This window comes from Paenibacillus sp. FSL L8-0494 (assembly GCF_038003695.1).
GTDB lineage: Bacteria > Bacillota > Bacilli > Paenibacillales > Paenibacillaceae > Paenibacillus_AQ > Paenibacillus_AQ odorifer.
The window spans coordinates 5,764,322-5,995,007 of record NZ_JBBOPQ010000001.1 but is presented as its reverse complement, the minus strand read 5'-3'; the positions used below and the strand labels follow the sequence as shown (position 1 = coordinate 5,995,007).

178 protein-coding genes, 16 tRNA genes, 2 rRNA genes, 3 riboswitches and 1 other annotated feature (1 of these 200 only partly in view) are annotated in these 230,686 nt (G+C 44.9%); of the genes, 139 read left to right on the top strand and 57 right to left on the bottom strand.

From position 1 onward, the window contains the following. Positions 1–37 precede the first annotated feature (37 nt). The 18 genes from NYE35_RS27020 (at position 38) to NYE35_RS26935 (ending at position 6,337) form a co-directional block, all read left to right on the top strand. Positions 38–1,595, top strand: a 16S ribosomal RNA gene (locus NYE35_RS27020). Between the two features lie 231 nt (positions 1,596–1,826). Continuing rightward, a 23S ribosomal RNA gene (locus NYE35_RS27015) occupies positions 1,827–4,753 on the top strand. Together the 16S and 23S rRNA genes with 16 tRNA genes alongside form the textbook arrangement of a ribosomal RNA operon. Positions 4,754–4,814: 61 nt before the next feature. Further along, a tRNA-Asn gene (locus NYE35_RS27010) sits at positions 4,815–4,890 on the top strand. A gap of 3 nt (positions 4,891–4,893) precedes the next feature. Beyond that, a tRNA-Ser gene (locus NYE35_RS27005) sits at positions 4,894–4,986 on the top strand. A gap of 18 nt (positions 4,987–5,004) precedes the next feature. After that, a tRNA-Glu gene (locus NYE35_RS27000) sits at positions 5,005–5,079 on the top strand. Positions 5,080–5,134: 55 nt separating this feature from the next. Next, positions 5,135–5,210, top strand: a tRNA-Val gene (locus tag NYE35_RS26995). A gap of 16 nt (positions 5,211–5,226) precedes the next feature. Further along, positions 5,227–5,303, top strand: a tRNA-Met gene (locus NYE35_RS26990). A 25-nt stretch (positions 5,304–5,328) separates the two neighbouring features. After that, positions 5,329–5,406: transfer RNA gene (locus tag NYE35_RS26985), tRNA-Asp, on the top strand. 10 nt (positions 5,407–5,416) lie between these two features. Continuing rightward, positions 5,417–5,492: transfer RNA gene (locus NYE35_RS26980), tRNA-Phe, on the top strand. Between the two features lie 28 nt (positions 5,493–5,520). Beyond that, positions 5,521–5,596 (top strand) — tRNA-Thr (locus NYE35_RS26975). 5 nt (positions 5,597–5,601) lie between these two features. Next, positions 5,602–5,687, top strand: a tRNA-Tyr gene (locus NYE35_RS26970). A gap of 6 nt (positions 5,688–5,693) precedes the next feature. Next, positions 5,694–5,767, top strand: a tRNA-Trp gene (locus tag NYE35_RS26965). A gap of 23 nt (positions 5,768–5,790) precedes the next feature. Next, positions 5,791–5,866: transfer RNA gene (locus tag NYE35_RS26960), tRNA-His, on the top strand. 43 nt (positions 5,867–5,909) lie between these two features. Further along, positions 5,910–5,985, top strand: a tRNA-His gene (locus tag NYE35_RS26955). Positions 5,986–6,004: 19 nt separating this feature from the next. Then, positions 6,005–6,079 (top strand) — tRNA-Gln (locus tag NYE35_RS26950). Positions 6,080–6,085: 6 nt separating this feature from the next. Next, a tRNA-Gly gene (locus NYE35_RS26945) sits at positions 6,086–6,160 on the top strand. A 10-nt stretch (positions 6,161–6,170) separates the two neighbouring features. Beyond that, positions 6,171–6,244: transfer RNA gene (locus tag NYE35_RS26940), tRNA-Cys, on the top strand. A gap of 14 nt (positions 6,245–6,258) precedes the next feature. After that, positions 6,259–6,337, top strand: a tRNA-Leu gene (locus tag NYE35_RS26935). Positions 6,338–6,474: 137 nt separating this feature from the next. Here the strand turns inward: NYE35_RS26935 and NYE35_RS26930 are convergent. Next, a complete protein-coding gene (locus tag NYE35_RS26930; protein WP_076296415.1) occupies positions 6,475–7,230 on the bottom strand; it encodes an AraC family transcriptional regulator in 756 nt (251 codons plus the stop codon). Between the two features lie 329 nt (positions 7,231–7,559). On the opposite strand from NYE35_RS26930, the gene NYE35_RS26925 reads away from it, so the two are divergent. The 9 genes from NYE35_RS26925 to NYE35_RS26885 all read left to right on the top strand — a co-directional run bounded on the left by NYE35_RS26925 (position 7,560) and on the right by NYE35_RS26885 (position 17,527). After that, positions 7,560–8,699, top strand: a complete 1,140-nt coding sequence (locus NYE35_RS26925; RefSeq protein WP_341122260.1) for a BMP family ABC transporter substrate-binding protein — start codon at positions 7,560–7,562, stop codon at positions 8,697–8,699. A gap of 117 nt (positions 8,700–8,816) precedes the next feature. Beyond that, complete coding sequence (locus tag NYE35_RS26920; protein WP_036685571.1) at positions 8,817–10,379, top strand: ABC transporter ATP-binding protein; 1,563 nt, start codon at positions 8,817–8,819, stop codon at positions 10,377–10,379. Continuing rightward, the gene (locus NYE35_RS26915) at positions 10,372–11,418 is read left to right on the top strand and encodes an ABC transporter permease (RefSeq protein ID WP_076296416.1); all 1,047 of its coding nucleotides are present in this window, start codon (positions 10,372–10,374) and stop codon (positions 11,416–11,418) included. The genes NYE35_RS26920 and NYE35_RS26915 overlap by 8 nt, the downstream gene beginning before the upstream one ends. After that, complete coding sequence (locus tag NYE35_RS26910) at positions 11,415–12,353, top strand: ABC transporter permease (RefSeq protein ID WP_036685567.1); 939 nt, start codon at positions 11,415–11,417, stop codon at positions 12,351–12,353. Before NYE35_RS26915 ends, NYE35_RS26910 begins: the two co-directional genes overlap by 4 nt. Before the next feature lie 40 nt (positions 12,354–12,393). Then, a complete protein-coding gene (locus NYE35_RS26905; protein WP_076272248.1) occupies positions 12,394–13,350 on the top strand; it encodes a nucleoside hydrolase in 957 nt (318 codons plus the stop codon). Between the two features lie 3 nt (positions 13,351–13,353). Further along, positions 13,354–14,751 (top strand): ADP-ribosylglycohydrolase family protein, encoded by a 1,398-nt coding sequence (locus NYE35_RS26900; RefSeq protein WP_076272249.1) that lies wholly within the window; start codon positions 13,354–13,356, stop codon positions 14,749–14,751. Between the two features lie 486 nt (positions 14,752–15,237). Continuing rightward, the gene (locus tag NYE35_RS26895; RefSeq protein ID WP_081383877.1) at positions 15,238–15,999 is read left to right on the top strand and encodes a methionine ABC transporter ATP-binding protein; all 762 of its coding nucleotides are present in this window, start codon (positions 15,238–15,240) and stop codon (positions 15,997–15,999) included. Continuing rightward, the gene (locus NYE35_RS26890; RefSeq protein ID WP_036685560.1) at positions 15,992–16,654 is read left to right on the top strand and encodes a methionine ABC transporter permease; all 663 of its coding nucleotides are present in this window, start codon (positions 15,992–15,994) and stop codon (positions 16,652–16,654) included. The genes NYE35_RS26895 and NYE35_RS26890 overlap by 8 nt, the downstream gene beginning before the upstream one ends. Positions 16,655–16,696: 42 nt before the next feature. Next, the gene (locus NYE35_RS26885) at positions 16,697–17,527 is read left to right on the top strand and encodes a MetQ/NlpA family ABC transporter substrate-binding protein (protein WP_036685556.1); all 831 of its coding nucleotides are present in this window, start codon (positions 16,697–16,699) and stop codon (positions 17,525–17,527) included. Positions 17,528–17,616: 89 nt separating this feature from the next. Here NYE35_RS26885 and NYE35_RS26880 read toward each other — a convergent pair whose 3' ends face one another. From NYE35_RS26880 to NYE35_RS26865, 4 genes are all read right to left on the bottom strand, one after another. Beyond that, on the bottom strand, positions 17,617–20,151 hold the full coding sequence (locus NYE35_RS26880; protein ID WP_076296417.1) for an ABC transporter permease: 2,535 nt from the start codon (positions 20,149–20,151) through the stop codon (positions 17,617–17,619). Further along, the gene (locus tag NYE35_RS26875; protein ID WP_036685550.1) at positions 20,148–20,846 is read right to left on the bottom strand and encodes an ABC transporter ATP-binding protein; all 699 of its coding nucleotides are present in this window, start codon (positions 20,844–20,846) and stop codon (positions 20,148–20,150) included. The genes NYE35_RS26880 and NYE35_RS26875 overlap by 4 nt, the downstream gene beginning before the upstream one ends. A gap of 102 nt (positions 20,847–20,948) precedes the next feature. Then, the gene (locus NYE35_RS26870; RefSeq protein ID WP_076296418.1) at positions 20,949–21,986 is read right to left on the bottom strand and encodes a sensor histidine kinase; all 1,038 of its coding nucleotides are present in this window, start codon (positions 21,984–21,986) and stop codon (positions 20,949–20,951) included. Next, the gene (locus tag NYE35_RS26865; RefSeq protein ID WP_076104862.1) at positions 21,983–22,666 is read right to left on the bottom strand and encodes a response regulator transcription factor; all 684 of its coding nucleotides are present in this window, start codon (positions 22,664–22,666) and stop codon (positions 21,983–21,985) included. Before NYE35_RS26865 ends, NYE35_RS26870 begins: the two co-directional genes overlap by 4 nt. 417 nt (positions 22,667–23,083) lie before the next feature. Here NYE35_RS26865 and NYE35_RS26860 point away from each other — a divergent pair, with 417 nt between their 5' ends. The 10 genes from NYE35_RS26860 (at position 23,084) to NYE35_RS26815 (ending at position 32,789) form a co-directional block, all read left to right on the top strand. Then, entirely contained in the window at positions 23,084–23,389 is a 306-nt protein-coding gene (locus tag NYE35_RS26860; RefSeq protein WP_036685544.1) for a LiaF transmembrane domain-containing protein, read from the top strand. 44 nt (positions 23,390–23,433) lie between these two features. Then, positions 23,434–24,111, top strand: coding sequence for a PspA/IM30 family protein (locus NYE35_RS26855; protein WP_036685541.1), 678 nt, complete (start codon positions 23,434–23,436; stop codon positions 24,109–24,111). A gap of 4 nt (positions 24,112–24,115) precedes the next feature. After that, positions 24,116–24,583, top strand: a complete 468-nt coding sequence (locus tag NYE35_RS26850) for a PspC domain-containing protein (protein ID WP_036685653.1) — start codon at positions 24,116–24,118, stop codon at positions 24,581–24,583. Between the two features lie 3 nt (positions 24,584–24,586). Further along, a complete protein-coding gene (locus NYE35_RS26845) occupies positions 24,587–25,291 on the top strand; it encodes a PspA/IM30 family protein (RefSeq protein ID WP_036685540.1) in 705 nt (234 codons plus the stop codon). A 194-nt stretch (positions 25,292–25,485) separates the two neighbouring features. After that, a complete protein-coding gene (liaF, locus tag NYE35_RS26840; protein WP_036685537.1) occupies positions 25,486–26,133 on the top strand; it encodes a cell wall-active antibiotics response protein LiaF in 648 nt (215 codons plus the stop codon). Positions 26,134–26,163: 30 nt separating this feature from the next. After that, complete coding sequence (locus NYE35_RS26835) at positions 26,164–27,198, top strand: sensor histidine kinase (protein ID WP_036685535.1); 1,035 nt, start codon at positions 26,164–26,166, stop codon at positions 27,196–27,198. Between the two features lie 18 nt (positions 27,199–27,216). Continuing rightward, positions 27,217–27,870 carry a response regulator gene (locus tag NYE35_RS26830; RefSeq protein WP_036685532.1) on the top strand — a complete coding sequence of 218 codons (654 nt, stop codon included), beginning with the start codon at positions 27,217–27,219 and terminating at the stop codon, positions 27,868–27,870. A gap of 192 nt (positions 27,871–28,062) precedes the next feature. Beyond that, the gene (locus NYE35_RS26825; protein ID WP_076272252.1) at positions 28,063–28,878 is read left to right on the top strand and encodes a YwmB family TATA-box binding protein; all 816 of its coding nucleotides are present in this window, start codon (positions 28,063–28,065) and stop codon (positions 28,876–28,878) included. A 205-nt stretch (positions 28,879–29,083) separates the two neighbouring features. Then, the gene (zwf, locus tag NYE35_RS26820) at positions 29,084–30,634 is read left to right on the top strand and encodes a glucose-6-phosphate dehydrogenase (RefSeq protein WP_076272253.1); all 1,551 of its coding nucleotides are present in this window, start codon (positions 29,084–29,086) and stop codon (positions 30,632–30,634) included. A 556-nt stretch (positions 30,635–31,190) separates the two neighbouring features. Further along, on the top strand, positions 31,191–32,789 hold the full coding sequence (locus NYE35_RS26815) for a peptide chain release factor 3 (RefSeq protein ID WP_036685523.1): 1,599 nt from the start codon (positions 31,191–31,193) through the stop codon (positions 32,787–32,789). 100 nt (positions 32,790–32,889) lie between these two features. Here NYE35_RS26815 and NYE35_RS26810 read toward each other — a convergent pair whose 3' ends face one another. After that, the gene (locus NYE35_RS26810) at positions 32,890–33,126 is read right to left on the bottom strand and encodes a small acid-soluble spore protein SspI (protein ID WP_036685520.1); all 237 of its coding nucleotides are present in this window, start codon (positions 33,124–33,126) and stop codon (positions 32,890–32,892) included. Between the two features lie 235 nt (positions 33,127–33,361). Between NYE35_RS26810 and NYE35_RS26805 the strand changes: the two genes are divergently transcribed. Together NYE35_RS26805 and NYE35_RS26800 are read left to right on the top strand one after the other, a co-directional pair. Continuing rightward, on the top strand, positions 33,362–34,021 hold the full coding sequence (locus tag NYE35_RS26805) for a potassium channel family protein (RefSeq protein WP_036685517.1): 660 nt from the start codon (positions 33,362–33,364) through the stop codon (positions 34,019–34,021). Between the two features lie 41 nt (positions 34,022–34,062). Further along, entirely contained in the window at positions 34,063–34,848 is a 786-nt protein-coding gene (locus NYE35_RS26800) for a TrmH family RNA methyltransferase (RefSeq protein ID WP_076104864.1), read from the top strand. A 182-nt stretch (positions 34,849–35,030) separates the two neighbouring features. On the opposite strand, the gene NYE35_RS26795 is transcribed toward NYE35_RS26800, so the two are convergent. The 7 genes from NYE35_RS26795 to NYE35_RS26765 form a co-directional block, all read right to left on the bottom strand. Further along, on the bottom strand, positions 35,031–35,585 hold the full coding sequence (locus tag NYE35_RS26795; protein ID WP_081383878.1) for a class I SAM-dependent methyltransferase: 555 nt from the start codon (positions 35,583–35,585) through the stop codon (positions 35,031–35,033). 6 nt (positions 35,586–35,591) lie between these two features. Further along, a complete protein-coding gene (locus NYE35_RS26790) occupies positions 35,592–36,626 on the bottom strand; it encodes a sensor histidine kinase (RefSeq protein ID WP_094901852.1) in 1,035 nt (344 codons plus the stop codon). Between the two features lie 55 nt (positions 36,627–36,681). Further along, positions 36,682–37,362 (bottom strand): response regulator transcription factor, encoded by a 681-nt coding sequence (locus NYE35_RS26785; protein ID WP_076104866.1) that lies wholly within the window; start codon positions 37,360–37,362, stop codon positions 36,682–36,684. 31 nt (positions 37,363–37,393) lie between these two features. Next, complete coding sequence (locus NYE35_RS26780) at positions 37,394–37,957, bottom strand: class I SAM-dependent methyltransferase (protein WP_094901835.1); 564 nt, start codon at positions 37,955–37,957, stop codon at positions 37,394–37,396. A 30-nt stretch (positions 37,958–37,987) separates the two neighbouring features. Then, positions 37,988–38,485 carry a DedA family protein gene (locus tag NYE35_RS26775; RefSeq protein ID WP_076220537.1) on the bottom strand — a complete coding sequence of 166 codons (498 nt, stop codon included), beginning with the start codon at positions 38,483–38,485 and terminating at the stop codon, positions 37,988–37,990. 197 nt (positions 38,486–38,682) lie between these two features. Beyond that, the gene (locus NYE35_RS26770; protein WP_036685644.1) at positions 38,683–39,480 is read right to left on the bottom strand and encodes a sulfite exporter TauE/SafE family protein; all 798 of its coding nucleotides are present in this window, start codon (positions 39,478–39,480) and stop codon (positions 38,683–38,685) included. A gap of 44 nt (positions 39,481–39,524) precedes the next feature. After that, positions 39,525–41,138, bottom strand: a complete 1,614-nt coding sequence (locus NYE35_RS26765; protein WP_094901833.1) for a carboxylesterase family protein — start codon at positions 41,136–41,138, stop codon at positions 39,525–39,527. Positions 41,139–41,273: 135 nt separating this feature from the next. On the opposite strand from NYE35_RS26765, the gene NYE35_RS26760 reads away from it, so the two are divergent. Then, positions 41,274–42,185, top strand: a complete 912-nt coding sequence (locus tag NYE35_RS26760) for a LysR family transcriptional regulator (RefSeq protein WP_094901831.1) — start codon at positions 41,274–41,276, stop codon at positions 42,183–42,185. 20 nt (positions 42,186–42,205) lie between these two features. Here the strand turns inward: NYE35_RS26760 and NYE35_RS26755 are convergent, their stop codons facing one another. Together NYE35_RS26755 and NYE35_RS26750 are read right to left on the bottom strand one after the other, a co-directional pair. After that, the gene (locus NYE35_RS26755; protein ID WP_094901829.1) at positions 42,206–42,799 is read right to left on the bottom strand and encodes a YdeI/OmpD-associated family protein; all 594 of its coding nucleotides are present in this window, start codon (positions 42,797–42,799) and stop codon (positions 42,206–42,208) included. A gap of 87 nt (positions 42,800–42,886) precedes the next feature. Further along, entirely contained in the window at positions 42,887–43,855 is a 969-nt protein-coding gene (locus NYE35_RS26750) for a LacI family DNA-binding transcriptional regulator (protein WP_036685445.1), read from the bottom strand. A 112-nt stretch (positions 43,856–43,967) separates the two neighbouring features. On the opposite strand from NYE35_RS26750, the gene NYE35_RS26745 reads away from it, so the two are divergent. From NYE35_RS26745 to NYE35_RS26710, 8 genes are all read left to right on the top strand, one after another. Continuing rightward, a complete protein-coding gene (locus NYE35_RS26745) occupies positions 43,968–45,380 on the top strand; it encodes a glycoside hydrolase family 1 protein (protein ID WP_094901827.1) in 1,413 nt (470 codons plus the stop codon). 282 nt (positions 45,381–45,662) lie between these two features. Continuing rightward, positions 45,663–47,507 (top strand): beta-glucoside-specific PTS transporter subunit IIABC, encoded by a 1,845-nt coding sequence (locus NYE35_RS26740; protein WP_076104873.1) that lies wholly within the window; start codon positions 45,663–45,665, stop codon positions 47,505–47,507. A 130-nt stretch (positions 47,508–47,637) separates the two neighbouring features. Continuing rightward, positions 47,638–48,477: a BglG family transcription antiterminator LicT gene (gene licT, locus NYE35_RS26735; RefSeq protein ID WP_076104874.1), complete on the top strand. Its 840-nt coding sequence runs from the start codon at positions 47,638–47,640 to the stop codon at positions 48,475–48,477. Positions 48,478–48,626: 149 nt separating this feature from the next. After that, entirely contained in the window at positions 48,627–49,649 is a 1,023-nt protein-coding gene (locus NYE35_RS26730; protein WP_076104875.1) for an ABC transporter substrate-binding protein, read from the top strand. 8 nt (positions 49,650–49,657) lie between these two features. After that, complete coding sequence (locus tag NYE35_RS26725) at positions 49,658–51,715, top strand: iron ABC transporter permease (protein ID WP_076104898.1); 2,058 nt, start codon at positions 49,658–49,660, stop codon at positions 51,713–51,715. 542 nt (positions 51,716–52,257) lie between these two features. Then, positions 52,258–54,330: a peptidoglycan D,D-transpeptidase FtsI family protein gene (locus NYE35_RS26720; protein WP_076296426.1), complete on the top strand. Its 2,073-nt coding sequence runs from the start codon at positions 52,258–52,260 to the stop codon at positions 54,328–54,330. Positions 54,331–54,507: 177 nt separating this feature from the next. Continuing rightward, a complete protein-coding gene (locus NYE35_RS26715) occupies positions 54,508–57,177 on the top strand; it encodes a copper amine oxidase N-terminal domain-containing protein (RefSeq protein WP_176462575.1) in 2,670 nt (889 codons plus the stop codon). A gap of 199 nt (positions 57,178–57,376) precedes the next feature. Continuing rightward, positions 57,377–59,623, top strand: a complete 2,247-nt coding sequence (locus NYE35_RS26710) for an AraC family transcriptional regulator (RefSeq protein WP_341122258.1) — start codon at positions 57,377–57,379, stop codon at positions 59,621–59,623. A gap of 65 nt (positions 59,624–59,688) precedes the next feature. Here the strand turns inward: NYE35_RS26710 and NYE35_RS26705 are convergent, their stop codons facing one another. Next, a complete protein-coding gene (locus tag NYE35_RS26705; RefSeq protein ID WP_036685426.1) occupies positions 59,689–60,573 on the bottom strand; it encodes a carbohydrate ABC transporter permease in 885 nt (294 codons plus the stop codon). Between the two features lie 383 nt (positions 60,574–60,956). Here NYE35_RS26705 and NYE35_RS26700 point away from each other — a divergent pair, with 383 nt between their 5' ends. From NYE35_RS26700 to NYE35_RS26660, 9 genes are all read left to right on the top strand, one after another. Further along, positions 60,957–61,814, top strand: a complete 858-nt coding sequence (locus NYE35_RS26700; RefSeq protein WP_370510533.1) for an ABC transporter permease — start codon at positions 60,957–60,959, stop codon at positions 61,812–61,814. A gap of 89 nt (positions 61,815–61,903) precedes the next feature. Continuing rightward, positions 61,904–63,460 carry an extracellular solute-binding protein gene (locus NYE35_RS26695; protein ID WP_038573245.1) on the top strand — a complete coding sequence of 519 codons (1,557 nt, stop codon included), beginning with the start codon at positions 61,904–61,906 and terminating at the stop codon, positions 63,458–63,460. 94 nt (positions 63,461–63,554) lie between these two features. Further along, positions 63,555–64,712, top strand: a complete 1,158-nt coding sequence (locus NYE35_RS26690) for a glycoside hydrolase family 88/105 protein (RefSeq protein ID WP_076104879.1) — start codon at positions 63,555–63,557, stop codon at positions 64,710–64,712. Between the two features lie 5 nt (positions 64,713–64,717). Continuing rightward, the gene (locus NYE35_RS26685) at positions 64,718–66,088 is read left to right on the top strand and encodes a glycoside hydrolase family 28 protein (protein WP_076098811.1); all 1,371 of its coding nucleotides are present in this window, start codon (positions 64,718–64,720) and stop codon (positions 66,086–66,088) included. A gap of 75 nt (positions 66,089–66,163) precedes the next feature. Next, positions 66,164–67,750: a glycoside hydrolase family 43 protein gene (locus tag NYE35_RS26680; RefSeq protein WP_076213695.1), complete on the top strand. Its 1,587-nt coding sequence runs from the start codon at positions 66,164–66,166 to the stop codon at positions 67,748–67,750. An 80-nt stretch (positions 67,751–67,830) separates the two neighbouring features. After that, the gene (locus NYE35_RS26675) at positions 67,831–75,207 is read left to right on the top strand and encodes a pectinesterase family protein (protein ID WP_094901821.1); all 7,377 of its coding nucleotides are present in this window, start codon (positions 67,831–67,833) and stop codon (positions 75,205–75,207) included. Positions 75,208–75,415: 208 nt separating this feature from the next. Continuing rightward, on the top strand, positions 75,416–76,342 hold the full coding sequence (locus tag NYE35_RS26670; protein WP_081386569.1) for an EamA family transporter: 927 nt from the start codon (positions 75,416–75,418) through the stop codon (positions 76,340–76,342). Positions 76,343–76,504: 162 nt separating this feature from the next. Next, positions 76,505–77,293 (top strand): isocitrate lyase/PEP mutase family protein, encoded by a 789-nt coding sequence (locus tag NYE35_RS26665; protein ID WP_076104883.1) that lies wholly within the window; start codon positions 76,505–76,507, stop codon positions 77,291–77,293. Between the two features lie 7 nt (positions 77,294–77,300). Next, on the top strand, positions 77,301–78,371 hold the full coding sequence (locus NYE35_RS26660; protein WP_076104884.1) for a bifunctional transcriptional activator/DNA repair enzyme AdaA: 1,071 nt from the start codon (positions 77,301–77,303) through the stop codon (positions 78,369–78,371). 38 nt (positions 78,372–78,409) lie between these two features. Here the strand turns inward: NYE35_RS26660 and NYE35_RS26655 are convergent, their stop codons facing one another. Both NYE35_RS26655 and NYE35_RS26650 read right to left on the bottom strand, forming a co-directional pair. Next, positions 78,410–79,075, bottom strand: a complete 666-nt coding sequence (locus NYE35_RS26655) for a TetR/AcrR family transcriptional regulator (RefSeq protein WP_076104885.1) — start codon at positions 79,073–79,075, stop codon at positions 78,410–78,412. Next, the gene (locus tag NYE35_RS26650; RefSeq protein WP_076104886.1) at positions 79,068–80,270 is read right to left on the bottom strand and encodes an MFS transporter; all 1,203 of its coding nucleotides are present in this window, start codon (positions 80,268–80,270) and stop codon (positions 79,068–79,070) included. Before NYE35_RS26650 ends, NYE35_RS26655 begins: the two co-directional genes overlap by 8 nt. Positions 80,271–80,531: 261 nt before the next feature. Between NYE35_RS26650 and NYE35_RS26645 the strand changes: the two genes are divergently transcribed. The 12 genes from NYE35_RS26645 to NYE35_RS26590 all read left to right on the top strand — a co-directional run bounded on the left by NYE35_RS26645 (position 80,532) and on the right by NYE35_RS26590 (position 96,562). Continuing rightward, positions 80,532–82,070 carry a response regulator gene (locus tag NYE35_RS26645; protein ID WP_076104887.1) on the top strand — a complete coding sequence of 513 codons (1,539 nt, stop codon included), beginning with the start codon at positions 80,532–80,534 and terminating at the stop codon, positions 82,068–82,070. Positions 82,071–82,089: 19 nt separating this feature from the next. Beyond that, positions 82,090–83,892 carry a sensor histidine kinase gene (locus NYE35_RS26640; RefSeq protein WP_036685623.1) on the top strand — a complete coding sequence of 601 codons (1,803 nt, stop codon included), beginning with the start codon at positions 82,090–82,092 and terminating at the stop codon, positions 83,890–83,892. Positions 83,893–83,909: 17 nt separating this feature from the next. Further along, a complete protein-coding gene (locus NYE35_RS26635) occupies positions 83,910–85,445 on the top strand; it encodes a response regulator transcription factor (RefSeq protein ID WP_076104888.1) in 1,536 nt (511 codons plus the stop codon). Between the two features lie 115 nt (positions 85,446–85,560). After that, on the top strand, positions 85,561–87,267 hold the full coding sequence (locus NYE35_RS26630) for a sugar ABC transporter substrate-binding protein (protein WP_076213689.1): 1,707 nt from the start codon (positions 85,561–85,563) through the stop codon (positions 87,265–87,267). 84 nt (positions 87,268–87,351) lie between these two features. Continuing rightward, positions 87,352–88,320, top strand: a complete 969-nt coding sequence (locus NYE35_RS26625) for an ABC transporter permease (protein ID WP_036685395.1) — start codon at positions 87,352–87,354, stop codon at positions 88,318–88,320. Between the two features lie 59 nt (positions 88,321–88,379). Then, positions 88,380–89,282 carry a carbohydrate ABC transporter permease gene (locus NYE35_RS26620; protein ID WP_036685620.1) on the top strand — a complete coding sequence of 301 codons (903 nt, stop codon included), beginning with the start codon at positions 88,380–88,382 and terminating at the stop codon, positions 89,280–89,282. A 47-nt stretch (positions 89,283–89,329) separates the two neighbouring features. Further along, complete coding sequence (locus NYE35_RS26615; RefSeq protein WP_081388079.1) at positions 89,330–90,862, top strand: glycoside hydrolase family 43 protein; 1,533 nt, start codon at positions 89,330–89,332, stop codon at positions 90,860–90,862. A 44-nt stretch (positions 90,863–90,906) separates the two neighbouring features. Beyond that, positions 90,907–91,926 (top strand): endo-1,4-beta-xylanase, encoded by a 1,020-nt coding sequence (locus tag NYE35_RS26610; RefSeq protein ID WP_249267741.1) that lies wholly within the window; start codon positions 90,907–90,909, stop codon positions 91,924–91,926. Between the two features lie 82 nt (positions 91,927–92,008). Then, positions 92,009–94,063, top strand: a complete 2,055-nt coding sequence (locus NYE35_RS26605; protein WP_094901819.1) for an alpha-glucuronidase family glycosyl hydrolase — start codon at positions 92,009–92,011, stop codon at positions 94,061–94,063. A 24-nt stretch (positions 94,064–94,087) separates the two neighbouring features. Continuing rightward, positions 94,088–94,882 (top strand): Nif3-like dinuclear metal center hexameric protein, encoded by a 795-nt coding sequence (locus tag NYE35_RS26600; RefSeq protein ID WP_370510609.1) that lies wholly within the window; start codon positions 94,088–94,090, stop codon positions 94,880–94,882. Between the two features lie 84 nt (positions 94,883–94,966). Further along, positions 94,967–95,140, top strand: a complete 174-nt coding sequence (locus NYE35_RS26595; RefSeq protein ID WP_169744809.1) for a hypothetical protein — start codon at positions 94,967–94,969, stop codon at positions 95,138–95,140. Between the two features lie 320 nt (positions 95,141–95,460). Beyond that, positions 95,461–95,647: riboswitch (cyclic di-AMP (ydaO/yuaA leader) on the top strand. Positions 95,648–95,752: 105 nt separating this feature from the next. Then, the gene (locus NYE35_RS26590) at positions 95,753–96,562 is read left to right on the top strand and encodes an alpha/beta fold hydrolase (protein ID WP_036685387.1); all 810 of its coding nucleotides are present in this window, start codon (positions 95,753–95,755) and stop codon (positions 96,560–96,562) included. A 1,517-nt stretch (positions 96,563–98,079) separates the two neighbouring features. Here NYE35_RS26590 and NYE35_RS26585 read toward each other — a convergent pair. Together NYE35_RS26585 and NYE35_RS26580 are read right to left on the bottom strand one after the other, a co-directional pair. Next, a complete protein-coding gene (locus NYE35_RS26585; protein WP_341122256.1) occupies positions 98,080–99,903 on the bottom strand; it encodes an exosporium glycoprotein BclB-related protein in 1,824 nt (607 codons plus the stop codon). A 201-nt stretch (positions 99,904–100,104) separates the two neighbouring features. Next, positions 100,105–101,097: a LacI family DNA-binding transcriptional regulator gene (locus NYE35_RS26580; RefSeq protein ID WP_036685385.1), complete on the bottom strand. Its 993-nt coding sequence runs from the start codon at positions 101,095–101,097 to the stop codon at positions 100,105–100,107. 374 nt (positions 101,098–101,471) lie between these two features. On the opposite strand from NYE35_RS26580, the gene gtfA reads away from it, so the two are divergent. Then, the gene (gene gtfA / locus NYE35_RS26575; RefSeq protein WP_076141801.1) at positions 101,472–102,914 is read left to right on the top strand and encodes a sucrose phosphorylase; all 1,443 of its coding nucleotides are present in this window, start codon (positions 101,472–101,474) and stop codon (positions 102,912–102,914) included. Positions 102,915–103,000: 86 nt separating this feature from the next. Here gtfA and NYE35_RS26570 read toward each other — a convergent pair whose 3' ends face one another. Continuing rightward, positions 103,001–105,235, bottom strand: coding sequence for an AraC family transcriptional regulator (locus NYE35_RS26570; protein WP_038573230.1), 2,235 nt, complete (start codon positions 105,233–105,235; stop codon positions 103,001–103,003). 503 nt (positions 105,236–105,738) lie between these two features. Between NYE35_RS26570 and NYE35_RS26565 the strand changes: the two genes are divergently transcribed. From NYE35_RS26565 to NYE35_RS26555, 3 genes are all read left to right on the top strand, one after another. Continuing rightward, entirely contained in the window at positions 105,739–106,614 is an 876-nt protein-coding gene (locus tag NYE35_RS26565; protein ID WP_143763134.1) for an ABC transporter permease, read from the top strand. 11 nt (positions 106,615–106,625) lie between these two features. Next, positions 106,626–107,519 carry a carbohydrate ABC transporter permease gene (locus NYE35_RS26560; RefSeq protein ID WP_036685379.1) on the top strand — a complete coding sequence of 298 codons (894 nt, stop codon included), beginning with the start codon at positions 106,626–106,628 and terminating at the stop codon, positions 107,517–107,519. Between the two features lie 68 nt (positions 107,520–107,587). Continuing rightward, a complete protein-coding gene (locus NYE35_RS26555; RefSeq protein ID WP_341122514.1) occupies positions 107,588–109,198 on the top strand; it encodes an extracellular solute-binding protein in 1,611 nt (536 codons plus the stop codon). Between the two features lie 75 nt (positions 109,199–109,273). Here the strand turns inward: NYE35_RS26555 and NYE35_RS26550 are convergent, their stop codons facing one another. Further along, complete coding sequence (locus tag NYE35_RS26550) at positions 109,274–110,155, bottom strand: AraC family transcriptional regulator (protein WP_076213683.1); 882 nt, start codon at positions 110,153–110,155, stop codon at positions 109,274–109,276. Between the two features lie 159 nt (positions 110,156–110,314). Here NYE35_RS26550 and NYE35_RS26545 point away from each other — a divergent pair, with 159 nt between their 5' ends. From NYE35_RS26545 to NYE35_RS26535, 3 genes are all read left to right on the top strand, one after another. Next, the gene (locus tag NYE35_RS26545; RefSeq protein ID WP_341122512.1) at positions 110,315–111,715 is read left to right on the top strand and encodes an MATE family efflux transporter; all 1,401 of its coding nucleotides are present in this window, start codon (positions 110,315–110,317) and stop codon (positions 111,713–111,715) included. Positions 111,716–112,480: 765 nt separating this feature from the next. Beyond that, positions 112,481–113,191, top strand: a complete 711-nt coding sequence (locus tag NYE35_RS26540; RefSeq protein WP_341122255.1) for a hypothetical protein — start codon at positions 112,481–112,483, stop codon at positions 113,189–113,191. Between the two features lie 131 nt (positions 113,192–113,322). Next, positions 113,323–114,333 (top strand): ketoacyl-ACP synthase III, encoded by a 1,011-nt coding sequence (locus NYE35_RS26535; RefSeq protein WP_036685367.1) that lies wholly within the window; start codon positions 113,323–113,325, stop codon positions 114,331–114,333. A 127-nt stretch (positions 114,334–114,460) separates the two neighbouring features. Here the strand turns inward: NYE35_RS26535 and NYE35_RS26530 are convergent, their stop codons facing one another. Beyond that, positions 114,461–115,477, bottom strand: a complete 1,017-nt coding sequence (locus NYE35_RS26530) for a LacI family DNA-binding transcriptional regulator (RefSeq protein ID WP_036685366.1) — start codon at positions 115,475–115,477, stop codon at positions 114,461–114,463. A 306-nt stretch (positions 115,478–115,783) separates the two neighbouring features. Here NYE35_RS26530 and NYE35_RS26525 point away from each other — a divergent pair, with 306 nt between their 5' ends. Then, on the top strand, positions 115,784–121,009 hold the full coding sequence (locus tag NYE35_RS26525) for a carbohydrate binding domain-containing protein (protein ID WP_341122254.1): 5,226 nt from the start codon (positions 115,784–115,786) through the stop codon (positions 121,007–121,009). A 75-nt stretch (positions 121,010–121,084) separates the two neighbouring features. On the opposite strand, the gene NYE35_RS26520 is transcribed toward NYE35_RS26525, so the two are convergent. Then, on the bottom strand, positions 121,085–121,642 hold the full coding sequence (locus NYE35_RS26520; protein WP_036685364.1) for a GbsR/MarR family transcriptional regulator: 558 nt from the start codon (positions 121,640–121,642) through the stop codon (positions 121,085–121,087). A 256-nt stretch (positions 121,643–121,898) separates the two neighbouring features. Between NYE35_RS26520 and NYE35_RS26515 the strand changes: the two genes are divergently transcribed. The 8 genes from NYE35_RS26515 to NYE35_RS26480 all read left to right on the top strand — a co-directional run bounded on the left by NYE35_RS26515 (position 121,899) and on the right by NYE35_RS26480 (position 130,427). Then, positions 121,899–123,092 (top strand): quaternary amine ABC transporter ATP-binding protein, encoded by a 1,194-nt coding sequence (locus NYE35_RS26515; RefSeq protein ID WP_036685362.1) that lies wholly within the window; start codon positions 121,899–121,901, stop codon positions 123,090–123,092. Next, positions 123,092–123,925, top strand: a complete 834-nt coding sequence (locus tag NYE35_RS26510) for an ABC transporter permease (RefSeq protein WP_036685360.1) — start codon at positions 123,092–123,094, stop codon at positions 123,923–123,925. The genes NYE35_RS26515 and NYE35_RS26510 overlap by 1 nt, the downstream gene beginning before the upstream one ends. Before the next feature lie 13 nt (positions 123,926–123,938). Further along, positions 123,939–124,808 (top strand): glycine betaine ABC transporter substrate-binding protein, encoded by an 870-nt coding sequence (locus NYE35_RS26505; protein WP_038573223.1) that lies wholly within the window; start codon positions 123,939–123,941, stop codon positions 124,806–124,808. A gap of 287 nt (positions 124,809–125,095) precedes the next feature. Next, positions 125,096–125,707: a TVP38/TMEM64 family protein gene (locus NYE35_RS26500; RefSeq protein ID WP_036685356.1), complete on the top strand. Its 612-nt coding sequence runs from the start codon at positions 125,096–125,098 to the stop codon at positions 125,705–125,707. Positions 125,708–125,861: 154 nt separating this feature from the next. Beyond that, positions 125,862–126,941, top strand: coding sequence for a sporulation protein YunB (yunB, locus tag NYE35_RS26495; RefSeq protein ID WP_076141798.1), 1,080 nt, complete (start codon positions 125,862–125,864; stop codon positions 126,939–126,941). 69 nt (positions 126,942–127,010) lie between these two features. Further along, on the top strand, positions 127,011–128,495 hold the full coding sequence (locus NYE35_RS26490; protein WP_038573222.1) for a hypothetical protein: 1,485 nt from the start codon (positions 127,011–127,013) through the stop codon (positions 128,493–128,495). Beyond that, the gene (locus tag NYE35_RS26485; protein ID WP_038573221.1) at positions 128,492–129,697 is read left to right on the top strand and encodes a hypothetical protein; all 1,206 of its coding nucleotides are present in this window, start codon (positions 128,492–128,494) and stop codon (positions 129,695–129,697) included. The genes NYE35_RS26490 and NYE35_RS26485 overlap by 4 nt, the downstream gene beginning before the upstream one ends. Then, positions 129,690–130,427, top strand: coding sequence for a glycosyltransferase (locus NYE35_RS26480; protein ID WP_038573220.1), 738 nt, complete (start codon positions 129,690–129,692; stop codon positions 130,425–130,427). The genes NYE35_RS26485 and NYE35_RS26480 overlap by 8 nt, the downstream gene beginning before the upstream one ends. Before the next feature lie 25 nt (positions 130,428–130,452). Here the strand turns inward: NYE35_RS26480 and NYE35_RS26475 are convergent, their stop codons facing one another. The 5 genes from NYE35_RS26475 to NYE35_RS26455 form a co-directional block, all read right to left on the bottom strand. Beyond that, entirely contained in the window at positions 130,453–132,402 is a 1,950-nt protein-coding gene (locus tag NYE35_RS26475) for a tetratricopeptide repeat-containing glycosyltransferase family 2 protein (RefSeq protein ID WP_076272736.1), read from the bottom strand. A 15-nt stretch (positions 132,403–132,417) separates the two neighbouring features. Continuing rightward, on the bottom strand, positions 132,418–133,839 hold the full coding sequence (locus tag NYE35_RS26470) for a tetratricopeptide repeat-containing glycosyltransferase family 2 protein (RefSeq protein WP_052097304.1): 1,422 nt from the start codon (positions 133,837–133,839) through the stop codon (positions 132,418–132,420). Next, entirely contained in the window at positions 133,836–135,881 is a 2,046-nt protein-coding gene (locus tag NYE35_RS26465) for a glycosyltransferase (protein ID WP_076272737.1), read from the bottom strand. Before NYE35_RS26465 ends, NYE35_RS26470 begins: the two co-directional genes overlap by 4 nt. A 113-nt stretch (positions 135,882–135,994) precedes the next feature. Further along, positions 135,995–137,410: a DUF6385 domain-containing protein gene (locus NYE35_RS26460; protein WP_339203878.1), complete on the bottom strand. Its 1,416-nt coding sequence runs from the start codon at positions 137,408–137,410 to the stop codon at positions 135,995–135,997. Between the two features lie 28 nt (positions 137,411–137,438). After that, positions 137,439–137,906: a DUF6385 domain-containing protein gene (locus tag NYE35_RS26455; RefSeq protein ID WP_143766103.1), complete on the bottom strand. Its 468-nt coding sequence runs from the start codon at positions 137,904–137,906 to the stop codon at positions 137,439–137,441. Positions 137,907–138,160: 254 nt separating this feature from the next. Here NYE35_RS26455 and NYE35_RS26450 point away from each other — a divergent pair, with 254 nt between their 5' ends. The 4 genes from NYE35_RS26450 (at position 138,161) to NYE35_RS26435 (ending at position 143,393) form a co-directional block, all read left to right on the top strand. Further along, positions 138,161–138,697 (top strand): hypothetical protein, encoded by a 537-nt coding sequence (locus NYE35_RS26450; protein ID WP_076128012.1) that lies wholly within the window; start codon positions 138,161–138,163, stop codon positions 138,695–138,697. Positions 138,698–138,715: 18 nt separating this feature from the next. Beyond that, positions 138,716–139,297: a hypothetical protein gene (locus NYE35_RS26445; RefSeq protein ID WP_339210744.1), complete on the top strand. Its 582-nt coding sequence runs from the start codon at positions 138,716–138,718 to the stop codon at positions 139,295–139,297. 155 nt (positions 139,298–139,452) lie between these two features. Continuing rightward, complete coding sequence (locus NYE35_RS26440) at positions 139,453–140,121, top strand: alpha/beta hydrolase (RefSeq protein ID WP_038573215.1); 669 nt, start codon at positions 139,453–139,455, stop codon at positions 140,119–140,121. A gap of 242 nt (positions 140,122–140,363) precedes the next feature. Beyond that, the gene (locus NYE35_RS26435) at positions 140,364–143,393 is read left to right on the top strand and encodes a carbohydrate binding domain-containing protein (protein WP_341122253.1); all 3,030 of its coding nucleotides are present in this window, start codon (positions 140,364–140,366) and stop codon (positions 143,391–143,393) included. A gap of 353 nt (positions 143,394–143,746) precedes the next feature. On the opposite strand, the gene NYE35_RS26430 is transcribed toward NYE35_RS26435, so the two are convergent. Continuing rightward, positions 143,747–144,775, bottom strand: a complete 1,029-nt coding sequence (locus NYE35_RS26430; protein WP_076272741.1) for a LacI family DNA-binding transcriptional regulator — start codon at positions 144,773–144,775, stop codon at positions 143,747–143,749. 123 nt (positions 144,776–144,898) lie between these two features. Between NYE35_RS26430 and NYE35_RS26425 the strand changes: the two genes are divergently transcribed. Beyond that, positions 144,899–146,599, top strand: a complete 1,701-nt coding sequence (locus tag NYE35_RS26425) for an alpha-glycosidase (protein ID WP_076272742.1) — start codon at positions 144,899–144,901, stop codon at positions 146,597–146,599. A 38-nt stretch (positions 146,600–146,637) separates the two neighbouring features. Here NYE35_RS26425 and NYE35_RS26420 read toward each other — a convergent pair whose 3' ends face one another. Then, positions 146,638–147,738 carry a M23 family metallopeptidase gene (locus NYE35_RS26420; RefSeq protein ID WP_341122251.1) on the bottom strand — a complete coding sequence of 367 codons (1,101 nt, stop codon included), beginning with the start codon at positions 147,736–147,738 and terminating at the stop codon, positions 146,638–146,640. 254 nt (positions 147,739–147,992) lie between these two features. Here NYE35_RS26420 and lipA point away from each other — a divergent pair, with 254 nt between their 5' ends. Next, entirely contained in the window at positions 147,993–148,898 is a 906-nt protein-coding gene (lipA, locus tag NYE35_RS26415; RefSeq protein ID WP_036685320.1) for a lipoyl synthase, read from the top strand. A gap of 235 nt (positions 148,899–149,133) precedes the next feature. Continuing rightward, complete coding sequence (locus tag NYE35_RS26410) at positions 149,134–149,835, top strand: YutD family protein (protein ID WP_081386623.1); 702 nt, start codon at positions 149,134–149,136, stop codon at positions 149,833–149,835. A 572-nt stretch (positions 149,836–150,407) separates the two neighbouring features. Here the strand turns inward: NYE35_RS26410 and NYE35_RS26405 are convergent. From NYE35_RS26405 to ylbJ, 4 genes are all read right to left on the bottom strand, one after another. After that, complete coding sequence (locus NYE35_RS26405; protein ID WP_051491374.1) at positions 150,408–151,847, bottom strand: S41 family peptidase; 1,440 nt, start codon at positions 151,845–151,847, stop codon at positions 150,408–150,410. An 80-nt stretch (positions 151,848–151,927) separates the two neighbouring features. Further along, complete coding sequence (locus NYE35_RS26400; RefSeq protein WP_036685319.1) at positions 151,928–153,112, bottom strand: copper amine oxidase N-terminal domain-containing protein; 1,185 nt, start codon at positions 153,110–153,112, stop codon at positions 151,928–151,930. 146 nt (positions 153,113–153,258) lie between these two features. After that, positions 153,259–154,062: an NAD kinase gene (locus tag NYE35_RS26395; RefSeq protein WP_076105311.1), complete on the bottom strand. Its 804-nt coding sequence runs from the start codon at positions 154,060–154,062 to the stop codon at positions 153,259–153,261. Positions 154,063–154,136: 74 nt separating this feature from the next. Next, a complete protein-coding gene (gene ylbJ / locus NYE35_RS26390) occupies positions 154,137–155,399 on the bottom strand; it encodes a sporulation integral membrane protein YlbJ (RefSeq protein ID WP_076105310.1) in 1,263 nt (420 codons plus the stop codon). Positions 155,400–155,811: 412 nt separating this feature from the next. On the opposite strand from ylbJ, the gene NYE35_RS26385 reads away from it, so the two are divergent. Both NYE35_RS26385 and NYE35_RS26380 read left to right on the top strand, forming a co-directional pair. After that, positions 155,812–156,195: a globin domain-containing protein gene (locus NYE35_RS26385; protein WP_038573207.1), complete on the top strand. Its 384-nt coding sequence runs from the start codon at positions 155,812–155,814 to the stop codon at positions 156,193–156,195. Positions 156,196–156,231: 36 nt separating this feature from the next. After that, on the top strand, positions 156,232–156,948 hold the full coding sequence (locus tag NYE35_RS26380; RefSeq protein WP_038573205.1) for a DUF2225 domain-containing protein: 717 nt from the start codon (positions 156,232–156,234) through the stop codon (positions 156,946–156,948). Between the two features lie 79 nt (positions 156,949–157,027). Here the strand turns inward: NYE35_RS26380 and NYE35_RS26375 are convergent, their stop codons facing one another. Both NYE35_RS26375 and NYE35_RS26370 read right to left on the bottom strand, forming a co-directional pair. After that, positions 157,028–157,258: a hypothetical protein gene (locus tag NYE35_RS26375; protein WP_036685307.1), complete on the bottom strand. Its 231-nt coding sequence runs from the start codon at positions 157,256–157,258 to the stop codon at positions 157,028–157,030. Then, entirely contained in the window at positions 157,255–157,446 is a 192-nt protein-coding gene (locus NYE35_RS26370) for a YycC family protein (protein WP_076105309.1), read from the bottom strand. Before NYE35_RS26370 ends, NYE35_RS26375 begins: the two co-directional genes overlap by 4 nt. Positions 157,447–157,564: 118 nt before the next feature. Between NYE35_RS26370 and NYE35_RS26365 the strand changes: the two genes are divergently transcribed. Both NYE35_RS26365 and NYE35_RS26360 read left to right on the top strand, forming a co-directional pair. Next, complete coding sequence (locus tag NYE35_RS26365; protein ID WP_076105308.1) at positions 157,565–159,364, top strand: M3 family oligoendopeptidase; 1,800 nt, start codon at positions 157,565–157,567, stop codon at positions 159,362–159,364. A 613-nt stretch (positions 159,365–159,977) separates the two neighbouring features. Beyond that, the gene (locus tag NYE35_RS26360) at positions 159,978–160,388 is read left to right on the top strand and encodes a hypothetical protein (RefSeq protein WP_036685297.1); all 411 of its coding nucleotides are present in this window, start codon (positions 159,978–159,980) and stop codon (positions 160,386–160,388) included. A 153-nt stretch (positions 160,389–160,541) separates the two neighbouring features. On the opposite strand, the gene NYE35_RS26355 is transcribed toward NYE35_RS26360, so the two are convergent. Continuing rightward, positions 160,542–160,772, bottom strand: coding sequence for an alpha/beta-type small acid-soluble spore protein (locus tag NYE35_RS26355; protein ID WP_036685295.1), 231 nt, complete (start codon positions 160,770–160,772; stop codon positions 160,542–160,544). Positions 160,773–160,973: 201 nt separating this feature from the next. Beyond that, positions 160,974–161,948 carry an aldose 1-epimerase gene (locus NYE35_RS26350; RefSeq protein ID WP_076105307.1) on the bottom strand — a complete coding sequence of 325 codons (975 nt, stop codon included), beginning with the start codon at positions 161,946–161,948 and terminating at the stop codon, positions 160,974–160,976. A 134-nt stretch (positions 161,949–162,082) separates the two neighbouring features. Continuing rightward, positions 162,083–162,322 (top strand) — a binding site (T-box leader). 63 nt (positions 162,323–162,385) lie between these two features. Here NYE35_RS26350 and trpS point away from each other — a divergent pair. After that, a complete protein-coding gene (gene trpS, locus NYE35_RS26345; protein WP_036685592.1) occupies positions 162,386–163,372 on the top strand; it encodes a tryptophan--tRNA ligase in 987 nt (328 codons plus the stop codon). 1 nt (position 163,373) lies between these two features. On the opposite strand, the gene NYE35_RS26340 is transcribed toward trpS, so the two are convergent. Beyond that, positions 163,374–163,562 (bottom strand): hypothetical protein, encoded by a 189-nt coding sequence (locus NYE35_RS26340; RefSeq protein ID WP_038573198.1) that lies wholly within the window; start codon positions 163,560–163,562, stop codon positions 163,374–163,376. Between the two features lie 104 nt (positions 163,563–163,666). Beyond that, a complete protein-coding gene (locus NYE35_RS26335; RefSeq protein WP_076105306.1) occupies positions 163,667–164,668 on the bottom strand; it encodes a metal-dependent hydrolase in 1,002 nt (333 codons plus the stop codon). A 232-nt stretch (positions 164,669–164,900) separates the two neighbouring features. On the opposite strand from NYE35_RS26335, the gene cyoE reads away from it, so the two are divergent. Both cyoE and NYE35_RS26325 read left to right on the top strand, forming a co-directional pair. Continuing rightward, on the top strand, positions 164,901–165,833 hold the full coding sequence (gene cyoE, locus NYE35_RS26330) for a heme o synthase (protein ID WP_036685285.1): 933 nt from the start codon (positions 164,901–164,903) through the stop codon (positions 165,831–165,833). A 23-nt stretch (positions 165,834–165,856) separates the two neighbouring features. Continuing rightward, complete coding sequence (locus NYE35_RS26325) at positions 165,857–166,474, top strand: SCO family protein (RefSeq protein WP_141118578.1); 618 nt, start codon at positions 165,857–165,859, stop codon at positions 166,472–166,474. 96 nt (positions 166,475–166,570) lie between these two features. On the opposite strand, the gene NYE35_RS26320 is transcribed toward NYE35_RS26325, so the two are convergent. Together NYE35_RS26320 and NYE35_RS26315 are read right to left on the bottom strand one after the other, a co-directional pair. Continuing rightward, entirely contained in the window at positions 166,571–166,918 is a 348-nt protein-coding gene (locus NYE35_RS26320; RefSeq protein ID WP_036685586.1) for a DNA primase, read from the bottom strand. Positions 166,919–167,051: 133 nt separating this feature from the next. After that, positions 167,052–168,239 carry an MFS transporter gene (locus NYE35_RS26315; protein ID WP_038573195.1) on the bottom strand — a complete coding sequence of 396 codons (1,188 nt, stop codon included), beginning with the start codon at positions 168,237–168,239 and terminating at the stop codon, positions 167,052–167,054. A 270-nt stretch (positions 168,240–168,509) separates the two neighbouring features. Here NYE35_RS26315 and NYE35_RS26310 point away from each other — a divergent pair, with 270 nt between their 5' ends. The 13 genes from NYE35_RS26310 to NYE35_RS26250 all read left to right on the top strand — a co-directional run bounded on the left by NYE35_RS26310 (position 168,510) and on the right by NYE35_RS26250 (position 182,924). Beyond that, complete coding sequence (locus NYE35_RS26310; protein ID WP_036685280.1) at positions 168,510–168,947, top strand: hypothetical protein; 438 nt, start codon at positions 168,510–168,512, stop codon at positions 168,945–168,947. A gap of 63 nt (positions 168,948–169,010) precedes the next feature. Beyond that, positions 169,011–170,156, top strand: a complete 1,146-nt coding sequence (locus NYE35_RS26305) for a transglutaminase domain-containing protein (protein WP_036685274.1) — start codon at positions 169,011–169,013, stop codon at positions 170,154–170,156. A 173-nt stretch (positions 170,157–170,329) separates the two neighbouring features. After that, positions 170,330–172,405 carry a peptidoglycan D,D-transpeptidase FtsI family protein gene (locus NYE35_RS26300; protein ID WP_256715499.1) on the top strand — a complete coding sequence of 692 codons (2,076 nt, stop codon included), beginning with the start codon at positions 170,330–170,332 and terminating at the stop codon, positions 172,403–172,405. A gap of 31 nt (positions 172,406–172,436) precedes the next feature. After that, on the top strand, positions 172,437–174,542 hold the full coding sequence (locus tag NYE35_RS26295; RefSeq protein ID WP_076105304.1) for a peptidoglycan D,D-transpeptidase FtsI family protein: 2,106 nt from the start codon (positions 172,437–172,439) through the stop codon (positions 174,540–174,542). 76 nt (positions 174,543–174,618) lie between these two features. Further along, complete coding sequence (locus NYE35_RS26290; RefSeq protein ID WP_036685270.1) at positions 174,619–175,386, top strand: Cof-type HAD-IIB family hydrolase; 768 nt, start codon at positions 174,619–174,621, stop codon at positions 175,384–175,386. Positions 175,387–175,444: 58 nt separating this feature from the next. Then, positions 175,445–175,930, top strand: coding sequence for a DUF456 domain-containing protein (locus NYE35_RS26285; RefSeq protein WP_038573189.1), 486 nt, complete (start codon positions 175,445–175,447; stop codon positions 175,928–175,930). Between the two features lie 26 nt (positions 175,931–175,956). Further along, on the top strand, positions 175,957–177,585 hold the full coding sequence (locus NYE35_RS26280) for a putative polysaccharide biosynthesis protein (RefSeq protein ID WP_036685266.1): 1,629 nt from the start codon (positions 175,957–175,959) through the stop codon (positions 177,583–177,585). A 78-nt stretch (positions 177,586–177,663) separates the two neighbouring features. Continuing rightward, positions 177,664–178,008 carry a thioredoxin family protein gene (locus NYE35_RS26275; RefSeq protein ID WP_036685265.1) on the top strand — a complete coding sequence of 115 codons (345 nt, stop codon included), beginning with the start codon at positions 177,664–177,666 and terminating at the stop codon, positions 178,006–178,008. A gap of 102 nt (positions 178,009–178,110) precedes the next feature. After that, positions 178,111–179,094 (top strand): COX15/CtaA family protein, encoded by a 984-nt coding sequence (locus NYE35_RS26270; RefSeq protein WP_076099376.1) that lies wholly within the window; start codon positions 178,111–178,113, stop codon positions 179,092–179,094. Between the two features lie 155 nt (positions 179,095–179,249). Further along, the gene (locus tag NYE35_RS26265) at positions 179,250–179,984 is read left to right on the top strand and encodes a Cthe_2314 family HEPN domain-containing protein (protein ID WP_341122250.1); all 735 of its coding nucleotides are present in this window, start codon (positions 179,250–179,252) and stop codon (positions 179,982–179,984) included. A 102-nt stretch (positions 179,985–180,086) separates the two neighbouring features. Beyond that, a riboswitch (SAM riboswitch) is annotated at positions 180,087–180,222 on the top strand. A gap of 102 nt (positions 180,223–180,324) precedes the next feature. Further along, on the top strand, positions 180,325–181,341 hold the full coding sequence (locus NYE35_RS26260; RefSeq protein WP_341122249.1) for a methionine ABC transporter ATP-binding protein: 1,017 nt from the start codon (positions 180,325–180,327) through the stop codon (positions 181,339–181,341). A 29-nt stretch (positions 181,342–181,370) separates the two neighbouring features. Further along, on the top strand, positions 181,371–182,000 hold the full coding sequence (locus NYE35_RS26255) for a methionine ABC transporter permease (protein WP_370510542.1): 630 nt from the start codon (positions 181,371–181,373) through the stop codon (positions 181,998–182,000). A gap of 57 nt (positions 182,001–182,057) precedes the next feature. After that, positions 182,058–182,924, top strand: a complete 867-nt coding sequence (locus NYE35_RS26250) for a MetQ/NlpA family ABC transporter substrate-binding protein (protein WP_036685252.1) — start codon at positions 182,058–182,060, stop codon at positions 182,922–182,924. Between the two features lie 158 nt (positions 182,925–183,082). On the opposite strand, the gene NYE35_RS26245 is transcribed toward NYE35_RS26250, so the two are convergent. Then, positions 183,083–183,331 (bottom strand): NifU family protein, encoded by a 249-nt coding sequence (locus NYE35_RS26245; protein WP_036685249.1) that lies wholly within the window; start codon positions 183,329–183,331, stop codon positions 183,083–183,085. Between the two features lie 81 nt (positions 183,332–183,412). On the opposite strand from NYE35_RS26245, the gene NYE35_RS26240 reads away from it, so the two are divergent. After that, the gene (locus NYE35_RS26240) at positions 183,413–183,667 is read left to right on the top strand and encodes a YuzB family protein (RefSeq protein WP_076105303.1); all 255 of its coding nucleotides are present in this window, start codon (positions 183,413–183,415) and stop codon (positions 183,665–183,667) included. Positions 183,668–184,082: 415 nt separating this feature from the next. Here NYE35_RS26240 and NYE35_RS26235 read toward each other — a convergent pair whose 3' ends face one another. Both NYE35_RS26235 and mqnE read right to left on the bottom strand, forming a co-directional pair. After that, positions 184,083–185,144, bottom strand: coding sequence for an NAD(P)/FAD-dependent oxidoreductase (locus NYE35_RS26235; protein ID WP_341122248.1), 1,062 nt, complete (start codon positions 185,142–185,144; stop codon positions 184,083–184,085). Between the two features lie 51 nt (positions 185,145–185,195). Further along, complete coding sequence (mqnE, locus tag NYE35_RS26230; protein ID WP_036685236.1) at positions 185,196–186,302, bottom strand: aminofutalosine synthase MqnE; 1,107 nt, start codon at positions 186,300–186,302, stop codon at positions 185,196–185,198. 458 nt (positions 186,303–186,760) lie between these two features. On the opposite strand from mqnE, the gene NYE35_RS26225 reads away from it, so the two are divergent. Both NYE35_RS26225 and NYE35_RS26220 read left to right on the top strand, forming a co-directional pair. Then, complete coding sequence (locus NYE35_RS26225; RefSeq protein WP_036685235.1) at positions 186,761–187,120, top strand: HesB/IscA family protein; 360 nt, start codon at positions 186,761–186,763, stop codon at positions 187,118–187,120. Positions 187,121–187,221: 101 nt separating this feature from the next. Further along, on the top strand, positions 187,222–187,674 hold the full coding sequence (locus NYE35_RS26220; RefSeq protein ID WP_036685234.1) for a GNAT family N-acetyltransferase: 453 nt from the start codon (positions 187,222–187,224) through the stop codon (positions 187,672–187,674). 438 nt (positions 187,675–188,112) lie between these two features. Here NYE35_RS26220 and NYE35_RS26215 read toward each other — a convergent pair whose 3' ends face one another. Continuing rightward, the gene (locus NYE35_RS26215) at positions 188,113–188,322 is read right to left on the bottom strand and encodes a hypothetical protein (RefSeq protein WP_036685233.1); all 210 of its coding nucleotides are present in this window, start codon (positions 188,320–188,322) and stop codon (positions 188,113–188,115) included. Positions 188,323–188,655: 333 nt separating this feature from the next. Between NYE35_RS26215 and NYE35_RS26210 the strand changes: the two genes are divergently transcribed. Next, positions 188,656–189,318: a YheC/YheD family protein gene (locus NYE35_RS26210; RefSeq protein ID WP_036685231.1), complete on the top strand. Its 663-nt coding sequence runs from the start codon at positions 188,656–188,658 to the stop codon at positions 189,316–189,318. 315 nt (positions 189,319–189,633) lie between these two features. Continuing rightward, positions 189,634–189,777 carry a sporulation histidine kinase inhibitor Sda gene (locus tag NYE35_RS26205; protein ID WP_036685584.1) on the top strand — a complete coding sequence of 48 codons (144 nt, stop codon included), beginning with the start codon at positions 189,634–189,636 and terminating at the stop codon, positions 189,775–189,777. Positions 189,778–189,909: 132 nt separating this feature from the next. Here NYE35_RS26205 and NYE35_RS26200 read toward each other — a convergent pair whose 3' ends face one another. Next, the gene (locus tag NYE35_RS26200; protein ID WP_036685581.1) at positions 189,910–190,884 is read right to left on the bottom strand and encodes an NAD(P)/FAD-dependent oxidoreductase; all 975 of its coding nucleotides are present in this window, start codon (positions 190,882–190,884) and stop codon (positions 189,910–189,912) included. A gap of 331 nt (positions 190,885–191,215) precedes the next feature. Here NYE35_RS26200 and NYE35_RS26195 point away from each other — a divergent pair, with 331 nt between their 5' ends. Beyond that, on the top strand, positions 191,216–192,409 hold the full coding sequence (locus NYE35_RS26195) for an NAD(P)/FAD-dependent oxidoreductase (protein WP_036685230.1): 1,194 nt from the start codon (positions 191,216–191,218) through the stop codon (positions 192,407–192,409). A gap of 1 nt (position 192,410) precedes the next feature. Beyond that, positions 192,411–192,689: a hypothetical protein gene (locus NYE35_RS26190; RefSeq protein WP_036685228.1), complete on the top strand. Its 279-nt coding sequence runs from the start codon at positions 192,411–192,413 to the stop codon at positions 192,687–192,689. 65 nt (positions 192,690–192,754) lie between these two features. On the opposite strand, the gene hemQ is transcribed toward NYE35_RS26190, so the two are convergent. Further along, on the bottom strand, positions 192,755–193,513 hold the full coding sequence (hemQ, locus tag NYE35_RS26185; RefSeq protein WP_036685226.1) for a hydrogen peroxide-dependent heme synthase: 759 nt from the start codon (positions 193,511–193,513) through the stop codon (positions 192,755–192,757). 307 nt (positions 193,514–193,820) lie between these two features. Here hemQ and NYE35_RS26180 point away from each other — a divergent pair, with 307 nt between their 5' ends. The 3 genes from NYE35_RS26180 to dnaI all read left to right on the top strand — a co-directional run bounded on the left by NYE35_RS26180 (position 193,821) and on the right by dnaI (position 196,871). Then, the gene (locus tag NYE35_RS26180) at positions 193,821–194,117 is read left to right on the top strand and encodes a YuiB family protein (protein ID WP_036685224.1); all 297 of its coding nucleotides are present in this window, start codon (positions 193,821–193,823) and stop codon (positions 194,115–194,117) included. 240 nt (positions 194,118–194,357) lie between these two features. Continuing rightward, positions 194,358–195,896 (top strand): DnaD domain protein, encoded by a 1,539-nt coding sequence (locus tag NYE35_RS26175; protein ID WP_038573182.1) that lies wholly within the window; start codon positions 194,358–194,360, stop codon positions 195,894–195,896. Positions 195,897–195,914: 18 nt separating this feature from the next. Continuing rightward, a complete protein-coding gene (dnaI, locus tag NYE35_RS26170; RefSeq protein ID WP_036685219.1) occupies positions 195,915–196,871 on the top strand; it encodes a primosomal protein DnaI in 957 nt (318 codons plus the stop codon). Positions 196,872–197,345: 474 nt separating this feature from the next. On the opposite strand, the gene NYE35_RS26165 is transcribed toward dnaI, so the two are convergent. After that, positions 197,346–197,504 carry a YqzM family protein gene (locus tag NYE35_RS26165; RefSeq protein WP_094902239.1) on the bottom strand — a complete coding sequence of 53 codons (159 nt, stop codon included), beginning with the start codon at positions 197,502–197,504 and terminating at the stop codon, positions 197,346–197,348. A 354-nt stretch (positions 197,505–197,858) separates the two neighbouring features. Here NYE35_RS26165 and trxA point away from each other — a divergent pair, with 354 nt between their 5' ends. Together trxA and uvrC are read left to right on the top strand one after the other, a co-directional pair. Next, a complete protein-coding gene (gene trxA, locus NYE35_RS26160; RefSeq protein WP_036679814.1) occupies positions 197,859–198,176 on the top strand; it encodes a thioredoxin in 318 nt (105 codons plus the stop codon). 121 nt (positions 198,177–198,297) lie between these two features. Then, a complete protein-coding gene (gene uvrC, locus NYE35_RS26155) occupies positions 198,298–200,250 on the top strand; it encodes an excinuclease ABC subunit UvrC (RefSeq protein WP_339824688.1) in 1,953 nt (650 codons plus the stop codon). Between the two features lie 99 nt (positions 200,251–200,349). On the opposite strand, the gene NYE35_RS26150 is transcribed toward uvrC, so the two are convergent. Beyond that, on the bottom strand, positions 200,350–202,026 hold the full coding sequence (locus tag NYE35_RS26150) for a CPBP family intramembrane glutamic endopeptidase (RefSeq protein WP_341122247.1): 1,677 nt from the start codon (positions 202,024–202,026) through the stop codon (positions 200,350–200,352). Between the two features lie 320 nt (positions 202,027–202,346). After that, positions 202,347–202,524: riboswitch (cyclic di-AMP (ydaO/yuaA leader) on the top strand. A 62-nt stretch (positions 202,525–202,586) separates the two neighbouring features. On the opposite strand from NYE35_RS26150, the gene NYE35_RS26145 reads away from it, so the two are divergent. Both NYE35_RS26145 and NYE35_RS26140 read left to right on the top strand, forming a co-directional pair. After that, positions 202,587–203,945 carry a TrkH family potassium uptake protein gene (locus NYE35_RS26145; RefSeq protein WP_341122246.1) on the top strand — a complete coding sequence of 453 codons (1,359 nt, stop codon included), beginning with the start codon at positions 202,587–202,589 and terminating at the stop codon, positions 203,943–203,945. A 13-nt stretch (positions 203,946–203,958) separates the two neighbouring features. Further along, complete coding sequence (locus NYE35_RS26140) at positions 203,959–204,630, top strand: potassium channel family protein (RefSeq protein WP_036679808.1); 672 nt, start codon at positions 203,959–203,961, stop codon at positions 204,628–204,630. Between the two features lie 524 nt (positions 204,631–205,154). On the opposite strand, the gene NYE35_RS26135 is transcribed toward NYE35_RS26140, so the two are convergent. Beyond that, positions 205,155–206,057 (bottom strand): LysR family transcriptional regulator, encoded by a 903-nt coding sequence (locus NYE35_RS26135; RefSeq protein WP_094902235.1) that lies wholly within the window; start codon positions 206,055–206,057, stop codon positions 205,155–205,157. Between the two features lie 404 nt (positions 206,058–206,461). Here NYE35_RS26135 and NYE35_RS26130 point away from each other — a divergent pair, with 404 nt between their 5' ends. The 7 genes from NYE35_RS26130 (at position 206,462) to NYE35_RS26100 (ending at position 213,267) form a co-directional block, all read left to right on the top strand. Beyond that, a complete protein-coding gene (locus NYE35_RS26130; protein WP_036679804.1) occupies positions 206,462–207,127 on the top strand; it encodes a succinate dehydrogenase cytochrome b558 subunit in 666 nt (221 codons plus the stop codon). A 45-nt stretch (positions 207,128–207,172) separates the two neighbouring features. Then, positions 207,173–208,915 carry a succinate dehydrogenase flavoprotein subunit gene (gene sdhA, locus NYE35_RS26125; RefSeq protein WP_036679802.1) on the top strand — a complete coding sequence of 581 codons (1,743 nt, stop codon included), beginning with the start codon at positions 207,173–207,175 and terminating at the stop codon, positions 208,913–208,915. Between the two features lie 75 nt (positions 208,916–208,990). After that, complete coding sequence (gene sdhB, locus NYE35_RS26120; RefSeq protein WP_036679800.1) at positions 208,991–209,755, top strand: succinate dehydrogenase iron-sulfur subunit; 765 nt, start codon at positions 208,991–208,993, stop codon at positions 209,753–209,755. A gap of 210 nt (positions 209,756–209,965) precedes the next feature. Further along, the gene (locus NYE35_RS26115) at positions 209,966–210,757 is read left to right on the top strand and encodes a DUF3891 family protein (RefSeq protein ID WP_051491089.1); all 792 of its coding nucleotides are present in this window, start codon (positions 209,966–209,968) and stop codon (positions 210,755–210,757) included. A gap of 57 nt (positions 210,758–210,814) precedes the next feature. Beyond that, positions 210,815–211,744, top strand: coding sequence for a metallophosphoesterase (locus NYE35_RS26110; RefSeq protein ID WP_081382462.1), 930 nt, complete (start codon positions 210,815–210,817; stop codon positions 211,742–211,744). Between the two features lie 38 nt (positions 211,745–211,782). Then, entirely contained in the window at positions 211,783–212,325 is a 543-nt protein-coding gene (locus NYE35_RS26105; protein WP_051491088.1) for a GNAT family N-acetyltransferase, read from the top strand. Positions 212,326–212,535: 210 nt separating this feature from the next. Next, positions 212,536–213,267, top strand: coding sequence for an NADPH-dependent oxidoreductase (locus tag NYE35_RS26100; RefSeq protein WP_254924580.1), 732 nt, complete (start codon positions 212,536–212,538; stop codon positions 213,265–213,267). A gap of 142 nt (positions 213,268–213,409) precedes the next feature. Here the strand turns inward: NYE35_RS26100 and NYE35_RS26095 are convergent, their stop codons facing one another. Together NYE35_RS26095 and NYE35_RS26090 are read right to left on the bottom strand one after the other, a co-directional pair. After that, positions 213,410–214,219 (bottom strand): histidinol-phosphatase, encoded by an 810-nt coding sequence (locus tag NYE35_RS26095; protein ID WP_036679796.1) that lies wholly within the window; start codon positions 214,217–214,219, stop codon positions 213,410–213,412. Between the two features lie 71 nt (positions 214,220–214,290). Next, positions 214,291–215,193 carry a LysR family transcriptional regulator gene (locus NYE35_RS26090; RefSeq protein ID WP_038573173.1) on the bottom strand — a complete coding sequence of 301 codons (903 nt, stop codon included), beginning with the start codon at positions 215,191–215,193 and terminating at the stop codon, positions 214,291–214,293. A 254-nt stretch (positions 215,194–215,447) separates the two neighbouring features. Here NYE35_RS26090 and NYE35_RS26085 point away from each other — a divergent pair, with 254 nt between their 5' ends. The 6 genes from NYE35_RS26085 to NYE35_RS26060 all read left to right on the top strand — a co-directional run bounded on the left by NYE35_RS26085 (position 215,448) and on the right by NYE35_RS26060 (position 228,353). Next, positions 215,448–215,903, top strand: a complete 456-nt coding sequence (locus NYE35_RS26085; protein WP_036679793.1) for a chemotaxis protein CheX — start codon at positions 215,448–215,450, stop codon at positions 215,901–215,903. Between the two features lie 28 nt (positions 215,904–215,931). Continuing rightward, positions 215,932–216,708, top strand: coding sequence for an SDR family NAD(P)-dependent oxidoreductase (locus tag NYE35_RS26080; RefSeq protein ID WP_036679791.1), 777 nt, complete (start codon positions 215,932–215,934; stop codon positions 216,706–216,708). A gap of 97 nt (positions 216,709–216,805) precedes the next feature. Then, positions 216,806–218,314 (top strand): DEAD/DEAH box helicase, encoded by a 1,509-nt coding sequence (locus tag NYE35_RS26075; protein ID WP_341122244.1) that lies wholly within the window; start codon positions 216,806–216,808, stop codon positions 218,312–218,314. After that, positions 218,311–219,057 (top strand): ABC transporter ATP-binding protein, encoded by a 747-nt coding sequence (locus NYE35_RS26070; RefSeq protein ID WP_036679788.1) that lies wholly within the window; start codon positions 218,311–218,313, stop codon positions 219,055–219,057. Before NYE35_RS26075 ends, NYE35_RS26070 begins: the two co-directional genes overlap by 4 nt. Before the next feature lies 1 nt (position 219,058). Next, positions 219,059–220,279, top strand: coding sequence for an ABC transporter permease (locus NYE35_RS26065; RefSeq protein WP_341122243.1), 1,221 nt, complete (start codon positions 219,059–219,061; stop codon positions 220,277–220,279). 262 nt (positions 220,280–220,541) lie between these two features. Further along, positions 220,542–228,353, top strand: a complete 7,812-nt coding sequence (locus NYE35_RS26060) for a glycoside hydrolase family 3 N-terminal domain-containing protein (RefSeq protein WP_341122240.1) — start codon at positions 220,542–220,544, stop codon at positions 228,351–228,353. Positions 228,354–228,912: 559 nt separating this feature from the next. Here the strand turns inward: NYE35_RS26060 and NYE35_RS26055 are convergent. From NYE35_RS26055 to NYE35_RS26045, 3 genes are all read right to left on the bottom strand, one after another. Next, positions 228,913–229,032, bottom strand: coding sequence for a YjcZ family sporulation protein (locus tag NYE35_RS26055; RefSeq protein WP_212592220.1), 120 nt, complete (start codon positions 229,030–229,032; stop codon positions 228,913–228,915). 150 nt (positions 229,033–229,182) lie between these two features. Further along, positions 229,183–230,484, bottom strand: coding sequence for an aminotransferase class I/II-fold pyridoxal phosphate-dependent enzyme (locus tag NYE35_RS26050; RefSeq protein ID WP_036679816.1), 1,302 nt, complete (start codon positions 230,482–230,484; stop codon positions 229,183–229,185). 111 nt (positions 230,485–230,595) lie between these two features. Next, positions 230,596–230,686, bottom strand: the end of a protein-coding gene (locus NYE35_RS26045; protein WP_036679785.1) for a pyridoxamine 5'-phosphate oxidase family protein. Its footprint extends 527 nt past the window's final position; 91 of the gene's 618 nt are visible here — the last part of the coding sequence; the start codon falls outside the window, past its right edge; the stop codon is at positions 230,596–230,598.

Genomic DNA, 230,686 nt, shown 5'->3' with positions numbered 1-230,686 from the left:
AGATGTTTCAAAATGAGCATATCGCTCTTTTCAATACTAATTGGAGAGTTTGATCCTGGCTCAGGACGAACGCTGGCGGCGTGCCTAATACATGCAAGTCGAGCGGAGTTATTTTGAAAGCTTGCTTTCAAAATAACTTAGCGGCGGACGGGTGAGTAACACGTAGGCAACCTGCCCTTCAGACTGGGATAACTACCGGAAACGGTAGCTAATACCGGATAATTTCTTTTTTCTCCTGAGAGAAGAATGAAAGACGGAGCAATCTGTCACTGAGGGATGGGCCTGCGGCGCATTAGCTAGTTGGTGGGGTAACGGCCCACCAAGGCGACGATGCGTAGCCGACCTGAGAGGGTGAACGGCCACACTGGGACTGAGACACGGCCCAGACTCCTACGGGAGGCAGCAGTAGGGAATCTTCCGCAATGGGCGAAAGCCTGACGGAGCAACGCCGCGTGAGTGATGAAGGTTTTCGGATCGTAAAGCTCTGTTGCCAGGGAAGAACGTCCGGTAGAGTAACTGCTACCGGAGTGACGGTACCTGAGAAGAAAGCCCCGGCTAACTACGTGCCAGCAGCCGCGGTAATACGTAGGGGGCAAGCGTTGTCCGGAATTATTGGGCGTAAAGCGCGCGCAGGCGGCTATTTAAGTCTGGTGTTTAAACCTTGGGCTCAACCTGAGGTCGCACTGGAAACTGGGTGGCTTGAGTACAGAAGAGGAAAGTGGAATTCCACGTGTAGCGGTGAAATGCGTAGATATGTGGAGGAACACCAGTGGCGAAGGCGACTTTCTGGGCTGTAACTGACGCTGAGGCGCGAAAGCGTGGGGAGCAAACAGGATTAGATACCCTGGTAGTCCACGCCGTAAACGATGAGTGCTAGGTGTTAGGGGTTTCGATACCCTTGGTGCCGAAGTTAACACAGTAAGCACTCCGCCTGGGGAGTACGGTCGCAAGACTGAAACTCAAAGGAATTGACGGGGACCCGCACAAGCAGTGGAGTATGTGGTTTAATTCGAAGCAACGCGAAGAACCTTACCAGGTCTTGACATCCCTCTGAATCTGCTAGAGATAGCAGCGGCCTTCGGGACAGAGGAGACAGGTGGTGCATGGTTGTCGTCAGCTCGTGTCGTGAGATGTTGGGTTAAGTCCCGCAACGAGCGCAACCCTTAACTTTAGTTGCCAGCAGGTAATGCTGGGCACTCTAGAGTGACTGCCGGTGACAAACCGGAGGAAGGTGGGGATGACGTCAAATCATCATGCCCCTTATGACCTGGGCTACACACGTACTACAATGGCCGGTACAACGGGAAGCGAAGCCGCGAGGTGGAGCCAATCCCATCAAAGCCGGTCTCAGTTCGGATTGCAGGCTGCAACTCGCCTGCATGAAGTCGGAATTGCTAGTAATCGCGGATCAGCATGCCGCGGTGAATACGTTCCCGGGTCTTGTACACACCGCCCGTCACACCACGAGAGTTTACAACACCCGAAGTCGGTGGGGTAACCCGCAAGGGAGCCAGCCGCCGAAGGTGGGGTAGATGATTGGGGTGAAGTCGTAACAAGGTAGCCGTATCGGAAGGTGCGGCTGGATCACCTCCTTTCTATGGAGAATCGTTCTCTGCAATGAGAACATTCAAATCGGAAGTTTAACTTCCAAACTCAGGCTTAGGCCTGTTACTCACTCGTTGCTCAGTTTTGAGAGTTTAAGCTCTCAAGTAAGACTTGATCCTTGAAAACTGGATACCGAAACGAATTTGCGTTTTAGAACATCTTTTAGCAACTTGTGCAAACAAGTAAATGTTATTAGTGAGATTTTTCTTCGGAAGAATCAAGGTTAAGCTAATAAGAGCACACGGAGGATGCCTAGGCGCCAGGAGCCGACGAAGGACGTGGCGAACAACGAAACTGCCTCGGGGAGCTGTAAGCAAGCTTTGATCCGGGGGTGTCCGAATGGGGAAACCCAGCTGTGGTAATTCGCAGTTACTCATTTCTGAATACATAGGAAATGTAGAGGCAGACCAGGGGAACTGAAACATCTAAGTACCCTGAGGAAGAGAAAACAATAGTGATTCCGTAAGTAGCGGCGAGCGAACGCGGAACAGCCTAAACCTAAGAGCTTGCTCTTAGGGGTTGTGGGACGTCTCACATGGAGTTACAAAGGAATATGGTAGGTGAAGAGGTCTGGAAAGGCCCGCGATAGAGGTAAAAGCCCTGTAACCTAAACTGTATTCTCTCCGAGACGGATCCCGAGTAGTGCGGGGCACGTGAAACCCCGTATGAATCCAGCAGGACCATCTGCTAAGGCTAAATACTACCTGGCGACCGATAGTGAAACAGTACCGTGAGGGAAAGGTGAAAAGCACCCCGGAAGGGGAGTGAAATAGAACCTGAAACCGTGTGCTTACAAAAAGTCAGAGCCCGATCTATGGGTGATGGCGTGCCTTTTGTAGAATGAACCGGCGAGTTACGTTTAACATGCAAGGTTAAGCCGAGAAGGTGGAGCCGCAGCGAAAGCGAGTCTGAATAGGGCGATTTAGTATGTGGACGTAGACCCGAAACCGTGTGATCTACCCCTGTCCAGGGTGAAGGTGCGGTAACACGCACTGGAGGCCCGAACCCACGTACGTTGAAAAGTGCGGGGATGAGGTGGGGGTAGCGGAGAAATTCCAATCGAACTCGGAGATAGCTGGTTCTCCCCGAAATAGCTTTAGGGCTAGCCTCGGTATAAGAGTAGTGGAGGTAGAGCACTGATTGGGTGCGGGGTCCGCAAGGATTACCAAGCTCAGTCAAACTCCGAATGCCATATACTTATTGCCGGGAGTCAGACAGTGAGTGCTAAGATCCATTGTCAAAAGGGAAACAGCCCAGACCATCAGCTAAGGTCCCCAAGTGTGTGTTAAGTGGGAAAGGATGTGGAGTTGCACAGACAACCAGGATGTTGGCTTAGAAGCAGCCACCATTGAAAGAGTGCGTAATAGCTCACTGGTCGAGTGACTCTGCGCCGAAAATGTAACGGGGCTAAACACACCACCGAAGCTATGGCTAGATACGTATGTATCTGGGGTAGGGGAGCGTTGTGTAGGGGTTGAAGGTGTACTGAAAAGAGCGCTGGACACTACACAAGTGAGAATGCCGGTATGAGTAACGAAAAGATCAGTGAGAATCTGATCCGCCGAAAGCCCAAGGTTTCCTGAGGAAGGCTCGTCCGCTCAGGGTAAGTCGGGACCTAAGGCGAGGCCGAAAGGCGTAGTCGAAGGACAACAGTTTGAAATTACTGTACCACCGTAATCCGCTATGAGCGATGGGGTGACGCAGGAGGGTAGTGACGCGGACTGATGGATGTCCGTCTAAGCAGTGAGGCTGATGTGTAGGCAAATCCGCACATCGATAAGGCTGGGCTGTGATGGGGAGCGAAAATTATAGTAGCGAAGGTCATGATCTCACACTGCCAAGAAAAGCCTCTAGCCAGGAGAAGGTGCCCGTACCGCAAACCGACACAGGTAGGCGAGAAGAGAATTCTAAGGCGCGCGGAAGAACTCTCGTTAAGGAACTCGGCAAAATGACCCCGTAACTTCGGGAGAAGGGGTGCCCCGGTAGTGTGAATAGCACGAGGGGGCCGCAGTGAAAAGGCCCAAGCGACTGTTTAGCAAAAACACAGGTCTGTGCGAAGCCGCAAGGCGAAGTATACGGGCTGACGCCTGCCCGGTGCTGGAAGGTTAAGGGGAGTGGTTAGGGGTAACCCGAAGCTATGAACCGAAGCCCCAGTAAACGGCGGCCGTAACTATAACGGTCCTAAGGTAGCGAAATTCCTTGTCAGGTAAATTCTGACCCGCACGAATGGCGTAACGACTTGGGCGCTGTCTCAACGAGAGATCCGGTGAAATTTTAATACCTGTGAAGATGCAGGTTACCCGCGACAAGACGGAAAGACCCCATGGAGCTTTACTGCAGCTTGATATTGAATTTGGGTACGATCTGTACAGGATAGGTGGGAGCCGTAGAAATCGGAGCGCAAGCTTCGGTGGAGGCGCCGTTGGGATACCACCCTGATCGTATCTAGGTTCTAACCTAGTACCCTTATCGGGTACGGGGACCGTGTCAGGCGGGCAGTTTGACTGGGGCGGTCGCCTCCTAAAGAGTAACGGAGGCGTTCCAAGGTTCCCTCAGAATGGTTGGAAATCATTCGCAGAGTGCAAAGGCATAAGGGAGCTTGACTGCGAGACCTACAAGTCGAGCAGGGACGAAAGTCGGACTTAGTGATCCGGTGGTACCGCATGGAAGGGCCATCGCTCAACGGATAAAAGCTACCCTGGGGATAACAGGCTTATCTCCCCCAAGAGTCCACATCGACGGGGAGGTTTGGCACCTCGATGTCGGCTCATCGCATCCTGGGGCTGAAGTAGGTCCCAAGGGTTGGGCTGTTCGCCCATTAAAGCGGTACGCGAGCTGGGTTCAGAACGTCGTGAGACAGTTCGGTCCCTATCTGTCGTGGGCGCAGGAAATTTGAGAGGAGCTGTCCTTAGTACGAGAGGACCGGGATGGACGTACCGCTGGTGCACCAGTTGTTCCGCCAGGAGCATGGCTGGGTAGCTACGTACGGACGGGATAAGCGCTGAAAGCATCTAAGCGTGAAGCCCCCCTCAAGATGAGATTTCCCAATTAGTAAGACCCCTTGAAGACGACGAGGTAGATAGGTTGGAGGTGGAAGTGCAGCAATGCATGGAGCTGACCAATACTAATCGGTCGAGGGCTTATCCTATACTTAGAATGCAGATTCGTTTCGGATTCAGTTTTCAGGCGATTAAGCCTGGTATGAATATTCCCTGATAGCTCAGTTGGTAGAGCACTCGACTGTTAATCGAGTTGTCACAGGTTCGAGTCCTGTTCGGGGAGCCATATGGAGAGGTGTCCGAGTTTGGCCGAAGGAGCACGATTGGAAATCGTGTAGGCGCCACAAGCGTCTCGAGGGTTCGAATCCCTCTCTCTCCGCCACAAATTTTTAATTAGTATGGCCCGTTGGTCAAGGGGTTAAGACACCTCCCTTTCACGGAGGTAACATGGGTTCGAATCCCATACGGGTCACCAAATTTTCACTTGATTTATCCTAGTGGACTTTGGTACAATAACAATTGTTGTTTATGGAGGCTTAGCTCAGCTGGGAGAGCATCTGCCTTACAAGCAGAGGGTCGGGGGTTCGATCCCCTCAGCCTCCACCATAACATATTTTACTGGCGCGGGGTGGAGCAGCCCGGTAGCTCGTCGGGCTCATAACCCGAAGGCCGCAGGTTCAAATCCTGCCCCCGCAACCAATTAACTTAAGCAATTATATCTTTTGGAACCGTGGTGTAGTTGGCCTAACATGCCTGCCTGTCACGCAGGAGATCGCGGGTTCGAATCCCGTCGGTTCCGCCATTTTCATCATGGCTCGGTAGCTCAGTCGGTAGAGCAGAGGACTGAAAATCCTCGTGTCGGCGGTTCGATTCCGTCCCGAGCCACCATTTATCATCACAAAAGAATGAGTGCCATGCCGGTGTAGCTCAATTGGTAGAGCAACTGACTTGTAATCAGTAGGTTGGGGGTTCAAGTCCTCTCGCCGGCACCATCCTTGGAGGATTAGCGAAGTGGCCAAACGCATCAGACTGTAAATCTGCTCACGTAAGTGTTCGGTGGTTCGAATCCATCATCCTCCACCAGTTTTTAGGGGCATAGTTTAAAGGTAGAACAACGGTCTCCAAAACCGTTGGTGTGGGTTCAATTCCTGCTGCCCCTGCCAAGTTCTTTCTAAAGTTTAATATGGCGGCCGTGGCGAAGGGGTTAACGCACCGGATTGTGGTTCCGGCATTCGTGGGTTCGAGACCCATCGGCCGCCCCATTTTCTTTAAAATGAATAATGGCAACAATATCAACTTAATATGGCGACTGTGGCGAAGGGGTTAACGCACCGGATTGTGGTTCCGGCATTCGTGGGTTCGAGACCCATCAGTCGCCCCATTTTACTTTAAAATGTTATTGGGGATTAGCCAAGCGGTAAGGCAACGGACTTTGACTCCGTCACTCATAGGTTCGAATCCTATATCCCCAGCCATTTTATGCGGACGTGGCTCAGCGGTAGAGCATCGCCTTGCCAAGGCGAGGGTCGCGGGTTCGATTCCCGTCGTCCGCTCCAAAATTTACATGGCGCCATAGCCAAGTGGTAAGGCAAAGCTCTGCAAAAGCTTTATCCCCAGTTCAAATCTGGGTGGCGCCTCCATTTAGTTCATATGTGCCGGCGTGGCGGAATGGCAGACGCGCTCGACTCAAAATCGAGTGGGAAACCGTGGAGGTTCGAGTCCTCTCGCCGGTATCTTAAAAAGGTTAGTAAGAATGCTTTTATAAGCAATCTTACTAACCTTTTTTCTTTATGTTCTTAGTTTTACAGGATTAAGCCGTTGAATAGAGGAGTTTCTCTATTTCAACGGCTTTTTTTAATCTGATTAGTGATTAACCTGATTGATTATTAATGCGGAATGCTCGCGGGGTATGACCTATTTCTCGTTTAAACATATTGCAGAATTGGGCATCGTTCACAAAACCTGCAGCAGCAGATACTTCAGAGATTTGCATCTGAGTATGACGTAATAGAGATTTTGCATAATCCAGGCGTTTTAACAGCAAATACCGCAGGGGTGAAGACCCGAACCGTTCTTTAAATAGATGGCGAAAACGATCGTAGCTATATCCGGACATTTCTGATAGTGTTTCGACGGACAATTTATGGCGATAATGCTCATTCATATAATTAAGGACATATTGTACTCGGTCTTCTGTTGGGGATTGATATCCAGAGGCACTAAGAAGCCTCATAAGATGGACGGTAATCTCGCTCATTTGTAGGTTTAGAAGCTCAGAGAATCCGTCTTGCTTGCGTGTAAACTCTGCTTTCATTCGCAGCAGGATTTGAAGAACGGTCTTATCTTTATCATCTTCATATACGCCGAGCAGATTACTCATATTAGGGTGTTCCGAGTGGAAGCCTACAAATAATACATTTGCATCCTCACGGTGGTGCTCGTCATGTTTATGATTGGGTGGCACAAGCGCGAAAGAAGAGGAGCGAAAATGGTAACTTCGGGGGCCAACATTGGTTGTCCCTACCCCCTGTAAATAATAGACTAGTTCGTAGCATTCATGCTGGTGTGGAGGGATATAAGTATTTAGCTCATGTGTGGCACTTACAATATATAGAACACGATCCATGATGATCCTCCAATACTTATGTTTTAGCCGAATCGTACAAAACTATGACCGAAATCATATAATTATTTTTAATAATATTTGTTATGATCGTATCAATAAATCCGAAAGTTCGCAACCTGACTGGCCATCTCGTTCGGAAATAAAGCGGATTATTAATAATAATGGTATTTTTATTGCTATTTTTGAGCCTAAACGTTAAATTTATTACTTTTAATGATACTTTATTTGGAAAAAAGAGAATTTCCATTTGAACCGTGAATTATACAATGGGTGAAGATGGGGATTCTGCCGGATTACTAACCAACTAAAATTAGGGGTGGAATAGAGTAATGAATAAAAAAGTTCTTTCTTTGTTGTTATTAATGGTGATGGTTCTGGTCACAGCATGTGGGAATAACACGTCCAATAACGGTTCTTCTGCGAATACTGGATCAAACGCTGCTGAGGGTGGAGAAACAGGTTCAGGGGATAAACTCAAGGTTGTATTGCTGATTCCGGGGACACTTGGGGATAAATCATTTTTTGATTCCGCTAATAACGGCTTGCAAAAGGTTAAGAATGAACTAGGTGCAGTAACAAAGGTTGTTGAAATGGGCGTTGATAAAACGAAATGGGAGCCTACATTTAACGATATCGCTTCCGAGGATTGGGATGTAATTATTTCTGGCGGTTCTGAAATTACAGAGATGTTTAATGCAACGGCAGAATTGTATCCAGACAAAAAATTCATTAATTATGATACCGACATCGATGAAGCACCAGATAACATGTACAACATGTCTTATGCGACAAATGAAGTATCTTTCTTGGCAGGTGCCGTAGCAGCATTAGCTACACAATCGGATATGCCGAATGCTACCCCTGAGAATGTGATTGGGTTTGTGGGCGGTATGGATATTCCGGGGATTAATGCTTTCTTGGTCGGCTACATTCAAGGTGCTCAGTACGTTGATCCTGATGTAAAAGTGGCTGTGTCGTACGCTGGTGATTTTGTTAACCCGGCAAAAGGTAAGGAGCTGTCTCTAATTCAATATAACTCCGGTGTGGATGTTATTTTTAACGTGGCTGGGGGTACAGGTCTTGGGATCTTTGACGCAGCTAAAGAGAAGAAAAAATATGCAATCGGTGTAGACTCCGATCAGGCAATGTTGATTAACGATACGGATAGTGAAAAAGCAAATCTAATCGTTACTTCATCTATTAAAAAGATTGATACGGCTATTCTAGGTGCAGTGAAGAGATTGCAAGAGGGTACGCTAGAAATGGGCAAACGTGATGTGTTGAGCTTTGTAGATGATGGTGTAGGTATTGCTGAGAATGATATTTATAAAAATGTATTCCCGGCTGATCTTCAGGCCAAGGCTGAAGAAGTGAAGCAAAAGCTGATCAATAAAGAAATTAAAGTGGATAATGCGATGGGGATGGAAACCGCAGAGGTAGAAGCTATTCGTAACGCAGTTAAGCCTTAAGCTTTAAATCTTAAGATCAGCTCTATAGAGTTAAAACTACAGTTGGAGATTCTTCTAGTCAGGGGAATTCCAGCTGTATATTTTTGCAGACCTCCAAGTTGAAAGGCGTTGAGACCTATGTACAAAGCTCTGCTGGAAATGCGGGGAATTACCAAGGTATATCCCAATGGCGTCGTTGCAAATAAAGACGTGCATTTTTCTTTACGTGAGGGAGAAATACATGCGATTGCAGGTGAGAACGGTGCTGGTAAATCGACTTTAATGAAGATTATGTTCGGCATGGAAGAGCCAAGTGAAGGCGAGATCTATATCAAGGGTGAAAAAGTAAAGCTGCAATCCGCTCAGGACGCCATTGATAGAGGCATCGGCATGGTCCATCAGCATTTCATGTTGGTACCTTCTTTTACGGTGGCAGAGAATATGGTGCTGGGTATGGAGCCGCGCAGAGGAGTTGGCATTAATTATGCCGAGGCTGTGCGCATGACGGAAGAGACCGCAAGGAAATACAATCTGGCCGTGGATCCTAAAGCAAAAGTAGAGGATCTTACAGTTGGGATGAAGCAAAAGGTTGAGATTCTTAAGGCGCTGCTGCGTGGTGCGAAAATTCTGGTGCTTGATGAGCCGACTGCGGTGTTGACTCCACAGGAAACAGAGGAATTGTTCCGCGAGCTTAAGCAATTAAGGGAACAGGGTCATACGATAGTTTTTATTTCGCACAAATTAAAGGAAGTCAAAGCGATTTGCGACAGAATTACGATTATGCGCAGCGGCCGTAGTGAAGGTGTTTTTCAAACACAGGATGTGACAGAACAGGAAATCTCGCGACTAATGGTCGGCAGAGACGTCGTGCTGAAATATGACAAAGAGATTCTGGCTGTTAGTGAGCCAGTACTAACGGTGCAGGGACTCAGTGTGAATGATGCAGATGGCAAAGCATTATTGTCGGATATCAATTTTGCGGTACGTGGTGGGCAGATCGTTGGGATTGCTGGTGTAGAAGGCAACGGGCAGACACAGCTCATTGAAGCTCTTACAGGTAGCTTGAGAGGTGTCTCAAGTCAGGGCTCTGTACTAGTGAAGGGAAAGGATATCCGTGAATCGGATATTTTGGATATTCGTAAGCTAGGCGTTTCCTATATACCGGAGGATCGGATGCGGCAAGGGATCGCTAGTGAGGCAAGCATAGCTGATAATCTGCTATCTACTCAGTATCGTACAAAAGCAATGAATAAAGGTCTTTTTTTGAATGGCTCACGAATTGCCAAGCTAGCAGTATCCCTTGTAGAGGAATTTAAAGTCCGCTGTTCAGGACCTTCTCAGCCCATAGGAATGTTGTCAGGTGGTAACATGCAGAAGGTAGTCGTAGCTAGAGAGTGTTCGACTGAACCGCAGCTGCTTATTGCAGAACAGCCGACACGGGGTGTGGATATAGGCGCAGCCCAGTTCATACATCAAAAGTTGTTGGAATTACGTTCAGACGATTGCGCGATTTTGCTAGTGTCGGCAGATTTGAATGAGATCTTGGAGATCAGCGATAGTCTGTTAGTAATGTACGAGGGTAAGATTGTTGCCTTTTTCGAGGAGCCATCTAAGGTTAGTGAGGAAGAATTAGGTCTTTATATGCTGGGGATTCATCGACAGGACGAGGAGCACATCGGGAGGGCCGTAAATCATGTTTAAAGTTAAATATTTTGAGTACATTCGGACATCGGCGGTAATCGTTATTGCACTCGCTATTGCCTTTCTGATCATCTCTTTGGTCAGTAATCAGCCTGTGAAGACGATTGGTATATTCCTATTAGAGCCGTTATCCAGTAAAGGTCATATTGGTAATGTGATTGAGATGGCGATTCCGCTCATGTTCACTGGGTTGGCAGTATCCTTGTTGTTTCGAGCCAATATGTTCAACCTGGGAGCTGAAGGGATTTTCTATTTCTCCGGTGTTGTAACTTCCGTATTGGCTATTCATTTAACGTTGGACGGCTGGCTGCATCCGATGGTAGCTATTGCTGCAGGTTCAATTGTAGGAGCGTTGCTCTCGGCAATACCTGGTATTCTGAAGGCAAAATGGAATGCTAATGAGTTGGTTACATCCTTAATGTTCAATAATATTTTGTTCGGAGTAGGGCTATTCCTACTGAACTATCATCTACGTGATGCTAAAGCTTTTGCCAATGTATCCTACAAATTCGAGAAAACGGCACTGCTGAGTAAAATGGTCTCCGGCACCCGTATTCATACCGGTCTTATTATCGTTATCGTGCTTATTATTGCAGCTCATCTATTCCTATACAAAACGAAATGGGGATATGAGCTGCGCATGACAGGCATCAACCTGGACTTTGCCCGTTATTCCGGTATGAAGACAGCCAAGGTTATTATTCTCGTTCACTTGATTGCAGGTTTTATCGCAGGTATGGGGGGTTCCGTAGAAGTGCTGGGGATGTATAACCGTTTCCAATGGACGTCACTGCCTGGTTATGGTTTGGATGGTGCCCTTGTAGCGATGTTAGCCAAAAATAATCCGCTGTCCGTAATCGGCTCTGCATTGTTCCTAGCGTACATTCGAATTGGGGCTGACATGATGGCGCGTCTGTCTGATGTACCTTCAGAGATGATCTCAATTATACAGGCAATTATCATTCTTCTGATTTCGGCTGAGCAATTTCTGAAGTTCTGGAAAAATCGGATGCTCTTGAAGGAGGCGAAGGAAGCGTGAACAGTTTGTTTGATGTAATTTTTACAACTGACTTTGCGTTCTCTGTCCTTCGCGTGACGACCCCGATTCTGTTCGCCGCGCTCGGCGCACTCATCTCCAACCGTGCAGGGATCATTAACATTGGGATGGAGGGTATCATGCTTGTTGCCGCTTTAGCGGGTGTCATCATAAGCAGCTATACGCATAGCGCGTGGGTAGGTCTGCTTGGGGCGGTGCTGTCTGGAACATTGATCGCTGGAATATTAGCTTTTTTCACCCTGAAATTCAAAACACATATCATTCTCGGGGGTGTGGCCATTAATATGTTCGCTTCGGGAGGAACTGTGTTTATCCTCTATCTGCTTAGTGGCGACAAGGGTTCTTCCACTTCTCTGGCGAGTAAAGTTTTGCCTAGTGTCCAGATTCCTTTGTTGAAGGATATCCCGGTGCTTGGACCTATTTTATCGGGGCATCACATTCTGACGTATGTTTCTATATTGGCTGTGTTTGTTGTCTACTATCTATTAAATCGTACACCGCTTGGACTGCGCATTCGTTCAGTGGGCGAAAATCCACATGCGGCTCAATCCGTGGGTGTAAGTGTTGTGAAAATACAGTATATGGCTTTGCTGCTTAGCGGATTTTTTGCCGGTTTAGGCGGTGCTTATATGTCGATGGGGTATTTGTCACTGTTTACCCGCGATATGATCGCTGGCCGGGGCTGGATTGCCATTGCCGCTGAGTCGATGGGAAGAAGTACGACCGTAGGCACGGCGTTGACCTCTTTATTATTTGGTACTGCAGATGCATTGTCGAATGCGCTACAGGTGTTGAAGATTCCTGCGGAGCTAATCGCTACTCTTCCTTATGTAGCCACAGTAATTGGACTTGTGATCTACGCAGTATCTGAGACACGAAAAAAGAATAAAAAACTTAAAAGCCCGCTAGTTAAATAGCGATTGAAATGATTGATACACAGACAAGGAGTGAGTAACTATGCCAACACCTATTATTATTGACTGCGATCCAGGGCATGATGACGCAATAGCGATACTGCTTGCCATAGCAAATTCGGAGAAGTTAGATCTGCGCGGAATTACAACGGTTGGTGGAAACCAAATTTTAGATAAAATCACGGAAAACGCCCTGAAGGTGATCAGCTTCGTGAATGCTGACATTCCTGTAGCTAAAGGGGCTGCTGGCCCACTGTTCGGCAAGCTTGTTACAGGTGAGGAAGCGCATGGTGAATCGGGCATGGATGGGCCGCTTTTGCCCCCAAGTAAATTCCGCCCTGTAGAGCAGGGTGCTGTGGAGTTTATGCTGAATATCATCCGTTCTTCAGAGGAGAAGATTACGCTCGTGCCGATGGCTCCTTTAACAAATATCGCACTGCTAATCACGGCTTATCCAGAGATTAAAGACAGAATTGAAAAAATCTCACTAATGGGCGGAGGTATCTCTTATGGGAATGTCACCTCTACTGCGGAGTTTAATATCTATGTAGATCCTGAAGCAGCCCGTATTGTGTTTGAGTCGGGGATTCCGATCATAATGAGTGGTCTGGATGTGACCGATAAGGCTGCTATTTTTGAAGATGAGATCCTAGCATTGAAAGAGCGGGGACCAGTGTCTACAATGGTCGGAGAATTGCTGGATTTCTATTCGATTTACGGTAAAAAAATGGGCTATGTCGGCAGTGCGCTGCATGATCCATGTGCTGTTGCCTGGCTGCTGCATCCGGAACTATTTGAATTTGAGCATCTATATGTAACGGTGGAGACAGAAGGCAAGCTGACGCGGGGAATGACAGTTGCAGACAGACGGAAGAAGACGGATCGTCCAGCGAATGTGCAAGTATTGGTGGGAGTTGACCGGGAAGCATTTATGAAGCTGATCTTTGATTCACTGGAAAAGCTTGATCAAGAGCTGCTGCTAGCGGCTGAAGGGAAGTAGCCTATGGCAGGATGGGAGAGACTTCAAGAGACCGTGCAGTTTGAAATTGCTCAGCGTGGAGAAGAAGGTTGCGAGATTGATGGGTTCGCGGATAAGCTAGCGGCTGCTGGTGCCGATGAGCTCAAGCTGATGCAGGTATACAATGAGCTAATGGAGCTTACGATCAGTGAGGATTTTCCGTATCAAGAGCCATCCTCTCTGGAGGAGATTCGTCAACTACGTCCAGAAGGCCCACGTAAGCTTGAGGCGGACTGGAGCGAAGCGGAATGGAGAGATAAGTTCTATGGAGCCTGGCTCGGTAGAAGTGTCGGCTGCGCACTCGGGAAACCGCTGGAGTATTGGGACTATCTCTATGGGAAAGATGGCCGTCCGGGCTGGGAGAATATTGAGCTATGGTTTCAGGGTGCGGACGCCTGGCCAATTACTGGCTATACGCCTGGGCATTCACGGGCAGAGGCTGAATATGGTCTTGGCTTAAGCGAATGGACACATGCCAGTACCCGCGAGACGATCAAGTATATGGAAAGCGATGACGATATTCGTTACACTGTCCTGGGTCTTATGCTGCTGGAACAGAAAGGTCTGAACTGGGATTCTTGGGATATCGGAAAGCTGTGGCATACACATTTAACATATAGTCAGGTGTGCACGGCGGAGACACAGTCATATATGAATTTTGCGCAGGAGACCTCTCATCTGCATGGCGAGAAGCCTGCGGATTGGCTGGTGCGGCAGGAAAGAGTGCGGATGCACTTAAACCCTTACCGCGAGTGGATTGGTGCCGCTATACGCGCAGATGGACTGGCTTATGGTGCAGCAGGTTATCCTGAGCTTGCGGCAGAATTAGGCTGGCGTGATGCTTCATTTTCACATGTGAAAAATGGCATCTACGGTGAGATGTTTAATGCGGCGATGATATCGGCAGCTTTTGCAGAGAAGGATAATGAACGGATCCTAGAGATTGGCCTTAGCGAGATTCCGCGTACCAGTCGTCTTGCCAGTGATGTTTTGCGGGGGATAGATATTGCGCAGAAGGCCAAAAGCGAGCGGGACTTGGTTCGTAACATTTGGGATACTTTTAGCCACTATGATGCGGTCCATACAAATAATAATGCTGCTCTTGTAGCCGCGTCGCTTGTTTATGGCGGGAATGATTTTGAAAAAACAGTCGTCACTTCCGTATACGGTGGAATGGATACAGACTGTAACGGGGCAACTGTGGGCTCAATTATGGGAGCGAAGCTTGGAGCAAGTAAGTTGCCGGCTTCGTGGATTGAACCGCTTCACGATACGTTATATGCGGATCTGCCCGGATTTCATCCGATAGCGATTTCGGAATGTGCGGAACGCAGCTACCAAGTGTTCTTGAAGATTCGCGGAGAGCTTGGCGAAAAGGGATAAAAGATTTAGCGAGTATGGGACTCGATAGATCAGGGATTCAGGGATTACTATATGAATTATGGGATGTCTTAAGCTACCGGCTTAGACATCCTTTTTTGCGTAACAGCAGGTCTTTAAATCACACTCCAACGAACCAAATGTAGCTTTAACTGCATTTCATACACTTAAAAAAACTAAATATGGCTATATTAACAGTGGAGCGTTTTGTGGTGGGGCAATAGGAGAATCATGATTTCAAGAGGGAAAGATTACCTTTGCTAACCCTTTTTATTTTGTTAATAAATGTGTAAAAAGAGCCCGGTATAAAGGGTTTTTAGGTTTTTATCAAACTTCCTGGTATATCATTTAAATAAAAATGATGACACAGCAGAAGAAATGTCTTATTATTTAAGGAGATTTTTAATAAAACAGATTTTAGAAAATTGTAATACAATGTCTCACTTCATGGAGGTTCATTATATAAGGGAAAGGAAGGGGGAGCTTCTAATACTGTCGCTGAGTCGGGTAAGTAAAGGGTTCAAGCTGAAGGAAGGCATCTATCAGGCTGTGGATGAGGTATCGCTGGAGGTAAAGCAGGGATCCATTCACGGGATCATTGGTGAGAGTGGTGCGGGGAAATCTACGCTGCTGCGACTGATGAATCTTCTGGAACAGCCGGATCAGGGAACGGTTACTGTAGATGGCCACAACCTGACCGAAATGCCTAGTAAAGCACTGCGTAAAGCAAGGCAAAAGATTGGAATGATCTTTCAACAATTTAATCTTGTTTATAACGTCACAGTAGAGCGGAATGTTTCGATCCCGCTGGAGCTGGCAGATGTCCCAAAGCATGAACGAATGAAACGTGTGAAGGAGTGTCTGGATTTTGTTGGACTGGCAGATAAGGCAAAACAATATCCTGCACAGCTCAGCGGAGGACAACGTCAGCGTGTTGCGATTGCCCGCGCGCTAGCGAACAGTCCGGGAATATTGCTATGTGACGAGCCAACGTCCTCTCTGGACCCAGGAACCACTACAGATATCTTGAACGTGCTGAAGCATGTGAATTCAAGTCTTGGAGTAACGGTTGTCATTGTTACGCATGAGATGGATGTTGTCAAAAGCATATGTACTCATGTATCGGTGATGGAAAAAGGGCGCATTGTAGATTCATTCTCTCGTGAAGACGGTGAATTCCGTCCAGCAGCAGCCAGCACCGGGACATACCGCGATCAGATTCTTGGTAAAGCGGGGGAAGGTCATGTTTGACAGTGTACTTCAATATCAGGCACAGATGTGGGATTCGATCGGTGAAACCTTTGTGATGGTTGGTATTTCTGTTGGGGCGGCAGTACTGCTGGGGCTTCCGCTGGGCACCTTGTTGTTTTTTTTCCGAAAAGGGCAGCTTTATGAGAATACAACGTTGTCTCTGGTGCTCAACAGTATCGTTAATATTATCCGCTCGTTTCCGTTCCTGCTGCTGGTCGTTGCGCTAATTCCAGTCACTCGTTTCCTGGTCGGGACCGCCATTGGGACGATTGCAGCAGCGGTTCCATTATCTATAATCGCTATTGCCTATTATGCTCGGTTAGTGGAGCAGTCGTTGCTGGAGGTTCCTAAAGGGGTCATTGAAGCAGCATTATCGATGGGAGCCTCGAAGCTGGGCTTGATCTTTAAATTTTTGTACGTGGAAGCTCGTTCGGGTCTAGTCCTTGGACTTACTACTTCTACAATTAGTTTTATCTCCTTCTCGACCGTGATGGGAGTTGTTGGTGGGGGAGGGGTTGGTGATTTCGCTATCCGTTATGGTTATCAGCGTTTTGAGACGGAAGTGATGATCTATGCCATTCTAGTGATGATTGTATTGGTCCAATTGGTTCAGTTCACTGGGGGGACTATCGCAAGGCTGTTGGATAAGCGTTAATACAAAATAGTTCAATATATAAACTGGGGGTTAGTAGTACTAATGAAAAAATCAATGATACTTGTGCTTACATTAATGGTATTGGTCGTAGCGGGTTGTGGCTCTAATAAAGCAGCCGAGAATAATGCTGCAAAAGGTAGTAATGATGAGTTAACCAAATTAAAGATCGCTACACTGATCCCACCTATGACAGAAATTCTGGATATTGTGAAGCCGCTCCTTAAGGAAGATGGCATTGATCTGGAGATCGTTGTTCTCTCTGACAATGTGCAGCCTAATGAGGCTTTAGCTAATAAAGAGGTAGACGCTAACTTTTTCCAACACGTTCCTTATATGAAGCAATATAATGAAAGCAAAGGCTCTAATCTGGTAGAGGTACAGCCTGTCTATGACGCTATTTATGGCGGATACTCCAAACGTTACAAGACTATAGCTGATCTTCCTGAAGGGGCTACGCTTGTAATGGCTAATGATCCATCTAACATCGGTCGTTCATTGCAAATGTTCGCTGCAGCTGATCTTATTAAGCTAAAAGAAGGCGTAGGCATTCAAGCCACACAAGCAGACATTACTGAGAATCCAAAAAAATTCAAGTTTGAAGAAGTCGATCTCCTAATGCTGGCCCGTATGCTTGATGATGGCGATTTAGTAGCCATGACTCCGGCTTATGCGAGCCCACTAGGATTGACACCGAAGAAAGATGCGCTGATTACGGAAGGCGAAGATTCCGAATTCACAATTACTTTGGTGGCACGTGAAGACAACAAGGATTCTGACGCCATTCAAAAGCTGGCTAAACGGATCAGCGGTCCTGAAGTGAAGAAGTTCCTTGAGGATAATTACGCGGATATTGCGTTGCCTGCGTTTAAATAAGCTGAATATGGATCTATAAAAAAAGGGCAGCCCGGCGATATTTACCGGGCTGCCCTTTTTGTAATAGGACTATTTAGGTGTGTCTTACATTACTCGGCTTCTCTCAGCCGTTCCACTATGGATGCTTGGGATAACGTTTTATAGGCTCTCAGTGTCACTGTGTAAGCGAGAATTAACAAAATAGGAACGGTGAGGATAAACGGCAGCCAACTCATCTGAAATACCATAAAGGCCATATTTTCCGTGATGCTTTTGGAAAGGTTATAGGTCAGCAATACACCTAATGTTGAGGTTATGAGGACGGTTAGCAAAACGGTGTATAATCCTTCAAGGATCAGCATACGTTTTAGCTGCTTTTTGGTCATGCCAATACTCTCCAGCATGGCAAATTCATTGCGGCGTGAGACTACCCCGGTGAGTACAGTGTTGATATAATTCAGCACCCCGATTAGAGCAATGACCAGGCTAAGCCCATACCCCACGGTTTGAAAAATGCGAATGAATCCACCGAGCTCATCTTTATAATCCTCCCTGGATTTCAAGGATAATTCATTTGTCGAATCTGTTAGAGCCTTGGCTGCTTGTTCTACTAAATCCATTTTAGCTGGATCGACATGTAGTGTGGCTGAAACAATATTGGCTGGATCTGTACCTTGCGGCATTTCCTTCTGCAGCTCCGAAGCAGGGAGGAAGACGTTGTACCCTAACAAAGAGAAAGATTTTGTTGTGGCAGCATATACTGCATCATTTTTTACTACTGCCATCACTTCATAAGATTTACCCGACTTCTCGAAAGTGACTGTATCTCCAGGATGATAATAGGCGCGGTAGCTATCTTCTTCTATAAACATGGCCTCAGCTATGACCGCATATTTTCCTGAAGCAAACTTCTGCCTGTTAAACTCCCCTTCAATAATATCCTTGTCCACAAGATCAAACCAGCCCGGATCTAATCCATATAAATTATTGTAGATCACCCCCCTCTTATCTAAAGTGGAGAGAAGATAGGGATGTGGATCAGCAGCTGCCATTGGCTCCAAAATAGCCCGGACAGCATCATCGACAGGAGATGGAACATATCTGTGGTAAACCTTATCTACACTTTCTACACCGTCAATTTTACTTAGATTGTTGGCGAAATCCTCTGAAAGCTTGTATGGATCACCGTCTCGAGGCCCTGTAATACTGACTAACACTTCATTCTGAACCAAAAAATCACCGGAGATAAAGGAAGCCAGATATTTGTTCACATCCAGTGAGGAAATTACTGTGAAAATGGTACTGAACAAGATGATACTCAAGGAGAGTGAAGAGAGCATCAGGATCAGCTTCTTTTTGCTTCTGAACAGGTTGGAGAACGCCATGTTGTGAAGTTTTGCGCCATGTTTTGATTTTTTGGCGTTCCGTTTTCCGCCGCTGCTGACTCCGGCAAATTTTACAGCCTCTACCGGCGAGGTTCGCGAAGCCATCCGGCCCGGTTTGCTTGCGGCGATCCATACGGTCATAAACGAGAATGCTGCTGCACCAATAAATATCCACGGGCTAGCAGAATAGACATTATCAGTAGAACCGTTTAAAAATGAGGAGGTCATAGGGAGAATCAGCAGACCTAGCAGATATCCCAACCCCAATCCAAAAGGCAATGCGACTAGATAAAGTGAGCGGGCCTGAATGGAGATGATCTTTTTTAGTTGTCGGGGTGTGGTACCGATGGTCTTTAGCAGGCCATAAAATTTGACATCCCGCACGACGGAAATAAAAAAGATATTGTAGATTAGTAAATAGCCGCTCAGCATGGTGATAAGAATGACAACTGCATAAGGAATGATATTCATTAGATTATCGGAGAGAGACACACTTGTATAAGCCGGATTGACACCATAAGGTACATCCAGGCCGGTGTCCGTCAAAATCTTTTGTACCTTCTGTTCAATATTATAAGAATTGTTAAACATCACCCCTAGACCTGCGGTGTTTACATAAGAACCCGTTGCCTCAGAGATATCCGGGTCAATATGGGAAATGTTCTTCTGTGTAAATGCTTCGGATACAAAAGCTAATCCTGACATCGCCAAATTTTGATCGGTTTCGTAATACCCGGAGAGCTTAAAGTCTTGGCTTATGACTTTTTCACCAATGTCTATATCCAGCTTCACAGTCTGGCCTAACTCATGTTTTGCTCCAAGCAAGTCAAGCGCCCAAGTATTTAGGACGATTTCATTCTCTTGGGAGGGCAGTCCGCCAGCTATAAAGTTGATAAATCCGTGTTTGGCATAATTCTCGTCAATTCGAAGGACCTCTACCCGGTTATTCTTGAACAGACTGGTGCTTATATCGCCAACCTTAAGAAAAACGCCATACTCTTTGATGGATGGGTGATTCTTCAGCTTCTCCAACTCGGCAGGATTCAGATATTTGAAGCTTCCATGATAATCGCTGCCAGTAGTCTGCATTTGTGCGCGTTGCATCGATTTGTTAATACTGAGCGCCAAGGTAAACACGGTGGTGATCAAAAGCGTAGTCAGTACGATGGCACAGATGATAGTGAAATTGCGAGCACGGTTGGCTTTGAGGCTTTTTTTGGCTAAAGTAGCAATAGTCTTATGGTTATTCGTGCTGATCATGGCTGGCTCACTCCGGAGCTACGGGGTTGTCCAGTGAAAATGATGCCATCTTCAATACGGATAATACGGTCAGCAGTTTGAGCGATTTGTTCATTGTGTGTGATCATCACAATGGTTTGGTTGAATTTTTCGCTCATCTGTTTAAGTAAAATCAGCACTTCTTGGCTTGTTTTGCTGTCCAGATTACCTGTAGGTTCATCTGCTAAGATGATTGAAGGTTTGGTCGCCAATGCTCTGGCTATTGCCACCCGTTGCTGCTGTCCGCCAGACAGATTAGAAGGTAGAGTATTCATCTTTTCCTGCAAGCCTAAAGTGCGGATGATCAGATCAAGATAAGTTTCGTCAACTTTGCCACCGTCCAGTTCAATGGGCAGCACAATATTCTCCCGCACATTTAGTATGGGTACCAAATTATAGTTCTGAAAAACAAACCCAACCGATCTGCGCCGAAAAATGGTCAGCTTCTCATCACTCATCGCAAAAATATCATTCCCGTCCACGTAAACCTTGCCCTCTGTTGCCCGATCTAATCCGCCAAGCATATGAAGAAGGGTGCTTTTGCCGCTGCCGCTAGTGCCGACAATGGCGACAAACTCCCCTTTTTCCACTGACAGTGATATGCCGTCCAAAGCCTTAACGCTTGAGCCCACCTTTCCATAGTGTTTTTTTAAATTTTCAGTCTGTAGAATCGGCATAACTCTTCCCCTCCAATGAGATCTGTTTGTCCATAATTTAAGGGTAGCAAATCAATCTGACAGGAGAGTGTCTGAATTCTGACCATAATGACACATTCTATTTCAGCGCTGGGGCAGGTAAACAGAGAAAGTTGTACCTTTTCCAGTTTCAGAAATGACGTTGATATGGCCGCCTTGCGCCGTGATAATCTCTCTGGACAAAAACAACCCGATGCCGACCCCCTCGAATTCACGCGCTTGCTTCCCTCGGTAAAACCGCTTAAAGATGTGAGGGATTTCTTCGCTGGGGATTCCAAGCCCAGTATCGGTAAGGTGAATACAGGTGAACATCTCATTGCTTTCAGCAAGAACGGAGATTTGTCCGCTATGCGGCGTGTACTTCACAGCATTCTCGAGCAGGTTGAATAGCGCTTCACTTGTCCATTTGACATCGTGGCAGGCTAAGATGTGTGTCCCGCAGTCAATATTGATCGTAATTTGTTTGTTTTCCGCTTGTGCATAAATCTGGGATAAAGCCTGCATCAGAGTTTGTATGAGCGGTTTCGCCTCAATCTGCTGTAGGGAGATCATTCCTGTTTCCAAACGTGATAATTTGATTAGAGACTGGATCAGCCAATCCAACTTATCTGACTGCGCTTTAATATGCTGTATGTAGTGCCGGACATTCTCATTTAGTCCGGGCATCTCTTCCAGCAACTGACTGAATACCATGATATTAGAGAGGGGGGTCTTGGTTTGATGGGAGATATCCGAGATCAGCTCTTTTATTTTGTTTTTCTCTGTTTGAATATTTAGTTCATTCGCCTTAGCCATCCCTATATACCGCTTTAGTTTATGTTCCATCGAAGACAGAGCGGTTTCTTCATAGTTAGTGAGTGGCGGCTGGTCATGTATAGCCCGCTCAATCGCTGTATCCAAGGTCTGTATATAGATTGTGATCTGACGGTTCCATAACCAGACCCATACGGCTCCTGTCGCTAATATACAGATGATGAATAGAGAAGTCAGTTGGAGCAGAGTGGGGTCGAACCCGTACAGAAACATTATACTGCCGATAAAACAGGCCACTAGTATAAGGATGATCAGTAAAAAGAGCCTATGAATTTGCTTGAAATTAGCAGGTGGGCTATTGGTTTTCATGGTTTTTGCCCTTCAGTCCACATGTATCCAAGTCCGTAAATGGTCTTGATATATTTAGGCGCTGCCGGGTCATCCTCAAGTTTAGCACGCAGCCGTTTGATGGCTACTGTCAATGCGTTTTCATCCACAAATTCGGCATCCTTGCTCCAGATCTTGTCTATCAGCTGTTCTCGGGTCAAAATATTGCCCGTATTCGTCACCAGCAGCCGCAGCAGCTTTTGCTCAGTTTTGCTCAGTTGGAGCGATTGTTTGTTTTTGCTGTACTCCAGTTTCTCAAAATCGAGTTCTAACGGACCCAATGTTATTTTTCCAGTCCCTAGCGATTCCGTTCTTCTGAGTACTGCCATTACTCTGGCGCGAAGCACCATTAGGCTGAATGGTTTGGTGATATAGTCATCGCCCCCCAATGCAAAACCGGTGATAATGTCGGACTCCATATCATTGGCGGTGAGGAAAATAATGGGTACGCGTGAGGTCTTGCGAAGTTGCTCGCAATAATCCAGCCCACTGCCGTCTGGCAGATTGATGTCCAGAATGATGAGATCAATAGGGTTAACTGCGAAGATATGCTCCGCCGCGGCAATATCGTAGGCTTGATGGATCACAACATTGTTTTGAGAAAGAGTGAGAGCGATCCCTTTATTTAAACTACGGTCGTCCTCAACGATCAGTATGTTCATAGTAATTCTCCTTTGTTTCTTATTTGATCATTATACATTCTCGGGATTTATTCGAAAGCGAGATTTTTATTTAGTAGGCACTTGAAAGTGGGCTTCATATCTAAGAATACTATTATTGAAAGATTACGGAGCGAGGTTTTTTGATAAAGAGCCACATAGTTAAACCATAAAGGAAAGTTCAAAAGGACATCACCTATGTAGGGTGGTGTCCTTTCAATTTTCGATGGGGGCGCATCCCCTTTTTATATGTGAAAAGGTTGGTTATGACCTACAACTAGCCCAACAGTGGTCTGTAGTCGTACAGCTACCTCGACTAAGGTCCAGTACGAAAAACCGTCGTTGGTCTGTTTTGAAAGTCTGCGATTTACCCTAGAATAAGGCTATAAGGTTAAGGACAACGAAAGGCGGTGAGAAAAAATGCAAAGAAGACAAGGAAACGGATTAGCGGTTGTACTGATTGTGATTGGTGCGGTTATGCTGCTCGGCATTGCGCTTCCTCTGATCCACGGAATGTTCAGATTACTTTTCCCGGTATTGCTGGTTGTTCTCGGGTACTACGGGATTAAGAGCGGACGCAAGATTATCGGTTGGGTGCTGATGTTCATTGGTGTGATGTCCCTGATCGCGAAGCTTTCCTGGATCATTGGACCACTTCTAGGAGTGGCGTTGATCGTCTGGGGCGTATCAGCATTAAAGGGCAGAAGTAATAATGGTACTTATTAAGAAGCAATGTACTTAAACAAGAAGCAGGGAGGGAGCAGGAGATCATGAGTGTTTTTCGTCGCATGAGGGATATTACTGTAGCTAATCTAAATGAACGTCTGGAGCAAAGCCAAGATCCCGTGAAACTAATTGATCAATTTCTACATTCAACCCGTGAGGAAATCAGTGAAGCTGAAAGGCTGTACCAGCAATATGCTTCCCACACGAAGCAATTGCAGCAGCAAGTGAACCAAGCAACTGCCATGAGAAACAAACGTGAAGAACAGGCGTTGTTGGCACTGAAAGCAGGCGAGGATCATCTCGCGAAGCTGGCTTTACAAGAAAAAATCATTCACGAGGAAAAACTGGAGCAATACAGCGGGCTGCTAGAACAGAGCAAGCAATCCTTGTTTGAACTTGAAGCACAGCTGAATGAGCTGAAAATAGAGTATCAAACGGTGTACAGCAAACGTCAGTATTATTCGGCACGAATGGAGTCGCTGCGATTGCAGCAACGCATGAATCAAAGAGCCAGTGCTTATGGCAATGGTGGTGATGTTCCCAAAATGTTCGGACGTCTGGAGGATCAGATGTCGGATTGGGAATTAGAAGCAAAGAGCTTGCGTGATTTGCGGCGCATGGGACAGGAATATGCGGTGCAAGCGGGTGAGACCGTAGCGACCGTACTCGAAAGAGAAATGGCTCGCCTAAAGGAGAAACTGAACAATGGTGGAAAGGAGTAACGCTATGAGTCGATTGTATCGTTCAACTAGAGATAAAGTGATGACGGGTCTTGCAGGTGGATTATCTGAGACACTCGGTATTGATTCCACGTTATTCCGGATTCTATTACTGGTCAGCATTCCGTTCACAGGTGGTGCGGTGATTCCGGTATACTTCATTGCAGCAATGGTCATTCCTAAGGAACCGACGCATTATAATCCTTTTGGACCAGGGCCTGGGGCACCGGGTGGCCCATACGGCGGACCCTACTCAGGCAGACCGGAACATGGACACGGACCACAAGCTACTGGCGGATATGGACCTTATGGACGCCAGCCAAATTACAATCCTAATTTTGAGAAGAACAACGCTTATTCGGCACCGGACTCCGGTTTGGATGCGATGATGAAGGATATTGAGAAGAAGGCTTTGCAAAAAGAAGTAGAAGAACTCAAACAAAAACTGTCTAAATATGAGAAAGGGGAATTGTAAATCATGGGAGTATTTCAAAGAATTAAAGATATGACTAAAGCGTCGGTAAATGACTTGTTGGATAAGGTAGAGGACCCAATCGTAATGCTTAACCAATATCTGCGCGATATGGAGGCTGAGATTCACGAAGCGGAAGTAACAGTTGCTAAACAAATGGCTAACGAACGCCGTATGAAGCAACGTGTGGAAGAAGCAGCAAAAATGTCTGCACAACGTGGATCACAAGCTGAACTGGCACTGAAAAATGGCCAAGAAGAAGTAACTCGCAAGCTGTTGGAAGAAAAAATCTACTTTGACCAAAAGCAAGTGGAATACAGTGATCTTCACGCACAAGCTGAAGTACACGCTAAGGAATTGGTGCAACAACTGCATGACATGAAGGATGAGTTCTACAAGCTGCGCAACAAACGTAATGAGCTTGTATCCCGTGCTCAAATGGCTAAAGCCAAAAAACAAATGTCGCAAATCAGCAGTGTACATTCCATTGAAAGTGGCAGTGCATCACTCGGATTCCACCGGATGGAAGAGAAAATTATGCAGCTTGAGGCTGAAGCAGATGTAATGCGTGCACCTTACAGCCCATCTGCTGCTTATAGCAAACCCGTTGATGTTGAGAAGCAACTGAAAGTGGATGAGCAATTGGCGCTACTGAAAAACAAGCTGAACGATACACCTGCGGCTCCTTCTCTAAACAAAAAAGAACAATAAATCCTGTTCCTAAAACTTGGACGGATATGATATGCTGGACAAGAAGAAGCCATACGGTATGGATCTCCATACCGATATGGCTTTTATAGCGGCTAGCTATAATATTTAACGGTGATAATATTCCTCATAGTGACGGATATCTATCCGATATTATAAAATGAGTTTTGCTTCGCAAAACTTTTAGGAGGTGCGGAATGGATAAAAGAAACCGTTTGATTGCCATCGGACTGATTGCTGTTGGCTGCATGATGATTTTTGGTAGATGGCTCGGCTTTTTCTCCATTGTCGCGCTTCTGTTCCTGCTGCTGGGCGTCTACCGTACGACATCAGGCAAAGTAAAGCAGGGCTATAAACTGCTCGGGATAGGTGCTGTATTGCTTTTGCTGGACCATTTGGTGCTCGTGCTGGGGATTTGCTTAATCTCACTTGGGATGTTTTTCACCAAATCCAAAAGAGTGCAGCGCAAGGAAGGGTTTATGCAGAAGCAGAACTTTTCATCCAGATTTGACTGGGACCGCTCACCTTGGGTGATGCACAGCCTTAGCTCTTGGCATGTACTGGGTGAGGCCGATGTGGATCTTTCATTAGCTATGGCGGATCATAAGGAAACGGTCATGCTGTTTCAAGGGATTTTTGGCGATATGGACATTAACCTGTCCGATGATTACGGCGTGGAAATTGAAGCTTTTGTTCTCTTCGGGTCCATTGAATTCGGCAACCAGCGGGATACAGGAATGTTAAACCGTCTGAATTGGAAATCAGCCAATTATGACAGCAGTGAATACAAAGTGAAATTTAGTGTTTCTTATTTAATGGGAGATCTAGATGTACGTTTATCCTGATAAGCTTGATAGAGAAGGGAGAGTCCCCGTATGGAAAAAAAGAACAAAAACATGATATCACGCAGCATGGGTGAGGGGGCTCTGTTCTCTTTTGTCATGCTGCTTGTGATAATGTATGTCATGTATACATATGGCTATTTGAAGCCTTTTGAAAGCTGGAAATTTGGCGTGCGGACAGCCGTTACCCTAATTCTTCTGCCTATGGGTTTTGGGATTGGTTATGGCTTTTATCAGAGCTTCCGTGTGAAGCGACAGTTGGAACGTCTTAGGCAGACCCTCGTATTATGGGAAAAGGGAAATTTGACGCTGTCCATGCCGGATCTAGGTGATGATGAGCTGGGAAGGCTCGGAGAACAGCTTGGCCGGATTAGCGGCAAATGGGAGAATCAAGTGACGACGCTGCAGCGGTTGTCCACGAATAACGCGAAGCTTGCGGAGCAGGCGCGGGTATCTGCTATTATGGAGGAACGGCAGCGGCTTGCGCGTGAACTGCACGACGCTGTTTCCCAGCAGCTATTTGCAATCTCCATGACTGCCACGGCGGTAGGCCGGACGTTGGAGAAAGATTTCGATAAAGCCCAGCGGCAAATTGCGCTTATAGAAGAAATGTCTGCCGTAGCCCAATCGGAGATGAGGGCGTTGCTGCTGCATTTGAGACCTGTTTATTTGGAAGGAAAGGGACTCGAACAAGGTCTGCAGGAATTGATCAAGGAGCTTAAGGTCAAGGTACCGATCGAAATTGTATTTGAGATGGACCCTGATGTTCAGCTGTTAAAAGGGGTAGAGAATCACTTGTTCCGTATCGTCCAAGAGGCGATTTCTAATACACTTCGTCATGCGAAAGCAGAAAAAATAGAAATCCGGCTGCATAGACGGGGAGATACAGTTCGCTTGACGTTGCGTGATGATGGGATCGGCTTTGAGATGGACGACACCAAACAAGCTTCCTATGGTTTGTCGAACATGCAGGAGCGGATTAATGAAATCGGAGGCTCCATTCAGTTCATTACCGCTCCGGGTAAAGGGATGCGTATTGAAATTACCGTTCCGTTAGTCAATGAATAATAGGAGGAAAGAGTAACCATGGAGATGGAGGAAGCAATTAAAGTACTACTCGTAGATGATCATGAGATGGTACGGATCGGGCTAGCAGCTGTTTTAGGTACCGAGGATGGAATTGAGGTCGTAGGTGAGGCTGGAAGTGGAGAAGAAGGTATTCGGCTGGCTCAAGAGTACAATCCCGATGTGGTCTTAATGGATCTCGTAATGGATGGGATGGATGGCATAGAAACGACTAAACAGCTGATGAAGCAATACCCAGAGATCAAAGTTATTGTTCTTACAAGCTATTTGGATGATGAAAAGATGTATCCTGTTATTGAAGCGGGTGCCTTTAGTTATCTGCTGAAGACTTCGCGGGCTAGTGAAGTGGCGGATGCGATCCGCGCTGCGGCAAGAGGACAGTCCGTGCTCGAGTCACAGGTGGCCTCTAAAATGATGAACCGTTTTCGAAACAATGCAAAAGGAGAATCACCTGCTTATAAAGAGCTTACGGAGCGCGAGATGGAAGTATTACGTCTGTTGGCGCAGGGTAAATCGAATCAGGATATTGCTGATCAACTAATTATTGGAATCAAAACTGTGAAATTTCATGTAACGAATATTCTCGCGAAGCTGGGCGTGGAAGACCGGACCCAAGCAGCAATTTATGCATATAAAAATGGACTAGCTGAATAACAACAAAGGACTGAAGCCTCTGCTTCAGTCTTTTTTTATAATATAAGAAAGTAGTTTTGGGGCCTCCGCAAAGTATCTGAGTACGCATTGAAACAAATCCCTCTCTTTGTGGGAATATTTCAGGTATAGAATCTCCTAATTCGAACATACTGTCTAGTAGATTGCTAGAGAGGTTCGAAGGGAGAATGACATATGCGGAAGATGAAGCTGAACAACGGAACAAAAAAAGGGACTTTTTTTATAATGATAATCGTGTGCTGCGCTGCGGCTCTGCTAGTTAATCTGCAAAGTGTTAAAGCGAATTCAACCGTTCTTGATGAGGGCGTTAACCAAGCTTCAACAGGAGCCGAACTAAATCATGCTCTTGGGAGTTTAATAGATCTTGGAAAAGAAACGACGGTTTCTGGTTCACCGCTGCGTCTAGTGTTAAAGTGGCAGGGAGAAAGCAGCAATTACGCGGATCTGTCTGCCGAAGTTGCTAAGTTAAGCACAAGTCTCGGATTGAATGTACCGTCAGGTACTGAGGAAGATGGACATATGACTTATCGTACAGAAGCTGTAAAACCATATGAATCGCGGCTCTCCTTATTTTGGAGTGAGCTTAGTGCAGGAAACAGTTATGTGATTGTAACGTTAGATACGGCTGATCTGCAAAATGAAGCTGGCTTTCAAGCGGCTGCTCGTGAAGTAAGTATGATTCTTGAACAGAATAAAATTAAGGCCGAATGGAATGTATCCCTTCAAGGAAGCGCGCAAGAACAGGGAGCACCTGAAAAAGTTCTAGCACAGACGGAGTCATTGATGCATGACCGGTTTGAAGCTGTGACCGGAGGAGAAAGCTACAAGGATATCTCAACGGTTAGCCGTACGTATTCGATTCCTAATTTGAATCGCTCTGTGATGAGTGGAAATCAGTCAGTTTCTGCCCAAATCGCAGTGCATCATGAAGATCAGAAGGGGACAAACCGCGTAACTATAGGCTTTCCTTTAATAACCATCGAATATTGACATTTTTCTCTTATATAAGCGCAGATATAGTTAATAATAAGAAATATTAATTGAAATTTGCGAAATCCCGAGAGTATTTGTCAGGAATGTGATAGCATCCTTTTTAGGAATATGCTAAAATGACATAACGTCGTTATTCACCTTATGTTAGTATCGACGCTGAGCATGTCAATAAACTATATTACATACAGAAAGATGAGGAGCCATGGCTGAAAATCAAACCCTTGATGCACTGCACACACCCGGTGCTGTCTTTTTTATCTTTGGGGCAACCGGAGACTTAGCCCGGCGTAAGCTTTTCCCGGCGATTTACAGCTTGTACCGTGAAGGTAAGCTGGCACAAGATTTTGCGGTAATTGGCGTGGCGCGGCGCCCGCGTACTCAGGAAGAATTTAGAAGTGATGTGAAGGAATCCATCCTTGAATTCTGCCGTTACAAAGCGGGAGAAGAGAGCGAATGGAATGAATTTGTACAGCATTTCGAATACAAATCTCTGGACATAAACAATATTGATGGTTTCCGCGAGCTAAGAGCACAAACTGAAGTTCTTGAAGAGAAATTCAGTATTCCGGGCAATCGGATGTTCTATCTTGCGCTGGCGCCTGAATTATTCGGCAGTGTCTCCTTCAACCTTAAAGCTGGCGGGATGCTGGATAGTACGGGTTGGAATCGCCTCGTAATTGAGAAGCCTTTTGGCTATAATCTGGAGTCGGCTGAACAGCTGAACGAACAGATTCGTCAGGTCTTCAAAGAAGAGGAAATTTACCGGATTGACCACTATCTTGGTAAAGAAATGGTACAGAATATCGAAGTGATTCGTTTTGCTAATGCTTTTTTCGAACCGCTCTGGAATAATAAACATATTGCCAATATTCAAATTACACTTGGCGAAACCGTAGGTGTAGAAGAACGCGGTGGTTACTATGACCATGCGGGAGCCTTACGGGACATGGGCCAGAATCATATACTGCAACTGCTGACTATGATTGCTATGGAACCACCAAGCCGTCTGCTCGCAGAAGATATTCGTGATGAGAAAGTGAAGGTACTTCGTTCCCTTCGTCCTTATGCGACATCTGATGAGGTTCGTGAGAATGTCGTAAGAGCACAATATACTCAAGGCTTACACCAAGGCAAAACCCTTCCTGCTTACCGTCAGGAAGATAAGGTTGATCCTGAGTCGAATACAGAGACGTATTTTGCTGCCCGTGTATTTGTAGATAACTTCCGCTGGGCTGGAGTTCCTTTCTACATCCGTACAGGTAAACGTCTCCCGGTGAAGACGACGGAAGTGGTAGTTGAGTTCAAAGGTATGCCAACCAACGTTTATTTGGGACAAAAGCATAAACTTGAGCCTAACCTCCTTGTAATCCGTGTGAACCCAATGGAAGGCATTTACGTAAAGATTAATGCCAAGAAACCGGGTTCCGAGTCTGAGATTCAACCGCTGGCTATGGACTTCTGTCAGAGCTGCCTGGTTGGAATCAATTCTCCGGAAGCATATGAGCGCTTGCTACATGATGCGGCACGCGGAGATTCAACTTATTTCACTCGTTGGGATGAGGTATCCTCGGCATGGTCGTTCGTGGATCGTATTGCGAAAGCATGGAGCGAAGAGTCTAGCGACTTATCTTCTTATCCTGCTGGCTCTTGGGGTCCAGTGGAAGCAGATGAACTGCTTGCTAAAGAAGGTTTCCATTGGTGGCCTGTAAACGGCCAAGATGAAGATAATGTGGTTTGGCTGAAGAATAACTAAACCTTGAGTTAATGCTATCTCCCTGCAGAGGATGCAGGGAGATTTTTTGTAATGCTAAGATCTAAAAGATTGGACTTCAGACGGTGTTTGGGGGATCTGGGCACTTTTCTAATAACTGCACTTTGTACAATTAAAATCGCTTATCTCGTTGTGATTAGTCTTTTAGATGTATTTTCTGCAACTATAATCACCGGATAAGGCAGAAAAGCGTGCACAACTTAATTTTAATTGCATCAAATGCAACTAAAGGCTAATGAAAATGCTAATACTTCAAGTAAGTGTAGGAAATACATCTATTTTTTTGAGCAATGATATGTGGGGATCATAATCCAGACCATTCGGGAGATATTTTGCGGCACGCGCTTTTTAGTAGATAATGTCTGCCGGATTTTGATATACTTTAGAGGATGCTTTCACTTGAAGCGGACTGGAGCTAGACCTAAGAGCTATTCATTCAGAAATGAAGGGGTATGAACAATGAGCAGAGCACCGATTTGATGAACCCCAGTGTAATTGAAGCAGAAGCAGGAATTTTATATATGAAGGGATATGTGTAATGAACAAAGCAATAGATCAGAAGCTGCAAAAGGAAGTGGATAGACGCAGAACCTTTGCGATCATTTCCCACCCGGATGCGGGTAAAACAACTTTAACGGAGAAGCTGCTGTTATTCGGTGGCGCGATCCGTCTGGCGGGAACGGTTAAGGCCCGTAAAGCGAATAAACATGCGACGAGTGACTGGATGGAAATTGAGAAGCAGCGGGGGATTTCTGTAACGTCTTCCGTAATGCAGTTTGATTATTTGAATCATCGCGTGAACATTTTGGATACACCGGGTCACCAAGACTTCAGTGAGGACACCTATCGTACCCTAACTGCAGCGGATAGTGCGGTCATGCTTATTGACGTGGCAAAAGGTGTGGAAGCCCAAACTACCAAACTGTTTCAGGTATGTGCTAAACGGGGCATTCCGATCTTTACCTTTATTAACAAGCTGGACCGTGAAGGACGTAGCCCGTTTGATCTGATGGAAGAGCTGGAGCAGGTTCTTGGTATTCGTTCTGTGCCAATGAACTGGCCGATCGGTAGTGGACGTGAGCTATGCGGCGTATATGACCGGATGAAAAATCAGGTAGAGCTGTTCCAAGGTGACGATCACTCCATAATCAAGGTTCAAAAGGTTGACGGATACCGTGATCCAATCATTCGTGAAATGGCTGGAGAGTATCTGCATGATCAACTGTGTCAGGATCTGGAGCTGCTGGATGTAGCAGGCGATGCTTTTGACTATGAAAAAGTATTAAGTGGTGAACTCACACCTGTGTTCTTTGGCAGTGCGATCAACAATTTTGGCGTACAGACTTTCCTCGATAATTTCTTGGATCTGGCACCGAAGCCTGAACCACGCCGCAGTACTACAGGGGTAGTAGAACCAACGAATGAGAAATTCACTGGTTATGTGTTCAAAATTCAAGCGAATATGAACCCGGCTCACCGTGACCGGATTGCTTTTCTGCGTATTGTGTCCGGGAAATTCGAACGGGGTATGAGCGTGAAGCATGTACGTGCCGGTAAAGATATCAAGCTGGCGCAACCGCAGCAATTTTTGGCGCAAGACCGCGATATCGTAGAGGAAGCTTATCCGGGAGATATCATCGGTCTGTTTGATCCAGGTATTTTTAGAATTGGTGATACATTGAGCCAAGCAGGAGATATGGAATTCGATGAGCTGCCAACGTTCTCACCAGAGATTTTTGCTAAAGTGAGTATTAAAAATGCGTTGAAATCGAAGCAGTTCCAGAAGGGTGTCGATCAGCTGACTGAAGAGGGCATGATCCAGGTGTTCCGCACGGTCAACTTTGACGATATTTTGCTTGGTGTAGTTGGACAACTGCAGTTTGAAGTGTTTGAGTACCGCATGAAGGGTGAATATGGTGTGGATGTTCAGTTGCAGAGAATGCCATACCAGTTTGCACGTTGGATCGTAGATGATACTAAGCCGGATGCGAGCAAATTCAGAATCAACTCAACGTTGGTGACGGATAAGAAGGGCAATTTTGTCGTGTTGTTCGAGAACGAATATGCTATGCGGACAGCGATGGATAAGAACCCGACAGCTAAATTCCTGGAAATGGCTCCAAAAGCATTACTATAATTAGGACGCTATAACTTTCTGAATGTTAAAATAAAACCTCCGCCTCCATAGGTGAAGTTACACCATGGTGAGCGGAGGTTTTTGACTAGTTGCGGTCAGTTTACGATGTGATATTCCCAGGGGTAATGGTCTCCAGGTGATCATGTAGCATGGTAACCAACCTATCTTGCTTAGCGGGGTCTAAATCCTTCCAGATCATTTCGAACACGGCGCCAAGTCCCGGGAGTGCTGCCTCCGGACCGTCCACAGAGCCTTCAATCATGTGACGTAAATCCTCTTCAGATTGACCGTGCACTTTATGAAGAATCGCCTGGCGCAAGTCAATGGTAACGGGCATAATGTACCTCCTTTTTTGAAAATATAGTGATATTGACCTCGTTATAATGTGCCCTGCAAAGGAGCTGGAAATTCAAGTTTTTGTCCAAATATAAGATAGTATAAGTTTGACACATATATATCATCCTTATATTTCTACGAGAAACGGTTGTCATCCATAAAGGACGGCAATGACGTTTCTTCTTGGCTTATGCTATACTGTTTGAGATATAGAATGCTACGGGAGGTACATAGACATGGCCAAAAAACAATATGCCGTCATCGGTATGGGGCGTTTCGGATCTAGTGTTGCTAAAGCGCTCAGCGGCATGGGGTTTGATGTACTTGCGATTGATGCTGACGAGCAGCGAACACAGGAGATTTCAAGTATTGTAACTCATGCCGTATCTGCAGATTCCACGGATGAGGAGGCGCTGCGTGCCCTTGGTATTCGCAATTTTGATGTGGTGGTTGTAGCCATTGGCGAGGACATTCAAGCTAGCATCCTGACAACACTTATCCTAAAAGACCTGGGTGTGCCTGCAATTCTGGCAAAAGCCAAAGGTGAACTGCACGGCAAAGTATTAAGCAAAATTGGTGCGGACAAGGTGATTTATCCTGAACGGGATATGGGAATGCGGGTTGCGCATCATCTTGCTTCGCCTAATATATTGGATTATATTGAGCTGTCGCCGGACTACAGTATTCTGGATATGAAGGTATCCGGACCGATGCTCGGAAAAAATCTACAGGAGCTCGACATCCGCGCAAGATTTGGCTGCAATGTAATGGCCATCCGCCAAGGTGAAGAAATGAACATCTCTCCCCGTGCAGAGGATCGCCTGATCGATGGCGATATCCTTGTTATTGTTGGGCATAAGGATAATTTGACGAAGCTGGAGATGGCGTATCAGTAGGAACAAAGAATAAATGGCAAGGCAGAAGAAAGGAAGACTTTATGGAAATCATGTCTCCGCAAAATACGCGGGTTAAAGAGTGGGCCGGGCTGCAGGAGAAAAAGCATCGTGACAAGGCTCGTAAATATATCGTAGAGGGCGTTCACCTGGTTCAGGAAGCACTGCTGGCTGAAGCAGATGTGGAATGCCTTGCTTATGACCTCGACAAGGGAATGCCAGCTGAACTTAAGGGGCTGCTTCAGGCCGTTCAGGGAATGGAAGTGATTGGTGTCTCGGCGGCGATCATCTCAAAATGCAGCAGCACCAATACGCCGCAGCCTGTGTTTGCCATCGTGCGGAAGGAACAGCAGGCTGTAGAAGCTATCCTAGCGAAGAAGGACAGTTTTGTGGTTGTGCTGGACGGCGTGCAGGATCCCGGCAATGTCGGCACCATTATCCGCAGCGCGGATGCAGCGGGAGCAGACGGCGTGATCCTCGGACAAGGCTGTGCCGACCTCTATAATCCAAAGACCATCCGGTCCACGATGGGCTCGATGTTCCATCTTCCGGTGGTGGAGGGAGAGTTAAGTGAGATTTTGCCACAGGCCCGGGAAAATGGGGCGCTGCTGGTGAGCACTTCGCTGCAGGGCGAAGAATCGTGCTATGAGCACGATTTCCACGGCACCCAGTGGCTGCTGATTGGCAGCGAGGGTAAAGGCATCTCACCGGAAACGGCGCGTCTCGTGGACAAGAGTATCATCATCCCGATGGCAGGCCGCGCGGAATCGCTGAACGCCGCAATGGCGGCGACGATATTGCTGTTTGAGGGAATGAGACAGCGGGGATAAATTGTCACCGTTTGGAACGTAGTTTTCTCGCAGTAAATCCAGTCCTGATAATCAAGATAATCTTGATCATCAGGACTTTTTTTATAATCTTGCAACAGTATTGGCTGCATATTGGCCTGGCCATTTCCATTCTCAATACTTATATATTCTTTAGAAATTACTATTTTTCGAATATTCATATGTCATTCTTTTTTACGACAAATATATACGAATGTTGGAGGAAAAGTGTAAGGCACAAATTCAATTTTCTCAATAAGCAGTTGTTTAGCCCATCTTTTTTTCATGTGCAGCGAGTGCTGATATGCAACTAAAATTCCGCCTGGTTTAAGTGACTTAACAATCTGATGTAGGATTTTGTCACGCATTTCACTTGAAAAATTAAAAAATGGTAATCCGCAAATTATGCAATCTAACTCACGGATGCCTTCCTGATTCAATTTCTTGAGTAAGTAGCTGGCGTTGGAATGGAAAATGCATTCCGGATAAATTGCTTTTAAGTGTTCTCTCATTTTTTTATTCCGCTCAAACAAAAGCACTTTTGTAGAATTCTTTAATTGTGATGTCATGAGACGTGTAATAGCACCTGTACCAGCTCCAAGCTCTGCAACGGCATTTACATTATGCCATTGTACAGACTGAACTATTTTATCGGCTAATAATGGCGAACTGGGTAGAATATTTCCTACCCGCTTTGGATCTTTGAGGAAGCCTTGTAAGAAAAGTAAGTATTCAGACATAATCAATTAGTAATCCTCTCCGAAAGGCAATCTCAGTTGGAATGTGAAGACGTCATGAGTGTGTTTAAGCGTTAAAGTACCCTTGTGCAACTCAGCAATATTCCTAGCTATCGAAAGACCAAGTCCTGCCCCGGTTTGAATTCCCTGACTTTTTCTTGAGTGGTCAACCTTATAAAATCGTTCAAATAGACGGTTTTCTTGATCCTGTGAGAGGGGAGTCCCTTTATTTGCAATCTCAATGGTACAGTGTTCAGAATCGGTTGTAATCCGTATGCTAATGCTTCCCGGGCTGATGGAATATTTTAAGGCGTTCATAAGTAGATTATCTATGGCTCGGGCTATTTTCTCACTGTCGATTAAGGTGATGATTGGACTCTTATCTATATCTTTTATAAGGTGGACATTGTTTTCTTGAGCGATCGGTTCGAATTCGAATAACAACTGATTCAAAAGCTGCGACAAATCGATTCTCTCCAGATTTAAACGGGAGTCCACCGAATTAAGTCGGGTATATTCAAACAAATCATCGAGGAGTTTCTTCAAATGAAGCGCCTTGTTATAGGTGTTTTGAATAAAACGTGTGTATTCTTTTTTATCTTGGTACGATTCTGTACGTAAAAGCTCAATATACCCGATAATACTTGTAAGAGGGGTGCGTAAGTCGTGTGAAATCCCCGTGATCATCTCCATCTTGGATTTTTCTATTTCGCGTTCCTTGATGATCTGTTGCTCTAAGCGCTCTGCCATCCGGTTGATGTTCAAAGCCACCAGTCCTAGTTCATCTTGGCGCACAACATTTACCCGATAACTCAAATTACCTTCGGATATAATCTGAAGTCCTTGTTCCAGCGCAATTAAATCTTTGACGATTCGCCGGGTCAATGTAAAAAATGTAATAACGAAAATAATGAAAAACATCGGAGTAAGAAGGTAGGCAAGAAAATTGAACACCCAATCCAATTTTGTTGCATTTCCAAAATGAAAGAACAAGATGCTAAGTGAGGTATTTATCGCAATGGTAATTATGAAACTCAACACCATCCTGATTAAGATATTGGATTGAATGCGTTTATTTATTTGTAGATTTCGTATGATTTTAATCAACTTTGTAACCAACTCCCCAGACTGTCTTAATATACAGAGGTTCTCTTGGATTTTCCTCTAATTTTTCTCTTAAGTTACGAATATGAACCATTACGGTATTGTCAGAATATCCGTAAGGCTCTTTCCATACACTCTCGTAAATTTGCTCCGAACTATAAACTTGCCCAGGCCGGCTTGCAAGCAGGGTTAAAATCGCAAACTCTAGCGGAGTTAATGAAACTTCAATTCCATTTAACTTTACGGAATGTTTATTTTTATCTATGATCAGGTTTTTAATTATAAGCAGAGAGTTGAATTCTTCCTTTCCAACTAAGGACTGACGCCGTAACTGAGCTTTTACACGGGCCAGTAGTTCCAGTGGATTAAACGGTTTGATCATGTAATCGTCTGCCCCGGTAGTTAGACCTGTGATTTTATCAATGTCCTCTTGCTTGGCTGAGAGCATAATAATTGGGATATTTGATATTTCCCTAATTTTGAGACAGGCTGTGATACCGTCCATTTGAGGCATCATCACATCCAGGATAACCAGTTGAATGGATGTTGTTTGTATTGTACTCAACGCCTCTTGACCATCTGCAGCTTCAAGCACTTGGTAACCTTCATTTCTTAAGTAAACATGAATCACATCTCGAATTTCAGAATCATCATCTGCAACAAGAATAGTATTCAATGGACGCTGCCCCTCTTCTATATTTATTTTATTATGTTTCCCTTTTACGACAGACGTAGACGAAAGCGGGAGGGAAATTAAATGGCACATATTTTATTGTATCAATATTAAAATATCCGGAGAGTTGCTTCTTCATTTGAAGTGAATACTGAAAGGCGATAAATAATCCCTCAGGTTTAAGGGATTGGTAGATCTGTTCAACCAATGTATTTCTTAATTCGGGCTCAAAATTGAAAAAGGGCAGCCCACTAAAAATACAATCTAACTGATGAATATGTGAACTCTTAATTGTTTCTACTAAACTAGCAGCATTATGATAACAGGAAAAGTCCGGATAGCTTGTCTTTAGGTTATTCCTCATGGTTTTATCCATCTCAAATAGTAACACTTTCGTTGTACTAGTTACCTTAGTATTGATTACACGGGTGATTGCACCCGTACCTGATCCAAGTTCAGCGACTGCTTTAACTTTATGCCAAGGGGCTTGGTTAACCATGCTGTGTGCCAGAAACCGGGAACTCGGGGTAACACTGCCTACCTGTTTTGGATCATGAATAAAACTTCTTAAAAATAAGAGTTTTTCATTGAAGCTCATTTGGAATTCCTCCATAATTTTAGAATTAATTTAGATGTTTATTAATTTTGATAGGATGTGATCTCCAAAGTATGTTCCTACAAAAAAGAACAGTAAGGTCCAACTTAAAGCACTGGGATATGAAATAAGGGCGAATCGTTTATAGCTTGTACCGCTGAGCCCGATCAACATGGGAATGATGTAACGTACAACTGGAATAAACATGCCGATATACATAGCTGTACGCCCACGTTTTTTTAGAATCTGCTCTGCTTTTTTAAAATGTCTATTAGCTTCAAATTTGCACTTCAGCTTTTGCCCAAAGAATTTACCTGCAAAGTAGGCAACCGTAAAGGCCGTTAATAGCCCTGATAAAATGCAGAAATAAGTCATCCAGGAATTGATAATCCCCATGTGGCTTAGGGTAGCTCCAGTGAGGATTGTAATTTCATTAGGGATTGGAATTCCAAAAGGGCCTAACGTGAAAGCAAGATAAAAAATCAGATATCCATACTGATTGATTAGCTCTAAGATGGTATTACTGGCCAATATGCCGCCTCCTTCGCTTACTTCAATACAGAAATCTTAACTAAAAAAACTGAGGAATTAGGTGGGGGAATTCTAAAGAAATCCTGAAGAGACTTACAATTCGATAGAATTAGCCAAGGAATCACTCCCACAGTCACAATAAAAAAGTCCTGAGGATCAAGAAACTCATGATCCATCAGGACTATTTACATAATGACCTACCCTTTCATCATCAAACGAAGCGAAACGATGATGAGAAAAACGGCTAATAGCTTTAGAAGCAGCTTGGCTGGAAGGCGTTTTGCCAGGCGTGCGCCAATTTGACCACCGATAATTGCGCCAGGTGCTAGGGCTAACACCATAAACCATTCAACATTCAATAAAAAGGCATGTGTTGTGGTGCTTACGATAGCTGACAGGAAAATTTGAAGCATAGAAGTTGCAACAGCGATATGGGGGGCAAAGCCGAGAAGTAAGGTCATTGTCGGAACCATAAGACTCCCGCCGCCAATCCCAAATAGGCTTGCTACAAAGCCAACAAGAAAACTGATGATTATGCCGGTAGGCATATGATAAGCATATTCGAAATGAGCACCGCTATTATCGGAAAAGCTTCGCTTCACGGTTGGTTTGAAAGGCCAATGGAAGGGTTTGTTCGGCTTGAACAAGAGCAATAAAGCGACAAGGATTAAGAAAATCCCGAAGCTTACGAAAAACATTCTCCCGCCCATTTGCTTGGTAAAGAGTGCACCTATTACTGAACCCGGAATCGAGACGGCGGCAAAGGTGAGCGCTGCTTGATAATCGATTCTCTTCTGCTTTGCATACACATAAGTGCTTGAGATGGAGTTGAAAAGCAGCATCGCCATTGATGTTCCAGCCAGATGTGAAGGCTCCATGTCAGGAAAAAGGAAAGCCAACGCAGGCACAACGATGAACCCGCCGCCAAGTCCGACCAATGAACCGGAAATGCCAGCTGCTAGCCCGATGACTAAGAGCAGTAAGTAAGTTAGCACAACAGCATGTTCCTTCCTCTGCGTGAATTCTACAATCATTTATCTTACCAGAAAAAACGTCCCGCAAATAAATTGTTTTTTAGCCAAATGCGCTGTTCTGCTGCTAAACGGGGATCATTGTCCATTTGGGACAGGATATCTTTTTTTACAAGTTTGCAGACGGATTGAACAATAGTTTGATCCAGGCTAGCATCTAACCAGAGAATTTCCGCAGACCGGGGATTAGGGGTGTATCGTTGCCAAGTAGGTTGTCCCTCAGCATTAGGATTACCGGTATATAAGAAATGCCGTAAATAGTCCCTCATTAGGGAAGAAAGCATGTTACGCCCAGGCTCGTTATGCTCGGAAATTACTCCCGCAGGGAATCTTTCCTGGACACCGGAAAAGTCACCTGTATAGAAGGGGATGTCTGCACCATGCGGGGCACCAATAAGAAAACGGATGTAAGGATCGATCACTCCGTCTCTTAACCCCCAGGCGAATCGGTAAGCATAAATCGGCATCTCTGGAATTGCGGTTAAAAATATCTCTGTAGTCTGCTCTACATTAAATTCTGCATACAGATCGCTCCCATATTGGACTGATGCTTCATAGAGCTTCTTTTCTTCCACATTTCCGGCTAACTCTTCATTTTGCACTAGGGAGAAGAAATGAGTATCCCATAAAGTGAACTCGGAGAATTCGCTGGCAGTGCTGCCTAGGATGATCGGCAGGGAAGGGTGATCGCGGTTATTTAGATTGTCGAAGCCACCAATAGGAATGACCGTGCCGTCTTCGATCAAATGAGGAAAAGCAGCCATCTGAAGCCCAGTCTCCCGAATGATTTCGACAAAGTGAAAGGCATTCTGACGATATAGGAAGTCGGAAATCTTATCCGCAGATTGTGTGGAAATCCATACTCGCGCCTCATCTTGAGTGCTGGCTATTCCTGTTTTTATTAATAACTCCGTTAAAATGTCGTCTGCTTTTTCTTCGCTTTGCTTCGTAGCAGCCGTTGTTAAACCTCCGCTCATAATAAAGAGCTTATGAAAGAGCCCTCTGCCCAGCGGGGAAAGGTAAGCAGCTAATGCATTTCTTGCACCTGCAGACTGGCCCCCTAATGTTATATTTCCTGGATTCCCCCCAAAGCAAATAATGTTTTTGTGCAGCCACTTTAGCGCATGAAGAACATCGAGGAGACCGTAATTTCCCGAGTCATCCAAGGGGTCCCCGGTTCGGAGTGAGGGATGCCGGAAAAATCCCATTGCTCCTAAACGGTAGTTCACTGTAACCACTATACTATTTGTCTTACACGCCAATTCTCCACCTTGAAAATCCCGTCCCGAACCCCCAATATTTCCGCCGCCGTGGAGGAAGACGAATACGGGTAAGCCTGCCTCGGCATGATCCGGTCGCCAAATATTCAAAAAGAGGCAATCTTCACTGCCGCCAGGTTCCCCTTGAATGAATTGGACACTGTTATTCTTAAAATGGCTTGCAGGCAATACACCTGTCCAAGCTTTTATCTCACGTGGTGCCTTCCATCTGAGCTTATCTATGGGGGGGGCCGCATAAGGAATCCCTAACCATGCAATCGCCCCAAGTTCTGGCAGACGTGTGCCCTTAAGCTGACCGCTGGAGACTGTAATAATTTCTTCCATTGGTTCTCGTGTGCTCATTTATAGTTCCCCTTTCTCCTGCAGATTCTTATGTATTTATAATTCTCTTTATTATAGTGTTCTGCTATGATGATGAAAAATATATTATTTTATATGAAATATATAACTCTAAGGTTATAGAAGAGGGTGGTTTCGTTGGATTTACTTTCGCTTCGATACTTTCAAACGGTTGCAAAGCTTGAGAATATGACCCGGGCAGCCGAAATACTCCAAATCTCACAGCCGGCTATAAGTAAAATGATCAAAAATCTTGAGGGCGAATTAAATGTCAAATTGTTTGATCGCACAGGAAAATACATTCGATTAAATGAATATGGGAAGCGGTTTCTTGTGAAAGTTGATTCAGCCCTACAAACGTTAGAGGAGGGGAAAACAGAGCTATTGGACTTGTCTGAGAGACCGACAGGAACTGTGGTGATTTTTATCCAGGCGGGTTCCTATTTGCTTCCGGATATGATCACATTATTTCGCCAGAAGTACCCGGAAGCTCAATTTAAGCTATTGCAGCAGGATCAGGAGATCTCACGTTATCCGGCTTTTGATTTGTGTATTTCTTCTACTCCGCTCAAGATTCCAGGAACAGCGTCCACACCGGTATTAACGGAAGAAATCATGCTGGCGGTTCCTAATGAGCACAGGCTCGCTACCCGCAAAAGTGTACGTCTGATTGAACTCGCGGAAGATGGTTTTATCAGTTTGAAAATAGGCAAGCAGCTGCGCGAAACGACGGATTCTCTCTGTTACGCCGCCGGATTTGCTCCGCGTATCATTTATGAATGCGATGAGCCTTCGATGGTACGCAGTCTAGTCCGTTCGGGACTAGGGGTTTCTTTTATCCCCGCTGTAACTTGGGGTGGTTCTCAAGGATCCTCAGTGGTACTTCTTCCCATTGAAGAACCCATAAGTACCCGCACCATTGAAATCTCATGGTATACCAACCGATACATGACTAATGTCGCTAAAAAGTTCAAGGCCTTTGTTGAGGATTATTACAAGCAGTTAAAAGAAGACAAAATAAAAAAAGAGCCAATAAACCCTAAGGCTTAATTGACTCATTGTCAGCAACGCTAATCATTTAATCCCTTACCCTCAAGGATTTGCGGGATGAATTTTTCAATTCGTGATACGCGGGTTTTGGATTGTTTGGCTTGAGAAAAATGATAAATATATGCGTTTTGCCGTCCAGGCGTTAGGGCTTCAAAAGCAGTTTTCAAGCCAGGAAGTTCAGCGAATTTAGTCTGAAGCTCTTCAGGAATGAGGTAATCCTCTTTCTTTTTAAATTCGATTTCCAAACCCGCTTTTTCAACTTCTATGGCATTATGAATGTAGGCTTTCAAAACAGCTTCCATTTCAACGATTTGTTGCACATTCGTAAACCGAATTTGGCGCGCTGCCTGCACATTTTCTGTTTGTTGAATTAGAATCCCATTGGGATCCTGTAACAAGGCACCTTTGTGAAAGAGAAGTGCACAATATTCTTTAAATCCATGAATTAATACTATGTTTTTATCATCAAATGTGTAACATGGATGCATCCACTTATAATCTTCGGTCAGCCCGCAATCAAGCACGATCGTTCTCAACTGCTCATATTCTTCCCTCCATTGTTTCGCTTTACTTAAGAATTTATCAACCCTAGGATTCAATTTATTATTTGTCATAAAAAACACCCATCTTCATCATAATTTTCAATACAATTTTACTTTTTTTATGGAATGTACAGTCGTAATCTTCTGGGAATGGGCAACCTATGTTGTCTCCCGTTCGATCAGTTGGAACGATAGGGGCTGCAGCTCCATATCTAATCCAAGCAGGGTTGGAGCCAGCAGAAGAAAGGCGTTCTCCGCCTGTCCCGCAATCGGATTCCGAACAGTGGTAATTCCGAGCGTCTGCGACAGCTCCGAATTATCAAAACCAATGATGGCTAGATCACGGGGCACATCCAGCTGCTGTCTACGTGCTTCGCTCAGAACGCCCACCGCCACCAAATCATTGGAGCACAGAATGGCATCCGGCTGATCTGGTTGTCCTATTAGGGTTCGCACCAATTGCTCTCCGTCAGGGATTCCATAAATCGTGGAGTAATACCATTTCTCAACGATGGGAAGATTATATTTGGCCATGATTTGCTCATAAGCTAGTCGTCTACTCTGGGTATTTATGCTGCTTGGGCGGCCAAAAGCATTAGCGATACGCGTATAACCCCGCTCTATCAAATGCTCTAGAGCGAGTGCATATCCGTCATATTGGTTCATGGCAACTGACGGTATTTCAGGATGGTCCATGCGTTGCCAGGACACAATCGGGCCGTATTTGCAGTAGGAAGTTATGACATTTTTATCGTTAACAGCGGTCAGAATAAGCAGGGCGTCGACTCTTTTCTGTTTGAGATCCTCGAAAGCCTGAAGTTCCTTTTGCTTATCTCCGCCGGTGGTATAAATAATCGTCTGATACCCGTAACGGCCGGAGATTTCGACGAAGCTGTTCATGAAGCACAAAATAAGCTCGTTTAGGTCTAAGGTAATCATGCCGATTTGCTGGGTTTGGCCTTTGGATAAAGATATGGCATTCCGATTGGGAACATAGTCCGTCTCTTTCATAATGGCGAGAATTTTCTCCCTAGTTTCCTTGCTGACATGGGGAGAATCGTTCAGGACTCGGGATACCGTAGCTTTGGAAAAGCCCGACAGCTTAGCAATTTCGTCAAGTGTGGACATCGGCTTATCTCCTTTGCAAGATTAATCCTTGACATGTAACGCGTTCCAAGGTTTAGGATTCGGATTAGAGCAGTAAACCTATACTATCACAATAGCAAAGGCGGGAAGAAATATGAACTTACAATTTCCAGAAGGATTCCTATGGGGTGGGGCTGTAGCCGCTAACCAGCTTGAAGGGGCATATCAGGATGATGGCAAAGGCTGGTCTACCCAAGATGTCATGCCACATGGCATTAAGTCTGCGCCTACAGAAGTTCCTACCGACGATAACATGAAGTTGATTGGCATCGACTTCTATCACCGATATAAAGAAGATATTAAGCTGTTTGCGGAAATGGGCTTTAAAGTATTCCGGACGTCTATTGCCTGGTCCCGGATTTTCCCGAAAGGGGACGAGCTGGAGCCGAATGAAAAAGGCCTGCAGTTCTACGATGATCTATTTGATGAGTGTCATAAATACGGCATTGAGCCGCTAGTTACTATCTCCCATTATGAGACCCCGCTGCATTTGGCACGAGAGTATGATGGATGGGTTAACCGTAAGATGGTGGATTTTTACGAGCGTTATGTGAGAACGATCTTTAATCGTTACAAGAACAAGGTTAAATACTGGCTGACCTTCAACGAGATCAATTCTATCCTAGAGTTCCCATTTATGAGTGGCGGAATCAATACTCCATTGGAGAAATTGAGTAAGCAGGATCTGTATCAGGCCATTCACCATGAGTTCATTGCAAGTGCTTTGGCGGTGAAGATCGGTCATGAGATCAATCCTGATTTCAAAATAGGCTGTATGGTGCTGAGCATGCCAATTTATCCGCTCACTCCGCATCCGGACGATTTGATCAAGGCGATGCAAAGCGATCACAAAAATATGTTTTTCGCGGATGTTCATAGCAGAGGTTATTATCCAGGATATATGAAACGGTTCTTTAAGGAAAATGGAATCCACATTCATTTTGAGCCAGGGGACGAAGAAATTCTGAAGCATACCGTGGATTTCATATCTTTCAGTTACTATATGAGCACATGTGAAACGGCCGATCCGGAGAAACAGATCAGAGGAGAAGGAAATCTGCTGGGCGGGGTAGCGAATCCGTATCTGGAAGCGAGCGAATGGGGTTGGCAGATCGATCCTCAGGGCTTGCGTTATGTGATGAATATGTTCTATGACCGATACCAAAAACCGCTATTTATCGTGGAAAATGGCCTTGGCGCCGTCGATCAGCTGGTTGTAGACGGGAACGGTGAGAAGATAGTAAACGACGATTACCGGATCAATTATTTGCGAGATCATTTGGTTCAAGTAGCAGAAGCTATTGCCGATGGCGTGGAAGTTATGGGGTATACGAGCTGGGGCTGCATCGACTTGGTTAGCGCAACAAGCGCCGAGCTGAAGAAACGTTATGGCTTCATTTATGTAGATCGTCATGATGATGGTTCAGGTACACTGGAGAGATACCGTAAGAAGTCCTTCCACTGGTACAAAGAAGTAATCGAATCGAATGGACAAAGCCTGTTCTAATAAAAAGAGTCCTGGTAATCAAGATATTCTTGATCTATCAGGGCTTTTTTTGTTATCCAATATTATACAGACCCTGGTTTATTGTTGACATCATTAATTGAACATGTTAATTTGTAAATAATAAATTAATCGGATATCAGGATTGCTACTGCATAGCAGGCAAAACCTAAGTTTCATTTATGTTTACGGGGATAATCTCTCTCGTACATAGATGTGATTTAGGTTTTTTTGTGTTCCCTGATATCCGTGATTAATTGATCTGTTACAAAGGGGTGTATAAAAATGAGTTATGAACAGCTAAGTAAAGACATTATCCAATCTGTCGGTGGGGAGAAGAATATTAACAATGTGATTCATTGTGCCACGCGACTAAGATTCACACTTAACGATGAGCAAAAAGCTGATAAAGAAAATTTGGAGAAAATGAAAGGGATTATTGGGGTAGTTAGCAAAGGGGGACAGTTTCAAGTTATAGTGGGTACCCATGTTGCTGATGTGTATAAAGAAATTGCCAAATCCATATCCCCTAACAGTGACTCTGGCGAGAACAAGGTAAAGAAACCCATAGGGACTCTGATTTTTGATGTTATTTCCAGAAGCTTCTCGCCTCTGATTGGTGCTTTAGCAGGTGCGGGTATGTTGAAAGCGCTATTAACTGTACTGGCTTCGTTACATGTTCTAAGTGCGGATAGCGAAACTTATAAAGTATTAGCGGGCGCTAGTAATGCCGTGTTTTATTTTCTACCCATTTTCTTAGGGATTACGTTATCGATTAGGCTGGGCGTGAATGCTTATGTGGGTGGTAGTATCGGCGCGGCCTTACTTGAGCCTAATATTACGGGATTAGCAAGTGTTGAATCTCCACATTTTTTAGGTATTCCTTTAGTAATTTCGGACTATTCATCAAGCGTGTTTCCGATTTTTATCGCCATCTGTATATACGCTTTATTGGATAAGCAGCTAAGAAAGTTTATACACAAGGATTTGCAGATGTTCTTAGTCCCTATGATATGTTTGATTGTGATTGTACCGTTAACTATTTTAGCGTTCGGACCGTTTGGCGTGAATGTAGGGAATTTAATTGGAGACGCTATTTTGTTCCTCAGTACGAAAAGCGGTATTGTTACAGGGGCAATTGTGGGAATAGCTTGGACATATTTGACTGTCCTCGGATTGCACTGGGGACTTGTGCCAATTATTCTTGAGAACATTGCTAAGGGTGGAGATCCGATATATGCAATGGCCGGCATGGCCATCTTCGCTCAGCTGGGTGTAGCGTTGGGGATCTTCCTGAAAACAAAAGACAAACAGTTGAAAACATTGGCCGGCAGTACATTTATACCAGGCGCGCTTTCAGGTGTGACAGAACCTATTATTTACGGATTGCTGACTCGTTACAAACGGACTTTCATTTATGTAACTATTGCGGGCGGTGTAGGTGGAGCACTTAGTGGTCTTTTCAAAGTGAAGATGGAAGTATTCGCATTTGTGAGCGTATTAAGTCTTCCCGCATTCTCTCCGCTGGCCGTTCAAGCGATTATAGCAGGTGTGACCATTGTATTGGCTATGGTAATTACCATGGTATTTGGTTATGAAGATAAAAAGAAAGTGAATATTGTAGAAGAAAAAACGAATACTGAAAAAAGCGAGGTTATCCTTTCTCACGCCGTGAAAAGTTCAACCGTTGTAAGCCCTCTGGCTGGTAATGTAATCCCTTTAACCTCAGTAGATGATGCTGCCTTTGCTTCTGAAGCAATGGGCAAGGGGATTGCAATTGAACCCACAGAAGGCAAGCTTTATTCACCGGTAAGTGGAGTTGTATCCACTATTTTCAGAACAGGTCATTGTATTGCGGTAGTATCGGATGAGGGTGTTGAGGTCCTGATTCATATCGGTATAGAAACCGTGAAGCTAAAAGGTAAATACTTTGATGTGAAGGTGCAAGAAGGAGCAACAGTTACACAGGGTGACCTATTGATTGAATTTGATTTTGAACAAATAAAAAATGAAGGTTATCAATGCACAACGCCGATAATTATTACCAATACGGCTAATTATAGTGATGTGATTGGTACCAATAAAACAGCTATTACACCGGGTGAAGATCTGCTGACTGTTGTAGTGTGATCTATTGAAGAGTCATAAGGTATGAATGGAATCGATCTCTTAGTACTGCTACTTAGAGATCGATTTTTTATTATAGAATACTATAAAAAAAGAGCTAGCTTTGTAAAATGAAAAGGTAAGGAGCTGTAATATGCGGATCGAAAAAGTGTTAAACAACAATGTTGTTACTGTCATAGATGACCAAAATTTTGAACTAGTAGTCATGGGAAGAGGACTGGCCTTTAAGAAAAAACGTGGTGACTTTTTAGAAGAAGATAAAATTGAAAAGATATTCACTTTAAGCAATCAAAAACTTTCAGATAAGCTAAAAACGCTGCTTTCTGAGATTCCAATCGAGCACATGGAGCTCTCAGAAGAGATTATCAACTTCGCCAAACTGCAGCTCGGTAAAATGCTGGATGACAGTATTTATGTTAGTCTGACAGATCATATCAGTTTTGCGCTGGAGAGATTCTCAAAAGGGATGAAGATTAAAAACGCCATGCTTTGGGAAATCAAAAGATTCTATAAAGAAGAATATGAGGTTGGGAAAGCTGCGCTTCAAATTATACATTCCAAGCTCGGAGTCAGACTTCCCGAAGATGAGGCTGGACATATTGCTCTCCATCTGGTGAATGCTGAACTAAATGAAGAGATGCCTAACATGGTGAATATCACCAAGATCATGAACGACATCCTAAATATCGTGAAGCGCCATTTCAGGCTAGAGTACGATGAGGAGTCCCTTGCTTATTACCGTTTTATCACTCATTTGAAATTTTTTGCACAACGTCTCATCAACGGTACTCCACCTCCTGATAATGAGAATGGCTTATTTATTTTGGTAAAGGAGCAGTATAAGGAAGCTTTCGCAAGCGTTGAGAAAATTAAAATCTATATTGATAAAACATACAATCGTGAGTTAACAAATGATGAAATGCTGTATCTGACCATACACATTGAAAGAATTACAAACCAGATCATGGAGTAGGGACGGTTAAGCATTAAATTTTAACTTTGACTTTCGGGAGAATCGCGTATAAGATTACTAATATGTTTTCTGTGATAATCATTATCAATAGATTGATAACAGTTATCATGGAATCAACTTCGAACGTTGAATCCAGGGGGATAAAGCAAATGCACAAAAGGTTAATTAGTTTATTTATGGTTATTGCTATTATATTGGTCGTATCAGGTTGTGGTACTAACCAAAAGAACAGTTCAACATCGAACGCGGGAGCAACTGATAAACCAGCTGCTGAAAACGCGGGCAGTGAATCTACAAGCGGTCCTATTGTATTAAAGGATTCTAAAGGTGAGATTACGCTGGACAAACCTGCGCAAAGAGTTGTGGTATTGGAATGGACCTTTACGGAGGATGTTATTGCACTGGGAGTGCAGCCAGTAGGTAATGCAGATAACGAAAACTATAAGCTGTATGTGACTTCTGAAGCACCGCTTGATGCAAATGTGACTGATGTTGGTTCCCGTGACGAGCCAGATCTGGAGACGATTGCTTCATTAAAGCCTGATCTGATTATTGCCAATACGGGTGGGCACGAAGGAATTTATGATCAACTTAAAAGTATCGCTCCAACACTGATTTTCGGCTTGTATCCGAATGAAGGAGAAGGCAATCAGTACACGCTGATGGAAGATACTTTCAAAACGATTGCAGCGGCAGTAGGCAAAACTGCAGAAGCCGATAAGGTTCTTGCTGATTTGGATGCACATTATACAGACGCAAAAGCAAAGCTGGCTGATGCAGGTAAGGAAGGCTTGAACTATGTACTGACACAAGCATACAGCTACCAGAATGCAGCAACGATGCGTCTTTTTACAGATAATTCACTTGCGGTACAAACTTTGGATCGGATCGGTCTGAAAAACGACTGGAAACCCGAAAATTTCGAGGTTTACGGATTCAGCACCTCTACAGTTGAAGCATTACCTGCGGTTCAGGATACAAATCTGATCTACATCGTCCAAGAGGATGATAATATTTTCACGAAAGAACTGAAGGATAATTCCGTTTGGAATGGCCTTAACTTTGTAAAAGAGAATCGCACCTTCGGATTGAGCAGTACTACTTGGGTGTTCGGCGGTCCGATCTCCTCCAAAGTTATCGTGGATGAAGTTGTAAATACATTAACGAAATGAGTGCGGTTATGAACGAAAAGAGTAGCAAAGAAGCCTCTATCGGAATGAACTGGCGGATCATTGGAATATTTGGGGGCGGCTTTGCCGTCCTCTTCATTCTGTTCGTTTTAAGTTTAGGCTTTGGGGAAGCCAAGATCCCTGCAGCTACTGTAATAGATGGCTTGCTGAATCGCCAAGATATAATGGAACATAATCTGCTCTGGGGTATCCGCATGCCACGTACAGTTATTGGTCTGCTGGCCGGGGCTGCTCTGGCTGTGGCTGGCGCATTATTGCAAACTATAACGAAAAACCCGCTTGCTTCCTCAGATACACTTGGGATTAATGCCGGGGCATACTTTATGGTCGTTCTTGGTATGGTAGCTTTTCCTGCTTTGCAGCATGAATTCCCATTTTTGCTGGCAGTTGCAGGGGGACTGCTTGCTGCTTTAGCCGCTTATTTACTGAGTGGAGGCAAGGCAGCCACACCTGTTCGGCTGGCTTTATCAGGTATGATCGTCTCCATGGTGCTCGGAGCGTTTACATCGGCCATACATATTTTTAAAAGAACTGAAACACAAAATCTGTTTTTATGGGGTTCTGGTTCCCTAATCCAGTTGGATTGGGACGGTGTTATATATGCCTGGCCTTTTGTCGTAGTGCTGCTATTGGCAGCGATATTTGCCGGCAGACAATTTGATGCGCTGGAGCTCGATGAGTCAACTGCCCGTTCACTTGGACAGCGAGTAGGGCTAATTCGGGCGACGGGTCTTGGCCTATCGGTATTAATGGCTGCGGTTGTAGTCAGCGTGGTTGGACCGATTGGCTTCGTCGGCTTAGTGGCTCCCCATCTTGTCCGGCTTAGCGGGATCCGCAAACATCGCCTGCTCATTCCTGCAAGCGCATTGTGGGGAGCACTGCTCATCACGGCAGCGGATACGCTTGCGCGTGTAGTGCGAAGCAGTGTGGGTGAAATGCCTGTTGGTGCAGTTATGGCGATTATTGGAGCCCCGTGGCTCATTTGGCTAGTACTCACCAAGATGAAAAATATATCGGGCTCAGGCTCTGGCCAATCATCGATGAGCATCGGTGGGGCGGGGCTGCGTCTGCGCTTTGTGCCGACGGCTATAGTTATGACCGTGCTGCTCATTGTTATTATCCTCGTAAGCTTATCGTTTGGGGGAACAAAAATACCGATCAGTGAATTGCTAAGCAGCCTGTTCCATAGGGGGGATCAATCCTATTCCGTCCTGCTGAATTTACGGCTTCCCCGTACACTCGTAGCGGCTGCAGGAGGGATCGCACTTGCAATCAGTGGTGTATTGATTCAGAGTGCTGTTCGAAATCCACTGGCAGATGCTTCTATTATTGGTGTGACCTCAGGGGCTGGCTTTGGTGCTTTGGCCGTAATGACCGTTTGGCCAGCATTGACGGTATTTGCAGTTCCGCTTGCCGCAATCGTGGGTGGGGCACTGGCTGCTGCTTTTGTCTTTTTTATGGCCTGGCGCAGGTCCTTGAATCCATCGGTTCTGATCTTGCTTGGAATCGCAGTCTCGGCTATTGCCTCTGCGGGAATCCAGGTTATGATCGTCAAAGGAAGTTTATGGAGCAGTAGCTCCTTAATTTGGTTAACCGGTTCGACTTATGGACGAAGCTGGAATCAATTTTACATCCTATTTGTATTCCTGCTTGTACTTGTACCGATTGCATACTATTTGGGACGGAAATGCGATTTGTTGGCATTTGGCGACGAGAGTTCAACAGGATTGGGCTTGCCGGTTCGAGGAACGCGGCTTTGGGCTATGATTATCGGTGTTTTGCTTGCAGCGGGAGCCGTTGCAAGTGTAGGAACAATAGGGTTCCTTGGACTCATGGCGCCGCATGCGGTGCGGATGATGATTGGTCATCATACGAGACGATCCATTGTTTTGTCAGGGTTACTTGGCGGCTTGATGCTCGTTATTGCCGATACGCTCGGAAGAACCATAATGGCGCCGAAAGAAATCCCTTCAGGCCTTATTATTATGCTGATTGGGGCTCCGTATTTCTTGTTTTTAATGTACCGGTCACAGGTTAGAAAAGTGTAGATTTTGCTATGGAAAAATCAGGGGGTGTCCCATCAGCTGTAAAAATAGCTGCTGGGGCACCCCCTGATTAATTTGAGCTTACTCCATCTAGAACACCTCAAACTTCGTTTCATTCGATTAAGATTTTCGCTTACGCTACAGCTATCGGACACAGCTGACCTTAAACGCAGCTTTATCTCGCATTTGAAGTGACAACGGACCGCATAGTCGCAATTGGCATGAAAAGTGCTTAATTTGCCCCTCTTCCTAAGGAGTAACGTCACTGGAGTCCGAAACCAAGCTCCAAAGGCTAAAAATCCGCATATAACGTCATCTGAGTCCTTAAGCCTCGGCGAATGATGACAATTTATTGGTGCAGGCCACCAACGCCCATAAACAAAAAGCAGCGATTCTCCCATACTGGGGAAAGCTGCTTTTTTAATTGGATATTATCGATTTGTGAACAATTATTTAACTATTATTCTTAATTTTGTATATTTTCGTTTGCTAGTTTATACTTTAATCTTATGCTGTAGAATTTTGGAAATAAGGAGTGGGATTATGTGAGGCTTTTCGACAGAAAAAGTGTACAAGACGGAAGCAAAACTATTAACAACTCTGGCGAATTAAGAATCAATATTTTTTTCTTTAGCACTTTTATTATTTTTTGTGTGATTATCCTACGCCTTGCGGTCTTGCAATTTGTCGAAGGACCTACGTTATCTGAAGCTGAGGCTAACCGGGATACGAAAATAGTGGCATTATCGGCACTGAGAGGGAATATCCTCGCTGCTGATGGTGAGAAATTGGCATACTCAACGCCCGTTCAATCTTTGTACCTTACTTTGGATAAGGAATATACCGCAACAAAAACAGATAAAACTACGAAAAAAGTTACCTTAACTGCTGAGGCAAATAATAAATCAAAGGCACTCGCCAGCAAGTTAGCAGAAGCCTTCGAAACTTATGGTGATCCTAATGAGAAAAAACTAACCACAGAAGAGATCCTTGAGTCTATGGATTTATATTCAAAAAAACTCTCTGGTTATGTAGCGCGAAGAATTAAATCAGGTTTAACTAAGAAAGAAATCGCTTATTTTTTAGAACACAAAAACGAATATCCAAACCTTGAAGTGATAGAGGAAAGCAGCAGGCATTATGATACCGATACGGTGGCTGTACAAGCTGTTGGCTACGTGAAATTTTTCAAATCCTCTACTAGTTTAGATCTTTATAAGGATGTACTTCAGGCGATGAAAAATAACCAGAACCCTGGACTTAACTATAAAGAGGATGAGCTAGTAGGCTTTGATGGCTTGGAGCTGCAATACCAGAAGGAGCTTCGGGGACAGAATGGTTATAAGGAAGTTTCCGTAGATCCGCAGAATATGGCAGAAAAAATTGTCAGTATTGAACCCCCGGTCAAAGGAAGCACTATCTGGACTACCCTTAATAAAAAAATTCAGCTAAAGACCGAAGAAGCCATTAAAGATCAGATTCAGTGGTTGCATTCACACACCGTTCAGGGAGAAACACATCCTGATGCTTTAACAGGTTACGCTGTAGCCATGGAAGTGGATACAGGTAATGTTATTGCTATGGCAAGCATGCCTGACTATGATACCAACAACTGGGCTACGGGTTCGATCTCTCCAGAGGTGTATAAAAAAATTGAAAAGCATTACCAAAATGGAACGATAACTCCATACTCATCGGGAAGATCAGGGCATAATTTTGAATCTACCGTGCTGCTCGGTTCGACTATAAAACCATTGAGTGTGTTAATTGGCTTAAAAGAGGGCTTTATAAGTACTTCTTCTACTTATCAAGATAAGGGGATCACCTCATTTGGTAGAGAAGGACATGAGACGAATGTAAGGAACTCATCCAATCATGTATACGGCTCTTTGTACCCTTATACAGCCATTGAAAAATCTTCAAACGTATATATGGTTGATATGATCGGGAAAAAATTGTACGAAAAATACAAGTCTAAGGGCATTGGGGTATGGGACACATATATGAAAGAATTCGGTCTGGGTGTTCCAACAGGGATAGGTTTACCAAGGGAATACTTGGGTGATTTAAATTATAAAGCTGAAGCTAAAGCGGGTTCAGTTCAGTCGGCACTTGTTTATGCTTCTTTTGGGCAGCAGGGACGTTATACCGTTCTACAGTTGGCGCAATATGCGGCTACACTAGCCAATGAAGGGCAACGAATCAAACCACAGCTAGTAAGCAAGATCACGGACTCCAAAGGTAAAGTTATCAAAGAATTCAAACGGGAAGTGCTTGATGAAGTGACTACTTTCGATAAATCCTATTGGCGGGAGATAAAGAAAGGGATGAACAGTGACGTTAAAAGTGCCTTCGGTGATTTCCCCTATGATTTTGCACGTAAAACAGGGACTTCACAACAGACGGATAGTAAAAACATAAACCGTGATAACGGAGTGTTTATAGCTTTTGCACCACGTGAAAATCCAAAACTTGCTGTAGCTGTAGTTATTCCTGAAGGCGGATTTGGATCTAGTAGTGCAGCACCTGTAGCGAGAAAAATTTTTGATGCTTATGATTGGGAGTACGGATTGGATGGAATTCCGAAGAAAAATGTGGATAAAAGTATCAACGAATAACCAAAAGGAGAGCGCGAACTGCGCTTTCTTTTTCTTTTTACAGAGCGGTTTGTGGCGGATGAAAGAAACGGGTTCCAGATTAAAATATTGTAACCATAAAGCGTGAAACTTTTATCCTAGTATGAGCGTCAAAGGGGTAGGAAAAAAATGTATTCGTCATTCCAGGAGGGTGAATCTGTGAAGAAGTTATGGATTTCTATTTTAGTGGGCTTATTAGTTTTGCCGATGATGTTTCAATCTTCAGTGAAAGCTGCTACTGCGCCCATCAGTATTTTTATTGACGGGGTTCGATTGTCCACAGATCAAGCACCGGTGATGGTGAATGGACGGACAATGGTACCCTTACGGGCAATTTTTGAAGCCTTTAATGCCTCTATCAAGTGGAATCAGAAAACACAAACTGTAACAGCAACTAAAGATGATACAACGATTATGTTAAAGATTGGCTCAAAGACAGCCACGATTAACAATAAAGCTGTAACTCTAGATGTGCCTGGTCAGAATTTGAAAGGGAGAACGATGGTTCCTACACGGTTTGTCAGTGAGGCACTGGGTCATGATGTGGGTTGGAACCCAAGCACCAAAGTAGTGACCATAACGACTTCCGGCGGTAAAACTGGAACTGTAAATCCGGCATCGAATGTACAGTTGAAGGATGTAAGTGATAACGGTGACGGCCGTGATCTTCAGGTCAGCTTCACCCAATCTTCTAATGAAGCTCTTGTGGATCATTACCGGGTAATGATTGTAAAGGCTTGGAGCACTTTTAATATCTCATCTGCACAAAAGGTTACATCCGCCAATTATTCTACTGTTTTAGCTAGAGGCACTAATCCTACGATTAGAATGACCGCAAATTCAAGGGATGTTGATGGTGACCTCATTAAAGGTAATCAGACCTATGTAGCTTATGTTTTCGCAGTGGGTAAAGGCAATAATACCAGCGCTCTTTCGTATAGTTCTGCGACTATATCGCTTAATACTAATACCGTAGTCGTTGCCCCAAGTAATGTACAAGTAAGTGATGTGAGCGATTATAGTGATGGCCGCGATTTAGCCGTAAGTTTTAATAAGGTATCGGATGAATCCAAGGTGAGTTCTTACCGGATATTTGTAGTCAAAGCTACTAATTATTCTTCTTTTAATTTGGCGGCAGCAAATGCTGTTAGCAGTTCAAATTACACACAGGTCAACAAAACAGGCTCCAATATTACCCAGATCTTATCGTCTGGAGCGAGGGATGTGGATGGTGCCCTCATTAAGACGGGAGTTGGTTACCGTGTGTTTGTTATGGGGGTAGATAGTGGCAGTAATACAGCCAATAATTTATTGTCTGCTGCTTCATCTGCGATTACGCTGTCCTCGGTCAATGTTTCTAATTTAAGTGTAAGCGACGTTAGTGACTTTGGAGATGGCCGGGATTTAAAAGTATCCTTTAACCACGCTACAGATGAAACGTATATCAGCCAGTACCGGATTCTAGTTGTGCCTACAGCTTATTCCAACAACTTTAGTTTATCTGAGGCGAATAATGTCTCCAGCTCTTACTACACAACGGTGAGCACAACAGGATCTAGCACCAGTCAAGTGTTAGCCTCATCTGCAAGAGACGTGCGTGGTAATTTGATTAAGAATGGAACACCTTACAGAGTGTATGTGTTAACGATTGGAAGCGGGAAGAATTTGGGCACCAACATTCTCTCAACGGATTCAACATTAATTACGTTGGCTGTTGACTACAATGTGAGTGCTGTCTACAATTTGGATGTAAGCGACGTAAATGACTATGATGATGGCCGGGATTTAAGAGTATCCTTTGACCACGCTACGAATGAAACGTATATTAGCCAGTATCGAATCCTGGTTGTACCTACTTCCTATTACAACAGCTTCAGTTTATCTGACGCCAATAATGTGTACAGTTCCAACTACACAGCAGTGAGCACCACAGGATCCAGCACCAATCAAGTGTTAACCTCGTCATCAAGGGACGTGCGCGGTAACCTAATAAAGAGTGGAATCAATTACAGAGTATATGTTTTAACAGTCGGAAGCGGGAATTACTCGGGCAGCAATGTTCTTTCTTCTGGTTCACCTTTAATTACGTTGAATGTAGATTACAAATTGGCTCCTATTTCGAGCTTGGATGTAAGGGACGTTAATGATTACGAAGACGGTCGGGATTTAAAAGTATCCTTTAACCATGCCACGGATGAAACGTACATTAGCCAGTATCGAATCCTGATTGTACCTACTTCCTATTACAGCAGCTTTAGTTTAACCCAGGCAAATGCTGTTTCTAGCTCCAATTACACAGCGGTAGGCACTTCTGGAAATAACACCAGTCAAGTCTTGGATTCTTCAGCCAGAGACGTAAACGGAAATTTAATAAAGAGTGGAATCAGTTACAGAGTGTATGTGTTAACGATTGGCAGCGGCAAGTACTCAGGCACTAATGTGTTGTCCTCAGAGTCGAATGCCATAACTTTATCCACTAAGCTGCCGGTAACCTCTGTCACCAATGTAACGTACAGTGTGGATGAGGGTAAAATACTAGTAAGTTTCAACCGTTCCTCTAACGAGTCTAACATTTCGGAATATCGAATTCTGGTGGTTCCATCCAAACAAGGTTTTGGTTCAGCGGAAGCAATTGAGGTGAAATCCTCGTATTATACGTCGATAACGCCTAACGGAACGAATCCTACAATTGTAGCCTCGAGAAGAGATGTTAATGGTGCATTAATTGTTAAAGGTGTTAAATATAAAGTATATGTTCTTGCGGTAGCCAATAATAATGGCGTGCAGAGTGGTGGTCTTTCGGATTCAACGGAAGAGATTGAAATATAAGAATAAGGAATAAAGGCATTATAATATAAGGCAAAAAACCTTCATTGAGCACTGGGCTTGATGAAGCGTTTTTTTGCCTTGTTTTTTTGTTTTCTATTTTTAATAAAAATAGGGTTGCGATTATACACATTTAAAACATTTGGTTTAACCTATTGGAAGCGCTATAATTGAAAATAATTACATGCTTAAGGAGTCTATCATGAAAAAAGGCAGGATATTCTACAAGATTTTTGTTCCTATTCTAGTGCTGGGGATTGGCCTGGTTATTAGCTTCGGTGGCTATATTTATCTGACGACGATTAATTCGGTAAATGAGAGAGTAGCGGATGATAAACAGAGTTTAATTACCCAAATTAAAAACACTCTGGAACAGAAAATTCAGACCATCGAATACGCTTTTAATACTTACAGTACCACCAGTTCCTTCAGAGAGGTTGTGCAGAATCCGATCACGGAGCAGGATTTTGAGGAGTATCGCGAGATTAATTCCCAGCTTAACTACATTGCCAGTATGGGGATGGATTTTGTTAATTATTCTCTAATCAGTTTGGAGCAGAAATGGCAGATTTCTAATGGGAAGCTTTCACATTTAACGGAAGAAGAGAGCAGGACACTTTATGAGAGCTATATCAATAACCGTAGACGGGGTTTATTTTGGGTTAAGACGGATAAAGGCATCCGCTTTGTAAATACCCTGCCGGTATTCTCACAGACCAAACAGGCGATTGCCTTATCTGATATATCACTTCAGACCTTGCAGAGCACCCTTCAGACCGAAGGAAACACACCAGTGTTTATTCTTAACCGGGAGGGTGAGCTTTTATATGAGTCGGAAACCGGGAAGTCCCTGCTGACTAGTAATCAGCTTAGCCATATTACTAATGTTGCCGGAGGCGGGGGGCAATTGGGGACGATTGCCATGGAGCGGGCTGATCACCAATCGATAAAAGCTATTTATGCTAAATCTTCTTATAATAATTGGATTTACGTAACTCTTTTGGATAAATCAGAAATTTCAGATGCACTAAAGACAACCCGATTCGGGATTGTGATGATGGTACTGCTTATTACATTGTTGATTGCGGTAGTCGCTTACGTTATCTCTTTGTATTTCACCAAGCCATTCCGGCAGATTCAGCGCCGATTATTACCTGCCAATGCAGAGCTAGAGCCCAAGAATGAGGTAGACTGGATTATTAATTCGATTGATACCATCTTATCGGAGAAAGAAAGCCTAGAGGGTCTCATTGAGTCTGAGATGCCTAAGTTGGAAACTCAGTTTATTCTAAATCTATTTCGTAGCCGGATATCTCAAGAAGAGCTGAATCAAGGTTTGCCTCGTTTCGGTTATGAGCTGTCACAGAATTCGGTGTATGCAACGCTGCTGATACAGCTGGATAACTATGGGGAACGGCAGGCTAGCGACAAGGACCTTCTGCTTGTGGCGGTCAACAAACTGGTGGAAGAGCTGATTCCGCAGGAGAAGCGGATGATTCCTATCCTATTAAATGACCGTACACAAGCGACCATCCTGATTTTTGAGGGAGCGAATGAACAGGAGAACCGGAGAATAGCACTGGACTATGCGAAGATAATTATTCGAACAGCTAGAGAAATCCTGAAACTATCCGTTAGTGTTGGAATAAGCAATTTTTACGATAATTTATTATTTAGTAAGGAAGCTTGTGAGATGAGTAAGCAGGCGCTGCACCATCGTTTAAATCTGGGAAAAGAGTCCATCATTTTCTATGAGGATATATCGAAGGTAATCTCGGGTCCAGTTCTACTGCATTATCCGTCTGAGTTTGAGTCCCAGTTATTTGACGCGATTCGGATTGGAGATGAAGAACAAGTCTCCTGTTCTCTGTATCCATTACTCGGGGAAATGATGAAGCACAGTAAGAATCCTTTGAATTTCGAAGTCACATTAATACGTTTCGTCAACAATCTGATTCAGCTGGAGCAGCTGCTGGGTGTAGAGGTTCTGCTGACAGAGGACAATTCTACGTTGTACCACCGATTGTTAGACATCCGTAATCCGGAAGAGATCGAACGCATTTTGGTCAAAGAAGTTATTCATCCGATGGTGACCAGTGTTAAGGAGAAGACAGACCGTCAGTTCCGCCTTTTATCTGATAAAATTGCGGTGATTGTCCGCTCAGAATTTGATCAGGACTTAACGTTAGAATTAATCGGTGATCGCCTTCATTACAGTCCGAACTATTTAAGCAGTATTTTCAAAAAAGAGTACGGGATGACGTTTAGCGAATATCTAATGAACTATCGCCTGGAAATGGCTAAGAAGTGGCTTGTAGAAACGGATATGACGATTAAAGAAATTGCTGAAAGGCTGCAGTACCATAATCCGCAGAACTTTATTCGATCCTTCCGTAAAAAAGAACATGTAACACCAGGTGCATACCGAACCCAGAAACAGGAGAAGTAAGGCGCTGAACACAAACAGCCAGCCCCGGGAGACCGGGGCTGGCTGTTTTGTATAGCTGCAATGTTTTAGCCTTTTACAGAACCCAGCAGGGCTCCTTTGGTGAAGTGTTTTTGTACGAAAGGATAGGCGAGCAGCATTGGAACGGTTGCGACTACGATAACCGCCATCTTGATGGTTTGAGCAGGTGGGATAATATCAACAGAAGCATTATCTCCCTGCATCCCGCTGGCGACGATAACAATTTGGCGCAGCAGGACTTGTATAGGCCACTTTGTGGAGTCCGTCATATATAAAACTGCACTCATATAAGTATTCCAGTAAGCTACCCCGTAGAACAAGGAGAGGGTCGCGATAGATGGCATCGCCAGCGGAAGCATGATTTTGAAAAATACACCAAAATCATTAGAGCCGTCAATCTTGGCTGATTCCTCTAGCCCTTCCGGCAGCGCCTGGAAGAAGTTGCGCATAATGATCAGGTTAAAAGCATTGATCGCAACAGGCATGATCATGGACCAGTAGGAATCGATTAACCCGAAATATTTAACTACTAGGAAAGTAGGGATCATCCCTCCGCTGAAGAGCATGGAGAACACGATTACGAAATTGATAAAATCTCTTCCGTACAGATATTTTCTAGATAATCCATAAGCCATTAAAGAGGTAAGAACCATACTAACAACTGTACCCACTAAGGTTACACCGATGGATACGCCAAGCCCTTTAAAGATAGTAGGCGTTGACAGTATATAACGGTAAGCATCCAAAGAGAATGTCGTCGGGAACAGGATGAAGCTTTTTTCTACTACCTCCTGTGTTGAAGCAAAGGAACTGGCAAACACATTGACAAAGGGTAAAAGACAGGCTAGGGCAATGAGTGTAAGCAGTGTGGTATTTACAATAGTAAACAGCCGGCTACCCATAGTTTCTTTTTTAAAAGATGATTGCGACATGCAGATATCCTCCTTGTAATCGTTTCATTGAAACTTTAACAGGGGTCTGTTATTCCGTATATAATCATTAGCTTGGGCTTTGTTTTGGGAGGAAAAAGCGTGATAAGGCATAGATGATCTTTATGTATTGTAGTAATCACTATAAGATGCACGGGCCTGGAAAACCTTATAGCTGTAGGGTTCTTGGAGTATCAGTATCTGATGATTATATACGTAATGGACGAATGATCGTAATCTGGGAATCGTAAAGAAACGCGATCAAGGAGGCCGATCAGGTGAAAGAGGCAAACGTCACCATGCTGAACACGAAAGTTAATCCATTAAGAAAAAAGCGAACGGGGCCTAGCTGGCTGAGTTTAAAAAGAAACAAGTTATTGTATCTAATGATACTCCCGGGATTTTTGTATTTTGTTATTTTTAAGTACCTGCCTATGGGCGGTCTTATCATTGCATTTCAGGACTATCAGCCGTTTCTGGGTATAGCGGATAGCCCGTGGGTTGGGTTTAAGCATTTCGTCCGATTGTTTACAGAACCTACCTTCTTTATGCTATTGAGTAATACACTTATCTTGTTTGCATTAAACATTTTTATTTTCTTCCCGCTACCTATTATAGTGGCGCTGATGCTTAACGAAGTTCAGCACAAGTTATTTAAGAGCACCATTCAAACGATTATTTATATCCCCCATTTCATGTCATGGGTTATCATCGTCTCCATTTCCTATGTATTTATGAATGTGGATGGAGGGGTGCTGAATGAGATGTTGGCGGCCTTTGGGATGCAGAAGATCAGCTTTTTGACTTCTCCCGAGTGGTTGCGTACCGTGTATATCGGACAGATCATTTGGAAAGAAATTGGTTGGTCAACCATTATTTATTTGGCAGCCATTACCGTAGTGGATACGCAGTTATATGAAGCAGCTGAGATGGATGGAGCGGCAAGATTGCGCAAAACATGGCATATCACCCTGCCGGCGATTCGTCCAATCATTATTACCTTGCTTATTCTGAAGATTGGCCACACGCTGGATCTGGGCTTTGAGCATATGTACTTGCTGATCAATTCCTTGAACCGCGAAGTTGGAGAAATTTTCGATACCTATATCTATACAGCTGGTTTAAAGAACGGACAATTGAGTTTCAGTACCACAGTAGGTCTGTTCAAGGGTGTGGTTGGCTTGATTCTCGTTATGCTGTCGAACAAGTTAGCCAAAAAAATCGGCGAAGATGGTGTTTACTAGGCTTCACAGTATGCTGAATTCTTACCTCTGCCTTAAGGGCAGAGGTGGAAGATACAACAACAAATACATTAGTAAAAGGGGTAATGTTGATGAATCGCAATTACAAAAAAATTGCAGCCTTAATGTTGTGTAGCGGGTTAGTACTCACTGCATGCGGAGGAGGCAATAACGCGAAGGAGTCAAATTCTTCAAATGGGGGAACGAATTCAACGGCTAAAACAACTGCTGCACCTGCAGATGTGCTAGATGCTAAAGCAAAGATTAGCTGGCTGAACATTTTACAAACGTCTACAACACCAACGGGTCCTATTCTGGAAAAAATTGAAGAATTAACGAATACAGAGATTGAATTCTCATGGATTCCGGATCCTTCCAAAGAAGAACGTATTAATACTTCATTAGCATCGAATTCCCTAGCGGACATCGTTACCCTGACTATTCTTGATAACTCTTCTGTACGTAATGCACTGAAGGCCGGTATGTTCTGGGAAGTAAGTCCTTATCTTGATGAGTTCCCGAATTTGGCTAAAATTTCACAGGATACACGTACATCGGCATCGATTGCAGGTAAGCTGTACGGGGTTCCTTTCCAGAAGTCCTTGGCTAGAAACGGCGTTGTTATCCGTAAAGATTGGCTGGATAAGCTTGGACTGCAGGTTCCAAAAACAACAGATGAGTTGATGGAAGTTGCGAAAGCGTTTACCGAAAAAGACCCTGATGGTAATGGCAAGAAGGATACCACAGGCTTCATGGACCGCAGCGATCTTGTATATGGAGCATTTAAGACGTTGGGCTCATACTTTGGAACACCGAACTATTGGAGCGTTGACGATGCGGGTAAAATGACACCTGAGTTCGATACAGAGGCTTATGTTAAAACCATGGATTATATGAAGACTCTTTATGATGGTGGGTATATCAATCAGGATTTTGCTGTGACGGCTAAAACAGATCAGCAGCAGAATTTTGCGCAAGGAAAGGCTGGAATTTATGTGGGTGCCTTGTTTGACAGCAAGAACCTGCTAAATCTGTCTAAGGGCATACAGGATGGCATGGATTTGGTTATGGTTAACGATATCACTTCCACTGGCAATGAAGCAGATCGTGCCATCTGGGCTGGTAATAACGGAATTGGGGGACTGCTGTCTTTCCCGAAATCCGAAGTTAAGGATGAAAATGAGTTAAGACGGATCTTGAAATTTGTTAATGATCTTATGAATGAAGATGTCTATGGCTTGATGACCTACGGTATTAAGGATGTTCACTACACAATTGATGGAGAACAAGCGGTTACGATTAAGGATACGGATCTCTGGAAGCAAGAAGTTCAGCCATTTTCGGCATCTCGTCCATTAGAGAATGGGTTCATTATCCATGATGCTGATCCACTCAAAGTTGAAGCTGATAAGCTGATCGTTGAGAATGCTAAATATGCTGTACTGAATCCTGCTTACTCTCTGGAATCTGAGACCTATTCTACTCAAGGATCTGAATTGCAGAAGATTATGACAGATGCCACTTATAAATATATTCTTGGCAAAATTGATTTGAACGGATTTAAAGCTGAGGTTGAAAAGTGGAAGAAATCCGGCGGCAGCAAAATCATTACTGAATATGAAGCTGCTTATAAGGCTGTAAATCCTTAAGAAGTACTACAGACTATATTCTAAGAAAATAGTAGATGGGTCCTAAATGGGGAGGCTGCGTTTAGGACCATATCTATTCAAACAGGAGGAAAAAATGAAAGACAACAATGCACTAAGGAGTATGGGCTGGGGTGTTCGAATGGCAGATTCGATTATGGAGCGAACGCCAAGATTATATGAGGATAACGGATATCATGGAAAATGGTCTTATGATTATGGAGTCATCTTGAAGGGTTTTGAGCTGCTGTGGAGACAGACCGGGCAGGTTAAATATTATCAATTCATCAAAGATAATATGGATTATTTTATTGAGGAAGACGGCTCTGTGAAGGGATATCGCCTGAGCGAACATAATATTGATCACTTAAATAATGGAAAGATCCTATTTGTGCTCCATAAAGAAACTGGGTTAGCGAAATATAAAATGGCTGCAGATTTATTAAGAAAGCAGATAACAACGCATCCTCGAACCTCAGAAGGTGCGTTTTGGCATAAGAATGTATATCCTTATCAGATTTGGCTGGATGGCTTGTATATGGGCTCTCCTTTCTATCTGGAGTATTTACTTGAGTATGAAGGCGGCAAGGGTCTGGACGATGTGACCCGGCAATTTATTCTGTGCGAGCGTCATACCAAGGATACTGAGACGGGTCTCCTGTTTCACGCATGGGATGAAAAGCGGGTACAGCCGTGGTGCGATCCTGAAACGGGGTTGTCTCCGAACTTTTGGGGGCGTTCGCTGGGCTGGTATGTGATGGCGCTAGTGGATGTACTCGGCATGCTCCCTAAGGAACACGCGGATTACGAGATCTTGGCACGTATTCTGACAGATACGCTGACAGCGCTTCGTCAGGTTCAGGATGCTGATGCCGGAGTCTGGTATCAGGTTGTAAACATGGGCGGCCGTAAAGGCAATTATTTGGAGGCTTCTGCCTCAAGTATGATCACCTATGCAATGGCTAAGGGCATTCGGATTGGTGTACTGGATGCTAGTTGGTTCGAGACACTTGACCGTGCTTATCAAGGCCTTATTACTGAATTTGTGCTGGAAACCAAAAATGGCTGGGTTAACCTGAATAAAAACTGCCAGGTCGCTGGACTCGGTGGTGAAGACCGGAGAGATGGTACTTACACCTATTATATCAGTGAACCGATTGTTACCAATGATCAGAAGGGGCTTGGCGCATTCCTCCTGGCTTGCGGAGAATATGAATATTTGCAGCGTCCTGCCGTGACGAAAGGGAGCGAGTGAAGCGCATGTCTATCTACAATATAAATGACTACGGAGCACATCCTAATAGTGCAGAGCCTTCAACGGAAGCGATAGCCCGTGCCATTCATGCGGCAAGCGAGGCAGGGGGAGGAACAGTTTATGTTCCTTCCGGGCACTATCAGACAGGCGCTATCTTCATGAAAAGCAATATTGAGCTACAGCTTAGTCCTGGAGCTGAGCTTAGCTTCAGCTCTGATCCTAACGATTATCCGGTGGTGAGTTCCCGCTGGGAGGGCGTGAAACAGAACGTCCATGCTTCATGTATTTTTGGAATAAATCTAGAGAATGTATCGGTTACAGGTGCAGGCAAGCTGGATGGAAGGGGCGCACCTTGGTGGGATAAACATCGGAATTCTCCTGATTCACTGCTGTATCCCCGCCCGAAGCTTATCAGCTTCGACAACTGCCGTAGAGTTACGCTCAGAGATCTGACACTCGTAAACTCCCCAAGCTGGACTGTGAATCCTATTTGTTGCCAGGATGTTACGATTGATAATCTGTCGATCTATAATCCGGCGGATTCGCCTAATACAGACGGCATTGACCCAGAATCCTGTGTGAATGTCCGCATCAGCAACTGCAATATCGATGTGGGTGATGACTGCATCGCCATTAAAGCAGGGACGGAGGATACGAAGGAGCGGGTTGCGTGTGAGAATATCACGATAACTAACTGCACGATGATTCATGGTCACGGCGGTGTGGTGCTGGGAAGCGAAATGAGCGGAGATATCCGTAATATCGTGATCAGCAATTGCGTGTTCAAGCAGACAGACCGCGGAATTCGGCTGAAGTCCAGACGCGGGCGCGGAGGTGTTGTCGAAGATATTCGTGTCAGTAATATCGTGATGGAGGACGTGATCTGTCCGTTTATTCTTAATCTTTATTATTTCTGCGGACCACGTGGTAAGGACAAATACGTATGGGACAAGAATCCTTATCCGGTGACGGAGGAGACCCCCTGCTTCCGACGGATTCATTTTGCTAATATTACTGCTCGGAATGTTCACGCTGCTGCAGGTTTTCTTTACGGCCTTGCGGAGCAATACATTTCAGAAATTACCTTTTCCGATATTGATATTTCCATGGCAGAGAATGCAATCCCTGGTCGTCCAGCCATGATGTCAGGAATCCAGGATATGAACAACCGTGGGTTCTATCTTGGCAACGTAAGAGATATCCGCTTCCGCCAAGTGACGATCGAGAATCATGAGGGACCGGCTTTTTATATTGAAAATGGAGAAACGGTAGATATCACCGGTTGCCAATCGAGAAACACCCGTAAAGTGGAAGAATTAGTACAGCAGGTGACCGTTATCCCGTCACAGGAAGATCTAAGTGAGCAGACAGACTGATAATTGAACAGGATAGACTGCAGATTTGCTTAGGGTGAAGGGTGCGGATGTATGGAAATAGGAAGGAGTATGAAGATGATTACAGATAATATTCAGACTGGAATTATTCACAATCCCATATTAAAAGGCTTCAATCCTGACCCTTGTATTGTAAGAGCGGGGGAGATGTATTATATTGCTGTTTCTTCTTTTGAATGGCTGCCCGGTGTAAGGGTGTATCAATCAGCGGACTTAGCAGACTGGGAGCATTGCACAGATATTCTGACTCATCAGGTGGATCTGCGGGGAAATCCGAAAAATTGCAGTATCTGGGCTCCACAGCTTAGCTATTATGACGGTTTGTTTTATCTGATTTATACCGATGTTAAGAGCACTAAAAGGCCTTTTAAAGATTGTCATAACTATCTGATCACTGCGGAGGATATTGAGGGACCTTGGTCTGACCCGGTATACCTGAATAGCAGCGGGTTTGATCCATCTCTGTACCATGATGAGGATGGGCGCAAATGGCTGCTGAATGAGCTGTGGGATTACCGGATTACGGAAGGCAACAAGTCCTGCGGAATTGTAATTCAGGAGTACGATCCAGAGCAATGCCAATTAATAGGTGAACCTGTGAAAATCTTTGATTGCACGCCGCTGAAGAAGACGGAAGCGCCGCATATTTACAAGCGGGGAGGTTATTACTACTTAATTACGGCAGAAGGTGGCACTGGATCGGGGCATGCCGTAACCGTAGCGCGCTCCAAGGCGCTGCTGGGTCCGTATGAGGTGGATCCGCTCAATCCGATGTTGACCTCACGGGATAATCCCGAGCTGCCGCTTCAATGTGCCGGCCATGGAAGTCTGGTAGAGACACCAGAAGGTGAATGGTATATGGCCCATTTGTGTACCCGCCCCCTGGAAGGCGAATACGCCATACTGGGGAGAGAGACTGCCGTTCAGCAGGTGCACTGGAATGAGGAGGGCTGGTTAAGACTAACCTCAGGCGGAAATGCGCCACAGCTCAAGGTACCAGCACCTAAAGGAACGAAGGTCCTGAAACAAGTGCGGACGCTTGAATTCGAGGATGATTTTAACGGCCCGGAATTGAAAAAGAACTGGAATACACTGCGGATTCCTAGGAATGAAAGCTGGTGTTCCCTTGCTGAAAGACCGGGCTGGTTAAGAATCAGGGCCGGGGAATCCGTGCAGAGTCTGTTTGAGCATCATATTCTGGCTATTCGCCAGACGGATATAAGCTTCCGCGCCGAAACAGCGCTTGAATATGAACCGAATACTTATCTGCAGATGGCAGGACTACTGTTATACCTGAATGAAGATAACTATCTTTATGCGTATATCAGCCATGAAGAAGGACGTGGCAAGGTGCTGCGGTTAATGCGCTGTCAGCGGGATGAATTCACTGCGGAGCCTGTAATGATTGAACTAAATGCAGGGGAGACACTGCGGATCGCGGTTGAGGTGCAGGAAGTGACTGGGCAATTTGTTTATCTTAAGGGTGACGATACGGAGTGGAAGCCACTTGGCGATCCGCAGAATATCAGCTTTTTATCGGGAGGCTTCACTGGGAACTTTGTTGGCATTGCGGCGCATGATATGCAGCAGTTCGGTGGCAGCAGTGCTGATTTCGCATATTTCCGTTATCAGGGCAAGGAATAATACACACGGCTTTACTAAGGAAGGGGTTGCTCTGAGGACAGGGCCCCCTTCTTATTCCAATAGATATTAGGAGGTCTTGTATGAAGAAAAAATGGTTATCTGGGGCGCTGGTCGCGAGTCTTCTTGCAACATGTATGCCATTTGGTGGTGTCGAGGCCGCTTCTTTGGAAGCGCTTCCTGCCTTTCCGGGTGCGGAAGGCGGCGGCAAATATGTAACCGGCGGAAGAGCTCAACCTGTGTATGAAGTGACGACGTTGGCTGATTATGGTATCAAGGAAACTCCGATCCCCGGCTCCTTCCGCGATGCGGTAAGTCAAAGTAATCGGACCATTGTTTTTCGAGTGGGGGGAACCATCCATCTGAAGGAATCCCTCAAGATTACCGGCTCAAATCTGACGATTGCCGGGCAAACGGCTCCAGGTGACGGAATTACAATTGCCGACTACACAACCTCTGTTGAAGCTGACAATATTATTATGCGCTATATGCGTTTCCGGTTAGGCGACCGGGTAGCTAGTGAAGATGATGCTTTTGGATCAAGGTACCATAAGGATCTCATTATCGATCATAGCTCATTCAGCTGGTCGGTGGATGAAGTGGTCAGTCTGTATGACAACGAGAATACTACCGTACAATGGTCGATATCCGCTGAAAGTATGCTGATGACGACTCACCAGAAGGGACGTCACGGCTACGGAGGAATCTGGGGTGGGAAAAATGCCAGTTTCCTTCACAATCTGATTGCTCATAGCACCAGCCGCAACCCCCGTTTGCCGACGTTGACCAAATTGGTGGATCTGACGGAAATGTCTAATAACGTTATCTATAACTGGGGATTCGCTTCGACCTATGGTGGGGGAGCAGAAGATTATCGATATAATATCACTAACAATTATTATAAAAATGGTCCAAACACCTACACCAGTGTAAAAAATCAATTGTTTGGGGAAGTGTCTCCAGAAACCCGGTTGTTTATAGATGGGAACATCATGGATGGTAATCCGAAGGTTACCGAAGACAACTGGAAGGGTGTGCAAAAGTATTCGAATATCTCTAAGCTTGCGGAGCCGGCAAAGATGCCTAACCCATATACGGCAGTGTCGGCGGAGGAAGCCTACGCAAATGTAATGGCTGATGCTGGTGCCACTTTGCCAAGACGTGATGCTTACGATGCGCGTGTCATTAATGATGTGAAGAATCGCACTGGACAGCATATTAATTCACCTATTGAAATAGGCGGTTACCCAGACTATACAGAGACAGCTTCCAATGTAATCGACATGGATCATGACGGTATGGATGATAGCTGGGAGATTGCTAATGGACTAGATCCTACCGATCCTGAGGATGGCAAGAAGTCGACGTTATCTTCGGAGGGATATACAAATTTAGAAGTGTATCTGAATGATCTCATTGTGTTAGGGAAATCAGGGTATGAGCATACGGACAATCCTGTAACCGCTATCAATTATCCTGTGAATAACCAAATCATAGAGTCAGGCAGCGAGGTGAATGTTACAGCTTCTGCCAGTGATAGCGATGGTATTGCTAAGGTGGAATTTATCGTTAATGGTGTGAAGCAAGACGAAGCTACCACAGCACCTTATAGTTTCAATTGGAACAATGTGCAGGATGGTACCTATTATCTTGTTGTTCAGGCTATAGACAATAAAGGGCTCAAGACACAATCCGATAACGTAGCTATACATGTCAACACCTCTGGATCCGTTCTTCCGTGGACTTCAGTGGATGTTGGTCGTCCAGGGATAACGGGAGTGACTACACTTCATCCAGATAGCGGGAAAATTACGCTCAAATCGGCTGGACTTATCGGAGCTACATCAGAGAGCGAAACTGCTGTTGATAACTTTCAGTTTGCTTATCAAACCCTGACAGGCAATGGTGAAATTATTGCTAGAATCGACTCCGTAACGGGAACTGACGATTATGCCAAAGCAGGTGTCATGATTCGTGATAATCTCAATGACAATTCTAAAATGACGATGCTGGCAATCCCTTATGTCAAATATGGCAAGAAGGGAGTTATGATTACCCGCTCCACCACAGGAGCCAAGGTGGTAAAAACAGAACCGGACAGTTTCATCAATACACCTTATTGGGTGAAGCTGGTTCGTCTTGGTAACGAAGTGACAGGTCTGGTATCGCCGGATAAAGTAACATGGAGCAAGGTAGGCACGGTGAAGCTTGACCTGAATGATACGGTTTATTTTGGTCTTGCAGCCGATGCTGCTAAGGTAGATAACGAGGTTAATCGTTATAATGCGTCTGTCTTCAGTGAGGTGGAGCTGAAACCGCTTAGTGATCAGTTTCCTGCCGCACCCCGTGGACTTACAGCCACAGCCGGTGAAGAGAAAGTGAAGTTGAATTGGGAGGACGTTGCTTCTGCCAAGTCGTATAGTGTTAAACGTAGCGAGGTTTCCGGCGGTCCCTACAAAACGATTAATACTGAAATTAAAGATAGCTTGTATACTGATTCCGGACTCAGCTCCGGAAAAACTTATTATTACGTGGTCAGCGCGGTGAATGAGCTTGGTGAAAGCTTTGATTCCGATGAGGCCAGCGCTACAGCTGAAGGTGAAGCAGGTAATGTCTATTATGTGGATGAAGACTTCGAGCAGGTTGCTGTAGGTGTGACACCAGAGTATTACGATGTAACTCCAAATCCACAGACTGAAATTCAAAAGGTTATTGTATCTCCCACACCGTCTGACAGTAAAGGGAATACGTCAGATCAAGTGTTGAATGTGTTCGATGGTGCGAACGGCAGCGTGCAGTTTATCCGTAAATTTGCGCCAATTACAGGTGCACTGGTTATTGACACTGACTTTATGTTTGCGACAGAATCGGGAACCTCGGTGTTCCTGCAGGCCCAGAGTACAGATGGAAGCAAAACGGCATTCTCCATTGAGAGCAGAAAGCCAACGCTTCCTGAAGCTACAGGTAAATATACGCTAACCATGAGCAGGGGGAGCAGCCAGTATCATCAACTGATGAGCTCTTATTCCCTAAAACAATGGTACAACCTGAAGCTAAAGGTGGATGTGAACAACGATAAAGTGGATGTATATATCGATGATCAGCCTGCTGGCTCTTTTCCGTTCACAACCACGAATTTCGCCAGCTACGGCATTGGGCGTATCTTGTCCAAGACACCGGGCGGCGGCTCAGGAAATTATTACTTAGACAATTTAAAGATCTATGTTGAGCCCATTGAAACACCGCTTGGACTGACTGGGCTTCCAGGAAACCAAGCAGCCCAGCTATCATGGCCTGCTCTTGAAGGCGCAACTTCCTACAATGTTAAGAGAAGTCTTAAGAGCGGGGGGCCTTATGAGACTATTGCCAATGCTATTACAGAGACATCATATATTGATAATGAAGTTACCAACGAAACTACCTATTATTATGTTATCTCGGCGACGGCGCCCACTGGTGAATCGGGAAATTCCAATGAAATTAGTATTACCCCATCCGCTTTGGCGGTGAAATTGCCTGCGCCAGAATCGTTTGCGGCTGTAAGTCGGAATGCACAACTGGATCTCAGTTGGAAAGCTGTGGAGAATGCAGCCAGCTACAGCATCAAGAAGTGGAATGAGACTTCAGGTAGCTATGAACTCGTGGCAAAAGAAATCACCGGCACAACTTACCGCGTCGGAGGTTTGGCCAACGGGCAAACCTACCGTTACGTCGTAGCTGCAACAAATGTGGCCGGGGAGGGAAAAGAATCAGCGCCTGTTGAAGCTACTCCGCAATCTCCTTTGGGAACACCTGTCGTTTCCACGGAAGCTGGTGACAGTGTAATGAAACTAAGCTGGCCAGCGATTGAGGAGGCGAGCCAGTACATTGTCAAACGTGCCTCATCGGCGAATGGTCCTTATGAAGTGCTCGGGTCTGATTTATCAGACACAAGCTTTACTGATGCTGGGCTCGTAAACGGAACACCGTATTATTACAAAGTCAAAGCAATAAGCGGTACCCGTAGTAGTCTAGATTCAGCTGCTACCCCAGCGGTTCCATACAAGAATTCCGGCCAGCCGCAGGCTCCACAAGGAGTTAGCGTTGAGCCTGGCAACACGGATATCCATCTGACTTGGAATGTAGCTGATGGAGCTAGCAGCTATCAAATTCTACGCTCGGAGAGCGGTGGCAGCTATGCGGTCGTGGCCGACGGCATCGAAGCAACAGATTATACCGATAAAGGCTTGAGCAACGGGACTGCCTATCAATATGCGGTAATCGCCATCGGTGATAAGGGTGCCAGTCTTCCATCCGAGGTGGTCAAGGGAATTCCAGCTCCTGTCATTATTGTTGCTCAGAATGGGACAGGAGATTATAAAACGATTAATGACGCTATTCAAGCAGCACCTGATAATAGTGCCCTAACCACGATTATTAAAGTGAAGAACGGCACGTATAAGGAGAAGGTGCTTGTACCTTCTAGTAAGATGAATATTAGTATCATCGGTGAGAGCCGGGAAGGTACCGTACTTATTAACGGTGACTCCGCGAAAACCATTGGCTCAGATGGTAAAGAAATGGGCACCAGCGGCAGCTATACATTAAAGGTTGCGGCAACTGATTTCACACTGGAGAACATGACGGTTGAGAACAGTGCTGGGCGGGATGCCGGTCAGGCAGTCGCTTTATATGCTGAAGGAGACCGGGGAGTGTACAGAAATGTTAAACTTCTTGGATATCAGGATACCCTGTTCGCAGACAAGGGAAGAGCTTATTTCGTCGATAGCCATATTGAAGGTACAGTGGACTTTATCTTTGGTAATTCCGCTGCTGTATTCGAGAATAATGTGATTCAAAGTGCGGGTGCTGGCTATGTTACTGCGCCTTCCACGGCAACGGGTAAGCCTGGTTATGTGTTCATCAATAATCGACTAACTGCCAGTGAGGGCGTTGCTGCTGGAACCGTTGATTTGGGCCGGCCATGGAGAGAATATGGCAGCTCTACCTTCATTAACACGGAGATGGGAGCTCATATTCGTGCTACTGGCTGGCATGAATGGTATGAAGGTCGTTCCAAAACTGCACGGTTCTCTGAGTTTTTAAGTTACGGAGAGGGGGCTAATGCAGCTTCACGTTACAGCTGGTCCAAACAATTAACAGCAGAAGAGGCAGCTGCCTATACGATTGAAGCTGTGCTTGGTGGAAGTGATGGCTGGAATCCACAGCAATCCAAGATCTTAGTGGATCAAGAGCAGATACCTGCGGTACAAGTCTCTTCAATTACTGTAACGGGTAAAGATGGAATTAGCAGCATTGAGTCGAAGGGCGGTGCCTTGCAGCTGCAAGCCTCTGTGCTTCCAGAGAATGCGACGAATCCTAAAGTTATCTGGACGGTAACTGAAGCAGATGGGATAACCTCTACGGATAAAGCGGTTATTAATGAGAAGGGCTTGCTGACAGCTAGAAAGAACGGTAGCGTACAAGTAACTGCGCGAGCTCTAGATGGAAGTGGAGTATCCGGAAGCCTAGAGATTAATATCAGCGGACAAGATGAGATTGCCCGTAATCTGCCCGCTGCAACGCTGAACGGACCGGTCACAGTGGTGGCAGGACAGGATTTCACTTACCGTGTAGGGCTTACAAATGTTACTACCTCCGTCTACAAGGAAGTGTATGCTGTAGACTTTACCATGGCATATGACGTATCTGGTGTGGAATTCATATCCGCTCAGACCTTGCCAGACGGATTCAGCATCACTCATATTAATGAGGACAGTCCAGGTCTAATAACAGTTAGTGTAGCTGGAACGGAGGCAGGAAATATCCTGACCGATGATGCGGAATTCTTAGAAATCATCTTCAAAGCGAAGAAGACAAATCGTGAAATCGCCGTGCCGCTTGGATTTATTTCTTTCCGAGGATCCAACACAGATGTTGATTTTGACATCCTGCATGAGGCACAATCGGTTGTTCATGTCATTCCTATATCCGTCATGGAGATAAAAGTCTCCTCCAAAGATAATGTGAGCGAAATCAAGTCAGGGCAAACCCTGCAAATGGCAGCTGTAATCCTGCCGGACCATGCATCCGATCCAGCAGTGACCTGGTCAGTAGTGAATGAGGATGGATCAGCTACTGAGCGAGCAACTATTACGGATACCGGCTTGCTCACTGCAATTGCAGCAGGCAAAGTAACGGTGAGAGCGACAGCTAAAGATGACTCCGGTGTTGTAGGTACGATGTCCATTGAGATTAAGGCAGAATCGCAGGTTTCAGAATCGGGCGGTACTTCATCTTCAACGACAGTCAAACCAGTGAAACAACCGGAACCAACTGTGAACGCAGATGGAGTTACTCTTTCCGTGACAGCGGATGTGAATGGTAAAGCTATTGCAGAGGTATCCTCGACGATTCTGCAACAAGCAATTGGCTCAATGCAGAATGGAGTATTGAGAATCACAGTGAAGCCATCCTCTGCCAGCTCGGTGGTTGAACTGACCTTGCCAGCTCGTGAGTTGGCTGGAGCGGGAGCAAAAGCAATTCATCTTTTGGAAATAGACATGGGATTGTCTACGTTCCGAATAAATGCTGACCTGCTTCTTGCGATGGCAGGATCTGACGCCGCAAGCGTTAAGCTTGTAGTTGGCAAAGTTGACGCGAAGACACTGTCGCTTCAGACGGATGTCGGGGATATTTATGAGTTTAAGTTCTTTGTTGATGGCAAACAGTTTGACAGCTTTGGGCGTGGACTGAAGGTTGAACGGGATTACAAACCAAAGACAACTTCAGGTGTAGAACAAATAGTAGCCTACCAAATCCGTGAAGACGGGACTGTAGAGGTGGTTAGAAACTCCCAGTTTAATCCGACAACTGGCAAGATCATCTTCAGACCAGACAATTCCAGCAGATTCGCAGTAGGATATGCGGAAAATTCCTTTAAGGATATCGCTGGACTAGGCTGGGCACAAAATAGCATTCAAGCCCTTGCCGCCAGAGATATTCTGAATGGCACCGGAGATCATAACTTCGGGCCACAGCTGAATGTAACTCGGGCGCAGTTCCTGAAGATGCTGATGCTTGCACTAGAGCTGGAGGAAGGTAGTGCGGCAAGTACATTTAAGGATGTTTCGCTGGATGCTTGGTACTACAGCTCCGTTGCTGCTGCTCAGCAGCTAGGAATTATTCAGGGCAGATCCGATGGAACCTTCGGTGCTAATGAAACGATTAGCCGTGAGGAAATGGCGTTGATGGCTTATCGTGCAGCACAGCTCGCTAAGCTTACGGTCGTGGAAGTGGACCAGCCAGTGAATTTCAATGATGCCGCTGATGTTTCAGCCTACGCTCGTGAGGCTGTACAATTCATGAGCGGAGCAAAGATTATTCAAGGTGTAGGCAAAGATAACTTTGCACCTAAAGCCAATACAACTCGTGCTCAGGCAGCTGTTATTGTCTATCGATTGTTCCAGCTAAATCCTTAAATTTCAAGTTGACACCCTGTGTGATTTATCATATTATGATTGGAGTTGTTATAAGTAAATAAACCAAACTCTATCCAGTGGATGGAGTGGCGGAATTTTGTCAAAGATGTATTCTTTGGTTTCAATCGCCCCTTGTCATTTCGATGACAAGGGGCTTTATTATGTTAATGAGCTTGCTCAAGAGAAAGGGAAGAGGTTTACGATGAATATGAAGTTATTCAAATATGCTTTACTAGTTTTTTTAGGTGCTTGTAGTTATGGCTCACTCTCTACGATCGTCAAGCTTGGAATGAACGATGGCTTTAGAATGAAACAATTGGTAGGATCACAATACTTTTTTGGATGGTGTATGCTGCTCTTGCTGGTCTTATTATTTTCTCGAAAGAAATTAGGGCTAAAAACAGGCGGGAAATTATTAGCCGCTGGGATCACTATCAGTTTAACTGGCATATTTTATGGCTTCGCCGTTGAACAATTGCCTGCTTCGATTGCGATTGTACTGTTATTCCAATTTACTTGGATCGGTGTAATTCTGGAGGCGGTTGTAGATCGAAAACTTCCTAGTCGGGAAAAAGTGATTTCGATGGTTATCCTTCTAATTGGTACGGTATTAGCGGGGGGCATCCTTGAGCCGAGTGTAGGTGGAATCACGACCACTGGTGTGGTTTTTGGCTTAATGTCAGCCGTGTCGTTTGCCTTCTATATTTTTGTGAGTGGAAGAGTAGCTACGCAGGTACCTGCCGTTAATAAAAGCTTGTATATGACCACTAGTGCAATGGTTATTATTATGACTGTTTTTTCTCCTTCGTTTTTATATGACGGTGCGATTACCGATGGGCTTTGGAAATACGGCCTACCTCTAGGTTTGTTGGGCATCGTAATTCCAGTTCTGTTCTTTTCGATCGGGGTTCCGAAGCTGGGTTCAGGTCTAGGCGCGATTTTAGGGGCAGCGGAGTTACCGGCAGCTGTAGTAGCCTCCGTGTTAGTTCTGCAAGAAGAGGTATCATTACTTCGCTGGATCGGGATTATCGTAGTTCTGATCGGGATCGCAGCTCCACAAATCCTACCGATGGGGACAGGGAATAAGTCATCCAAACCATCACCAAAACAATCACTCCGTAAGGTAGAACTTTAATCGGCAAACTGACATCGATGGTATGATCTGATCCTGAGAGGATTAGATTATCTATCGGTGTTTTTTTTGTGGAAAAAAAGATTGGTGTTAATTTTTCTGGTATCGATAATGGATGTCTAATATATAGTGGTTCTATTCTTAACTAAATGGAGATGACCACTTATGAACAGTAAAAACTATGACTATTTTAAAACGCTGCATGATCAAAAAAATCCACTGATCCTGTACAACTGCTGGGATGTAGCCTCAGCTAAAGCAATAGAGCAAGCTGGATCAAAGGCGGTAGCAACTAGCAGCTATTCCATGGCGGAAGCGTGGGGATATTCGGATGGTGAACAGCTTACATTTGAGCTTATGCTTTGGATGATTTCAAAGATTGCCGAACGAGTAGCGGTTCCATTGACCGTAGACATCGAAGGTGGATATGCTATAGATGAGGATACTTTAGCGCATAACATGGAGCAGTTATTTCAATTAGACATCTGTGGTATCAATTTTGAAGATCAGATTGTAAATCATCCTAACAATGAACTATGGGAGACCAGCGAACAAAGCCGTAGGATCAAAACCATACAACAAGTAGCCTCCAAACTGCAAAAGCGTGTGTTTATTAACGCTAGAACGGATATTTTTTTCAAGGATAAGGAACATTCGATGGATCTAGTGAATCAAGCTATAGAACGTACCTATGCTTATGCTGACGCTGGAGCGGATGGGATTTTTATACCGGGGCTCGCTGATCCAAGCTTGATTGAACAATTTGTCAAAAAATCGCCACTGCCTGTGAATATCATGGTTATGGACGGTATGCTTTCAAATCATGAATTGCAAAAAATTGGCGTGAAACGTATTAGCTATGGCCCGCGTAGTTTCTTTCAGGCACAACATAATCTTCAGGAAAATGCCCGGCAAACGCTTGACGCCTCAGGACTTTATTTAGAAATGAGCTAACCATACTATGATAACTAATGAGCAGGATATCAATAAATATTATAAGATGCTGGTCGAGAAAAACTCGAATTATGAGGGCGTATTTTTTGTAGGAGTGAAGACAACGGGGATCATGTGTAGGCCAACTTGTCCCGCTAAAAAGCCATTAAAAGAAAATTGTGAGTTTTTTGCTACAGCCAAGGAAGCCTTATTAGCATCATATAGACCATGTAAAAGGTGTCAGCCGTTATCCAATCCAACAAAAATGTCTCCTGAAGTAAAGCTGCTTGTAGAAGCTATTGAGAGCAATCCGGAACGAAAATGGACAGATAAAGATTTTGATGAGCTGTCTATTAGTGCAAACACGGCACGCCGCCAATTTAAGAAACAATTCGGGATGACCTTTATCGAATATGCACGTTCTAGACGTTTAGGACTGGCATTCAAACATATTAGGAATGGGGATTCAATCATTAACGCACAACTGGAAAGCGGGTACGATTCGAGCAATGGGTTTAGGGATGCCTTTTCACGAACGATGGGGACTGTCCCGAATCATTCCAAGCAGATTAAAGTGCTGTACTGTACTTGGATAGAAACGATATTGGGTTCCATGCTGGCCATCTCCGATGAAGAGAGTCTTTTACTGCTGGAATTTGTGGATCGCAAGGGTCTTGAAAATGAAATCAAAAGATTACGCACTCGCTTAAATGCAACTATATTACCTGAAAAGGTAGCCGTCCTTCACCAAATTGAGGAGGAATTGAAGCTGTATTTCACAGGTGAACTTACGGAATTTACAACGCCGGTTCGTTATCTGGGCTCAGACTTTCAGCAAAAGGTGTGGAATGAACTCCGGAAAATACCTCTGGGACAGACAGCTTCTTATAGGGAGCTTGCAGAGAAAATCAATAATCCCTCTGCTTGCCGCGCTGTAGCAAGGGCGAATGGTACCAATCAACTCTCAATCTTGGTTCCATGTCATCGAGTGATAAACAGCAATGGTGAATTGGGTGGCTATGGAGGCGGGCTTGCCAGAAAAGAATGGTTAATCAAACATGAGTCTAACCGCTCCTTAAATAAGAATAATTTCATTTAAACTACTCCTCTCTATTACGTAGAATGTGATGGATCCCCTTACTTCAAGGCAGGAGATTCATCACTTTCTGTACTTAAATACTGAACTAACATGTCCACAAATCGGTTAGCAATTTGAATATCCTGAAGTTCGTTGTTGAAATCGTCTTTGGAAATCAGGCTCATTTTCTGTAATAAACCCATCATAGACGTGAAGATGAAATGAGCAGTGGATAAGGGTTCTGTATCAAATTTTAACGATCCATCTTTAACTCCGGCCTCCAGAGCATCCATTAAGAAATGTCGTTCTTTTCCCCGCATCACAAAATCTTTGTACTTTTCTTTGAGTTCTTTACTGTAATCATAGGCTTCAAAATGCAAATCGAATAGAAGAATGAATTTGATGTAACCTGGGTGTTGCCGGGCATAATCAATCCAAGCATTAAGCATCGAAGCAAGCATTTGCTTACCATTCATTTCAATTGAAGAAGGTGCGCTTCTAACAAATTGGGTCATGCTCTCCAGAATTTCCATCTGGACCTCAAAAATCAGTTCGTTCATGGACTGGAAATGCTTATAAAAGGTAACCCGGCTTACACCAGCCACGTCGCAGACATCCTTAATATTAACTTTGAGAAAGCTTTGCTTCATAAAAAGATCCTTCGCCGCAGCAATTAATTCTTCCCGGTTTTTGTTTTTTAAATTCTGGTGCCAGTTCTCAGTCATGGGCGACACTCCTTTCTTGCTCTTTTTTTGGTTTTTGTAAGGTGATGAAAAAGGCAGATGCCAGGATAATTGCCCCAAAAATATAGGGAATATTAATATGTTTGTCAAACATCAATCCCGCTAAAATGGGTCCAAGTATGTTTCCTATACTGGTGTACGTTGTATTTAATCCGGCAGCATATCCTTGCCGATCGCCAGCTGAATTGGCAATCAATGTACTTACTGTGGGGCGCAAAAAAGCATTAAAAGCAAAAAATAAACCTGATACAACTAATAAATAACCTAAATTGATCTTGAATATCATCAACAATAAGGTTATAGCGGTCATCACCAATGATATACGTATAAGCTTTATCTCGCCAAGTCTCTTAATCAGATGATCAAGCAGCCAGATCTGCACAATAATGCCTATAATAGCACCAACCGTAATAATGATTGAGATTTTCGTTGCATCAAAACCGTATTTTTGTTCCACAAAAAGGGCGTACACCGTTTCATAATTCATCAGACCAAATGTCATGATCAGAATGAGCAGAAGATAGCGGAAATAGGGCGTCCGGAATGAATTTACGATTTGATTACGAATGGATTCCCGAGGGTCCTGTTTGTTAACGGATTTCCGTTTTTCCTTTGGTAGTGTCTCTGGCATATAAAAACAAAGTATCGTAGCGATAAGCCCAAGTCCACCCGCAAAAAAATAAGGCACCCGTATTCCAAACCCAGCGATAATCCCGCCTAACCCTGGACCAAGTACCATACCCAAATTCATGGAAGCCCCCAAGTACCCCATACCTTTTGCACGGGTTTCATGGGTGGTGATATCAGCGACATAGGCCATATTGGAAGGGACCATGATTCCGATACCTATACCCCCAATAAATCTAGCGATGTAAAGTAGGGGCAATGTCGTAGATACAGCAAATATCAGATCTGAAAGGACGGTTAAAAACATTCCGGAAATGATCATTGATTTTCGGCCCCATTTATCCGAGAGCTGTCCCCCTATAGGTGAAAAAATAAACTGTGCTGCTCCAAAAGCCGCAATAAGATATCCGGCGGCAGCCCCTGACGCATTAAACAGTTTCAGATATTCAGGTAGAATGGGAATGACCATACCTTGCCCCAATAAAGCGATAAATAGATTCAACATCAGAATGAAAAGTGGAAATCTAGCAGACTTAGATAAGCTGCTCATATCATAGCCCTCCCATATAGTTTACACTGTGTAAAGGTTTACTCGATGTAAACTATAATAATGGAATGATGGGCCCTTGTAAAGGTGTGTCTGAAATTTAGGATACGCTGTTTTTAGTATGTTTTTTCAAGTAAAAAAAGTACTGTTTTAAACAAAAGAAGGAAAATTTATGAATTCACATCATTATCCAAGTATGATAGCATGATCTATATATTTTGGTGTAAAGCGCGGGCTTATCTTAATAAGATTGGAGCGAACATCATGCTTAAGGTTCTGATCGTGGACGATGAACCCTGGGTTCTTGAGGGGCTAAGGACGATGATCGACTGGGGAAAATTCGGTTATGAAGTTTGTGGTGAAGCTCAAAACGGCACGGATGCGATGAGGCTTATCCAGGAGAATAAACCGGAACTGGTTCTTACGGATATTAATATGCCTGTAATTAACGGTCTTGAGCTTATTACAAAGTTGAATGAGGTGATGGAGAAACCTCCTAAATTTGTGATTTTGTCTGGATATGATGATTTCAAGTATGCACGTACGGCATTGCGCCAGCGGGTAAATGAATATTTATTAAAACCCATTGATGATGAAGAAATAGAGGCTTTATTAAGCAGGATCACTCCAATAATCCAAAATGAAATCGCTTCCAATGAGGAGTTTGATAAAAAGCAATTTTTTATCGTAAATAATATCATCAACCGCCTGATCCAAGGGGAGTATAACGAAAATTTAGAGCTTCTAACCCGAAACACCTTGAAGCTTCAAGCGGATGCAGAGTTAATGTGTATTCTTATCGAACCCGCCTCCTCTACGAATCCATTCCAACCGCAGATAAGTGATTATTTTTCCGAGGAACACTTCTGCTTCTTTCAAGACGGATCGGGAAGAGCGGGGATCATTCTTCAGTCTGCTTCTATCGGCAATGAGAGCCTGGAGACTATCGTCAACCAGATGCATTCAGATCTCACTGAACAATCACAGGAGCTGGTCTTTCTAGCACTTAGCAGCAGAATGGTCGGGGTGAGCTCTATTCGAGAGATTTATAGGCAGGCACTTGAGGTATGGAAACGAAAAACGCACCAGCAGAAAAGAGGGGTCTTTTATTATAGTGAGCTTAGAAACCTGAAAAAGGAAGAACCTCATGAGGATCATTTCAGACAGCTGCTGCATAAGGTCCAAACGAATGATACGGAACAGATCCAGCCTTGTGTAAAAGAAGCGTTCACTGCTTTCGTCGAGAATCTGCTGACCCTTGAAGTTGTAAAAGCAAAAGTGGCCCATTTAGAGCTTACGATCTGTAGAATTATAGCTCAAATGAATGGAGACCCGGATACGATTATGATTAAGCTTCAGCAAGAATACGGAAATCTAGGTGAGCTTAGTGATTATTTTATATTAAGCCGTTATGTACAAAGTCTGTGTGAACGGGCTGCCGTCTATCTGTCTGAATTAGAGCAGCAGAATGAACGAAATACGATTTACAAGGTTATTCAGTATGTGGATCGTGAATTTCGGAATAAATTAAAGCTTCAGGATTTGGCACAACAATTTCATATTAATTCTACCTATTTGGGACAACTGTTCAGAAAGCAAACGGGTCAGGGCTTTAGTGAATACCTAAATGCCAAACGGATTGAAGAGGCGAAAAGTCTGCTGAAACGAACACAGCTAAAGATATCGGATATAGCGGTGCAGGTGGGATTCTCTAACACTGATTATTTTATAGATAAGTTTAAGTTGCTTGTAGGGGTAGTACCATCCGTGTATAAAAATGAGAATAAGAACCAACAGCTCTAGGGGAAGCAAGGTGTTTCATATGGAGAGAAAAAAATTCAGATTTAGAAAAGTAGTGAATGATATTCCCTTGAATTATAAATTTTCCCTTATTTATATCATAGGTGTTCTTCTCCCTATCATTATTATTAACCTTGTTTTTTTGGATCGGATTTCCGATCTGATCAAATCGAGAGAGCAGCAGAACCTGGAAATATCTTTAGAAAGAGCCCGAAAGGACATTCATGATTTCATTGAAGGTGGGGTAGCTGTCAGCTATACGCTTTCTGCCGATAAGAACCTGTATGAATTGCTTGAGCGGACGTATGGGAACTCTATTGAATTTTATGACACTTTTGATGAACAGCTGAGAGACCGCATGAACAGCTATATGCCGGTGAATAATCAGATTGAACGGATTACTGTATTTACGAACAATGATTCCATTGTTTCCGGCAGCAACTATCAGGTCATCAATGAAAAGGTAATGAATAGTGAATGGTATAAGCAGTCGAAGGCTGCGGATAAACATCTGTTTCTTGCCGCTTATCATATGAGTGATACCTCTAGTGTGATTTCTACAGCGCCTTATTTGAGTGTTATTGAGCGAATGGACGCTTACAGCTCATACAATAAGTTTGAAAAGCTGCTTAGAATTGATTTGGATCTCAGTAAAATATATGACGTGATTATCAGAGAAAAAGATTACTTGAGTCTTTATTTAGTTAACGAGCAGGACGAGATTATTATGTCTGCACAAAGCGGCTATCAAAGAGGCACCGCGGAACCTTATCCCGTGTTCAAGCTGCAGGATGATGAGCGCAAGGAGGACGTTCATATTGTACCCGTCGGCGGAGCTAGTTATATAAAGGGCTGGCGGATAATAGGAATTACACAAGGTGAGCGTATTACCCAAGCGATAATGGAGATTCGGATTTATGCAGGGATTCTGGCGTCCATTGTCACGCTAATCACCACCGCTTTTTTATATGTGATGTTAAGATCCTATAATTATCGGGTGAAACGGTTATCCAGACATATGCAGAAAGTATCCAATGAGAAATTTGAGCTGATTCGAATCGATGAAGGCCAGGATGAGATCGGGGGACTGATCCGTAATTTTAACAGGATGACCACTACCATTAATTCCTTGATCAATGATGTATATAAACTGGAGATTCAAAAAAATAATCTGGAGATGGAAAGAGTAAGAGCTGAACTGAATTTTCTGCAAAGCCAGATGAATCCGCATTTTCTGTTTAATACGTTAAATGCCATTTTGGTGGTCTGTACTAAAAATAATTATTCGGATGTTACAGATATTATTAAGAGTTTATCCAAATTACTTAGACGGCTGCTGAGCTGGAAAGAAGATCTCGTCACTCTGGAAGAAGAAATGACTTTCATCGAGATGTATTTAAAAATTGAAAAATTCCGGTTCCGGGATAAATTTGATTATCAATTTGAGATCGATGAGCAGTCGCTTCAATATAAGATTCCCAAGCTAAGCATGCAGCCGCTCGTTGAGAATTCCTGCAAACATGGTCTACAGGCCATAGAGGGACTTGGTGTGATAAAAGTGAAGACGTTAGTGGAGGAGGGACGCTTAAAAGTTACCGTCTCTGATAACGGTAAAGGGATAGAGCCAGAGAAGCTGCAAGAATTATTAGGTAATGTTCAAAATGAAGCGTCTTCGGGAACGAATATCGGAATCCGCAACGTGTACCGCCGATTAGAATTGTATTATGAAGATCAGGTCCGTTTTGATATCAGCAGCGTTCCGGATGAAGGGACCATTGTCACTTTTGATATTCCATTAAAACTCCTGGAACGGAAGAATAGCTAGAAAGTGAGGGACCCCCTATGAAATACAAAGTATTGTTGATCGATGATGAGCCTAGTGCGCTTGAAGCGATGCAGCTATGGATTGATTGGCAGGAGCTTGGCTTTGAGGTATGTGGAACCTCCAGCAATGGCAAAGAGGGGCTGGAGTTAATGAAACAGCTCGAACCAGATCTTGTAATTACGGATGTTAATATGCCGCTAATGAATGGGCTGGAGATGGTCGCAGCTTGGCAACGAGCTGAGATTAAGGAGATTAAGTTTGCCATACTAAGTGGTTATAGTGAGTTTGAATATGCCAAGACAGCTATACACTATGGAATTAATCATTATCTGATGAAGCCAGTTTTTCCAGAAGAAGCGGCAGAAGAATTACTGGAGATTTATCAGGAGCTGGAGCAGGAAGCTCAGAAGCGCAGTTTAAATCAAATAGCCTCCGCGGAGGAGGCTGTTTCTCTCCTGAAAGGAATACTGCATGAGAAAGCTGAGCAGTCGAATCAGGAGGTACTTAACCGATTATCGGAAGGGAAAAGCCATTGGAATATTTGTCTGATACAGACAGAGCCGGTTTTATATACAGAGATCAGAGAGCAAGCCTCAGCCCTCCTAACCGATAAAGATTCGATGTTTCTGATGGATCTGGAGAGTCATTGTTTTGGAATCGTATACGGATACCATTCATTGTCCACTGAGGGAGCTGTGATCGATCAGATCGCAACTCCCTTGCTGAATGAACACCCTAAACAAGCTTTGTATATTGCAGCTGGCGCTGGCGTAGGCTCCTTGCTTCAGATCGGGAACAGTTACCGAACGGCGAAAGAAGCATTAATGTATTATTTTTATTATCCTGAAAATGCAGAGGTCCTGAGTTATCAAGAGATTAAGGATAGTCCCTTCAGTTATCATTATGATCAAATTCAACTGATGGATGACTTGATAAGACCGATTAACACCCTGGACTCCGCAGGCTTTAGCCAAGCTGTGAACTCGGCAGCCCGCAGTTTCCGGGAACAGCGCATCGCTCCAGAGGTTGTGAAGAAAATTGTTATTCATATGATGTATAAGATTATTGAGTTTACCTCGGAAGCCAGTGAAGTTCATGAGTCCTCCTTATCTAATCAAATTAGAATCCCCGCGATGTTAGACTCAATGATCACCTTGACGGACTTAATGCGTAATTTGCTATTCTGCGGCGAGGCCAGTATTGATATCCTTCTTAAGGAACAAAACCTAAGATCACAGGGGATTGTTCAGGAGATTAACAATTATATTGAAGAGCATTTTCGCGAATGTCTTACCATTAAGAGGCTATCAGAGGTGTTTTTCCTGCACCCGGTATATCTGGGACAATTATTGATCAAGAAGAACGGAATTAACTTCAATGAACAGCTGCATAACCTCCGAATAAAAGAGGCAGTACATTTACTTCAACAAAATAAGTTAAAAAATAGTGAAATCGCTGAGAAAGTGGGCTATGGCAATTATAGTCAGTTCCTCAAGCAATTTGAAAAAAAGCTACATATGAGTCCTAACGAATTTAAAAACACTAATACCTAAACTTTTTGGGGGTACATCTTTAATTCTGGCGTATTTTCAGAAGATTATCACCTCTATAATTTAACTTGTAAGGGCTTACAACATTGTTACACCAACAAATATATGGAGGTGCTTTATGGGGGGCAAGTTAATATCCAAATGGAAACTTAGTCTGATTGCTGTGTTATCCCTAAGCTTTACCTTAGCAGGGTGCGGAGGAAATAACAGCAACAATACGACGGCTAAGGGGGAAGACAAACCAGCAGAAACAGCCACTTCAACTGCAGCAGGAACAAATTCTGATAAGATTGAACCTTTCGAAATTAGTATCTTTCTTGGAGAAGCAGGCCAGCAACCAACACCAGATAATAAAATTTATAAAATGATTAAAGAAAAAACAGGCGCCTCATTCAATTTCGAATTCTTGGCAGGAGATCTTAAACAGAAGCTTGGCGTTATGATTGCCGGTTCGGATTATCCAGATCTAATGAGTTCTAATACCCAACTGACGGCAGCAGGTGCATTTATTCCTCTCGAGGACTTGATTGAAGAACACGCTCCAAATTTGAAAGCGCATTACGCAGCTTACTGGAACATGATGAAGGATCCAAATGATGGACATATTTATACACTTCCAAACTATGGTGCGTATAACGGTGATGTGAATTCAACCTATTACTCTGGCCCAGCTTTCTGGATTCAGAAAGCTGTACTTAAAGATGCTGGCTATCCAGTGGTTAAAACTTTGGATGAGTATTTCGATCTTATCGTTAAGTATAAAGAGAAGAATCCAACCATTGATGGACAACCAACAGTTGGGTTTGAAATTCATAACAAAGACTGGAGAAACTGGGGATTGTTTAACGCTCCTCAGCATCTGATCGGACATCCTAATGATGGCGGAGTAGTGGTTAAGGATAACGTGGCAGAAATCTTTGCGGATAAAGACTATGCTAAGCAGTACTATAAGAAGCTTAATGATATGAATGCATTGGGTATTATTGATAAAGAAGCATTTACGATGGATTATGACCAATATTTAGCTAAATTGTCCAGCGGAGCCGTTCTAGGAATGTTTGATCAGCACTGGAACTTTGGTAAAGCAGAAGATTCACTCAAGACTCAAGAAAAAGATATGAGAACTTATGTAGGTCTGCCTCTTGTGTATGATACCAACACCAAAGATTATTATCTGGATCGCCCTGCGCTTAACTTGAATAATGGATTCGGGATTACTATCAATGCTAAGGATCCAGTGAGAATCCTTAAACTTATGGACACATTGATTCAAGAAGATTGGCAAAGAACTCTCACTTGGGGTATTGAAGGCGAAGATTATATTGTGGAAAACGGCCGCTTTATGAGAACCCAAGAACAACGGGATAACGCAGTTGATGCTACTTGGAAGCTGAGTAACAAAGCAGAAGCTTGGTATGCTACCGCTCCGAAAATGCAAGGGTACTTTGCAGACGGTAACTCAACGGATGCGGCAGCCCAACCAGAAGAATATAAGGCAGGATTGGAAGCGTTTGACAAGGAAGTCCTCGACGCATATGGATTCAACAGTTATGTAGATTTCTTCAGTAAGCCTGGACCGAATCCAGTAGCTTACCCTGCTTGGTCCATAGATCTTGTTGAAAACTCTCCAGCAAAAATTGCCGATACGAAGATGGGAGAAGTTAAAACCAAGTTCTTGCCAAAAGCAATCTTGGCTAGTCCTTCCGATTTCGATAAAGTTTGGGCTGAATTTGTTAAAGAACTTAACAAAGCGGATGTTAAAGCCTACGAAGACAGAATCAATGAACAGCTTAAATGGAGATTTGATACTTGGAGTGTTAAATAGTTAGAGCATGCTTAAAAATCAGAAAGTGGTGGCTTATTAGCCAACCACTTTCTGAAATATATGGATGATGTGGGGAGAAAATATATGGATGAGATTTTAACGGGAAAAAAAGTTAACCGGCATCCTAAAAGAAAAAAGAAGCAACCTATTACTATGAATTTGATTAAGAATCAGAAACAGCTAATTTGGATGTCGGTTCCATTGCTGCTTTATATTATATTATTTGCTTATGTTCCCGTCTGGGGATGGACCATGGCTTTTCAGGATTATAAACCAGCTAAGGCTTTTGGCGAACAAACGTGGGTTGGCTTGAAACACTTCAAGTTTCTATTTACGGACGATACCTTTTTAAGGGTACTACGAAACACACTGGCTATGGGATTAATTAATTTCTTTCTAGGATTTATAACCGCAATAACATTGGCCTTACTTCTTAATGAAATCAAAAATGTATTTTGGAAAAGAACCGTGCAGACCATATCCTACTTACCTCACTTCCTCTCTTGGATTATTGTAACAGGGATTGTAGGTGTCTCCCTCTCGGTTAACGACGGGATTATCAACATCGTACTCATGAAATTACATCTTATCGATTCACCGATTCTTTGGTTGAGTGAAGGGAAGTATTTCTGGGGTATTGTGGGTGCTTCAACCGTCTGGAAAGAGGTTGGATGGAGTACTATCATCTACTTGGCTGCTATTGCTTCTATAGATCCAGCTTTATATGAGGCTGCTGAGATTGATGGGGCTAACCGGTACAAAAAAATGTTCAATGTAACATTGCCGGGAATTAGACCAACCATTGTAATCCTGATGATAATGTCCATAGGACATGTACTGGATGTCGGATTTGAGGTTCCGTACTTATTAGGGAACGGGCTTACTGTAGACTGGTCGGATACGATTGATATATTTGTATTGAAATACGGGATTGGGCAAGGGAATTATTCCTTAGCTACTGCGGGTGGTATATTTAAAACAGTCGTAAGTGTAACGTTGCTGCTATTAGCTAACTGGACTTCGAAGCGGCTAGGGGAAGAGAGGCTGTTATAATCATGGAAAAAACTCAATTGATTCCTCAAAAATCTCCAAAAAGTAATGCTGGAAAACGGATGAGAAATTTGGGGTTCGAACCCGTAGTGTTCGGCACCTTCAATACTATATTTATGGTTTGTCTAGTTATTGTTACCTTGTATCCATTCCTGAATACTATAGCAGTCTCCTTTAATGCGGGGAATGATACCATCCGCGGCGGTATTTATCTATGGCCTAGAGAGTGGACCATACAAAACTACAAGGCAGTTTTTGCCTCTGGTACAATTATTCCTGCTTTTTGGATTTCGGTAGCACGAACAGTGATATCTACGATCCTGAATCTATTTTTAACCACAATGCTTGCTTATACTTTAAGCCGGAAAGAATATGTTTTCCGCAAACAGATTACCTTTATTTTCGTCCTAACCATGTATTTTAATGCGGGTCTGATTCCAAACTATTTCCTAATTAAGGATCTTCATTTGATTAATACGTTTTGGGTATATGTAATACCGACTATGATAAGTGCATTTAATATGATCGTCATCCGTACTTACATTGGTGGTTTGCATGAAAGTCTTATGGAATCCGCGAGAATCGACGGTGCAGGTGAATTCAAGATTTTCATGAAAGTAGTCTTCCCTTTGTGTAAACCTGTTCTTGCTACAATCGCCCTTTTTGTCGCGGTAGGTGCATGGAACGCATGGTTTGATGCTTTTATCTACACTTCTTCCCGCCAACACTTGAGTACATTGCAATATGAATTAATGAAACTAATATCATCTAGTATGAATGCGAACAGTAACGCAAGTGTAGCTAACGGGGCAGGGGTAACTGCAGAGTCAGCGGGGTCAATGGTTACTCCAAAGTCCATTCGTGCAGCCGTTACTATTGTTGCTTCGGTTCCAATTTTGCTAGTCTATCCATTCATGCAAAAGTATTTTGTAGTTGGAATGAACGTAGGAAGCGTGAAGGAATAAGGAGCTTGCAATCACTATTAAGTAATAGGAAGGTTGTCTGTTAAATTATGACCCCATCTTCAATCACATACACGAATCCGATACTTCCAGGCTTCTATCCTGATCCAAGTATCACTCGGGCAGGGGATGACTACTATTTAGTTTGCAGCTCCTTTGAGTATTTCCCTGGCGTACCTATTTTTCATAGTCAGGATTTGATTCACTGGACCCAAATAGGTCATGTGCTCAATCGTGTAAGTCAGCTGGATACACGTAAAAGCAAGAGCTCTGGAGGGATATTTGCCCCAACGATCCGGTATCATGAAGGAACGTTTTACATGATAACGACCGAAATACACGGGAAAGGGAATTTCTATGTTACGGCTACGGATCCTGCGGGTCTGTGGTCAGATCCGATTAGTATTCCTTATGGAGGAATTGACCCTTCTCTAATGTTTGATGAGGATGGAAAGGTATATGTAACCACCCAGCAGGGGGCAGATTATGACTCCCATGCCATCCAATATGAGATAGATATCGCTACAGGAGCAGCATTAACAGAACCTGTTGTCATCTGGACTGGGGATGGCGGACCTTGGACGGAAGGCCCCCATTTGTACAAAATTAATGGAATGTACTATATCATGACGGCTTCAGGAGGAACGGCTAAGGAACATCGGGAGATCATTGGCCGCAGCTCTTCTCCTTATGGACCGTTTGATCGATTGCCGCATCCGATATTGACGCACAGCGGTACTGACAATCCCATTCAGTATTTAGGGCATGCCGATTTGATTGAGGATCGTAACGGGGATTGGTGGGCCGTATTCCTTGGAGTAAGACTAGTAGATGCAAAATTTACTGTGCTTGGAAGAGAGACTTTCCTTGCTCCCGTAAACTGGACTGAAGACGGATGGCCGATGATCGATAATAATGAAGACACTGTCGGACTGGAAATGAAGGTTTCACGTGTACCTGGTCAATCACCAAAACCTGAGACTAGTGGAAGATATGATTTTGATGAACATGTATTGCCGCTGGGATTAGCCTTTCTGCGGAATCCGGCTGAGGGAAGCTGGTCCTTAAACGAACGGCAGGGATGGTTATCTCTTCGAGGACAACCGAAAGGTCTCAGTGAAGTAGGCCAAGTGGCTTTTGTAGGCAGAAGACAGCAGCATACTTCAGCAGAATGGAGCACACTGCTTGAAATGCCTTCATCTATTGCTGATGTGGAGGCTGGACTTTGCGCCAGATTAGATGAGAACGCTCATTATGAAATTGGACTTGTTCAAAAAAACGGCCAAAGAGTGATTACAGCTCATGTGACCATGGATGGAATAACCCATACAGCGGCAGAGATTCCAACTACTGCCGAGCGAATTTATTTGAAAGCTAAGGCTGAGCTTAACGAATACAGCTTCCTGTATTCTTTGGATGGGCAGGAGTGGAATAAGCTATCAACAGCAGCAGCGTATCCATTATCCCCTCAAGCTGTAAAAGGAAATGGATTTACGGGTGTACTTATCGGCTTATATGCAACAGGTCATGGCAAGGTGGCTGAGGTGCCTGCCTACTTCGATTGGTTCGATTATCAGTCTTAATTATTCGAATACTGATATAAATGCGTTTGTCAGGAGGGAACTTGTTGAGACAAGCTAGTGATTACACAGAACCTGCTCTAAAAACAATATTTGCTGAGGATTTCAAAATTGGCGCAGCCGTTAACCCGTTGACGATACAATCACAGGAGCATTTGCTCGCCTATCATTTCAATAGCATTACCGCTGAAAATGAGATGAAGTTTGAAAGTCTGCATCCGCTTGAAGACATTTATAACTTTAAACTAGCAGATCAGTTGGTTGCCTTCGCCCGAAAACATCATATGGCTATGCGTGGGCATACTTTAGTCTGGCACAACCAGACTACGGACTGGTTGTTTGAGGATAAGATGGGCGGGCGTGTAAGCAAAGAGACATTGCTTGCACGGCTCAAATCACATATTCAGACCGTGGTTGGGCGTTACAAGGAAGATATCTATGCTTGGGATGTTGTAAATGAAGTTATTGCAGATGAAGGAGAAGAACTTCTTCGCCAGTCAAAGTGGCTGGATATTGTCGGACCGGAGTTTATCGGCAAAGCGTTTGAATTCGCTCATGAAGCCGATCCAAAGGCTTTGTTATTCTACAACGACTATAACGAGTCTAATCCCCTTAAGCGCGACAAAATCTATAAAATGGTGAAGTCGCTGCTGGAACAGGAAGTACCGATCCATGGCGTCGGATTGCAAGCGCACTGGAATCTATACGATCCGGACTTAGATGAAATACGTGCTGCTATTGAGAAGTATGCATCTTTAGGGCTTCAGCTCCAATTGACAGAGCTGGATGTGTCCATGTTCCGTTTCGATGACAAACGAATGGATTTAAAGGTTGCACCTGCCGAACTGCTCGAGCTGCAGGCAGAGCGGTATGAAGCGATGTTTGCTCTGTTGAAAGAATACCGCGACGTGATTAGCTCAGTCACTTTCTGGGGAGCAGCGGATGACTATACATGGCTGGACGGCTTCCCTGTTCGGGGACGGAAAAATTGGCCATTTCTATTCGATGAGCAGCATAATCCTAAGCCGGCTTATCACCAATTGCTTAACGCTGTCACCAAATCATAGAGCGGGTAACCTGCTCAAGCTTGCGAATTATGAACCCGTCCTTTTCAATCCAGGGCGGGTTATTTATACGGGAGGAATATACATGACAAATACCGCTTATGAGGCTTGGCTCAACTATGGCCAGCTGAAATCTGGATCTCTATACAATCAATATACAAATTGGTGTGGTGAGCTGGTTGTAACGGAGGACAACGAAACGATTCAGGCGGCAGCCGCGGAATTCATACAGGGGATGACCTCTATGCTGGGCAAAGCGCCACTGCTCACAGCGCAATCAGAAGGACCGTGTATCGTTATAGGAACCTTCCAAGGGGGGAATCCGTTAATTGGTAGAGTATTCGCAGGAGAGCGAACCGATTCACTGGGTGCTGAAGGTTTCCTTATACGTACAAACGCTGCTGAGAAATGTATCGCTATCGGTGCTTCAACGCCTGTTGGAATATTGTATGGCGTATTCCATCTTTTACGGCTGATAGGAACAGAAAGCGAAATAGACGCTCTGAATTTGTCTATGAGTCCGGTGAACGGCCTGCGAATGATTAATCACTGGGATAATTTTGATGGCAGTATTGAACGTGGCTATGCTGGACGGTCCTTTTTTTACGAGTCCAATCAATTTCTTAACGATACAAAGCGGCTGCGTGATTATGCCAGATTGATGTCCTCTGTGGGGATCAACGCGATTTCGATTAACAATGTGAATGTTCATGAGCTTGAATCTCTATTTATAACGGAGCAATATTTGCCTGATATCGCGTTAATTGCAGGAATATTCCGCGTATACGGAATTAAGCTATTCCTCAGTGCTAACTTCGCCAGCCCGATACAGATCGGAGCATTGGAGACAGCTGATCCACTGGATTCAGCGGTGCGGCAATGGTGGAAAGATAAGGCTAGTGAGGTTTATCGGGCGATACCTGATTTTGGCGGGTTTGTGGTCAAAGCGGATTCAGAAAATCGACCAGGACCATTCACTTACGGGCGTGACCATGCAGATGGCGCCAACATGCTGGGAGAAGCACTGGAGCCGTTTGGCGGAATCGTGATTTGGCGTTGTTTCGTATATAACTGCAAGCAGGATTGGCGTGACCGTAAGACAGATCGGGCCAGAGCGGCATATGATCATTTCAAACCATTGGATGGCCGATTTAATGATAATGTAGTGCTGCAAATCAAGAATGGACCGATGGATTTTCAAGTCAGAGAACCGGTATCTCCGCTGTTTGGCGCACTGGAACATACCAATCATCTGATGGAGTTTCAGATTGCTCAAGAATATACGGGGCAGCAGCGGCATCTCTGTTATCTTGTTCCACAGTGGAAAGAAGTCCTTGATTTCAATACTTATGCCAAAGGGCAAACTACGCTTGTGAAACATGTTGTGGACGGATCGGTGTGGGGAAATAAGTATAATGGTGTGGCTGCTGTAACTAATGTTGGAGATGACATGAACTGGACGGGGCATGGGTTAGCTCAAGCTAATCTGTATGGATATGGAAGATTAATTTGGAATCCGGAGCTGACGGCAAAAGAAATAGCTGAGGAATGGATTCGGCTTACCTTTGGCACTGATGAAGGTCTAGTGGCTGCTATTCGCGGGATGTTGATGGACTCATGGAGGATTTACGAATCTTACACAGCTCCATTAGGTGTGGGTTGGATGGTTAATCCGGATCATCATTATGGGCCGAATGTGGATGGGTATGAATACGCCAAGTGGGGAACGTACCATTATGCGGATCATAAGGGCATTGGTGTGGATCGTTCAGTCAAATCGGGAACGGGTTATAGCGGACAGTATATGGGGCTTAATGCATCAAATTATGAGAATCTAGCGTCTTGTCCGGAAGAGCTGTTGCTGTTCTTTCATCATGTTCCATACACGTATGTTCTGCAATCGGGGCAAACTATTATTCAGCATATCTACGATACTCATTTTGAGGGGGCTGAGCAGGCTGCACAGCTTCTAGCGACATGGGAATCACTTGAAGGCGGCGTGGATAGTGGATTGTATATGCAAGTGAAGCAACGTCTTGAAGAGCAAGCAGAGCATGCGCAGGAATGGAGAGATCGGATCAATACGTATTTTTACCGCAAGAGCGGAATTGAGGATCTTAAAGGCAGAAAGATTTATTAGATTTCGAATCGAGGGATGATGATAGTGAGCCTCACGATTAGAGCGATTCTGGAAGATTTAATGGGAACTGTGGAACAGGTAGAAGGCACTGTCGATATTCTGAACCCAGGGGAACCGGAAACTGAAGTCACAGGGATTATTACGGCCTTCTCTGCCACACAAAATGTTGTGGAGCAAGCAATAGCGTTAGGAGCCAATTTGCTGATCACGCATGAAGGTGTATTTTATAGCCATCATGCGGCGAGCGAGTGGTTAGAAGGTGATCCGGTTTATCATGCGAAAAAAAGTCTGATCGAACATTCCCAAATTGCTATTTTTCGTTATCATGATTATTGGCATCGGCAAAAGCCGGATGGAATTATGGTGGGTTTACTGCAAGAACTAGATTGGTCCGCATACGTGGAAGAGCAGCAAGCAGCTGCTACGATTCTCAATATTCCTGCTATGACTGTACTGGAAGCTGCTCAATATATTAAAAGTAAGCTAGGGATCTCTTATGTACGCGCTGCCGGTGACCTGTCTCTGTCCTGCAAACGCGTAGGGATATTAGTAGGTTACAGAGGAGGCGGGACGATGGCTATTCCGCATTTTAATGATCACAATCTTGATTTAATTATTGCTGGAGAGGGACCAGAGTGGGAGACTCCGGAATATGTGCGGGATGCAGGGCACCAAGGCAGATCTAAAGCGCTCATCATGTTAGGTCATGCGGAGAGTGAAGCGCCGGGAATGAAATATTTAGCTGAAATCTTAGCAGACAAATATCCCATGCTTCCTAACCGGTTCATTGCTGAACAACCCATCTATCAGATGGTTTAATCTGGGGAAATAAAGAGTACGGAATAAATAAACATATTATGGAGAAAATGAAGGGAAACAGGTCACTGAGAAAGGAGTGTTTCAATGGAAATTCCTTTGGAGGCTGATGAAGTATTAAGTCGGATCAAAAAGCTGCAAAGCGACGGAAGCTCGATCAGTAAAAAACAAGTAAAGCAGAGCGATCCTGAGCTTATGAGAAGTGCGCTGTTCTTTTTTCCAAGCTGGGAGCATGCATTGAAAAACGCCGATCTTTTGTAGCCATAGTATTGTAAGAGGAAGCTAAGTGGACAGGGGAATACCTCTGATTCTGCTTAGCTTTTTTCATATCTCCAGTGAAAAGGATGGCCTTTATATAGAAAGTACTGGTGTTTTAACCTCCGTTTGGCTTGGTTCAGAGCCATTTTCTTAAATAAAACGAGTAAACAAGAGCAAAAGAAAGAGAAAATGAAGAGTATGCTCAATATGAAATGAAAAGCATTGCTTTCAACATTATTTTGACCAGAGCCCTCCTTTACAAGCAAACCTTACAAGAGTATGATTCATCTCAGAACTGACAATTATCTTAAATTTACAATTACATAAGCAATCCGCTTAATTTCCGTTTCTGGAAAGCGGGGGAACCAACAACTGGCAGCCGATGTGAGAGTCGGCACTGGTTATGGGGTGAATCCTGTTCCGGGTGCATAACATGCATCCCTGCAGGTAGGGCAACTCTCACTGCCCGAATCCGACAGCTAACCTCGTAAGCGTATGGAGAGAGGATGAATGGCGTGTTTAGTGATGAATAGCCACAGAGAATCCCTCTGTGGTTTTTTGCTGCGTTTTTAAGCAGATATAGACGTAGAATTTATTATGAAAGAGGTGTTACCTTTGCCTATCGCTAAACTGAACGGAACTTCGCTCTATTATGAAATCAATGGAACTGGCACTCCGGTTGTGTTTATCCATGGACATGGATTAACACACAGTATGTTCAAACCACAGCTGGAGTATTTTTCCGATAAATATAAAGTGATTTTGTGCGATTTACGGGGGAATGGCAAGTCTGGTAAACTGCTGGAGGCCCCACATGAGATTATTGAGACGCAATGTCTGGATTTGATTATGCTGTTGAATGACCTAGGTATTCGTGAAGCAGTTTTTGTAGGAATCGCCTATGGTGGCTTAGTCGTTCAGCATATTGCCAAACAATATCCTGAGCGTGTGAAAGCCATTGTGGTCGCGGATAGCTTCTGTAGGACTCACGGATCAACAATTGTAGGGAAAATACAAACTATGGCAGCATATTGCAGTTTGCTAATGTATTATCTCCCAAGCGAGCTGGTGTTGCCTTCGATTCGGATGATGTACCGAGAGCGCTGGAGTCTGGCCTACAATGAGATTAGAAGAGGGCTGCTGGACAAACGTCCCCGGGAGCTATATCGGCAAAGACTGGCTACAAGCCATGTTGATTACACCAGATGCTTAAAGGCTTTTAAACGTCCTGCTTTATGTATTGTAGGGGACTTTAATGAATTTGGAGTGAATTGTATGAAGGAAATGGTGTCTCAGCTGCCACATGCGCAGTTGGCGATTATTCCGAACGCATTAGATCCAAGTAATCTATGCCAGCCGGAGCAATTCAATGCGATTCTTCAACGTTTCTTAGAGAAGCAGCAGGGCAGTCAGCAGATTAGCTGATCTATAGGGAGACCTTTACAAGCGAAGCGTTTAAGTGGAAAAAGGCGTCCCATAGCCAGGGAGCATGAGCTGGCTATGGGACGTCTTTCTGGGTAGAACTTTAGGGGATTCTCCCTAAAGTGAAGGGGATTATGGCTTCTAGCACGTGAATTAGGGAAATTCTCCCTAAAGTGATAGAGAGCATGGCTCCTAGAACGTGGATTAGGGAAATTCTCCCTAAAGTGAAGGGAATTATGGCTCCTAGAACGTGGATTAGGGAAATCCTCCCTAATAATAGGGTGTTTTTAGCCATAAATGGGTATTTGCAAGAATTTTTAGGGAGGATTTCCCTAAAAACCTTATTTTAAAGCGATTATCGATGAATATTAGGGAGGATTTCCCTAATATAATGGATATCTAACTAAAGGCTGGCTCATCAGTAGTGAAATCTACGAATGAGCCAGCCTTTGGTATTTTACTAACCGGTGGATGTTGAACATTTACAAGCATATTGTACCTAGAACGCCACTTAATGTCCCTACCCTACCACAGCATCAAATATAGTTCACCCGACGTGGGAAAGAACAGTAGTCTCTAAGTAGTGAAGGTAAGAGTATAGAAGGGGCGTAGTAAGCGTCTCACCCGACATGGGAAAGAACAGTAGACTCTAAGTAGTGAAGGTAAGAGTATAGAAGGGGCGTAGTAAGCGTCTCACCCGACATGGGAAAGAACAGTAGACCCTAAGTAGTGATGGTAAGAGTATGGAGGGAGGCGTAGTAAGCAGCGCATCAGACGTGGGAAAGAACGGTAGACCCTAAGTAGTGATGGTAAGTGTATAGAAGGGGCGTAATAAGCTGCTGACCCGACGTGGGAGAGAACGGTAGACCCTAAGTAGTGATTGTAAGTGTATAGAAGGAGGTGTAGTAAGCAGCTCATCAGACGTGGGAAAGAACGGTAGACCCTAAGTAGTGAAGGTAAGTGTATAGAAGGAGGCGTAGTAAGCAGCTCATCCGACGTGGGAGAGTACGGTAGACCTAAGTAGTTAAGGTAAGTGTATAGAGGGAGGCATAGTAAGCAGCTCATCCGACGTGGGAAAGAAACAGTAGACTCTAAGTAGTGATTGTAAGTGTATAGAAGGAGGTGTAATAAGCAGCGTATCTGCAGCTCCTGATCGAGACCAAAGGAAAGGAAGGTTTCGGTAATAGGGATTCAGCCTCCGGACATGAGTAGGAGAGAAGAAGAGCGGGGAGTGGCATTGACAGACTATCGGACTCAAGCGCTCTTATTTGCAATATTTTCCTATTTTTGAGTTGCTATTGGACCCCATAGGCGTTATTTGTACAAAATAGACGCTATTGAGCACCATTTCTGCCCAATAGCGCCTCTCAGGTCCGATGATCTCTCTAAACAGGGATAAATTAACGAATAGCGGCATTTGAGTCCGAAAGATCAAGTAATTGTACCGCATATTACCAAAAAGGCATCTGTCACTCCTTAGAAGGAATGGCAGATGCCTTTTTTTGAATTTGTTTTAATGATTATACAATCGTAAAGCCAGCACTTGCATAACCAGTGACTGTATTTACAAGGGTGAGGCCTGTAGCAGTGGCTGAGAATACCATAAGCAGACGTGTCTGTGGTGTTACAGCAAAATTGATATCATTTGTAATTCCATTGACAAAAGTTCCTAGATTAATAGTACCTGTGATAGGTGGGAGCGCTACTAATGCCCCTGGAATAGCAGTAAATGTGTTATTTGGTGTGGCCGATTGGTACAACTGTGCTGTTACATTTATTGTAGTACCAAGCAGCGATAAAGCTATGGTATTACTGAAATAAGCAGCAAGGGATGTTATCACTCCTGCACGAGGAGTCGAGAATGCAAAGTTGATAAGCGGTCCAAGGAGAGTACCTGTTAAATCAACATTACCGCCAACAAGAGAAATGCCTGTGGCTGAACTTCCGAAGCCTACAAGGCTTGTTGTTCCCACCAAACCACCTAAAACCGTGGTCATAATAATAGGTCCTCCGGATGCCAGCGGAATAATTGCACCGTTACCGGTTGCACCAGTGACTCCGGTAATGCCAGTAGCTCCAACCGCGCCGGGATCACCCGTTGCACCCGTAGCTCCGGCAACGCCGACCGCACCGGGATCACCAGTCGCACCCGTTGCACCCGTAGCTCCGGCAACGCCGACCGCGCCGGGATCACCAGTCGCACCCGTTGCACCCGTAGCTCCGGCAACGCCGACCGTGCCGGGGTCGCCCGTCGCGCCCGTTGCACCAGCAGGGCCTGCCAAGCCTGCAGCGCCAGTCGAGCCAGTCGCTCCAGTTGCTCCTACGCCTGGACCCGCTGGTCCTTGCGCACCTGTTGGCCCTTGAATCCCCTGCACACCCTGTGGTCCTTGAGGTCCCATCGCGCCACCAGCGATTAACAAGTAATCTGGTGAACTCCCGGGTATTCCAGTAGGTCCAGAGACGGTAGCAATATAGGTGCTGCCATTGAAGGTTACTACTTGACCTGCTGGATAAGTAGGACTTTGTGCAGGATTAAAGATTACAATCCCTTGCAGCCCTACCCCTTGCGGCCCCTGAGGTCCTTGAAGTCCCGGTGTTCCTTGAGGTCCTTGAGGTCCTTGAGGTCCTTGGGGGCCTGTGGAGCCCCCAGCAATTAATAAATAATCTGGTGAACTTCCAGGTGTTCCCGTTGGTCCCGCAACAGTAGCTATATAGGTACTGCCATTGAAGGTTACTACTTGACCGGCAGGATAAGTAGGGCTTAATGCAGGATTAAAAGCAACAATTCCTTGCAGCCCTGCCCCTGTAGTTCCCGTTGCTCCCGGAACCCCCTGAGATCCTTGCGGCCCCTGAGGTCCCTGAGGTCCCTGTGGCCCTTGAGGTCCAGTCACACCTTTAATAGGTAATCCAATTGCTTGTGTAATAGAAGCCTGAATATGTCTGATCTGAATAATCAGCTGATCTTTGCAATTAGGGTCAATCTTCGTGGCGAGAATAAAAGATAATAACTCAGCTAATAGCAGTTGAAGATTAGTGCCAACGCTTACGACTGAGAAGGGACTGACTTCGGTCGATACAATGGTTATCTCTACTACAGAAAGTAGCTCAGTTCTAAAAGGGCTGCATAACTTAGAAGTATGCAAGAATTCCAATAGCTCTCTTAACACTCTTTGGAGATTGACAATATGAAGTGTTGTGGGATTCGTAAGTACGGGGGGTACCACTGCAGAGAGATCAGTGACTATTTTTAATAGTGCGTTACACTCCCTCTTTCTAATAGGACTGCTGATCCTTCCATGCTTGTTTAGGATAGCATCGCCTTTAAATGGTCTGTAATCAGGCATATTTCTATATCTCCTCCTTGAACTTCTCCTGTTCATTCCTTTAAAAAATGGGAACCTGCCCAATCAGCATATTCTGAGAAGCGGAAGTTGTTACAATAATTGCCCTGAAAGCCGTTATTCCTGAAAGTCGTTATTAATGAAGCAATACAAAAAAAGGCAGGCCACCGCTAATTACGGTAGTCTACCTTTTTAATAGATACGTTAAGTAGTCTCTCCTTTAATAAGAGTTACGTCTACAGTAGTGTTGTTGATTAGCTCTCCGTCAGCACTTTCGATCATTTGCAGGAGAGTATTGGTCAGCATGACCCCGATCCGATCACTAGGTTGCATAATGGTAGTCAATTTAGGACTCTGAAGCATGCGGGTAAAGCTGTGGTAATCATAACCGATGATTTTCAGTTGCTCGGGCACTCGAATGCCTTGCTGTTCAGCATAAATGTATAAAGCATAAGCCACAATATCATTACTGCAAAATACTCCATCATATTCTCGAAGTTGGGCTGGAGAGATATTTTCGGTGACAAAGGACCAAAAATAATCAAAGGTAAGCTTATTGTGCGCACCTTCGATAATATCGTAGGTTACACCATGTTTCATACTAGTGATGACAAAAGCATCCCGACGACGATTCGCTAGAATATCCAGATCTAGCGGGCCGGAGATATGTAGCAACCGTTTACAGCCCAGCTGTATCAAATGTTCGGTAGCTAGCTCACCACCGCGGTAATTATCCGATCCCACACAAGGAATGTTGGAGGAAATAAAACGGTCAAAAGAGACAATAGGGAAAGGGACCTTTTTATAGCTTTCAATATTCATGGTGTGGCTGCACATGATAATGCCATCTACTTGATTCTGGCGAAGCATGCTAATATAGTTGGCTTCTTTCTCAGGATCGTCAAGAGAATTGCATATTAGCAATTTATAGTTTTTTTCATTAGCACTCATTTCAACATACTTGATGAGATCGGAAAAGAAAGGGTGGTTCGAATCTGGAACAATAATCCCAATAAAAAAGGATTGATTCTTCTGTAAGGCTCTGGCGATTTGATTAGGATGATAATCTAAGGCGTCCATCGCTTGTTCAACTTTTTTACGCGTCTCTTTGCTGATATATCCCCGGTTGTTCATTACTCTGGACACGGTAGCTACAGCAACGCCCGCTTCCTTGGCAACATCTTTAATACTTGCCATACCCTCATCCCCGTTTCATAAAATGCTCTAATCTATATTCTACAACGTTTCTTGGATTGTTGACACTAATCAAGACTAACAATTGTAAAAGCATAGATTGTTTTTGATAGTTATAATAGGTATGTTATACGTTACCACAAAATATTCAGGTATAATATTAAATATCAATAATTTTGTCTATATTATATGAATATAATTATATGAAAACGTTTGACATATTATTTGCGCATCTATAAAATTGGTTTTGAATAAACGTTCATCTAGGGAGGAACAGGATTCTTAGGAGAACGCTTTCATTAAATTACATTAGTTTGATGATTTCTCTGACTTATGAAGCAAGAGTGTATAAATTGAAATAGAAGGAGAACTCCAATATGCAGATTAAAAATGAAGCTATGCTTATCACTTACGCAGATAGCATGGGAAACAATTTAAAAGAACTAAACGAAGTACTGGATACACACTTGCAAGGAGTCGTGGGTGGGGTTCATTTATTGCCGTTTTACCCCTCTTCGGGCGACCGGGGATTTGCCCCGATGGATTACACCAAGGTTGACTCAGCTTTTGGCGACTGGGCGGAAATTGAACAGATGAGCCAGAAGTTCTACATGATGTATGATTTCATGATCAATCACATTTCACAGCAGTCTCCATACTTTCAAGATTTCCTTGAGAAGAAGGATGAATCGGAATATAAGGATTTATTCATTCGTTACAAGGATTTCTGGCCTAACGGTGAACCAACTGAGGTTGATGTGGATTTAATTTATAAACGTAAACCGCGGGCGCCATACGTAGAGGTTACTTTTAAAGATGGGACGAAGGAAAAGGTTTGGTGTACGTTTGATGAGCAGCAGATTGATCTGGACGTGACTACGGAAACTACGAAGAAATTCGTGAAAGACAATCTGACCTTTCTTGCTGATAAAGGAGCATCGATTATCCGGCTTGACGCTTTTGCCTATGCCAACAAAAAGATCGGTACCAACTGCTTTTTCGTAGAACCGGATATTTGGGAAATGTTGAATTTGTCTAAAGAAGTAGTAGAACCTTATGGTGTAACTGTTCTTCCGGAAATCCATGAGCATTACAGCATTCAATTGAAGATTGCAGACAAGGATTATTATGTCTATGATTTTGCCCTGCCAATGTTGGTATTACATGCTCTGTATAGTGGACAAGTAAATCGGCTTGCGCATTGGCTGGAGATCTGTCCGAGAAAACAATTCACTACCCTGGATACGCATGACGGCATCGGCGTAGTGGATGTTAAGGACCTGATGACCGACGAAGAAGCTGAAATGACCAGAGAAAGCCTATATAGCCAAGGAGCGAATGTTAAGAAAAAATATAGCTCCGCCGCTTATAATAATCTGGATATTTATCAAATTAACTGCACTTATTATTCTGCACTTGGCAATGATGATCAGGCATATCTTTTGGCCAGAGCTATTCAGTGCTTCGCCCCTGGTATTCCACAGATTTATTATGTAGGTCTATTGGCTGGCGAGAATGATATTGAGCTGCTCGAAAGCACAAAAGAAGGACGCAATATTAACCGCCATTATTATTCTAAAGATGAAATTGCTGCTGAGGTACAACGTCCTGTTGTTCAAAAGCTGTTCGCATTGTTAAAATTCAGAAATAGCTGTCCAGCTTTTGATGGTGAGATCAAGATTGAACAAGGTAGTGAGAATGAGCTGAACATCACTTGGAAAAATGAGAACAGTGTGGCGAAGCTTGAAGCGAATCTGTTGACCAAAGAATACACCATTCTTGCAGGTGAGAATGAAGCAAATATTGCGAAGGTATTTTAATATTTCATAGGATATCGATGGGTGTTCCAAAGGCTGGGTTAATGGCTGCTGGAACACCCTTCTTTTTGGGGGATAGGTGATTCATGTTATGAACTGTTTTTGGTCCGTCTGAATTCAATTGGTGTAAGGCTGAAGTTGCGTTTGAACATCCGGTGGAGATAAGAACTGCTGGTGAAGCCAGTTACTTCAGCAATATCCGATACCGACAAATCACTCTCTACAAGCAGGCGGCATACTTCCTTCATCCGTACCTCCATAATGACATCCACAATAGTGGTTAGGGTCTGCTGCTTATAAAGTCTGCTGACATAAATCGGAGACATATTAAGTTCATCCGCGATTTGGTTCAGACTTAGGCAAGGGTCCATGTAAGATTGCTGAATGGTTTGGTTGATTTGCCGGATTAGATCGCTTTGCTTGGAGCTGCGCTTATCCGCTTGGAATTCCTGAATATGATCGAAAAGCTGGTAAAAAGCCGCTTCAAATTCTTCTATCGTTTCATACTGTTCAAGCGAAGGCATCACCATCATCCCTTCGGTGGAGGTAGGACTAAGCTTCTTGATGTTATCGACGATTCGTTTAATCGTTAGCGTCACCCTTGAAACAGTAAGTTCCAGCACATGATAGGGATATTGCTCCATTTCACGTACCATTTCGGAGAAGTGACTGCGGGCTTCGTCTGTTCTGCCACTTGTGAGCGCATCGACCAGCTTTTTCTCGCTGTCAGCCGGATAGGAGTAAAGATTGTTCTGAAGCTCGCTAATGCGCTCAGCATTGATCAAGCTGCCATGACCATAAAACAGTCTATGTTTGGAAGCTTCTCTGGCCTGACTGTACAGCCGGTTTAGTACATCTGGATTATCACTGATGGGGCTGTACACTAACGACAGTCCGATTTTTAGATAATCACAGCAGGCCACGCGGATCTGCCGCAGTAGCACTTCAATCAGCTCGGTATCCAGATGTTCAGTGGAGGTCATGCTGCTAAGCAACATGACCACGCTATCGTCATTCATATCTACAGTTTCCACCTGATAAGTCTGTCCACAGATCTCTGAGGCAATATTCATGATGGCAAACTTGTACGGAAGGAGATAAGAGCCTCGTTCCTTTCGCAGAGCTTCGTACTCATCAATGCGTAGTAATACTAGCCGGTAGCCCTCGTTTAAATTAAAAGAAATACCCAGCTGTTGAACATCATTTTGCCGGTTGTTATGAGGAGATTTAATGCCAAGCACCAGATTGCGTAATGAATTCTGCCTGATCGTGAACATGCTGTTGCGCTTATCCGCCTCAAGGGTATTCATTCGGCTTACGATCGAATCAATCGGCAGATAAAGCCGTTTGGACAGTACTCTAGAAATAACAAGACCGAACAATAGAATAATTATAGAAATCAGAAGTGTAGTATTGCGGATATGATTGGTCTGTTCAGTAATCACCTCATAAGGAGTAATGCGCACATATTGCCAGCCAAGCGAATCGGGCGAAGTATAGGACACCAGTGATTTATTCCCTCTAAAAGGGGCAGTGAAATAGCCGGCAGAGCGTGCTTTTACTTGATGCTCCAGCCAACTGTTTTCATCCCCGGAGAGCTTCTCCAGTGTCAGCTTATTCCCCGACAGAAAACGGCCTTGGTCATCTAAAATGTAGGTACTGCCACTACCGGGTGTATTGCCGTTAGCCAGTTCTTTATTGATCCAAGCCGCGGATATGTTAACAATAACCGCAGAGTTAATAGAGCGGTCCCAATTGATGGCATCATAGCAGAGGTAAGTATAGACTGAGATGGTTTTCTTCTCAGGTTCATTTATGGAATAGGTTCGCGGAATCGGCGTGAATGTTTTGTAATCCTGATAATGATTCAGCATCTGAATAATTTCAGTGTCCACCAGTTCGCGGGTGGTGAATACGCCATTCTGGCCCTGTGCTGCCGAAATATAAACCGTGTCATTATTCGGATTATATACATAGATGGATTCAATATAGGGCATGGAATTTAAGTAGTTTCCGAGATCGGACATCGCTGCGGTTACCTCATAAATAGAAGGCTTGTTGTAGAACAACAGATGAGAAATCGTGCTGGTTCGATACAGTTGAAATGAAAGCGTTTGCGCGACTTCAGCCATGTTGACTACTTTTTTGCCGGTCTGGGTCAGGTCCCTTAGATCGGAGCGGAAGGTTTGCGTCTTCTCGACACCGATGTAGTACGTATAGTAAACAAAAGTAGAGATAAGAAGGGTTAACGATATGCACAGGGTTATGGTAGTGAGCAGCTTGCCATACAGTAGTCTTTTTCTCCGTAGATCATTATTCTTCATACCGTCCCCCCTGATCATCATATGACTTACTCGGACAAGACTCTGGATGAATTCATATTATGAAGTTCCTTTATTATAAGTCCCCAAGAGTGAACGGAACAGTGGAGCAACCTTATAATCCTGCATTTTTCCAATCTGAAGGGAGTGAACAAATTAAATATTCATGTACAAAACAGCCTTTTCTACAAGGATTATACGGGGTTAGCGAAGCTTGAGAAGCTCTGTGGGTCTCCGAAGACTTTTACATAAACATCCTGATTGTTCAGTTCCTGTTTCGCCAGTTTGTGCAGTAAGGCTTGTAAGCTTCACTTCTGTGTTCAGAAGAATCCCCCTATAGTGGAATTATGCAGTTTCTATATTAAGGGGAGTGAGAGATCTTGAGCCAAACCTCATCCAAAGGAATTTCAAACGTCGAACTTGGCATCCAGGCTGATGGTAGAGCACGCTTACGAACGACAAGAAAGAAGAAAGGATTGTTGTATGAGCTGGTGCACAATCGGGTAATGTTTCTGATGCTGCTGCCCACCTTGGTCTTTTTTCTGGTGAATTCCTATTTTCCAATGGTAGGCATTTATTATGCGTTCACTCAATTCGACTTCAACAGCAGTATGTTCAATTCCAAGTTTGTCGGGTTGCAGAATTTCGAGTTCCTCTGGAGATCCGGTACGCTGGTGAAGCTCACGATGAACACGATAGGATACAATATTGCTTTTATTGTACTAGGGAATGTGCTGGCAATTGTCTGTGCGATCCTGCTGAGTGAGCTCAATGGAAAATGGTTTAAAAAGATTAGCCAATCGGTAATGTTTTTGCCTTACTTCGTATCTTTTGTAATTCTCAGTGTAATTGTCTACAACTTGTTTAATTATGACAGCGGTTTCTTGAATACAATACTTACCCAATTTGGCCTTGATCCGGTCGACGTTTACAGTAAACCTTGGGCATGGATCTTTCTGATCATTATCTTTTATCTATGGAAAAATCTTGGCTACAGCATGGTGATTTATCTGGCGGCGATTACGGGGATTAGTGACGAATATTATGAAGCGGCCAAAATTGATGGCGCTAATATTTTCCAGCGGATTTGGTATATAACGCTGCCGATGCTGAAATCAACCTTTGTGGTGCTGCTGCTCTTTGCGCTCGGCAGTATTATGAAGGGCCAGTTTGATCTTTTCTATCAATTAATAGGCAATAACGGGCTGCTCTACAATACGACGGATATCCTTGATACCTATGTATACCGTTCGCTTAAAGTAACCTTTGATGTGGGCATGGCAACGGCTGCCGGGGTTTATCAATCCCTGTTCGGCTTCGTCCTCATTATGACGGTCAACTATATAATCCGCAAAATAAACGATGACTACGCCCTGTTCTAGGAGGATAAGGAATGAAAATTCAAAAGGATAAATATACGCGAATGCTTCATTGGATTGCCTATGTGGTCATTATTGGCCTGTCGATCGCTTGCCTGCTGCCCTTTTTGCTAATTATCTCTGCGTCTTTGACCAGCAATGAGTCCATTATCCGCGATGGCTATCATCTGATTCCGGCACAGTTCTCACTGGAGGGCTACAAGACGGTATTCATCTTCCCGGATGAGGTGCTGCGGGCATATGCGGTCACAGTCAGCACAACTGCGATTGGAACGGTAATGGGACTTTTTTTCATGACTATGGCCGGTTATGTACTGGCGCGTAAAGATTTCAAATATCGAAATAGCTTTTCCTTCTATATATACTTTACGACTTTGTTTGGGGGAGGACTTGTCCCGTGGTACATCATGATTACGAAATACCTCGGTCTGCTGGATTCCTATGCGGTACTGGTGCTTCCAGGTCTGATGACGCCATTTTTGATCATTTTAATGAAAAACTTCATCAAATCTGCAGTTCCTGAGGAATTATTCGATTCTGGCAAAATAGACGGGGCTGGTGATTTCCGGATTTACTGGCAGATTGTACTCAAGCTTTCCATGCCGGGCATCGCTACAGTCGGTTTGTTTCTGGCTTTGTATTACTGGAATGACTGGTTCACCTCTTCACTGTTCATCAATGATACGCATAAATATCAGCTGCAGTTCTATCTGTACAATGTTATTAATTCAGCACAGTTTATCGCACAGATGGGGGCGGGAACCGGGGTGTCACTGGCTACGGAGGTCCCTGCTGAGTCTACCAAAATGGCGATGGCAATTGTCGTGACGGGACCTATTCTTTTTCTGTACCCGTTCGTTCAGCGTTATTTTGTCAAAGGCCTAACCATCGGCGCTGTGAAAGGTTAGAACCGCAACCTGCCCACTACCGGGTTAAGGTACAGTCGGCTAACATAGAAGCATAGTGAAAAGGGAGGATTCAGATGAATAAACAACGGGGCAAACGCATGTCTATTCTGCTTACGTCAGTATTGGGCTTGACGCTGCTGGCAGGCTGCGGGGGGAATTCTAATTCTGCAAACGGAGACAATTCGGCGGTAAAAGAGAGCAATAGCGGAGGAAACACAGCACAAAGTACGAACGCAGTTACTGAGGAGAAGACCGGACTGGACACTTCCAAAAAGGTAGAGCTGCAATTCTATATGCTAGGCGATGCGCCGAAGGATCTCTCAAGCATTGAAGCCGAAATTAACAAAATGGCTGAAGAGGATCTGAATGCAACCGTTAAATTCAATTATACAACCTGGACAGATTGGGATCAGAAATATAAGCTGCTGCTGTCGTCGGGCCAATCGATCGATTTGATCTTCACCGCGGACTGGACACAATATCAGGCTTATGCGAAAAAGGGAGCTTTTTTGGCTATAGATGATCTGCTGCCAAAAGCTGCCCCAGAACTCCAGCAATTCGTACCACAGGAAATGTGGGATGCCGTGAAGATTGATGGCAAGATTTACACCGTTCCTGCGACTTATAAGGAGTATGTAACGAATGGCTTCGTATGGCGTGAGGATCTGCGCAAGAAATACAATCTGCCTCAGCCGACAGATCTGGCTAGCTATGAAGCATACATGGAAGGAATCAAGAAAAATGAACCGCAGATGTCGCCGGCTTCTTTTAACAGTGATGTAAGAGGTAACATTCATGATGTATATTCAACACTTACCGCACAGGTCGGCAGTCCGCTGCCTTACGGTATTGGTATTAAGTACGATGATCCTTCAAAAGCTTATCTCTATTGGGGCTCGGAGGAACATAAAGAAGAGCTGCTGACGATGAGACGCTGGCAGGAAAACGGATTGATTTCCAAAAACGTCCTGAACTTGAAGGATACCATCCAGGCGCCGATTATCGCGGGCAAGGCAGCAAGCATCTTTGGAGATAATCCGACTCGCTTCAACGATACGTTGATGAAGGTGAAAGCAGCACATCCGGATTGGGATCTAGGTTACTATCCTTATGGCAATACCATTGGTTATGCAACACCTGTTCATCCTATTCATAATGGTTTCGCCATTCCGAAGAGCAGCAAGAACCCTGAACGTGCGCTGGCCTTCTATGAAAAGATGGTCATGGATAAACGTTACAACCAACTCACACAATACGGTGTGGAAGGAAAGAACTATAAAATTGATGCGAACGGCTACTATGAACTTATTGGTGATGCTTCAACAAACGGTTTTACACGCGAGGGAATGAATGGCTGGGCTTGGCGGAATCCGGAGTTCATGTTGTTTGATAAATCCTATGACGGCGTGAAGGAAATCTTCGCTGAGCTCGACAAAATTCAGAAACCGGATATTTTCACAGGTTTTGCTGAGGATTATACCTCCTATCAGGCGGAAAAAGCAGCACTAGAGCAGGTGGAAAAGCAATACCTGTATCCATTGCAAGCTGGATTAGTAGAGGATGTTGATGCGGGTTTAACCACCTTTATGGAAAAGGCTAAGCAAGCAGGCCTTGAGAAAATCCAGACCGAATATATCAAGCAATGGGACGCTTATGTGCAGGAGAAGGGTTTGAAATAATAAAAGTAGCAAGGGATGTTCCCTAAGCCAAATGGGGAGCATCCTTTTTTTTGTGTTTTTTAGAGTCTTCAGGATCTACGAAAAGCGTTGGCGGAATTCCCGCGGAGTGGTCCCTTCTATTCGAATAAAGCTGGAGCTGAAGTAAGGGGCCTGATTGAAGCCGACTTCCTCGGCTATACGGGCAATCGTGTAGCTGGTCTGCATCAGCAAAAGTTTACTTTGCTGAATTCGATAATGCAGCAGATATTCCATCGGCGCACAGCCGTATTCCTTCTTCATGCAACGAGCGATATATACAGGGTGAAAGCTTAGGCTTTCCCCTAGCTGTTGCGCAGTGATGTGCTCACGAAAATGGCTGCGTAAATAGGAGGCCGCTTGCTCTGCACATGTTTTGGAGGGCGAGGGGCGCTCATGGCTGAGGGAGGCGGATAACTGCTGAATAACCTCCTGAAACAACAGCTGCTGCTGAAATGGAGTATCGCTTAAATGGGAATTAGGCACAAGCTGATTCAGCTGTGAGAGCAGCTCTTCTATCTTGGACGGCTGCAGCAGAGTCGTATACTGAGGCAGGCGTAAGCTAAACGGTCGGATATCAAATTCGTCAGATTGCAGGGAGTTCTCTATTTTGACGTTGTCCCTCTCAAGCGCAGCAGCCGTATCCTCGGTCATATTCCATTCACCTACCGTTTGAAAATGCAGCCAATAATAAGAGGTGGATTCCTTGCAGCTGTCCGTACTGAAATGATGGCTGTCTGGACGAAGCAAGAGCGCCTGACCCGCTTTTACTTGAAAGGGGAGGCCGCCTTCACTCATATATAAACAGCCTTGTTTAACTACAAGCAAATCGAACACCCGGGTATTATGGCGGCTCATATGATAATGGCCGGGGGAGAAAGTATGGAATCCGCTTACAATGTAGTACAGCAACGGAGGAACGGTGAAGTTCAAGATGTTCATGTCAGAAGCTCCTTTTAGTGAGGTTGGAATAATGTAATAATTGGTTTGAAATCTGTACCATCATCCAAAGTATATCATCTATAATTTAGTCTGACCTAATGAATAAAGATGTTATTTTTTAGGCTAAGTCTGTAGGCATGGTTTACGAGGAGGGTTTGTATAGTGAAAAAAGAAAGACAGGGTTTTGGACTCTGGGTATTGGCTTGGCCTATATTTATAGAGGTATTTCTACAGACTCTGCTGGGTACGGTAGATACATTAATGGTCAGCCGTATCTCTGATGATGCAGTCGCCGTAGTCGGCATTTCCAATCAATTGTTCGGTGCATTGACCACGCTTTTTACAACATTTGCGGGTGGAGCGGGGATTCTGATCGCACAGAGAATGGGCTCCAAACGTTTTGGTGAAGCACGCACGATTGCTATTATGGGAGTATCGGTTAGCCTTGTGTTGGGGATTGTCGTAAGTATTGTGTTGTTTTTCTATGCGGGCCCTATTGGTGGGGTTCTAAATATAGCACCGGAACTATTATCACTTTCGAATGTCTATATCTCCTACGTCGGAGGCGGACTCTTTATGGTCGGGATGATCGCTTCCCTCGGTACCGCTATCCGGAACACAGGGAATACCAAAGGACCGATGTACACAGGGATCATTATCAACGTGATTCATATAATTCTGAACTATATTTTTATATTTGGTGTATTCGGTCTGCCTCAGCTAGGTCTTGCGGGCATCGCGATCTCCAGTATTGTCAGTAGACTGGTCGGAGTGATTATTCTCTACTCCCTATTCCGGCGTTCTTTCGAGATCAAGGTTAGACTTAGAGATTTCCGCATATTCAATGGCAAGCTGTTCAAGCAAATCCTGAAGATTGCCTGGCCTCTTGGGATCAATTCTTCCTGTTGGGTATTCTCCCAGCTTATTGTGTATTCCTTTCTGGCTGCACTTGGAGCCGAAGCGTTAGCAGCACGCACGTACCTTAACACCTTGGAGTCCTTTTGCTTCACGCTTGGTTATGCTTTTGCGCTGGCGGGGCAGATACAGATTGCTCATTTATTCGGAGCAGGCAAACTGAAAGAAGCTTATCGCAGTGCATATCGTACACTCTTCATTGGTTTGAGCATTGTGTCAGCTAACATGCTGTTACTATTCCTGTTTGGAAAACAGCTGCTCGGTTATTTCACATCTGATCCGAAGATTATTGCGATCGGGGTTTCTTTGTTAGCTCTAAATCTATTGCTCCAGCCCTCCAAAATGCTGAATATGGCCCTCGGCAACGCGCTGAACGCTATCGGGGATACGCGTTATACGATGTATACTTCCATCGTGTCTATGTCCCTCATTGGCGTGGGCTGCTCCTATTGGTTAGGAATCAGCGTCGGCTGGGGACTTATGGGTATCTATTGTTGTATGATAGGCGACGAATTGGTGAGAGGCTTGCTTGTTCTGGCGCGCTGGAGGGGGCGAAAGGTTCTCCGCCAAGCGGACACCGGCTTGAATGAAGAGAATGCTTCACTACATGGAGCCGGGAAAAGAAGCACCTCGTTAACCACATAAGCGGGACTCTATAAGCCTAGCTTGATGGGCAATGGAGTGGTTTTAGAGTCGGACGTTGTTTGTTGAGTAGTGTTTGTTGCGGCAGTAGGGCGGAGTAAGCGGTAGTAGGGCGGCTGCAGGAGAGCGGTAGTTGGGCGGTTGCGGGAGGACGGTAGTAAGGCGGTTGCGGGCTGGCTGGCGTTGTGCTTTCGGACTCAGATGCCGCTATTTGCCGGTTCAGGGCCTTTTGCGGGTAGTTTCGGACTGGAGAGGCGCTATTCCTCGTAAATTGGCTTATAATGGGGTGATTTTGAGGCAATAGTGACTCTGGAGTCCGATAGCTTATGAAAAGAGACGTTTGTGCGGAAATAGCGACTCTGGAGTCCGAAAGCGACTTTGAAAGTCCAAGTAACACCGTGCACCCAAGCGACAATAAGCACTCCGAATAATATTGAGCATCCCGAGTAACGTCGAGCACTCCAAGTAACAATGAGCATCTTGAGTAACAATAGGCACTCCAAGTAACATTGAGCATCGTATGAACAACTAGCGTTCGAAGTAACATTACGTGTGCTGTTTTTATGAAAGAGGTTACCTCATGAGTAGAAATGATTACTTCTGTGAGGGCCTCTTTTTTATGCGCGTATAAAGTTTAAGTTTGACGGTTCTCAAATTTGATTATTCATTCATATAGAGTTTGATTCTATGATATAAATGAGTTAGCCTTTATAGAATGGGTAGCCGTTATATAAATACATGTTACTGAAGGGTTTGAGGGAAATGTTGTTGTCAAAATGGAGAGGGTTTTCGTTACTAGGGCTGCTCTTAATGCTTGTACTATTATCAGGCTGTTCTAAAGGCACTGCTCATGTCACAGTGAATAAGAATGGAAGCGTAGATATTGCAGTGAACATGAAAGTGAATTCGCGTGCAGAAGCGTTGATTAGCGGAAAAATGGAAGATGCTCTGGTAAACAAACTTAAGGATCAGGGGATTGAGCTAGAGAAAAGCCAAGATGGAAAATCTACAGTCTATGAATTCGTGAAATCTTATGCCTCTTTTGAGGATATGAAAGCACTCTCTGGTGACTTGGATATTGTGGACCTGAAATTAGATACCAAAGATAATTGGTTTTATACCAAATATGACGTTGAGGCGAAGCCCAAATTAAATAGCTACATAGACACCATAATGGATAATATGGGATCGCTCAGTTTATCGAAGCCGATTATTCGGGCTTTTTTGCAAAACATGGCTTTCGACTTTAAATTAACGTTACCTGTGGATCTATATGGAGACAATAATGCAAATGTGGAGGACGGCAGAACCCTTACTTGGAATGTTACACTAGCGGATACAGAGCCAATTCAAATGCAGGTTTATGTGCCTAATGTATGGAATATCGTGATTGTGCTTATCATTTTAGTGGTGGTTGTTGTAACTGCGATTATATTGTTCGTCAGAAAAAGAAAGCAGCGTAATAGAAAACGTTTCTAAGTGGGTTCGTAAAGTTACGGAAGTGCCGGGAAGCTAGGATGCTTTACCGGCCTTCTTTACTTTTTAGCAGGCACAGAGTTATAATTAGTACCAAGTACTAATATCAGATACTAATTGAAGAGGTGATTGGAATGACAGGTGCAAAAATTACCGCTATCGGAACCTATGTCCCAGCCAAAAGACTGACTAATGCCGATCTGGAGCAGATCGTAGATACAAATAATGAATGGATTGTGCAACGGACCGGAATCCGTGAGCGCCGAATTAGTCGGCAGGATGAGTATACAAGTGATTTATGTGCAGCAGCTGTGCAGGATCTTATGACTCGTTATGGAAAAAGCGTTCAGGATGTCGATATGGTCCTGGTAGCTACGAGTACACCTGACTTTTCCTTTCCCTCAGTAGCTTCTTTGATTCAAAATCGTTTTAACATTCCGCAGACTGCTGGTGCTATGGATTTGAGTGCAGCATGCGCAGGTTTTGTCTATGCACTGCATACTGCTCACAGTTATGTGGCTTCAGGAATGCATCGCAAGGTACTGGTTATTGGTGCGGATACGATCTCCAAGATTACGGATTATACTGACCGCAGTACATGTATTCTTTTTGGGGATGGCGCTGGAGCAGTGCTTGTGGAAAGTGATGAGCAGACGACGGGATTTTTAGGCTTCCAGCTGGCAAGTGATGGCGGTGGGGCACATCATGTTTACCGTACGGGGCTTGCCCATACTGTAAACAATATTGAGCTGGTAGATACACAAATGCTGGTACAGAACGGACGAGAAGTGTTTCGCTGGGCGGTCAGAACGGTTCCTTTAGGTGTGCAACAGCTGCTTGAAAAAGCGGAGGTAGGTCTGGAGGAAGTAGACTGGTTTATTCCACACAGCGCTAATATGCGGATGATTGAGCCAATTTGCGAGCGATTAAATTATCCGCTGGAGCAGGTGCTGCACAGTCTTGTGAATTTCGGCAATACATCTGCTGCCACGATTCCTTTAGCACTCGATTTGGGCATCCGCGAGGGCAAGGTACAAAATGGACAAAAGATCCTGATGTATGGTTTTGGTGCCGGATTAACCCAGGCAGGACAATTGATTGAGTTGAATTTGGATCATCAGGTAGGGATACCTACTCCATATTAAGAGGTGGAGTTCGACCAGCTAGAGACCAATGAAGATAGATAACGAAACATTTTCGATAATCAATAAAAAGACAACGCCGTTTGCGGAAACCCGCTTACATAAGCCGTTGTCTTTTTTTGTTGATTAACTAAGTATTTAATTGACTGCCACAGGATTCACGCACAATAAGCACAGGCTCCACTACAAATGATCCACCGCCAGACTGATTGTTAATCAAGTCATAGAGCATATGGGCAGCGAGGATGCCAAGCCGTTCTTTGTTCTGGCGGATGGTCGACAGTTTTGGACTGGTATATTTACAGGCTTCAATGTCGTCACATCCGATAATGGCAATATCTTCAGGCACGCTGAGACCGTGTTCTTTCAAAGCCCGGATGGCTCCCAGAGCCAGCAAATCAGAAGCCGCAAAAATGGCTTTTGGTAAATTTCCGGCTTGAATTAATTGCTGCATAGCCGTATAACCGCTGGGCTCAAAGAAATCGTCGCCATGAACAAACCACTGACGGTTCAAAGTGAGGCCGAAGCTTTCAATAGCTTTGACATATCCGGATTCCCGCAGGTTAGAAATATCTGAATCCGCTGCACTTCCGATAAATCCAAGTTCTCTATAGCCAAGCAGATAAAAATGCTCCACGACCTTGGAAGAAACCTGAAAGTTATCTGACATCACAAAGCCGGATTTTTTGCCCTTTAGCTCAAGGTCGACCCCGATACAAGGAATACTGCTCATATCCAGATCGCGGATGGTAGGCTCCATCTTTTGTCCGGAAATAATGACACATCCATCCACATTAAAATGAACAGATCGAGCGAAATAATCGCCGCTGCTGATGAATTTCTCGTTGGAAAAGAAAATGAGATCGTAGCCCAGAACGCCCATCTGCTTTTTAAAAGAATTTAGCACTTCTACGAAAAAGGGATGTGTAAATTCGACATTAAGCTCGCCAGCAAAAATAACCCCGATCAGATTCGACTTCTTAGTTGCGAGTGTCTTGGCGGAGTTGGAAGGTGAATATCCGGTTTGTTCGATGATTTCCAAAACTCTTTGCTTGGTCTTTTCGGAAACATCACTGTAATTGTTCATAATTTTCGAAACAGTCGAGACAGAAACGCCGGCCATTTCGGCAATCATTTTGATATTCATAGTTAATAATGCCACCCTCCGCTAAATCGTTGAAATTTGAGAAAAAGACTGTTCTAGAGCGGTTATTTGCGAGTTATTATGAATAGGGTGAATGAAAATTCAATTATTTTCAGTCTATTATTATTGCCGAAACAAGTCAAATATATATTTCACTATGCAGATTTACTCCAAAATAATCTATGTAAAAAAATTCAAAATTACATCTTTACAAAAATAGAAAACTAAGCAACAATAGCATTGTCGAAACCGATTTCGATTTTTCGCTTGAATTACGAATATTACGAAATTCGAGGAGTGATGTTTAGGATGAAAAGGAATTTCACAGCAGCACTTGCTGCTATGCTCCTTGTCACCGGGCTGCTATCACCGGTTGGGAGCATGAATGCTTCAGCGGCAGAGGCGTTAAAGGAAAACTCACCTGATTCAGCGGCAACGAAAGTGGAAAATGAACCAATCAATGGATTGAAAGCGTTTACCGATGTATCTCCAAATCATTGGGCCGCAGGCCCATTACAGCGTTGGAGCACAAATGGGATCATAAGCGGATATGACGACGGGTCGTTTCGTCCGGGTAAGGAAGTCACGAAGGCAGAATTCGCAGCTATTATGAATCGTATATTTAATTATCAGGAGCAATCGGATAAGGTTCCCGCTGATGTCCAGACCACAGACTGGTATAAAAATGATATAGCCAAAGGGATTGCAGCTGGTTATTTAAGCAGTGATCAGAAGAACAATATTTATCCTTCAAAAGCACTTTCGCGCGCGGAGGCAGCGTTAGCATTGGAGAAAGTGTTTCGTTTCAATGCAGACAAAAGCAGTACAACAGCATTCACCGATCTGAACGGAGTCAGCGATGAAACCGCAAAAGCAATAGCCGTTCTATCGAGTGCAGGTTATGTAAAAGGTTATCCTGGAGGTTTGTTTAAGCCTGATGGTGGGATCACCCGTGCAGAGTTAGCTCAGTTGGCTGATCGAATGGTTTCGGGACTCCTCCTGAAATCAGGAGAGACTTCACTAGGAACAGTAAAGGGCAATGTAGTCATTAATCGGGCTGATGTGATTCTTAAAGACACGGTCATCCAAGGTAATCTTTATCTAACCGAGGGGATAGCTGAAGGGAATGCAAAGCTTGAAGGTGTAAAGGTAACAGGGACTACTTTTGTACGGGGAGGCGGCGAGCAAAGTATCGGCTTACACCATACTTCTCTTGGACTGCTTCAAGTAGCCAAGCCTAATGGTAAGGTTCGGATTTATGCCAGCGGGTCGACAGCTGTGGGTACTGTGCAGCTGCTATCTGGGTCAATCTTGGAAGAAAGCAGCGATCTTACCGGGGCAGGGTTTGGGGATGTTGAGATGGATGTCGTTCCTCACAATATTTCGCTTCGCGGAACATTTGGAGCGGTTCGTTCGGCAGACTCAGCAGTCAGCGGTTCTTTGTTAAGAATCCTTGGAACTGTCGGCAGCCTTACTCTGGGAAGTCCGACCCATTTAACATTGGAGAACAATTCACAAGTGGCGGCACTAATCCTATCTGCGAGCGCTGGAGCTACAGCAATTCAAGGCAGCGGAAGCGTAACCACAATAGATAACAAAGCCGATGGAGTGACGATTGGCGGTGTAGCATTAAAAAAAGGAAACACTGGCAAAACAACATTGCCAATAGCAAGCTCAGCGCCAAGCAGTTCGGGGAATGTAGGTCCAATAACGACGCCAAGCGCCACACCTGAAGCAACGGCGGCACCTACAGCAACGCCAACACCAACCGAAACACCGACACCAACAGCAACGCCAACACCAACCGAAACACCGACACCAACAGCAACGCCAACACCAACCGAAACACCGACACCAACAGCAACGCCAACACCAACCGAAACACCGACACCAACAGCGACGCCAACACCAACCGAAACACCAACACCGACACCAACAGCCACACCAACACCAACACCAACACCAACACCAACACCAACGCCAACAGCCACACCAACACCAACACCAACAGCCTCACCGACACCAACAGCCACACCAACACCGACCACTGATCCGTGGACACTGGTGTGGGGGGATGAGTTTGATGATGGAGATATTGATGCTACAAAGTGGACCTATGACCTTGGAGATGGTTCGCAATACAACAATCCAGGTTGGGGAAACAATGAGAAGCAGTGGTATACCAACGATGAGAAGAATGTAAAGGAACAGGACGGTAACCTGATCATTACGGCCCACAAAGAAGAAAAAGCTGGCAAACAATATACTTCTACACGGATTAAGACTAAAGGGTTGTTTAGTAAAAAATATGGCAAATTTGAAATTCGGGCCAAAGCACCTACTGGAAAAGGGTACTGGCCGGCGATCTGGATGCTGCCGGAGAACGATGTGTACGGGACTTGGGCTGCTTCCGGTGAGCTTGATATTATGGAAGGCTGGGGCAGTCGTCCAAATACGGTAGCGGGGACGATTCATTACGGCGGTATGGCGCCGAACAATGTATACTCCGGCAAAGAGTATGTATTTCCGGATAACGCTACGATTGAGCAGTTCCATACGTACTCTATTGAGTGGGAGCCGGGCGAAATTCGCTGGTATGTGGATGGTGAATTATATTCGACCAAAAATGACTGGTATAGCATCAGCAATGGGCAGCCTGCCAATAATGTGTATCCAGCGCCGTTTAATCAGAAGTTCCACTTGCTGATGAATCTGGCCGTAGGCGGTAACTTTGATGGTGATCCGACTAGCGAAACCGTATTTCCAAAATCGATGGAGATCGATTACGTTAGAGTCTATGAGCTGACAGGTCGTGAGTACCGCGAGCCTATTCCAGTTACACTGGAGAAGGAAGCCTATCCAGAAGGCTCCAAGCTTGCACTGGCAGACGGCAACATGGTCTATAACAACAATTATTCGGAGCAGGTGCCGGGGGATGACGGTATGGGAATCCCGAATACCGCACATTGGGTACTTTATAAAGAAGCAGGGGCTGAAGCTACGGTTTCTACCGTTCCTATTGGGGAGCGCAATTATGTGAAGGTAGATATCAGCAGTGGTGGCGGCAATTTTTATTCGATTCAACCCCAAGCTATCGTATCTATAGCTAAAGGCAGGTTCTATAAACTCAGCTTCGATGCCAAAACCGATATGTCCCGCAGTATGAGCGTCCGGTTAACAGGTGGAGAATCTCGTGGATTTGCAGCGTATTCTCCATCGCTTAAGGTAGATCTAACTTCAGCGATGACCCATTACGAGACGATGTTTCAAATGAAGGAAAACTCAGATATTGCTGCACGCGTCGAGTTCAACGTGGGTACCAATACTTCACCGGTATGGTTTGGTAATGTCAGATTAGAAGAGATTGAGAATATTCAATTCCCGCATGATAGTGTGAAGGAACCGCTGGCCAACGGTAATCATCTGTACAATGGTACTTTCGATATTGGGGAACCCAATCGGATGAGTTATTGGCATACGGAAGCAACTGGTGGTGCCATGGTAGAATCAAGCGTTAATGACAATGGCCAGTTAAAGCTGCAGATTGGCGGCAGTGAAAATGGTGAGGTTCGGTTACTTCAGAAGGGAATTCAGCTCATTCAAGGGCAGGACTATGAGGTTACGTTCAATGCTTCAGTCTCCTCTGCACGCACAGGAACGGTTCAACTACTAGGGAAAGACGGCAGTGTACAGGCAGAACAACCGGTTAACTTAAGCGAAGGTGAGCAAAAAATTAAAGCTACCTTTATCAATCTTGCAGGTGCAACCGATCATGAAGGACAATTCGTATTACTGTTAAACGGTGCTGCGGATACAGTCATTCTGGATAATTTCCAGATGCAACGTACTAGCTTCTATTTTGATCCATCGCTAATATACTACCCACTCTTGAATGGTGAATTTAACTTTGGGTTTAGCGCCTGGGACCGCCTGTTGACAGAGCAGGGTGGTCAGAGCAGCGCTACGGTTGCAGATGGAGCAGCGAAATTTAGCATTACGAATACCGGCAGTCAGGCGTATTCTGTAATGTTGTTTCAGAACAACTTGAAAGCTGCTGCTGGAATGGATTATGTGGTTGAATTTGACGCCAGTTCAACCGTAATCCGCAAAATCGGGGTGAACGTAGAAAATGGTACGTATCAGGCCTCGTTCAGCAATATCGTGGAGGTAACGCCGGAGACGAATCATTACAGATTCGAATTCCGGCAAGGAAGCAAGGATACATTGTCTCTAAAATTCCTGCTTGGGAAGGTTGAGGGGATTAGTATTCCTCAAAACCATGATATTATCATTGACAATGTGAAATTTGAGATCAAAAATGCACCGGCCAAACCGCAGGAGCTGCTAAGCGACAGCAGCAATAACAGAGTTTCGCAGCCGATTGAGCTTACTTTTATCGACAATGCAAATTGGCGGAATCAAATCATGGCGGTAAAGGTTAACGGTACAACACTTAATGCAGAGCAGTACACTATTGAACCGGGAAAAATCACAATCGAAGCAGCAGTATTTCCGGCCGAAGGAAGTTATGCCATTACTGTTGAGGCTGAACATTATGTTACTGCAACTGTCACGCAGACTATTCTAGCTAATGATAACAATCTAGTCATCAATGGTTCGTTTGGCAGCGATAAGACGGGCTGGACTACCTGGTCCGGAGAAGGTGGCGTCTCCGCGTTTAATGTGAAGGATGGCGTAGCTGAAATCCTGATTACGTCGGCCGGATGGGAAGCGTGGCATACACAATTTTTCCAAGAGGGTATTCCACTGGAGGGCGGAAAAACGTATGAGGTGAGCTTCAAGGCGAAATCAACGGTTCCGCGGCAAATTGTGTTAGAATACTCCAATACTTCAGCTGCTTCCGCACAAGCTAAGTTTGATATTCGTGCGGATTGGGCTACTTATTCAGCACAATTTACGGTGTCGAACAGCAATCCGCTGAAGCTTAATTATCTGATCGGCAAAACGCTGGGCGCTGATCCTGCGGCTAACAGTACGCCGCATACGATTTCTTTTGACGATATTGTGGTCAGGGAGGTACAAGGGGGTCCACCAGTAATACCGCCAAGCGGTACGCTGGATAATGGAACCTTCGATGTAGATGCAACGGGCTGGAGCCAGTACTTTGACGGAATCGGATCTGCCTCTGTTCAAGAGGGGGAATTTGCTATCAACTTAACAGGTACCGGGCAAGCCCCTTTTAGCGCACAGGTGGATTACGAAAATCTGAAACTTGTTCAGGGAAAAACGTACACCTTGAAGTTTAAAGCTCGTTCTACAGTAAACCGCAATATTCAGGTAGCTGTGGAGCATAAAGGCGGGGATTACACCAAATATATGGAAGCTGAGCTTGTAGCCTTGACCCAAAATATGGACGAATACAGCTACACATTTACGATGAATGGGGCAACAGACGCAGGTGTTCATCTGGTGTTTTTGCTAGGGCTTATAGATGGGAACGGTTCGGAGACGAATAGTGAAATTAGCGCGGGCAGTACAATTTATTTGGATGATGTAAGCTTGATCGAAGGGTAAACGAAAAAAACGGCAGTGTTTTCCTTTTTACAGGAGCACTGTCGTTTTTTTGTGTGTGTTTTTTGTGGGTTAGATTTAAGTTTCTTTAGGGATAAATTCAAAAATTTTGCCACTCTCAAAAGATTCTATTAGTTTCAGCAACCAGCGGTAGTAGTTAATGGATTCAGTTATTTTTTCTTCATCTGTATTTAAGAGCTGCATAAGTTTACTATCGTCACTATACTCTTTTTTCATATCGTTAATTTCTGCAAGTGATTTCGCTAGTGAGATCATATTACCTTCGACGGCTTTTCTCCATTTAATAGAGAAGTAATCACTGAAGTTCTGATGCCAGTCAGGCACAGTGGTGAACAAGTCTTTGCGCGTCCCTCTCCCCCATACTTTGTCGATCATTTTCAGATCTAGAAGGGTACGGACTCCCGTACTCATGGACGTTTTACTCATTCCCATTGTTTTGCTGAGCTCATCCAGTGTCACTGGACCTTGATTGAAGTACATATAACCGTATAAATGTCCAATAGACAAGGTAATGCCATACAGATCCATGTTTTTGCCGATAGAATCGATCACACGTTCACGGGCTTTACTAATCTTCTCTATTTGTTCGGGCGTAAGCCCTTCTAAATCGTTCATGATGTCCCTCCTGAGGAATAGGTCGATAGACTGCAACCTTATACAATGTATTGTAATCAAATCCCCCTCCATAAGTAAAGAATTCATGAAGAAAGGAATTTGGCGTAAAACAGAGTATTCCATACATAAAGTTCGTAAAGTTAAAACTGTACACTAAATTTTATCCGTATATGGTGTTTGCATGAATTTTCAATAGTCCGGTAAACTACTATAAGTGAACTAAACCCGGATAACATTTCGGGAGAAGGAGGACGGCATGGCTATTATAGAGGTGAAACAACTAACCAAAGTATTCGGTCATGATGCGGGACGCGCGATTCCTTTATTAGAGCAAGGGATGTCGAAGGAAAAAATTGCTCAGGAATTGAAGTTGACAGTCGGAGTCAACAAAGCCGAATTCAGCATTGAAGAAGGAGAAATATTCGTCATTATGGGTTTGTCCGGCAGCGGTAAGTCGACGCTGGTTCGTTTGTTGAACCGCTTGATTGAGCCTACAGGGGGGCAAGTTCTTTTTAAAGGGAAAGATGTTGTGAAAATGAATCCGGAGCAGCTGCGCCAATTCAGACGGAAGAACATCGGTATGGTGTTTCAGAAGTTCGCATTATTTCCACATCGAAGCGTACTGGAGAATGCAGCATACGGACTTGAAGTTCAGGGCGTAGATAAAAAGAAAAGAACTGAACTGGCAACGGAAGCTTTGCATCTGGTAGGTCTGAAAGGTTGGGAGAATCATCGTCCTGATCAACTCAGTGGAGGGATGCAGCAGCGTGTTGGACTGGCACGGGGCCTTGCCAACGACCCGGATATCCTGCTTATGGATGAGGCATTTAGTGCACTGGATCCGCTTATTCGTAAAGACATGCAGCAAGAGCTGCTGGAATTACAGGCCAGAGTGAAGAAAACCATCGTGTTCATCACTCATGATCTAGACGAAGCTTTGCGGATTGGAGATCGGATCGCACTGATGAAGGACGGAGTCATTGTGCAAATTGGTACACCGGAAGAAATCCTCATCCAACCTGCCAATAAATATGTAGAGCGATTCGTGGAGGATGTGGACTTGTCCAAGGTGTTGACTGCAGCTCATGTAATGCGTCAGCCGGAAACAGTCAGACCTGAACGCGGGCCTCGGGTAGCGCTTCAATTAATGCGTGACAGTGGTATATTCAGTCTGTATGTAGTGGACAAGGAAAATAAGCTTCTGGGTGTTATTACAGCTGAGGATGCCCTTAAGGCACTGAATGATAATAAATCTATTCTGGAAGTAACGCGGAGAGAAATCCCACGTGTACAACCGGAAACGCTACTCAATGATTTCTTTGAATTAATATCTGAGACACATTTGCCTGTAGCCGTCGTAGATGAAGCGGATAAATTGAAGGGTATTGTGATTAAAGGAGCCGTTCTTTCCGCACTCGCCGGCAACGCGGTACCGGAAGGAGGATTATAATGGACATTCCTAAACTGCCTTTGGGAAAGGCACTCGAGTGGTTGGAAAATTGGCTGACGACTTATTGTGGGCCCCTGTTTGACTTCATCCATTCGATTATCGGTGGTATGGTGGCTGGCATTGAAAATGCACTTACCTTCCTGCCAGCACTAGTACTTATCGTGATTATTGCAGCTTTGTCTTATTGGATCGGTAAATGGCGCATGGCACTATTTGCGGTCATTGGGCTGCTTCTGATTGATAATCTTGGATTATGGGGACCTTCTATGCAGTCCTTGGCCCTTGTTCTAACCGCCTCGATATTGGCTGTAGTAATTGGTGTGCCGATTGGTATTTTATGTGCGCAGAGAAATACCGTTAGAAATATAGTTACGCCTATTTTGGACTTTATGCAGACGATGCCGGCTTTTGTATATTTATTGCCAGCGGTATCCTTTTTCTCACTGGGCGTAGTTCCAGGGGTTATAGCTTCGATTATTTTTGCAATTCCGCCAACGATTCGCTTGACCAATCTCGGAATTCGTCAGGTTTCGGAGGAACTGGTAGAGGCAGCAGATGCTTTCGGATCGACACCTACTCAGAAATTAGTTAAATTGCAGCTTCCAATCGCTTTACCAACAATTATGGCAGGTGTGAACCAGACAATTATGTTGTCACTGTCAATGGTTGTTATCTCATCGATGATTGGTGCACAGGGCGTGGGTGCCTATGTATACCGTGCGGTATCACAGGCTAAGACAGGAGACGGATTCGAAGCAGGGATTGCGATCGTTATTATTGCCATTCTGCTGGACCGTTTGACACAGAACGCACTAAAACCAAAACAAAGATAGGAGTTTTAAATAAATGAAGAAGAAAAATATAGGGGTATTCCTGTTAGTTATTATGATGATTGCTGTTATTGCTGGATGTTCTTCATCAAGTAAAGAGAAGGTAAAATTAGCATATGTAGCATGGGATTCGGAAATTGCGAGTACTTATGTAGTAAAGGAAGTACTTGAAACTAAGCTTGGAGCTACCGTTGAAATGCTGCAGGTAGATGCTGGCCCAATGTGGGCTGGGGTTGCAGACGGTAGTGCGGATGGAATGGTTGCAGCTTGGCTGCCAAGCACCCATGCGGCTTATCTAGAAAAGTATGGTGCAAAAATTGAAGATTTGGGTGCGAATCTAAACGGAACTAAGGTTGGCTTGGCTGTTCCAGCCTATATGGATATTAATTCTATTGAAGACTTGAAGAACAGTGATATGGCAGCAAAGCTGAACAATCGCATTATCGGCATTGAGCCAGGTGCTGGCATTATGACAACCACAGAAAAGGCTATTGCGGAATATGATCTTAGCGATTACACACTTCTTGAAAGCTCATCCGCAGCGATGGCTCAGGAACTGCAAAAGGCTTATGACAACAACGAGCCAATCGTTGTTACAGGTTGGACACCACACTGGATGTTCGCCAATATGGATCTGAAGTATCTGGAAGATCCAAAAGGGGTTTATGGTGCGGATGAACAGATCCACACGATGGTCCGCCAAGGTCTGAAAGATGACATGCCGAATGTCTACAAATTCCTGGATCAATTCGAATGGACAGCGGAAGATATGGCTAAAGTAATGATTGAGGTTCAGGGTGGTAAGTCACCAGAAGAAGCCGCTAAAACTTGGGTTGAGAGCAATCCGGATAAAGTGAATGCTTGGGTTGCAGGTATAGAATTGTAAGTAAATTAAAAACTGTGTTATGATGTGAAGAATAAATGGAAACAAAAATGTAACTTGTACGCTAACTACTGTTCTTTACACATTACACTTCATAAGCAAGCTCATTCAATAAAACACCCCGTAAGGGGTGTTTTTCTTGGGAATATAAGCAAAGTATTACAAGCTCTTAATGTACTGTGCTTATATTTCAATAAGAATGGATACCTAGTTTACACACTTAGACTTATGCTTTGTCAAAGTAAATCAGGAGGCAGCTGCTGCAAGGAGTCAAGAGAGGAGACTGCTTCATGACAGAGACCATAAATACCTGGATTGATTGGCTGCTGCAAACGCTGGGCCTTAGCGGGCCATCTATTTTATTCGTGACCATCCCGCTCGCACTTTTGCAGAGTATATTAGGATTTTTTCCATTCGTAATTTTGATCGTGCTGCATGTCTCTGTTTTTAACGTAATTGGAGGCATGCTGATCAGTTGGCTGGCCTGCAATCTAGGCGGAATACTGATGTATTTTCTTATTCGGAGATATCTGTATAACTGGTTTGACCGAAAATGGAGAACCAAACTGAAGCGCTATGATAAATGGCAACGTTACTTGGATCGATACGGGATTTGGACGCTGGTACTATTGCGTACGATTCCGATTATTCCGAACAATGTAATCAATTTCATGTCTGCTGTTTCACCGATTAAAGCCTCATCCTTTATATGGGGAACCGTGCTTGGTAATTTATCTTATATATGGTTATTCGGTACGATTGGATCAACTTTAATTGTTCCGCGTGAAGAATGGAATGGTTATCTTACCTGGTATGCGGTGTTTATTGCTATTCTCATTGGCATCTTTATTCGGCGTCATTGGGACCATTTGCAGGAGGATAAGCGGAGCAGAATGCACTAATATCATATTCCCAGTTCATGATCTAAAGGATGAAGAACGTTTCTTCAGGCGTAGTTTGCCGGAGGGAACGTTCTTCTTTTTTGTCCTCTTAGCGAATACCTTAAATTAAGTGGAGGTGGCTTGACCTCTGCGTAAGGCGGGAGGGACTATTGCAATGGGCAGATTGAAAAAATGGGGGAACCGAAGGCTGAGAATACCTGATCTAGGCCATTTTCGGCTGCCAAAAATAAATGGGGACACGAATCGGAGATTCTCAGCAAGAAGCTCCGCATTCAAGTCAAAACCCAGCCGGGCAGCGGTTAGGCCGCAGCGTACGCGCTTTGAAGCCAAACGTAGCAAAGGCCGCTTTAGGTTATCCAGCCGGCCAGAGAGTAAGGTAACGGTTGCAGGCGGAAAAACACATAAGCCAAGAAGCCGACGCAAATTTTGGCTGATAGCATCTTTAGTAATACTTGTGCTGGTGCTGCAGTCACTTCGCTATGTGGAGCTGCATATGAAGCCGCCCATCCTGCATTTAGCACAAATACGTGTGAAGCAAATCGCTACGGAATCGATTAATAAGGCGATTACCTCTCAGGTTGCGAATGGAGGGAATGCGGAAGAGCTAATTGATTGGAAGACGGATAAGAACGGGAAAATATCAGGGTTCATGCTCAACTACGCGGAGCATATGCGTATTACTTCGCAAGCGGCACAGGTCATTCAGTCTACGCTGCAGGAATTGCATAATCGAACAGAATATATTCCGCTGGGGCAGGCGCTGGGCAGTCCCCTTATCGCTTCTTATGGACCCGATATTCCGATCAAGATTGAACCACAAGGTGCGGTTAAGGTTGAACTCAGTACTCGCCAGCAAAACGCTGGGATCAATATGATTCTGGTCGAGGTATATATTCATATTGTGACAGAGGTTGCAGTCGTCATTCCTTTTGATATGGAGCCGCAGGTAGTGGATACAGAAATTCCTGTGTCTTATCTGATGGTTGTTGGAGATGTACCTATGTATTACTACGATAATCAAGGTCAACCTGTGGGGGCGAACGGCAGCAGTGCTCCGGGAATTGCTATTCCTGCTCCAGCTGTAGGTGGGGATAAGAGTGGAGCAGTGGATCAGGGTAAGGATACCTCCAGCAACAGTCAGAAAGATAACAACCCGTCTCCAGCGGCAACTGATCCCGCGAGTACGGGTGCAGACCATACGGAAGAAGATAAAGGAGCGGGCGGAGGAAATTAAGGGGATATCACGCTTCAGCGCTCATAGACTATAGGTAGAACAGCTTTAATAAATGGAGCGTGAATCCTAATGTCGCAAGAATCTCTGAATGTGGAACGCTTGGCGGGAAGGTATGGGTTCTTGGAACGCACGGGACTACTTCCACTGCCGAGTATAGATGGGATCACCCTTGTAGTTGAGCTAAGCCGCCCGGATTGTGCCGCGGCTTGCTTACCCTTGCTGCTGCTCCATTCTGGAGAGTCTGTGCGCATTATTGCTGTGGCAATGACTCCTGATTTTTCTATGGATACATTAGCCGGACAGTTCTCACAGGAGCAGTCGATTCTCTTTGTTCCTTATGAGAAAGAGGAGTACATGCCTAACCAGGCTCTGGCACAGATCGAAACCAGTTTCGCGGTTTTACTTGAAGATTCGACCATGGTATCGTCTGGCTGGCTAAATGAGCTATTGTGGGTTCCTTTTGATGACGCTTCTATTAAGGTGGTTGCCCCTCGCTCTTCAACCGAAAGAGGGGAAGGGAAGAAACGTCTTCACTTCGGCACCTATGATGAGTTTGCTGCGCATGTGAGCTATAGTCTTAGCCGGCACCAAGGAGAATGGCGAGAGATGGATGTACTAACGGGTTCTTGCCTCCTGTTCTCTAAAGAGCTGCTTCAGCGTATTGGAGGGTTGGACACCTCGCTTCATGCGCGGCCTCTTATGATTGCCGATTGGTGTCTTCGAGCGCGGCAGTCTGGAGCTAAGCTGGCGCTAAGTGATGCTGTGTATGTCCATGCTATACATTCACTTGATAGAGGCCAGAGTAGGCTGAACGGACCAACACTTGCGGATGGCTGGCGGGCGTACAGTACAAAATGGGCGCTGGAAGATGTCTTAGAAGACGAAGAACATCTTGTACCGCAGAATGGATTCTTACAATCAACACAACCTGTTATTCCACTCGGTAAGGCAACCTTGGCAACGCCATTAGTGACGGCGATTGTTTATTGTGAAGAGGATGGGAATGGGGACCATCTTCCGCAGGAATGGGCAGCTACACAGGAGCAGCAGAGCTACAAGAATATTCGCTGGATCTGGATCAAGGACAGCTGGATGAACACAGCTTCCGGCTTGCCAGTAAATGAACAGGATGTAGTGATTACAGTTCGTGGTCAAGAGGCTTGGCTGCGGGCTTTGAAGAATGCATCTGCATTATTTGAGAGTGAGATAACTGTGTATTTATCAGACTCTATCAGGTATGAGAAATATTACGTTGAACGGGTAGTGAAAGCGATCACCCAAGGTTCCGCGGATCTGATCGTTAGTTTATCTACGGATATGGACGAAGAGGTGGGGCATTTGCTTAAGGGAGACCCTTCGGGAATTGTTTTTCCGCTAGAGCGAGTTGCTCATAAAGGCGGGAATGTGCCTGGAGTGATTACCTGTAAGGCGTCCACTTCGCACCAATTGCAGCTTCACCCTGAAGCTTCACTAACTATAGGTTATGTGGGGGATTTGTCCGAACCGCAGGGGAAGAAGGCAGATAGCAGCAGGGGCAGGGAGGCGCACTCATGAAATATTTAATTCTGAGCAGAGGCTCCTGGGAGGAATACGAATATAAAAGACTGTTGGATCTTCTTCCCGAGCGGGAAGAGGTTTGTTTTGCCGGAAGAATGACTCTTGAGCAGCAGATTAACAGCCAGATCAAGCCGGTAATGATCGCGGATATTCATACTCTCAAGGCGAGGGAGTACACATTTCTGGTCTCCTCTCCTTATTGGCTGCCCGAGGTTCTTTCTTTGCAAGCAGGGTATATAGTGGCTTTGTTAGAGCGCTGTCCGGAAGAAGAAAATAAGGTCTTATGGGATAAATACAGCGGCTTGCTTGGAGCAAAGGCTGATCTAGTAGGAACCCGGTCAGAACGGATCTATCTGGAGCAGAGCTTGTGCAGGGAGAGTGTTATTTATCTCGACGGGGATCAGCAGGAATCCTATGGAGTTGTATTTCAGCGCGAGCGGATTTATTTTCTGACAGATTATGAGATGTTGTGGAGTAAGGCGATTGAGAACTTATGGCAGGAGGAGCCCCTCCTTTCTACGGACTGGTTTAGGATTCAACTACAGCTTAGGGCTGATTATTATACCTCAATGTGCGCCAAGTTGCCCAGCCAGCCTGTTGTACATTATTTGGCAGCATCTTATTTGTATTTGCTTGGGGACTCCACAGCGAATCGATATCTGGCGCAATCCTTTGAGTTAATGGTGTTGTATGAATATTTGGATTGCCTTATTTCACACTTCCGTTTTTTTTCTGCAATAGAAGCCAAGACAGGGAATCTGGAAACGGCAGTCCGCCAATTTGCGATTACAGCATTTACCGCAGAGGAGAAGCAAGCAGTAGAAAGGATGGAGGGCTGGCTCCATTCCGGGCAGGATGAACTGGTTCGCGCGGAGTTGTTCCACCTGAATGAGGATGAGGCAGCGGCGGTTAGAATTTTAAGTCCGCTAACTTCTTCCGAGGCAAAAGCGTTGCTGGTGCAAAATTATGTGCGGACTTTTCAATGGGAAAAGGCAATAGTGCTGCAACATGAGCAGGAAGAAAATGTGGATGAAGCCATGGAAGGCACCATACACTTGCTGTATGGCAGGCGGCACGAGGCCATCCGCAGCTTTTTAAATGCGGGAGGGCAAGACAATCAGGCATGGCCACTTTTGTCAGAGATGGCAGATCTCGAAGAGGCTGTAAGACGATTGAGAAGGAGAGTGGAGGATGAGTAGTCATAGAGGGCCACTCCGCAAAACATCTGGCAATCGTCTGACTGCTATAATGCAGGTTAGGAACGAAGCCGGAAGGTATTTAGAGCAGGTGCTGGAGGAATTAAGTGAGTTCGTGGATGATATTGTGATCGTGGATGATGGAAGTACAGATAATACGGCTCAGTTATGTCTCTCTTTTGCCAAAGTTAAGAAGCTCGTAACCCTGCAAAGCTCTTTGTTTAACCGTGAATGGGAGCTGCGGCAAACATTGTGGGAGCTGGCGGTATCTACGAATCCGGATTGGCTGCTGTCTGTGGACGCCGATGAGTTCTATGAAGAGTCTGCTAAACGGGAGATGAGGCGACTCATCGATCAGGATGTGTATGACTGGGTATCCTTCCGATTATTTGATTTTTGGGGCGGCACCACACATTACCGTGAAGATGAGCATTGGAATATCCACACGAAACATACCCGTACACTAGTCCGCTATTTGCCGACCTTTCATTATTTTTTTCCGAAAATGGATCATCATGTGCCAAGGCTTCCGCTCTCTTATTCGGTATTGCCGGGTTTTCTTACCGAGCTGCGTGTGAAACATTATGGTTGGGCGATATCCCCTGAGGAGCTTCGGCGAAAATACTCGCGTTACCTGGAGCTTGATCCAGAGGGGCGCTGGGGTAGTCTGGAGCAGTACGAATCTATCCTTGATGAGCAGCCCCATCTGGTAGAATGGCAAGAGGAGCATTGAAATCCGCATCTGCCCTGCCAACCGGCTAAGTCCGGCTGGCAGATCTCAGAAGCAGCGCAGAAGAGATATGAGCTGACGGTATCCCTTGCGGATAAACTTCTGCTGCGAGCTGCAGCTTGTAATAAGCGAGGCTCACGGCTGCGGTAGCCCCCCCGACTCTACGCAAAGCGGCTTCATCTTCTATATGAAGGATGGGCACCTCTCCGCAGGAGTAGGCTATCGCAGCGTATAATTGCCACTCGGTACAGTCCGCAGGCGTTTGATATTGAGGAGGCTTGCTGACATAAATAGAGCACCATTGTTTTTTTATGGAGGTGGGGGCTTCGAGTAAACCGTAAAGTAAAGGCTGCGGCAGACTGGACCATTGAAAGGAAGAACCTTGCGAATGCCGATAAAGTGCTAATAAACTATTCCAAGCACCAGTCTGAAGCAGCAATTGTGCTGCATAGTTGAGATCCGAAAGATCAGCTTTAAGCCTATAATTCCCCGCTAAAAGATGATGGATCGATAAAATCCCCGGTCTGTAAGGCAATAGACAGACAAGCCAGCGCATGGCAGACTCAGTATCTCCAATACGGCAAGAGAAAGCCCACAGGTAGCCAAGTACAAAGGATCGGTTGGAAAGATGGGAAGGATCATGAAGCAGCTGTTCAAGCGGTGCGAGTGTCTGAAGATGTTCTGGTTGATTGTTTATTTCCAGAATCGCCTGCAATGCAACCTGAACAGATAAGGGTAACTGGCTGGCTGTAGAAAGCTCAGCTTGCCATTCCGGATCGCGGGCATTGAGCGCTGCGGGCAGAAGATAACTCAAAGTATCAGGGGATAAAGAGTGCAGATGGTTGTGGGTCAATGCTCGTAGCATCACCTTCTCCCCAGAAAAAAGGCTTAGTGGGACAAATTCTTTCCACGCTTCGGTATAATCAGGCTTATGTTGTATGGAAGCCTCGTAATGTCTCCACGCATCCGGGTATTGGTATAACTTCTCACACACTCTCCCGGCTAGTAGTTCTGTTCGATACGTTCCACTGCCCGAGGAAGAAGGGTATTTATGTGCTGTATTCCCGCTCTGAAGTGCTTGCTCCAAGTAGTGCTTGGCTGAGCTGAGCTTCCCTTGTTCCAGTAACAGGAGGGCATAGCTTTCTAATAAATCCGTGAAATCGGGAAAAAGACCGCTCCCCGTACGAAAAACTTCCTCAGCTTCCTGCTTTCGGCCACATAGTTGTAAGGCGTAAGCCGTCTTAAGGTAAATATCTGAGACATAACCGGAAGGGGCTGGAGTGGAGGTGAGCAGCGGAAGGAGGATCTCTGCCGCTTCTTTATATTGTCCCTGCTGATAATACTCTGCCCCTAACGCATAACGAAGAAAAAGATGGTTTGGTTGAAGCCGCAGACCGTTGTTGATAAGTGCTAAATTGCGGTTATATTTATTTTTACGCATCAATTCATCTTCTAAATATCCGTAGTGCAAAATACGCAAATCTGCATAAGCGATCTCCCCCGCTGGAAGCTCCCAAATGCTGCTGGCAATCTCCTCATGAATACTTCCGCGAAAAATAATTCTTTTGTCATTTCTGAATAATCGACAGACATGATCTGTAACAAAATCCGCTTCAGGTATATCACCGACATAGTGGATAATGGGCAGCCAATACCCATGAATATACTCGGCACCAAGCAAGGGCTGGAGCAGATTCTCACTCCAATGATCCACAGCCTCATCGGCATCCAGCACCAGAACCCAAGCAGAAGTTGCATACTCTAGGCTTATATTCCGAGCTTTGGTAAAATCATTTTCCCAAGGAATGTCGATAATCTTTGCACCGAACCTCTGAGCGATTTCTTTACTGTTATCCTCTGAACCTGTATCCGCAATGATAATCTCAGATACTAGCCCGCACACAGAGGATAAGCATTTCTCCAGATGGTTTGCCTCGTTCTTAATGATCATGCAAAGTGTAATATCCGGTGTGGTCATAGGAATACGTCCTTCCTAATCTGAAACTCTGGGCAGTGGAAGTGCGAGCCGCACTCTTTTAGCCGCTGGAGAATAGGGGGTTGAAGAAGAGAGGGAGGCAAGCAGACGATCCGCCAACAAAAGCTCCGAACGCCCTGGGTGATAGGCTGGGTTGAATAACGAGTCATTAGATGAGGGCTGCCCTGTGGTCTTCATCAGCTGTTTTGCTGCCTTATCACATCCCTCAATCTGCAATAAATCTAAGAGAAGTCCGCTTTTAGCAGCTGTGTATTCGGGTAGATGAGCGTGAAGCCAGCCCGAAATTTCATTTTCGCGCTCAGCACATTTTAAGGCTCGGATCAGTCGGGTTATAATGGGCGTTGGATCGGGATGAAGCTGAGCAGCTTTGGTATAACAGGCACAGGCCTCGGTCTGATCGCCTATTTCTTCGCATAACTGTCCCAGCAAATAAAATGTCAAATAAGATCCGAATCCAGACTCGGTATGGTAACCGGAAGGGGCTTCTCCAATGACTAAGGCTTGCAGCAATGCTGTTTTGGCCTCAGCTAGGGCTCCCATTTGAAACAGCAGCACACCTTTGATATGAGCCAAGTCAGGATAATCTGGATGTAGGGTTATCCCTAAATCGCAAGCTTCCAGCGCCGCGTTGAAATCTTTTAATTCTGCCAGGCAGCGGATTTGATATTTGTGCAGCAGATGAACGTAACTTGTGTCGGGCGGAGCTTCGTTAAGTGATCTTTTGATATGCTCTAGAGCCGGTTGATATTCACTAAGCCGCATATATTCAACAGCCATATTGAAATGGTGAAAGGGGTCATTGGGATTTAACTTTAGCTGTTCCTTGAGTAGCCCGACATTTCGTTTGATCTTATCTTTTTTTGCTACTACGCCGTCTGCATAACCGTAATGATGGATGACTACGGTGCTTAAATGCATAGCTGCTTTGGGTGTAGCTTTTACGATCGTTTCTGCAATCTGTTCGTGGATGATGCCGCTGAAACGGTACTGCGGGCGGTTACGGAATAGCCGGATAATCGGATTAACAGTAATGGTCTGTGAAGCTTCGGTTAAACCTTTATGATTATGAATGCGCAGAAAAAAAGCTTCATACTCCAAATGCTCCGCACACAGCAACAGCTCCCCCTTACTTTTCGCATCCAGTTCCTCATCTCCATCCAGAATGAGAATCCATTGTCCGTGGGCTTGCTGAAGACCCGCGTTGCGGGCAGCGGCAAAATCGCCATTCCAAGGATGGTGAACAACTTTAGCTCCAAAGCTTAGAGCAATTTGTAGCGTGGAGTCGGTAGAGCCAGTGTCGACTACTATGATCTCATCGGCGACACCACGTACGCTTTTTAAACATTGGCTTAAGCTATCTGCTTCGTTCTTAACGATCATGCATAGCGAAATCAGAGGTTTTTGGCTTGGCATGTTCATTTGGCTGCCCTCCCCTCGCTCTGGCGGAAGCTCCACTGTGTGTGCCACGGTGTACGATTTAGTAAAAAGATGGATTTATGGATGGCACCAATATCCGTTTGCAGTGGACCGTGGACGTTAGCTGCATCCAAGCTGTTCAGAGCATCCTCCATGCTAAGCTTCGCTTGCTGAAGGTAACAGAGTGCTAAACCCACTCGGGCAGCCTCATGCTCAGGCATTTGCTCCAGCGCTTGTTGAAACCATTCACTGGCTTCCGTGTAATGCCCCTTGTCAAAGACCATCTCACCTATATAAAAAAGAACCTTCGCATCAGCCGCTTGATCGCTAACTAACCTGATAAAATGCTCGCCTGCCGCATTCCTATTCCCTTCTTTATATAATGCTGCGGCTAATTCAGACCGAAAGGTAGGGAACAAATTTACCAAAGCTTCGCTTAACGCGGGCTGGTGTAGTTTTACTGATTGTTCGATCAAATCTGAAATGAATGAGGAATGTAATGTTAATGGATCTACCTCTGCTTCGACGGGATCTACCTTTTGTTGCTGGTGGCACTTCTGAATGTATTGCAGTCCGAAGCGAAGTTCGTCTGGTACATAGGTTAGCAGGTCATTGTGGAATTCTCCAAAAAGCGACCAAGAGCAAATAGCCCAGAGGGTAGCCCACTTTTTCAGATATTCTAAATCATGGTTATCTTGCGTAGCTAAGGAGGCCATTTGTCTTATCGTTGTATAGGCGTCTTCCAGCTTGCCGGTAATGATGAGCGAAGAGATCATCCAATTTGCCGTCTCTAATTCCAAGGGAAAAGTGTCTCGGGATAAGTTAGTGATGGCCTCATTAGCATTTATCGCAAATAAACTGTCAATAATCGCAGCTCGTTGGGCAGCATTAGTTGGGGGGACGAGTTGTATCAGCAAGGTGGCAATCTCCTCATCGGTTACAGCTAAGCGTTGAAAAGCAGAAGCTATTCCCTGCAAGGCAGGCCTATATAAAGAGTGGTGTTGAAGCGCACGGTGGTAGAATCTCGCAGCGTCCTCCTGAAGCTCAAGCCGCTCTGAGATTAATCCTAGTCGATAAAGTGGGCGGAAGGTGTTCATCCCTTGCTCAGATACATATTTTTGATTAACCTGATCTCCAGAAATGGATGCTGCACGCTGATAAGCTTGAAAAGCACGTTCTAACAAACCTTGACTCTCCAAAGATTGGCCTAATAAAAAATGCAGGTCAGGGTAATCCTCATAACGCTCCAATTCAGGCAACAGCAAGGGATCTATGATATTGGTTTTTCCTTGAGCCAGATAAATTTTACAGAGATCTCTAATCATCGTAGGACGGTAGGAAGCTTCAAGTGGCACATGGTGAAGGGTCTGGCGAAGTAATGTCTCTGCTTCCAGAAGACGACCGTCCTGACAGCAGGTGACTGCTAAATTATACGAGTGAAAAGGATCTTCCGGTTGTTCGGCTAAAGCGAGTCGCAGCAACTGTTCATTGCGTTTGATTTTATTTTTTCGTGCCATGATTTCCGGCATATATCCGAAGTGTTCAATCTCAATATCACTATGCTCAATCGCCGAGATGTTATGTGATTTAAGGATTGCAGCGTCAATTCCTTCATGAATTCTTCCGCTATATCGATAACCCTGTCCATTTCGGAATAAACGAACCGCACTGTGCTTTACCTTATCTTCAGGCCGAACGCCAAGCCAATTATCAATGTGTACTGTAAAAGCCTGAGCTTGCGTGTTTTGCAGGAGGCTGCGGAGTTCCGGAAGTGGAGTTTGCAGGCGTTCATCGGCATCAAGGACTAGAATCCAATCGGTATCCGCCTGATCGAGACCTTCGTTACGTGCTGCAGCAAAGTTTTCTGTCCATTCCCGTTGGAATACTCTAGCCCCGTGCGCTTGGGAAATAGCTATGGATTCGTCAGTAGAGCCTGTATCTATGACCACAATCTCGTCAACACCTGCTACGCTTGTGAGACAGTGGGGCAGAAGATCAGCTTCATTGTTAACGATGAGGTGGACGCCAAGCGTAATATTGTTCACGTTGTTTCCTCCTTGTTACATATGTAGAAGTAGAAATCAGCTTTTGCTATCAAAAGAAAAAGCACATGGATATCCATGCACTCTTTCGTTACAACATATGATGGGCATCTGCATTACGTTCCCTGCGCGTTGAAACTTACATTGATTGTTGAGGCGGCTCCTGCATTCGTTGATTGATAGGATAAGCGTGTATATTTCAGGAATCTTGCCGGAACTATGACATCGATAGAACCTGCTGCTAATGGATTATCTCCTGTGGTATCGACGAAATAGTTCGTTCCGTCAGCACTGATTTCTACTCGTGTGTTGACTGGGTTAGCTCCAGTGTTATTGATGAAAAAGGAATAGGTCCCCAATACGCTCGTAGTCACTGCTGGCAGAGGAGTATAGGCATTAGCAGTTGCAATACCCGTCGTGGTCTGTTCGATAAAGCTGCGTTGTGAAATAGAGGTCACACTACTGAGTGTACCGGCTGTAATGGTGGCTCCGAGCACGCTGGTAATGGTGCCGTTTAAGAGGTTGGTGACCGTACCTGCAGAAGACAAAGTACCAGCTGTGATCGTAGCTCCGAGCACGCTGGTAATGGTCCCGTTTAAGAGGTTGGTGACCGTACCTGCGGAAGACAAAGTACCAGCCGTAATGGTGGCTCCGAGCACGCTGGTAATGGTCCCGTTAAGGATATTGGTAACTGTTCCTGCTGAAGACAAAGTACCAGCGGTAATGGTTGCGCCTAGTACACTAGTAATAGTACCGGCAGTGATCGTAGCTCCGAGCACGCTGGTAATCGTGCCATCGAGAATGTTAGTAATGGTACCTGCGGAAGACAAGGTACCCGCAGTGATTGTAGCTCCTAGCACACTAGTAATGGTCCCATTAAGGATATTGGTAACTGTTCCTGCTGAGGACAAAGTACCAGCGGTAATGGTTGCGCCTAGTACACTAGTAATAGTACCGGCAGTGATCGTAGCTCCCAGCACGCTGGTAATCGTGCCATCGAGAATGTTAGTAATGGTTCCTGCGGAGGACAAGGTACCAGCCGTGATCGTAGCTCCGAGCACGCTGGTAATCGTGCCATCGAGAATGTTAGTAATGGTTCCTGCGGAGGACAAAGTACCAGCTGTGATGGTAGCTCCGAGTACGCTAGTAATAGTCCCGTTAAGAATGTTGGTAACCGTACCTGCGGAAGATAAGGTACCCGCTGTGATGGTAGCCCCGAGTACGCTAGTGATAGTCCCGTTAAGAATGTTAGTAACTGTTCCTGCGGAAGACAAGGTACCCGCTGTGATGGTAGCCCCGAGTACGCTAGTGATAGTCCCGTTAAGAATGTTAGTAACTGTTCCTGCTGAGGACAAAGTACCCGCAGTGATGGTAGCTCCGAGTATATTGGAAATCGTACCATCTAGGATAATTGTCGTTAGATTTCCGCCTGGATCTGTAGTAAGCGGATGATCAATCAGCGAGGCATCCCGGCCAAAAATAAGCGTTCGTAGATTATCGGGATTAGCTTGAAAAGAGCTGTAGTTAGGCAAAATTCCTCGTCCCTCTCTTATAAAATTGTTAACTCATACCTATAGACTGGGCTTGGACGTATACATCAATTTTGCCTAAACCCGTTGACTGTTGCGTGGAGGCGGATATCCGAGTCCACTTTAAAAATCTGCTTGGCACTAGCACCTTCATTTCTTTTGCGGCCACGATCTCTTCTGAATCTATAAAAGAATCAAGACTGTTCGGACTAATCTCCAAGCGGACGCTAACAGGGTGGTCTCCTTGGTTCATAACTGCGTAAGAGATCATCGTTTTAGTTCCGCTTTTTTGCCAAGGCAGAGGCGAAATGGAGCTGGACACGGGGAATCCGATAAATTGATGCTCGGAAAATAAAGGACTGATCGTGACCTTACGGCGCTTTCTTCGACCATTTGGAGGTGGAAAAGGTTGCGGATTTCTAGAGCGATTCCCCTGTTTTTTTGTGTGTTTTATTTTGCTGCGCTTTTCTAGTTCCAGACCGTTATGGATTTCATTCACCTCCTACGGGTTTTCTGGAACCCTATCCATAAAAGGACCCTAACCGTCGTTTGAGCCCTGAGCATCAATAAACCGCAGTCCAATAAGCCGCGAACCGTTAGGGACAATCCTTAGCCATTCGAATGGTGATAATAATATATGGTGAAAAATAAGAGGTGATTGGGCTGCAAAAGCAAAAATACGCACCTTCCCAAACAACCTGCTACTTAGAGCGGCATAAAATAAGATAAGCTCAAGTACGGGGAGGATAGCGCATGCCAAACGATTCAGTATTTAATCAGAGTAGCCAGCCACTCTTTACAGAACAAGTCAACACGTATGTTGCACCTGGTATAGATTCAGCTCCGGAGGGAGGAGCGGCTAAGGCGGGGCTATTGTTTGGAATCCCTTTTACTTCTACGGTAACGACTGCTGCACCGTTAGTTGTTCAGATTAGTAATCCGGCAGGCAGCGGACGTACATTGTATGTATCCCGTGTTGCAGCTAGCTCGGCAACAGCTGCGGTTACGTTATCTCTACTTCGGAACGCTACGGTCACCGGAACCACCGTTACACCGATAAATTTTAATTTTGGAAGTGCGTTAACCAGTGTGATGACGGCCAGAACCTCGACTGCTGCCCCTACGGGAGGTCCGGCCACTCTAGTATCTTTATTACTGGCAGCGGGTCCCGTCATTGTTGACTTTACTGGACAAATCGTTGTTCCTCCCGGAAATTCCATAACCACGTCCATCACGATTGCATCGGGAACTTCAGCAGCGACAACATCTATCAGCTGGTGGGAATATTAGAACTGGGAGGGGATAATCATGCCTAATCAATATGTGTTTAACGACAATGATCAACCTCTTTATGTGGATATGGTCAATACCTTCCAATCTCCGGATATCAGCGCGCCACCTGAAATAAGTGCTTCGAAGGCTGCGGTCTTGTATTCTACCAGCACATCCGTGTCTAGTTTGGTCGTACTTAGTCTTATTTCTGCAATTACTTCTATTCGGATTAGTAATGCTGCTGGCAGCGGAAAAACCGTATATATATCTCGTATAAGCGGCAGTATCGGCGGATCTTCTCTGCTATCGGCTATGTCTGGAAGCTTTACAATTGTCAAAGGGGGGACGTTAACCTCTCCTGCAACCTTGACACCAACAAATAATAATCTCGGAAGCGCGGCTACAAGTGCGATGACCGTTCAATCTTCAACAGCGGCAATTAGCGGGGGGACGACGCTTTACAATTATCAATTAGCCCCAGGCGCTTTCTCACAGAACTTTACGGGCAGCATCATCGTTCCGCCGGGGACTGCTATTTGTGCTAACGTAACTTCATCTAGCTCGGCCGTAGGTTTAACGATTACTTCTGCACTCGGTCTTCTTTGGTGGGAACAATAGAATATATATTTTATTTTGAACCTATAACGGTGGTGAACCTTGACATCATTTGGTTAAGGTTTTACATAGAAGGTTGGAATGAATAGAAAATAAAGGGGATTGGCATTATACAATAAAGATGGAATTCAGTTTGGAATGTGAAAAGAGGGACAATTATGGAAAGTTGTTTATTTATTCATGGCTTTACCGGAGGTGAGCATGAAATCTCTCCCTTGTCCCAGTTTATGGAGCAGCATAATTATCGTTCCAGAACATTTACCCTAAAGGGGCACGGGGGCAGCAGGAATGATTTACTGCATTCGGATCGACATGATTGGCAGCAAAGTGCTGAGGATGAATTAACAGAGCTGTTAAAGACAAATGACGGAGTTCATCTGATCGGTTTTTCAACCGGTGCTCTTATTGCTTCACATCTTTCAGTGCGCTATAAACCTTGGATTAAATCTCTCACTTTGTTGTCTACCCCTGTGTTTCCGCTGAATCCTGTAGAAATTATTAAGACCCTTGCGAGCTTTTCCATGCTAAAAACTTATATTAGTAAATTCAGTTCAACGCCTCCAAAAGCAACTCGAGAGTTCCAGCGACTGGTTCGTGAAAGCTTTTCTGTTTATCCGCATATTGAGACTCCAACCCTGATCGTGCAAGGGAAACGGGATCATCTAGTGAAGACTAGAAGCGCCGATTACCTACGTCATCATATGATCAAGGCGACCCAAAAACAGGTGCTGATGGTCGACAACAGTGGTCATATGGTGTGCCATTGTGAAGAGAAGGACCGAATTATGAATGAAGTCTTGCAGTTTATTCAGAGTACAGGACGTTGAACTCAAACACTAAATATTCAACCCCAAGAGCTTCCGAAATAGGAGCTCTTTTTTTATTGTGTATTTCAATTTTAAGGCTTGACAACGCGTCTGGTGTCATGGTAATTTTTAGTAGGGAAACCGGTTTCCCTAAAATTCGTTTGTTTCTATGCCAAAAACATCGCTGAAAGGTCGTTTTTAATCCAAGAAGTAGGTTTTAGTGTGTTATGAATACGCTTTAATAAGAGAGGGAGATGCGCGCGATGAAACGTAAGTTATGGTACGTGCCCGTTCTGATTACATCTATTCTTCTTTCTACTGTGATTAATTTATTCGTCTTAGCGCCACAGCAGGCAGATGCGGCCAGCATCGGTACGATTAACGAGAATGATACCATTTATCAAATTATGGTTGACCGGTTTAATGACGGGGACTCTTCTAACAATGCTACGGGAGCGGCAATTCGCTATGGCGAGAACTCTGAAGAAGATTTCCGTTATATGAAAGGCGGAGATTGGCAAGGGGTGATCGACAAGCTGTCTTATATTAAAAATATGGGGTACACCGCGATCTGGATTTCCCCAGTGGCGGAGCCGCAAATGACGAATCGGGAGAACAATGGCAGCGGTAAAAACACGGCGTATCACGGGTACAACGTTAAGGACCCTAACGCAGCCAATCCCTACTTTGGTACAAAGGAGAAGCTGAAGGAGTTAGTGGATTCCGCACATGCGGTTGGCATCAAGGTGGTTATAGACGTTGTGCCTAACCATATCGGGGATTATATGCTGGGTACCCAAGCCTACTATGATATCCCTAGTCTGCAGCCAGCAGCTCCTTTCAATAACCCGGCTTGGTATCACCATAATGGAGATATCAACTGGTCTTTGGCAGACGGAAGATACGATCAATGGGCACAGGATTACTTAGAAAATCATGATCTAGGCGGACTGGATGACATTGACTTCGATGTCCCTGCTGCTAAAAAAGCCGTATTTGATTCGATTAAAGGCTGGTTTGACTATACAGGAGCAGATGGTGCGCGTGTAGACGCAGCCAAGCTGATGAAGCCGACTGATATTGGTGAACTGCAAAATTATCTGGGGGTTAATACCTTTGGCGAGAATTTTGACGGCAATGCTGAATTTGTCTCGCGCTGGGTCGGCAACAACAAGGAGTGGGGCATGCTTGATTTCCCAATGTTCTTCTCCGTTCTAAATAGCTTCGCATATGGGCAGTCTTTTGACTCCAATATTAAAAGCACCTTGGCACAGGATTCCTACTACAACGGAAATGCCAATCACATGGTCACCTTTATCGACAATCATGACCGCAATCGTTTTCTCACAGAAGCTGGAGGAAGCGTAGATAAGCTGCAGAACGCTTTGACTTTTATTTTTACAGTGCGTGGAACACCCGTAGTCTTCCAAGGTACGGAACAGAACAAAGGCAATGGTAATGGACAGATTATGACGGGAGGCATCGCCGATACCTGGAACCGCTGGTCAATGGTGAAACGGGATGCAAACGGCAATGTATTAGAGAATTATTTTAATGAGAATGCCAGCACCTACAAGCACGTAGCCAAACTTAATGAGATTCGGAAAAATAATCCGGCACTCCGTACAGGCACTCAACGTGAAATGTGGTCTGCACAGAACTTATATGCTTTTTCACGTCGTATCGACACTGGAACTAATCTGGGGCAGGAAGTTATCTCCGTATTCAGTAATAAATCCAGCGGCTCGCAGACCGTTACCATTCCACTGCGTGCAGAGAGCAGCTTGGCAGTCGGGACGGTTCTTTATAACCAGTTGAACACTTCGGATACGGTAACTGTACAATCGGGTGGAGCAACTGGCAAGCAGATCACTGTAACCGTGGGTGCAAATGCAGCCAAAATCTATGCAAAACAACAGCTTCCTACAGATACAGTGGCTCCAACTGTACCAACTAACGTGACCGCAACTGTTCAAAATGCATCCAGTGCTTTAGTAAGCTGGAGCGCTTCCACCGACAATGTAGGTGTGACCGGATATGAAATTTATCGCAACGGCGTCAAAGTGGGTACATCCGCAACTACTTCATATACGGATAACGGATTATCCGCCAGTACTACGTATGACTATACGGTAAAAGCAATGGATGCAGCAGGCAATCTATCCCTCCTTAGCGCGATTGCTTCAGTGACAACACCAGCGGGGAACAGTGTCACTATTTACTATAAGCAGGGCTATACCTCGCCTTATATTCATTATCGCCCTGTAGGAGGAACTTGGACGACATCACCAGGTGTGGCGATACCTGTCTCTGATGTAGCAGGCTACAACAAAATAACGATTAATATCGGCTCAGCCAGCCAGCTTGAAGCTTGCTTTAACAATGGCAGCGGTACTTGGGACAGTAACGGGGGCAGCAACTATTTATTTAGTGCCGGCACCTGGACTTATACACCAACTGGCAATATTCAATCGGGTGGACCAGTGACGCCGACACCAACGGTAACGCCGACACCATCACCAACTGTAACGCCTACACCGACGGTAACGCCGACACCGACGCCAACCGTAACACCAACAGCAACACCAACGCCAACACCGACGCCAACGGTAACGCCGACACCGACCGTAACGCCAACGCCAACTCCGACACCGACCGTAACGCCTACACCAACGCCAACGGCAACACCTGTCGGCAGCACGGCAACGATCTATTATAAGAATGCGGCTTATAGCAGCTCTTATATCCATTATAAGCTCGATGGTTCAACGGTCTGGACGACGTCTCCAGGCGAGCAGCTCCAAGCTTCTGCTTTTACAGGATATAAGGCGGTTACGATTCAGCTGGGCACGGCAGCTGGGCTGACCGCAGCCTTTAATAATGGCAGTGGCACATGGGATAACAATGGCGGCAATAACTATCATTTTGCTGCGGGCACCTGGAGTATGGTGAATGGCAACATCACCGCAGGAGAACCACAAGCGGATAGTGTTACATTCCGAGTAACTGTTCCTGCGTCTACTCCTGTGAGTGGTCCCGTTTATCTCTCCGGCTCTTTCAATAGCTGGAATGTGGCAGATCCGAACTACCAACTGACGAAGGGCAGTGATGGTATTTACTCCATCACACTAAGTCTACCGGCGGGAACAGCAATTCAATACAAAGTTACACGAGGCGCTTGGACTAATGTGGAGGTGAATTCGAATGGATCGGATCTTTCCAATCGAACCCTTACGCCAACAGGCGGTGCACAAACCGTAAATCTGACGGTTCAGCGCTGGAAGGATCTATAAGCTTCATAATATCTACAGTTTTTAAACACAACAAGGAGCGGCTCCCGTATGGGGCCGCTCCTTGGTAAGCAGTATGAAGCTTTTTAATTGCAGAAAGTACAATTAGACTTTCTGTTTGAAGCTGGTAGAAAGATTTAACTGTATTTTGTACAGTAGAATTCAGGAAAAAGGCTGTTTTTTGCCGATTTCACGAGTTTTGACTGCACAAAGTGCAATTAAATCGAATGTTACCCATCTTATAAGGATTTCTATTGCACAAAATGCAATTAAATCCGATGTAGCCATTTTAGCTACTCAAATTCGATCAAGCTAAATCAGCACTCACTCAGCGCAACCAAGCTTCTGCCTCCTCACTAAGTTCCCGCCGGGAACTGGGATCTCATGGTTGACTCACGGGGAATGAGTTCTGGCTCGAGAAGCAAATGCCCGGTAGGCATGTTGTTATTACGAATGCGTTGCATCAGCAGCTCGCCTGAAGATACCCCCAGCTGGAACGTGTCGATATTCAGAGAGGTTAGAGGAGGCGTAGTATAACGGGACAGAGGATACTCATCAAAAGCTGCGATGCCGAGCTGTGATGGAACATGAATATCCAGTGATTTTGCAACTTGAAGCACCCCGAAGGCAACATAGCTGTTCATGCATACTACGGAGTCTGGTCGATCTTCGCTCTGTAGAAGCTCAAGTGCAGCATGATAGCTCTCATGTTCATCAGCCTTACAATTGATAATCCATTGCTGCTGATCCGCAAGATCTGCTTGCTGCAATGCTTGCAAATATCCACTCAGACGATGGGTATAAATCTTTTCCTGCTGCTGCCCGCCTATGAAGGCTATTTTGGAATACCCCTGCTTTATTAAATGTGAGGTCAGCATGCCGCCGCCTGCTTCATTATCGAAATCGACCCAGCTTCCGGGAGTCATAATTTCGCCGATGGAGATGTAGGGAAACTCCAAGCGGTTCAGTTCTTCGCAAAGCTCTTCCGTAAGTACGGAGTTATTCGCTATGATTCCGTCGACACGTTTGCTGAATACAAGTCTATTTAGAAAATGTCCTTCCGGACTACTGTGCTGCACATTGGAAATAGTCAGCTCGTATTTTAAAGGCGCAATTACACTTTCTATTCCACCGATGATGTTGTAGAAAAACTGGTTTAGAAATTCACTTTCCTTGGACATATCGACCAGGAGACCAATATTACAGCTGCTTTGTCTGGCTAATCCAGTAGCGATACTGCTTGGTGTATAGTTCATCTGCTTCATAATTTCGCGAACCTTGTGTTTCGTTTTCTGTGATATTTTTGGGGAATCGTTTAATACTTTGGATACAGTAGATTTAGCCACATTGGCTGCTTTGGCAATATCAGATATGGTTACTTTCATTGTCTTCCCCTCATAATCCGGAACGGTATTTGTAACCATAATAACACAAATTTAGCAGTCTCTCTAATCACAAAGAGTCTCATAGATTTAAAGATAAAAGCATAAAAAAGGAGTTTGGAAGTTATGCCTCATACATGGTTTTTATATCATACAAGTGAAGATCCGTTTGCCTATCCTGTGGGTACGGGCATCTTGAAGCTCAGACTGTTCACGCAAGCTGGACAGCAATTATCCTGTACCGTCATCTACTCAGACCGTTATGATTCTCCGGGGCATGAAGTTCCTTTGCAGATGGAGCGGATTGGGTCGGCAGGTGTTTATGAGATACATGAAGCGGTCATTGAGAACCCTACGAAAAAATGCAGATATCTATTCCATGTAACTAATCCTGCGGGTGAATATGTCTGGTATGGAGAGAGAGGGGCGTCGGAGAGCCGCGAACGTGCGGGTTCTTTTCAATATGCATATCTCCATCATTCTGAGGCGTTGAAGTTACCTTCATGGAGCATGGATGCAGTAACCTATCAAATCTATCCTAGCAGTTATAACGAAGGGACCTTACAAGGCATTTCTGACAAAATGCCCTACTTGCAACAGTTAGGAGTAAACGTTGTTTATATGACGCCTGTATTTGAGTCTCCTTCAGAGCATAAATATAATACCTCCGATTACTATAAGGTTGATCCAGTATTTGGGGATATGGAAGGATTGAAGGTGCTGGTCAGCCAGGCACACAGGCATGGAATCAAAGTGATTTTAGACGCTGTGTTTAATCATTCGGGAGACCGCTTTTTCGCGTTTAAAGATGTGTTGGCAAAAGGAGAGCTATCTCCGTATAAAGATTGGTTCTTCATTCATTCCTTTCCGGTTACGCAGACGCCCGTACCCAATTATGAAACGTTTGCCAAAGCTGAAGCGCATATGCCAAAGCTGAACATGGACAATCCGGATACGGCGAATTACATGATTGAGGTTGCGAAGTATTGGGTGCGCGAGACAGGGATTGACGGCTGGCGTCTGGATGTGGCCAATGAAGTTAATCCGCGTTTTTGGTCCCGGTTTCGGCAAGAGCTCAAATCTGAATATCCTGAAATCCTGCTGATCGGTGAGATTATGCATGCTTCTGGGCCATGGCTTAGAGGGGATCAGTTCGATGGAGGAATGAATTATGTGCTTCGTGATGCAGTGTTGGAATTTTTTGCGGAACAATCTACGGGGCCAGTTCGCTTTATGGAGCAATTGCTCCATCAGGAGGCATTGTATAATGACCAGGCGAATTCGGCAATGTTTCAGTTGCTTGGCAGCCATGATACCCTGCGGTTTCTTACGGCATGTAAAGAAGGTGGGCGTGGTTGGGACCACGTGAGTACCGCTGTTGAACGTATGATGCTGGCTGTTTTTTTCCAGATGACCTATATCGGTATTCCAATGATCTATTACGGGGATGAGGTTGGGATGGAAGGGGCGACAGACCCCCACTGTAGAAAAGCTATGATATGGCAAGAACAAGCTCAGAATGCAGTGCTGCATAAGTGGTATCAACAATTGATTTCTCTGAGAAAAAGCCATGAAGTTCTGCGCAAAGGTTCATTTCGTCCTTGGTTTACTGATGAAGTTCGTAATGTGCTTGGCTACATACGAGGTGTGGAGCACGAGAAGATAGGGCTGATTATCAATAATTCTCCAAACCCGTACCAACTAGAGCTTAGCCCATATCGAGCTGATAAGAACGAATTAACTGATTTATTGTCTGGAGCAACTTTTAAAAATAATAATAAGCTTACGGTCAGCATTGAACCTTTTGGCTGTTTGATGTTGTATTAAAAAAGAAAAGGCCCCTCTCTAAGGAAAGGGACCTTATTCTAATTTACAGCACTTTTTTTGCTTCTTTTGTTCTTTAAGTCTCTATATTCCTGTTTCTCCCATTGTTTCAGCAACGGAAACGGATCAAAAGCCCATTCGGTAATTCCGCGATCGCGGTAAATGCCAAAATGTAGATGTGGAGGAAATTTTCCTTGTGTTCCGGGATTGCCGTAACCCGAGCTGCCTACCCAGCCAATAATCTCACCGGGGGTGACTATATCTCCGCGAGAAATGGTTTTGTTATATCCAGATAGATGAGCGTAATAATGGTAACGGTTCTCGATATCGCGAATGCCAATTCTCCAGCCACCGTACCGGTTCCAGCCTTTTGTCTCTACTAAGCCAAAGCAGGTGCTTCGTACTGGCACTCCTTGAGGTGCAAATAAATCTGTTCCTTCATGGATACGTGCTCCGCCCCAGCTTCTTCCAGTACCCCAAGTGCTACGATAAGAATAAAGGTTACTTAGGGGAAGCGGGAAGGCATTGCCGGATAGGTCCAGCCGTCCAAAATGTTCATATAACTTCGCGAACTGGGTAATGCGCTGCGAGGCGCGGCCATTGTGATAATACTCCCAGACCCCGATACTGAAATCACTAGCGGATTGTCCATACTTCAATAAGTGTCTAGCCATACTATACAGAACGTCCGCATCATTCTCTGGATCAGCAATGCCGTCTCCTGAGCCATCACTGCCAAAACCATCAAAGAAGCTAATGGATTTCGGGGAAGTATCCCCTTGATCCGGGTTAAGTGGACCAGCCCATACCGGTGCCGGGATTTTTATGGCTGTAAGGCGCGTGGAGACAGGCTGCCCTGAGGCTCCCTTTTTGGCGAGCGTGCGTTCATATTGATCAATGGCTGCGAACCTAAACCAAGGGATACCAGTAGCTGCGCTCATTTGCTCATAAATCTGTCTACGGCCAGACCATTGCGCTTCTTTGCTAGCACTAGCGGGATCCCCGCTGCTCATCACCGGTTGGATAGTAGGCCGCGCTACAGCTGCTGCAACGGGAAGGTTTAAACCACCCCAAAGGATAGCGGCCACGGACAGGCATAACAGGGTTCTCCGGTTTTTAATATTTTTAAATAGGGCCAGCAAGATAACAGCCTCCTTTTGTCCGGGCATTAAATTGAATGTAGTCACTTCGGATGAAGCTTTTTTATAGATTGGTGCAAAATACTACTTTTTATCCGTTCTTGTCTAAAGGTACCAGAAAAATCTCGCTGGAAACTCCAGATGATACACCCTGCATATTTCACAAAAACAGGCAATTGTAAATCGCACATGTTATAATATGAGGCAGCAACTTTCATCTGCAGCATCACATTCAGGAGGAAGCGGGGTTTATCATTTTGTCTAATAAAACAGCAAAGCAACCTAAACCGGATTGGATTAAGATTAAGCTAACTACCGGTGACAACTATCAGGAAATCAAAAGCATGATGCGTTCCAAAACTTTACATACCGTATGTGAAGAAGCTAGGTGTCCGAATATTTATGAATGCTGGGCAAACCGTACGGCTACCTTCATGATTTTAGGTGATATTTGTACACGCGCATGCCGTTTTTGTGCAGTAAATACAGGGATGCCTACAGAACTGGACCTGCAGGAGCCTGAACGTGTAGCTGAAGCTGCAGAGAAAATGAATCTTCGTCACTGTGTGGTGACTAGTGTGGCCCGCGATGATCTAGCGGATGGTGGCGCTCAGATTTTTGCTGAGACGGTCGCGGCGATTCGTAAACGCCTTCCGTTATGTAGTGTTGAAGTGCTTATTCCAGACTTTTTAGGAGACCGGAATAGTCTTGAGATTGTCATGAACAGTAATCCAGACATTCTTAATCATAATATTGAGACCGTGGAACGGATGTCAGATCGTGTACGGGCTAAAGCGAAGTACCCTCGTTCCTTGGAATTGCTGCGCAGAGCCAAGGAAATGAAACCGAATATTCCAACCAAATCGAGCATCATGCTTGGTGTCGGTGAAGAGTGGAATGAGATTTTACAAGCAATGGATGATTTGCGAGCCGTAAATTGTGATATATTGACTTTAGGACAATATTTGCAACCCACTCCAAAACATTTAAATGTCGAGAAATATTATCCACCGGAGGAATTTGCACTGTTGAAGGAAGAGGGAATGAAGCGTGGCTTCAGCCATGTGGAATCAGGCCCGCTAGTTCGCAGCTCTTATCATGCGCATGAGCAGGTGAAGTCTGCAGCTCAAGCTCGCGAGGAGCGTGCGGTTTCTTCTAGCTAATTATTGCTTTTCTGTGGTTTAATTCACGGAGAATGTTAGTAAGAGGAGGAAGAGCGACAGCGTTCTGAAATCTCTGCTCTTAGGTTACCCATAAAAATCGTTGATTTGCGTCATTGGAGGGGAATATTGGAGCTGTAGGAGCGGTTCGAGAACAGCGACCGAAAGCCCAATATTCCACATAGATGGCGGTATAATCAACGTCATGATTCCCAAAGAAAGGCAGGCGGCAAAAGGTTTGATCGTAATAGGCGGAAAAGGCTATGAACTTATGTTGGATCATAAGGATGGTTGGAATCCGGAGGCATTTCGCGGGAGATATAGCGAGGTGCTGGAAAGATACGACTATATTATCGGTGACTGGGGTTACAGTCAGTTACGTTTGAAAGGTTTTTACCGGGACAACCATCCTAAGGTGAATCGGGATACAGCGATTTCGGGTATGGTTGATTATATTAATGAATACTGCAATTTTGGGTGCGCTTATTTTGTGCTGCATAAATTGAAAGAGGTACCACAAGAAGGCATGTTCAAGGATATTTTGATCAAAGAAATACCAGAGCCGAGTGATGAAGAGGCCTTGGATCAAGAATCGGAAGCTAGTGATGAAGCGGCTGCAGATAAAGAGTTTTCTGCTAAAGAAACATCCTCTAAGCAAGGCTCGAATCACTCATTGGCATTTAAAGAGATGACTTCTTCTAAGGACAATATGGCGAAGGATAGACCTGTGAGAGAACATCAGAGCCGAAATCACCGGGGCAAGGATTCACAGGGCAAGAAATCCAAAAAGGATTTCCAAGGCAGACCGCCACAAGGTCAGTCTCAGAAGCCCCAAAACACACCAAAACCTCAAAACGCTCAAAACAACCAGAATAATCAAAACAATCAAAACAATCAAAACAATCAAAACAATCAAAACATAGAAAATTCGCAACCTTAATGATGAAAGCTGAACCATAAGTAGAGTCCTTCTACGAATGAGCCAGCTTTTTTTCTTATAAAAAATAGCAGAGCAGCGTTTCTCCCGGTACTTGGAGATCGCTGCTCAGTGTTGTGGTGTTGCTCAGTGTTGCTCTGTTACTATGCTGCTCAGTGTTTCTGCTACTCTGTGTTGCTCTGCTGCTCTATGCTATTAGTCGTTGGCAGCTTGACCTAGCAGTGTCATCAACCCCTGAGGCTTAAGGACCCAGATGCCGTTATTTGCGAATTTTCAGCCTTTTGAGCAGGGTTTCGGACTCCAATGATGCTATTCTTTAGAAAGAGGAGTAATTATGGTGTTTTTTATACCAATAGCGACTATGGAGTCCGATAGCACCACAAATATGGATTAATACTGCGTTTAGGGTCATCCATGTCCGATAGGTGCTACAGATGTTTCGTAGGTGCAAATATTATCAAACTAAACAAAAAACAGGAGTTGTCCCAACGGCCATTTCATGGCTTATGTGACAACTCCTGTTTTTACTCATGGGTGCTTGATTCAGCAGCTTAATGATTAGCTAGATTAAGGATCTATTTTACAGATAATTTCAATTGTTTCTGTGTTGCATTGTAACTCCATACAAGAGCAGGGAACTTCTTCTTAAAGGCATTTAATTCAATGAAGGTCTCGCCGTTCTGAGAAAGCGCCTCTTTGGAGGACAACGTAAAGCCGGTCGCTTTACCTGTCCCGTTCGTTACGATGACTTTTTTGTTCTTGGCATCCCATGTGATGTCGCCTTCGATCAGTGCACCTAGTACGAGCGAAGAAGCATAAGTCTTATCTCCTTGCTTTATTAGACCCACATTACCAGCAAAGGCAACCCCGTTGACATTCAAGATATGATGATCACCGGAAACCTCAATGCTTTTCATTCCTGCAATCTGTAGAGCGGTAATCAGCTGCGCAGTTTTGCCTTTAACCTCAATATCCGGTGCAAGCCCGATGTGATTAAAGTCTTCTTTATTTGGAGTTAGGTATTTCTGCGTAGTCAGCTTCAGCATGTCTCCATTGGACATTGGAAGCAGGCTCTGAATACGTGCTTTGCCGAAAGAACGAGTGCCTACGACGGTAGCGAGCTTATTGTCGCGTAATGCGCCAGTAAGCGCCTCAGAAGCGCTGGCAGTGTACTCATTCGTTAGAATAACGACGGGTACGCCTATTTTGCTGCCACTGGTAATCGTTACTGGAGTAAGTGCTCCGGTTTGATCGGAGGTATACATCATGATGCCTTTATCCATGAAATTGGAGACAATGTTGTATGCCGAATCCATATAGCCGCCTAAGTTGTCACGCAAATCAAGCACCATCGATTTCATACCTGCTGCACGCATCTTTTTCAGCATAGCGGCAAATTCTTCATCGGAATTCTGTGTGAAACCACTCAGTGTGATGTAGGCTATCTTCTGTCCAACAATAGTTCCGGTAACAGAAGTCGAGCTGATTTCATTTCGGGTTACACGAAATGATTTAGTCACTCCATTCCGGAGCACCTGCAGAGTGACCTTGGTGCCTGCGGCTCCGCTTAACTCGTCTCCTTCGGTCTCTTCAACGGGGATTCCGTTAATTTTGACTATCGTATCACCGCGTTTCAGACCTGCTTGTTCTGCAGGCGAACCGGGTGTTATGTCTTCGATGTAGAGTTCTGTTGCGGTATATTGCAATCTAACACCAATACCAACGTATTCCAGATCAACATCATGTTCAAATTGTGCCGCTTCCTCGGTATTGAAGTATTGGCTATAAGGATCATCCAGGGTGTTCACCATGCCGTCAATGGCTCCACGAATCAAAGTATCCTTATCTACACCGGAGAGGTTATAGTTCTCCAGAATATTCATGACTTCATTGATAAGATCACGGTTATCTGTAGATGCCTGAGCGGCATCGGCAGCAGAAACTACTGGAGCAAAAGTTAGGGATAAAGCCAGACAGCTGCCTAGAAGTGCACTTATTACTTTATTGGATTTCATGGAATCATACGCCCTTTTTATATAATTTATAAGATAAGAAAGTATACACTGCACGAATTAACTTTCTGTGACGTATGGTTTTAGGATTTCACAAGTTTATAGTAAACGCTATAGGTGTTATCAGTAGTCCATACCCCGCTATCCGACTTGGATAAAATGAAGATAGTGCCTTGCTCAAAAGTTTCCTCTTCACTGGCATCTTTCTCTTTGTTTTCCACATAAATAGCTGCTTCTTTGGCGCTAAAATAGTAGATATTTGAAACGCTTGGAGTATAAGTGACGTCGTATGAAGTAAAGAAATCTTCCAGATCTTCCTTAAGGGAGGTATCATATTCTTCTCCGTATGAAGTCATGGTGGAAAGAACAGCCGCCGGATTTTGTTCATTCATAGCTTGATAATATTTGGTGATATTACCTTTGATGGCATCCGCATCATTTTGAGGAATGTTAGCTGCTGTTTTTAGAGCTTGTTCACGAGTCAGCAGTATCACGGAGCTTTGGGATTCCACAGATGATATTTTCCAGCTTCCATTCTTGCGGACAAGTGTATACATGTATTCGTCCTCTGTATCTGGCGTATAAGCCCCACCTGTCCGGCGAGAGCTTTCCAATGTATAAACAGTAGCGTCATCGCCTGTAATATCAATGATTTCCAAACTTTCAATAGTATTTTTTATATCAAAAATCTCAAAGGATGCATTGAGATCCGCCACTGACTCCGCATTAGAGGATTCTGAATCCATAAGGGAATAGAAGCTAATCGCTTTTTCTTCATTGAAATACTTATTAGACAAACGGATTAATGCTGTAATCGCTGCTTCGTCCTTATCTTTGGATACTGGGGTGGTAATTTGGACGCTTCTGCTGGTTGAATTCCAGACGGCTGTGCCTCCGGTTGCCTCTGCGATAAAACGTAAAGGAATGTATGTAGTGCCAGCTGAGGAGACTGGTGCGGTGGTCAGTTTTTTCACGGTTCCGTTAACGGTTGCACGGTTGCTGCCAATTTTCAGGCTGATCGCCAGATTTGAACTTTTACCTGTTACTGTTCCAGTCTTGGCATCCCAAAGCACCTGCAGTCCAAGCTTTTCGAAGATGACCCGGAAAGGGACAAGTACAGAATTGTTCGCTAAGTAAGGGGTTCCTGCGGTAAAGGAAACCTTACTGCCGTTGATATAAACATCAATCGGTTTTGAAGCAGCAAAAGCCGGGACCGCCAGTATCAGGGCCAGAAGACTTATGCTCAAGAGGGATAATAATTTTTTCAACAGTACTCTCTCCTTTTATGTAACTCTTTGTAAAATAGCCTCATTATACCATTTGATTTCTCTCTATGTCTATCAATTGGTGTTAGTTTTGTCACACCAAAAAGAGCCGGAGATATTGAAATCTCCAGCTTTTTGATCCCCTGATCTCAGACTAAGAAAGCTTCACGGACACGGTTCCAGAACGGAAACGGACGATATCTTGCGAAGCTGACTTTTTTGTCTGAAACTTGACAGCGTACTGAAATCAGGTCATCAACAGGAATGTTGTTATGATCTACGGTGAGCAGCAAACGCTGGTCTTTACATGAAAAAATGTCACAATGATGATGCTTTGGCAGTAGTAGCGGCGAGCCCATTGTCCGGAATACACGGTTGTTAATAGACGCGATTTCGGCAATCTGCAGCGCTTCTATTGAAGGGTGAACCATAGCGCCCCCTAGGCTTTTGTTATAAGCTGTACTGCCAGAGGGAGTTGAAATACAAAGTCCATCGCCCCGGAACATTTCGAAGGTGACATCGTTGATGTCGATTTGGATCATTATAGTTCCATCCACCCCTTTAAGGGTAAATTCGTTGAGGGCAATGTGAGACGAAGATCCCGATTTTTTGTGAATCTCCAGCTCTATTAATGGATATTTCACAATACGCGGTTTCTGCGGCTCAGATTCACCGGTTCCGCACATATAATCGATTAAGGTGGGCAGCTCTTCTGCTTGCCAGTCCGCATAGAAGCCGAGGTGTCCTGTGTGCACACCTACAAAGGCTAAGTTGGGAATCTGGTCGATAAAGGTATGAAAAGCGTGCAGCATTGTGCCGTCTCCACCTATCGAGATGACGATTTCCGGAGACTCGGCATCCAGTTGCAAATCCCGCTCCGCCGCCAGCTTGTGAAATTGCTCGGCAAGTTTGATTGACAGCTCATCACCGCGGTCCAGAACATAATATCTCAAGATGTACAAGCTCCTTTATATAATTCCGTCATACACCGATCATAATCAATCTTGCCCCGGAACACAATATGTAATCAACTTCGGCGCATCAATCGGAGCATTGCCATAAAGGCAGGGATAAGCAGTGACACTAGAAGAGCAGCGGCTAGTATAAGACTCAGTAGAGCTAGACTGGCAGTGACACCTGAGGCTGATGGTGTAAAGGCAGTGGAGGCAGGCAGAGAGACCCAGGCAGAAGACAATCCTGATCCCATCACAGGCTTCCATAGCACCACCACGAGACCTGCTGCGAGTATGGCATGTATTAGTCGTGCAGTTAAGAACGGCAGATAACGCAGCCCGGTACCGTTCAAAATACTGGCGACTTGGGCATGTACAGATAATCCGCCCCAAGAGAGAATAAAGGCAGCTGCTGCGACCTTGAATTGAAGCGGGATGGAAGAAGCGGCTTCACCAGCAGAACGAGCACCTATGGTGACCTCGAACAATCCGCTGATCAAGGCCTGAGCTAATTCGGGAGGCCCTCCAACAAGGGAGACGAGAGATCCGGCCAGGCTAAATAGTGAGGGCAGGATTCCGGCACGGGCAAGCAGCTCCATTAGCACGTTGAAGAATACAACCAGACCCCCTACGACAATAATAAGCTGTAGCGAGGATTGGATCGCTCCTTTTAACAGCTCCCCGAAGCTCCGTCCATCCTTGCGCCGGGCTTCGGACATCGCAAGGAGTGCGGCATGTATTCTGCCGAATCCTTGTTTTGCTGGAGCAGAGGGGGCGTCAGAACTACTTTTTGTTGGGTCTTGGGTGGGAGTCTTTTGTTCCTTACGTCCATGAAATGACATTAGGAGACCAACCATTAAGCCACTTCCGTAGTGGGCTAGTGCCAATATTAGCCCCAAAGAAGCATCGCGAAAGAACCCAACGGATACCGCCCCTAGTAGAAAAATAGGATCGGAGGAGGTTGTAAATGCTACAAGGCGTTCACCTTCGATTCTGCTGATCAGCTTCTGCTCCCGCAGCTTAGCGGTTAATTTGGCTCCAACGGGATATCCTGATACATATCCCATGGCCGCGACAAAACCACCGCTGCCAGGTATACCGAAGAGGGGGCGCATCAGTGGATCAAGTAAAGCGCCGAAGAGATGGACAATGCCTAAGCCTAGCATGATTTCAGAAATGACGAAGAATGGAAACAGTGAAGGGAAGAGCACATCCCACCAGATGGCCAGGCCACGTAAGGCTGCGGCAAGAGATGCTTCAGGATGAAGTAACATCAGCAGCATACAACCAGCCAATATGAATCCCAGCAGCGGGCCGCCAATCTTTTTAAAAGTCATAATTAACGCCTCCTGGTCTATGGTTAGATGTATGCAAAAAGAGGGACAAACAGCACAAAAAAATGGAGAAAGCGGTTACAATTATCTGTGCTTTTTCGCAGGAATTATGATATTATGTAATAAATAAATGCACCCTCTGTTACACGATTAAATGGGATGGAGTGATGGCGATGAGCGTTATAGCCGGAGTTCTCGTTTGTGCTTTTGTATATGTAATCCGGGTCTCTCTCGTCCCTCCTGGTGATGAGGAATTTAGGACCTACTAACCTTACTCTTCAGGCGCTGAACTATAGTTTAGCGTCTTTTTTCTGTACTTTAGAGAGCACTTTCGACGGATATCCGTGTTATGCTTATCTTTGGTATAATAAAATACGTAACGTTTCATTAATATGGAAGAAGGCTGGTAACCTCAATGAATCCAAATGAGAGTATATATGACAATCTAGGGGGGGCTGAAGCACTACATCGGTTGGTGGAAGTGTTCTATGCCAAGGTACAGCTTCATCCGCAGCTGGGACCCTTGTTCCCTGAAGATATTACTCCAGTTCTGGAGAAGCAATATCAATTCCTGACACAGTTTTTTGGCGGGGGTCCGCTTTATTCGGAATTACATGGACATCCCATGATGAGAGCAAGGCATATGCATATTCCTATTACTCCAGAACGTGCTGATGAGTGGCTACAATGTATGAAAGAGGCACTGGTGGAGACTGGAGTCGAAGAACCACTGCGTTCATTCGTGCTTAGCCGCCTTGCAGGTCCTGCACATCATTTTGTTAACATGCCCCAGGAATAACAAGGGACAGGTTGATCCTGAAAGGAATGAGAGTACTTGACAGAGTTAATACCCCTATATTCTATAAAGGTCAAGTGTTGCAACTGTGAAAATGAATTTTCAACCTCGCGGGTACGTCCTAGCCTAAAAAAGGCTATTCGGCGTGATGCTGATTTCTGCGCATATTATAAAAATGAGAATCCGGATTATTATGTTGTACGGGTCTGCCCCAATTGCGGGTTTGCCTCCACAGAAAATTCGGCTGACAAGCTGACGGAACGTCAGCGTAAGGCATTTAATGAGCAGGTAGGGAAACGCTGGAAGAGCCGAGACTTTGGGGAGAAAAGAGACTGGGAAACTGCGCTCGAGACCTATAAGCTGGCGCTTTTATGTGCTCAGAGTATTAACGATAAAGATCGGATTATTGCAAGTCTGCTGCATCACATTGCTTGGCTCTATCGCTACCAAGGGGAGACTGAGCAGGAGAAGCGTTTTTTACGTTATTCTTTGGACGAGTATGTTAAGGTCTATGAAAAAGATGGCATTGCCGGCAATGATGCCCGGCTCATGTACCTGATCGGCGAACTTAATCGGCGCATCGGAGAATACTCAGTGGCTGTGATGTGGTTCTCCCGTCTGATTAATGATCAGAAGATTATGGATGCGGCGATGATTCGAGCGGCACGTGAGCAGTGGGTTATTTTACGGGAGCAAATGCGTGCTGAGGCTGTAGAGGTTGAGGTTGATGTCGAAGGCTTGTCTTCAAGTTCATAACGATTTGCGAACAACAAAAAGCGCAGAAGAGAATTTAATTCTCCTCTGCGCTTTGTAGAAAGAAAGTGTTAGGATTTGCTTATCTGACAGCTCGATCGAACAAAAGGTAATCGCCGTCATTATCTATAACTGTAGGACTGGCGCTGCAGCAGGGGAAGACAAGCAGTTTTTTCTTGCCGTCACGAACGATTTGTAATTCTTTTGGCTTCATAGGCAGAAGCACATTCTCTGAGTTGCAGAATGGACAGTATTGCACATACATATCGCCTAGAATGATGTCATAAGGCCAGGTATGACTAAAAGGAATCATTGTGAGTCCTTCCCAGAAGGAGTCTCTTCATTTTCGCCCTCAGTTTGTGGGGGATTTTGTTTTTTGGATAGCTCCGCTATTTTTTGTAGTAAAATATGTTGGGGCATATGCATCAAGTGTTCCAAAGGAACGCCTAGTTGCTTGGATAACGTAATGGCTGTTTCCGGTGAAATTTGTAGTGGCTTCATATGAATGCCCTCCTAAAGTTTATCGGCTATAAATGTTCAGATATCGTTATTCACTTTACCATGGTGTTAAGACAATTACAAAGAAAGTCAAATGAAAGCAAAGGAATGGTGAGTACAAATGAAACAACCGTTATCACTGACTTGGGAACTGGATACTATTTTTCCGGGGGGGTCTTCGTCTGCAGAGCTAGAAGGTTTCTTGAGCAAGCTTGAAAAAGATATTTTATCCTTACAGGGCTTTGTGAAGGATGCTGTGGCACCAACGGATGTTGCGTCTACAAAAGCATTGGATGAGGTTATAGCATTGCTTCAGAGCTGTTCAGGAAGACTTGTGGAGGTCACTTCCTTCGCAGACTGTCTAGGCGCTCAGAATCAGATGGACAAGGGTGCGGTAAGACTGGCAGCCAAAGTGACAAGCATGCGCGCCGGATTCGAAGGGATCAGCTCGCAATTTAGCAATGTACTTCGTCAGACTACGGACAAGGTATGGGCTGAGTGGATGGCTCGTCCAGAGATTGCTCCTTTAACGTTCGTACTGAGCGAGAGCCGTGATTTGGCCCGTGAGAAGATGAGCCCTGAGCTGGAAAGCTTAGCGTTGGAATTAGCTGTTGACGGATATCATGGATGGAGCGGACACTATGATACGATTGTAAGCTCAATCAAGATCCCATTTGAGGATGAAGAAGGAACAAAGCTGCTTTCTGCAGGTCAAGCTTTTAATAAGCTGGATGATCCAGATCCAAAAGTGCGTCAAGCGATGTTCCATAAATGGGAAGAGGCTTGGACTGAAGCGGCAGATAATTGCGCAGATACTTTAAATCACTTAGCAGGCTTCCGCCTGAAGCTCTATAAGGGCAGAGGCTGGGACGATGTTCTAAAAGATCCGCTCAGCATCAATCGTATGACACAGGACACCTTAAATACGATGTGGCACGTAATTACGAAGAGCAAACCTGTACTCGTGTCCTACCTTCAGCGCAAAGCCAAGCTGCTGGGGTTGGATTCCCTCTCATGGGTCGATGTCGAAGCTCCTGTAGGCAAATCCTCCGGCAAAATCCCTTATGATCAAGCTGCGAAGGATATCGTCACACAGTTCCGTAAATTTAGTCCTAAGATGGCTGAGTTTGCAGAGCGTGCCTTTGATAATAACTGGATCGAGGTTGAGGATCGTAATGGCAAACGTCCTGGTGGATTCTGTACTTCCTTCCCTGAGAGCAAAGAATCACGGATATTCATGACCTACAGCGGCACACCTTCCAATGTTTCAACATTGGCCCATGAGCTGGGACATGCCTATCATTCCTACTTGCTTGATGATCAACCTGTATTTAATCAGAATTATGCAATGAACGTTGCAGAGACCGCTTCAACCTTTGCAGAAGTGATTGTATCTGATGCTCAGGTTAAAGCTGCGGGCAATGCAGAGGAGAAGCTGGCACTGCTTGAAACGAAGATACAGAACAGTGTGGCATTCTTTATGAACATTCACGCTCGATTCTTGTTCGAGACTCGTTTTTATGAAAAACGTAAGGAAGGCCTTGTAAATGCTGAGGAACTGTCTGCTCTGATGGTGGAAGCACAGAAAGAAGCTTTCTGTGGTGTGCTTTCTGAATACCATCCTCACTTCTGGGCGTCGAAGCTGCATTTCTATATCACAGATGTACCTTTCTATAATTTCCCGTACACTGTTGGTTATATGTTCAGTACAGGCTTATATCGTCTGGCATTACAAGAGGGAGCTTCCTTTGCAGACAAATATGATAGCTTGTTGCAGGATACCGGCGTGATGACATTGGAGGATTTGGTGCTCAAACATTTGGGTGTGGATCTGACTAAGCCAGATTTCTGGCAAGGGGCTACAGATTTGATCGTGGCTGATATCAACGAGTTCTTGGAGATGACTGAGCATTTAGCATGAAATGTCTAAAATAAGACAAATTTCAGTGCGCTAAAAATAACGGAATTTCAGTGTGAACGCGCAAAGACCCCGGTTAAGGGGTCTTTTTTTAATGGTTAATTGTCGAAAACTCCCGTTTTATAAAAATTAATATACGAATGATCTATGAATTTTGCGCATTACTAGGGATAATAACCCAATTTTGTAGAATAATGTTGTTTGACGTATTTAAGGGGTCTATAATGAGCCTTGAGCCTTATATAAGGCTTGCAAGGAAGACTAATGAGCTTAGCTCAAAAAGCTTAAGTAAGCGCTTACTAAGCCGATTTGTACGAAGTAAACTCGAAGTAGCTAAGCTCACAAACAATATAAATCGAACCAGAAATTTGGGAAAAGGGGAAGGAGTGGCGGAGGGGAATTTTGGAACTGTAAGAGCGGGAGCGACCGCCTTTGTCTCCGAATTTCACCCGCTGTACGCGTAAGAATTCAAGAAATTTGGAGACAACAGCGGCTGGAAGTCCAAACATTCCCCGCAGTAGCGACGGATCCTTAGCCTAAATATTTAGGGTTCGATTTATAAAAGACGAAGTGAACTCGAAGAAGCTAAGCTCACAAAACTTTTAGGAGGAAAGATATGCTTAAGACAGAACAGCTATCATTAGCAAGACAGATGGATTTGGTATTTAGGGAACTGCAAGAGGAATTATCGGGACTATCTTCCGGTACGGTATTTGTGCAAATACGAAATAATACCATTGGCAAATTCGGCATACGTCATCACCCTCTAGCCGGTCGGGGTGGTGGATTCACAGAAGTAAAGGAAGGAATAACGGAGAGTCAGCAGTCTTCTTTTCGTCTAATGGCACTGGAGAGTCTGAAATACAAACGGCGCTGGACTCATGGTGAGATCAGCTATGAATTCGCTATAAGACAGGGAAAGCTAATCGTAGATGCTACGCTGGAGTCCAATTATAATATGGCGAATCTGATGATTCGATCTCCCCGTAATGCTTACGCCGAGAGTGCTGATCAATTTTTAAGTTAAACGTTTTACATAAAGATTGCATGCAGCTCGGATTATAGGGTATAAATTAGAAAAACCTCCCACAGCTTCTGGAAGAAGTGTGAGAGGTTTGAAAGCTAGTCGGCAATGGGCTTTTTAAGACCTCAGCCGGATAAAACACTTAAGATAACGATGTTACTGACGACCGGACAGTTGTTGTTCTGCCAGTTGTACTAGACGTTTAGTGATGTAACCTCCCAAAGAACCAGTTTCGCGGGAAGTGTAGTTCCCGTAATAACCGTCAGCTGGGATCGTTACTCCAAGCTCTTGTGCTGCTTCATATTTCAATTGTTGCAACGCTGCATTTGCTTGAGGAACTACAAGGTTATTGGAACGGCTGCTACGACCTTGACCTGCTTGACCCATGTGTGTCACCTCCTTCGCCCGTTGTGAAGATAGTATGAGCGCTAAGAGGCTAATTCATGCATGCTATCGAAAGGTTTTAAGGATGGTAATTATTAGTCGATTAAAAGTAAGGGTAGGAAAGCCTAAATAACTAAGCTCGCACAAAAAATCGGCCTTCTCTTACGTAAACGCAAGGGAAGACCGATATAATGTATATCTGCTTTAATTCTCGGGATAGATCATTTCCAGCATAGTGGACAGCTCAAGGCTTTGACCTGGTTCTACCTTCAGCAAGCCAGTGAAGGAAGGATCGTCGGAAACGTTAGGAGCATCCGGGAGCCAGGTATAAGGTTCGATGCACAGAAATTGATCGGCTGGTCCTTTGGTATACAGGACCCAGTGGCGAAAAAGATTCTCGTCGGCCGTATAACGAAGACCATAACCATCATCGCGTAATAACAATGCTTCTACGGGCTGCTTGTCACCAATACGCAGAGCGGTATCAAAATTAGTTCCCTGTAGGTTAATTCCAGAATTTAGAGACTCTAGATCACCGAGTGGAATTAGATTGCCGCTAGGGAGCAATTCATCGTTTAGTTCATAAATGCTGTTTACGGGCAATTTGAGATTCCAGCGTTCAGGTTCTCCATCGATCATAAACCAGGTGTGATAACCGATCCCAAAGGGAATACGATGATCGCCGAGATTTGTAACCTTTAAAGTCTGGCTGAGCCGGGCATCCTGAAGCCTGAATGTCATTTCGAATTTGAGTGGAATGGGAAATTGCTCCATCCAGTGTGGATCATCTTCAGTAAGGAATTCAGTAGTGACTGCACAACCGTCCTCGTCTTCTTCAATATCGCTGACACACCAGGATTGAGTCCGGTGTAGACCATGGATATGATTGTCACCAGCGGTATTCTGGTCAAATTGATAACTTGTACCCTCGAATTGAAATTTTCCTTTACGAATTCTTCCGGGTGGAATTAAGAGCGGGATGCCAAAATGGTAAGGTTTTTGCATAAAGAAAGCTTGATCGCTTTCATCAGGCCGCCGCAGAATTTCCCGTTGTTCCTTTACATCAAACAATGAAATCACGTTGTTTCCTAGTCGCGGCAAAAGCGTGACTTCCAGTTCGCGGCTGTGCAAAATATAAGTATCATAACCGCCCCACTGCCCTTTGGTCACCTGTTTCATGAGATATGCTCCTTTATCGTAACTGTAATCGAATAGAACATGGATAACCTTATCATAACAGATTTATACGGAAGTGGTTAAGTGATTTGACAACTTCTCTTTATGGTTCTATGATGAAGGCATTAAATTATGATGAGAATGTGATGACGGGGACAAGTAGGCAGGAAATGTACCTTCAGAAAGCCGGTGGTTGATGCGAACCGGTAGGACACTCCTGATGAATGGACCCCTGAGCGCCGCGCTTGAACGGGAGCAAGATACCCTAGTAGACCGGCCGGATCTTCCCCGTTAACGGAAGACTAAGGCTGTTTCCTTTTGACTATACAAAGGTTAAGCAGCGAATAAGGGTGGCACCACGGTCTCACGTCCCTTGCGGATGAGGCTTTTTTTGCGTTCTCGGAAATTGGAAATCACATCTAACGGAGGTCTATATTATGTTGAAAAAAGTAATGTCAGGCATACAGCCGAGCGGTTCTCTAACTTTGGGTAACTATATCGGAGCGCTGAAAAATTTTGTGAAGCTGCAAGACGATCATCAATGTTTCTTTATGGTTGTCGATATGCATGCGATCACCGTTGCTCAAGATCCTGCGGCACTGCGTGAGCAGTCTGAAGCTGTAGCTGCACTCTTTATCGCGGCAGGAATTGATCCTGTGCGTTCGAATGTATATATGCAGTCCCATGTGCCTCAGCATGCGGAATTGGGTTGGATCATGACTACGCTAACGGCAATGGGCGAGCTTGAGCGTATGACACAGTTCAAAGATAAATCATCAGGTAAGGATTCGGTTGGCGCGGGCCTATTCGTATATCCTTCTTTAATGGCAGCAGATATTCTTGTTTATAATGCGGATCTTGTGCCAGTAGGTGAAGATCAGAAGCAGCACTTGGAGTTGACCCGTGATTTAGCTGGCCGATTTAATAACCGTTTTGGCGAATTCTTTACGATTCCTGAACCGTATATCCCTGAAGTGGGCGCACGCATTATGTCTCTGGATGATGGCACTAAAAAAATGAGCAAGAGCAGCCCAAATGCAGGCAGCTATATTGCCCTGTTGGATTCGCCGGATGTGATCCGTAAAAAAATCAGCCGTGCAACGACTGATTCTGGACGTGAAGTTATCTTTGATCCGGCTAATAAGCCAGAGATTAGTAACTTGATGAGTATTTACTCGGAATGTTCTGGAATGTCCCTCCAGCAAATTGCCGATCGTTATGAGGGACAAATGTATGGTGGCTTTAAGAAGGATCTTGGGGAAGTGGTTGTGTCCACACTTGAGCCTTTGCAACAAAGATATCATGAAATTCGCAGTTCAGGTGCGATCACTGATATTCTTGCCGAAGGTGCTGAACGCGCACGTATTGTTGCAGCTGAGACATTGAATGGCGTAAAAGAGCGGATGGGCTTTCTGCCAGCTCGTTAATCTAATCAGAGCTTAAACTTTCCTGTTTGCGTCTAATTCTGGCTTTGAGGATAAATCCCCAGCCAATATTCAATACGCAGAGAAAACCAAGCAGAAGTGCTAGCCAGAAGCTATAGCTGATCGCGATTGAAGCGGCAGTGAGAATAAGAATAGAAGAACAAGCGAACCAAAGTGAGAGTCCTTTACCCATTAAGAGCCTTCCTTTCCGTGTCTGCTAAAATGAATCCCGGAGTATTATAAATACTCCGGGATTTTTTGTGATTATAGAATAGTTCTCTCAGTAAGTCTACAGTTTCATCGTAAAGAACCAGGGTCGATGGAAAATCGTTTGTCGAGCTTATCGCTGCTAAGCCAGCCTACATAAGTATTTAAAGGTTTATATTGGTTATCCATAACTAATACAGCCACAAAAGGGTATTGTTTGCGGTGTAAATAACGAACGTCTCCCCAGCGCACCATATATCCTGAAGGAAGCTCCTCCACTTCGGCCACCGCATAAGAGGTGAAATATAAAAAGGACTGAATATCTGGATGCGACTTGGATATTTCCACAGCGGGATGATTCGAGCAGACCGCATGTTTGAACCATTCCAGACGGTTGTTCAGTAGCTGCCCAACGTCATAACTGCCGTCTTTTTTCACTTTAACTACGTTCCAGCGTTTAAGTGAAATTGTAGGGATTACAATATAACGTTCGCCAGCAGTATGGTGTATATCTTTAAGCTTGATGTTTCGTGTAAGGCGGGCATGAACAATCGTTCTCCAAATATAATAAAGAATGGTACAGGCATAAAGCGTAATAAATAAAGGTTTAGGCGGAACAATCCCAGTGATCCAGAGCAGAATAGCTGCGATATGGCTGCCAAAAATAAATGGATCGAAAATGTGGATGATATTCCAGGCGATCCATTTCTCAGTGAATGGACGGGCCGCCTGAGTTCCATAGGTGTTAAACAGATCAGAGAAGACGTGCACGCCTACACCTATGAAACCCCAGAGTGCAACATGGCTTAAAGCTGCCAAATCAGTAAACCCAAACAGAGGCCCTAAGACTAGGGCAATCAGAGCGGGCCACAAAATTAGAAAAGGCAAGGAGTGTGTGATTCCACGGTGATTACGAATATATATTGCATTGTCCTTTAGTCGTAATGCGGTATCGGCATCAGGAGCCTGTGAGCCTAAAATCGTTGCCAGCATAACGGCCCCGGCCAGTTTAGGGTCAGAAGCAACGACGGGATCGACGAAAGAAAGTCCGGCTAACCCTATGCCCATAACTAAATGTGTAGCAGTGTCCATTGGTCAGTTCTCCTTTGTTGTTCGGAAGTACATTATTAATAATTACCCAAATACGGCTTAGGTTATTAAGGGGCTGAAAATAAATATTGTCACGTAATTGTCAAATTCATGAACATACTGTGCCATGACTGTCAAAGTCTCCTCGGGTTTGATATGATAAAGTTAACAGCGAAGTCTATTTAGTGCTTCGGCTAGAACGTTAGAAGTTTGTTTAGAAGGAGGATCATTTGGTGTGGATAATCATATAACATTTCAAGCTTCTTCCGATTCTGCAGCTATGTCTGCAAAATCTCCACCGGAAGGTGCAAGTTGGCGTGATTTCATTACCGTAACAAAACCCGGTATTATCCGATCTAACCTCATCGCTGCCTTTGCAGGATATTGGCTGGCTTCAGGTTGGGATGTTCAATACGGCAGATTAGTTCTGACTCTGCTCGGTACAATGCTGGTTATGGCTTCGGCCTGTGTTTTTAATAACTATTTCGACCGTGATCTGGATATGAAGATGGAAAGAACGCGCGATCGTGGGCTTCCTACAGGACGACTGAAACCCAAAACCGTATTGCTGTATGCTATTGGGCTTGGGATTGCGGGTTTGATTGTGCTGTTTGCTTTTTCTGGAGTTTTAGCCGGTCTGTTCGGGATTGTAGGGATGTTCGTTTACGTTGTAGTATACACCCTTTGGTTGAAACGGACATCAACATGGAGCACTTCAGTAGGTGCGATCTCTGGAGCTATGCCACCGGTAATTGGCTACGTTGCAGTTACGGGAACAGTTGATCTAGGGGCTTGGCTGATGTTTGCGATGTTGTTTCTGTGGCAACCTCCCCATTTCTGGGCGCTCGGGATTAGACGTAAAGAAGAATATAGAGCCGCAGGTTTCCCACTGCTGCCTGTAGTCAAAGGAACACGTCGTACGAAGTTTCAAATGATTCCTTATGTAGCACTGTTACTGCCTATTCCAGTGTTAATGTACGCCTACGATTATGCAGGCATTTTTTATCTGGTGATTTCAACAGCGCTGTCCCTGGCTTGGTTAATCATAACCTTGATGGGCTTTGCAGCAAAAGATGACGAAGTCTGGGCGAAGAAGAACTTCCTCTTCTCCATTAACTACCTAACGGTAAGTTTGATCGTACTTGTATTAAATACGATTCACGGTTAAGAAGAGGGAGGGTATTATTGTCCGTGCAGACCTTTAAGCGTTATAAATGGACCTGGATTCTACTATTGCTTGCTTTGGTAATGGCTGGTTATCTGGCAGTTAATTCTTTGAATTTAGGAAAAGAAAAACTGCCGGTAATCGGAGAAGTGCAGGACTTTTCACTTGAAAATGTGGATGGAGACCAGATTACTCTGGCTGATACACAAGGTAAGGCACGGCTGGTATACTTTTTTTTCACGCAATGTCCGGATGTATGTCCTATAACTACGTTCCTGTTATCCCAGACACAGAAGATTCTGGTTGACGAGGGCAACTTTGGAAAAGATACGGCGTTCGTCTCCATTTCTTTTGATCCAGAGAATGATACACGTGAAGCCATTAAGACCTTTGCGGACCGTTTCCAGGCAGATTATAAGGGTTGGTACTTCTTACGGGGGGATCAGGAAGTGATTCGTAAGCTGGCAACTGATTCTTTTAAAGTACTAATTGCAGGGAATAGTAAAGAAAATTTCGTACATGCCAATCGCATAGCATTGGTTGATCGAGACAATCGTCTCCGTGCATTGTATGACGCAGGAGATACGGATAACGTAACGCCTGAATTTCTTGCCGATAGGCTGAATGAATTGGCTCGTGAATAGAACATAACCGCATAACAGAAACGCCTTTTTCGAATCCCGTTTATTGAAGGGATAACGAAAAAGGCGTTTTTAATTTCTTAGGCAATATATCGCGAATCAAAAAGGAATGGGTTCAGGGTATATGATGAACTCTTCCAGACCCGCTTTTTCAAGCTGATTAATATTGTATTCATCTGGAGTGCCCTCCACTCCGGCATAACCCCGGCGCGTATAGATGTGACCAGCATCGGGAAAGGCATCGCGGAGAATCCCGCGTATTTTTTTGCCTGAACTGTCGTTATCCATATAAAGATATACTTCTCCATCTCCTACTTTTTGTCGCAGGGACTCGAGTTTGAGCGTATTTAATGTACCAAAGGTACAGAGGATTTCGACTTCCGGTACCAGCACGCGTCGTAATCTGCTGCGATCGTTTTTGCCTTCGACAATAATCGTAATGGACATTTGCTGACAATCACCTCCGGAAATGAAGCCTGAACTTTCAGACTCATTATAGTTTACCGAAGGAGGAGCAGTTTTAACAACTGTTTCTACAGGAAAATCTTCATTCCCCGGGAAATGTCGTAAAAACAATAAATCATGCGGCCCGCCCATTCCATTTGGAAGAGTAGGTGGACAGCTTGGCTGAATTTTTTGGCGGAAGCAGTAATAGTGCAACCATCAGCAATAGAAAGGCAATGAAATAAGGCGAAACAACGTCTCTTAGTTGTCCTGCGGCCACAGGCCCTGCGAATGCACCTAGTGACATGGCTATCGACTGCATGGAGAAGGTGCGTCCCATACGTCCTGGTCCACCTAGACTAATAAAGAGCGAAGCCATTGCAGGAAATAATATTCCTTTGGCTGCACCCAGCATAAAGAGAATAACGGAAGCGGGAATGCTGTGAAGTGAGGCGAGCGCAAAAAAACAAAGGGCCATTCCTAGCAAGGCCACGGCTATTCTTCCTCCTGGGGAAAAGCGGTTCAGGAAGAACAAACTGAGTGTTACCAAAGCCCCTAAGCTAAGGAGCGATAAAAGAATACCTGTGGAAACAATGCTATTACTTCCGGTCTGAGATAGAGGAAGCTCAAAGAACAGAACCCCTTGTGAACAAGAAACGAAAAAAGGCAGCAGATAATAACGTTTGGAAACTGGATTGGGATCGGATATAGGGACCGAAGGAAGATCCTGATTTTTTAAAGGAGGTGCTGCTGAGTTTACAGGGCGTACTAAACGCCGGGCAGGCGCCGGTACACTGAAAAAAGCCATGATTCCTGTAGCGATAAGCAGCCATCCCAATGTGGTGAAGGTGCCGGAATAGCCAGCTTTAGCTACGATAAAGGCACCCGCTGCTGGGGATACCACTGAAGCTAAGGTATGAACGATACCATGTCCGGACATATATTTCCCCTGCTCAGTGGCATCAGATGATAATGAAGCCAGCAAGGTCATGCACGCCGGAGAGAGGAAGGCGAGCGCGAACCCGCTTGCTGCTCGTAGCATCAGCAAATGCCACGGAAGCTGAGCGTGAGCCTGCAGCAATAGAATGGCTCCCGCAGTAACAAGGCTAAAGACGATGTAGCGGCGGCTGCCATTACGATCGACGAGTACGCCTGCGAGCAAATTGCCAGGAAGATGGGTCAACGAATACATGCCCATCATCCAGCCAATAAAGGCGGGTCCCGCACCAAGAGAGATGGCAAAGGGCGTTAGAATAGGATACTGTGCATGTAAATCAAAAAACGCCAGAAAAAGAAACAGGTACAGCCATAGCGCAGTTTTCACAGGGAAACACCTCCGAGAGCCACCTACAATAAAGGTTAATGCAGGAAGGCGTATTTTAAGAAGATCAAATTTAAGCAACTACTTGTACTTTACGTGGGACAGAGAGGGCTTATACCGCTTTTTTAATTCCTGTAAGCAGGTATACCTTTCTCTGGCTGTGGAACCATGAATTATGATGGGCATTCATGTATAATAATTAATATTGGCGTCATGTCTATGGAGGAGATAATCCTTAGGACGAAACTAGGCGATAGGGGTGTTGTGAGGTTGATGGATCCAGAGGTGTGGTCACAGTTTATTAGAGAGAATTGGTTAGTTATTGTTATTGCGCTTGTTCTGTTGTTCGCGGTTGTTAATTTGGTCAAAACGATGTTGAAATGGGCGATTGTCATTATTATCGTTGTAGGTCTATTCATCTATAGTGGTGTGACAATGGACCAAATTGGTAACGCTGTGAATAAGGTGGCAGATGGAACGGTAAGCACGCTGAAGAAGGAAGCACAAGAGGTCATGCTTAAAGAGGCGCAGGATGCGAAGTACACTTCAAATGGTGACGGAACATTTACGATCACAACTCCGAATATTGAAGTGAAAGGTACTACTGGTGAAGATAAGGTAGAGGTTACTTTCCGCGGAGTTAGTCTTGGGAAGTGGAGTATTACAGATACCACACAAACATTTATCGAGGAAGCTCGGAAACATCAATAAACGGCCTCAGTTTAAATGATTATCAAAAACAAGCAAGCGGGCGGCTGAAAGGGGAGATTGGATATGATAAACGGTTGGTTGACTAGTCTGAGTGATGCAAATATCATCTCCATCGCCCTCCTGCTGGTAGTAGTCTTTTCACTATTGCAAGGCTGGAGCAGAGGGTTCTCAAGTGCTACCGGAAGATTATTCGGTCTGCTGGGAACAGGACTGTTTACAATAGCTTCTTTGGTGCTGGCCATTCCTGCTGCGGCGTATCTCAATCCTCATGTTCAGACTTGGGCAGCAGGAATAAGTCTGCCTGATAAACAGCTGACCCAGTGGCAGCAAATTTATTATACGGCTGTGTCTGTGCTGGCGGAATCGCCGCTGGTGCGGTTTCTATTGTTGTTATTGCTCTCTTATATCTTAATTCGCATGCTTCTGGGATTGTTGTCTATGCTGCTTCCATTCCACCAGCTACGGCGCACCAAGACATTTAAGGACAGAAAGATTACGCAAGTAAGCCGTATGGGTGGAGCTATCATAGGATTAATTATAGGCTTGACTCGTGGTTTAATTATTGTGCTCGCTCTCTTCATTTGTGTTGGCCTAAATCCAGAAAGTCAATTTAGCCGTTATGTGGAATCTTCTCCGATCTACAGTCAAAGCGCTGCCGCTGTATTTGAACCCTTTGTTGGGGAGACAGTGCAGAAAAAGCTGCCTATTCTGACGAAGACCGTTGCAGCTGAGATGAATGATATTCTGCGCAGAAAATATGAAGTTATCGATCATGACATTCCACAAGATATTGTGGGAGCTGCTGAAGATATTATTGGACAAGCGCAAGGAGACGAGAAGAAAGCCAGACTACTGTATGATTGGGTAGGAACACGAGTAACTTATGATTACGCCAAAGCGGAAAATTATGAAAAAAATAGAATTTGGCATGAACAGACCCCGCAGGATACCTTCGACACACGCATAGGGGTATGTATTGATTATGCCCGTCTTTACGCTGTTATGGCCCGCTCTCAAGGGTTACAGGTGCGCGTTGTAACGGGGCAAGGCTATGATGGTCGAGGCGGGTATGGCGCACATGCCTGGAATGAAGTTTATATAAGTGACCGGCAAGCTTGGATTCCATTGGATCCCACTTGGGCGAGCAGCGGAGATTGGTTTAATCCGAAGGATTTTGACGATACGCATATTAGGGAGAACGCACTCTGAGTGAGGGCGCCGCACTCCTTCCGTGTGGTACAATAAACTCATACCAACTGCTCTAACATAAATGCGAGTGCAATGCTCACAATCAGCTTCTTAGAAATCACCTTCATTATAAGAGCAATGTCGCTGGCTAAGGCAATTCAGACATTATTTTTATATAGAAGGGAAGAAAGCTGGTGAGCTTTGGGAAGCAGCTCCCGCCTGCGGACGGGAAATCTTCGAAACATTCTGTAGGTCTGAGATTGAATCTGTTTTTCTTTGGCACTTTTTTTATTTTTTGTATCATTATTGTGCGTCTTGCAGGTTTGCAGTTTACTGAGGGAGCTTTGCTGACAGAAGAAGAGATTAAACGGGATACGAAGTTTGTTCCGCTGGCAGCCATGCGAGGGATTATTTTTGCTGCCGGGGGTGAGCAGATAGCCTATTCTACACCTGTTGAGTCGCTCTATCTTACCCTAAATAAGGAATATACAGCTAAAACTACCGATAAAGTAACGGGTGAAACCTCACTAACGGAAAAAGCGAAAAATAAGTCTAATGACCTTGCAGCAAGATTAGTAGCGGAGTTTGAGAAATATGGAAGTGCAGATGCCCCCAAGTTAACGCAGCAGGACGTGCTGGATTTACTTGATCTGGACTTTAAAAAGTATCTGGGTTATGTACCGCGTCGTATAAAAGCAGGGCTAACTTCAGAAGAAATAGCTTATTTCATGGAACACAAGGATGAATATCCAGGTATTACCATTGTGGAAGAAAGTGTACGCCACTACGATAAAGATACGGTAGCTGTGCAGACGGTGGGTTTTGGCAAACCTTTTAAATCAACCGAAGACATAGCGATGTACAAAAATATTCGTAGTGCAATGAAAGACAATTCTTCACCGGGACTTATGTATAAAACGGAAGAATATGTAGGATTTGATGGTCTGGAAATGCAGTATCAACGCGAACTGCGCGGAGAAAATGGTTATCAGGTCATTTCGGTCACTCCTCAAAATATGGCGGAGAAGGTAGAACAGACCGTTCCCCCTGTAAAAGGCAATAACATTTGGATGACTATTAATAAGAATGTTCAGATGAAGACTGAACAGGCCATATTGGATCAGATTAAATGGCTGCACACCAATGCTGTTCAAGGCGAAACTCATCCAGATGCTTTAACAGGTTATGCAGTAGCAATGGAAGTAGAGACTGGTAATGTTGTCGCTATGGCGAGTATGCCGGATTACGATTCGAATGTATGGACAAAGGACTCGTTGCCTACATCCGTCTGGAATAAAATTATGAACAATCATCTGAATGGTACTATTACCTCGAATTCTTCCGGGAGATCGGGTCATGATTTTAGCTCTCTTGTATTCATGGGATCGACCATCAAACCGTTAAGTGTATTAATTGGTTTAAATGAAGGATTTTTTAGCACCTCGAGCACTTATCCAGATGTGGGGATTACCTATTTCGGTAAGGATGATAAATCATCGGTTAGAAATTCATCAGGTCATGTCTATGGAAAACTGTATCCGGCTGATGCTATCAAGCAATCCTCTAACGTATTTATGGTGGATATGGTCGGAAAGCAACTTTATAAGAAATACCTGGGAGATAAAGGCGTAGAGGTCTGGGACCAATATATGAAAAAGTTCGGACTGGGTGTGTCAACACAAAGTGGTCTTCCCGGTGAATCACCAGGTCAGATTAACTATACAGATTTCAAGGCTGCAGGGAGCTCGCAGGCCGCGCTCGTCTACGCATCTTTTGGCCAGCAAGGCAGTTATACTACATTACAGCTTGCCCAGTATGCTACTACACTTGCAAATGAAGGTGTGCGAATTAAACCACAGCTTGTAAGTAAGATTACGGATGCGCAAGGTAAGGTGGTTAAGGAATTTAAAAAAGAAGTGCTTAATAAAGTAACCTTTGATAAATCGTTCTGGAGAGAAATCAAACAGGGAATGAGCAGTAAAGTTAGTGCTTTTGACGATTTTCCTTATGATTTTGCCCGTAAGACAGGAACCTCTGAAAAAACGGATAGAAAAAATATAAACCGTGATAACGGGGTTTTTATTGCCTTTGCTCCACGTGAGAATCCGAAACTGGCTGTAGCGGTTGTGATTCCGGAGGGCGGCTTTGGCTCCAATAGTGCAGCTCCGGTTGCCCGTAAGATTTTTGATGCTTATGATTGGGAATATGGGCTGGATGGGGTTCCAAAGAAGAATATTCCTCCTGTGGCAGATCCCGTTCAAGAACAATAAGCTTAAATTAGAGAAAAAGGAGAGAAAAACTGTGAGTTTTTTCCGTAAGCAGGCCTCACCTCCTGACGAGACCAGCAGCAAAAGTTCCATTGGCCTGCGACTCAACGTGTTTTTCTTTAGCACGTTCGTTATATTTTGCGTAATCATCATCCGGCTAGCTGTCCTGCAGTTCGTGGAAGGTCCAACTTTAACTGAGGTAGAGACGAGTAGAGATACTAAAAATGTACCGTTAGCTTCCATGAGAGGGGTTATATACGCTGCAGGCGGTGAGAAGCTAGCTTATTCCACACCTGTTCAATCGCTGTATATCACGCTCAATAAAGAGTATACGGCTAAGGAAACAGATAAAGTCACCGGTAAAACAACGCTGACCCCAGAGGCTAAGGCCAAGTCTGATGCCTTGGCAGCCAAGCTGGTAGCTGATTTCAATAAATATGGTAATCCAAATGCAGAGAAGATGACGGAGAAAGATGTAATTGATGCGCTGGATTTATATTTTCGTAAATCACTTGGCTTTATGGCACGGCGAATTAAGGCTGATCTGACTACTGAAGAAGTAGCTTATTTCATGGAGCATAAAGGAGAATATCCGGGGCTTGAGATTGTCGAGGAGAGCATTCGTCATTATGATAAAGATACGGTTGCTGTACAGACGATTGGTTATATCAAACCCTTCAAATCCGCGAACAGTCTTAATATTTATAAAAACATTCTAAGTGCTATGAAAAACAATCCAGAGCCAGGGCTAACGTATAAGGATGACGAATTTGTTGGATTCGATGGGCTGGAGCTGAAATATCAGCGTGAGCTTCGCGGGCAAAACGGCTATCAGGAAATTTCCGTTAATCCACAGAATATGGCGGAGAAAATTGAGCGTGTCGTTCCGCCTGTCAAAGGAAATGACATCTGGACAACGATTAATAAGAATGTTCAGATGAAGACAGAACAGGCGATAACAGATCAGCTCAAATGGTTGCACTCTAATACCGTACAAGGCAGAACGCATCCGAATGCTTTAACGGGATATGCAGTAGCGATGGAAGTGGATACTGGTAATATTGTCGCTATGGCGAGTATGCCTGACTATGATACGAATGTTTGGACATCAGGTTCTTTGTCTTCAGATGTCTGGAACAGTATTATGGATAATTATCAGAACGGTACGATCACTCCTATTTCTTCGGGAACCTCAGGGAACGGACTAAGATCTGTACTGCTTCTAGGTTCAACGATTAAACCTTTGAGTGTACTCGTGGGTCTGAATGAAGGGTTGTTTTCAACTTCTTCTTATTATCAGGATAGAGGTTTTGCGACTTTTGGTAAGTCTGGGCATGAAACGAAGGTAAGAAACTCTTCTAACCACGTATATGGTTCTTTGGATCCTGCTAGAGCCATTGAGAAATCCTCGAATGCATTTATGGTCGATATGGTCGGTAAAAGATTGTATGACAAATATAAAAGCAAAGGGATAGACATCTGGGATGTCTATATGAAAGAGTTCGGCCTTGGTGTATCTACGGGAATTGACCTGCCTAATGAATTCTTGGGTCAAAGAAACTATACCAATATAGAAGCTGCTGGTAGTGCGCAGTCCGCACTGGTCTATGCCTCTTTCGGACAACAAGGAAGTTATACAGTAATGCAGCTTGCACAGTATGTTACTACACTTGCTAATGAAGGACAGCGGATTAAACCTCAACTGGTTAGCAAGATTACTGATGCAGATGGAAATATAATCAAAGAATTTAAACGTGAGGTGCTTGATGAAGTAACAAACTTCGATAAGTCCTACTGGAATGAAATTAAGCAGGGGATGCGAAGTGAAGTTAGTGCTTTTTCTGATTTCCCTTATGACTTTGCCCGTAAGACGGGAACCTCTCAGCAAGTAGCTAAGGGTGAAATTCGCGATAATGGGGTATTTATTGCATATGCTCCACGTAATAATCCTAAGTTGGCTGTGGCGGTTGTAATCCCTGAAGGTGGCTTTGGTTCACAAAGTGCGGCACCAGTCGCACGTAAAATATTTGATGCCTATGATTGGGAATATGGGCTTGATGGAGTTCCAAAGAAAAGTCTCCAGTCTGGCAATAATACTAATGATAATGCGAAGGAGGGAGAGACTACAGGTACCGAGTAACTCTGACCCTATGGCTAAGATTTAAAAAAATAAACAGCTTCTCAATAGAGAGCATACAAGAATGGAGGGGTGGCAAATGATTGCCAAATACCGCCTGCTTGCATTGGATATGGATGGAACCCTACTGAATGATGAACAGATAATTACACCCACAACGGTGGAATGGATTCAAAAGGCGGTCAACGCAGGCGTTCATGTCTGTCTGTCGACAGGCCGGGCATTTGTAAGTGCCTTACCCTATGCAGAGCAGCTAGGTTTAGAGACACCGATGATCACTGTGAACGGCAGTGAGGTGTGGAGAGCGCCACATGAAATATACCGGAGATCGCTAATGGATCCCAAGCTGGTACAAGAAATGTATGATCTTGCAAAAGCAGATGACATCTGGTTCTGGGCTTATTCTCTGGACGAAGTTCTCAAACAGGATAACTGGGATGGGGATGTAACGGGTAGAGAATGGCTTAAGTTCGGTTATCACACTGAAGATGATGAGCTTCGCCATAAGCTGTTGCTTCGTCTTCAAGATATGGGTGGACTGGAGATTACGAACTCTTCTCCGCACAATCTGGAGATTAATCCTCTAGGCGTGAATAAGGCAGCAGGAATAAAGGAAGTCTGCAAGCTGCTGGGAATAGAAATGTCGCAAGTTGTAGCTGTGGGCGACAGCCTTAACGATCTGGCGGCGATCCAGCAGGCTGGACTTGGGGTTGCCATGGGCAACGCGCAAAAGACGGTTAAACAAGAGGCTGATGTTGTGGTGGCGACCAATAATCAAGACGGGATTGCCGAGGTCATCCAAAAGTATATCTTTACCGAAGCTGCAGCCTCTGTAGGCAGCAAATAATAAAAGCAGTACTGCGAAGTGAATCCATGGAGCATTATGCTAGTAGGAGGTTAAGGAATTGACGATCCTGGGTTGGATTCTTATCATTGTTTTGTTTGCTGTAGGATTGGCAGGGGCTGTGTATCCCATACTGCCGGGTGCGTTAGCGATCTATCTTGCCTTTTTTGTATACGGCTGGTTCTTTTCTTTTGAGCCCTTTGGGGTTTGGTTCTGGATTATTCAAACACTGATTGTTGTAGTTCTTTTTGTTGCTGATTATGTTGTAGGAGCGTGGGGTGTCAAAAAATTTGGCGGCTCACGTTCATCGATTATCGGGAGCACGATCGGGCTGATCTTGGGACCTTTTGTTATCCCGGCTTTTGGTCTTATCATTGGGCCATTTCTAGGGGCTTTTATTGGAGAATTGATCGTGGGATCTTCACCTTCTAAAGCTGCTAAGGTAAGTGTTGGCTCCATACTTGGCTTATTTAGCAGCACCTTGGTCAAAATCGTGTTGCAGGTAATTATGGTCGTCCTCTTTTTTATATGGGTCGCCCGGTTTTAATTTAACAGTGAAGAAGGGGAAAGAGTTTGTCCAAGAAAGAGTCTTTTGTTAAAGGCACGCTTATCCTTGCTGCTGCAGCTTTGGTGGCAAGGGTACTCGGGCTTGTCCAGCGGGTGCCGCTGGACCATATCTTTGACGGTGTGGGGAGAGCATCGTTCGGAGTTTCTAACAATATCTATTTAATGCTTCTAACCGTAGCCACCGCTGGGATTCCAAGTACACTCAGCAAAATGGTCTCTGAACGATACGCCTTGAATCGTCCTGAAGAGGCGAGACAAGTGTATCATGCTGCACTGCTGTTTTCAGTGGCTGCAGGGGTGTTTATGACTGTCTTGCTGTACATAGGGGCTCCATTTTATGCAACTCATATTGCTGATGTCCCTGAATCGGCGATGGCGATAAAAGCTATTGCGCCTGCGCTGCTGCTTTTTCCGGCAATAGCGATGATGCGTGGATATTTTCAAGGCCGCAACAATATGATGGCAGGTGGGATTTCTCAGATCGTGGAGCAATTCGCTCGCGTACTGACCGCTATTTTGCTGGCTTATATTTTATTACATCAAGGTTATAGCAACACTACAATTGCTGCGGGAGCATCCTTTGGTAGCGTGATCGGTAGTATCGCGGCGTTTGGCGTAATGATTTATTTTGCAGTCAAACTTCGTCGTGAGGACAAGCAATTAGGATTGAATTATGATACTGCTCAAAAATTACCGATTTGGGGTATCTACAAGGATATTTTTACACTGTCTATTCCCATTGTGCTGTCTTCCCTTACGATTCCGGTTGTGAATGTAATTGACACTTCTCTTACGGTACGATTATTGATTGATCAGATAGGTAGGGAGAGTGCCACTTCAGCGCTAGGTATTTTATCCAATCGTGCTCAGAGTGTAGCGGGCATTCCACCTGTTCTAGCTATCGCACTTGGAACTTCATTGATTCCGATCATTTCGGCTGCCTATGCCCGCCGTGATGAGGGGCATTTGAAAAAGCAGATAACGCTTGCTCTGCGGATTTCTATTTTGACAGGGATGCCGATTGTATTGGCGCTTGTAGCAGCTGCTTATTCTGTAAATGGATTATTGTTCGCCAGTTTAGATGGCAGTGGTATCGTAGCCATGCTTACTTTAGGAACGATCTTTCAGATTACGATGATGACAACGAACTCTATTTTGTTAGGTATGGGCAAATCGCGAATTTCCATGTATTATGTGTTAGCGGGTATTATTGTAAAATTAGTGGCAAGCTTATTACTTAGTAAGGTATTTGGCATCTACGGAATCATCGGTGCAACAGCACTTTGTTTCGTGGTCATTACTTTGCTTAACTTACGCATGCTGAAATCGATCGTGCCTTTTGAAATTATGGGCAAACGTTGGGGCGGTTTCGCGATTGCGGTACTTGTGTCCGGCGGGATTGGTTATGGCTTGAATGAGGCTGGGATTCTATTAACAGATCTGATGCCGGCACGTTTGGCGTTTCTGATCACTTGTCTTGTTGTAGGAGCAGCAGTTGTTGTTATTTATCTAGTACTGCTTATTGTGCTGGGCGTGCTGACTAAACAGGAAATCTCCAGTTATCCGCGGGCGCTGCAAAAATTATTGAATCCGCTGATGAAGTTACAGCCTGCACGTGTTCGTATGAGAGAATAGGTTTGACTTCTACCCTGCATTTTGCTTCACTTAAAGAGTAGAAAATAGACAGATATTGAAGAAGGGACTGAGTAAATCATGGACAAAATTAGTTCTCCTGCTGAATTTCAGGTAGCCATTCAATCACCTCGATTAACAGTGGCCATCTTCAAGGCTGACTGGTGCTCGGATTGCAAATTTATCGATCCTTTTATCCCAGAGGTAGAGCAGGCTTATGCAGACCGCCTTACACTGGTTGAGGTAGATGTTGATGCCGTGGGCGATGTTAGCCAAGAACAAAATATTATGGGTATTCCAAGCTTCGTCGCATATTCGGATGGACGGGAATTGGTTAGATTCGTTAATAAATTGCGCAAATCCCGTGAAGAGATTGAGAATTTCCTTGATAAAGCGGTCCAAGTGCATCAAAGCCTTCAAAAGTAATTCCTAAGGAACCACCGCTTTCGCCTGTTTGTGCAAAAGCGGTGGTTTTTTGAAATATAAGTCTGGCTGCTTCTTCATTACTAAAAACTGCGGGTGATATTTTTGACGACAAATCAGTTGAAATGGCTTAGTTATCTTACTTGCCTTATCATGTTCCTCGCTGTACTCGGAGGAGCGGTAGTGACGAAGACTGGATCGGGCTTGGAATGCGGAAATGAATGGCCGCTCTGTCATGGGAAATTAATTCCGGCTTATACTATAGGCTCGATGATTGAATACACCCATCGCTTGTTTAGCGGTTTGGCAGGGTTATTCTCACTTGCCTCGATGTTTGCTTTTTGGCGTTATGCCCGTACTCGGCGCGATTTGCTGGGCTATGCATTTATGACTTTATTATTCGTCATCGTTCAAGGTGGTATGGGAGCGCTTGCAGTAATTAAATCTCAATCTGCTGCTGTAATGGCGCTGCATATGGGTTTTTCTTTGATCGCCTTTTCGAGCGCTATGATGTTGGCTCTTGGAACCAAGAGATGGCATGAATCGCGCGAATATGATCATACGTTGGAAGCTCAAAAGAAGCCCGTAAGTAAGGCTTTTCGCAATTTAACTTGTTTTACTGCCATCTATTCTTATATTGTCGTGTATATTGGAGCCTTTGTAAGTCATACGGATTCACAGGGCGGGTGTTCGGGTTGGCCGCTTTGTAATGGAGAATGGGTTCCGGAGCTTTCCGGAGGTGTAGGTGTTGTTTTTACGCATCGGATTGCGGCTTTGCTCTTATTCATGCTTACTGCGCTGCTTGGGCATTTAGCATTTTGGAAACATAAGGATTATCCAGAGCTTAGAGCGCTAGGTGTAGCTGCAGTGCTGTTATGCTTGATGCAGGTGTTTAGTGGGGCGGCTGTGGTTTACACCCTAGATAATGAAAGATTGTACATATTTGCCGCTTTGGCTCATATTTTGCTGATTGCCAGTTTGTTTGGTGTCTTATGTTATATGAGTGTAAGAGTCTGGCAGCTAAATCGTGCGGGTAGTGTCGTGTCTGGAAAAAATGTAACGAACCCAATGATTCCACCGCCTTGGTAGAACATTCCCTCCGTGGATAGAGGCGCTTCACCCGCGGAATAATAAAGTGGAAATCGGTATATCGTGGAGCTGATTGGCCGATGCTTACGTCGCGAGTTTTGTACGAAGCAGTCCATGGAAGCAGACGCTGAACAAAACTTTAGGAGGACTGGGATATGCTGCGGGTATTACTTGGAGAGCCGCCTCGAAAGAACAGTGGTGTGTTGGCTGATGCGATGGAGAATATGGCCACTTTTGCAGCATTGCTGCGCAAGGAAATGAGTGCCCATGAGGATAATGACCATGAATACCGCAAGCTGGAGATTTGGACACGTGGGCTGATTTCCTCTCTGGATGAACTGGAGCAAAGTTGGTTCGCGGCCGCTTTTTACCGGAAATTAGTGATTGCGGGTTATATGGATGATATGACACCGGTGGAACAGGGCGATTATGCACGTTATGTTTATTTTTATAAAGATGGCTTTATCCGGGTTTTCTCTCTTCTGGACAAGCTTGGGACGGTACTGAATCATTTTTATGATCTCAAAACATCCAAATTAAAAATGCACTTTTCTTACTTTACAGTGCTGCGTCAGCTTCAATTATTGAATGTGCATCCTGCATTAGCGGATCAACTGGAACAGATCAAGAACTCCTACCGCGATCCATTGGAGAATTTACGCAAGCGCAGAAATGCTGAAATTCATTATATGAATTCTGAAATGCAGGATGATTTGTGGCAGCGGCACCAAGGTCTGCATGACAAAATTCAGCTCGAGGATCTGGATAGCCATCTTGAGGATTTAAAACAATCGCTCGAAATGAACTGTAAGACATTAATCGCGGCATTCAGCTACAGCAATGAACAGCTGCGTAAGGAAATAAGCAGGGCAAAGAGCATAAAATCGTAATCGTTCAATATATTTCCTTTTGACAAAAATCGATAAACTCACTATACTTATGCTTGCATTAAAGTATGTACGATTTCAGAAAAAATATAATTTCATAACTTTATCTTATCGAGAGCGGCGGAGGGATAGGCCCGATGAAGCCCGGCAACCGATTTGTATCCAGCGCGGGAAGCGTTGTACAAATGTCATGGTGCTAATTCCTACAATGGCGCAGGTTGCGGTCGTTGGCAGATGAGAAGGCATTGTCTTAATAAACCCACAGAGCCTCTTGCGATCTGCATCGATCGTTGGAGGTTTTTTTGTATAGAATAAGTGAAATATAAAGGGGGGGCGACGAGAGTTGATTAATCTAAAAGGGATAACAAAGGTTTATGGAAAAGGGAGTAATGCGGCAACAGCGCTTTCTGGATTGAATCTGTCCATCGAGAAAGGTGAAATATTCGGAGTCATCGGCCACTCTGGAGCGGGGAAGAGTACATTGATCCGTTGCATTAATCTGTTGGAACGTCCGACAGAAGGTGAGGTCTGGGTAGACGGTGTTGAACTAACTAGCCTTAACCAAGGCCAATTACAGGAACAGCGGCGCAAGATAGGGATGATTTTTCAACATTTCAATTTGCTGTCTTCGGCGACCGTATACGATAATATTGCCTTTCCACTGCGCCTTGCAGGTACATCTAGAACAGCTATTGATACAAAAGTGAAAGATCTGCTCGCTCTAGTTGGGCTTGAAGAACATACAGATAAGTATCCTTCTCAGTTATCTGGAGGACAAAAGCAGCGGGTCGGCATCGCCCGGGCACTAGCCAGTGACCCTGATGTACTGCTGTGTGACGAGGCCACTTCTGCGCTTGATCCCCAGACAACGGATTCCATTCTTAAGCTGCTGCTTGATATTAATAAAAGATTCCATTTGACCATTGTGCTGATCACGCATGAAATGCATGTAATCCAGAGCATCTGCGACCGTGTCGCGGTCATACATGGTGGTGGGATTGTTGAACAAGGCAAAGTTACAGAGGTATTTCTCAAGCCGCAGCATGAGGTTACACGCGATTTCATCCGCAGTGAGACACAGAATGAAGGACCTCTTCGAGTGGCGCTTGATGCTGCTGCCGGGGATAACTCTAAAGCTGTCAAAATTACTTTTTTTGGAGAAAAAACATACGGCTCGGCACTATCCGATGTCGTGCGTGATACGGGTGTAAGCTTTGCAATCTTACATGGTACCATCTCAACGATTAAAGATGTGCCTTATGGACAGATGATTGTGCGGTTCGAAGGGCCAGCTGAGGCGATTGCTGTAACGATCTCCAGACTAATTGCTCAAGGCCTTGATGTGGAGGTGATTTCGTAATGAATTTTGCAGATCTAAATTGGCAAGAAATGATGGATGCTACGGTTGCTACTATAAAAATGATATTTTTTTCCGGATTGTTCACAATTATTCTTGGTTTACCACTCGGAATTCTATTGTATTTATGGGGGAAATCGAATAGTATAGTAATCAGAGTAACTTACTCGGTCTTATCATTACTTGTAAATATCCTACGCTCCGTACCCTTTATCATTTTGATGGTGGCTCTCATTCCTTTCAGCAAAGCCGTTGTTGGAACCTCCATTGGTGTACTCGGTACGATTCCACCTCTGGTGATTGGTGCAGCTCCGTTTTTTGCCCGCTTGGTAGAGACGTCGTTAAGAGAGGTAGACCGCGGAGTCATCGAAGCCGCACAAGGTATGGGAGCATCGACGAACCAAATCGTTATGCGTGTTCTTTTGCCAGAAGCTCGTCCAGGTCTGCTAGCTGGAGTTACGATCACACTGGTTACACTGGTCTCCTATACAGCAATGGCTGGTATGGTTGGGGGCGGCGGATTAGGTGACTTGGCGATTCGTTACGGCTACCACCGCTATGAGACGGAGATTATGATTGTTTCTATAATATTTATTGTCGTACTGGTGCAATTGCTACAAATGGCCGGTGACCGACTCGTAAAACATTACACACGGAAATAAGGTACATCCATATATATCCTTATTCAATACAAAATATAGATTAGAGGGGGATTTACAATGAAAAAAGTACTACTTACATTTTTTAGCCTGACACTGGTTGCGGTGCTTGCGGCTTGCGGTAACAACAATGCATCTAATAATGCTGGGAGCTCGGCTGCTACAACAGCACCAAATGCAGAAGCAACAAGTGAACCTACTAAAGATCCTGTGAAACTGGTTATTGGTGCCTCACCTGTGCCTCATGCTGAAATTTTGAAGGCTATTGCTCCATTGCTTGAAAAAGATGGAATTACACTTGAAATTAAAGAATTTACTGACTATATTCAACCTAACGTGCAGCTTGATGAGAAGGAGTTAGACGCTAACTTTTTCCAACACCAACCGTATCTGGATGACCAAAACAAAAATAATAAAACAGATCTGGTCTCCGTTGCATCCGTTCACGTTGAGCCTTTTGGAGCTTATTCCAAAAAAATCAAATCGATCGATGAGTTGGCTGATGGTGCAAAAGTTGCCATTCCGAACGATGCTACTAACGGTGGTCGTGCACTAATCCTACTTGCAAAAAATGGTCTGATTACCTTGAAAGATGATACAAACATTGCTGCAACGAAAGCGGATATCACTGAAAACAAGAAAAACCTCGACATCATTGAGTTGGAAGCAGCTATGCTCCCACGTCAACTGGATGAGGTAGACCTTGCTTTGATCAACACGAACTTTGCACTAGACGCTGGTCTTGTGCCAACTAAAGATGCACTGTTCATCGAGGGTGTAGATTCCCCTTATGCTAACATTTTGGTAACCCGTCAAGACAATAAAGATTCCGAAGCCATCAAAAAGCTGGTTGCTGCCCTGAATTCTCCAGAAGCTAAAGCTTTCATTGAAGAAAAGTACGAAGGTGCAATCATTCCAGCGTTTTAAGGAATTAAGCTAAATTCGTCTATAGTCATAACAAGAACCCGCAGCCAAGTTGGCTTGCGGGTTTTGTGTTCTAAGGTTGTGAGAGAATGTTAAATCCTCTATAATAAGAAAATCCCGATCTCCTTTACAGGAGAATCGGGAGGGTTATTGAACGGGATTTAGAATACTTGAACTACTTCTTCAACGCCTTCTACTTCTTCAAGGAGGGCGCGTTCAATCCCGGCTTTCAAGGTGATCGTGGAGCTTGGGCAGCTGCCGCAGGCACCCATAAGTTTCAACTTAACGATGCCGTCTTCCACATCGACCAGTTCTACGTCACCGCCATCGCGCTGCAGGAACGGACGAAGCTTATCCAGCACTTCTAGTACTTCATCATACATTTCGGTGCTTTGTGCATTCTCACTCATTTCTCAATCACTCCTTTCGTAAGTTCATTATAGTACAAAAAGTTAAAAAATAAAATGGTTAGGCGGAATAGGGAGATCATCATGAGACCAATTATTGAATTTTGTTCCAGCAACATGGGTCACGGAACAGACAAGCTAATGCATAAGCTGGAGGAAAATCCGGATTATGATGTCATTGAATACGGATGTCTGAACAATTGTGGAGAGTGTTATTTAATGCCTTTCGCCATGGTTGAAGGTGACATTATTGCAGCAGACACTGTTGTAGAGCTAGAAGAGAAAATTGAGGCCAAGATCAAAGAGCTTGAGGCTTGGTTTAATATAGATCTTGACTAAATTTCTCGAGAAAAAAAGAGGGAGCACTCCATAATCTAAATTATGGAGTGCTCCCTCTTTTTGGAACCTTACTTGAACAAAATCCACCAATTTGATCGATTAGGCAACATATTGGAGAGTGCAGGTGCTACCGTGAAGGTGCCACCGGACTCAGGCGACCTTATATTGAGTGTTTTCCTACATTTGGATTGCTCTATCGGACCCCATAGTCACTATTCACCTGAAAAACAGCATAAATGAACCTCATTATAAGCAATAACTTCACTGGAATCCGAAACTCTCCTCCAAAGGCTAAAAATTTGCGAATAAGGTCATCTGAGTCCGTAGGGTATACGCACCAATAACATAAGAAAGCTACTCTCGTGTTTATCTGAGAGTAGCGTCGTTGTTGAATACTTATGAACCAATCTTAGGCTTATCCTAAAGTGCGTTTCGACATCCAGAGCACTCCGCTCTTGAGGATGCGGGGAACCCGTCCTTTGACGGAGCGTTGTCCCATAAGTCCGAATCCTGCTTTTTTGCCTAGTGACCCTAAAGTACCCTTCAGGCGAATAGGATGAAGCTTAGGAGTCTCACCGCGCCAGGTGGCTTGAATAACCTGAGCTACCTGCTCACCCTGTGCTCCAGCGGCTTGTGCGCTTGGTGCGAATGGCAGACTGGCACAGTCACCAATCACATATACCTCAGGATAATCCGGTATACGATAATACTCATCCAGCATAATCCGTCCACCGCGGTCCTTCGACACATTCAAATCTTGAACTACTTTTATAGGTTGAATTCCTGCGGTCCATACTGTCACATCTGAAAGGATTTCCTCGGTACCGTTAAAAATCGAATCCTTCTCTACATGAGATACAGAGATTCGTCCCAGCGTTTGCACCTGATGGTGATGAAACCATTCCTCTACGTACTGTGACAGCTTTGCCGGAAAGGCAGACAAAACACGTTCACCGCGATCCAGAATAGCAATGTTAAGGTCTGGACGGCTCTCCCGAAGCTCTGCGGCTAATTCAACACCGCTTAATCCTCCACCTACGATGTTTATCGTTCCGTAAGGCTTCACATCATTTAAACGGCGGTAGGTTTCCCGAGTACCAGCAAAGGTCTGGATGCTGCAGGTATATTGATCAGCACCAGGGATGTTGTGGTAATTATCGGTACAGCCAAGAGCAATGGCTAGGAGATCATAAGATACAATCTCACCGGATTCCATACTGACTATTTTGCTCTCCAAATCAATGGAACTCACTTCACCGTACCGGACAGTAAGCCGGGGGTGAACCGGAAAATGAATGCGCAGGTGATAATCAGTTACGGTACCTGCGGCGAGCGCATAATATTCCGTTTTGATTCCTTGATAAGGCATTCGGTCAATTAAGATAATTTCAACATCATGAGGAAGATGATTATTGAGTAATTCTTGAATTAAGGCTAGGCCGCCGTAGCCACCGCCAAGAACGAGTATTGTTCTCATGCTGACCGAACTTCCTTTCCAATATGGGATAACAAATCTCAGGTAGTCTTCTTATTCGTATACCTTAACCTCATTATAGAAAGTGTCACGTTCGACAGGAATTCGTCCAGCACCTTTCACTAGCCAGATCAATTCGTCGCGAGTCAGACCTTCCGGTGTTAAGGCGCCAGCCGCGTGGCTGATCCGTTCTTTTAGAATTGTGCCATGCACGTCTGATGCACCGAAGTTCAGCGCAACTTGAGTAAGCTGAGGGCCAATGTTAATGAAGTACGCTTTGATGTGATCGAAATTGTCCAACATCAATCTGCTGATCGCAATGGTCTTCAGATCCTCATAAGCAGAGTTGCGGCGCATGATGCCAGCGTTTTTATTCTTAGGCTGCATTGACAATGGAATGAATACCATAAAGCCATTGGTTTCGTCCTGCAAATCACGGATTTGCATCATATGGCGGATACGGTCTTCGTGAGATTCAATGGAGCCGTACAGCATAGTGGTATGGGTCTTCATCCCAAGCTGATGTGCTGTCCGATGGACTTCCAGATATTCTTCCACATTAGCTTTGTCTACACGCATTTTTTTACGATATTGGTCGGATAATATCTCTGCGCCACCACCGGTGAGTGTTTTAAGTCCAGCAGCACGCAATTGTTCCAGTACCTCACGAATACTCAAACCGCTAATACGGGTAAAGAAATCAATCTCAGCGGCAGTGTAGGCTTTTAAGGTAACCTCAGGGAAACGTTCGTTCAAAGCCTTTAAAGAATCCACATAATATTGGAAGGGAACCTTGTCGTTATGGCCACCAACAATGTGGAATTCGCGTACGCCCGGGTGGATATGTTGTTCGACATATTGCACCATTTCCTGACCGGAAAGGGTATAGGCTCCCTCTTCTCCATCATCTTTGCGGAAATTGCAGAATGCACAGTGCGATTCGCAAACATTGGTGAAATATAGACTCATGTTTTCGATAAAATATACCCGGTTGTGATTCTTGGCGATATTGACTTCATTCGCTAGCTGGCCAATGGTAAGTAAATCGTTGCTTTGATATAAATAAACGCCATCTTCCAAATTCAATCTTTCGCCGCTGCGAACCTTATCAATAATGTTCGCCATTCGGGCATCCGTGTGGGGGGTAAAAAGAGTAGACATATTATGATTTCCTCCTGAAAGTTTACGAGCAGATTGCTCGAAGATAAATTCCAGACGTACCCAAGTGGTAGCTGTTCATTCTAAAAAAGAAAGAGGCGAGCTTGCCTCCGTGACAAATTTCCGAATTTTTACTTAGAGTGCCTTCCTTATTATAAACCTACTCTCCTAAGGGTATCAACAGCTTGATATTGATGGTGTTTTTTGCTGTGAAGGGTCATGCCTAAGGCAGTTGTGACTTGAGGGTAACGGAATAGTCGGTTATACTGAATTTATCAAGCATAAACGTCATTGGCATCCTTATAAAGGTGATAAGCGTTTGAGCGAGAAATATAAGACATAAAGAATAGGTGCAACACTTATACTTTCTTATATTTTTAAGAAATAACTTTTGGCCGGAAGGCCTCTTAAACATAAGTTTCCGCTTATGAAGTGAGACGAATTTGTAGGAGGATGAGATCATGATTAATATTAGTGAAAAGGCAGCAGAACAATTAAAGGCGATGCTTGCTGAACAAGAAGTACCGAACATGTTCCTCCGTATTGGAGTAACGCCCGGCGGTTGCAGTGGATTCTCGTACGCTATGGGCTTTGATGATAATGAAACTGATCAGGACGTATATATGGACATTCAAGACATGAAAGTGGTTGTGGAGAAGGAGAACCTTCGTTACCTGGACGGTCTCGAAATCGACTTTGAAGAATCCGGCATGACGGGTGGCTTCACCATCAACAACCCTAATGCTACTGCAACCTGTGGCTGCGGCTCAAGCTTCCGTACAGCTACGGATGCAGGGAAACCTAACGAAGAGCCTTGCTAATAGCAGCTATCACGGCTCCAAGCCCCGTGTTGGATTCTAACAACACAGGCTTGGAGTTTTTTTTATTCTCAATGACAAAAATCATCACAAGGAGTTCGGAAATGGAAATCAGAAAATTAAAAGCTGGTGAACAGCCTCCATTAGAATTACTTCTATTAGCAGATCCTTCGGAGAGCTTAGTTAACGGATATTTACGAAGAGGGTTATGTTGTGTGGCTGAGGTAGATAACAGCATCATCGGAGTCTACGTTGTGCTGCAGACAAGACCGGAGACTGTAGAGATTGTTAATATCGCCGTCGACGAAAATAAACACGGGCAAGGTATAGGAAAACAGCTGCTGAACCATGCGATTCAGAATGCCAAGCTGCTTGGGGCAAAAACCATTGAAATTGGCACAGGAAATTCGAGCGTTGGACAATTGGCACTTTATCAGAAATGCGGATTCAGAATCACCGGAATTGATAGAGACTTTTTTATTAGGCATTACAGCGAAGAGATCTTTGAAAATGGGATTCAAGTCATAGATATGATACGCCTGTCGCTAGATTTATGAGTAAAAGGGGAGTTTCTCAGAAGCCATTTAATGTGCGCTGGGGTAGCTCTTTATTCTTTTACATAGGAAGCAAACCATGTATCGCGAACCTTGTATCGGACACAGATGACCCTAAACGCCGCATTTCCCCATATTTGTGGTGCCAACGGACCGCATTGCCGCTATTGCTATGAAAATCAGTAAATATGAAGCTCTTTTTAAGCAATAGTGTCACTGGAGTCCGAAACCACGCCTAAAAGGTTGAAAATCTGCAAATAACGTCATATGGGTCCGAAATGCTCATGGGTTAAAGACGCTGTTGAAGCAGATAGCTATTGTTTAAAAACACAGAGCAGCGATTCTCCACATAACTGGAGAATCGCTGCTCTGTTGTTTTTTTGCGATGGTCGGACCGTCTGTTCATAGAAATAAGCTGCTTATAGGCAGTCCCTGCGTACATTAGGCTGGAATAATAAACTTGTAATTAATCATAAATACGATGAGCGCTGCAGCTCCAAGGGAGAAGGCGATACAGCCCGTACCCAGTGCTCTGCGTTTGTCTTTAATAAATTTAAAGCCGATGGCGCAGATCAGTATAGTCGTTCCAGCCAATACAATGGACATCCCAAGCATAGCCACCCAATATAAAACCTCAAAAAACTGTGCCATTCTGAGCCCTCCCCGCGCTGTGCTTTTTAGTGATTCTGTTAGTACTCACTATAATAGTAGAAATTGAAAATGTAACCGCTATTAATAATACAACGATTTTGAAGATTATTCTAGTTATAGTGAACTCATCCATTAAGATAATGATGTCGAATTTCTTGAGAACTGAATCTACAAAATCCGCGGTTGTACCCTGTCGCTGTCGACTGATGCTGTGCTAAACACTAAGCCCTTTTTGCTAAGAGCGGCATCTTACACGGACAATCATACAAGAGGGCGAGACCTTCTCTGAGTAATGTATAGGGTAGGCTGGATTGTGAAGGGAGGGAAAGGACGATGGCAGGAAGACAATTGGCCAGTAAGTGGCTGAAGACAGAGGCGTTGCTGACCGATGCTCGGGTTGCACCCTATATCCCAATGACAAGGGGGTACAGGGCAGAAACGCTCCTGGCAATGCTTCGTAAATATGGAAATGTTGTCATTAAACCTATTGTGGGTGGCGGAGGTTACGGTGTAATCAAAGTTTTTCGGGATAGTCGCGGTTATGGATTCACCTATATGGACAGAACTCGAATTTACAAGGATTTTGGATCCATGAGACGTGCGCTTAATACTGTGAAAGCAAGACGCAGATATTTGATTCAACAAGGGATTTCCCTGGCGAGAATCGGCGGGCGGCCTATTGATTATCGGGTCAAAGTAGTTAAAAATGGTGATGTTTGGGAATTTCGCTCCATGGTAGGTAGATTGGCTCGGCCAGGTCTGTTCGTGACCAATCTTTGTAAAGGGGGAACGATGCTATCATGTCGTGAAGGACTTCGTAGATCGTTGCCGCGGATTAAAGCTTCAGCGAAGAAAGCAGAAATGCGGAGACTAACCCATGTATGTATCGGAATTATGGAACGGCATTTTCCGGGAATAGGTGAGCTGGGCTTTGATTATGCTGTAGATTATTCAGGGAAAATATGGATTCTGGAGGTTAATACAAGACCTCAATAAATTAACAATTATTTTAAGAATTGACGATAATAGAGTAGTAAGATAAAATTGCGTTTAGTTGCGTTCTTTTGGGGTAAATAACATTGTAATTTATTTACAATAAAAATATATTTTTAGCTGTATACAAGTGGTTCAATCCTGTGTATAACTATTATCCCCATAGTCCACTGTGTAGCTAGTACCTTTATAACGCTTACACACATTTTATACACAGGATTTCCACATGTACTTGTGGATAACGCGAACGCTTGTTCGAAAAATGATAGTTTGATATGATAGATTCAGATCCAAATAAAGGAAAGGTAGATGAAGTTTATGGTTGAATTGTCGGATGAGATGCTGCTTGACTCTTACCATAGAGCAATAGAGCTGCAACTAGAGCATGATTTCATCGCTCTTCTACTCGTTGAAATTCGCAAACGAAACTTACACTCTCCAGTACATGCGGTTCTTCATTAAAAAGCGCAAAGGATAACTTTGTAGCAGGCTACATATATAAAACCGCGAGGCACAAACAAACATAAAAGGGTATCCTCACAGGCTGTTATCAACAGGCCTGTAAGAATACCCTTTTTTATTGTGTTAATAGATTTAGAGTTTCATATTACTGCTGTGACCCGGTGAAAGCTTGGCTTCTGGATCAATGTACACCTTAGCATTATTCACAGCCGTTGGAGCTTCGCCAAATCCTACAGCAATCAGCTTCAGCTTACCAGGATAAGTTGTGATATCGCCGGCAGCAAATATGCCTGGAATACTTGTTTCCATACGCGAGTCAACAACAATGGAGTTCCCCTCAATCTCAATACCCCATTCGGCAATAGGACCTAGGGAAGAGATGAATCCGAAGTTAACAATAACGCTGTCCACTTCAATTTCTTGAGTTTCTTTGGTCTTGATATTTGACAATGTAACCTTAGTAATGAACTCTTCACCATGCAGCTCTGTAATTTCAGTAGGGGTAACTACGTTAACCTTGGAAGCCATCAGGTTCTCAACGCTATGTTCATGCGCACGGAATTTATCCCGGCGGTGAATCAGGGTTACCTGTTCAGCGATGGGTTCCAGCATGAGTGCCCAGTCAACTGCAGAGTCACCGCCACCGCTGATCAGAACTTTTTTATCTTTAAAGGCATTTAGATCATTTACAAAATAATGGAGGTTTGCTTTTTCAAAACGTCCAGCGTTGGGTAATTCCAAACGACGAGGTTCAAATGCACCTACACCAGCTGTAATGATGATCGCCTTACTGTGGTATTCGGCTACATCGGTTGTAACCACAAAATGACGTTCGTCCCGTTTTTGAACAGAAATCACTTTCTCCTCCAGCCGGATATTGGATTGGAACATATCCATTTGCCGAGACAGGTTGTCGACCAATTCTTGTGCTGTTACTTTTGGAAAACCTGCCACATCATAAATGTATTTTTCTGGATAAAGGGCAGCAAGTTGTCCCCCCAATTGGGGCATACTTTCAATAAGGGTTACTGATGCCTGACGCATTCCGCCGTAAAATGCGGCAAACATGCCAGCTGGCCCGCCACCTATGATTAAAAGGTCGCTCATAGGAACGCTGGATTGCTCTTGGGTCACGGGATATTACACCTCCGAGTTGATATATTCATTTTGCCATACTTGTGTACCTACTTATTATAATCATTGTGACACATACCTGCAAAGAAAGACTTTAGAAGTCAATAAAAGTGTGACGTTTTTTAGTATTTTAATGTTTGATTAATGCTACACTAAGGTTTACAATGGATATGGTCAATTTAGAAATGCTTCAAGTTTGATTGGAATTTCTTCTAAATATAAGTGTATAAATTCACAAAAAGGACCGTACATTGTTTCAATAAAAAATACAAAGACAGATTTACCTCTTGGAAGGAGCCGGAACATGAGTAGTATTCCCAAAATCGTTATCTTAGGCGCGGGCTATGGGGGTATTTTGACCGCACAGCGCTTGCAGAAGGCTTTGAATTATAATGAAGCGGATGTCACGCTTGTAAACCGTCACGAGTACCACTATTTTACTACCCATCTACATATGCCTGCCGCGGGTACGGACAGTATTGAACACACTCGGGTGTCCATTTCGAAACTAATCGATGAATTCAAGATCGACCTCGTGAAGTCATCTGTTCAGGAAATTCGTACTCAGCAGAAAAAGATTATTTTGGAGGATGGTACCCTATCGTACGATTATCTTGTCATTGCTTTAGGTGGAGAGCCTGAAACATTTGGTATTCCTGGACTTGATAAATACGCACTGACAATCCGGAGCATCAATTCCGTTCGTTTAATTCGCGAGCATATTGAATATCAATTCGCTAAGTACAAGAACGAGAACAATGCTCAGGAGCATATTAATTTTGTTGTCGGTGGTGCCGGCTTTAGCGGTATCGAATTTGTAGCTGAATTAGCTGACCGTATCCCTGGACTGTGTAAAGAATATGACGTTGATCCAAGTATGGTTAATATATATAACGTAGAGGCTGCTCCGACAGCACTGCCTGGTTTTGCTCCTGAGCTTGTTGAGTATGCGATGGACTTGCTCACCAAAAAGGGAGTTACCTTCAAGATGGGGGTTGCGATCAAGGAGTGTCTGCCAAACGGGGTGATTCTGGCATCAGGCGAAGAAATCAAAGCCTCCACAATTATTTGGACAGGCGGAATCCGTGGCAATCGTCTTATTGAGGCTGCCGGATTTGAAGCTATGCGTGGGCGCGTGAAGGTAGATGAATATCTACGTGCACCGGGCCAAGAGAATATCTTCATTATTGGTGATGGCTCCCTTATGATTAATCCGGAAGGACGCCCTTACCCGCCAACCGCTCAAATTGCTATGCAGCAGGGTGAATGCTGTGCGCATAATTTGGTGGCAGCAATCCGCAATCAACAGCCGAAGAAATTCGCATTCAGCAATAAAGGAACCGTAGCTTCCCTAGGCAAAGGCCAAGGAATCGCTGTAGTAGGCAGTAAAACTTACAAGGGCTGGACTGCCGCTCAGTTGAAAAAAGTTGTAGATATGCGCTACTTGTTCATTATCGGCGGAATTCCGCTGGTTCTGAAAAAAGGAAGATTCTTATAAGATGCGCCATTGCAGCGTACAGGTACGCGGACTGCTGACTCGGGAAGAATTGGACCGTTATAACGGACTGATAGAGGTTGGATCTTATCTGGAGGATCAGAACCAGTATGATCTGGCTTATATCGTTCAGAAGGAAATTGATCTGCTCATTCTCCCTGGTATCGAACGCCTGAAGGATAAAGGGCGCGCTCGGGATCGGGCCACGGCTGAATATCTGGAAAGTTTACGTGAAGATGATGAGGATAACGAAGATGAGGATTCAGGAACTTCGGTGTCTTAATCTAATAATATGGTAGTAAAAAGGGTGTGTCTCCATACGAACTGGAGACACACCCTTTTTTGTTATTACAGCTTGAGCATTTCTTCAAAAGATTCTTCAGTCAGCAGATTGCCGACATAAAAAGGTCCGAATTCGCCGTAACGAGCACTTACTTCGTCAAAACGCATTTCGTATACCAGCTTTTTGAATTGCAGTGCATCTTCAGCGAACAGAGTCACGCCCCATTCCCAGTCATCAAAACCGACGGAGCCGGTGATAATTTGCTTCACTTTGCCTGCATATGAACGTCCAATTAACCCGTGTGAAGCCATGAGTTCCCGGCGTTTGTCCATATCAAGCATGTACCAGTTATCGGCAAGCTCGCGTTTTTTGTTCATAGGATAGAAACAGATGTGTTTCGCTTGCGGTAAAATAGGCTTTAGCCGTGCGGCAACATGCGGATTCTGCATTGGATCGCTGCCGTCGCTGCCACTGCCACCAGCAGCGTAGTTGCTTAATTCAACAATACTTACATATGAATAAGCTTTGGTTGTATATTGAGCAAAAGCGATTTTGTTAAAGGCGGTCTCAAGTTGGTTCAAAGCTTCTAGGCTTTCGCGCAAAAACATCATTACAAAATCGGCCTTTTGGCCCACTATGGAGTATACTGCGGTGCTGCCTTCTTTAGCTTCCTCAACAGGGCTCCATTCCTGCATAAAAGCATGTAGTTCTTCCAGGGCAACGGCACGTTCTTCATCATCTGCTGCCGTCCAAGCGGTCCAGTTCAGAGAGCGGAAGTCATGCAGTGCATACCAGCCTTCCAGTGTCAAAGCGGCTTCGATCATGATCTCACTCCTTAAAAGTTTTACGAAGCATAAGCCTCGCCCAAAATAACATCGCGTAAAACTCGCAATTGAAGCATAAACTTAGTCTTACGAAGCATCTGCTTCATAGGCTATGTATGATCTGATTAATCTACTTGCATTGTATCGCAATCAAGCCGCCAAGAGCAAACGGAGGCATCCTGTAAGTGTGCGAATTAGTGCGTGAATTTGAATAAAGTTCATTGCTTCGTGACATTTTTTCTAGTAAACTTACTACTAGCTTGTAAAAGATGTGCGCTTCTTTATAGAAAGGGGTGGAGACGGTAAGATGGGATTTATTCCAGTGTTTATCCTAGCCGTTTTATTCTTTGTGATGATGTTTGGTATCGGCTTTATTCTTAACATGTTAATGAAGACAACCTGGTTCCCCGCTTATCTATTCGTACTTATTATTCTACCCGTCGTAATCTATTCTATTTGGGATAGAAACGCGATGTCGCTCTGGGAGCATCTCTCCAGTTTCCACTTTGTTGATTATCTTACAGGTGTCGCTGGTCTTGCAGGTGCTATACTTAGTGGATGGACCATTCAAAAGCTGCGCTTTGGCGGTTACAAGATGTTTTAAAGATTCGAAAGAGCCTATGTTATGATTCAGTCTTATATTTCTGCGAGAAACGGGATACCTTCCTCTTTAGAGGACGGCGAAGCCGTTTCTTCTTGTTTAATAGAGGTAGATATTCGTAAGAAGAAGTTGATTATATTGCGAAAAGAGTCGAAATTGGGATTTTATTTACATTTTCGCTATGTTAATTTGTGATAGAATAGAATCCTGTATGAATTCGTGTAAACAAGGGGGTATCCGTAGATGCGGATGAGTAACTTACATCATTTCACCGAACATCATCGGTACTGCGTTTCCCGCGAATTTGGTCTTAGTGTTATAGATGGACGTATGCTTAGCTCTGTATATCAACCTATGGTGGGAGCCTTTGCAATCAGTTTCTATCGCTTGCTGGTTGAACATGTGCCAGCAGATAGCATTGGCTATTCTGGAGTGGAGCAACAGCGCAGGCTATTTATGACTTTGGGTGTTGAACCCAATGAGAAAGGCCGCAAATATTTAATTGATCAGGCTTCCCGGTTAGAAGCAGTGGGTCTGTTGCAGACCTGTCGAATCTATGTGCCGGAAACAGATGATTATTTATATGAATATGAGCTAATGCCGCCGCTATCGCCAGCCGACTTTTTTGCCACTCAGCATTTAACCTTGCTGTTACGTGATAAGATTGGCAAATTTGCTGTGCTGTCCTTACGGGAACAGTTCTGGAATCGCGAGCCGGAAGAGTGGAGTCGCAGATCTATAGGCAAAGAGAATATTTCCGTGCCTTTTTATGATATTTTTCAACTTAATACACATGTCATTGATTATGAGTTGGAGCAAGCTTTGGCGGAGGTAGCCTCTGTTCGACAGCCCGGCACGCTTGAATCCGGAGAGCAGGCAATCGGATATAGTGACATTATTTTGCGTTTTCCACGGGAGTCTGTGAATCGGGCTCATGTAGAAAAACTGCGCTTTGACCATACTCAAATGGGTGTAATTAACTATGTTGCTCATAAATACGAACTGAGTCCGCAGGATTTATGTCGTTTGCTGGATGAGGATGGAGTGTTCTCACCGGAGGGCGAGGTAATGCTGGATGCGTTGCAATATAAAGCGAGCCAACATTTCAGGCAAGATATGAAACGACAGGAAAAACGTGAAATTGCGGCTGCAAAAGTTGTTTCCATCCGGTCCAGTGCGACCGAAGAGAATGATGATTCTATAGCACCACCAGAGCAATCAGTTGAGATGGAGTATTATGTAGAAGTACCGCCACAATTTTTGTCCAAATGCGACATTCACCAATATAATATGATGCTGCGTAACGAACCTTATACAAGACTGCTACAAACCTTTTTCCCGGGTGCAGTGCCCAGCCATCTGATGGATATGTTCGAGAAAATAGATCTGAACTATAAGCTGAGCGGTGAAGTAATTAATGTACTCATTCATTATTTAATGACTATGGTAGCTTCGGGTGGAGAACAGCGGATGAACCGCAATTTTGTAGAGGCTATCGCCTCCAATATGCTGGTTAAACAAGTGAACACCTATGAGAAGGCTGTAAGATATATTAGAGATCAGTCCAAAGTGAAGGGCAAGGGGACAACGCCTAATACTGCTGGAGGAACACGATCACGTTCTTATGCCAAAAATACAGGCCGATCCAATAAACCGGAAATTCCGATTGTGCTGGATGATGGAAGTGCCGGAACAGTATCGGAAGAGGAATTCGCGGCGATGATGAAGAAAGCGGCAGAAATTAAGGCTAGTAAGAAAAAAGGCGTATCGCAAACGCCTTAATGAAAGAGAGGTGGAACAATGGAGTCTATGGGCGATGTACTTCGTTCGATCAACAATCCAACTCTACGGCAGCGTCAACGCGATCTTGAACAGGGGTTATTCAATCATCCACTTGTGAAGGCATTACAGTCCGAACATCCTGAGCTGGACGAATCACGACTGCGGCTTCATATGAGTCGCCTGTATCAATATGTAGAGGAAAGCCGAAACTGTGCGAACTGCCCAGGACTAGAGAAGTGTCCAAATGATTTTCCTGGCCATTATAGTAAACTAACGGTAGAAACTGTGAATGGTTCAGTGGATCTATATGAACGCAAGACGGCATGCCGACTTAAAGTGGCACAAGATAATCAGGATAATATCCGCAAACGTATTCGTAGCTTTTATGTGGACGAGCGTGTACTTAACGGCGGTTATGATGAGATAGATATTATGGGCAAAGACCCGCGCCGGGTCTCGGCTGTGAATAAAATATTTGATTATATCACCAGTGTTAAAGAGGAAGGCCTGACTTCACGCGGCATTTATTTACATGGCTCTTTCGGAACAGGCAAAACTTTTTTGATGTGTTATTTGCTGCATGAGCTTGCTGTTGCTGGATATACCGGAGTGATCGTATACATGCCAGACTTTATAGAGGACTTGAAATCGATCATGATGGATGGCCAGAAAATGAAGGAAACTGTCGATACGATGAAAAACTGTGATTTGCTTATTTTTGATGACATTGGTGCGGAAAATTTGAATCCTTGGGCTCGTGATCATGTACTTGGGGCGATCTTGAATTATCGGATGAACCGCAAACCAACCTTCTATACCTCGAATTATCCATTGGATGGCTTGGAGAAACATCTTAGCTTTACGAGCAAAGATGGTGAAGAGGTCTATAAAGGCCAACGACTAATGGATCGCATTGCTCCTTTTGTGGATGTGCTTCCACTGCATGGGGAGAATCAGCGAGGGGCCAATAGATAAGCTGGAATATTCATAATGTAAAATTTAAAAGAGCAGTGATTCCCCTTTTATTGGAGGATCGCTGCTCTTCGTTTTTTTAGTTATTCGAACTCAAACGCCGCTTTTTCCATGCTGCGAAGCAGGATCGTCGGAAGTCTTGAGTGTACTTTAATTGTCCAAACACACTTTCCGGTTGCAACATCTGGCGGGCATACTCACTCTGATCGATAATTAGGGAATACCTCCCTAAAATTCAGAGGTTTCTGCTCATTAGACTACTAATTAGGGAATATCTCCCTAAAAATGAACTGATTCGTCAGCGAAAATAGATATTCTCCCGATTATTAGGGAGGAATTCCCTGATTCTGTTCATTTATAGCAATTATCGGCTATAATCAGGGAGTTTTTCCCTCATTATTCTCAAAAAAAGAAGCCGTCCCATAAGTAGCATTCACTACTTTTGAGACAGCTTCTTTTTATTGTGCGATGATTCCTTTACTCCGAGAGAATGAATTTAAGGATGACCATTCCGAAAAAGACAACCGTCATAAACGTGGTCATTCCGAAAAATCCGGTCATTAAATCCCCAAGATCATTGCGGGGTTCTTCGTTGATATGTTCTCGTGGGTCCCGTACTTGCGCGTTAACATCCATAGTTTCTGCCTCCTTACAGGGACAAGCCCTGTATTGTTAGATGCAAATTGACATTAGTTTTATGAAATAAGTCATTGACAATTAATGCGCTTTCTTTAAGTATACCGAAATGCTGGGGAGGTTGTAAAGAAAAGAGTACGCAAAAAAAATACATTGAAGGCAATATAATTGCGAGTGATATTTCACATATCCCATAAAGATATGTTATACTTGTAATGTGTCGGTAAGTGGTAATTTGGTTATCATATTACATGAAACAATTTATTAACTCATATTTCGGAGCAGCTTCCATGAACTAAGCTTTGGCTTAAGATGTGCGTGATGCTTCGCAAAACTTAAAGGAGGAACAATATCATGGCTATCGTGAACGTGTCTGACCAATCCTTCAGTAACGAAGTGGAAGGTCAAGGTACTGTAGTAGTAGACTTCTGGGCTCCTTGGTGTGGTCCTTGTAAAATGCTCGCTCCAATCTTGGATGAATTGTCCACAGAGCTGGGAGACGACGTGAAAATTGCAAAATTGAATGTGGATGAGAATCCGGAAACGGCTTCCCGTTTTGGTGTTATGAGTATCCCAACTCTGATCTTCTTCAAAGATGGTCAACCGGTAGATAAAGTTGTGGGACTGAACTCCAAAGAATCCCTGAAAAATATCGTAGCAAAACATCAATAATTGATAGATGCTACTGTTCGGGCCTCGGCCCTGCCACTCAGCGCCTTCGGTTCATTCCGGAGGCGTTTTGTGTGCTGAATGCCAACTAATCATGGGTCCAATTTAGCTGGAGGGGATCATTTTGGACAATATCCGCAATAAACTGGCACTACTACCCGATCTGCCTGGCTGCTATCTGATGAAGAATCAGGAAGGCACTATTATTTATGTGGGCAAAGCGAAGGTACTCAAGAATCGGGTGCGGTCTTATTTTACAGGCAGTCATAATGGTAAAACGCAGCGGCTTGTCGCTAATATTGCTGATTTCGAATACATCGTTACGTCCAGTAACATGGAAGCGCTCATTCTAGAGTGTAATCTGATTAAGAAACATATGCCGCGTTATAATGTGCTTTTGAAAGACGACAAGACGTTTCCTTATATAAAAATAACGAATGAAACTCACCCGCGCCTTGAGGTTACACGCCGGGTGATTAAAGATAAAGCAAAATATTTTGGCCCTTATCCTAATGCTTATGCTGCTCAGCAGACAAAAAAGCTCCTAGATCGTATGTACCCGCTTCGTAAATGCGGTGTGATGCCAAAGGAGGTCTGTCTTTACTATCACATGGGCCAGTGTTTGGCACCGTGTGAGAAGGAGGTTCAGAAATCCGAGTATGAGCAGATTACGCAGGATATCGCTGCTTTTCTAGGCGGAGGTCATGAGGCGGTTAAAAAGGATTTACAGCAAAAAATGCAGGAAGCTGCTGAGGAGTTATATTTTGAGCGGGCGAAGGAACTGCGGGATCAGATTATCCATATCGATGCATTGATGGAGAAGCAGAAGATCAACACTACAGATACTAAGGACCGGGACGTATTTGGTTATGCTGTAGACAAGGGATGGATGTGTGTACAGATTCTGTACATGAGACAAGGGAAGATGATCCAGCGCCATTCCTCCGTGTTCCCGTTCTATGGTGAAGCCTACAGTGACTTTATGTCTTATGTGACGCAGTATTACAGTGATAATCCCGCTTTGCCGCAGGAGATTCTGCTGCCGGATGTGCTCGATGAGGAGTCTCTGGCTAATAAAGAGACTAAACCTGAGATCACGATAGCTGCTCCAGCAGAAGCGGATTTACAACAGGGTGAAGATACTCCTGAATCGGCTGAAGAGGCTGAGGCACGTGCGACGGCGGCGGAGGAAGCTGCTGCAGCTGGGATCGTGGATGCCGCCGGCGGCGCCTCCATTCTGCAGGAGTGGCTGGGCATTAAGGTGCTTGTGCCACAACGCGGCCTTAAGAAGCAGATGGTTGGCATGGCCTGTCAAAATGCAAGAGTGGCTATCGACGAGAAATTCCGGCTGATTGAACGGGATGAAGAGCGTACCTCTGGAGCAGCGATCAGCTTAGGTGAGAGCTTGGGTCTTGAACGCTTGAGCCGCATTGAGGCGTTCGATAACTCGAACATTCAGGGAACTAACCCGGTCTCAGCGATGGTTGTCTTCATTGATGGCAAGCCTGCACGAAAAGAGTATCGTAAATATAAGGTTCGTACGGTAGTGGGTGCGGATGATTATGGAACGATGCGCGAGGTCATTCGGCGGCGATATGAACGGGTATTGAAGGAGAATCTTCCGATACCGGATCTTATCGTGGTCGATGGCGGGAAAGGGCAAATCTCCTCTGCTATTGATATTCTGGAGAATGAGCTGGGATTATTCATTCCGGTCTGCGGCCTTGTTAAGGATGATAAGCATAAGACGGCTCAGCTTTTGGTTGGAGATCCGCCAGAACCTGTCGCGCTAGCCCGGGACAGTCAGGAATTTTACCTTTTGCAACGGATTCAGGATGAAGTCCATAGGTTCGCGATCACCTTCCACCGTGAACAGCGCGGGAAGTCCATGGTTACCTCCAAGCTGGACTCTATACCTGGTATAGGTGAGAAGCGCCGTAAAGCGCTGCTTAAGCATTTCGGATCGCTTAAGAAAATTAAAGAAGCCTCCGTGGATGATTTCCGTACACTTTCTATTGGAGAAAAGCTGGCAAGACAAATTCTTGATGCGCTCAAGGACGAAGAGCCAACCTCATAGCAATGGTGACAAAAGAAAAAGGGTATCACAGCAGCGACTAAAGCTGCTATGATGCCCTTTTTTAAAATTTGGTTATAGGATGTACACTATTTTATTTTCTTAAATCAAAGAAGAAGGCTCCACCGGCTTAGTCTTCTGTGGTGGATTAAATCGATAGACGATGTAAGCGACTATGAATGGCATAATAATCGCGAAGATACCCGCGCCTACATTTACGCTCTCCTTCATAAAGATCAGCGTAGCGCCCATCAGGATGCTGTCAAACACGACGTGGCTGAACATGACAGCAATAAATCCGTAACGAAGGAAAATATAACTGAACAGCAGCCCGATTACGGTCAGCTCAATCGGACGGGAGCTGATGGGATAGATCGGATATAACGTATGGCCAAACGCCCAAACCAGCGTGGTGATCAAGCAAGCGACGAAAGTGTTTCGGAACACCTTTTTCAGCATAGGGATTCCGAAAAAGCGATAAATGGCTTCCTCAGATAAACCAGCGAGCCATGCGACGATAGGCAGAAGCCAAGCATATCTCATGTTATAAGGAGACTGGGTGGCGTCTGTAGTAGACCAATTGTGCAAGGTAAACGATAATATGATGAACATAACCGTCTGCACCCCTAGCAGAACGAAAGCCCACATGTATCCAGCCCGGATACTATCCAACACATATTGTCCATAGCCGGGCTCTTTGGCGCGGGGCCAAGGGTTCATGCCTCCCTCTTTTCGCCATAGGCCATTGCCGCCCACTAAAGAGAAGTAGAGCAAGGAGGACATCAGCAGGCTGTACAAAGCATAAATGATAAACATAATGACAGAGGTAATCTGTGCTTCTAGCCCTTCGCCTGTTGATTCAGGCAGCATATTATAGGTGCTGATCATCATGATTACAAAATAGGCTGAGCTTAGGAATACCCCACGTTTAAAGGAAGTATGCTCTCTTCTAAGAATACTGTAGACGAGTGCCAGAATTCCTAAAATCAGTGTGGGTATACCGTAACCGAATAATGTCAGCTTTTCCGCTAAAGAGGTCTGTCCTTGTACGTAGGAGGTATGCCAAGCCGGTGCAGTGAATCCGGCATTAAAGCTGGAGACCTGCTCTCCACTGAAATCAAAATAATAGTGCAATAAGGATTCGCCGACCTGAACAGTGCTATCCGTATACACCAGCCCATGGCTTCCTGTATTCGATTCAATTTGTAGCTTGGCAGGATTTACTTCCCATTCCTGAAGCCAAGGACGAGCAAGATTCTCCTTCTGCGCTAGAGTGAGGTCAGCTCCCTTGTCCTCTTTTGCACCAAAGGAAACAATGCCAGACCCCTCTTCGGAGGCAACTTTTGCAGCCTTTGAGAAAGCGACAATCTCGCCGGTATACATATTGAGGTCAACGATGATTTGCGGCTCTTGATCCGCTGACGGAGTAAGCGTTGCACGAAAGACATCAAAAGGATATTTTTGATCCAATTTTTTCTTGGTATAGTCCTCCACAAGCTTCTCGCGAGACATATAACCATAAAAGGAAGAGTCCGTCTCGTAAAGTACATTCCATTGATCGTTTGGTGCTTCGGTGTAATTGAGCTTTTGTTCTGCGAATAATACGGCTTGGTCACGGGCTTCTGCCTTGCTAATGACGGTGGTATCTTCCCCTGTAGAGCTGCTTAGCAGCGAAGGGGAAATCTGAAACATAATAAATAGAATAAGACCGATAATGCCCGAGATGATGAGCCTCTTGGAGAGGGCACGTTGCTGTAGGGGCTGGCCGACGGGATTCATGTAACGCCTCCTTGTTATGTACTGACAATGTTATGTTCCATTATAGTATTAGTGCCTGGCTGGTTACAAAAAACATTATATGTTCTTTTTATGGGTAATAGAGATAGTATAGAATAGTCATGTGAATTTATACCATGAATTTTATCGTGTTCGTTTGTGCACGAATGGTGAGAATCGGTGTAATTGCAGGGAAAACACGGAAAAGTGATGAGAAAAGGCACTCCTTTTGATGCAGTCTCTTTAAACCGCATTTTTTCATGTGAATGAGCAATAATTGTGTCTTTGTGAATTCACTAAATAACGTATATAATTTGTATGCAATTGTATAGTAGCCGAATTTCTGGTGAAAACGGGGGAACCATAAGAAGTGATGAAAAGTGGAGTGTACAAGATAAATGGCACTTTCATCAGGGGTGAATTTCGTTCTAGGAACGAATAGGGCAGCCTGCACAGTCCGAATCCGTCAGCTAACCTCGTAGGCTAATTTACTGCAGGAACCAAGTTAGCATTGGTTTTCCAGTGCTTTTTTTGTTGGAATTTTTGATAAGAAGGTGAGCATAGTGGCTTCACAGTTTCGCAGGATTTCTGAATTTAAGTTTCTGAAGCTCTCGCCGCCGCAGATACTGGTGCTTGGTTTTGCATCGATTATTCTGATAGGGGCCTTGCTGCTTATGTTGCCCATTTCAAGCACAAGCGGGAATTCCGTGGAATTTATTGATGCATTATTTACTTCAACTTCGGCAACCTGTGTAACAGGGCTTGTTGTGCTGGATACCGGAACTTCGTTCACGATTTTTGGGAAAACCGTAATTATGATCCTGATCCAGATCGGCGGCTTAGGTTTTATGACCATGGCCACTCTATTTTCACTGGTGTTAAAGCGTAAAATTTCTTTGCGGGACAGGCTAATCCTACAGGAAGCCATGAATCAAGGCTCTATGGAAGGAATTGTGCGACTGATCCGGAGAGTCCTTATATATTCTCTTGTCATAGAAGGCTGTGCCGCTTTGCTGCTGTCTATTCGCTGGGCTTTTGATATGCCACTTGGAAAAGCGATTTATTTTGGCGTATTTCATGCGGTGTCTATGTTTAATAATGCGGGGTTCGATATTTTTGGGGATTTTCGCAGTTTAACTGATTATGTATATGATCCGCTTGTGAATATTATTGTGATGTTTCTGATTGTCTCCGGCGGGATTGGTTTTATTGTAATGTCAGATCTGGTGGAGTTTCGGGTAATCCGCAGGCTGTCTCTACATAGTAAAGTTGTCCTGTCCACCAGCACAGGGCTGATTCTGATCGGAGCTTTGGTTATTTTTATATTCGAGTTTACTAACACTCGTACCCTGGGTTCACTGAATTTTGGCGGTAAAATATTATCGGCCTTCTTTCAATCCGTGTCTCCCCGTACGGCTGGCGCGAACACAGTAGATATTGCTGGACTTCGGCAGGCTACACAATTTTTTATAGTGATTCTTATGTTTATTGGTGCTTCTCCGGGCTCAACGGGCGGCGGGATCAAGACAACAACCTTTACGATGATGATTGGTGCTGTAATTGCTATGCTGCGTGGACGGGAAGATGTTGTGTTGTTCCGTTATCGGCTGGCTCAAGAGCGCATCTACAAGGCATTAACGATCACGCTGCTGGCTTTGTTGTTAATCGCCTCTGTGTCGATGATACTCTCCACAACTGAAGACAGTAATTTCTTGGCAATCTTGTTTGAGACGACCTCCGCCTTTGCTACGGTAGGACTGACTATGGGGCTAACTCCGGAACTGTCAGCGATCGGTAAGATTCTACTCTGTCTGACGATGTTTGCAGGTCGGCTGGGTCCACTAACCTTAGCGTATGCACTCGGTCCAAAACAGGGTAAACCACTGTATAAGTATCCGGAAGGTAAAATAATTATTGGATAGGAGTTAATTAGAAATGAAAGCACAGCAATTTGTAGTAATCGGCTTAGGTCGCTTTGGTTCAAGCCTGGCGCTTGAGCTGATGGAAATGGGCTACGAGGTGCTCGGCATTGACCACCATGAAGAACGCGTGGAGGAAATGAGCGATCAGCTGACGCATACGGTAGTAGCAGATGCTACAGATGAGGGAATTATGCGCTCGCTTGGTGTACGGAACTTTGATTGTGGGATTGTTGCGATTGGTGACAATATGGAGAGAAGCATTCTGGCGGCCATTTTGTTAAAGGAGATTGGAGTCAAGCAAGTGGTGGCTAAGGCAATCTCCATCCTTCATGGCCGCGCACTGTCGCGGCTGGGGGTTGATCGGGTTATTTTTCCGGAGCGGGATATGGGGATTCGTGTGGCACACCAGCTGGTGACGCCCAATTTGCTGGATTATATTGAACTGTCCAAGGATTATAAAATTGTCGAGCTGACCGTGCCATCCTGCATGAACGGCAGAAGCTTGTCCGATTTAAATACAAGAGCTAAATATGGCTGCAGCATTGTTGCCCTAAATAGGGAAAGCGGAATAATCGTCGCTCCAACTGCCCATGATTATTTAAGTGAAGGCGATGTTATGGTACTCATTGGTCCTAATGAAAGTATTGACCGTTTTGAGAGTGAAGTTGTGAACCAAGAATCATAGTAAAAGAAGCTGACTCAAAAGTAGTGAATTCTACTTGGGGGCAGCTTCTTTTTTATGGAGTAAAGAGTAGGAAAATTAATGGATTTCACTATGCCATATGACTATAGATCACGCGTAGTGATCTGTGCTATTGGGGTGTGTGGTGGGCGAGTTACTAGGTGTGATATTCGTACGGCTGTAGTAGATGATTTGTGGTATCTGTGACAGTGGACTATGGGCGAGATGCGTTCTTTGTTTGTACGATGTACAGAGTGGGTGTGAACTAATTAGAGAAAACTTCCCTGAAAACAGCCGCTATTCGCTCTAAATGAACGACATTAGGGAATTCCTCCCTAATAAACAGTGGGATTCCTTTATTAGTTACTCAATCAGCCGATAATTAGGGAAGTTTTCCCTAATTATAAGTCTGCTGAACAGAAATCTCTAAATTTCAGGGAGAAATTCCCTAATTACGCAATAAGTGCTTCACTTATTGCCTCATCTGGAGATCACTAGGTGCGCACCTTGATTCATTTGGTCCGGCTTTACTGCTCACGTTCTGTCAGAAACATCTCTTCGGTTACTTGCACCAGACTGCGAGCCGCCGTGCTCATGCTTCCATCGTCACGGTAAATCAGGCAGGTGGTCCGTTGAGTCTGCTCCAGCTCCTTGATATGTAAGGACACCAGTCCGCCGCCGTTCAGCAGCTCTGGACGCAGATAAGACTTTGGCAGCAACGCAGCCGCTTTGACAGTCGGAAGCAGCCGCACGATGGCTTCGAAGGAGTCAATCTCCATGCGCACATCGGGATCAATCCCGCAGCGCTGGAATAGATCGTCCGTCAGGCGCCGGTACCAGGTACCCTTTGAGAAGAGAATCATAGGCAGCCGGGATAGATTATCCATGGTTAGCTTGGAAGAAAAATTTAAAGGATGCTGCTCTGAGACGACCAGTCGCAATTGATCCTCAAACAGAGAAATGCAGCGTAACCCAGGTTCTTGAATAGAGGAAGCGATCAGACCTACATCTGATTTCCCCTCACTAACTGAGGATACGATCTCATGCGTTCGGCCTGTAATCAGCTTCAGCTCTGCGGTCGGATATTTGTCCATATAAGCGTTAACCAGCGGCGGAAGCGTGGTCTGCAGTGAGGTAAGACTAGCCCCCAAGGTGACAAGCCTTGGCTCCCCCTCTTTGAATTTAGAAAGGGCTTCCAGAAACTTGGAACGCTGCTGCCGTTGTTCAAGCGCATAGGAATAAGTGAGACGCCCAACCTCGGTTAACTCCAGTCGTTTGCCATAACGATTAAACAGTGCGACCCCCAGACGTTCCTCGAGTTTAGAAATTTTGCGAGACAAGGCGGGCTGGGATAGATTGAGCTGGCGTGAGGCCCGGTTTAAGCTGGAATGTTCCACAACTGCTGCAAAAACATCTAAATCGTCAAACATATATTGAGGTTCCTCTCCTAATGCGATGTACGATCAGTAGTGATGAAATTCATAGCCGTAAGAGTAACTGTTCTTATTACATAAGGAAAATCAGGTTATGTCGGAAAATGTTGTTTCGCTAAATGAGAATTATTATCATATAAAATCTATTCTTATGCGTTTATTGTATAACGTTTAATAATTAGATTGCAATTCCCTTATAAGCGAAAAAAGAGTAACATGAAAAGTGACACAAGATATTCACATTTTGTGAAAAATAAAACTAAGTCCGGTAAACTCTAGGATAACGGTAAATTAAGGAATTATGTCATTGGATTGTCAACGTTATCCTGTGTCAAATGTAGTTCCGGCGGTGAATACCCATTAATGAAAACGCTGTTTTAATCGGAAAGGGGTTACTTTGTATGAAAGGATTTTATTCCAGAAAGATTCATTCCTTGCTAGGCGTTATCCCACTTGGAGCCTTCTTCATTGAGCACATGATGACGAATTTTGCGGCTGTAGAGGGTGGCGCTTCCGGTTTCACTGACAGCGTGTTATGGCTGAACAGCTTACCGCTCGTCTTCTTCCTGGAATTGTTCGGTATATGGCTTCCTCTGCTGTACCATGGGGTATACGGACTTTATATTGCGTATCAATCCAAGCCGAACTTGAACCGTTTCAACATTGAAAGAAACTGGCGTTATACCCTGCAACGGATTACAGGTATTGTTACCTTTATCTTTATCGTCTGGCACTTGTTCCAAACACGGGTTCAGGTGGCAGTGGGTAATGTGGAGCACGAAGAATTAGGCGGTCTCATGCACGATATCGTGACTCAGCCACTTCTGCTGACACTGTATATTATCGGTATCGTTGCTGCATGCTTCCACTTCTCGAACGGTCTCTGGTCTTTCTTAATCAGCTGGGGAATTACCGTCGGTCCTCGTGCACAGCGGGTATCTTCTTACCTCTGTCTTGGCATATTTGTCTTAGTAACGTTCATGTTCCTGATTTCGCTGGTTACTTTCCGTGACAGTGAATTTCAAACTGCAGCAACTATTGCCCAGTCCATAAAGACCTTCATTTAATTTAAGAATCCTTTCTGATATTTTCGATAAAAGGAGTGAACTATCATGGCAACATCCGATATCATTATCGTGGGCGGCGGTCTGGCCGGCTTGATGGCTACCATCAAGGCAGCGGAAGCTGGTGCGCATGTCCATTTATTCTCATTAGTTCCTGTAAAAAGATCACACTCCGTATGCGCGCAAGGCGGCATCAATGGCGCGGTAAATACAAAAGGTGAGGGCGACTCCCCTTGGGAGCATTTTGACGACACTGTCTATGGCGGTGACTTTTTGGCGAATCAGCCGCCGGTTAAGGCGATGTGTGAAGCTGCGCCAGGTATCATTCACCTTATGGACCGGATGGGCGTTATGTTCAACCGCACACCGGAAGGTCTGCTCGATTTCCGTCGTTTCGGCGGAACGAAGCGGCACCGTACAGCTTTTGCCGGCGCGACAACAGGCCAACAGCTGCTGTACGCGTTGGATGAGCAGGTGCGCCGCTGGGAATCTGAAGGTCTCGTAACTAAACGCGAGAACTGGGAGTTCCTTTCGGCTATCATCGACGACGAAGGTGTATGCCGCGGCATCAGTGCCCAGAATCTTAAGACGATGGAGATTGAGACTTTTCCTGCGGATGCTGTTATTTTGGCAAGCGGCGGGCCGGGTATTATTTTTGGCAAAACAACGAACTCCGTTATTAATACAGGGACAGCTGCAAGTGCGGTGTACCAACAGGGTGTACATTATGCCAACGGAGAATTTATCCAGATTCACCCAACCGCTATTCCGGGAGATGACAAGCTCCGCCTGATGTCGGAATCGGCACGTGGCGAGGGCGGCCGTATCTGGACTTATAAAGACGGGAAACCGTGGTATTTCCTCGAAGAAAAATATCCGTCCTACGGTAACTTGGTGCCGCGCGATATTGCTACACGTGAAATTTTTAATGTGTGTGTGGATCAAGGGCTGGGCATTAATGGCGAGAACATGGTGTATTTGGACCTCTCTCACAAGGATCCGAAAGAGCTGGACGTGAAGCTTGGCGGGATTATTGAAATTTACGAAAAATTCATGGGGGATGATCCCCGTAAAATACCAATGAAGATCTTCCCGGCTGTACACTATTCTATGGGCGGCATGTGGGTTGATTACAATCAAATGACGAACGTTCCTGGTCTTTTTGCAGCCGGAGAATGTGAATATCAATATCATGGAGCGAACCGTCTAGGCGCCAACTCACTGGTATCTGCTATTTACGGCGGTATGGTCGCAGGACCAAAGGCTGTTGAATACATTAAAGGCCTGAAGAAATCATCGCAGGATATCTCTTCTTCCGTATTCGATAGCTTCCACAAAAAGCAAACGGACAAATATGAATCTCTGTTAGCGATGTCAGGTACAGAGAATGCTTATGTGATTCACAAGGAACTGGGCGAATGGATGACCGCCAATATGACCGTGGTGCGGCACAATCCGAAGCTGGAAGCGACCATTGGCAAAATCAAAGAGCTTAAGGAGCGTTATCGCAAGATCAATATGAATGATGCATCGCGCTGGAATAACCAAGGTGTGGCCTTCACTCGCCAGCTCTGGAATATGCTGGAGCTGTCCGAAGCGATGACACTTGGAGCGCTTATGCGGAATGAGAGCCGTGGTGCACATTACAAACCGGAATTCCCAAATCGTAATGATGAGGAGTTCTTGAAGACCACAAAAGCAGCCTGGACTGCAGAGGGTCCACAAATCTCCTACGATGAAGTGGATGTCTCGCTGATTCCTCCACGGGTACGCGATTATTCGAAGGATTAATGCTTTCCAGTAACAGAATAGCTTGCGAGGCAAGCTTCATGAAATAAAATCAGGCAATTTGAGGAGGGAACCATTATGGCGGAAACAGCTGCAGCTCCCAAAAACGTAAAGTTTATCATCACCCGCCAGGACGATCCACAAAGTTCATCGTATGTCGAGGAATTTGAACTTCCTTATCGTCCAGGTATGAATGTGATCAGTGCTTTGATGGAAATTCAGCGTAACCCTGTGAATGCCAAAGGTGACAGCACAGTTCCCGTATGCTGGGATTCCAACTGTTTAGAAGAAGTGTGCGGAGCTTGCTCCATGGTGATTAATGGCAAACCCCGCCAAGCTTGCGCTGCACTTATAGACAATCTGGAGCAGCCTGTACGCATTGAGCCTATGAAGACATTTCCGGTGGTGCGTGACTTAGTCATTGACCGTACCCGGATGTTCAATGCGCTAAAAAGGGTGAAAGCATGGATTCCGATTGACGGTACGTACGATCTTGGACCGGGACCGCGGATGCCGGAGAAAAAACGGCAGTGGGCCTATGAATTATCCAAATGTATGACCTGTGGCGTATGTTTGGAGGCTTGTCCGAATGTCAACGAAAAGACGGATTTCATCGGACCGGCAGCCATTTCTCAAGTACGTCTGTTCAATGCTCACCCTACAGGTGAAATGAACGCTGACGAAAGATTGGACGCTCTTATGGAGGATGGCGGGATCGATGGCTGTGGTAACTCACAGAACTGTGTACGCGCTTGTCCAAAGGGGATTCCTCTTACGACATCTATTGCAGAAATAAACAAGCAAACAACGAAGCATATGTTCAAACGTTGGTTAGGTGTGTAATTAATAGTACCGCCAAATGTTTATCTATTGAGCTATCCTCAAAGTGGATTCCATTCGCTGGGGGTAGCTTTTTTTATGTTGTTAAGACTCTCTTATCTGCTTGAGGCGGGAAAGTCTTGCAGGGCTGGAGCAAGTTCAGAATATTGACCAATTTATGCTATAATATCCATTGTTAACGTAATGTTAGCTGTGGAACAAGGAGGAATAATCGTGATTTGTCGGGAGCAAGATGGAGCAATTGTAATGGTTAAGCAGCATGATCACGGGAAACTTGCCGGAGAGCTGGCCATTGGGTTCAAAGAGCAGCATGTGCCAACTGAAGGACGCCGGGAAGAGGTACTGTGGGCAGTAGCCCAGCATGATAGGGGTTGGATTGATCTCGATGAGACCCCTTTCTGGAATGATGCGGAGCAAGCACCCTACACCTTTATTGATTTTCCTGTAGTGCCTAAGTTGACCTTTTATAAGCGTGGATTAGATGAGATCGAGGAACACACACCGTACGGAGCGTTGCTGTGCAGCTTGCATTTTGAGCGGCTTATTAAGATTTCGGGACTCGATTATCCAGAACTAACGTTATATCAAGAACATGAAGAGGAACGCAGAGCACGTATCCATCGGGAGCTTGAAGCTTCTAAGCCTATCGGAGAAGATGAGCTGTATTATGATGCCCGTCTTTTAGAATTCTGCGATGATCTGTCCTTGTATTTGGCCTTAAATGAGCCGGGGTGTCCGAAATCAGAGGAGCATCCATGGTGGCGTGAAGGGTTCTCAGGCACTGAAGATTTCAGTTTTACGTCAGGTCGTGTTATCACAGCGGAGTGGCAGGATAAGTCAACGTTAATGCTTGAACCGTTTCCTTTTGTAAAAAACCTGGAAGTAGCATTTATGCTGAGACGAGTTCAAAAATCAGAAATCGCAAAAAAAGGGATTGCACGCGCTTACAGCGAAACTCCGGAAGAAGAATGCCGGATTGTTCTAACTGCCCGAAATAATATATAAGTTATTATTTGGACCGTCTGTTTTTCGGGGAAAAGGTAAAGAAAGGAGAATCTCCCTATGAAGATACAATCGTCTGGGGCTTCTCCCAATAAGAATGGCGATAAGATCCACAAGGACCCCTCTAAGGGGCGTTCTGGTAGCGAGTCTACAATTACCCGCCGGCAGTTCCTGACTCGGAGTGCGGCTGCTGTAATCGGCGCAGGATTGCTTACAAGCGGATATGCATGGCAGGGGGAGCCGAACTGGATTGAGGTCACTAAGCTGGACTTGCGTTTTAAGGAGCTTCCTTCCGCTTTTTCAGGGATGAAGCTTGTTCATTTCAGTGATACGCATCTCGGATTTAATAAGGATGCCAGGGATCTGGCCCGACTCGCTAAACATATAAGCAAAGCTGAACCGGATCTTATTTGCTTCACGGGTGACATTGTGGACAGCGATCCTGAGGATCTTGTTGAAGCCGTACCGGTGCTGGCAGCGTTAAGTGCGCCATTGGGTAAATTTGCGATATTAGGCAATCATGATTACAAGAATACCCAGCTGGTTACCGAGCTGCTGGAGTCTGCGGGCTTCCGGGTGCTGAGGAATAAATCCTACCTTCTAAAAAGAGGCGGGGCAGTCATGGCGGTTACGGGTCTGGATGATCTGTTACACGGTAAACCCGACCCAGCGAAAGCCATTACTGGTGTTCCTGAAGGAACCTTTAACGTCCTTTTGATGCATGAGCCGGATTATGCGGATACCGCACAGGCCTATTCATTTGATCTACAGCTTTCCGGGCACAGTCATGGCGGACAAATTCGCCTGCCCTTTATAGGTGCGCCATTTACACCTTATGGATCTCTTAAATACATAAATGGATTGTATTATACAGAAGACAAAGCCATGCCTGTGTATGTGAATAGAGGGTTTGGAGAGACATACATGCCTTTTCGGTTATTGTGTAGGCCAGAATTAACGGTTCTGACGCTGCATCGGTCCATGAGCTGATTAGGCTGGAATTTTAGCTGCACGGAAGGGGAGAGAAGATGAGCACCTATGGAGCAGTGTTGTTAGAGACACAACATGGTTTAGCAGTTGATCTGAGGCTGATCATGCCTGAGGATGTTTTAGCTTTGCGGCAGCTGCTCTCCCATCCAGATGTGCAGCGCCATATTCTAGTACGCTCTGGCCCTGGATCAGCATCTGCCCAGGTGGAGAAGCTGGTAAACCGGATGTTATTTGCCTTCGATCCTTGTGCGCTGCATGCCGGGATCTATTTAAAGGGGCAGCAGCGGTTGATCGGTATAGTGGCTTTGCAGAATTGGAACCGCCGTGAGGGCACAGCTACCTTAGGATATATGCTGGACCCGGCATGGTGGGGATGCGGGCTGGCGACGGAGGCCGTGGGTTTGTTTTTGAACTATAGTGTTCATACCCTTGGGATAACAAGGATCGAAGGACGCTGCACAGGAGATAATATTAGATCGGAACGTGTGATGCTCAAGAACGGTATGAAGCTGGAGCGGGTGATGCCCAAAGTCGGCTCCTTGGACGATGTAATGAAAGTATTCACATTGTTACACAAATGAAATAATGCCGTTATCAAACTCTAACAGTGTGCGGTTAAACTAAGTACATGACCCCCTTTTAAAAATATACTGCTTTGGGACCCGATGATTCGGGTCCATTTTTTTTGATTGAAAAGAGTAGCGTAAGTGATTGGCAGTACCGAATCCGATCGTTTATGATTAACATACTATGGAGTGGAATGACCAAGGAGGCGTAACATTTTGAATGAAGTGGTACAAACATTAAAAAACCATCGTTCTTTCCGGCAATATTCAGACCAGCCTGTGGAGCCAGAGAAGCTACAAATTATGATTGAATCGGCTCAAGCCGCACCGTCATGGGTTCATGGACAGCAGGTATCGATAATCGCCATCAAAGATCCTGCGCGTAAGCAGCAGCTTTCAGTTTTGTGCGGAAATCAGAAGCATGTAGCGGCAGCACCGGTTTTTTTGGTATTTTGCATGGATTTTTATAGAGCTAAAGTAGCTAGTGAGCTGGAAGGCAAGTCTTTTGAAGCCGTGAAAGATGTGGATGCACTTTTGGTTGGAGCTACAGATGTGGGAATCTCATTGTCTAACGCGATTGCAGCGGCGGAATCCATGGGACTGGGCATCATTCCTATTGGGGGTGTGCGCCGCAACACAGCGGGTGTGATTGAACTGCTGAAGCTGCCGGAGTACGTATTCCCTGTCGTCGGCCTATGCGTGGGATACCCAGCGGAGGAGGTTTCTCAGAAGCCGCGGCTGCCACTGGAAGCTATATTTCATGAGGAGCAATACAATCCGGACGTACAAGGCCTCCTGGAGGCGTATAATCAAACCCACCGTGAATTCTTGCAGCAGCAGGGGATGACGGAGAGAGATTGGACCAGTACGATTGCTCATTTTTATGATATCAACCCGGAATATGGAGATGCGAAACGTACGCTGAAACAACAAGGTTTTAGCTGTGATAATCTGTAAATAAACAAAAAGATGCACCAAGCTGAGATTGGTTTAACGGAGGGTGAACCCTGCCCCTAAACCAAAACGCTTGGTGCATTATTTAATTTCTCGCTTAAACGCTTACCGTCCTTATAGGGACGGTGAAGGCGTTTAAGCTTGTTTACAGAGAAACTTTGACTTTTTGGCGCTGCTTGTAATAAACCCAGTGTGTAAAGCCTATTTCTTTAAGCTGTGCAGCTACCGCATCCCGATCCTCGGCGACCCGGGACGGCTTATGTGCATCCGAACCAAAACTAACCTCTACGCCAAAATGTAGTGCCCGCTCCAGAATATCTTCAGAGGGATACCAGCCGCCGACCAGCTTAGTCCCGCCTGAGGTATTGATTTCGATGGCCACGTCACATTCACTGATTACACGCAGACAATCGTCAATCGGCTGAGGTGCAGGGATTTCGGAAAAAGCAGGATAATTCCCCTTCATCGCATCAATATGTCCGAGTATTTGGAACATACCACTGCGTGCGGAATCAGCAATTAACCGGTAATATTCAGACTTCACGCGGATCTTCTCATTTTTGCTAAGGTTTTTCCAGCGCCCTTTGTTAAAAATGCTGACTCCACCAACACTATGTACCGATCCAATCACATAATCAAAAGGGTAGGCGGATAATGTCTTACGGTATATCTCAGCATGTTCGGGGAAGTAATCTGATTCGATGCCTAACAGTACGTCGATAACGCCTTCGTACTCTTTTTTGAGGGAGAGAACATCATCTACATAATTAGCAAATTCGGATTTAGCCATTGCGATTTTGGGAAAAGCCTGATCGGATGGATCTCCGAAATAGGGAGTATGATCGGAAATACCTATAACTCCCAATCCAGCGGCAATCCCAGCTTCGATATAATCTCTAATCGTTCCGTCAGCATGGCCACAGCGGAAATGATGGGTGTGTAAATCAAATTTCATCAAGAACATCTCCTTTAAACAAGGTTATGCAATCAGCTCAGAAGTAATCGGTTCCACTTTGTGGGTGGGATTTATTCAGACCCGATAAATTGGGTTTCTGGCATGCCTTTAAGATCGCTTAGGAACTGCCTCATAGCAGAGTTTACGTATTTTCCTGATTTTGTGATCACGCCAACAGGATGGGTGACTTCCAGCTCAATAATTGGCACAATTTTGAGGGTGCCGGCTCGAACCTCAGCGGTTACTGACTGCTTGGAAATAATGGCGGCGCCCAAATCGAGCTCGACCATCCGTTTCACTTCCTCGCTGCTGGTCAGCTCCATAATGACCTGAGGTTGAATGCCATGTTTGTTCAGAACCTCATCCGCAAATTTACGGCCCACTGTATCTGGTGAGAGCAGAATTAGCGGGGTCTTGCTTAAGGCTTCTATCCCAGCGGTCTTCACTTGAGCGAGAGGGTGTCTGGGAGAGACCACCAGTTCGAAGGTATCATAATACAAAATGGAAGTAGACATGCCCGGGCTACGTCCAATTAAATAACCGATGCCGACATCAACAATGCCGTTTTCGACATGCTGATAAATTTGTGATGAGGACATAGAGGAAATTGATGTTTTGATATGGGGGAACTGGTCTTTAAAATAAGATAGAATACGCGGTAAAATTTGAATGGCGATTGAGGTAGTTGTGCCTAGAACTATATGACCTTGGGGATTTTCATCAAGATCTGCAAGCCGTTCCTTAAGTTCCTCGACAATCCTCACTATTTGTTCCGCATGCTCCAGAAAGACAGTCCCTCTATCCGTTAATGTAACAGGCTGGTTTCGGTCAACCAGCTGAGTCTTGAACTCTTCTTCAAGGCTCTTAATCTGTGCTGAAACCGCTGGTTGGGTCAGATTAAGCAGTTCTCCGGCCTTGCGAAAGCTCATCGTTTTGGAAATTGTTATTAGTGTCTCCAGCTGGCTGATGTTCATGGAATACCTCCTTTGGACCATCGAATTGGATGTGTAATTGCGTTAATATCTTACGTTCCACGTTGGCATTTGTTTAAATTATAGGAGATAATACCCGGCAGAGCAATGTTGCTGCGTAAACTATCTTGGGTTTGAATTCGACATATGCATTAATTTTTGCTGAATTGTGCCGATATATAAAGTATAATATATCCATATTGCTTGGGACTTTTGGTATATGACCAAAGCACGATAAAGGGGGAGACTAGACATTCATGAAAGCAGAAGTAATTAATCCGTTTCTAGAGTCTGCACGGACTGTTATAGAACAAGTAATTCAGGTCTCGCCTTCTACGGGGAGTTTAGGCATTAAAGAAATTGAACTGATCGATAATCATATATGGATTCAAGTAGGGATGACAGGCCAACTGAGCGGAAATATTATATTTGGTATCGCGGAGCAGGTAGCCTTGCGAATGGTATCGATTATGATGGGAGGCTTTGTGATCACCGAGATGGATGAGATGGGTCAAAGTGCGATTTCAGAGCTGAGCAATATGATCAGTGGGAATGCCAGTACCATTCTATATAATCAAGGTGTTTCGGTGGATATAAGTCCTCCTCAGATTATGAAGATGGAAAGCATGTCTTTTATGCCTCGTAAAGCGCTTAGTATTCCGTTGTTGATGGATGGGGTTGGAGAGATGGATATTCAGGTGATGATCTCTTAGGCAAGAGTTAGGAGCTGAAATACTTTTCATGGTACTCAAAGATAAGGTTGTTGTGATTACAGGAGCGTCAAGCGGCATTGGTGCATTAACAGCACAGATGCTTAGTAAAAAGGGGGCAATCCCTGTCTTGGTAGCACGTTCCGAAGCGAAGCTGAAAGAAACAGCGGCTGGTATCCCGGGCGTTTTTGGACTGTACACCTGCGACGTAACAGATGCTGAGGGTGTTCAGAAGACCTTCGCACAAATTTTGGCCGCATATGGCAGAATTGATATTTTGCTAAATAACGCAGGGTACGGCAAATTTGCTGCTTTTACGGAGATGGAGCCTCATGAATTTGACGATATGATGGATGTTAATTACATGGGGATTGTCCGGTGCACGAAGGCTGTTGTTCCACATATGCTGGAGCGGGGAAGCGGCCAGATTGTAAATGTGGCTTCCATGGCAGGGAAGATAGGCACTGCCAAATCTGTAGCCTACACAGCTACCAAACATGCTGTTCTCGGATTCACAAATGCGCTCCGTCAGGAGCTGCGGAAGAGTGGAATTATCGTCTCGGCTGTGAACCCGGGGCCTATCGCCACCGATTTTTTCAAAACGGCTGACCCGTCTGGCAATTATGAGAAGAGTGTAGCCCGGATGATGATGACCCCAGAGCATGTATCTTCCAAGATCGTTAAGGTTATGGAGACCGGCAAAGAAGAGCTCGATCTTCCGGGTCTGGCAGGGTTTGGCATACGGCTTTACGGGCTGTTTCCTCGCCTGGCGGACAAGCTTACTTATAATGCGATGAACAGAAAATAGACCCTGTTGTCAGCTTTATTGGCCTTCCATTTGGTGGAGAGGCCTTTTTGGCATATAATGAAGATATTATCTCAAGCGAAAAGGATGAATTACACTTATGAATAAAGCTTCTTTTGCGGCTATCGGCATTCAGGAAGACCTCATTGCCCGGTTGTCGGAATTCGGCATTAACGCTCCATCCCCGGTACAAGAGCAGACTATACCGCTTCTACTAGAGGGAAGAGATGTTATTGCAGCTTCCCAGACTGGAACGGGTAAGACGTTGGCCTATCTATTGCCGCTGCTTCAAACGATTAATCCGGAGCAGAAGGTGGTCCAAAAGCTGGTGCTCGCCCCTACACAGGAGCTGGCGATGCAAATCTTACGCGAGGCGGAACGTTATGGCGAACCGCGCGGAATTCGAGTTATGGGTCTTATTGGCGGGGCCGCAATCAAACGCCAGATTGACAAGCTGCGTGAGCATCCACAGCTAGTTGTGGGAACGCCTGGGCGGATCCGCGAGCTGATTGGACTTCGTAAATTGAAGATGCATGAAGTCAGTACTATTGTTCTGGATGAGGCGGACCAAATGTTCCAGCTTAGCGGAGCAGGCGAAGTTACAAAAATTGTCAGCAGTGCGCTGCGTTCACGCCAGCTCGTTATGCTGTCGGCAACGATCGGACCAGAGACGAAAGCGCTGGCTAATCGTGAAATGAAGAACCCGGCAGAGGTCGGAATTGCTCCAGGTGTAATGACAGCTGAAAGTTTGGAGCATCATTATGTTGTTGCTGAAGAGCGTAACAAAATGGACATGCTGCGCCGGGTGATTCGCCATTACAATCCCGATAAAGCGATTGTGTTCGTGAATGCTACAGACGATATTGCCGAGGTTGAGGCTAAGCTGAATCATCTTGGGCTTACTGCGGCAGCACTTTACGGAGATGCAGATAAGGTAACGCGTAGCAATGTATTAAAAGGTTTCCGGGAAGGTAAATTTCGTGTGCTTGTTGCCAGTGACGTAGCTGCCAGAGGACTGGATATTGAGAATCTTTCTTTGGTAGTTAGCTACGATCCGGCTTTTGATTCTGAACATTATGTACACCGTGCAGGCCGTACGGGACGGATGGGACGCCGCGGCTTATCTGTAACGATTGTTACAGAGCAACAAACCTTTATCATGCGGAAATTCGCTCGCGAATTGGATATTGCGCTTGAGGAGCGGGAGATGGTCGGTGGTAAGGTGCTTGCAGCAGATGAAGCGCGCAGCGCTTTGCGCAATGGACGGGGACGGAGTAGTGAAGGCAGTGGGCAACGCCGTGATGGATCCGCTCCAGGCAGCGGCAAGCCGCCTGTAAGCACATCTGGAGCCTCCAATGTTCAGTCGCCATCCGTTGGAGCAGGTACGCAGCCTGCCAAAAGAATGGCTACGATTAACACAAGTGAAACAACAAGCGGAGAACAACAGCGCGATCCACAGTGCAGTGTGAATCCTTCTGCGGGAGCACGCGGAGATGCGACTCCTGCACGGAGCAAACGCAGCAGCAATGCGGAACGTGAGAAGAACCGTAAAAATAAAGGAGCTCCAAAGTGGTTGAAAGACAAAACTCCGAGAGGTGACGGTCAATGAATAATGCTCCCGTATTGCAAATTACGGGTCTCAGTGGTGGGTACAGCCTGAATAAGCCAGTGCTGCATGATATTGCACTTCAGGTGCAGCCTGGCGAAATGGTTGGTTTGATTGGTTTAAACGGAGCAGGAAAAAGTACGACGATGAAGCATATTCTAGGATTGATGTCGCCCCATAAGGGCGATATCACCGTACAGGGCAAGACGCGTGCTGAAGATCCCGTTGGATACAATAATGCGTTGTCTTTTGTACCGGAATCGCCGCTACTGTATGACGAAATGACGGTTCGTGAGCATGTTGAATTTACTGCCAGAGCTTATGGGGTAGATCAAAAGGATTATGAATCCCGCACCTCGCATCTTGCCAAGCTGTTCCATATGGAGGATAAGATGGACACCCTATCGACCCATCTATCCAAAGGGATGAAACAGAAGGTTATGATCATGTGCGCTTTCGTTGCACGACCTGCATTATATGTCATCGACGAGCCATTTTTAGGATTGGATCCGCTAGGTATCCGCTCCTTGCTTGATTTCATGATGGATCTAAAGAACTCTGGATCGTCGATTCTGTTAAGCTCTCATATTCTTTCCACAATAGAGAATTATTGCGACCGTTTTATTGTATTGCATAAAGGTAAGGTGATTGCACAGGGTACGTTGGCGGAAATAGCGGCAACTGCCGGGCATCAGGGGCTGACTTTGGAGCAGTTGTTCTACGAGCTGGTTCAGGGAGGGAAATAATATGGATTTGAAAGAGCTGCGGCGCACGCGGCGCGGTCGATTCATGGGAAGTATGCTTCCTTATGTGGGATATATCATTCAAAGCGGCGTAGCCATGGTTTTCCTGTTCGTGTTGATTGTCTTCTCTGCTTGGTATACATCGCTGCTACAAAATGTACCTGAAGGCATTCCCATTCGCTGGATTATGTTAGCATTACTGTTGCCTGCGACAGTGCATAGCGGCTTCCGAACCTATTTGCAGACCCCGGATACGATCTTTCTGCTGCCTCAGGGTCACCGCATGAAGGAATATTTTGCACCCTCCTGGGTCAGTGGAAACGTGTGGAAGATCATTCGTTTGTTATTTGTACTGATCACCCTTTGGCCGTTGTACATACGTACAGATGATTCTCCCAAGCGACTTTTATTTACAGTGCTGATCCTGATTGCTGTGAAGCTGATCGCGAGCTATGGATTATGGAAAGAGATAGCTATGCTGTCACGTCCGATGGCAGGTGTGTTTGCTTTCTTGCGCTGGGCAGTTGGAGGTTTGATTATTGCCGCTTGGCTGTGGCAGCCTGCCGGCCCGAGCCTGATATTTATGGTGTTATTGGCAGCAGCCTATCTTGCTGCACTGTCTGTGCCCGGACGTCACGCTGTGCCATGGGAAAGACTGATCGCCATGGAAAACAATCAAGGTGCACGTGCGCTGATGGTTCTGGGCTGGTTCGTGGATGTACCGGGCCGTGAGCAACGGGTGTATTCCCGCCGTTATCTTTCCAAATGGGGCGCTAAGCTGCCTTGGCGTAAGGATACTGCTTATCGGTATCTGCTAACCAAAAGCTTTGCCCGGGGCGATATCTTTGGAATCATTATGCGGATATCGGTGCTGGCTCTGCTGCTGAATTGGTGGAACCGTGATAGTTACTTTGGCACCGGAATTTATTTGTTCTTCCTGTTCATCATTGGTGTTCAATTGTCGGCACTCCGCAAATTGCATAGCGAGTCTTTTTGGCTGACAGTGTATCCTTTTCCTGAAGGCAGTAAGGCGGACAACACGACACAATTTGTATTCCGTGCGCATCTGGTTGTGGCATTGATTCTTGGATTACCTTTCTTAGCTTCCATAGGTGACCGTCTGATGCCAGTGCTCTTTACCTTAGCGGCAGGTGTTGTGGTAGTCTTCCTGTTTAAAGGATACTTGTCCCGCAAAGAGGCACGATTGGATGACGACGATTTGTAAAGCAATTTCATAGTCACAATAAAAAGGCTGTCTCACAGTAGAGAAATTCTACGAATGAGAGAGCCTTTTTTTGCTGGAAGCATAATTTGAGCCGGGCAAGTCCTTAAATTTGCAAAAACGGAACAGAGTATTTAAAAAATGCTGTATGTCTTTTACCAGATAGCTCCAGCATAATAAGCCTGTATCTTACATCATGTATACGCTTCCATTCATAGGCGTAGTCATCCGTACCAACAAAACAGTATTGGGGGAGGATTCAGGCGTGAAAAGAAGATTATCAATATTCATGGTGGCGCTTTTACTATCATCCTTATTCTTGAATGTGCTTGAGGCGGGTATACCACGGGCCGCAGCGGATGCCGCAGGAGTTCCAGTGTACTATGATCCCACAAAAAGTGTGGAGGAGCGCACTGCGGATCTATTATCCCGAATGACGCTGGAAGAGAAGATTGGGCAGATGGTTCAAGCAGAAAGAGCTGCCGTCACTCCTGAGGAGGTACAGAAATATGCTCTTGGCTCTGTACTCAGCGGGGGGGGCTCATTCCCTAACGGAAAAGAAAGTGACAGTACCCGCGATAACTGGAGAGACTTGATAGATAGCTATCAGGATGGTGCATTGTCTACCAGATTAGGCATTCCGCTGCTCTATGGGGTGGATGCGGTGCATGGACATAACAATGTCAAAGGCGCAACGCTTTTTCCGCATAATATTGGCCTAGGGGCTGCTAATGATCCCGCATTGACTGAGCTTATTGGTGCAGCTGCTGCTAGGGAAGTAGCCGCAACAGGAGCGAACTGGACATTTGCCCCAACGATAGCCTCCCCTCATAATGCAAGATGGGGTAGAACCTATGAAGGTTTTAGTGATAATCAGGATATTTCAGCAGAACTAGGTGCGGCTTATGTGTTTGGACTGCAAGGACGGACTGCTGCTGCATTGGCAGGGACAGATACAATCACGGCAACAGCAAAACATTATCTAGGTGAAGGTTATACGGATAATGGTGTAAATCAAGGCAACATCACTAAATATACCGAGCAAGAGATCATGGATAAGGATTTGAAAATTTATAAAGCAGCTGTAGACGCAGGGGTGCAGACGGTTATGGCCTCCTATCACAGCATCCAAGGTCTTAAAATGCATGCCCATAAACATTTACTGACCGATGTTTTGAAGGGTGACAAGAAAAATGGCGGGCTTGGCTTTACCGGTTTCGTGATTTCGGATTATAACGCTGTGCAGCAAATCACAGTGGATAGCGAGGGCAAAGCAGTTAGCGGATTGAAGAACCAGCTGTATGTGTCCGTAAACGCCGGAGTCGATATGTTCATGATGCCGACCGTTTGGAAGGATACGATTAAGTACATCACAGAACTTGTAGGCGAAGGTAAAATTACTACTGAGCGCATAGATGATGCGGCAGAACGTATCCTGCATGTCAAAATCGCTTCAGGATTGTTCGAGCATCCCAAAAGCGAACCGGATCTGTTGAGTGCATTTGGCTCAGCAGAAAGCCGCAAATTAGCCCGCCAAGCTGTGGCGGAGTCGCTTGTTCTTTTGAAGAACGATGAGGTAAATGGAAGTCCAATTCTATCGCAATTAAGCGGGATGGATAAAATATTCGTAGCAGGTAAAAACGCTAATAATATCGGTAACCAAGCCGGTGGTTGGTCGATCACTTGGCAAGGGAAGTCGGGCAATATAACTGAAGGCACGACGATCCTCGAAGGGATAAAGGAGGCTGTTCCTGCTTCTACAACGGTCAAATATAACCTGAACGGGCGGGGAGCTGCGGGTTATGATGCGGCGATCGCTGTTATCGGTGAGACACCTTACGCCGAGACCGATGGCGACCGGACCAGCTTGAATCTGGATGAGCAGGATCTGGCGACACTTGCGAATATACGTGCTGCTGATCCTAATATTCCGCTTATCGTTGTATTGGTGTCTGGACGTCCAATGACGATAGCCAGCCAAGTGGAAGATTGGGATGGGCTTGTGGCAGCTTGGCTACCAGGTACAGAGGGTGCTGGAGTAGCTGATGTGTTATTTGGTACTAAGGATTTTGTAGGCAAAAATCCAATTCGTTGGTCATTCGCTTTGAACAATTATCCGGCAGACAATAACAGTACTAATGTGTTGTTCAAAACAGGATATGGCTTGACCAAAAATGAGAAAACACCAAAGCTTCCAACTGCTCCTGTCGATCCGGAAGCTCCAGAGATTCCTTCACTGCCGGTTCCCGGCAAAATTGAAGCAGAGGACTTTTTGAACAAAAGCGCAGGACTGCAAACTGAAAATACGCAGGATATAGGTGGCGGTCTCGATGTCGGCTATACCTCGGCTGGACAGTGGCTCGAATATAACGTGAATGTGGAGCAAGCAGGTACGTATCAAGCCGATTTCCGCTATTCCGTTAATAGTGGCACTACAGGCATCAACATCAAATCAGCAGAGGGAACCAAGCTAGGAACATTAAGCGTGACCTCAACAGGTGGCTGGCAGAATTGGCAGACGAAAGCTGTAGAAAATGTTGTGTTTAAGAAGGCAGGATTGCAAAAGATCCGTCTGGAATTTACCGGTGGGGATATCAACCTGAACTGGGTGAGCTTCACTCGAACAGGTGATGTGCCTGTAGATCCATCAAATCCCGGAGATGGCGGGGAAAGCACTAAACATGTTATTAAGTCAGATGTAGTTAGCTCCTGGGTATCGAGTGAGCGAGATCCTTCCGATCGGAAATGGTATTATGCTGACCGTTATCAAGAGGGTGATTTGAAGCTGGAAGAGCAGGCGAAGCTGGATATTGTGGTTCCTGACGTGAAGGCAGGTACAGAGATCCATATTGATCCTGACCGGAAATATCAATCTATTCTAGGGATCGGTACCTCCATGGAGGAATCGACGGTTAATAATCTGGCGAAGATGTCTGCGGCGAAGCAGGAGGAATTGCTGCGGAAAATGATTGATCCTGTATCAGGGATCGGAATGAGTATGCTCCGGTTGACGATTGGGACGGCTGACTTTACAGATAAACAATTTTATACCTACGATGATATGCCTCCAGGACAAACCGACATTAATTTGGAGCATTTCTCCATCCAAAAGGACATTGACTACCATATCATCAGCACGGTTAAAAAAATTCAAAACATCAACCCGGATATTAAGTTTTTTGCCTCACCTTGGAGCCCGCCGGGTTGGATGAAGACTACAGACAGTATGATCAAAGGCCAAGTGAAGGATGAATATCTGCCTGTACTGGCCAAATATTATCTTAAATTCGTACAGGAGTACGAGAAGCTGGGAATTACCTTTGAAGGTCTGACCTTGCAGAATGAACCTTTGCTGGAAATTGAATATCCAAGCACCAAAATGCCGTGGGAGCAAGAAGCCCAGCTGGCTAAACTGCTGCGGAAGGAATTAGATGAACATGGTTTCAAAGACGTAAAGCTGTGGACATTTGATCATAATCCTGGTGACACGATGGCCTATCCAGCACAAATCCTTGGCAATCCTGAATTAGGTGCCTACGATGCGGTGGACGGAACTGCTTTTCATGATTATGGCGGTGACCTTGGTCTGATGACCCAGCTCCATAATCTCTATCCTGACAAAAATGTATATTTGACCGAACGCGCAGTCTGGGGTACCTCAGGCGCAGACCGCATTGCTCAATATTTCCGTAATTGGGCCCGCAGCTATAACTCCTGGGTAGCGATGCTGGACAGTGATATTGCCTCCCATCAGTGGACCGGAACGCCAGACCCAACCCCGATTGTGCAGGATTCGGGAGACCGTAACCATTACTGGCTGCTGCCAGAATATTATCTGATGGGCCAATTTACGAAATTCGTTAAACCGGGGTACGTGCGGATTGATAGTGACTACGGCTCAAGCAGCACTGTAACGAACGTAGCTTTTGCTAGTCCGGATGGAAAAGAGATTGTGACGGTAGTGATCAACCAGACGTCGGATCTACAGCCGTTCAAATTGCTAGTGGACGGTGCGCAAATTAGTGCTGTGCTGCCGGCGAAATCAGTGGGCACTTATAGCTGGGAACGTCTGAATGGTATACAGACGGTGCCGGGTGTAGTGAATGCTGTTGATTTTGAAGAAGCGCAAGGGGTTTACACTGTAAATGAGCAGGGTTATATTGGCGGGTTCGCGCCAGACGCCTCGTCCACCTTCGACTATGTGATTGATGTTAAAGAAAGCGGTAAATATTCACTTCAATTTAAGCATGCCGCTCAATTCAGCGATGGCGCCGGAAAATCGGTGGAAATTAGTGAAGATGGTAAGGTTATCGCTACGCTTCCAATTGTGCAGCAGACGGAGAGTATGACAGATTTTGCAGATTATCAATCCTTGATCTCTCTGAACAAGGGCATTCACAAGCTCACCTTGAAGACGAACGGGAACGGTTATAATATCCGTTCATTAACTTTACGCCAAGCGCCTTCCGGATCACATGAGCTTCCTGGTGTGCTTCAAGGGCAAGACTACACTACAGCTTCAGGGGTGTTAGTGACGGGTGGTGCAGTGGGTTATACTGACCCCGGCGATTGGGTGAAGTATAAGATTAATGTACCTGCCAGCGGTAACTACCCACTCCTGATCTCCTATGCTACTAATCAGGATGATGCAGAGCTGGAACTGCTGACGGGAGAGGATGGAGCAACAGTAACGACAGCGACTTATGCTTTGACGAAGACGGGGGGATGGTCCAATTGGCAAATAGCTAATGGAACGGTAACCTTGCCTGCCGGGGAGCAGACGCTGACCATGAAAGTAAATGGAGCAGGATTTCATTTGCAGTCGCTTACGATCGGACCCGCGCTTCAATCGGAGACTGCTTTGGTAGAAGGAAATGAGGAGGGTGCAGAAGTTATCGTCAAGCTAGTAAATGACAAATATGCACCTGAACTGGATACCGCTTATTGGTCTATTGAAGGTTACGAGGGAACGGTTGTGGATAGCGTATACCGGGTGGATGATTATACAGCGAAGGTCGTATTAGCGGGGACGCGAGCTATTGATTTCGACACTGATCGTACGCTTACGGTTACCGCTGATGTGTATCAGACAGAATCAAATCAGTCTTTTGGCAGCGTCCATGTTCTGAAATTGCCTCTTATAGTTACAGCAATCAACGACGAAGAGAGCATTAGTCTTTCTCCGAGTACTCTTCCATATCAAGTGAACGGGAATGAATTGGTAGTCAGCCTTACAGGAGGGACATTTAATCCTGATGCCATTCAGAGCATTTCTGTCTCGGGCCCAGGTAAGGATCAGGGGCATGTTAGTATTGGGGCAGCTGCCTTACTTGACCCTACCCATGTGAAGCTGACGCTGGCATGGAATGATCATACCCCGTATTATAGTGATTTGCAGCTTACCGTGAATGTGCCTGCAAATGCTTATGCCGATTCAAGTGGTGGCGTGCTGCGTGCGGAGGTTAAGCTCTTAGGAACAACTAGTGCTACAGCACCTATAGAAGTCACAAGTTTGAACGCACTCGATCAATTCTACCAGCTGCAAGGTATCACAGTCAGCGGCCAAGGCAGTGGAGCGAAGCTGACCGGCATTGATGCTGGAGACAGCATTGATTACTGGGTAAATGTGCCGCAGGATGGAAACTATGCTTTTACGCTTACCGTGACTTCCGCGAATGGTGCTCCTAAGGGCATTATTTATAAAACGGAGGATGGGAAGACATTAAGAACCGTTGATGTGCCGAATCTTTACTCGCAAACCGTTGGCATACGCACCGTTCTTCAATTGAAGGCTGGTGAACAGAAGCTGCGCCTGCAAGCTGGATCAGCAGGATACGAGCTTAGTGGTATTAAAATAGAACCTTATACTGAAGTAATCATGGATGGCACTGGTTCTTTGAAAGTGGAAGCCGAGAATTATTACGATGCTACACCCAATGGAATTCAGAGTACCATGACTGGCGGTGTGCTGGATTTTAGAAATGTCGGGTTTACCGTTGCAGGTGGTTCTATGGATTATATGCTTGATATTACTGAAGCCGGATTTTATAAAATCGTATATCGGTATGCTACAGCACAAGGCGGAGTAAGCACTACGCTATCTGTAAATGGTACAAAACTCTCGACAGTGCCTATGCCTACTACAGGTGGCTGGTCGAATTACACGCTGGCGAGTGGTGTCGTACAACTTGCGCAAGGAAAACAGGTAGTACGGATGAACTTCAATAATGACGGTGCCAATCTAGATTGGTTCACGCTTGAACGGACGGAAGAAGGAGAGCAGCCGATTCATTCAAAGACTTCCTTACCTGTTTCTTCTTTGAAACCGGGAGCTTACAGCGGATTACAAACGATCAGCCTTACTACAGCGACATCAGGAGCAGAGATTCATTACACAACCGATGGGTCGTTGCCTACAGCAGACAGTCCACTTTATACCGGAACTATTGACGCAGCAGGAGTCACAGTTCTTCGTACGATAGCGGTAAAAGAGGGCATGGAGAACAGTTTTGTAGCTCCATTCACGTATGTGATCAGCGGAGCGGTTGATATGAAGACGGTGTCAGCACCGCAGGCTGATCCTGCCGGGGGAACTTATACAGGGCAGGTTGCTGTGAAGTTAACTACAGCTACAGCTGGAGCGTCTATTCACTACACGTTGGATGGCACTGTACCTACAGCAGCCAGCGAACTGTATAGTGGAGTGATTTATGTAGGCAAGAGCAAGACGATTAAGGCGATTGCTGTAAAAGAGGGCTGGAAGCCAAGTGATATTTCCAGTTTTGAATATATCGTTTCTGCGGATAAACCTGAACCAACCCCAAGTCCAACCTCTGAACCGACTACTCAGCCAACGACAGCACCAACTTCCGGAAGCGGGGGTACCTCAGGTGGTGGCAACAGCGGAACAACAGGGGGGGATTCAAGCGGAAATGCAGGCAGTCTAACAGGCAGCACCATCCTTACAGCAGCACCAGTGCTGAACAGTAATACCGGTGCGGCAAGAGCAAGTATAGACCTGGAAAGCTTGAAAAAGGCTGCTACAGCAGGCTTAAGTGGAGCAACTTCAGCGGTTACTGTTGATATACCGGCAGTAGCTAAAGCTAAGGGTTATGAGCTGCAATTGCCAAACGGTATAATCTTTGCAGATGATAAGACTTCATTGGTCGTTCATACTGAATTTGGTGTGCTGGAGCTGCCAGGTAGTCTGCTGAAACAAGCGGCAAAAGAGGCAGGAACCCCATGGGTAATTACGATAACCAAGGTGGATTCAGATTCTCGCCCAGAATTTAAACTGAGCGTAACTATCAATGGCAAGGAAGCCGTATGGAACAGTTCTGACATGCGGGTTAAGGTGTCCCTGCCGTATACTCCACAATCAGAAGAACGTGGTAAAGAAGGACATATAACGATTCATAGTCTGAATTCGTTGGGGATTCTAACGGTTGTTCCAAGTGGCAGATATAACGCTGCTACGGGGATGGTTTCCTTTACAGGAATTCTCTCTGGTACGTACAGTATCACCTTTACGGAGAAGACATTCCGGGATATCGGCAAATTTGAGTGGGCCCGCAATGCGATTGAGGTGCTTGGCTCTAAAGGCATCATCAACGGAATGACAGAGGATCAATTTGTGCCTCAAGCGGAAGTGAAGCGGGGAGATTTTGTGCTCCTGCTTATAAAAGCGTTTGGCTTGGAAGGAGATAGTGCAGAAAGCTTCACAGATGTGCAGCCTGGCGATTACAGATATGAAGCGTTGGCTATGGCGAAGCAGTTGGGGATCACCACTGGTCGTCCAGATGGAAGCTTTGATCCTAACGCTTCTGTTACGCGGCAGGAAATGATGACACTGGCTGCAAAAGCGATTGCAGCAGCCGGCAGACAGCTTCCAGCCGGCAACGGAGCTTCAATGTCCAGTTTCACGGATAGCCAGCAAGTATCAGCATTTGCACGTGACAGTGTGGCAGCACTAATACGTGCTGGCCTGATCAAGGGAGACGGCTTGCGGATTCATCCACAAGGTGTTACCACCCGTGCAGAGGCAGCGGTTTTGATCTACAACCTGTACAATCTGTAATACATCAGTTGTAAAGATACTTTTAGCTTTTGGGCTGTCGCATCCGTAGATCTTCTACGTTTGCGACAGCCTTTTTTAGGTGTGGTTATTGGGTGAGTATCTAAGTTTAGAAGTTCGCATTAGCTAGATCTACATTAAGCCTGCAACTTCGCCGCCGATCATAATTATCCCCGGAGGCTTACGGACCCCGCAGACGTTATTTGCAAATATATAACCTTTATCGGGGAAATTCGGACACCAGTGGCGTTATTCCCTATGAAGAGGTTCATATTTGGGGTTTGGCATGCTAATAACGGCTTTGGGGTCCGTAAGTAAGTAAAATATGGGATTATACTGCCTTTAGGGTCAGGGGTGTCCGATAGCTGCTTTGTGCGGGCAAATGTGATCTGCGGTAACGAAGGTTGGTGCGGTTGGTGTTTAGACCAAGGTGGAATAAAAAAAGACGCGGACGTCACAGCAGCCATTATCATGACCTACTGGACACCCACGTCTATTGTGAAAAAAAGGGATTGAAAATAGGAAAGAGCTTAAAGCTCTCTCCCGAGACTGTCATTAATGGTTAGACAAAAAGTGAACGGCTGATGATAACCAGCAAGATAAAGAGAACCAGGATGGCGCCAGTGCTAGTGAATGGGCCACCTCCACAACATCCATATCCGCCTCTAACTTCTTCGCTCATGTTCATTCCCCTTTCGGTGTGTGTGTTGTACTTGAGTACATCGTATTGTATGTGCGGAGAGAGGGGCGTGTATAGGCCAATGTCGGAGTCGTGTACAAAAAAAATCAGCTCCATGAAAACGGAGCTGATTGTAAGCTATATAAAGTTCAGTTAGGCTTTTTCTAAATCGCGAACACCTGCGTATACAAGATCGAAAAGATCTTCGAGCTGTTCCTCTTCGATACATGAGAAAGCAATACGTAGGTCAGTTTCACCCAAAGCAATAGTGCCTAGTCCGTAATTATGAATCAGGTGAAGCCGGAGATCTTCAGCCGCAACTGTGTGCAGCTTCAGACACATAAAGTAACCGGAGTTAAAAGGATAATACGTCCATACATCCTCGCCGTATTTACCGCTATCCAGCAGTGCTTTTACTTTATTCGCACGGCCTTTCATGATCTGGAACTTCTCTTCCTTCTGTGCTTCGAATTCCGGAGATTTCAAGGCGTCTAGTACGAAGGTCTGCGAAGGATGCGCACCGCTGGAAATGGTGGCACGGATGATACCTAGTGTTTTTTGCTCCAATGCTGCCAGCAGGTCTTTGTCCTCCGAGGCATAAGTGATGAAACCCACACGGAAGCCCCAGACAAATTCTTCTTTGGTCGCACCGTCAATCTTGATTGGAAGCACACGAGGATGCAGATGAGCCAGTTTGCCGAACAGCGATTCTTTTAGTGAATCCTCAAAGAATAACCCGAAGTATGCATCATCACTTACAACAACAACGTTGATGCCTTCCTCAGCCGCACGAAGGATAGCTGCGACGATCTCATCGCCTTCCTTAATTCCTGGAGTATATCCGGTAGGATTGTTAGGGAAGTTCAGCAGCACAATCGCTTTGCCGCGTTCTTTTTGAGCGAGCAGCGCGTCTTCCAGACCTGCACTGTTGAAAGTCATTTCTTCTGTGAACAGCGGATAGTTAACGGTCTCCCCATGGCGGCGGATTCCGAAGGTTAATTCGTAGTTCTCCCAGTTCTTGTCCGGGTAGATAATCGCGTCACCTGGCTCTGCGAAGAGGTCGGCGACAATGCTAAGCCCGTGAGTCAGGGCATTGGTTACAACGGGATTGCTGATGGTTTTACCTTCTAGCGATGGATTTTCGCGCAGCATCTTTTCACGCCATACAGTACGCAGCTCTGGTTTACCTGCCGGAGGGGCGTAACTATAAAGATCCTTAGGACTGTAAGCGGAGAGTTTATCCTGAATGACGCCGAGGTGCATAGGTACGCCACCTTCAGTAGCAATACCGATGGTTGCGTTGTATTTCTTGGCGTGAGCTCCTGCTTCAGCGGATTGGCTCAGGATGCCCTCTTTTGGGAAGTAAATCTCTTTGCCAAGCGTAGAGAGCATATCATACACATGTTCATTTCCTGCTTTGATACTTTCGTTTAATTGTCCAGCTAGTGGATTCATCAGTTTCATCCTTCCAGGGTTCTTTGGGGATAACATACTGTTAACATTGCCTAACATTATATCACCGCCAATTGCAACCGTCACTTGGAAAGATACGATTTTTAAAAAATATCATTCGGCGTGGAAAGGGCAGTATTTTTTCATCATTTCTATCGTTTCTTCATCACGTGGATTATTTCTTTCGGACAGGCCGGAAATGATG

What these genes read in the sequence shown, in the direction of transcription:
- NYE35_RS26670 (WP_081386569.1), top strand. Translation starts at nt 75,416, where the DNA reads ATGAAGTTATTCAAATATGCTTTACTAGTTTTTTTAGGTGCTTGTAGT.
- NYE35_RS26335 (WP_076105306.1), bottom strand. Translation starts at nt 164,668, where the DNA reads ATGGACACTGCTACACATTTAGTTATGGGCATAGGGTTAGCCGGACTT.
- NYE35_RS26825 (WP_076272252.1), top strand. Translation starts at nt 28,063, where the DNA reads ATGCGGAAGATGAAGCTGAACAACGGAACAAAAAAAGGGACTTTTTTT.
- NYE35_RS26765 (WP_094901833.1), bottom strand. Translation starts at nt 41,138, where the DNA reads ATGAGCACACGAGAACCAATGGAAGAAATTATTACAGTCTCCAGCGGT.
- zwf (WP_076272253.1), top strand. Translation starts at nt 29,084, where the DNA reads ATGGCTGAAAATCAAACCCTTGATGCACTGCACACACCCGGTGCTGTC.
- NYE35_RS26730 (WP_076104875.1), top strand. Translation starts at nt 48,627, where the DNA reads ATGCACAAAAGGTTAATTAGTTTATTTATGGTTATTGCTATTATATTG.
- NYE35_RS26525 (WP_341122254.1), top strand. Translation starts at nt 115,784, where the DNA reads ATGAAAAGGAATTTCACAGCAGCACTTGCTGCTATGCTCCTTGTCACC.
- NYE35_RS26905 (WP_076272248.1), top strand. Translation starts at nt 12,394, where the DNA reads ATGCCAACACCTATTATTATTGACTGCGATCCAGGGCATGATGACGCA.
- NYE35_RS26475 (WP_076272736.1), bottom strand. Translation starts at nt 132,402, where the DNA reads ATGACCACACCGGATATTACACTTTGCATGATCATTAAGAACGAGGCA.
- NYE35_RS26080 (WP_036679791.1), top strand. Translation starts at nt 215,932, where the DNA reads ATGGTACTCAAAGATAAGGTTGTTGTGATTACAGGAGCGTCAAGCGGC.
- NYE35_RS26235 (WP_341122248.1), bottom strand. Translation starts at nt 185,144, where the DNA reads ATGAGAACAATACTCGTTCTTGGCGGTGGCTACGGCGGCCTAGCCTTA.
- NYE35_RS26570 (WP_038573230.1), bottom strand. Translation starts at nt 105,235, where the DNA reads ATGAAGAATAATGATCTACGGAGAAAAAGACTACTGTATGGCAAGCTG.
- NYE35_RS26725 (WP_076104898.1), top strand. Translation starts at nt 49,658, where the DNA reads ATGAACGAAAAGAGTAGCAAAGAAGCCTCTATCGGAATGAACTGGCGG.
- gtfA (WP_076141801.1), top strand. Translation starts at nt 101,472, where the DNA reads ATGCAGATTAAAAATGAAGCTATGCTTATCACTTACGCAGATAGCATG.
- NYE35_RS26705 (WP_036685426.1), bottom strand. Translation starts at nt 60,573, where the DNA reads ATGTCGCAATCATCTTTTAAAAAAGAAACTATGGGTAGCCGGCTGTTT.
- NYE35_RS26095 (WP_036679796.1), bottom strand. Translation starts at nt 214,219, where the DNA reads ATGAAATTTGATTTACACACCCATCATTTCCGCTGTGGCCATGCTGAC.
- NYE35_RS26795 (WP_081383878.1), bottom strand. Translation starts at nt 35,585, where the DNA reads ATGTCTGAATACTTACTTTTCTTACAAGGCTTCCTCAAAGATCCAAAG.
- NYE35_RS26645 (WP_076104887.1), top strand. Translation starts at nt 80,532, where the DNA reads ATGCTTAAGGTTCTGATCGTGGACGATGAACCCTGGGTTCTTGAGGGG.
- NYE35_RS26745 (WP_094901827.1), top strand. Translation starts at nt 43,968, where the DNA reads ATGAACTTACAATTTCCAGAAGGATTCCTATGGGGTGGGGCTGTAGCC.
- NYE35_RS26695 (WP_038573245.1), top strand. Translation starts at nt 61,904, where the DNA reads ATGAATCGCAATTACAAAAAAATTGCAGCCTTAATGTTGTGTAGCGGG.
- NYE35_RS26370 (WP_076105309.1), bottom strand. Translation starts at nt 157,446, where the DNA reads ATGAAGCCACTACAAATTTCACCGGAAACAGCCATTACGTTATCCAAG.
- mqnE (WP_036685236.1), bottom strand. Translation starts at nt 186,302, where the DNA reads ATGTCTACTCTTTTTACCCCCCACACGGATGCCCGAATGGCGAACATT.
- NYE35_RS26510 (WP_036685360.1), top strand. Translation starts at nt 123,092, where the DNA reads ATGGACATTCCTAAACTGCCTTTGGGAAAGGCACTCGAGTGGTTGGAA.
- NYE35_RS26640 (WP_036685623.1), top strand. Translation starts at nt 82,090, where the DNA reads ATGGAGAGAAAAAAATTCAGATTTAGAAAAGTAGTGAATGATATTCCC.
- NYE35_RS26240 (WP_076105303.1), top strand. Translation starts at nt 183,413, where the DNA reads ATGAGACCAATTATTGAATTTTGTTCCAGCAACATGGGTCACGGAACA.
- NYE35_RS26490 (WP_038573222.1), top strand. Translation starts at nt 127,011, where the DNA reads ATGTCGCAAGAATCTCTGAATGTGGAACGCTTGGCGGGAAGGTATGGG.
- NYE35_RS26485 (WP_038573221.1), top strand. Translation starts at nt 128,492, where the DNA reads ATGAAATATTTAATTCTGAGCAGAGGCTCCTGGGAGGAATACGAATAT.
- NYE35_RS26805 (WP_036685517.1), top strand. Translation starts at nt 33,362, where the DNA reads ATGGCCAAAAAACAATATGCCGTCATCGGTATGGGGCGTTTCGGATCT.
- NYE35_RS26205 (WP_036685584.1), top strand. Translation starts at nt 189,634, where the DNA reads ATGGTTGAATTGTCGGATGAGATGCTGCTTGACTCTTACCATAGAGCA.
- NYE35_RS26305 (WP_036685274.1), top strand. Translation starts at nt 169,011, where the DNA reads ATGATAAACGGTTGGTTGACTAGTCTGAGTGATGCAAATATCATCTCC.
- NYE35_RS26075 (WP_341122244.1), top strand. Translation starts at nt 216,806, where the DNA reads ATGAATAAAGCTTCTTTTGCGGCTATCGGCATTCAGGAAGACCTCATT.
- NYE35_RS26425 (WP_076272742.1), top strand. Translation starts at nt 144,899, where the DNA reads ATGCCTCATACATGGTTTTTATATCATACAAGTGAAGATCCGTTTGCC.
- NYE35_RS26275 (WP_036685265.1), top strand. Translation starts at nt 177,664, where the DNA reads ATGGACAAAATTAGTTCTCCTGCTGAATTTCAGGTAGCCATTCAATCA.
- NYE35_RS26385 (WP_038573207.1), top strand. Translation starts at nt 155,812, where the DNA reads ATGAATCCAAATGAGAGTATATATGACAATCTAGGGGGGGCTGAAGCA.
- NYE35_RS26850 (WP_036685653.1), top strand. Translation starts at nt 24,116, where the DNA reads ATGAGTCGATTGTATCGTTCAACTAGAGATAAAGTGATGACGGGTCTT.
- NYE35_RS26635 (WP_076104888.1), top strand. Translation starts at nt 83,910, where the DNA reads ATGAAATACAAAGTATTGTTGATCGATGATGAGCCTAGTGCGCTTGAA.
- NYE35_RS26665 (WP_076104883.1), top strand. Translation starts at nt 76,505, where the DNA reads ATGAACAGTAAAAACTATGACTATTTTAAAACGCTGCATGATCAAAAA.
- NYE35_RS26875 (WP_036685550.1), bottom strand. Translation starts at nt 20,846, where the DNA reads ATGCCGATTCTACAGACTGAAAATTTAAAAAAACACTATGGAAAGGTG.
- NYE35_RS26580 (WP_036685385.1), bottom strand. Translation starts at nt 101,097, where the DNA reads ATGGCAAGTATTAAAGATGTTGCCAAGGAAGCGGGCGTTGCTGTAGCT.
- ylbJ (WP_076105310.1), bottom strand. Translation starts at nt 155,399, where the DNA reads ATGACTTTTAAAAAGATTGGCGGCCCGCTGCTGGGATTCATATTGGCT.
- NYE35_RS26200 (WP_036685581.1), bottom strand. Translation starts at nt 190,884, where the DNA reads ATGAGCGACCTTTTAATCATAGGTGGCGGGCCAGCTGGCATGTTTGCC.
- NYE35_RS26845 (WP_036685540.1), top strand. Translation starts at nt 24,587, where the DNA reads ATGGGAGTATTTCAAAGAATTAAAGATATGACTAAAGCGTCGGTAAAT.
- NYE35_RS26535 (WP_036685367.1), top strand. Translation starts at nt 113,323, where the DNA reads ATGACAGGTGCAAAAATTACCGCTATCGGAACCTATGTCCCAGCCAAA.
- NYE35_RS26130 (WP_036679804.1), top strand. Translation starts at nt 206,462, where the DNA reads ATGAAAGGATTTTATTCCAGAAAGATTCATTCCTTGCTAGGCGTTATC.
- NYE35_RS26215 (WP_036685233.1), bottom strand. Translation starts at nt 188,322, where the DNA reads ATGGCACAGTTTTTTGAGGTTTTATATTGGGTGGCTATGCTTGGGATG.
- hemQ (WP_036685226.1), bottom strand. Translation starts at nt 193,513, where the DNA reads ATGATCGAAGCCGCTTTGACACTGGAAGGCTGGTATGCACTGCATGAC.
- NYE35_RS26405 (WP_051491374.1), bottom strand. Translation starts at nt 151,847, where the DNA reads ATGAAATCCAATAAAGTAATAAGTGCACTTCTAGGCAGCTGTCTGGCT.
- NYE35_RS26930 (WP_076296415.1), bottom strand. Translation starts at nt 7,230, where the DNA reads ATGGATCGTGTTCTATATATTGTAAGTGCCACACATGAGCTAAATACT.
- NYE35_RS26135 (WP_094902235.1), bottom strand. Translation starts at nt 206,057, where the DNA reads ATGTTTGACGATTTAGATGTTTTTGCAGCAGTTGTGGAACATTCCAGC.
- NYE35_RS26290 (WP_036685270.1), top strand. Translation starts at nt 174,619, where the DNA reads ATGATTGCCAAATACCGCCTGCTTGCATTGGATATGGATGGAACCCTA.
- NYE35_RS26585 (WP_341122256.1), bottom strand. Translation starts at nt 99,903, where the DNA reads ATGCCTGATTACAGACCATTTAAAGGCGATGCTATCCTAAACAAGCAT.
- NYE35_RS26595 (WP_169744809.1), top strand. Translation starts at nt 94,967, where the DNA reads ATGGAAATTCCTTTGGAGGCTGATGAAGTATTAAGTCGGATCAAAAAG.
- NYE35_RS26085 (WP_036679793.1), top strand. Translation starts at nt 215,448, where the DNA reads ATGAAAGCAGAAGTAATTAATCCGTTTCTAGAGTCTGCACGGACTGTT.
- NYE35_RS26700 (WP_370510533.1), top strand. Translation starts at nt 60,957, where the DNA reads ATGATACTCCCGGGATTTTTGTATTTTGTTATTTTTAAGTACCTGCCT.
- NYE35_RS26625 (WP_036685395.1), top strand. Translation starts at nt 87,352, where the DNA reads ATGGATGAGATTTTAACGGGAAAAAAAGTTAACCGGCATCCTAAAAGA.
- NYE35_RS26870 (WP_076296418.1), bottom strand. Translation starts at nt 21,986, where the DNA reads ATGAAAACCAATAGCCCACCTGCTAATTTCAAGCAAATTCATAGGCTC.
- NYE35_RS26165 (WP_094902239.1), bottom strand. Translation starts at nt 197,504, where the DNA reads ATGGATGTTAACGCGCAAGTACGGGACCCACGAGAACATATCAACGAA.
- NYE35_RS26920 (WP_036685571.1), top strand. Translation starts at nt 8,817, where the DNA reads ATGTACAAAGCTCTGCTGGAAATGCGGGGAATTACCAAGGTATATCCC.
- NYE35_RS26630 (WP_076213689.1), top strand. Translation starts at nt 85,561, where the DNA reads ATGGGGGGCAAGTTAATATCCAAATGGAAACTTAGTCTGATTGCTGTG.
- NYE35_RS26755 (WP_094901829.1), bottom strand. Translation starts at nt 42,799, where the DNA reads ATGACAAATAATAAATTGAATCCTAGGGTTGATAAATTCTTAAGTAAA.
- NYE35_RS26355 (WP_036685295.1), bottom strand. Translation starts at nt 160,772, where the DNA reads ATGGGTCAAGCAGGTCAAGGTCGTAGCAGCCGTTCCAATAACCTTGTA.
- NYE35_RS26655 (WP_076104885.1), bottom strand. Translation starts at nt 79,075, where the DNA reads ATGACTGAGAACTGGCACCAGAATTTAAAAAACAAAAACCGGGAAGAA.
- NYE35_RS26220 (WP_036685234.1), top strand. Translation starts at nt 187,222, where the DNA reads ATGGAAATCAGAAAATTAAAAGCTGGTGAACAGCCTCCATTAGAATTA.
- NYE35_RS26320 (WP_036685586.1), bottom strand. Translation starts at nt 166,918, where the DNA reads ATGTCCATTACGATTATTGTCGAAGGCAAAAACGATCGCAGCAGATTA.
- NYE35_RS26070 (WP_036679788.1), top strand. Translation starts at nt 218,311, where the DNA reads ATGAATAATGCTCCCGTATTGCAAATTACGGGTCTCAGTGGTGGGTAC.
- NYE35_RS26195 (WP_036685230.1), top strand. Translation starts at nt 191,216, where the DNA reads ATGAGTAGTATTCCCAAAATCGTTATCTTAGGCGCGGGCTATGGGGGT.
- NYE35_RS26885 (WP_036685556.1), top strand. Translation starts at nt 16,697, where the DNA reads ATGAAAAAATCAATGATACTTGTGCTTACATTAATGGTATTGGTCGTA.
- yunB (WP_076141798.1), top strand. Translation starts at nt 125,862, where the DNA reads ATGGGCAGATTGAAAAAATGGGGGAACCGAAGGCTGAGAATACCTGAT.
- dnaI (WP_036685219.1), top strand. Translation starts at nt 195,915, where the DNA reads ATGGAGTCTATGGGCGATGTACTTCGTTCGATCAACAATCCAACTCTA.
- NYE35_RS26375 (WP_036685307.1), bottom strand. Translation starts at nt 157,258, where the DNA reads ATGATTCCTTTTAGTCATACCTGGCCTTATGACATCATTCTAGGCGAT.
- NYE35_RS26710 (WP_341122258.1), top strand. Translation starts at nt 57,377, where the DNA reads ATGAAAAAAGGCAGGATATTCTACAAGATTTTTGTTCCTATTCTAGTG.
- NYE35_RS26090 (WP_038573173.1), bottom strand. Translation starts at nt 215,193, where the DNA reads ATGAACATCAGCCAGCTGGAGACACTAATAACAATTTCCAAAACGATG.
- NYE35_RS26310 (WP_036685280.1), top strand. Translation starts at nt 168,510, where the DNA reads ATGGATCCAGAGGTGTGGTCACAGTTTATTAGAGAGAATTGGTTAGTT.
- NYE35_RS26470 (WP_052097304.1), bottom strand. Translation starts at nt 133,839, where the DNA reads ATGAACATGCCAAGCCAAAAACCTCTGATTTCGCTATGCATGATCGTT.
- NYE35_RS26505 (WP_038573223.1), top strand. Translation starts at nt 123,939, where the DNA reads ATGAAGAAGAAAAATATAGGGGTATTCCTGTTAGTTATTATGATGATT.
- NYE35_RS26740 (WP_076104873.1), top strand. Translation starts at nt 45,663, where the DNA reads ATGAGTTATGAACAGCTAAGTAAAGACATTATCCAATCTGTCGGTGGG.
- NYE35_RS26500 (WP_036685356.1), top strand. Translation starts at nt 125,096, where the DNA reads ATGACAGAGACCATAAATACCTGGATTGATTGGCTGCTGCAAACGCTG.
- NYE35_RS26680 (WP_076213695.1), top strand. Translation starts at nt 66,164, where the DNA reads ATGATTACAGATAATATTCAGACTGGAATTATTCACAATCCCATATTA.
- NYE35_RS26050 (WP_036679816.1), bottom strand. Translation starts at nt 230,484, where the DNA reads ATGAATCCACTAGCTGGACAATTAAACGAAAGTATCAAAGCAGGAAAT.
- NYE35_RS26365 (WP_076105308.1), top strand. Translation starts at nt 157,565, where the DNA reads ATGAAACAACCGTTATCACTGACTTGGGAACTGGATACTATTTTTCCG.
- licT (WP_076104874.1), top strand. Translation starts at nt 47,638, where the DNA reads ATGCGGATCGAAAAAGTGTTAAACAACAATGTTGTTACTGTCATAGAT.
- NYE35_RS26615 (WP_081388079.1), top strand. Translation starts at nt 89,330, where the DNA reads ATGACCCCATCTTCAATCACATACACGAATCCGATACTTCCAGGCTTC.
- NYE35_RS26685 (WP_076098811.1), top strand. Translation starts at nt 64,718, where the DNA reads ATGTCTATCTACAATATAAATGACTACGGAGCACATCCTAATAGTGCA.
- NYE35_RS26880 (WP_076296417.1), bottom strand. Translation starts at nt 20,151, where the DNA reads ATGATCAGCACGAATAACCATAAGACTATTGCTACTTTAGCCAAAAAA.
- NYE35_RS26340 (WP_038573198.1), bottom strand. Translation starts at nt 163,562, where the DNA reads ATGGGTAAAGGACTCTCACTTTGGTTCGCTTGTTCTTCTATTCTTATT.
- NYE35_RS26815 (WP_036685523.1), top strand. Translation starts at nt 31,191, where the DNA reads ATGAACAAAGCAATAGATCAGAAGCTGCAAAAGGAAGTGGATAGACGC.
- NYE35_RS26750 (WP_036685445.1), bottom strand. Translation starts at nt 43,855, where the DNA reads ATGTCCACACTTGACGAAATTGCTAAGCTGTCGGGCTTTTCCAAAGCT.
- NYE35_RS26350 (WP_076105307.1), bottom strand. Translation starts at nt 161,948, where the DNA reads ATGAAACAGGTGACCAAAGGGCAGTGGGGCGGTTATGATACTTATATT.
- NYE35_RS26110 (WP_081382462.1), top strand. Translation starts at nt 210,815, where the DNA reads ATGAAGATACAATCGTCTGGGGCTTCTCCCAATAAGAATGGCGATAAG.
- NYE35_RS26560 (WP_036685379.1), top strand. Translation starts at nt 106,626, where the DNA reads ATGAAAATTCAAAAGGATAAATATACGCGAATGCTTCATTGGATTGCC.
- NYE35_RS26790 (WP_094901852.1), bottom strand. Translation starts at nt 36,626, where the DNA reads ATGGTGTTGAGTTTCATAATTACCATTGCGATAAATACCTCACTTAGC.
- NYE35_RS26860 (WP_036685544.1), top strand. Translation starts at nt 23,084, where the DNA reads ATGCAAAGAAGACAAGGAAACGGATTAGCGGTTGTACTGATTGTGATT.
- NYE35_RS26105 (WP_051491088.1), top strand. Translation starts at nt 211,783, where the DNA reads ATGAGCACCTATGGAGCAGTGTTGTTAGAGACACAACATGGTTTAGCA.
- NYE35_RS26780 (WP_094901835.1), bottom strand. Translation starts at nt 37,957, where the DNA reads ATGAGCTTCAATGAAAAACTCTTATTTTTAAGAAGTTTTATTCATGAT.
- NYE35_RS26915 (WP_076296416.1), top strand. Translation starts at nt 10,372, where the DNA reads ATGTTTAAAGTTAAATATTTTGAGTACATTCGGACATCGGCGGTAATC.
- NYE35_RS26190 (WP_036685228.1), top strand. Translation starts at nt 192,411, where the DNA reads ATGCGCCATTGCAGCGTACAGGTACGCGGACTGCTGACTCGGGAAGAA.
- NYE35_RS26255 (WP_370510542.1), top strand. Translation starts at nt 181,371, where the DNA reads ATGATGGATGCTACGGTTGCTACTATAAAAATGATATTTTTTTCCGGA.
- sdhB (WP_036679800.1), top strand. Translation starts at nt 208,991, where the DNA reads ATGGCGGAAACAGCTGCAGCTCCCAAAAACGTAAAGTTTATCATCACC.
- NYE35_RS26435 (WP_341122253.1), top strand. Translation starts at nt 140,364, where the DNA reads ATGAAACGTAAGTTATGGTACGTGCCCGTTCTGATTACATCTATTCTT.
- liaF (WP_036685537.1), top strand. Translation starts at nt 25,486, where the DNA reads ATGGATAAAAGAAACCGTTTGATTGCCATCGGACTGATTGCTGTTGGC.
- NYE35_RS26055 (WP_212592220.1), bottom strand. Translation starts at nt 229,032, where the DNA reads ATGAGCGAAGAAGTTAGAGGCGGATATGGATGTTGTGGAGGTGGCCCA.
- NYE35_RS26890 (WP_036685560.1), top strand. Translation starts at nt 15,992, where the DNA reads ATGTTTGACAGTGTACTTCAATATCAGGCACAGATGTGGGATTCGATC.
- NYE35_RS26245 (WP_036685249.1), bottom strand. Translation starts at nt 183,331, where the DNA reads ATGAGTGAGAATGCACAAAGCACCGAAATGTATGATGAAGTACTAGAA.
- NYE35_RS26180 (WP_036685224.1), top strand. Translation starts at nt 193,821, where the DNA reads ATGGGATTTATTCCAGTGTTTATCCTAGCCGTTTTATTCTTTGTGATG.
- NYE35_RS26450 (WP_076128012.1), top strand. Translation starts at nt 138,161, where the DNA reads ATGCCAAACGATTCAGTATTTAATCAGAGTAGCCAGCCACTCTTTACA.
- NYE35_RS26430 (WP_076272741.1), bottom strand. Translation starts at nt 144,775, where the DNA reads ATGAAAGTAACCATATCTGATATTGCCAAAGCAGCCAATGTGGCTAAA.
- NYE35_RS26445 (WP_339210744.1), top strand. Translation starts at nt 138,716, where the DNA reads ATGCCTAATCAATATGTGTTTAACGACAATGATCAACCTCTTTATGTG.
- NYE35_RS26175 (WP_038573182.1), top strand. Translation starts at nt 194,358, where the DNA reads ATGCGGATGAGTAACTTACATCATTTCACCGAACATCATCGGTACTGC.
- NYE35_RS26550 (WP_076213683.1), bottom strand. Translation starts at nt 110,155, where the DNA reads ATGAACATCTTGAACTTCACCGTTCCTCCGTTGCTGTACTACATTGTA.
- NYE35_RS26140 (WP_036679808.1), top strand. Translation starts at nt 203,959, where the DNA reads ATGAAAGCACAGCAATTTGTAGTAATCGGCTTAGGTCGCTTTGGTTCA.
- NYE35_RS26520 (WP_036685364.1), bottom strand. Translation starts at nt 121,642, where the DNA reads ATGAACGATTTAGAAGGGCTTACGCCCGAACAAATAGAGAAGATTAGT.
- NYE35_RS26480 (WP_038573220.1), top strand. Translation starts at nt 129,690, where the DNA reads ATGAGTAGTCATAGAGGGCCACTCCGCAAAACATCTGGCAATCGTCTG.
- NYE35_RS26865 (WP_076104862.1), bottom strand. Translation starts at nt 22,666, where the DNA reads ATGAACATACTGATCGTTGAGGACGACCGTAGTTTAAATAAAGGGATC.
- NYE35_RS26925 (WP_341122260.1), top strand. Translation starts at nt 7,560, where the DNA reads ATGAATAAAAAAGTTCTTTCTTTGTTGTTATTAATGGTGATGGTTCTG.
- NYE35_RS26650 (WP_076104886.1), bottom strand. Translation starts at nt 80,270, where the DNA reads ATGAGCAGCTTATCTAAGTCTGCTAGATTTCCACTTTTCATTCTGATG.
- trxA (WP_036679814.1), top strand. Translation starts at nt 197,859, where the DNA reads ATGGCTATCGTGAACGTGTCTGACCAATCCTTCAGTAACGAAGTGGAA.
- NYE35_RS26660 (WP_076104884.1), top strand. Translation starts at nt 77,301, where the DNA reads ATGATAACTAATGAGCAGGATATCAATAAATATTATAAGATGCTGGTC.
- NYE35_RS26225 (WP_036685235.1), top strand. Translation starts at nt 186,761, where the DNA reads ATGATTAATATTAGTGAAAAGGCAGCAGAACAATTAAAGGCGATGCTT.
- NYE35_RS26065 (WP_341122243.1), top strand. Translation starts at nt 219,059, where the DNA reads ATGGATTTGAAAGAGCTGCGGCGCACGCGGCGCGGTCGATTCATGGGA.
- NYE35_RS26810 (WP_036685520.1), bottom strand. Translation starts at nt 33,126, where the DNA reads ATGCCCGTTACCATTGACTTGCGCCAGGCGATTCTTCATAAAGTGCAC.
- NYE35_RS26605 (WP_094901819.1), top strand. Translation starts at nt 92,009, where the DNA reads ATGACAAATACCGCTTATGAGGCTTGGCTCAACTATGGCCAGCTGAAA.
- NYE35_RS26800 (WP_076104864.1), top strand. Translation starts at nt 34,063, where the DNA reads ATGGAAATCATGTCTCCGCAAAATACGCGGGTTAAAGAGTGGGCCGGG.
- NYE35_RS26440 (WP_038573215.1), top strand. Translation starts at nt 139,453, where the DNA reads ATGGAAAGTTGTTTATTTATTCATGGCTTTACCGGAGGTGAGCATGAA.
- NYE35_RS26530 (WP_036685366.1), bottom strand. Translation starts at nt 115,477, where the DNA reads ATGAATATCAAAATGATTGCCGAAATGGCCGGCGTTTCTGTCTCGACT.
- NYE35_RS26150 (WP_341122247.1), bottom strand. Translation starts at nt 202,026, where the DNA reads ATGAATCCCGTCGGCCAGCCCCTACAGCAACGTGCCCTCTCCAAGAGG.
- NYE35_RS26855 (WP_036685541.1), top strand. Translation starts at nt 23,434, where the DNA reads ATGAGTGTTTTTCGTCGCATGAGGGATATTACTGTAGCTAATCTAAAT.
- NYE35_RS26210 (WP_036685231.1), top strand. Translation starts at nt 188,656, where the DNA reads ATGGCAGGAAGACAATTGGCCAGTAAGTGGCTGAAGACAGAGGCGTTG.
- NYE35_RS26830 (WP_036685532.1), top strand. Translation starts at nt 27,217, where the DNA reads ATGGAGATGGAGGAAGCAATTAAAGTACTACTCGTAGATGATCATGAG.
- NYE35_RS26620 (WP_036685620.1), top strand. Translation starts at nt 88,380, where the DNA reads ATGAGAAATTTGGGGTTCGAACCCGTAGTGTTCGGCACCTTCAATACT.
- NYE35_RS26515 (WP_036685362.1), top strand. Translation starts at nt 121,899, where the DNA reads ATGGCTATTATAGAGGTGAAACAACTAACCAAAGTATTCGGTCATGAT.
- NYE35_RS26900 (WP_076272249.1), top strand. Translation starts at nt 13,354, where the DNA reads ATGGCAGGATGGGAGAGACTTCAAGAGACCGTGCAGTTTGAAATTGCT.
- NYE35_RS26690 (WP_076104879.1), top strand. Translation starts at nt 63,555, where the DNA reads ATGAAAGACAACAATGCACTAAGGAGTATGGGCTGGGGTGTTCGAATG.
- sdhA (WP_036679802.1), top strand. Translation starts at nt 207,173, where the DNA reads ATGGCAACATCCGATATCATTATCGTGGGCGGCGGTCTGGCCGGCTTG.
- NYE35_RS26265 (WP_341122250.1), top strand. Translation starts at nt 179,250, where the DNA reads ATGCTGCGGGTATTACTTGGAGAGCCGCCTCGAAAGAACAGTGGTGTG.
- NYE35_RS26835 (WP_036685535.1), top strand. Translation starts at nt 26,164, where the DNA reads ATGGAAAAAAAGAACAAAAACATGATATCACGCAGCATGGGTGAGGGG.
- NYE35_RS26565 (WP_143763134.1), top strand. Translation starts at nt 105,739, where the DNA reads ATGTTTCTGATGCTGCTGCCCACCTTGGTCTTTTTTCTGGTGAATTCC.
- NYE35_RS26675 (WP_094901821.1), top strand. Translation starts at nt 67,831, where the DNA reads ATGAAGAAAAAATGGTTATCTGGGGCGCTGGTCGCGAGTCTTCTTGCA.
- NYE35_RS26360 (WP_036685297.1), top strand. Translation starts at nt 159,978, where the DNA reads ATGCTTAAGACAGAACAGCTATCATTAGCAAGACAGATGGATTTGGTA.
- NYE35_RS26250 (WP_036685252.1), top strand. Translation starts at nt 182,058, where the DNA reads ATGAAAAAAGTACTACTTACATTTTTTAGCCTGACACTGGTTGCGGTG.